The organism is Nonomuraea sp. NPDC049269 (assembly GCF_043197155.1).
In the GTDB taxonomy this organism is placed as follows: Bacteria; Actinomycetota; Actinomycetes; order Streptosporangiales; family Streptosporangiaceae; genus Nonomuraea.
The window spans coordinates 57,291-250,721 of record NZ_JBICSO010000014.1 but is presented as its reverse complement, the minus strand read 5'-3'; the positions used below and the strand labels follow the sequence as shown (position 1 = coordinate 250,721).

Genomic DNA, 193,431 nt, shown 5'->3' with positions numbered 1-193,431 from the left:
GCCACGAGCGTAGGTCCTTGCGTAGTGCGAACTTTGGTCGGTTCAGCACGGCAACCTACGCTCGTTCTCTTTTACACCGCATCTCGGACGTGACCCGTCGTCTCGGCCTGGTGCCTCTGGCATGTAGCGCGAGCTGATGTTGCCGGCATCGGACGCGCCTCTGCAGGCTTGGCGGCCGGGGCTCTCCTCATGGTGCTCATACACCTTCTACCCGTCCATCATCCACACGGCGGGGGCCATCACTCGGGCCTGCTTCCGCACGTCGGCATCTCATTCGCTGTCAGCCAACTGCTGCTCGCCGGGGTCGGGAAGATCCTGCGTCTGCGACGGACCCGGCGAAGATCACGCCCCAGCGCCTGACCGGACGGTCGCGGCAGGTCCGAACGCGTATCTCAGCTAGGCATGGCCCGACTACGACAGCGTCTCCATGCACGATCCGCAATGCGGAGGAAGCCGCGCTCAGGCATGGGCGATCGAGCCGGCTTGAGCCACAGTGACTCTTCCAACCACATGGACTGGAGGCACCGTGAAGTTCGTTGAGGCCGAAGCAGACGCCGGCGAGCCGTACCCGTTCGCGCCCGGCAACGACAAGATCCGGCCCGATCTCGTACCACCGGCCCGCTGTCCGGACCTCAGCGAGGTCACTTCTGTCGATGACCTGCTGCCATACTTCGACTCGGTTGCCCGCCGCCCGTACAGCCCTGGTCTCTGGCCGGCCTGGGACCTGAAGAAGGGTGAGCGTGTCCTGCTTCGGGTGACCAACTGGCACCATCCGATGGTGGTGGAAGCTGCGCGCATCACACTTGAGCGGTTCGGCTGTGACTACACGATCGAGGTCGAGGAGAAGGGCCCGATCCCGAAGTGGGAGGGACACGACGAGGTGGAGTACTACCTCGCCAGGACCCCCGAATTGGCTCGTTGGATCGACGAGTGGGAGAAGATCGACGATGCCAGCACTTACGACAAGATCATTATGGGGTACGGCGGGCCCATCCTCCGCGAGCGCAACATCAAGATCCAGCGCTTCCCTTTCATAACCCCCGAAATGGTCGCGAGCGAAGCGCACAAGTTCCCGTGGGAGCTTCTCACCGCGATCGACGAGTGGACCTGGCGAGCAGTAGGGGCCGCTCGCACCGTTCACATCACCGACCCCGAGGGAACCGATCTCCGCTTCACCAACCATGACGACTACTGGAATGCCGACCGCACGTTCTACAGGCGAGAGCATGTAGTGCGGAATTACTCGAGCAACGTCGAGTACGGCGAGACCTACCTCCCCGGGCACATCTGGGGCAGGCCACACTTCCACATCGGGCAGGAGGACGGTGAAGGTGTCATCGCCGGCACGATGAACCACATCGCCCCCTATCCCCGTATGGAGCTGCACATCAAGGGGTCGAAGATCACGGACATCGTCGGCGGCGGCCTGTTCGGTGAGAAGCTCCGGCGGGTCATGGCTGAGACCGAGGACGTCCAGTACCCCGGGTTCACCACCAAGGGATTGATGCAGTGGTGGGAGGCGTCGATCGGGACGAACCCGAAGGTGCATCGCCCCCGCAAGGGATATGCGGAGGGTTACAACTGTGGCCTGTACGAGCGCACGAGAAGCGGAATCATTCACATCGGCTTCGGCACAGTGATCTCGGCCGACCCGGAGCGGGAGGCAGCGCGTCAAGGCCTCAAGGTGGGGCATTGGCACGTTCATCTCAACTACCCGACGTACGTCGCAGAGGGAACGCCAGATGGCGATGTAACGGTCATCGAGAATGGGCGCCTCAAGGCCCTTGACGACCCCGAGATCAGGAAGCTGGCCGAGCGGTTCGGGGATCCGGACACGTTGCTGTCCGAAGACTGGATCCCCGCAGTTCCCGGCCTCAACCTCCCCGGCGACTACGACCGCGACTACGCGTCGGACCCACTCGACTTCACCTTCACCGAGCTGGACTTGTGCCGGAAGTGGCATCCGCTCTTCATGCGAATGATCGCTGGATCCAATGCTCACGACCATGGTGGCTGTCACTGAAACGAGACAGCCTTGGCGGGGGCTATGCCGGGACGGTCCGGCCGTCCCGGCATAGCCCTCCTTGTGTCCCGGCTGCGAAGCCGGGCTCGGCCGTACGCGGTGCGACCTGGCGGAACGCCCCAGCAGCGCTTTGGTCGCCGAGGCGCACCAGACGGAGCCGGTGGCGCTGGAGAGCATGCTGGGCTGTGCGAAGGAGTGGCGTCTGGCCCGCCTTCATCACCACATGGGCGCAGTTCCCAGGGGCTCCCGCCGCTACCACGCGGGGCCGCGTTCAGGCCATCATGCTGTCAGCGCCACCGGATCGCCGGCCACGACGGTGGTCACCACCGGCAGTTCCGCGAGCGTCTGCGGGTCGACGGTGAGCGGGTCGTCAGCCCACACGGTCAGGTCGGCGTCGAACCCGGGCGCGAGCCGGCCGCGGTGCGACTCCTCACCCGAGGCGAGCGCCGCCTGCGTGGTGTAGCCCTCCAGAGCCTGTAGCGCGGTGAGCGCCGAGGACGACGACGGCAACGGCGTCGGGTCGGCGTGGTCGAAGTGCCGGCGCAGCTGAGCGTCTGCCATCGTCCACCGGGGGTCGTATGGCGCGATCGGCCAGTCGGACCCTAGTGCGACGACCGCGCCGGCGGCCCGCAGCTCGCCCCAGCGGAAGCCGTGGTCGACCCGGATGTCGCCGAGTCGCTGCGACCAGGAGTCGGAGCGGTCAGGCCGGTTGAAGAAGGTGCAGTGCAGTGGCTGCACGCTGGCCGCTGCGGCACCGTGGCCGAACCGAGAGACGACCTCGTCGGGCAGCGTCTCGATGTGCTCGATCCGGTGCCGAGCCAGCGGGCCGTACTGGGTGCGCAGATCATCGAAGATCGCCAGGGTCTCGCGGATGCCGCGGTCACCGATCGCGTGCACGGCACAGTTGACCCCGGCCAGGTGCAGGCGGGTCAGCGCGTCCCGGAAGCGGTCGAGGTCGCGCCAGAGCGGTTCCAGGCCCTCGCCGTGCGCGTCAGCGTACTCCAGCCAGGCGGTGCCGCCGTCGATGGTGCCGTCCATGAACAACTTCACGCCCTCGACCCGCCAGCGCCGCCCCGAGAGTCCCTGCGGGGCGAGCACCACGTCGAGGTCGTCGTGGTCGGGCATCAGCACCGGGTTGAAGCCGATCCGTACCGGCAGGTCGCCTCGCTCCTCAAGCAGGGTGACCAACTCGTGCGCGGGGTCATTGAAGTCCATCGCGTGCATCCCGGTCAGCCCCGAGTCGGCCATCGCCCGCAACAGCTCGCCGAACCGCGAGGCGAGCTCCTCAGCGATGGGCGCGGGGAGGTGCTTCGTCACCAGGCGGGAGGCTTCGGACTCCAGCAGATACCCGGTGGGCCGGCCATCAGCGTCGCATTCGATCCGGGCCGAGGAGGCGAAGTCGCGGGGGCCGTCGATGCCGGCGATCTGCAATGCCTCCGGGGACGCGATCGCGGAGTGGACGTCGTACAGCAGGACGATCCCGGGGACGCCGACCAGGCCGATCGCCTCTGCAGACGGGGTGACGCCGGCGAACACGATCGGGTTCAGCCCCCAGCCGCGCAGCCATTGACCAGGCTCCAGCCGGTCGCGGGCGGAGGCCAGCCCGGCCCGGACATCGCCAAGATCGCGAGCCGTGGAGAGGTCGACGCCGGCGGTGATGCCCAGCCCGTGTACAGGGTGGGTGTGGCCGTCGACGAGCCCGGGCGTGATCACCGCGTCGCCGTGGTCGATGACCCGGTCGGCGCTCAGGTCCGCGGCGGAACCGACCGCGACGACCCGGCCGTCCTCGACGAGGACACCGGTCGCCGAGCCGTGGGCCGGGTCGAGGGTGTGCACCAGCCGGGCGATGTGCAGGATCGTCATCGGGCGGCCACCAGGCTGTCGTAGGTGTCCGGGCGGCGGGTCTCCAGGAACGGGAAGAGCGCGAGCCAGTCCGCGCGCTGGTCGAGATCGAGCGCGGCGACCAGGACGGCGTCGGCGTCACGCGGCGCCTCCACGAGCACCCGGCCGTAGGGGTCGCTGATGAACGAGGAGCCGTAGAAGGTGATGCGGCCCTCGTCGCCCCAGCGGTTCGGCACCGCCATGAACAGCCCATTGGCGATGCCGTTGCCGACGATCACGTGCTGCCAGATCGGCTGGGTGTCGAAGTCCGGGTGGTCGGGCTCGGAGCCGATCGCGGTCGGGTAGGCGAGCACCTCGGCGCCGGCCAGCGAATAGGCGCGGGCCAGCTCGGGGAACCACTGGTCCCAGCAGGTCGGCAGGCCGAGCCGGGGCACGCCGGGCAGGTCGACGGTGTGCACCGGGTAGGGCTGCTCGGCCGGGCCGGCGCGGAAGTACTTGTCCTCGAAGTAGCCCTCGGTGACCGGGATGTGCAGCTTACGGGTGCGCGCGACCACCTCGCCGTCAGGCGCGACCAGGATCGCGGTGTTGAACCCGAGCCCGTCGTCGCGGTCGTCGGGTGCGGCTGCCTGCTCGTAGAGCGAGGCGTGCACGAGGACGCCGTAACGCCGAGCCGCGGTGGCCGCGAAGGTGTGCGTCGGGCCGCCCTCGAGTGGCTCGGCCAGGTCGGCGGGGCGGCCGGTCGGCGGGTTGTCCGCCGGGTAGCGGGACAGGGTGAGCTCGGGCAGGAACACGACCTGGGCGCCCGCCTGCGCGGCGGTCCCGATGCCCTCGGTCAGGGTGGCGGCGTGCGCGGCGGGGTCGGCCTGCCAGTGCGTCTGGACGACGCCCACGGTCAGTGTGCGGCCGGCGCCAGGCTTGACGCGGGCCGGGGAGTTCTGGGGTTCGGCGGTGTGGAGCTGCACGGGTTCCTCGTCTCCTCAGAGCGCGGGCTGTTGCTGGGTGATGCAGTGGATGCCGCCGCCGCGGGCGAAGAGCGGGCGGGCGTCGATCTGGACGATGTGCCGACTGGGGTAGGCCTCGGTGAGCACCTCGCGGGCCTCGGTGTCGGAGGGGTCGTCGAAGGCACAGGCGATCACGGCGTCGTTGCATACATAGTGATTGACGTAGCTGTAGTCGACCCAGCCCTCGGCGTCGCGCAGCGTGGTCGGCGCGGGCAGCGAGACCAGGTCGAACGGCTTGCCGTCGGCGCCGCGGGCCTCGCGCAGCACCGCGTGGATCTCCCGGGTGACCGCGGCGTCCGGGTGGTCGGTGTCGCGCTGATCGTGGACGAGGACGACGCCGCGGTCGGCGAAGGTGGCAACGATATCGACGTGGCCGCGGGTGCCGAACCGCTCGTCGTCGCGTGTCAGACCGCGCGGCAGCCAGATCAGCTTCTGGGCGCCGACGGTCCGGGCCAGCTCGTCCTCGACCTGCTCGCGCGTCCAGCCCGGGTTGCGACGCGGGTCGAGCTGCACGGTCTCGGTGACCAGGAAAGTGCCGGCGCCGTCGGTGTGGATGCCGCCGCCCTCGTTGACCAGCGGCGAGTCGATCCGGGTCGCGCCGCTGAGCTCGGTGGCCACCTCGCTCGCCCGGGCGTCGTGCTCCCAGGTCGCCCAGTCCTGCCGGCCCCAGCCGTTGAAGACCCAGTTGACTGCGCCGAGTCCGTCCGGCCCGACCACGAATGTCGGGCCGATGTCGCGGTACCAGGCGTCGTCGAGGAGAACCTCGTGGCGGACCACGTCGTCGGCGAGCAGCCGCCGGGCGTGCTCGGCCTCGGACGGCGGTACCAGCACGTGCACCGGCTCGAAGCCGGCGATCGTGTTGGCGACCGCGGCCCAGGTGGTGCGGGCGAGCTCGGCCTCGGCTCCGGTGTGGCCCAGGGTGTACGGCGCGCTGGGCCAGGCCATCCAGGTGGCCGCGTGTGGGGCGGTCTCGGCGGGCATGGTCCACGGTCCGGGGGTCTTCACTGTGCTCCCTTTTCGGTGCGGTCTTCTTCTGTGTGGTTTTCGTCTGGGGGGTCCCGCCACGGCAGCAGCGGGGAGAGGAACTGGTCGACCAGCCGCATCGCGGCGGCGCGGTCGAGCGGGCGGTAGCCGACGACGACGCGGATGGTCAGGCCGTCGAGCAGCGCGGAGACGCCCTCTGCGATGTCGTCGACGTCGAACGTCGCGGGCAGCTCGCCGCGCTCGACGCCGTACCGGAGCGTGGCGACCAGCATCTGCTGCCAGTCGTGCTCGAGCTCGCTGATCAGCGTGCGCATGTCCTCGTCGTGGACTGCCTCGGACCAGGCCTCCAGCCACATCAGCAGGCCGCTGTCGCCGAGACCGACCGGCGCGCCCTTGTCCACGAGGATCTCCCAGCGGCGGCGCGCGGACTCCGTGGTCTCGAACGCGGCGAGGACGCGCCCGTACAGGTCCTGCTCGACCAGTCGCAGCGCGGCCATGAACAGGTCGACCTTGCTGTCGAAGTAGTAGAGCAGGTGCGCACCGGACATCCCGAGCGCCGAGCCGAGGTCGGCGAGCGTGACGTTGCGCAGGCCGAGCTTGCTCAGCGGCTCGATGGCCGAGCGCGCGATCTCCTCCCGCTTGGCCTGCCGGCGCGCGCTTGCCCGGCCCGCCTTGCTCATGGCGCGACCTCCAGCCGGGGCACCGCGGCGAGCAGCTCGCGGGTGTACTCGGTCTGCGGGTCTTCGAACAGCTGCTTGACCGGCGCCTCCTCGACGATCCGCCCGGCTCGCATAACCACGGTCGCGTCGCACAGGTAGCGCACCAGGTCGAGGTCGTGGGTGATGCACAGCAGGGTCACCTCAGTGGACTGCCGCAGCTCGGCGAGCAGGTCCAGCACGGACGCCTGCACGATCACGTCCAGCGCGCTGGTGGCCTCGTCGGCGATCAGCACCTGTGGCTCGAGCGCGAGTGCCCGGGCGATTGCCACCCGCTGCTTCTGGCCGCCCGACAGCTGGCCGGGCCGCCGGTCCGCCACGTCGGCCGGAAGGTGGACCAGGTCGAGCAGCTCACGCACCCGGGCCTCGACCCGCTCGCGCGCCACCATCCCGTGCACCCCGAGCAGCTCGGCCAGGATGCCGCCGACGTCACGGGCCGGGTTGAGCGTGGTCCCGGGGTCCTGGAAGACCATCTGGATCGCCCGCCGGGTGGCCACATCCCGGCGCACGCCGAGCGCGCGACCGTCGTACCGGATCTCGCCGGCGGCCAGCGGGGCCAGGCCCATCAGGGCGCGCATCAGCGTCGACTTGCCCGACCCGGACTCGCCGACGATGCCGAGCGCGGCGCCCCGGGAGACACTCAAGCTGACGTCGTCGACGGCGATCACCGGCTCAGCAGACCCGCCGGCACCGCCCGGCAGCAGCCGGCGCCAGGCAGACGACCCGCCGAAGCGGACAGTGGCGTGCTCGATCTCGATCAGCGCGCTCATCGGGCCGCCTCTGCGAGTCGGTGGGCCAGGTTCGCGCCGAGCAGCTCGCGCGTGTACGCGTGCTGCGGTGCCTGGAGCACTTCGCGGGTCAAGCCGTGCTCCACGATCTGACCGCGCAGCATCACCACCAGCCGCTCGCAGACGGAGCCGACCACGGCGAGGTCGTGGCTGACGAAGACGAGCGCCATGCCGCGCTCGGCGACCAGGCTGCGGAGCAGGTCGAGGATCTGCGCCTGCACGCGCACGTCGAGCGCGGTGGTCGGCTCGTCGCAGAGCAGCACCTCGGGCTCGGTGGCGAGCGCGGCCGCGATCATCACCCGTTGCCGCATGCCGCCGGACAGCTCGTGCGGCCACGAGGTCATCCGGTCGGCGGCGCGGGCGATCCCGACCTGCTCGAGCAGGCCGACGGCCGCCACGCGCGCATCCTTCTTGCCGCACCCATGGTGGCGCCGCCAGGTCCGGGCGACCAGGGCACCGACCCGCATCGTCGGGTTGAGCGCGGTCGCCGGCTCCTGGAACACCATCGCGATCCGCCCGGACCGGCGCACCTCTCCCTCGACCGCGAGTGTGGCCGGCAGGATGTCCGCGACCGCGCGCAAGGTCAGGCTCTTGCCGCTGCCGGACTCGCCGACGATGCCGACGGTCTCGCCGGCCGCCACCTCGAGGTCGACGCCGTCGACCAGCGGCCGTTCGTCGACGTGCCGCGACACCCTCAGCCCGTGCAGGCTCAGTACGTTCATCTCTCTCCCGTCCGTTCCTGGAGGTAGTCTCCGACGAGCGCGAGTCCGAGCGCGAGCACGGTGATCACCACACCGGGCACCAGGGTCAGTCGAGGCGCGTCGGCGAGGTAGGGCTGCGCGGAGGCGATCAGGTTGCCCCACTCGGGCGTGGGCTGCTGGATGCCGAAGCCGAGGAAGGAGAAGGCCGCCAGCGCGGAGACCGCGAACACCAGGTCCGAGCTCAGGTAGAGCATCGACTGCCGGTACGCGTTGGGCAGCACGTGCCGGACGACGATCCGCGGCGTCCGGAAGCCGGCGGTGATCGCGGCGACCACGTACTCGGCGTCCCGGATCCGGGCGACCTCGGCGCGCATCAGCCGGGCGTAGACCACCCAGCCGACCACGGTGAAGCTGATCAGCAGTGAGCGCATCCCGGGGCCGAGGCTGAAGACGAGGACGATCATCAGGATGTACGTCGGGAACGCCTGCAGCAGGTCGCTGCAGCGCATCACGACCGCGTCCACCCAGCCACCGAGATAGCCGGCGAGCAGGCCGAGGATGGAGCCGAGCAGGCACGGCAGCAGCACGGCGAGCACGGCCAGGGAGAGGTCGAGCCGGGTGGCTGTGATGATCCTGCTGAGGACGTCGCGGCCGAGCTCGTCGGTGCCGAGCAGGTGGCTGCCGGATGGTCCCTGGAGCGCATTGACGACATCCTGGTGGAGCGGGTCGCTCGGGCGCAGCCACGGCGCGAGCACGGCGACGAGCACGTAGACCGCGAGGATGGCCAGGCCGATCCAGAGCTTGAGGTTACGCTTCGGCTGGGCCATCTGGAGGACCGACGTCGCGGGTGCGAGCGGGGCGGTCATGCGGTGATCCGGGTGCGCGGGTCGACCATGGCCTGGACGACGTCGGAGAACAGGTAGAGCAGGACCACCAGCACCGCGAACACCAGCGTGTAGCCCTGGACCAGCGGATAGTCCCGGGTGCTTGCGGCGAGCGCCAGGCCGAGTCCCATGCCGGGCAGCCCGAACGCGACCTCGACCACGACGGTGCCGAACAGTGCGTACCCCGCCTGGGCGGCGGTGACGCTGACCAGCGGGGAGACCGCGTTGCGCAGCTGGAAGGCCCGTACCAGGTCGCGGCCGCGGTAGCCCAGGGTGCGACCGGCCAGCACGAACTCGGCGCCGGTGAGCTCGATCAGGGCCGCGCGAAGGCTGCGGATCATCGGCGGCGCCATCGAGGCCGCGACCACGATCGCGGGCAGCACCATAGCGCGCGCGTGCCCGGCCAGCCCGACGCCGTAGCCGGCGACCGGGAACCAGCCGGTGGGCAGCGCGACGTAGCGGATCGCCAGCACCGCCACCCAGAAGCTCGGCAGCCCGACACCCAGCACGCAGATCGCGCGGACGACGTGGTCGGCGAGACCGTTGGGGCGGCGCGCGGCGAGCAACGCCAGCGGCAGGCACACCATCAGCGCGAGCAGGATGCCCGCGGTGGCCAGCGTGAGCGTCACCGGCAGCTGGTCGCCGATGACCGAGAGCACCGGCCGGCCGCTCTTGAAGGAGGTGCCGAGGTCGCCAGTGACCGCCTGACCCACGTAGTGTAGGTAGCGGCTCAGCCAGGGCTGGTCGAGGCCGAGGTCGTGGGCCACCGCGGCGACCCCTTCGGCGGAGGCCCGCGGCCCGGCCACCAGGCGGGCCGGGTCACCCGGCGTCAGGTCCAGCAACAGCATCAGCACCGCAAGGATGCCGAGCAGCAACGGCACCAGGCTCAGGACGCGGCGCGAGACGAAGGCGTAACGGTTCAAGAGGTCTTCCAGATCCCGTCGAGGTAGTAAGCACTCCACGGCAGCTGCTCCAGACCGTGCACGACCGGCCGGACGCCCATGATCGAGGAGCCCTGGTTGAGCGCGATGAACATCGCCTGGTCGGCGAGCAGGTCCTGCATCGCGGTGACCTCGGTCTTCTTCGCCGCAGCGTCGGCGGTGCCGGCGTACTTCCCGATCAGCTTGAACAGCGCGCCGCCGTCCCAGCCGGTGAACATGCCCGAGGTCGCGGCGACGTACACCGCCGGGTCGGAGATGTCCGGGGAGATCGCGTTGTAGGAGAAGATCCCGAGCTGGTACTTGCCCGACGAGATCGTCGCGTAGCTGTTGCCCGGGTCGCCTGCCTGCAGCTCGACGGTAATGCCGATCGACTTCAGGTTGTCCTGAACGATCTGTGCGATGAGCGTGCTGCTCGGGTCGTTGGGGTAGCTGAGCGTGAGCTTGGCCGGCTTCGTGGCCGCCTGATTGAGCTCCTGGGTAGCCTGTCCCTCATCGTGGCGGAAGTATGGCTTGCTCGGCGCCGCCCAGTTGCCGGTGTTGGCCGGTAGCGCGCCGTTCGGCTCGTCGCCGTACCCCCTGAACGCCGACTTGAGGATCGCCTGGTAGTCGATCGCGTACCCGATCGCGCGGCGCACGTGCACGTCGCTGAGCCCGGGAATCTTGGTGTTGATCAACAACACCTTGGTCAGATGCGGCTCGGCCGAGTCGACCTGGTCTTTCGGCAGCGTTGAGGCGGTCACCGGCAGCAGTTCCTCAGCCATATCCGCTTGGCCCGAGAGTAGCTGAGGTCCGACCGAGTTCGGGTCGGCGGCGTACTGGCTGACGACCTTGTCGAGGTAGGGCCGCTTCGCGCGGTAGTAGTGCTTGTTGCGGGCGAGCACTACCTCACCCTCGGTGCTCCACTTCTCGACCGCGAAGGGGCCCGCCCCGACCGGGTGCTGCCAGAACTCCTTGGCCGGCTTCCCGCCGAAGTCCTTCGGCAGAACCCCTGCCGCGGCCCAGGACAGGAAGGCCGGAAGCGTCGTGTCCGGGTTCGCCAGGTGCAGCTCGACGGTGCGCGAGTCGACGACCTTCGTGGACTTGATGACCCGATAGGTCGCGCCATAGTTGACGCCGGACTTCCAGACCCCGACCGAGAACGCCACGTCGTCAGCGGTCACCGGCCGGCCGTCACTGAATGTGGCGGACGGGTCGAGTTCGACGGTCAGCACGGTGTTGGCGGCGTTGTAGCGCCACGCCTTAGCCAGACCTGGCACCAGCGACCTGCCGTCGGCGGAACTGCGCAGCAGCGGCTCGAGCACGGCCTGGGAGATTTGGAACGTTGAGTTCAGGCTCTCCTTGTCCAGCTCGAAGCCCTCGAACGGGTTGCGCCGCAGCACGTTCAGAGTGCCGCCGGACACGGGATCGGACGACTGCGAGATGGCGACGGTGCCACAGCTCGACAGCGAGAGCACAGCGACCAGCACGGTCGCCGTGAGCAGGTGGACACGCCTCCCTCCCAGTGCGAAACGGTGCGCCATGGAGCGTCTCCTCAGATTTGAACGCCACTCAAAAGTTCATTCAAACTAATGGCTTGCATCACGGTCCGCAAGAGGTCCGGCCGGGAAGTTCGCTGACCAGTCGAGAGGTGAGCGGGCCCCGCGTGCAGGCGCTGCCATCGATGCCGAGCGCCATGAGCCCGGTCCTGGCGTCGAGCGACAGTGGAGTGCGACACCGATGCCGTGGCAGCGCAGGCCGCACGCCGCCGCCAGGCGAGGAGCAGTACCGTCGCAATGCATGAGTCCCCAAGCGAGCGCGACCGCGCAATGATCCACGGTCTATGACCGGATCGGGTCGCGGGCCATGGCAGATGTCGAACTCAGAGGCTGTCTCTCGCAGAAGCTCAACCCGATGTGAGAGACGATGGCCTGTCGTGGTGGACGAGATGATCATGGGCAGGTCCGCCGTGCTCGATGCGTGCTCGTACGCCCTGTCACGCGTCGTCAGGACCCGGTACTGCCGGACACGCAGAATGTGTGGAGGCGGCACGAACTACCACGAGACGGCACTGGGCGGCACTAAAAGATCTTGCTTCTAATCCGACGGTCGCAGACATCCGATCTGCCTAAGTTGTCAAGCCGTTGCCTTCGACCGCGGCGGGAAGGCGACGTGTTCGTTGTAGGTCGCGCCTTTGTGTAGGCAGTGGTGCAGGCAGCCGAGCATCCGGTTGAAGGTGTTGCGTAGCGCGCTGGAGTGTCGATCGCCTTCGGCGCGCCGCCTGTCGTAGTGGGCTCTGGGCCCTGGTGCTCGGAGGGAGGCGAAGGCCCAGACGTAGCCGGCGGCGGCCAGGCGCTGGTTCTTCACTTTGCGGTGATGGACGACCAGGCTCTTGCCGGAGGCTCTGGTGATGGGGGCCGCGCCGGCGTAGGCCTTGAGCGCTCGGGCGTCGGCGAAGCGGGTGCGGTCGTCGCCGAGTTCGGCCAGCACCCGGGCACCGGTGAGGTCGGCCAGGCCCGGGAAGCTGGTGATGATGGCGGCGTCGGGGTGCTGGCCGAAGGCCTGGCTGGTGGCGTCGGCGAGTTGGTCGGCGGCGCGGCAGGCCGCGTCCAACTGCAGCAGCAGGGCTTGGGCCTGGCGGCCAAGAGCTTGCTCGACCAGCGGGAGCTGGCGAAGGTGTTCTTGGCGGAAGAGCGTCTGTAGCCGCTCGGTCCAGGTGTCGATGTTGCGCTGGCGTCCGGATGAGCGCAGCAGGGCGTGCAGGCGGCGGGTGGTGAGCTGGGCGGCGGCGGTCGGGGTGGGTGCCGCTTGCAGGACGGCGCGGGCTTCGCGGGAGGTCAGGCCGATGTTCTTGACGTGGAAGGCGGTCAGCGCCGCGGGGAAGTACTCGCGCAGCAGCGAGCGGAGCTGGTTGGCCAGCTGCTGACGGTTCCAGACGGCGTCCTGTTGCGCCCGGGCCAGGACGGTGATGGCCTGAACGAGCTCGGAATCGGCGGGCATCGGCCGGTGGTGGTCGGCGTCGACGCGCAAGATGTTGGCCAAGGTCATGGCGTCGGCGTGGTCGGATTTGGAGCGGGCGACGGTGTGTCGTTCGCGGTAGCGGGCCACGGCCGGCGGGTTGATCGCATACACCTTGCGGCCGGTGGCGCGCAGGCAGGACACCAGCAGGCCACGCCCGGTCTCGATCGCCACCGGAATCGGGTCGCCGGGATGGTCGCCGTGTTCGGCCAGCAGGTCGACCAACGCCCGCCAGCCGTCGGCGTCGTCGCTGATGCGGCGTTTGGCCACCAGCTTGCCGGCCTCGTCGACCAGGGCGATGTCGTGGTGCTTCTCCGCCCAGTCGATTCCGCACGTCACCATTAACAGCATCTCCTTTGTTGATCGTTGCTCCAGGTGAGCCATGCAGGGGCACGCCACGCCCTAATGAGAGAGCTCGACGGCTCGACATCCGATCAGCAGTTCGTGACCCCAGCCGGCCGCAGGCCCGCGTTCTGCGCAAGGGCTCGAGGCCCAGGTAGACAAAAGGCGGTCTTTCCTGCGGCTGGCTCACGTCACGATCCTGGCGAAAAGTACTGGTGGGTGGCGGTCGAGAGGGACCGAGGCGCACGGCCTTAGCACAGGACTCCAGGTCCGGTATCGACACAGGCATTCACTCGGTCCCCATCGACTGCCACCCGCCCGCCCTCGCCCCCATCACGCACGGCCTGCGGTAAGGAGTCACGCTCCGGTTCGAATCGAGGCATCAGGGGCAAGCACCCGAGACGGCGACTCGGGGGCGTACACAGTCATTAGGTTCGAATCCTGCAGGGCGCGCCTCGCTGGACCAGCACAAGAAGGCCTCTGGACTGCGACAATGCGGGCCAGAGGCGCTCTTCGTGTGTCCGGCTGTCTACGGCTTTCAGTGATCGTTTGCGGGCGTCTACGCCCAATGCTTGCCCACGAACGAAGGGCGATCGCAGGTGGAGCAGCGGTTGCATCCGGCTCTGGCCGGCGGGCGCGAGGCGCTCAAAGGTCTCAGGCCAGCAGAGGACCACTCCAAGCCGTTCAATAGCCTGAGCCAGGTCTCATCGCGCGGTGCGCGCTCCAGGGCCAGAAGGGCCTCACCGCATCCCGCTTGAACTTCTCGCCGAACTTCGACGGTCGTGCCACCCGAAGGCTCCCCTCTATGGAACAAGATCCATTGTTAGGGGTGTCCACACCTCGGGGGGAACATCAGGACCTGGTGGTGGTGCTGTCCGGGCTGGCGGTGACGCGATGTGCTGCCCGACCGCAAGGCGGCCACGTTGATCACGTGGTTACGTGAGCACCCCGGCGTCCAGGTCGTGTGCCGTGACGGCTCGGCCGCCTACGCCAAGGCCATCCGCAAGCACGCGCAGGTCCACACCCTCCTCGACCAGGGGCTCGAGCTGGGGGTTTAACACGGTCAAACGCTATGCCTGCGCCGCCTCGGCAGACGATCTCCTGCGCCCGCCCAAGTACGGCGCCACCCTGGTCGATCCCAACCGCAAGCACCTGCGACGCCGCCTTGCCGGAGAGCCCGGCGTGCCGGTCACGCATCTGCTGGCCGAGATCCGCGAGCGCGGCTACACCGGCAGCGCCAACCTGCTGGTGCGCTCCCTCAACCAAGGTCGCGCCGAGCCCGACCGCACCCCGCCGGCTGGTCTCCTGGATCATGAGCCGCTCCGACGACTTGCCACCTCATCGCCGCCGTCACCTGGAGGAGCTGATTCCCGCCTGCTCGCACCTGACGGCGCTGGCCTCGCGGGTGCGGGAGTTCGCCGCCATCCTCACACAGCGTCGCGGTCACGACCTTGACGACTGGATCAGCGCAGTACGCGCCGATGACCTGCCCGCCCTACACAGCTTCAGTCTCGGCCTGGACAGCCGTCATCGCCGGACTGACCCTGCCCTACGGCAACGGCCCCATGGAAGGCACCAACACCAAGGTCAAACTGCTGAAACGTCACATGTACGGGCGCGCCAGCTTCGCCCTGCTGCGGCAGTGGATCTCGACGTCAACGGACGCCGACGCCTTGCTGCTGCGGACGGTGGTCGAGCCGCGCCAGCTCACGTCGGAGCCGACCGTTCCGGCCACCGGCGGAGTGTCGGTGATGCGCCCACGTTCAGGGGCTACTCGCCGGTCCCCAAGCGGTAATGCCCAGGAGGCCAGTCGAGCCGAGGTCGAAGTGGCCGGGGATGCGGTGGCCGCCGACCACGAGGGTGGTGCCGAGCGCGGGTGGGTGATTGGTGCCACCGTACGTGTTGCGCCACACCAGGGCGAAGCGGGCGGAGCGGCCCGGGCGGAGGGTCACGGTTCTCGAGCCGGGATCCCTGACCGCGGTAGTGATCTGTCGGGCACCTCTGTCGATCTCGATGTCGAGTGGCTCGCCGGCCTCGTCCAAGAGGCGGACACGGGGGTAGCCGTGGACGCTGCGTACCTTGTCGCCGCAGTTGGTGAGGGTCACGGTCTGGACACGGAGCCCCATGGCGGCGTTCGGCTCCTCGGCGGTCAATGACGTTCCCGAGCCGGGCAGGAGAGCGAGGGGGAGGGGGACGACAACGTCGGCCGCGGTGCAGTCGTGGCGTGGTGCGGGCTGGCCGGCGCGGCGACTGGCCCGTCCACGCCGCAGCCGGCGAGGCAGAGCGCAAGAAGGGAGAACGCTCGGACGGCGGACATGACGGTCATCGACCCCATATTGCCGGACCACCGAGGAAGGACCGCCAGGTGGGACGGGCGAGCCAGTGGCGGGCCGGGGTCCAGGTGGTCGCGATCGACATGTGCAACGTGTTCAAAGCCGCGGTGCGCGACTCGCTGCCGCACGTCAGCACGTGGTGGCCGCAGATCCTCGCCGCGATCACGACCGGCGTCACCAACGCCGCCTCCGAAGGGATCAACAGGGCGATCAACCCCGACGCCGTTCATCTTTACGCGAACGCGTTGTAAGTCACGTATCGCCGAACCCTGATCGGGAGATACATAAAGAGTTCATATAAAACTGCTATGCTTCAGGCGTGACTCGCCGAGACGCCGCGCACGGCGCTTCCGATGCCATCGGGTCAGCCCTCTACGGTCTGGCCACCAGGGCCGTGAGACGCCTTCCCCGCGACATGAGCCTGACGTCCGCCGCCACCTTGGCCACCCTGGACAAGACCGGCCCGCGACGGATCACCGATCTGGCGGTGGCCGAGGGCGTCACCCAGCCCGCGATGACCGTCCTGGTCCGGGTGATGGAGGAATCCGGGCTGGTCGAGCGGAAGGGCGATCCGTCCGACAAGCGGGTCACGCTGGTGTGCCTGACCGAGGCCGGCGCGTCGTACGTCCGGACGCGACGCCAGGCGGGCGTCGACGCGTACGCGCGGTTGATCGACGAACTCACCGGTGACGAGGTCGAGGCCTTGGCAGCAGCCCTTCCGGCGCTGCTGCATCTGGCGGAGCTCGAAAGCCACGCCCGAGAGGAGTCGGACCGGTGACCGCGGCCCAGGCTCATGACCAGCCCATGAGCACTGCCCTGATACGTTCCGAGGCACGTCTGCTGGTCCCCGCCCTGATGTTCATCGCCCTGGTCGTGGCGGCGGTCGCCAGCCTCGGGACGCCGCTCATCACCAGCGTGGCGACCACGTTCCACGTCTCCCTCGACAGCGCGCAGTGGACGCTGACCATCGCCCTGCTCAGCGGCGCCGTCGCCACACCCGTCCTCGGCCGGCTCGGAGCCGGTCCGCACCGGCGGGCCACGATTCTCGCCACGCTGGCGATCGTCGTCGTCGGCAGCGCGCTCACCGTGCTGCCGCTGCCGTTCGCCTGGCTGCTCGTGGGCAGAGCGGCCCAAGGCGTCGGACTCGGTCTCACGGCGCTGATGATGGGCGTGGCCCGCGACCATCTTCCCGAGGAGCGCAGCGCGGCCACGATCGCCCTGATCTCAGTGGTCTCCATCATCGGAGCCGGCGTCGGCTACCCGCTGGCCGCGCTGCTCGCCGAGTTCGGCGGACTGCGGGCCGCCTACGGCTTCGGCCTGCTCGTCACCGCCATCGCCTTCGTGACCGCGTGGCGCTCCATGCCCGCAGCTCCCGAAGGCCGCTCCGCTCACGTGAACGTGGCCGGTGCGCTCGTCCTGGCGGGTGGACTGCTCCTCGTCCTGTTCCTGGCCGGCGAGAGGAGCCTGTGGAGCCGACACCTCGCCGTGGCGGTGACCCTTGCCGTCGCCGCCGTACTCCTGCTCTGCGTCTGGACCGTTTCCGAACTGCGAACCAAGACGCCCCTGGTCGACGTCCGGGCGGTACGGCACCCGGCGGTCGCCGGGGCGAACATCGCCATGTTCGTCGGCGGGAGCGGCATGTACCTCCTGCTCACGCTCATCACCCGCTACGCGCAGACGCCGCACAGCGCCGGCTACGGCTTCGGACTGACCACCTTCGTGGCGGGGCTGGTCCTCATCCCGTTCTCCGTGCTGGGGTTCGTCGCCGGCAAGCTCACACCGCGGGTCCGCGAACGGATCGACGGCCCCCTGCTGCTGGCCGGCAGCGCCGCCATCGTCGGCGGCGGGTTCGTCCTGTTCGCCACCGCCCGGTCCAACCTGGCCGAACTGCTCGCGGCCATGGGCGTGCTGGGCTTCGGCGTCGGCAGCTTCTCGGCCGCCATGCCCGGCGTCATCCTGGCCGTCACCCCCAAGAGCGAGACGTCGAGCGCCATGAGCTTCAACTACGTCGTCCGCAGCGTCGGGTACTCCCTGGGCAGCGCCCTCGGCGGCCTGATCCTCGCCGCGGGCACCGGCGCCGGCCACCTCTTCCCCGACGACAGCGCCTACACCACCGCGGCGCTGGTCGGCATCGGCGCCATGGCGATCACGACGCTGACAAGCCTCGCCCTCGCCCGCCGACGCTCGTCCGAGACCAACCCGTAAGTCAGATGCACTCATCCCAACACTGGAGGTTCCATGCCCAAGGGCTACTGGGTCAGCGCCTACCGCACCATTTCGGACCCCGAGAAGCTGGCTGCCTACAACAAACTGGCTGGTCCAGCCGTCAGGGCCGCGGGCGGTCGGACCTTCGCCCGCGACGGCCGGGTCGTCGCACACGACGCCGGAATCGCCGAGCGCACCATCCTGATCGAGTTCGACAGCTTCGAACAGGCGGTCGCCGCACATGCGAGTGCGGCCTACCAGGAGGCGCTGGCCGCACTTGCTGACGGCGTCGAGCGCGACTTCCGCATCATCGAAGGCCTCGACTGACGATCGAGGCTGCGTCGGCGACGAACACGAAGCCGACTGCGGGGATCACCCCGGCTCGTCAGCGCGCCGCACCGTCGCGAACAGCGTCAGGCCAGTGGCATCGGCGGTGATGTCCAGTCCGGCGACGGTTCCCGGCGGCGCGGCGGCACGGACGTCGGCCTCGATGTCGGCGGGGGTGCGTTCGACGAGGTTCCAGCGGCCGATGTGGGTCATCAGGGCGGCGTAGGGGTTTGGGGTCGCGATGTTGGAGAAGTAGAACGTGCCTCCGGGGCGGCACAGGCGGGACAGAGTGGTGCGGATCAGGGCTCGGGCGAAGCGTTCTTCGAGGTAGTCGAAGAGGCCTCCGGCCAGGACCAGGTCGAAGGGGCCGTGGTCGGCGGCCAGGTGGGCGGCGGTGCGCAGGACGTTGCCGGGGGCCGCGGCGGTCTGGGCGCGGGTCGCGGGCGGCAGGTGTGTGAGGGCGTACTGGAGGGCGTCGGAGTCGACGTCGTTGAGTGCGTCTGGGATCCGGCGCTTGGCGGCCTAGTCCTGGCCTGGTGGTCTGCCAGGCGGGCCAGGAGTGCCTGGTCAGTTCTTCTGGCAGGGCTGATGAGGCGTGCGGGCTCTTCGCCACCCTGGTGCCGTACGACTGAGCTGTGGAGTGACTTCCCGATCATGCGAGTTGGTGTCCACACCCTCCATATGATCGTTTCCATGTACAAGATGATCTCTCGGTCATCAGCTCGGGTGCTGCTGATCGACCGCACTGGTCGGATTCTGCTCTACCGCGGCCTGTTGCTGCAGGTGGAGGACCCTTCCTACGCGTGGTTCACGCCGGGAGGTGCCATCGATCCCGGAGAGACCTCGCAGCAAGCGGCTGCCAGGGAACTACGGGAGGAGCTTGGTCATGTTGTGGCCCCCGAGGCTCTCGGAGCGGTCGTGGCAACGAGCGCGGGAACGTGGTCCATGCACGGTGAGGTCTTTTCCGGGCAGGACTCCTACTTCGTGCTGCGCGTGCACGGTTTGCGGGTGGATACCTCCGGGATGGACGAGGAAGAACGCGCGGTGACCGACCGTTTCCACTGGTGGACGTCGTCCGAGCTCGCCTCGGCGACCGAACCGGTCGTGCCGCTGGGACTCGCTCCCTTGATGGATCGTTTGATCGGTGGAGAACACCTGGCCGAGCCGGTTGTCTTGCCATGGCACTTGAGGGACGACCAGCCTTCCCCACCAGCACTGGAGAGCCCCTGACCCGCGCTGATGCGGGCCAGGGGCTCTCTTCGCGTGTCCGGTGATCTACGGCTGACGCCGGGCCGCTACGGGTGATCGTGCGAAATGCCGGGCGGTGCGCGCCTCGGCCTTGGCGCTGACCTTGGGCGCGATCACCCTCATCGTGCCCGCACGCTAGTCGACGTCGTCGTACTCGTCGAAGCGGTCCGTGATCATCTGCTCGAGCTGCTCCTGGGTCTCCGCGAGCTCGGCCAGCACCTCCTCGGACGGGCTGTGCTCGGCCAGCTCTACCAGTTCGGCGAGGACCGCACGCATCTCGGCCACGCCGGGCCGTTCCGCATCCTGGTGCTCCTCGGAATCGGGCTCGCCCATGTAGCGCAGCAACCAGGCCGCCGACCGAAGACAGCGTACGCGCGGGGTGAGTTGGCCGAGTTCGGTCCAGAGGGCGGCCGCCCGCTGATAGGCGGCCAGCGCTTCTGCGGTCTGTCCGGAATACTGGAGTGCTTCGGCGGCGGACCAGGCCAGTTCGGCATGCATGGCTCGTTGGTCCGGATCATTCTGGACCAGCTCCGCACCTTGGAGAAACTGCTCAGCGGCCTCGCGGTGGCGGCCCAGCTCGCGCAGTGATGCGGCGTATTGTCCCCGGGTCATCGCGATGACCGGTGCGTCGTAAGGGATCTCCACCCTCGGGATCACGTCCTCGAACAGTGCCACTGCTTCGCCATGCCTCTCAAGACGGTGATAGGCGCGCGCCGCCGTGAACGTGTTGTGCAGGGTGTCGGGTTCGGACAGGCCATCCCAGCGGGCGGCCGCGGTCAGTGCCGCGCCGACCAGGTCGTGTTCACGGCCGGGCTGTCTCGAGATGGCCTCGACGAGCAGGGAGCTCAGCTGGGCGGCCTGGTCGTGCGGGACGAGATCGGCGCCGTACGTGATCGCCTTCGACGCGAACTCTTCGGCCGCCTTCGGATCGTCGCTCCCGAGGGCGAGCTCGCCGAGCAGGGAGGCGGGATTCGTGGCGCGCCACGGCTGTCCGGCTTCGAGATAAGCCGTCACGGCGGCTTGCAGATGGGCACGCGCGCCGTCCGCATCGCCGAGTGGGAAGGAGATCCGGGCCAGCATGTCGTGATACATGGCCATGCGCTCGGTCACCGAGAGCTCCACTGCTACGGCGAGTTCGGCCTCCAGCAGCGCATGGGCGGCGTTGAGCTCGGCCTCGGCCGGGTTCTCCTGCTGCCCCAGCGCTGCCATTGCCATGATGGGACCGGCTCTTCGCACGGTCAGGTATTCGCCCGAGGTGAGCTTTCCGGCCGCGTACGCGCTTTCCGCCTGCGCCGTGACGCTTTCCGCCAATGCCTCGCCTCCGGTCTGATCCTTGGTCTGGAAGCGCGCCAGGGCCGCGGCGGCGCGGGCCTCCAGAGCCTTGGCAGTGTCGGCGAGCCGGTCGAAGCTCTCGGCGACGGCCAGCAGCGCGTCGTAGGCCGCGCCGGGGTCCGAGTCCAGCAGGGAGAGCGCCTTGGCGTACTCGATCTCCGCGACAACGATCCCGGGCAGCGGCAGCTCACTGGCCGCGACTCGTTCCCACGCTCTTTCGGCGTGGGGATGACGAGTCTCGGACAGGCGCCGCGCTTCTGCGACCAGGTCGTCGAGCCTCGAATCGGTGCCCTTCGGCGGGATCGGTACGGCACGACCGGCCGGCTGCGGCAGCGTCGTCGGGACGCCGAGCGGCAGCCGATCCGCCAACGGCTCCTGGGCGAGGCGCTTGGCGACGCGCTCGCTGAAGACGCCGCTGCCGTTGCGCGCGTCATAGCGGGCGCACAGCTCGCTGATCTCCTGTTCCAACCCGGCGAGAGTCGCCTCAAGAGTCAGGTCGCCGATCCGGATGCCGCCGTGGCCCAGCATGGCCAGGCGGCGGAGCAGTACGACGACACCGCTCACGAAGCCGAACCGCTGCGAGATGTCCTCGTGCTGCTTCATGAGCCAGGACGCGTGCTCGTTCAGGATCTCCAGGCCACGCGCCTCGTTGCCGGTCAGGGCGCAGAACTCGATGTGGTGGCCGACCGACTCGCGCAGGCTGACATTGTGGCGGACCAGCGAGTATCCCCTGAGGAAGGCGCTGCGAGCGTCCTCGGTTCGTCCGGTGCGCAGCAGGGGGAGCAGTGCCTTGGCCAGGACCCTGTGCGGCTCCTCCGAACATGACCGCTCGCCGTCGATCAGCGGCGCCCAGTAGTCCAAGGCCCCCGCGTCATCACCCGCTGTGACGCGCCACGTGCCCCAGTCGTTGCCCTCGCAGGCGTCGCAGTCGGCCATCTGGTCGCGTGGAGCGGAGATCGACGACTCCATCGCCGCCGCTGCCGCCTCGTCGTCGCCGAGGTGCTGCGCCAGCAGCGAACGCAGGCTGAGCACCGGGCGCAGGCTGTGTCCGCGCTGCCGATAGCGGTTCTGCAGCTCGTCGAGCCAGCGGTGGATGGTCGCCAGCGGTACGGCCGGGTTGAGGACGAGGTAGTAGCTCATCCACTTGAGCTGCCAGTGGATGCGATGACTGAACGTGCCCACCTCGGCTGGGAAGTCGTCGTGAATCTGCAGGAGCCGTCCGAACGCGACCGGCATGCGGTCACCTTCGGCGCCGTCCTCGTAGGCCTGGATGAGGGTGAGCAGCACCTCGGCTTCCAGCGACCGGTCCTCGACCGCCTTGGCCGCGGTGGCGAGCAGTTCCAGGCGTTCGGCCTTCTGGTGTCCGCGCGGCAGCGCGTAGGTCTGACGCAGGGCGTCGCGGATCTCGGCGACGTTCATGCTTTGCCATCCTGTTCAGTGGATTCGGTCACGTTCTGGGCGGCCCAGCCGAGCAGCTCGTCGAAGGCGCGGTTGAGCAGTGCTGTGTCGACCGACCGCAGGGGCCGATGCGTCATCAGCAGCGCTTGGCCGTACAGCGCCTCGACGGCGGTGACCAGCAGTGCGGGATCGTTGATCGTCGCAATCCGGCGGACCACCGGGCTGCGGTGGTTGAGTACGAGTTGCGCGCGAGGCTCAGTGGACTTGAGCGCGCCCAGGATCTCGGCCCACAGGTCGTCCGCGTCGGCGGCGACCTCCGCGCGGGTTCGTTCGTTGCGTGCCTCGCGGGAGTCCAGATGCAGGGCGGACACCGACGCCGGAAAGAACGCACGAAGGATCACATCGCAGCCCAGCGGGTCAAGCGTGGAGCGTGCCATCGCCATGAACCCGGCCATGGCCAGCTCATTCGCGCTGTCAACCAGGTCGAGCGCGGCGGTGACCACGTCCGAACCGAGCTCCTCGACCACCACCCCCGGCATGACATCAGGGAGCAGCGCGACCAGCTCGCTGTCGTAGGTGTAACCCCCGTTGACGACCGCCATGCCGTGGGCGGCCGCGATCGTCGCGATCTGCCGGAACTCCTCAACCGTGGGCGTGATCCGAACCACGGGGTATTTCCTGGCAACCTCGGCAAACGTGACTTGACCGTCGGTCGTCTCCAACGTGAGATACGGCAGCATGATCCGGAACAGCTCGGCGTCATGCCTGGCCATCGCCTTCACCCCGAGGCTGTGCACAGCGAGGAACGCGGCCAGGCGCTGCGGCTCCTGCGCGGCCAGCCCGGTGAGCCAGTCCCGCAGCCGGACACCCAGCGCCTCGCGGACCGCGACCAGCGTCTCATCCTCGTACAGACCTTCACGCGATGCGGTCGGGCGCAGCGTGTCCGTATCGATCACGCAGCGGACGAAGAACGCCCATTCAGGGAGTAGGCCGGTGGTCGCGTCGTTGAGCAACATGCCCTTCAGGTAGACGCGGTGGCGGCCAGTGTCGGCCGGATTCGCCGGCTGCGGCAGCACGTAGGCGGCGCCCCTGATCCCGGCCAGCTCCACGTCGAGTTCGACGACGTCGAGCGCGGTGAAGCCGAGCGCGCGCTCGCCGTACTCGATCAGCGCGGCCCGGCGTGCGGCGGCCGAATCGTAGGAGCGGTCCCACACCGGCGGGCTGTCCGTGGTGCGGATCGTCCGCCCACTCGTGTCGACCGTCACCTCGTATGGCAGCAGCGAACCGAAGTCGCGGGCAAGGTCGGTGACCACGTCCGGGGCGAACCACCGTTCGGCTCCCGCTCGTGGCGTCAGGCAAACGGTCGTTCCGGGAACGGCGCGCTCATCCGGCGCAAGCCGCCGGACCGAATACGTCCCGTCGGACGCGGCCAGCCACTCAATGCCCGGCGCATCCGGGACGGCCGCAGAACGGCTGATCACCTGGATCCGCTCGGCGACGGTGAAGCAGGCCAGGAGGCCGATACCGAACTGGCCGAGGAACTCGCGGCGAGCCCCTTCCAGGTCGTCGCGCTTCGATGACCGGCCGATGGTCGCGAGGAAACGATGGACGTCCGCCTCCGTCAAGCCGATGCCCGGATCATCGATCCGCAGCCCCGCCTCGTTCAAAGTGATCCGGATGGCGGTGGATGCCGTCGGGTCGATCCGCTGCCGCGCTGTCACCGCGTCGACCGCGTTCTGCAGCAGCTCTCTCAGGTAGACGCGTGGACTGGAATAAAGATGGTGGGACAGGAGGTCAACAAGTCCTCGCAGGTCAACCTGAAAGGAATGGGCATTTCCCGATTCTTTGTCAAACATGCGGGAGATCGTAGCGTCAAGCAATGACATTGCACTGATCAATTTTGGCTGCGAGCTCGAACACCGTCAACGACCGGGCCTGACAGCCGCGAACTCGGCACTGGTAGGCCAGGTCAGCTCATCGGACGGCGTTTCCACTGGGCGGTCAGCTCGATCAGGCTGCCACATCCCGTCTTCTTGACGATGCAGGTGAGGTGTTTCTCGACCGTGCTCTCGCTGACGTTCAGCCGCCGCGCGATGTGCGTGTAGCCCAGCCCGAGCACCACGAGCTCGGCCACGTCGCGCTCAGCTGAGGTGAGATCCCGTATGGGGGCCGGTACGAGGTTCGCGTCGAAGTACGGGCTCAGCAACGGGCCCAGCGTGGCCGCCATCAGCAGGTCCCTCGGCTCGATGGCGTGCCGGTCACCGTCGAACGGCACCCCCAGCGTGCTGACCGCGCCCGTGGCCGGGGACCTGACGACGATCTTCAGCATGTCGTCGATGCCGTTGCGGCGCAGGAATATGTCGGCGAAGTCGCGCTCCGGCTCGGTCGCCCGCAGGCGGAGCTGTCCAAGGGTCGCCACACCGCGGCGGGTCAGGCAGGTGACCCCTTCGCGCGAGGCGAACGGATTGTTCAAGCGCCAGCGCTCGGCGTATTCCTCCACGAAGTCCGGCCGGAACATGGTGAGGTACTGCTCCTCGCCACCGCTTCCCAGCGCCAGATACGCGGGGTTCTCGGCCACGAACGCGTCGATCCACCCGAGATGTACGGCCAAAGCCTCGGCCAGCACCGGATAGAGCTCCCCCTTCCGAGCCCCGGCGACTTGCTCCAGCACCTTGATGAGCCTTCGGTATTCCAGCTGTTCCACGGATCCGCCATCGCACTTGTTGATCGCTTCGGGGGCAGCCGATGTGGTGGGCTGCGGCGTTCTCGCCTGGTCAAGGATTCCGTAATGGGCGGCCGTTCATCCATTACTTGACCAAGGAATTCGCTTCAAAGTCCCATGTCCCACGGCACCCTCGGTCACAAGTGATGGCGTATCCGGCAAATGCCTCAATCGGCGGCCACCGCGCTTCGCCGCGAGAAGGGTCTTCGTCGCTGACCAGCGAGCTCAGTGGTCGTGGCAGCAGGAAGTTCGGGCTCCCTCGAGCTGAGCAGGGTCGTTCCACCAGTGGCTCGCTGTGCTCGGGTGGACGGGGACGCGGTCCTTGACCTTGCCGGAAGGCACGGCGGCCGCGGGTGTCGCCTGGTCGGTGGTGGTGGCGGACGGGTAAGGCGCGAGGAGCTGCTCAACGGTGTGGTGTCTCCCGCCGACGACGACGGCGGTGACGTTGGCGGCGTCTTCGATGCGGGACAGCGGGTCGCCGTCGATGATGGCCAGGTCGGCGTACATGCCCTTGGCGATCCTGCCCAGCGGGAGGCCGAGGTAGGCCCCGGACGTGCTGGTCGCGGCGGTGAGTGTTTCCCGCGGGGTCAGGCCGTACTTGACCATGGCGCGCAGGTTCATGTGCAGGCTGATCCCCAGGTGATCGATCGGTGCGTCGGTGCCGGCGGTGACCACGCCGCCGCCGCGGATCATCGCCGTGAGCTGCGCGACTTGGTTGGCGAGGTTGGTCCGGATCACCTGGACCGCCGTCGGGTCGGCGGTCTGCGCCGTGGTGACCGTCGCCTGGAGCTGCGCCATCCGCCAGTTCGGGTAGAGCCGGCGGACTCGTTCGTCGGTGACCAGCGAGGTGTCGTCCCTGTAGAGGGTCGAGGAGTTGAACAGGGTGGGGGTTCTGGCCATCTTCGAGGCGTTGAACATGGAGATGACGTCCGAGTAGGCGGAGCCGACGTTCGTGACGGTCCGCGAGTAGCCGAACCGGTTGGTGGCGCCGACGTGCTCGGTCTGGTCGCCGCCCATGGCGATCGCCGGATAGTGGTAATGCGAGCTGACCGGCTTGCCTTGGCGGTGGGCCCAGTCGATGACCTCCCTGTGCCAGACGACCGGCAGCCGCACGTAGCACTTCATCATGTCGTAGTCGAGGGCGGCGGCCCGCTGCAGTTCGAGCCGCAGTTGATCGTGGGAGTACGTCGGGCGCATGAAGTTGTAGTAGATGCGCGCCCCGTCGATGGCCTCGCCAGTGCCCAGGTAGCGCGGTGCGAGGCGGGCGCCGGACTGCACTGATTCGCGCTCCTCGACCATGTGGTAGGCAGGTGAGCCTGGTGAGCGCGTCGTGGTGATGCCCAGGGCGAGCCACAACGGACCCTGTCGCGATCCGTAGGCGTAGCCCTGCATTTCACGGTGATGGTGGATGTCGATCAGGCCAGGCATGACGAACCTGTCGCGGGCGTCGATCCGGGCGCCGGGCCTTCCGTCCCGGTGCGGCTCGATCGCGGCGATGCGCTGGCCTCGTACGATGATGTCGACGTCGCGGACGACGCTGTTGGAGACGCCGTCCCACATGCGGCCGGCGTGAATGACGACCTGATCGGGGCCGGTGTCGTTGCGCCAGGTCAGCCGCATCGGAATCGACCGGGCGGGCTTGCCGTCGAGGCGCACGCTCTTGAGACGTCCCTCGTTCAGGTAGAGGAGGGTGGCTGAGCCGCCTGCCCAAACAGGGGCGTCGGAGACCTCCCGGGTGACCTGACGGGCGTTGCCGGTGGGTCGTCCGGTCTTGTCGACGGGCAGGATCCACAGGAGCGATTCCATGGCGAAGGCGAGCATGGTGCCGTCAGGTGCCCAGACAGGGCCGTCGTCACCACGGGTCTGCAAGGAGCGGTGTGGCGCGGGGTCGATGTACGTGCCGGCACCCGTGGCCCGGTCGACGAGCAGGATTTTGGACAGTCCCTCACGGTAGCGTCGTGAGTACGGCACCACCGCGGCCAGCGCAAGGGTTTTGCCGTCGGGTGACCAGGTCGGGCGGCCTGGTTCGAAGGTGGCGTCGAAGATCTTCTGGAGGTCGCCGGTGGAGACGTCCGCAACCCACAGGGCGCCGTCCTGGTTCAGGTAGGCGATCTCCCTGCCGTTGGGCGACCACCGGACCGACAGAGCGGCGGAGTCGGTCAGATGGGTCACCTGCCGGTCGGCGCCCGTGCTCAGGTCGCGGACCCAGATATTGAGGGTGCCGGTGCGGTCGGTGACGAATGCCAGTTGCCGCCCGTCCGGGGAGAAATCCGGGTCGGCTTTCCACCAGCGGTCGCGGAAAAGCGGTTCCGGCGTGCCGCCGACGCGCATCAGATAGATGTCGTTGAGCGCGCGGAAGGCGATGGCGGACCCGTCCGGGGACACGGCCGGGCTGCCGATTCCGACGACGGGGAATGACCCGGGCTCGTCGAATACGCGGACCCGCTTCTTGTACTTCGGAGTCGTCGTCGTCAGCGCGGCGCTGAAGCCGACTGTGCCGACCGACGCGGAGTTGAGGCGGCGGACCTTGATGGTGCCCGCGGAGGTGTAGTAATAGCGTCCGTCCGGGGCGAACCGGGCACGGAACGGGAAGACCTCCTCGCCGGTGACGAGGGTGCCCGCGGTGCCGGCCAGATCATTGGCGCCCGAGTGGAAGAGGTGGTAGGCGAGGTCGGTGCCGTTCGGCAGCCAGGACGGCTGGTGAATGATCTGACCGGCGGCTACCGTGACCGCGGTGCCGCGCGTGCCGGTGGCGACCTCGATGACGTCGATCCTGGTGTCGGCGACGACGAACGCGACCTTGCTCCCATCGGGTGACCAGGCCGGCTCGTACTCCTCGGCGGAGCTGTCGGTCAGGACGCGGCTCGCTCCGGTGGCGACGTCGAGCAGGTGGATCCCGTAGCTGCCTCCCGCATCGGAGGAGTAGGCGATGGTCCGCCCGTCCGGGCTGTAGCGGGGCTCTCGATGATCGAACGGCCCGGTGGTCAACTGCTTGATCGCGGACCCGTCGGGCCGGATCGTCCACAGGTTGAAGACACCGTCGCGGTATGACTGGAACACGATGGTGGATCCGTCCGGGGACCAGTCAGGCTGGGCGATGTCGTACAGATCGCTGGTGAGCCTCCTGGCGGTGCCCCCGGAGGCGGAGCAGACCCACAGGACGCCGAGCAGGTCGAGGGCGAGCAGGCGGCCGTCGGGTGAGGGCGCGACGGCGAAGTCGGTGCCGGAGGCGACGGATGTCTTACCGGTGTTCCCCGCTGCGTCGGCCCTCGCCGGTGAGGCCGGGGTGAGCAAGGCGGCGAGGGCGGCGCCGCCGCCCGCCAGGACAGCCCGGCGGGACGGGCGGGACATCGATCCGGAGGTGGAGGTGCTGGGGGGAACCGGTGAGTGAGACATCGGGGACTTTCGCTCCACTATTCACGCATGGTCAGACGGCTGAACGTGATGACGCGCGATCCATGGTCCGAGGCGGGCTGATGTGCTCATTGAGGAAGTAAGTGCCTAGGAATGTGCATACGTTGGTCAAAAGAATTGGTCAAGAGGAGCCGGTGGGGTGACGGTCAGGGCGGGGCCGCTTCCCGACAGGCGCGACAGGCCGGAGGTCTTGATGAGGCCCTGCGCGTAGGCGGCGCTACCAGGCAACAGGCAGCGCGTGCAGCCCGAAGAACGGGGCGTCGTCGGCGAAGGGCAACTCCTCGAACCCGATCGCCAGCCGCAGCGTCGGTATCCGGGTCAGCAGCGTGCCGAAGGCGATCTGCAGCTCAGCGCGGGCGAGGTTGCGGCCGATGCATTGGTGCACCCCGTGGCCGAAGGCGACATGGTGGTGGGCGGACCGGCGGATGTCGAACTCGTCGGGGTTCTCGAACGCCCGCGCATCACGGTTGGCGGATGCGGCCAGCACCGTCAAACGATCACCGGCGCGGATCCGCGCGGAGCCGATATCCATGTCGTCGGCCGCGATCCGGTCGAAGCTGACCCAGTCCTGCACCGAGTGGAAGCGCAGCAGCTCCTCGACCGCGCCCGGCAGCAGGCTCGAGTCGGCGCGTAACGCGGCAAGCTGCGCCGGGTGCCGCAGCAGCGTGAGTACGCCCAGCGAGATCGTATTCGCCGGAGAGTCGTAGCCCGCGAGCAGCAGGAGAAAACCGATGTTGATCAGCTCGTCCGTGGTCAGCTCGCCGGTGGGCAGGTGTCTGGCGGCCAACCGCCGGATCATTCCGTTGTGCGGTTCACGCTCTGCGCTGCGGATGAGTTCCCGCAAATAGCCGCGAACGTCGCTGGACGCCTGGGCCGCCACACTCGGGTCCATACTCGTTACCGACAACATCCGCAGCCGTGACTCGAAGAACTCGTGGTCGCCGGCCGGGATACCGAACAACTCGCAGAGGACTCGTGACGGAACCCGCCGTGCGTACAGGCCGACGAGGTCGGCGGGCGCCCCGGCTTCCAGCAACTCGTCGATGGCTGTATCGGCGATTCGCTGGAGGGCCGGCCGCATGGCGTCCATCGGACGGGCGCCGAGCTCTGAGATCAGCAACCGCCGGAACCGGTTGTGCTCCGGTGGATCCATATCGACGAAGAAGCCGTCGTCGGGGCGATCGTCGTCGGGTCCGCGAGGCCGTTCAGGGCGTCCGGTGTTCGAGCTGATCCTCGGGTCACTGAGGATCTGCCGCGCCTCGGCATAGCGGGTGACCGCCCAGACCGGTGCGCCGTTGGGCAGGGTGGCTCGGACGACCGGCGCGGTGGCACGCATCCGCTGATACTCGTCCGGCGGTGCGAGCGGGCAGGTCCGCACCATCGGAAAGGTCGGCGTGGGGGTTATGTCGTGCTCGGATGTGCTCATTGGTAGCGCCGATGCTAAATCTGCAGTCCGAAAATTACCAGTGGTGGCATTTTCCGTATTTGTCATGCATAATCCCCTACGCCCTAAGGGCCTGCCGTGCGCCATGCGTAGATGTTTCCGTTGGAGCTGCCGATGTACACGAAGCCGTCTGCCACGACGGGGTCGGTTTCGACGGTGCCACCGGTCCGGAACCTCGATCGCGCCGTGCCGGTGGCGGGGTCGAGGGCGTACAGGGTTCCCTCGCGGTCGGAGACGTAGATCGCTCCATCCGCTGCCACGGGGCCGGTGTCGCGGCCGCCGGGCAGCGGGAGGCGCCAGCGCATCTTGCCCGTGGCGGTGTCGAGCGCATACAGCGTACGGTCGCGGCCGACGGTGTACACGAGTCCGCCCACCACCGTGGCGCTCCACTTGAACATGGGCTGGTCGCCCTTGGCCTGGAAATCCCACAGGGGCGCGCCGGTCGCAGCGTCCAGCGCGTGCGTGGTGCCCTCGTCGTCGCCCACGTACACGGTCCTGCCGGCCACCACCGGACGGAAGGAGATGGTGCCGGTGATCCGTGACCTCCATCGGACCTCCCCCGAGACGACGTCCAGGGCGGTCACGTCACCGTTGCCGCTCGTGGCGTAGACGGTCGTGCCGGCCCGTAGCAGGAGGATGCGGTCGTGTTCCGCGCCGAGTCGGTAGCGCCGTTTCTCGGTTCCGGTGGTGGGGGCCAGGGCGTACATCACGCCGTGGTCGCTGCCGGTGAGGACGACGTCGCCGGCCAGCACGGGCTCGGGGGTCAGCACGTCGCCGGCCGGCTCGAAGCTCCACAACTGCTTGCCGGAGGCGGGGTCGAGCGCGACGAGTTCGGCCTTTGACGACCAGGCGGGGTGCCTCGTCCAGAGGTAGAGGCGGCCCGCCGCGACCACGAGGTCACCGAACGCGGTGATCTTGCGGTCCCATCTCGGGCGGCCGGTGCCCGTGTCCAGCGCCACCAGCCTGCCGGTGCTGCCGGCCGCGTACACGGTGCCGTGCGCCACCACGTGGTCGTCCTCCACGGAGCCGTCCGTCCGGTAGCGCCACCGCACCGCGCCGGTGGCGGCGTCCAGCGCGGACACCGTGCCGTCGCCGCTGGTGGCGTAGACGACGCCGCCGGTCACCACCTGCTTGGTCCGCACGGCCGCGTCGGTCGGGAAACTCCATCCGCGTTCGCGCACGGGAGCGGGGGCGCGAACACCCGGCGCGTACCGGGCGAGCAGATGGTCGCGCAGCAGCGGAGAGAGGAGCCGCACCGCCTGCCGTGATGACGAGGTCAGCCGGACGATGACGGGGCCCACGTTGATGATCGTCGCGCCGTAGAAGCCGTTCGTCTCGGCCACGGTGTAGGACAGGAAGCCCGGGGCCTCGGTGGTGGGATCGATGTCGCCGGTCTCTTCGACGGCGGCGGCCTCGGCGGTGTACAGCTTGCGCGCGCTCGCGTCCGACGACGACACCCATTCCACGGACAGGGAGACGACGGCGCCGTCGTCGGCCGGCGGTATCCAGTCGCATTTCGCCGCGCCGTCCGTTGCCGGGGCCGGGCGGTAGCCATCCGCGAAGGCCGCCAGGTCGCGGCCGGTCAGCAGGCCGCAGGCGTCCGGCCAGGCGGTCTTTGGGCGGGTGGTCCCGTAGCTCAGCCTGTACGCGGTGAGCCGCCGGTCCCCGGGGACATCGCTGAACACGAAAGCCATGTCCCTGCTCGCCCCGGCAAGGGAGACCAGGTGGGCGGGCAGGTCGATCGGGAGCCCGCCGAGCCGTCCGGTGCCGGGGTCCACGGAGATCACGTAGGCGGGCAGCGGCCAGGTGGAGTCCCGCAGGGCACGGCCCTGGTCGTTCGCCACGGTGGAGGAGCCGGTGTACAGGGGCGGGTTCCAGCGGTCCGGATCCGTGACCTTGACGGCTTGCGAGCCGGTGTACAGCAGGCGGCCGTCGGGCCCGAAGAAGAAGTCGTCCTCGCCCGCCCTGGCGTGCACGTACCCTTCGGCGTTGGCCGTGAGCCCGATCGGCGGGCCTCCGTCCTCCGGGGAGGACGACGACGGCAGCAGACGTGTCCATCCCTGCCGCAGGGTCCGTGGATCCATCGAGGCCAGCCGCAGCTCGTTCCCCTGGCAGTAGCTGAGCAGCCACACCGTTCGGGCCGTCGCGGCGCCGGTCAGCCGGCAGCTTCGCGGGTAAGTCACCCTGGCGGTGGTCGTTCCGGTCCGCGCGTCGAGGGCCTGGATGTCGAGGGGGTCGTCTGGCTGCTCGAACACCAGGATGCCGTGCTCGGTCGCCATGATCCGCGGGCCGTGGTACGAGCCGGTGTCACCCAGCCGGGGCTGACGGAGCGCGGTGATGACCGTGCGCCGCCACAGCGGCGCGCCCGTGGCCAGGTCGTGGCCGTACAGGGTCTGCTCGGCGCCGTCCGGCTCTCCTCTGGCGACAACGAGCGTGTCGCCCGCGATCCAGACGCCGGTGATGGGCGCGGGCTGGGCCGGGTCGGCGGGGACGGTGCGCTGGAGCGCGCCCGTGCGCGGGTCGTGGATCCGTACGGTGCCCTGCCGCGTCGCCACGGTGACCGCCCGGGCGGACACGGCGTGGCCCGGGGCCCCCAGGAACTCGACGCCGTTCTCGGCATCCGCGGGCACCGACCACAACGCGCGCCACTCGACGGGTACGCGGGGAAGCCTCGTGACGTTGTCCCGGGAGACGGCCGAGCAGATCGCCAGGATGACCACGAGCAGGATGGCGGCTGACCGGTGGCCGCGCGCGGTCAGCACTTCCCGGCCTTGGCGAGCTTCCTTTCGATCGCGCACGCGCCGCTCCTGGAGATCGGCTGCCAGCCGCGGAGCGGAGAGATCGTGTAGTAGGCGTGGTAGGTGCTGGAGGTACCGGTCACCCGGAACGGGGTCCTGTCCGGCCCCTGGATCGTCAGCTGCTCGGTCCGGTCCCCCGCGAGCACGGTGATCAGGAGATCGAAGGCGTAGTAGGCGGCTGTGCCCGTGACCCTCATGGATAGCGTGACTCGTTCGTCCCGTTTGAGGTCAATCTGCTTCTTCCTGAAGTACGAGGTGCCCGGGTCTTCGGGAGTGGTGAAGCGGGGTGCGGGTTTGTCGAGGTCGGCGGAGAGCTCGATGGTGGCGGCCTCTCCTCCGGAGGTGTAGATGAACAGCGCGCCGTCCGAGACGGGCTTGCGGTCGAGGACACGCGGCTGGATGTCGACGATGCGCAAGCTGCTGCGATTGCCGACGAGGACGACGGTGAGGTCGGCGGTCTCGAGCGAGGCACGGTCGTGGCGCGCCATGACCGTGTCGCGTTGCGAGCCGGACGCGCTGCCCAGCAGGATCGCCCGGTCCGCGGGGTCGGTCACCGCTTCCCTCAGGGTGGTGTCCTGCGCGGCGTAGTCGACTGCCACGTGGCCGACCTTGATCGGGGGCTCACCGCTGATGCTGTCTACGGTGTCGGAGCCGCGTGCGCCGAACCAGGCGGCGAACACGACCCCGACGGCCGCGACGATCACGGCGCTGACAATTCCCGCCAGCCACGTCCGCATGGCTTTCCATCCTCCGGCCTCCTCGGTACGGGGGGCGGATGCGGCACGCCTCTTCTGGCGCGCTCTGGCCATGGGACGTCCCTTTCGCCGGCGGTGCGATGACAGCTGACATATAGCTGATGGGACGGTCGCGTGGCCGCGCTGTTGACGAATTCAGTCTGGGAGTTTCTCCATTCCATCGGGTGAATCAGGTCCGCAAGATTACCGGTAAATAGCTGTTTAGCCGATAAATGCCTGAAGGGCGATCGAGACCGGACAGCTCGCTCCGGACGAGGAGCCGCGGAGGACGAGCGCCGCCGTGCCGGCAACGATCTTCCGCTCCGCCCTCGTGCTGACTCGGCGACCTGACGCCAGTTTGATCGTCGCGTGATTTGCGGGCAGGATATCCGGACGTCCGTTTACCCTTATTTGGGATCACATGTCTTACAGAACGTTACTGCCAGCGCTCGCCCTCGCGGCGGCGGTCACCATGACGGCCGCTCCCGCCGTCGCCAACGGGTTCGGCTCGGGGAACGGCTGCTGCCCCTTCGCCGACAACTCCAAGCATTGGTACACCTCCGAGACGCTGGAGACGCGCACCAAGAGCGCGGCCAAGGCCGCCATGTTGAAGCTGGACTCCCAGACCGACATGACCGTGGCCTACGACAGCACCCCCGACCCGAGCACCGACGTCGAGGCGTTCGACCGCTACTACGTCGACTACTGGGACCTGGACTGGGACGGCTCCAGCACCGGCTACAACCTCTTCGCCTACTCGAAATGCGTGAAGAGCATCCCGCCGGCCGACAGCACCCAGGCCTGGCGCTGCGACCAGTACGAGGTCCGCTACGACCTGAAGGACATCGACTGGATGAGCACCACCCAGCGGCAGGCGCTGGCCTGCCACGAGATCGGGCACACGATCGGCCTCGACCACTCGACCGAGTCCGGCTCCTGCCTGCGCACCGGCTCGCACACCGTCACCAAGTACGGCACGCATGACGTCGCCCACATCAACGGCCGTCACTAGGAGACCGGCGATGAGACACCTCAAGCTCCTCACTGCCGCCGTCGCTTTCGCCGCCCTCGGAGGCTGCGCCCAGGCGCCGGCCGCGAAGCCGGCACCGGTCTCCTTCTGGTCTCAGCTCCATGCCGAGAGCGGGACCGGCCAGTACCTCTTCGACTCCCTCGACGACATCACCCCGGGTGCCAGGCCGTCCGGCGCGTTCCGCCCGGCCACCGCGCTCGTCGAGGGCACGGTTGTCGGCGTGGAGCCGGGCATCGCCTACGCCTCGGGCGACGACTCGGTCACGCCGCGGGTCGTGCCCTACGACAGCGAGGAGGCGGCGATCCGCTGGGCCAGCGTGGTCATCAAGGTCGACAAGGTCCATGCGGGCAAGCTCGGCCGCGGCTTCGCCTCGGGCCAGATCCGGCTCAGGTTCGAGCAGCCCACCGGTACGACGCTCGACGGGCTCCGCGCGTCCCTCGGCACGGCCGGGCACGGCATGTTCTACGTCGACAGCGCCCTCAACCGAGCCAGGCGGCAGCCCGTATCACCGGCGGCCCAGGCATATCAGGCGGCCGTCCAGCTCCCGATCGGCCAGGGCGTGTTCATCGAGGAGAAGCCCGGCACGCCGCTGATCGCCCCGCTGACCGACAGCGAGCGTGCCGCCCAGCTCCTCGGTGGCGGCACGCAGCCGAGAAGCGCGGTGGCAGGCGCTACGACGCTGGCCCAGCTCCGTGTCCGCGCCCAGCGGTCAGCTTGCGAGACAGGCACGGCGACAGACCAGTCCGTCTGCTGACCCGCTTCCAGGAGGCGCCCATCCCGTCCCTCAATCGGCGACGAGCCGGGCTTGGTCGGCCTGCTCGCGCTGGCGCCGCAGCTCGTAGGTGCCCGGTGCGATGCCGGTGAAGGCATGTTCGGGGTGCGCGAGGTAGGCGGTCGCGCCCTCTGCGACGGTCAGCACCCCGAGCACCATTCCGCCGCCGAAGCGCTCCGGGGTGAAGAACACCTTGCCGGTGGCGAGCAGGAGGTGGGTGTTGGCCCCGGCCTGGCCGCGGACGATCGGGACACCGCTTTCGGGAACAGGGGTACGGGCCTGCTCCCGGTTGGCCGGTATGACGGCGACATCGCCCTGGAACTGCAGGCCGGAAAGGATGGGAATCTCGGCCTGCCGGTCGAGGTGCTCGTCGATGGTGACGCCGAAGATGGCGATGGCTTGTTCGATGGTGGGCATCTTCTCGGGCTCCTTTGCCGGTGGGCGGGGGTCAGGATCGTCGTTGTGCCGTGGCGTACTGCGCCGAAGTGAGGCCGTAGGTCCAGGCGGCGGCCTCAAGGGGGTCGGCGCAGTCGGCGGGGACGGTGAGGCCGAAGCGGCGGTGGGTGCCGTCCCGTTCGACGGTGCCGTTGGTGCACAGCAGGACCCGCACATGTGTGGTGAAGATGTCCGCGGGGACGTCGTGCAGGGTGAGGGTCTGGCCGGGGTTGCCGGGGTCGGGTACGGCGGGTCCGACCTGGGCGAGGCGGGCCTCGGCGATGAAGCGGTGCCAGCCGCGGCGTTCGATGGCGCAGCGGCGGATCTCGGCGTTGGGTTCGCGGAGGATCTCGTCGGCGGTGAGGGTGTCGTCGATGACGGCTTGGGTGACGTGGATACCGTGCCAGAAGTACAGCCCGAATCCGTCGGCCCAGCCAGCCGCGGGGCCGTCGGCGCGGTGCGGCCGGTGCGTGGCCCTGGCGCCCTCGCCGACCTGCTCGAGGTGCAGCTCGGCCGGGCGCGGACAGAGCATGACAAAGTCTAGGAAGGGCCACCACCACCAGCCGGCGGGCGCGGATCGCGCAGCGGTCTGCTCCGCGACGGGCGGCCACGACCGTTCCTCGTCGAGCGGCGGGACCGTGTCCGGCCCGAAGCGGCCGACCAGGGCCAGCCAGGTGTCGGACCGCTGGCCCGCCAGGTAGGCCTGCCACAGCCGGCGCACCTCGCCGCGGATCGTGTCCTGCCGCGGGCCGCTCACTGCCGCCTCCACCGCGGCTCGCACGGCCGCGTCCGACGCGTCGGCGACCGTGGCCAACGCGCCGCTGGGTACACTCCGGCTCTCCTCGCGGGCGGGCGTGACGTGCGCCGTGTCCCGCACCGCCGCGGCCTTCGCGGCCTTCATCGTCGCGGCGATCTCGACGTGCAGGGCGGTGGCCGCCGCGCCATGCACAGGATCGCTCACCGCGCCGTCGGCCGCGGCCTGGACCGCGGCGCGCACCGCGCGGCCGACGGTCTGACCGGCGGTGTCGTCCACCGCGCGGTAGACGGAGTCCAGGACGCGGCTGTTGCGGTGGCCGGTGCTCAGGCAGGCGGCGATCGGTGCGGCGAACGCGCCGACGAGCGGTGAGGACACCCATACGACCCGTTCCGGGAACGGGACCCCGATCTCCCGGTAACAGGCACGGGCGGCGGACTCCCACGCCCGCCTCTCGGCAGCGGTGTCGTCCCGGCCGCGCTCTGTCCGGGGCGTACGCGCCGCCTCCCGCTCGTCGGCCGGCGAACGGGCTGGACCCGGTGGATTCACAGGCGGAAACCTCCAGCTGAGGCGGCCCCTGACTTAGCCCGAGGACGCTGAGATGTACACCGTGCCGCGTGGAGTGTCCACGTCGGCGATCATGACTCGGCGCAGCACGATACCGGCCCGCTAGGACAATTTGTTGCTCTTTGTCGACTGCGTGCGTCGCTTTGACGGATTGGCTTGACACGTCGGCCGATCTCCGTACATTCGGACGGATGCAGGGGACCGAAGTCGAAGACGCGTTACGGGCTCATCCCGACGACCTCGCCTTGTGGCTGGCCTATAGCGACCGGCTGCTGGAGCAGGGCGACGCCAGAGGCACGCTGATCCGTCTTGAGCAGCGCCTGGCACGCACCCGCCCCGCTGATCGCCCGGCCGTGGAGGGTGAGATCGCGGACTTCATCGCGGAGCACGAGGGCGGATGGGACGACGCATTGCCGGCGACGGCGCGGGTGCTGGCGCGCCGGTACGGTTTCGCCTCCGAGGTGGCCGTCGAGTGGTCGGATGACGTCCGCGCTGTCCTGGAGCAGGTGCTGCGCGGCCGGTTCGTCACCACGCTGAGAATCACGCCGAACGGGACGGCCGATGACGAGGACTGGGACGACGATGAGGACTGGGACGACGAGGGGGAAGGCGGCCCGGGGGCCGAAAGTCCTGGGCGTCTGGACATGAAGGCACTCGACGGACTGGATGCCGGGCGACTCGTCGAACTCGACCTCTCCTATCTAGATCTTGGTCCCGACGGCGCCGAAATCCTCGCCACCTCGCTCCGCACGGATCGGCTGCGGGCGCTGCGACTGCGGTATTGCCGGGTCGGCGACGCCGGTCTGGCGGCCCTCGCGGCGTCCCCGCACCTGGGCGGACTACGCCGCCTGCACCTGCAACGCAACAGGGTGACCGCCGAGGGCGTGCGTTCCCTGCGTCGGTTTCCGCAGCTGACCGAGCTCGATCTGCGGTACAACGACCTCGGCGAGGCGGGAGCGGAGGCCCTGCTCGCCGCCCCGTTCGCCGGGTCCCTCGAGCGGCTGTGGTTGTACGACTCCGATGTAGGCCAGGACGGCGTGCGGAAACTGGCGCACGCCACGAATCTTCGGTCGGGGCTGCGCAGCTTGTGGAGGGCCATGTGAGCATCGAACTTCGGGATCGTTTCTTCATCCTGTCGACCCGGGAGGCACCCGCCGAGGAGGCCGCCCGGTATCGGGCGGAGGTGGACGCGACCGACGCCGAGCCGGCCGCGACTGTGGACGGACTGGACATCTCATGGCATCCGTCGGCTCGGTTCAAGGCGGTGCGGTTCATCGACGCCGAGCGAATCGACGAGCGGGTGCGGGAACTGTTCGCCCGGCCCAGCGCGGACGCACCGTATCTGGCGGCGGTGTTCGTGGATCCGCACGAGCTGTCGTTTCGCACGTTCGAGAACATCGTCCCGCTGGACCGCCTGTTCGAGGGCGTGCCGTTGGAGGCGGAGCCGGCCGGGTGGGCAGAGCACGCGGAGGGGGTGTTCTCGTTCTCGCTGCGGTTGCCGGCGGCCGCCCAGGCACGGTTGGCGCAGCTGGACGAGTTGAAGCTGTACGTGCCGCCGCTGAACGCCGTGTCCCGGGGTGGTGAACGATTCATCTTCCACTCGGCGCTGCTGGCCGAGGCGTTGACCGCGGCGGTGGCCGACGCGTTGCCACCGACGGTGGCGGAGGGGTTCTCGCACGTGAACCCGGTGTTCCGGTGCAACCGGTTCGAGCCCGGTGATGAGAACTTCCACCGGCATCGGGACACGCCGTACTACGACGCGTCGCGGCGGCACATCTCCCGGTACACGCTGCTGCTGTACCTGACCGGCGGTACGGGGTCGCCCGCCCTGGACCTGGTCGGCGGCGCCGCGCTCACTGAGATCGGCGCCTTCACGTGCGTGATCTTCGATCAGCGGTACGAGCACGAGGGCGCCCCCTACCGTGACGGCCGCAAGGTGTTCCTGCGTACCGAACTCATCTTCACCGCTGACGAGGTCACCGAGGCGCCGGAGATCGGTGAGCTGTTCAGCAAGGCCTGCTACCTGACCGGTGAGAGTGTGTTCGCGCCGGAGCTGGCCCGGCACGCCGACGCCTACTACAACCAGGTGGCGGCCGCCCACTGGAACGGCTGGGGGAGGGGCCCCACCCGCGAGACCTTCGTACACAAGGAGTTCCGCGGGGCGCACTTCGTGGCCAACGGCTACGACTTCTGGTTCGCCAAGACCGACGCGTTGTCGCTGGCGGAGTGCGCCGCGCTCACCCTTCTCGACTACTTCAACTGCAAGGTCGGCGACGCCGCGTTCCGGGCGCTCTGCCAGACAGAGGTGATCGAGTCCGACAACGCCGACTGGATCCCCGAGTTCCTGCGGGCCAGGCAGAACGGGTCCGCCATGACGCGGGTGGACAAGTCCGCGTTCTTCCCCGAGCCGGAGCGGCCCAACCGCGGGATCTGCTGCCCGTTCCACTCCTCCGGAGGCTACGACCCCACACGCCACGACGAGATCATCGAGCTCTACACCGACGCGCAGTCCTTCGCCAAGGCGCACATCATGCCCGCGCCGATCCTCATGCTCGGCGAGGACGTGGCCCTCGACCCGGACCAGTTCGTCATCCAGGACAACCTCATCCACGTGCTCGGCAAGGGCGCACTCCAGCCGGTGAACTTCGCCGCCTGCTGGAACGACGAATCCATCCCCGAGGACTATGTGGTCGTCGCGGCCAAGGTCGGCGTGGCGCAGTTCCTCGTCCCGCCCATCATCTACACCGAGTCCGCCGGCTGTTACCACCTCACGTTCGACTTCTTCCGCAACTCCTGGATGGTCGACCACCGGCGGGCCGTCATCCCCATCCCGAGGATCACCGAGGAGGACTGGGCCGACCCGGACGAGAGCCACGCCTGGCGACGCTCGGTGGATGACTCGCTCATCGACGATGAGCATCCGCTGCCGCCCAGCGACCTGTGGGACGACGAGGATGACGACTGGGATGACGAGGACGACTGAAGCGGCGAGGACCGACTGCCGCGACTGATCGCGAGCGGTTCCGACCGCGCTCGGTGCATGCTCGTACGCCCCGGAAAGTGCCGACTCCGTCTGGCATCTCCCATCGTTCGTCAGCCGGCGGGACGCCAGGTGGTGCCTTCGACCTGGACGGGAAACGGCGGAACGGTCGCCGACACATAGGTCAACCGCTCTTCACCGGTGTTGCGAATGGCGTGCTTCGTGCCCGGCGGGATACGGATCATCGTCCCGGGGGTCACCTCGGACTCTTCGTCGCCGACGAGCATGTGCCCGGTGCCGGCCATGACGACGTAGACCTGGGTGCTGTCCGGGTGGACGTGCTCATCCTGGCGGCTGCCGGGGTCGGCGTGGACGATCGTCACCGACATCGGCGTGTCTTCTCCGGGAAGGCCGAGCAACAGGTGCGAAATCTGGCCGTCACCTCTTTCGTTGCAAGGGACGTTTCCCACTCGACGAATGAACATCTCGGTCCCACCCTCTGTCCGCGGTCCGTCTCATGCTGTCCGCGATCGTAGATCGGACCTTGCTCAGGTGAGTGCGTCCAGGTGGTCTCCGGCGATGATGGCGCGCTTGACGCGGATGAGGTCCTTGGGCGCGTTCACGGCGACGGCGCCGACCAGGACGCCGTTCCTGGCGAAGGCGATCGCGAAGCGGTCCTCTTCGGGGGATCCCGCGACGATGCGTGAGGTGTCTGCCAGGTGGGGCAAGCCGGCGGTCTGGATGCGGGCGCCGTGGATGTGGGTGGCGAAGGAGGGCAGGTCGGCGTACGGCTTGGCGTTCTCACGGCCGGTCAGCAGGTTGAGGGCGGCGAGGGCGCCCTGGTCGTTGGCGTTGGCCCAGTGCTCGACACGGATGAGTTCGCCGCCGAACAGGGTGTGCGGCCAGCGGGCCACGTCGCCGGCCGCGACCACGTTGTCGGCGGCGAACAGGGTCTCGTCGCAGACGACGCCGTCATTCAGTGTAAGGCCGCTGCCCTCCAGCCAGCCGGTGTTCGGGGTGACGCCCGCGCCGGCGATGGTCAGGTCCGCTGAGAGCGTTCGGCCGCTGGTCAAGCGCACGCCGTCGGGCTCGAGGCCGGTGACGCGGGTGTCGCTGATCAGTTCGACGCCGTGGTCCTGGTGGTGGCGGGCGAGCCAGCGGGCCGCTTCGGTGCCCAGGACCTTGGCCATGGGGTACGGGGCGGCGTCGACGAGGGTGACGTTCAGGCCGAGCGTGCGGGCCGTGGAGGCGACCTCGCCGCCGATGAAGCCGCCGCCGATGACGACCACGCGCTGAGGGCCGGCGGCCAGTGCGGCGCGCAGCGTGAGGGCGTCTTCGAGGGTGCGCAGGGTGTGGACGCCGTCGGGGTGGTGGGGCAGGCGGCGGGGGCGGGCGCCGGTGGCGATGACCAGGCCGTCATAGCGGATCCGTGAGCCGTCGTCGAGGGTGAGGTGCTGGTCGGCGGCGTTCAAGCGTACTGCCTGGCGGCCCTTGAGCCACTCGTCGCCGAGGTCGTCGGCGCCGGGCAGGGTGATCTCGTCGTCGCCCCGCAGCATGCTCTTGGACAGGGGCGGGCGGTTGTAGGGCAGGTGGTGTTCGGCGCCGATCAGGGTGATGTCGCCGGTGAAGCCTTCTCGCCTGAGCGTCTGTACGGCGCGGAGCCCGGCCAGGGAGGCACCGACGACGGCGATGGTGTTCAAGGTTCCCATGGTCCCGGACTATACCGATGGGGGGTATATGGTGCAAAATACCCCTCGGGGGTTAAGTTCTCGGATATAAGAGGAGATGCCATGAGCAGTAGCACGTACAAGGTGAGCGGGATGACCTGCGGCGGATGCGCGGGCAAGGTGCAGACGGAGCTCGCCAAGGTGGACGGGGTCACCGGGGTCGAGGTCGACCTGACCAGCGGCACGGTCACCGTGGCCGGGTCCGCCGAGGAGGCCCTTCTCCGTGACGCCGTCGAAGAGGCGGGCTACGAGCTGACCGCCGTCTGACCGTCCCCTTGGATGAACGGATGCCTGCCGGGCGCCCGACTACGATGCTTATTAGTAGATTCGTGCGACTCAGCAGGTGTCCGTTCACCCGAAGGAGAGAAGGTGTGCGCATCGGAGGCGACTACTTCGGCTCGATCGGACGCGCGGCGGGTACCGGGGTCACCATCACCGGCAGTGGCTTCGGCGCCGGCTCTGCGGTCGGCTGCGGTACGGTGCTGTGCCCCCGGTTCGACGTCAGCAGCGACGGCACCCAGATCACCGCCTACGCGCCCGAGGGCGTCATCACCATCCTGGGCACCTCTCGTGAACGTGACCGTGCTGTCGGAGGGCTGCTCGTCCCCCGCGACCCCGGCGGACGAGTTCAATTGCAAGGTGTGACGCCGGCCGACGTCCGTGGTCCGTACGGCTGGCCGTACAGCATCTCGAACAGCAGCCGCGCCCGGTGCCGCCGCAGCACACTGTCATTCTGATAGGGCCGAAACCGACCAAGATCGTAACCAGCTACCGACAGGGACAAATAGCTCCATCAAGTCACGAAGGGACGGGATCGGCCACACCAGATCACCCGTGATCAGGAGACGCTACGGGCTGACACTCTTCACGGAGCTCGTCAGGTTGTCGAAGTCGTTGTTCGTCAGATCGCTGTCCGACGACCTCGGGGCGGCCGCGTAGCCGTAGGAACCCGCGCAGTTGGCGCTGTTGTAGAACTGAATCCGGCGGCTCGAAGGATTCCTCATGGAGCTGGCCTTGTTGTTCAGCGGTCCAGCATTGGCGCACCCACCGGAGGGGGAGGTGAAGAGGAAATCCTGTCGGGCACCGGCGTAGTCGTCGTGCTCGAACAGGCAGAAGCTGGCGCCTGCGCCGCAGCTGGCGAGCCGCTGGGCGTCGGCCTGCGCGGTGGCGCCCACTGCCATCAGGCTGGTCAGGGCCAGCGCCACGACACCGGCCCTGCGCACCGTCGTTCTTTTCATGGATGACCTCATTTTCGGCTGAGTGTAATTCGCCAAAGATCATGACAGGTGATCCCACAACGCGCCACCAGCCCAGTCGAACGGCAGCCGTAAGCCAGCTGCTGGAGCTTCATAGATCAATCGTGATGCACGATCGTTGCCGATGACAACCATGTGTTGGACTCATCGATCGCTCATCGTCGAGGCTGGGCGCATGACGACGAGACGACCACGCCAAGGCATCAGATGATGCGATCGATCAGCGGCCTTGGTGCGATTCTCACCGCACTCGGACTGGCCATCGCCATGAGCGGTTCCGCCGGAGCGACGGTGCACCGGCGGCCCGGGAAATTCCCGACCTCGATTTCGTTGCCCGAGGGCTTCCAGCCCGAGGGCATCGCGATCGGCCCCGGCCCGTTCGCCTTCATCGGCTCCATGGCCGACGGCTCCATCTACCGCGCCGACCTGCGTACCGGACGCGGCGCGATCATCAGTCGCGGGCCCGGCACACCGGCCCTCGGGATGAAGATAGACCCGGGCGGACGGCTGTTCGTGGCAGGCGGCACGGGTGGTGACGCGCGAATCCTCGACTCCCACACCGGCCGGGTACTGGCCTCCTACCGACTGGCCACCGGCAAGGCGTTCGTCAACGACGTCATCCTCACCAACGGCACCGCGTGGTTCACCGACTCCACCAACCCGGTGCTCTACAAGCTGCCGCTGCGCGGCCGGCAGCTACCTGCCGCCGCGCAGCGGATCCCCCTCACCGGGGATCTGGTGTACGGCGACGGCTTCAACGCCAACGGCATCACGCCCACGCCCGACGGCCGGGGCCTGATCGTCGTCCAGTCGAACACCGGCCGACTGTTCCGCGTCGACTGGTCCGGCGCGACCCGCCGGGTGAACCTGCACGGCGAGTCATTGCGGGAAGGCGACGGCCTGTTGCTGCGCGGCCGGACGTTGTACGCGGTGCAGAACCGGCTCAACGCCGTGACCGTCCTGCGGCTGAACGCGGCGGGAACCGACGGCCGCGTCGTACGGCGGGTGAGTGATCGCCGCTTCGACGTACCGGCGACCGTGGCAGCCTACGGTGCTCGCCTGTACCTCCCCAACGCCCGCTTCGACACCAAGCCCACCCCCACCACCCCGTACACAGCCGTCGCCATCTCTGACCCTGAGCGGTGATTGACGTCGGGTGATCCCCTCGATCTCCGCCCGGGCGCCCAGCAGTAGCGCGGCGAGTCCTAGAAGCACGGCAAGCTGTACCGGTGATCTTCCACCTGGTCGTAGATCGCGCGTAACCACGGCTCACGAGCTGCCGGTAACCGTGCCAGCGTGCGGAGAAACACATCTACATCGGGTCGAAAGGGCCTCCACGGCAGCAGCGGTGGCGGATCGTCGCGGCGGACAATGTCGGGCATCCTTTCCGCCGCTGGTACAAGACGCCGATCGTCATTGAAGGCCATGTACATCCACACGTCAGTGGCCAGCGGCACCACCGTTCTCGCGCCGCACGGCCATGACTCACCGGTCTGCGGATGCCGCGGCACCAGGGCGATGTCCGCGATCGCGACGGACAGCCCAGGCCCAGCCAGGACGAGGTCCCGTGCCGATGGGCCCGGAGGGAGCAGGGTGTCGAGCGCCTTGCGAAACGCCTCGGCGACCGGTCCGTCAGGGACGGCGATCCGCTGGCCGCCGGAGACCGCCAGCAGGTGTGCCAACGCCGCCGCGACCGACGCCTCCCACCGTGGGCTCCACCACCCGGGCTGCTCAACGGGCGGCGTGTCCGGATAAGCCGCCCGCAGTTCCTCCCAGCCGACCAGCGTGCGAGCCCGGCCTTCGACGCTGACCGGACGCACGGCGCGTGGATCCAGCCACACCACCTGCCAGCGTCCGCAGTCGTCAATGCGGGTCGCCACGGCCAGCCCGCACTTCACGCACGCCAGGTTGGAACCGTTCCGTTCGTCCAGGCCGCAGCAGAGGCCGTCACACCGCTCCCGGATGAGGGCAGTTCCGCGGACATCACCCGGCGTGACCCCGACCATTCCCGGGGGCCCGTACGACAGGGAATACACCTGCAGGTACACGCCACGGGCTTCCGCCTCGTCCGCACCGACCTCGTCCCATACCCGCCACGGCGGTCCGGAGGGTTCGGATCGCACCGTGTAGGTTCCGGGTCCCCCAGCGCGGGGAGCAGGTCATGGCCGTACTTCTGGTCGGCGTGGTCGGGAAGCGCGACCTGCGACACCCTCGCGGTCAAAACGGCACCACACCCCGCACATACGAAAACGACCAAGCGCGCCTCCCACTCCTCAACGATTCGATCATGCTGCCGCAAACGATAGAGCTACGGGGGGCGAGCCGGGCGGCTGGTTCGGATTCCGCGCTCGGCCGAGATCGTCCTGCGGGCCACGCCGTAGAGCCACGCGATCTCGTGCCCAGCTCGGCCCGGTAGGTGTGGGCTGAGCCGAGTGTGATGTCGCTCACTTAAACGCCGTTCAAGATTGAACGTTGTTCAGGTTTGCTGCGACACTCAACGCATGCAGTTGAAGCGTGCGGACGTGGTGACCGGGGCCCTGGCCCTCCTCGACACCGACGGTCTCGACGGGCTGACCATGCGCAAGCTGGGCGCCCGGCTCGGAGTGCAGGCCGGCGGCATCTACTGGCACTTCAAGAACAAAGAGGCGCTGCTCGGCGCCATGGCCGACCGGATCGTCGGCGAGATCACCGAAACCCCGCTCACCCCTGGCCCCTGGGACGCGCAACTGGCGGAGATCGCTCACCGCACGCGCCGCGCCCTGCTCGCGCACCGTGACGGCGCCCGCGTGGTCGCCGGCACGTACGTGGTGGAGCCGAATACCGTGCGGGGCGGCCAGCAAGCCGCCCGAATCCTCACCGACGCGGGCTTCCCGCTCGACCGGGCCGGCTGGGTCATCTTCACGGCCATGTACTACGTGCTCGGTCACACGATCGAGGAGCAGGCCCAGCTCGCCGCCGGTGACTGGGAGCAGCGCGGAACGGGACTGGCCGACACGGAACTGCACCGCGCGATGGACGGCGTGATCAAGGCCGACCCCGAGGAGCGTTTCGCGTACGGCCTGGAGCTCTTTCTCGACGGCGTACGCCTGCGGCTCGCGGCGGCTCAAGACCAGGAGAAAGTATGACGAAGATAATCGGCACAGTCGCGGAATTACGCGAATACGTGAAACGGCCGCTGCGCGTCATCGCGGAGAAGGGCATCGACCACATCGACGCCGAGTCGCGGCGCTTCATCGAACTGAGCCCGTTCTTCCTGCTGGCGACCTCGGCAGAGGACGGAACCAGCGACGTCTCACCCCGCGGCGACCCACCGGGAAGCGTCCTGGTGCTCGACGACCGCACCCTGGCATTCGCCGACCGAAAAGGCAACCGCCGCCTGGACAGCCTCGAAAACATCCTCCAACGCCCGCACGTCGGAATGCTGTTCCTCGTGCCCGGATCGGGGGACACCGTGCGGGTCAACGGCCGCGCTCGAATAGTCGCCGAAGCTCCTTACCTGGAGAGGATGACCATCCAGGGAGTAACGCCCCAACTGGCGGTGGAGGTGCGCGTCGAGGAACTGTTCCTGCATTGCAGCCGGGCCTTTGTCCGCTCGTCGCTGTGGGATACGGACAACTGGCCGGAGCGCGGAGAGGTGCCGAGCGCGGGGAAAATAGCCCGCAGCCAATCCGGACTGAAACTCCCGGCTGCGATGTTCGACGCCGTACTCAACCGCGCGGGCCGCGACCCGTACTGAGCCATTTCCGTGCGCTCGGCAGAGCAGGGCCGAAGCCCAGCGCGGACCCGATCACACGACGCCCCTTTCGCCAGGCGTTTCGGAAGGTCATCCTGATGCCGACGCAGCGGGGAGGGGTGGTTCCCGATGGGACTTGCCGGGTGGGCGCACCGGGTGGTGGTGCGGTCGCCGCGACTGCCCTTGCTGTGCGGTCTGCTCGGTGTTTCGGGTGCGGTCGGTGCGGTGCTGGCCGGGGCCTGGCCGGTGGTGGCGGCGGTGGCCGGGATGGCTGGAGGGGCGGGGCTGGCCGTGGCCGGGTTGCGTCTCGTGGTGGCGACGCAGCGGGTCGAGCTGGACCGGCTGGGTGAGCTGGTCGAGCGGCGGGCCGAGCAGGTGACGGCGCTCAGCCACGAGCTGCGTACCCCGCTCAGCATGATCAAGGGTGCTGTGGACCTGCTCGGCGAGGAGAGTCCGGGGCCGCTGACGCCGGCGCAGAAGCGGTTCATCGCGATCGTGGACCGGCAGTGCGCGCAGGTCATCAACCTGTGCGAGAGTCTGCTCACCCAGGCCAAGATCGAGGCGGGCCTCTTCACCCCGCGCCTGGAGCCGGTGGACGTCTCGGTGGTCGCCCGTGACGTGGTGACCGCCATGCGGCCGCTGTGCGCGGAGCGGGGGCAGCGGATCAGCCTGGACACTCCTCAAGTCACGCGGCCCATCCCGGCCGATCCGACGTTGACCGCTCAGGCGCTGACCAATTTGCTGTCGAACGCCAGCCGGTTCACCAGTATGGGTGGCAGCATCGACGTACGAGTGATGGCCATCGACACGGGGATCGCGGTGTACGTCACCGACGACGGCGCGGGAATGACCAAGGACCAGCGGCAGCGGCTGTTCCACCGGTTCGTCACGGGCCGGCCGCTGGCCGACGGGACCGGGCTGGGGCTGGTCATCACCAAGGCGATCGTCGAGCTGCACGGCGGGTCCATCATGGTGGACACCACCTCGATGCTCGGCACCACGTTCCTGTTCACCCTGCCGGCGCGGAAGGAGCCGCGGTGAGCACAGCGCTCGTCGTGGACGACGAACTGCAGATGACCATCATCGTGGAATTCGCCCTGGCCACCCAGGGCTTCACCGTCCACACCGCGCACGACGGCGCGACCGCCCTGAACATCCTGCGTACGTGCGAGGTCGACCTGGTGGTGCTCGACGTGCTCATGCCCGCACTCGACGGGCTCACGCTCTGTGAGCGGATCCGCGCCAGGTCCGACGTCCCGATCATGCTGCTCAGCGCACTCGGCCAGCAGGAGGACGTCATCGCCGGGCTGGAGCGGGGCGCGGACGACTACGTGACCAAGCCGTTCCACCCCCGTGAGCTCGCGCTGCGGGCGAAGGCGCTGGTCCGCCGCCGCCGGGGTGGGGAGGAGGCGGTGCTGCGGGTCGGCGACCTGGTCATCAACCTGGACCGGCACACGGTCACGATCTCCGGGCGGCGGCTGGAGCTGCCGTACACCGAGTTCAGGCTGCTCGCCCATCTCGCGGAGCATCGGGGCACCCCGCAACCGTGGCAGGCGCTCCTCCGCACGGTGTGGGGCGCCTCCGACGTGTGGGGTGGTCGCGACGTGGTCAAGACGGGGGTGTACCGGCTGCGGTCCCGGCTGGCCACGCTCGATGCCGCGCATTACGTGCAGACCGTGCGCAACGTCGGGTACCTCATGCCCGATCCGTAGGTGACGACGTCGTCACCAACGCTCACGGGCGCGTTACCGGGGCCTCCCGTCGCGCGGCTTACGTTCGGTGCACGGTAGCCCTCGGCCCACAAGAGGTGGTCGACCATGGTTCCTCGGTACCTTTCCCCATCCCTGCTCCTCGCCGGCGCGCTCGTGCTGTCAGGGTGCGCCCGCGCGGCCGGCACGGTGACCGCCGACACCGGCAAGGTCGTGGTCGTCTGCGGCGCCACGGAGGAGTGGTGCGCGGCGATGACGAGCGCGTTCACCGCCGCCACCGGTATCAAGTCCGAGTTCGTCCGCCTGTCCAGCGGCGAGACGCTGGCCAGGATCCAGGCCGGTAAGTCCGATCCCGAGTTCGACGTCTGGCACGGCGGCCCCGCCGACGGGTACGCCGCCGCGGCCGGGCACGGCCTCCTGGAGAAATACGTCTCGCCGAACGCGGCCGTCATCCCCGGCAGGTACAAGGCCGGCGACGGCAGCTGGACCGGCGTGTACGTCGGCGTCCTGGGCTTCTGCGCCAACACCAAGGTGCTCGCGGAGAAGCGGTTGAAGGCTCCCGAGTCGTGGCAGAGCCTGCTGGATCCGGCGCTCAAACAGGACGTCGGTATGGCGCATCCGTCCACGTCGGGCACCGCGTACACGACGCTGTGGACGCAGGTCGCGCTCCACGGCGGGAACGTCGACCAGGCGCTGGCGTACATGAAGCGGCTGCACCCGAACGTCCTGCAGTACAGCAAGTCCGGCGTCGCCCCCGCGCAGCAGGTCGCCAGGGGCGAGGTCGGCGTGGGCGTCGTCTTCTCCCATGACTGCGTGGCGACCATGGAGCAGGGATTCCCCGATCTGCGGGTCACCTTCCCCGCCGAAGGTACGGGCTATGAGGTGGGCGGGGTCGCGCTGATCAAGGGGGCGCACGATCCCGTCAGCGCGAAGAAGTACATCGACTGGGCGCTCACTCCGGCGGCCCAGGAGATCGGGCCGAGCGTGCGGTCGTACCAGGTGCCGACCAACCCGAGGGCCAAGCGGTCGGACAAGAGCGCCGACCTGGCGGCGCTGAAGCTGATCGACTACGACAGCACCGCCGCGGGGGAGCACAAGCTGGAGCTCACCCGGCGGTTCGACTCCGAGGTCGCGAAGGCGCCGCGGTCATGACGCGTCGGCGTCGCCGCGAGGCGAGCGTGCTGGTCGCGATCGTCGCCTGCGTCGCGCTGGTCCTGGTCGGCAGCGTCTTCCCGGTCGGCGCGGTGCTGGGGACCGCGCTGTCGCCGGAGGCCTGGCCGCGCTACGTGGAGTTCTTCACCTCCTCGGTCGACCTGCGGATCTTGTGGAACACGCTGGTCCTGGGCGTGCTGGTCGGCCTGGCCGGCACCGCGATCGGCTTTCTGTTCGCCTTCGTACAGGCCCGGCTGGACGTGCCGGGCAAGAAGGTGCTGCACCTCATCGCGCTCATGCCGGTGGTGAGCCCGCCCTTCGCGGTGGCCACGGCCACCATCGTGCTGTTCGGCCGGCGCGGGCTGGTGACGCACGAGCTGTTCGGCCTCGAGTACGACATCTACGGGCTCGACGGGCTGGTGTTCGTCCTGTCGCTGTCGCTGTTCCCCGTCGCGTACCTGGGCCTGCTGGGCATGATGCGCAGCCTGGATCCGGCCATGGAAGAGGCCGCCATGACCCTCGGCGCCGCACGGTGGCGGGTCTTCCGCACGGTGATGCTGCCGCTGCTGGCGCCGGGGCTCGCCGGCCCGTTCCTGCTGCTGTTCGTGGAGGCCATCGCCGACCTGGCCAACCCGCTCGTCGTGAGCGGCGACTACACGGTGCTGGCCAGCCGCGCCTACCTGGCCGTCACCGGCGAGTACGACACCACCAGCGCCTCCGTCTACAGCCTGATCCTGTTGGTGCCCTCCATCGGGGTGTTCGTCGCGCAGCGGTACTGGCTGAGCCGCAAGGTCCGCACCACGGTCACCGGCAGGCCGTCCGGCACCGTGCACCTGATCACGACCTGGGCCCGCTGGCCCGTGCTGGCGCTGGCCGTGCTCGTCTCCCTGGTCATCGTGGCCCTCTATGGGACGGTGATCGTGGGCGGTGTCACGCGCGTGTTCGGCGTGGATCACTCGCTCACCTTCACCCACCTGCGTGAGGTGCTGTTCGGTGTGGGCCAGGAGGCGTTGACGGACACGACCCTGCTGGCCGCGATCGCCACCCCGATCGCGGGCGTCTTCGGCCTGCTCATCGCCTGGCTCGCGGTCCGGCAGTTGCCGCGCTCCGGCGGCTGGCTGGACTTCGCCGGCACGCTGGGCGTCGCCGTGCCGGGGACCGTGCTCGGCATCGGCTACCTGCTGGCCTACCGGCCCAGCCGCTACGTCGGGGACCTGGAGGTGCTGCCGGGCCTCGTGGGCGGGAGCGCGGTGGCCGGCGGAGCGGTCGCGATCGTGCTCGCGTACGTCGTCCGGTCCGTGCCGGCCGGGTTGCGTACGGGCACGGCGGCGCTGTCGCAGCTGGACCCGAGCCTGGAGGAGGCGTCGAAGGGCCTGGGCGCCGGGCCGTTGCGGACGTTCCGCACGATCACGCTGCCACTGATCCGGCCGGCCCTGCTGACCGGGCTCGGCTACGGCTTCGCGCGCTGCATGACCTCCCTGTCGACCATCATCCTGCTCGTCACCCCCGGCACGCACATCATCACATCACAGATCCTCAGCGCCGCGAACACCGGCCGCTACGGCGTCGCCTTCGCCTACTGCACGGTGCTGACGGCGCTCGTACTTGCCGGTTTCGGGATCATCCGGCTGCTCGTCGGCCGCACCGCCACCCTTCACCGCGTCTCAGGAAGGTACGAACGATGACGGACGACACCCGGCGCGGCTGGCTCTGCCTCGACCAGCTGACCAAGGCGTTCACCACCCAAGGGAGGGAGCCGGTCGTCGCGGTCGACTCGGTCTCGCTCGACGTGGCGCCCGGTGAGTTCATCACGCTGCTCGGGCCCTCCGGCTGCGGCAAGACCACGACGTTGCGGATCGTGGCCGGCCTGGAGGAGGCGTCCAGCGGGCACGTACGGCTCGACGGCGACACCATCGACGACCTGCCGCCGCAGCGCCGCCCGATGGCCATGGTGTTCCAGAGCTACGCCCTGTTCCCCCATCTGACCGTGAGCGAGAACATCACCTATGGCCTGCGGACCCGCCGCCAAGGCAAGGACGAGACGGACTCCGCCCTCCGCATCGCGCTCACCAGCATGAACCTCGTCGGCCTGGAACACCGCAGCCCGCACGAGCTGTCCGGCGGGCAGCAACAGCGCGTGGCGCTCGCCCGCGCGCTCGTCGTCCAGCCCGAGGTGCTGCTGTTCGACGAGCCGCTGTCGAACCTGGACGCGAAGCTGCGCGGCGCCATGCGCGCCGAGATCCGCCGCATCCAGCGCCGGCTCGGCATCACCGGCCTGTACGTCACACACGACCAGGACGAGGCGATGACCATGTCCGACCGGGTCGTGGTCATGAACAAGGGCCGGATCGAGCAGGTCGCCAGTCCGGCCGACATCTATTTCCGGCCGGCGACCGTGTTCGTGGCGGACTTCATCGGCCGGGCCAACTTCATCGAGGTCGTCCCGGCGCGTGTCGAGGCGGGCAGCGCGGCGGTCACCGCGCTGGGGCGGGACCTGACGGTCGCGGCCCACCCCGAGGTGCGGGCGAACGCCGCCACCTACCTCATGGTCCGGCCGGAGACCCTCTCGCTCACCGCAGCGCCGGAGGGCGGGATCGGCTCCGTGCTGCGGGCCACGTTCCACGGGCACAGCGTGGACTACGAGGTCGAGACCGGCGCCGGCACATTGGCGGTGACCGTACCGGGACCCGACCCGCAGTGCCTGCTGGCCGAGGGCACGAACGTGACCGTGGGGATCGATCCGGCGCGGGCGTACGCGCTGGTCAAGTCCTGATCTCCGGTGACCGATGGAACGGGATGGAACGCCTATCGGGCGTGGCCCATCAATCGAACCACGGGGAGATCCCATGACGTACCTGACGAAGAAACTGCTGGTCGCGCTGGCTGCCGCGACGCTGGCCGGTTCCGGCGTCGTCGCCGGCGCCGCCGTCACCGCGCTGCCCGCCTTCGCCAACGCCCAGATCGGCGCGCTGTTCGACGGATTCGCCAAGAACCTCGACGAGGACATCGCGCTCGCCGACGCCGAGGCCGCCGCCAGGCAGAACGCGCTCAACAATGGGTTCACGGAGTGCTCGGTGTTCGAGTCGGTGGTCTCCCAAAACGCGAAAACGCATGTGTTCTTCGCGCTGGTCACGGTCCGCTGCGAGGACGTGTCCAAGTAGGGCGCCGGCTGGGGTGAGGTAAGAACGCGCCGCGCTGATCTCGCTTCCGGGGCAGCGCGGCGCGGTGTTCAGACGCTGCGCAGGACCGAGACGACGATGCCCAGCACCGCGGCGTCGTCGCCGTCGATGATGTCGTAGGCGGGATTGCGCGGTTCGAGATGGACGTGTCCGTCGCGTCGGCGATACACCTTGACGGTGGCCTCACCGTCGATCATCGCGGCGACGATCTGGCCTGAGTGCGCCTCGGGTTGCTGCCGTACCACGACGATGTCGCCGTCGCAGATCGCGGCCTCGATCATCGAGTCGCCCCGTACGCGGAGGCCGAACAGATTGCCGCGGCCGGTGAGCTCGCGGGGCAGGGTCAGCGTGCCGTCCAGGTGCTCGTCGGCTGGGATGGGACTGCCCGCGGCGATGTCTCCGACCACGGGCACGGTCACCACGTCACCGGCCGGTTCGGGTGCCGAGGCCCGCAGGAACAGCCGCACGTCGATCGGCCGGGTCATCGTCGTGCTCCGGCGGAGGAATCCCTTCTCCTCCAGGCTCTTCAGGTGTTTCGACACCGACGAGGACGACCGCAGCCCGACCGCGCGGCCGATCTCGCGGGTGCTCGGTGGGTACCCGTACCTGACCACCCAGTCTCGGATCGTGGCCAGGATCCGCTGCTGGCGCGGCGGCAGGGCCGAGAAGTCCAGGTACTCGAACGCGTCAGTATCGTCGTAGGTGGTCACGTGCGAAATGCTAAGGGCGCCGGCACCCACCGCGGAGAGGTCCAGGCCCGGCGAGTCAGCAGCCGTCTATCAGATCCAGCCCTGCTGTTTGGCGAGCAGCGCGGCCTGGAAGCGGTTCGCGGCGCCGAGCCGGTCGAACAGGTCGGCCACGTGCCGCCGGTAGGTCCGCAGGCTCACGCCCATCTCCCTGGCCGCGATCTCGTCCTTGTCGACGCTGGACAGCAGGTGCAGCACCTGCCGCTCTCTGGGGGTGAGGCTGGAGGCGGGGTGGGGTTCGAGGTCCACTGCGTGCGTCCACACCCGCTCGAACAGGTCCACCATCGTCGCGACGGCCCCCGCCTGGGAGATCATCAGGGCGCTCTGGGTGCAGTCGTCCGGCGTGGTGGGGACGAAGGCCACCGAACGGTCCACGATCACCATCTGCTGCCCGGCGTCGTCGACGAGCCGATGGTGGTCGCCGGCCCGATGCAGCGTGAGGCTGTACTCCATCAGCTCCGGGTCGGCCAGGCTCTTCCGGGAGATGATGGTGCGCCACCGGACGCCCTCGCCGAGCCGGTGAAGGTAGGCGGGCAGCATGTCCGGGCGGGGACGCCGCCGATCGGACTGCACGGTCAGCACCTCTCGCGCGTCGAGCGCCAGGGACCAGATCCGCTCGTCGATCTGGTCGATGCCGTCGATCCGCTCGATCGTGACCGTACGGTCGGGCCCGTGGCGTTGCGCGCTCAGCAGGTGCAGCGCCTTCCAGGCGTCCGCGATGCGGCGCTGCTCCGCGCTCGTCTCCAGCAGGCGTCGCCTGATCAGGCGGTCGATCCCGATCTCCGGGTCGACGGCGACGGGCCGGCCGTCCGGCTCCAGCCGTACGAGTTCCAGCGCCACCAGCCGCTCCAGCGCCGCGCTTGTGCCCACCAGGTCGGGGCTCGCCTCATCGCCGCATAAGAGGGCGCGGTACACGGTCTCGTCGAGCGCGGTCAATCCGAGACTACTGAGGCTCATGTGGGCTCCGAATAGTGCAACAGGGGCCGACGCGGTATGCCTGCGGATTGGCAGCAAACTGCACAGTCATGCAGTTTGCTGTCAGTCCCGCATGCTTACGCCCGTTGATCGTCAGTCGTTATTGTCCTGCTGTCGGCAGGGATGATCACCCATATCGCCTATGTCGGCTATCACCGGCAACCCCACCAGCCGGTCCGCACCAAGAGGAGGACCTTCTATGTTCCGTGCTCTCAACAGGATGAGTGACCGTCTGCTCGACCGGCTCCTGCCCTCCACCACCGCCCGAGCCGAACCCTGCTGGTGGGACCCCATCCTCCGCATGACGTGCTGCCTCTACTCCGGTACCAAGTACTGCCACCTGTGACGGTGGATGCCCAGGTTTGAGCATCACTGATGGCAGAGGGAGCACGGCGCCGGCCGGACGGGTCCTTGGCTAGCGCCGTGCTCCTGGCATTTCTCCGTGGGATCGCAGCTGCGCTCCGCTGAACCGTAAAGGACGCTGATGTCCTACCTCATGGCGGACTCCACGCTCAGGCGGGTCCGGGTCGCCGCGGCCCTCGCCTGGACGGCCCATCCGGCGGCGACCGTCGCCGCGGCGGTCCTGGGCGTCTTCGCCGGCGCGGCGCCGGTCGCGACCGCCTGGCTGACGAAGCTGGTGCTCGACGCGCTGGCCAGGGGCGAGGGTGCCGCCGCCCTGGTGCCGCTGGGCGGCGGCCTCGCCCTGGCGGGCCTGGCGGTCATCGTGCTGCCGCACGTGTCGGTGTACGTACAGGCGCTACTGCGTAGATCGCTGCGCCTGCTCATCTACGACCGGCTGTTCCGGGCCGTCAACCGCCATCCGGGACTCAGCCGTTTCGAGAACCCGGCCTTCCACGACACCCTCCGGCTGGCGTACGAGTCGAGCCACAACGCACCGGACCGGCTGGTCGTCGGCGCGCTGGCGATCGGCCAGGCACTCATCACCTTGTCGGGGTTCGTCGTCACGCTGTTCGCCGTCAGCCCGCTCATGGTGGCCGTCATCGTCGTCGCCGCGCTGCCCTCGGTACGCGTCCAGCTCATGCTCAGCCGGGAGCGGGCCGAGGTGATGTGGCAGATAACCCCCGCCATGCGCCGCCAGGTGTTCTTCGGCGACCTGCTCACCAGGCCGGAGGCGGCCAAGGAGGTGCGGCTGTTCGGCCTGGGCGACTACCTGCGCACGCGGATGCTCGACGAGGTGAGCGGCGTCAACCGCGCCGAACGGGACGTCGATCGCCGCACACTGCGCAGCCAGGGCATGATGGCGCTGCTCGGCAGCGTCGTGGCGGCCGGAGGGCTGCTGTGGGCCATCCTCAGCGCCGCCTCCGGAGGCATCACGGTGGGCGACGTGACGGTGTTCGTCGCGGCCGTGGCCGGGGTGCAGATGGCGCTGACGGCGATCGTCAGCCAGTGGGCGGACGCCCACAACGCCCTGCTGATGTTCGGCCACTACACGGCCGTGACCGACGCCGAGCCCGACCTGCCCGTTCCGGCCGAACCCACCCCGCTGCCCGGGTTGCGCGACGGGATCGAACTGCGCGACGTGTGGTTCCGCTACAGCGAGGAGCACCCCTGGATCCTGCGCGGGGTGGACCTGTTCATCCCGTCCGGGCATACGGTCGCCCTCGTCGGGGTGAACGGTGCGGGCAAGAGCACGCTGGTCAAACTGCTGTGCCGGCTGTACGACCCGGTCCGGGGGCAGATCAGCTGGGACGGGGTGGACCTGCGCGACGCGAGCCCGGACGAGCTGCGCGGGCGGATCGGCGCGGTGTTCCAGGACTACATGGACTACGACCTCACCGCCGCCGAGAACATCAAGCTGGGCGACCTGACCGCCGCCGACGACCATGACCGCGTCCACGACTCGGCCCGCCAGGCGGGCGTCCACGAGGCGATCACCGCACTGCCGCGCGGGTACGACACCATGCTCAGCCGCGTCTTCGGCGACCGCGACGACCAGGCCGGGGTCGCCCTGTCCGGCGGGCAGTGGCAGCGCCTGGCCCTGGCCCGCGCCTTCATGCGGTGGCGCCAGGACCTGCTCATCCTGGACGAGCCCAGCTCGGGTCTGGACGCCGAGGCGGAGCACGAGGTGCACAGCAGCCTGCGGCGCTACCGCGGCGACCGGACGAGCGTGCTCATCTCGCACCGGCTCGGCACCGTACGGGACGCCGACCTCATCGTGGTGCTCAGCGACGGGCGGATCGTCGAACGCGGCACGCACGACGAGCTCATGGCGGCGGGCGGCGAGTACGCCCGCCTGTTCACCCTGCAGTCCAGCGGCTACGAGCGCGGCTCCGCGTCAGGGGACGACGGGCCTGGGTATGACGGGTCCGAGGACGACGGGTCTGGGGACGACGGGCCCGAGGACAGCCTCCGCACGGCCACGCCCAGCACCCGGTCGGCCGGCAGGTAGCCCCACATCCGGGAATCGGCGCTCGACGTGCCGTCTCCCACGACGACGAGCGCGCCCTCGGGAACGGCCGCACCCGGCTCCGCCCGCGCGGCCGCCGCCACCTCGGCCGGCACCGGGTCGCCCGCCAGCGCGGCCACCCGCTTGATGACCCAGGCCGCGGCCTGGGGAGCGGGCAGCGGACCCGTGCTCCACCCGGTGCGTCCCGCCGGCTCGAACACCACCACTTCGCCGCGCCCCACCTCGCGCGCGGCAGCGCGGCGGACCAGCACCCGATCACCCGGACGGTACGTCGGCCACATGCTCATACCGCTCACCTGGACGACGACGAACCGGCGCCGGGCGACGACGACCGCCGCGGCCAGGACGGCGACGAGTGCCGCCACGAGGATGAGCGCGTACCACACGAGCCCCACTCTAGGCGAAAACGATCAATACCCGGCGGCTTAATGCCGTTGAACCAAGCCGTTCACCTCCTCGAAACCCAAGGTGGGCGCGTGCTGGGTAGAGTCCCGCCATCCTCGACAACGTTGACCCATTCATCGGCACAGCGGCGACCGACCTGCCCAGGGCACGCGGTCTGGCCGCCACTTGGTGGTGGCCGAAACCGCAGGTCGGCAACACCCACCCGGGTGCCACGTCACCACTGGGCATGGTGTCGGCCTGCGCCTACTCCGGCGCCTACCCCACCGGCTACGGGCGCTACACGAAGAACACCGAGGGCGTGCCCGAGGAGATGTTCGAGCGGCTGCAGGCGTCCGGGTTCACCCATTTCCAGCAATCCGGTACGGGCGCGATCCGCAAGTACTACAACTACGTGCGCGTCACCCCGATGGTGCAGCCGCTGGACATGCTGGGGGAGGCGTGGCCGCTGCACGACGAGGTGGCGGAGGCGGGCTACTACGCGGCCACCCTGGACACCGGGGTCCGCTGTGAGCTCACCGTGGGCCCCAAGGCCGCGGTGCATCGCTACACGTTCCCGCAGCACAGCAGCGCCCGTGTGGTGGTCGACCTGTCCTGCGGGGGACTGGCCATCGAGCTCGGCCGCACCGTGCCGTTGCGGGCACAGGTGGAGAGCATGGGCCACGGCCGGGCCCAGGGCACGGTGGTGATGGAGGGCGTCCCGCTGTCGGTGTACGTGGAGGTCGACAGCCCGGGCTGGCGGCAGATGCTCTGGTACGACCGGCGGCTCATCGACGGCGGCACCCGCCTGGACTTCGACAGCATCCGGCACACCACGCTGCGGCCCTTCGGCCTGCTCTTCATGGGCCCGGCCGCATCGGGGCAGACCATCGAGGTGCGGCTCGGGTTCTCACTGCGCGGGTGCGACCAGGCGCGCCAGAACCTGGAGCGCGAGTGCGGGCACGCCCAGCCGGCGTTCGACGCGGTACGTTCCCGGACCCGGGCCCGCTGGCGCGAGCACCTTGACCACGTCCAGGTCGAGGGTGGCACGCCGGCCCGCCGCACCGTGCTTGCGACGGCGCTCTACCATGCGCTGATCAAGCCCTGCTTCGCCGACGACGAAAGCCCGTTCTGGCCGACCCCCGGACCGTTCGCGTTCGACGTGTGCACCATGTGGGACATCTACAAGACACAGCTGCCGCTGCTCGCGGCCATCGCCCCGGACCGGGCCGCGGACCTGCTGGAGTCGCTGATCCGGGTCTGCGAGGAAGAGGGCAATTTCCCCATCGGCTACCGGATGGCTCGCGGCGCCGACCGGTTCTTCCGCCAGGCCAGCGCGCTCGTCCACACCGCGCTGGCGGACGCCCACGCTCTCGGCCGGACCGGCCTGGACTGGAACTGGGCGCTCGTGCACATGGTCGGCGACCTGCATCGTCTGTACGGCGAGGACTTCTTCGAGCACGGAGTGGTGCACCCGATCACGCACACCCTCGACCTCGCCTACGCCCACCACTGCACGGCCCAGGTCGCCCGGGCGCTGAACGACCGGGGCCTGGCCGACGATCTGGAGGAGCGCGGCCGCCAGTGGTCCAACGCCTTCGACCCGGGCACGGGGCTGCTGCGCGACTCGGAGTTCTACGAGGGCGGCAAGTGGAATTACTCCTTCCGGCTGCTGCACGACATGGCCGCGAGGATCGCCCTGGCCGGCGGCGACGGGGCCTTCATCGACAAGCTGGACAGGTTCTTCGGTTTCGGGGCCGCACCGGTGACGCAGCCCGGCCGGCGCCCGCGGGCGGCGGAGATCAGGGCCGGATACGCCCTGAACCGGTTCGAGGGGTTGAACAACGAGCCCGACATGGAGACGCCGTGGGCCTACCACTACGCGGGCCGTCCCGACCGCACCGCCCAGGTGGTGCACGCGGCGCTGACCTGGCAGTTCGGCACCGGACCCGGCGGGCTGCCGGGTAACGACGACTCCGGCGGACTGAGCTCGTGGTACGTCTGGGCGTCGCTGGGGCTGTTCCCGATCGCCGGCCAGAACCTGTTCCTGGTCAACGCGCCCGCCTTCCCCCGGGCCGTGCTCCGGGCCGGCGGCAACGAGTTCGTCATCGAGACCAGTGGGCACCGCGAGACGCCGATCGGCGTCGACGGCATCGATCGTGACCCACCGGCGCAGTACGTCCAGTCCGCGACCCTCAACGGCGAGCCCCTGCACGCCACGCACCTGAGCGCCGCCACCGTGCACCGCGGCGGCCTGCTGCACCTGCGGCTGGGCCCGGAGCCGTCGGCGTGGGGGCGGGGGATCCGCCCGCCGTCCCTGTCAGATCCGGTCAGATAGGAAGCACGATGATCCACCCCCGTCGCCGTCTCGTCATCGTGGTCCGGGCCGACCCGGTCATCTGTGGTCACTCCGGCGAGGCCCGTAACCTCGCCGAAGTGGCGCTGACCCGCGGGTTCGACGAGGTACGGCTGCTGACCTGGCCCATTCCGGCACTGCGGGCGGCCGGGCTGCCGCTCAAGCCGCTGGACCGGCTGCTGCCGTACAGCGCCGGGATCACCGTGGAGCGGCCGGAGGCGGTGGGGGACTACCGGGTGCCGGACGGGCGTCACCTGGCCGGACTCACCGGCCGCCTCGTCGAGCTGCTCGCCGAACCGGTGCCCACGACCTGCCTGTCCATGTACCTCGTTCCGCACACCGCGGTGGTCATCGACGCGGTCGCGGCGGCGCGCGCGGCCGGATTCGCGCCCGACGTGCACACGGTGGCGAAAGCGGTCGGCTCCGACGTGACCAACGTGATCCGGTCGTGCCTGCGGGACGGCCGGTTCGGCGCGGCGACCGTGCTGTTCACCACGTTCCTGGCCAACGACGAGGTCGTCGCGGTCTCCGAGTACACCCGTGAGGAGATCGTCGCCTCGGCCGAGCAGGTGGACGCCTACTGCGGCACCAAATTCGCCGAAGAGTGCCGGCGCCGGGTGACCGTCAGCTACCCGCCGATCGACTCCGCCGCCTTTCTCGACCGGGATCCGGCGCGTGTGGACGCCGCACTCGCGCGGCGCGGTCTGGAGCGTGACGGGTACATCCTGTTCCTGTCCCGGGTGACGCGGGCCAAGGGGATCCACGACCTGGTGATGGCCTTCGACCGGATGCGCTGCCGGTCGCGGGTGAAGCTGGTGGTCGCCGGCACCGGGCCCGCGCTGGAGGAGGTGCGGGCGATGGCCAAGGAGGACGACCGGGTGGTCTTCCTCACCGATGTCGACGACCACGAGAAGTCGCTGCTCATGCGCGGCTGCGCGGCCTACGCCCTGCCCACCAAGCCCGAGCCCGACTTCGTCGAGACGTTCGGCATCGCCCTGGCCGAGAAGATGCTGGCGGGTGGTGGACCGATCATCACCACCGACACGGGCGGGACCCTTGAGGCGGTCGGCGACACCGCCGTCATCGTCGAGCCCGAGGACATCACCGGCCTGGCCGCGGCCGTGGACCGGGTGGTCCTGGACATGTCCGCCGCCGAGCGGCAGGACCTGGAGCTCCGCGCCCGCGCCCGCGCGATGGCCTTCGACCGGGCCGCGGTGTTCGACGGGCTCTTCCCGCAGGCGGCGCCCGCCGTCTACCGCCACACCGCCTGACGCTGGTCCGGGCTGACGCTAGTCCAGGTCCAGGTCCGAGCCGCCGAACCTGTCCCGCAGGAAGCGGCCCTGGTCACGCAGCGCCTGCTCGTCCCCGCGGTGAATGGCGTCGGCGACCTTGCGTAGCTGCGCGTCGAGGAGGGCGAGCTGGGCCAGCAGCTCCTCGTGCGCGCTCCGCTCGCGGTCCGCCCTCCTGGTCAGCGCGTACCCCCGGGGCAGGTTCGCGTACGCCTCCAGGCTGGCGGGCAGGTAGCTGCGGATCGTCTGCGACACGACGTGCAGCTGGTCCGGTGAGGAGGCCAGCTGCTCGGCCCGCCCCAGCACACCCCTGATGACCTCGGCCAGCGCGGCCACGGCCGTGTGCACGTCGCCGGGGAAACGACGGTCGACGCGGCCCAGCAGCGCGTCCAGGTCGGCCCGCAGACTCGCCGTCTCCACCTCCGCGTGTGAGATCATCAGCCGCACCCGGTCCGGCGGCGCGAGCAGGGCGCCCACCCCGTACAACGCCGCCACGACCACCGGCCAGAACGCCCCCGCCAGCCCCAGGAAGTGCGCGGCGAGGCCGAGCAGCGCCAGCACGGAGCCGACGATGTTCCTGGTCGAGCCCAGGTACCGCAGCACCCGGTCACTGATACCCACGGATCTCCTTGAAGGCGCTGCTCAGCGAGCTGGACCGCGCGTCGAACACGGCCCCGCCGGTCAGCGTCGCGATCTTGCGCATCTCCTCGACGTCGCTCTCCCCGAACAGCACCACGAACGTCGGCGTGTGCCGCCGGGCCTCGGGCAGCAGCCGGTAGCGCGTCGCGAAGTCGTCGTAACCGGAGCCGTCGGTGTTCTCGCCGTCGGTCATCAGCACGATCGAGGAGTAGTGGCCGGGCAGGGCGGGCCGGTCGTAGGCGGCCGTGAGGCTGTCGTAGATCGCGGTGCCGCCGGACGCGTCCAGCCCTTCGGCGAACCGCTTGATCTGCGCCAGCACCGGCGCCGGGTCGCGTTCGGGGACGGTGAACGGCACCGGCGTGCCCGCCTGGCCGTTGAACGGGATCATCGTCACCGTCTCCCGGTTGCGGAAGCGGGAGAACGTTCCGGAGGCGGAGGTGTCCGCGCCGGTCAGCGCGATCAGCGCCTGCCGCAGCGCCTGGATGCGGTCGCCGTCCATCGAGCCGGAGGTGTCCAGCACGAACAGCGCCTCCGCCGGTACGCGCACCTGGTCGAGGTAGGTGGCGATCAGCTCGTCCGCGGTGCGGCGCTGGTTCGGGAACGGCAGCTCGATGAGCTGCGCCGAGCCGAACCGCGGATCCAGCGCGACGCCGGGCACGATCGGCCGCCGGTGCGTGCCCGTCATGATCTCCTTCTGCACGGCCGGCGTACGCAGCCAGGCGGCCAGCTTGCCGTACAGCCCCTTCTTCTCCTCGGGGGCGGAGGCGAGCAGCGTGAGCGGATAGTCCGCGCTGACCACGCCGTCACCGGGATAGACGAGGGTGAGCGGGTCGCGCAGGCCGAGCAGGACCGACTCGTAGTTCACCATGCCGTCGACGCGGGGGTCGCGGGCGTAGGCGTCGGCCAGCCAGCCCGACGAGCCGGCCGTCAGCCGCTGCGCCGAGAAGAAGTCCTTCAGTTTGGGCGTCACCGTGCTGACCTGCTCGGCGCTGAGCGCCCCGTCCGCGTCGGACAGCGCGGCCGCCACCCCCACCAGCGCGGAGAATCCGGAGTTGGAGGAGGCCGGGTTCGTCATGCCGAAGCTGAACCGCCCGCCCTTGGCCGCCGCCGCGATGTCCGTCCACGAGACCGGCCCCCGATCCCAGCCCAGCTCCTCGGCCTTGGCCGGCTTGAGCCCCAGCACGACGGGAGAGGCCATGATCTTGGTCTGGGTGGACAGCTTGGCCGGGGCGCCGTCGATCAGCGACAGGTAGCGGTTGGAGGAGAACCAGATCGCGTCGAACCGGCTGTCGGCGCGGCCGCTCGCGACCTGCTCGGCGCCGTCGAGCGTGCCGGTGTACGTCAGCCGCACCCGCACCCCGATCTCGTCGGCGGCCCGGCCGAGCAGCGGTTCGAGGTCCTTGATCTCGCTGCCCGCCAGCACCCGCAGCACGTCGGGCCCGTCGGCGGAGTCGTCGTCTCCCGCCGAGCAGCCGGCGGCCAGCAGGGCCGCCGCCAGCACGACGGCCGTGAGCGTCCTTCTCATTGGGCGGACTCCTGGGCCCGCTCCAGGTACGTCCTGGCGTGCGCCAGCTCGGCGCCCAGGCTGTCGACGGTGGCCGCCATGTTGTCCACGGCCTGGGCCCGGAACGTGTCGATCAGGTCCATGGTCGCGTACACGTTGTCGAACGCCTTGCGCAGCGTGTCCAGGTCGACGGTCGTCGAGGCCGCCTGGTTCTGGATCTCCCCGGCCTGGGTGCGCAGCATCTCACTGGTGGCCAGGATCAGGTCGCTCGTGGTCGCGTTCAGCGCGGTGATCTGGTCGAGCACCAGCTTCTGGTTGGCCAGCGCCTGCGCCACCGTCACCGCCGTCCGCAGCGCGGCGACCGTCGTCGTGGTCGCCCGGTCCACGCCCTTGCTGAGCTCCAGGTTGTTCTTGCGGACCAGGTCGAGTGCCAGGTAACCCTGCGCTGAGACGGCCAGCTGGGTGAGGAGGTCCTGGTGCTTCTGCCGTACGGCGAACAGCGCGTCGGAGCGCAGCGCCGTGGCCCGCTGCTCATCGGCCAGCGCGATGCGCTCCTCCAGGGCGGCGTCGATCGCCTTGGCCATGACCGCGTACTCCTGCAGCCGGGTCATCGCCTCCCACAGGTTCGCCTTCTCGCCCTCGATGGCGGCGTTGTCGCGCAGCAGCTCGTCCTGGCCGGACTTGAGCGCGCGGATGATGTCGTCGATGTGCTGCTGGGCCGAGCGGTACTTGGCGAAGTAGTCGCGCAGCCGGTCACCGAACGGGATGAGCCCGAGTAACCTGCGCGTCCCGCTCGCGGCCTGCTTGGGGTCCAGATCCACGATGGTGCGGCGGAGCGCGACGAGCCGGTCGGCCACTCTGGCCTGGGCGTCGGCGCCCTCGCCCCGCGACGCGCTCAGCGCCGCGACCGGCCGCTTGAGCATGCGGTTGGCCACCTGCGAGGCGGACCTGATCTCGGTGTCGCCCATCGAGGAGATGTCGTGCACCTTGCGGGCGAACTCCGGCGAGCGCGGGTCGAGCCCGTCCAGCTCGCCGGCGAAGTCCTGGGCCTTGGCGGCCAGCTCGCCGGCGCGTTCGCCGGACAGCGGCAGCATGGTGGCCGCGGTCTCGACCGGTACCGGCGTGACCGGCGCGGGTGGCGTGAGCACCAGATCGGACACGTGGGGGATCTCCTTGCTCAAGGTCGGAAGGTCTGGCTACGGGCGGGACGAAGCGTCGACCGTGGTGATCAGCTTGTCCAGGCGCTCGTAGGTGGGCGGCTCGACGACGTCCACCAGCTCGGCCGCCCGCGCCCCGGTCTTGGCGACCTGGTCGGCGAAGGCGCGGGGGTTCGACGTGCGGAAGCCGTGCGCGGCGGCCAGCGCGAGGAGTTCGGGGTCCTCGGTGAGCAGCCGGCCCACCCGCGTCCCCGGCTCGGCCAGCGGGACCAGGGTGTGCTTGCTGAGCACGGTCGGCGAGGGATAGACCAGCCGCATCTCCGGCTTGATCGCCCCGTCTGCGGCGAAGACGTGTGACAGATACTGCGCCTCGTAGACGACCAGCATCGGCGTCTTGCCCGCGCCGAGCGCCAGATAGTCGTCGAACGAGGCCTCGCTCGTGGTCTCGGAGAAGCCCTGGTCGAGCACGACCGGCGCGACGATGGGCGCGATCTTGGCGATCTGGGCGTCGGAGCTGATCACGTCCTCGCCATTGGCGACGTAGCCGAGCGCCGACAGGTACATCGCGGCGCTGTTCGACGTACGAATGTCGGTGGTGGTAAGTAGTACGCGCTTTCGCGCCTTATAAAGTGTATTTCCGGGAATCTGATCCCACCGAGTGCCTTTTGCTACTAACTCTAGATATTTCTTTATATCTAGGGTTTGGTAGCCCTTGCCGGAATCGGTGAGCACCCCCACCTTGGCCAGGAGCCCGGCGATCGGCTCGAAGGTGGCCACCGCCATCGGCGAGTAGAACGGCGAGAAAGTCGTGGTGGCTTGACGATCGTGCTTGATCTTCTCCGCCGCCGGGACGCTGGAGGGGAAGGCGAAGGCGTAGCGGCTCAGATCCACGTCGGTGACGATCTGCCGCGACCCCGCGGTGTCCACCTCGACCTGTAACCCGTGCTTGGCGAAGGCCGCCTTGACCCGCGGATCGTCGAAGAACGGCCGCTTCTCCGAGCCGATGACCCCCCGCACCACGGTGACCCCGGGCCCCTGGTTCCCGATGATGATCGCGACCACCACCACCCCGGCGAGAACGGCGGCCAGAGCCACGCCGATCCACCGCTTCATCGCATCCCATTTCGTGAAATGGCCCCCATGACTGGAATTATGGGAGGGCGATTGTCGGGTGCGCGCGGTGGAAGGGCGACCTTACGGCAGAATTCACCCGCCGTTCACGGAGTGTGGGCGTCGATGTGGCCGCTCGGTCAGCGGACCTTGGAGGCGGGAGCGGTGTAGGTGTTGCACGCCGACGGCGAGGCCGCGTCGAAGCCACGTCGCTGCCAGTAGACGCGGTTCTTCGCCGTGCCGAACCCCTTGTAGTTTCCTTCTACCGCATGCCGGTTGATGAAGTACTCGGAGCCGTGCGCACGGGAGTGCCCCAGCGAATCCCAGACACTGCCGATGAACGCGCCCGCCAAACAGATGCTCTGGAGCGAGCCCTTGGTGGTGAGCGCGAGGGCCTTGGCCTTGGGCAGTTTCTTGGCGGCTCGATCTTCCTGGTCGACGATGCCGACCATGTTCTGCGCGTGATAGCCGTAGCCGATGGAGAGGCTTTCCAGAATTTCCGGGCTGTCGAGTTCGTCGGCCAGGCCGTAATCGGTGAGCATCAGGTAGATGGTCTTGTTGGGGATGCAGTAGAGGCTGTAGACGTCATCCGGGTGGTAGACGCCGCAGGCGGTCTTGATCCGATCGCCGTACTTCACGACCACCTTGGCCTTCTGGTAGCGGAATCCAGCTTTTGTCACCTGCGTCGACCAGGCTTTTTCCTGACATGCGGTAATGGCTTCGACGTACAGGCGGATCGCGTCGTGATCCTGGTTGACCTCAGGCTCTTCGCACGTCTGGGCGGGGAGTTTGCCCGTCTTGTAGAGCGGGTTCTTCGTCAAGGGGGAAGGGGCGGGGGCCGCGTGGGCTGTTCCGGTCAGCGATAAAAAAGTGACCAGGGCGGCGGCGAGAATGCGCATGAGAACGCACCCTAGTGGATCATGCAGTTACGGTCATGCCGGCGCGTAACCCTTGCTGTCACAGATATTGACGGGTGTGGCGAAGGAAGTTACGTTTCGTCGGCAGATCGGGGGCCCTAGCGTCACACAAGGAGCCAACCCATGATCCGAAAAACGCTGACGTTCTGTGCGATCGCCGCGTTGCTCATCGGACTCCCCACCGCCGCCCGGGCGGCCGACGCCACCCGTACACCAGGGTCGCCCACCTACACCGTGACTCTGACCAGCAACTCCTCGGGCACCACGTGGACCGGCCACGAGAGCGTCAGCTTCACGAACCCGTCCGCCGACCCCCTCAACGAGGTCTATCTGCGCCTGTGGGACAACTACCACGGAAGCTGCCCGTCCACCCCGATCACGGTCACGAACGTCAGCGGTGGCACGGCGAGCGCGCTGAGCGTCTCCTGCACGGCACTGAAGATCACCCTCCCCACGCCGCTCGCCCAGGGACAGAACGGCTCGGTCGGCTTCGACCTGAGCATCGTCGTACCCAGCGGCGCCGACCGGTTCGGCCACGACGGCGCGTACAACTTCATCGGCAACGCCCTGCCCGTGCTGGCCGTAAGAGACGGCGCCGGCTGGCACCTGGACCCGTACACCAACAACGGCGAGTCCTTCTACCAGCTCGCCAGCGACTACCGCGTCACCCTGGACCACCCGAGCTCGCTGCTCGTGCCCGCGACCGGCACCTCCGTGGACACACCCGGCAGCTCCGGCCGGACGATCACGACCGCGACCGCCACGCACGTCCGTGAGTTCGCCTGGGGGGCCGGCGCGTTCACCAAGACCACCGGTACGACCAGCACGGGCGTCACCGTGAACGTCTACCGCGTCAGCGGCATCAGCGCGGCCAGCGCCGCCTCGATGATGACCACCGCCACGGGCTCGCTGGTCGCCCACGCCGGCCGCTTCGGCGCCTACCCCTACGGCGAGGTCGACATCGTCCTGGACAACAACTTCTGGTTCGGCGGCATGGAGTACCCGGGGTTCGTGCTCGACCTGGTCAGCTCCACCGCGCTCGCCCACGAGCTGGCCCACCAGTGGTGGTACGGCATCGTCGGCGACGACGAGTACAACACCCCATGGCTGGACGAGTCCTTCGCCGACTACGCCACCGACCTGTACCGGGGCATCGCCGGCACCAACTGCTGGAACAGCGTCACCTGGGCGTCATCGGCCGAGCGGATCAGCAACTCGATGGCCTACTGGGACGCCCACTCCAGCAGGTACGGCACCGTCGTCTACACCTACGGCAAGTGCGCCCTGCACGACCTGCGCCGCCTGATCGGCACGTCGGCCATGCAGACGCTCCTGCACGACTACGCCGCCTCCCACTGGTACGGCATCTCCACCGTGGCCGACTTCAAGGCCGCCGCGCAGGCCGCCACGACGGTCAACCTGTCGTCGTTCTGGACCACGCACCGCATCTGACGTTTTCGTCAGCGCTCCGCTGCCCAGCCGGCCACGGTGGTGACATCCGCCTGATGGGGAAACACCTTCTCCGTCAGTACGTGATGCACCTCCGGGTCGGCGTCCAGACAGCCGTCGGCCAGGACGGTGAGGCCGAAGTCCAGGTCGGCCGCCTGGCGCACGGTGGACAGCACGACGCCGCTCGTGGCGATGCCGGTGAGAACGAGATGATCGATGTCACCGGCCCGCAGCACCATGTCGAGGTCACTGCCGGCGAAGGCGCTGACGCGTCGCTTGGTGACCAGGATGTCGCCCGGTTCGGGCGCCACGTCCGGATGGACCTGGGTGGCCTCGTCGCCACCGGCCGGTGGCGTGGCGCGCGCGAGCCTGCCGAACATCTTGTTGCGGGCGCTGATCTCCGGGTACCCGGGGCGGAACCCGACGACCACATAGATCACCGGAACGCCGCCCGCGCGGGCGGCGCCGATCGCCTCGCCCAGGCGTGGCAGGTAGGCGGGATCGGGGTAACGGTCGACGACGGCGCGTTGGACGTCCATGACGAGGAGAGCCTGCTTGGCCACTGTTGCCCTTCCTGAGATAAGTCATCAGCTGATTACTTGGCAGCAGCGTAGCCAGCTGCCAGAACCATGTCAACGCGTGATTACTTGCTGCCGTCGCAGGGCTATGCTGCGGTGACATGCCGGAGTTCCCGGCTCGATGACGTCTTGAGGGAGGTCGCCGGTGGCGACGAGAAAGACCGACGGGTCCGGACAGCCTGTCGGGGGTCGTCGGCGGCGGGACGCGGCCGCGACCCGTGAGGCGCTCCTCCAGGCCGCCCGCGACCGGTTCATCCGCCTGGGGTACGACCGCACGACACTGCGGGACGTCGCCGCGGACGTCGGGGTCAACCTCGCCCTCATCAAGCGGTACTTCGACTCGAAGGAGGGCCTGTTCAAGGCGGCGCTGGCCGGCACGCCCCGGTTCCTGGGGGGTGCGGACGAGTTCCCGCGAGACCGCGCCGCCCTCGCCGAGGCCCTCAGCCACCAGTTGTCGGCCGGCGCCTGGCCTGGCGAGCACCCGGTGCTGCTGTTGCTGCGTGTCTCCGGCGACGAGCGGGTGGACGGCCTGCGCAGGCAGGCGCTGCAGGACTTCAGCCGGCGCGTGCTCGAAGCCTCGAGCGAGGGGCGGGACGACGACGAACGCCTGCTGAGGGCCGAACTCCTGGTCGCGCTGGGTGTCGGCATCGCCGTCGTACGATCCGCGGTGGGCCTGCAGCCCTTGGGCGACGCGACCGCCGACGATCTGATCGGCCCGCTTCGCGACGTCGTCGACAGCCTGCTCGGTTAGCGCTACCGATGATCGTCGAACGTCACGACCACCTTCTCCGCCGCGCCCGGTGTCAGGGCGAGCTGGAAGGCCCGCTCGGCCTCGGCGAACGGCACGCGGTGACTGATCAGCCGGGCGAAACGCTCCTGATGCTCGGCGATTTCCGACGTGACCTCGAAGATCTCCGTGGGGTAACCCTGGGACGCGATGAGCGTCATCTCGCTCCTGAGCATCGCGCCGAGGTCGATGGCCTCCGACTTCTTCTGCACGGCGACCATGACGAGCTTCGCACCCCACTTCGCCGACGCCGTCGCGGTGTTGATGACGGCGGCGGCACCGGCCGCGTCGATGTAGATGTCGGTGTCCGGGCGGGTCGCCCCGAGAGCGTTGGCGCCCTCGCCATGGAGTTCCAGCAGGCGGGCCGTCACGTCCTGATGAGAGGAGTCGATGACGGCGTCGGCCCCGACCGCCAGCGCGGTCTTCAGGCGTTCGGCGATGACGTCGACCACGACCACGTGCTGGACACCGCGGAGTTTCAGCCAGATCGCGGCGCCGAGCCCGATCGGCCCGGCTCCGAACACCACGACCTTGTCCTGCGGCCGGGCTTCGGAGCGGTTGACACAGTGCCGGGCGACCGCCATGGGCTCGTTGAGCGCGGCGACGTCGAAGGGGAGGGAATCGGGGATGACCGCCACGCTCCTGCCGACGGCCGCGTCCTCGATGAGCAGGTAGTCCCGCATGCCGCCCAGCGCACCGCCGCAGCCGATGATGCCGGAGGGCGCGGCCTGCGGATTGACCACCACGCGATCGCCGACCGCCAGGCCGGTGACCTCGGACCCGACCTCGACGATCTCGCCGGCGGGCTCATGCCCCAGCGCCACCGCCCTCGTCTGTCCTTCCGGGCCCTGGGGCATGCCGCCCAGATGGATGAAGGTCGCGTCGGTGCCGCAGATGCCGCAGGCACGTACCCGTAGCAGCACGTCCTTGGGCCCGGGAACGGGACGTTCGAGCTCCACGACCTCGACCGCGCCCGGTGCGCTGGTCTGTACAGATCTCATTGTTGTGACTCCCATTGTTGTGACTCTCCTCCTGTGAGAAAGCGGGCTCAGGCCGCCAACGTCGCTTCGCCGACGACCTCGTGCCACTTGGCGCCGGCCGCGATGGCCTGCCGCCAGGGGCGAAGGGCCTTGGGTGGCATACCGACCGAGGCTCCCATTGCGCGGTCAGGAGTTGCTTGGACAGCGGCGGCCGGTCGTAGGGAAGGTGTGGTTCGTCGCCGATGAGGGTGAGCGGGCCCGCGAAGCCCTCCCGGCGCAGGGTCTCGGCCGCCGCGAGTCCGGCGGCCGAAGCGCCGGCCACCAGGATCCTTTTCATGTCATCATCAGCCGGATGGCCGCCGCCGGGCAGATCGCCGCGGCCTCCCGCACCCCGTCGTGGAGTTCGGCGGGGGGCATCTCGTCCAGCAGGATCGCGACGCCGTCGTCCTCTCGCTGGTCGAACACCTCGGGAGCGGCCAGGACGCACTGGCCGGACGCCACGCACTTGGGTTCGTCAAGTTCTACACGCATGGGACTTCTTCCTTCTGTTGTTGAGGGCTGGTCACCAGGTGACGGGCAGGGAGCGCAGGCTGTAGGCGATTCCTTCGAACGCGAACTCGATCTCATCGATCGGGGCGGCCAGGCGGAGCGTCGGAACGCGCCGGTAGAGCGTGCTGTACACGACCTGGAGCTCTACACGGGCCAGTGACTGGCCGAGGCACTGGTGTGGGCCGTAGCCGAACGCCTGGTGCAGCCGGGCGGACCGGCCCAGATCGAGCCGTTCGGGCTCGGGGAACATCTCGGCGTCCCAGTTCGCGGCGGACAGGTCGAAGATGATCCCGTCCCCGGCGCGGATGACCTGACCGCCGATCTCGATGTCCTCCCGGGCGATCCGGCGCACCCCGGTGTGCACGATCGTCAGATAGCGCAGGAGCTCCTCGACCGCGGCGGCGACGACCTTCGGATCATCGGTGTCACGCAGCACCGCGAGCTGGTCGGGGTGCTGCAGCAGGGCGAGCGTGCCGAGGGGGATCATGCTCGCGCTGGTCTCGTGCCCGGCGATCAGCACGGCCACCCCCATGGTGGCGGCCTCGGCGCGGGTCATCTCGCCGGCCTTGATCCGGGCGGCCAGCTCCGACAGCATGTCGTCGGCGGGGGCGGTCATCTTCCGCTCGATCAGGCCATCGAGGTAGCCGACCAGCGCGGTGCTCGCCTCCTGTGCCTGCCGCGCCGACGAGCCGTGGCTCAACGCGACAGAGCTGTTGTGGTGGAAGAATTCGTTGTCCTCGTACGGCACGCCCATGAGCTCGCTGATCACCAGCGTCGGCACCGGCAGGCCCAGTGCGGTGACGAGATCGGCCGGCTTCGGCCCGGCCAGCATGGTGTCGATCAGATCGTCGGTGATCTGCTGAATGGCGGGCCGCAGAGCCTCGACCTTCTTGACCGTGAACGGCACGTTGACCATCCGGCGGAGCCGGGTGTGCTCGGGCGCGTCGGTGTTGGTGATCAGTGGCGGTGTGACCTTCGCGACCTCCGCCCGGCCCCGGGTCATGTGGGGAAACCCGGGCAGGTTCTCGTCGATGCTGATCCGCGGATCGGTGAGCAGTGTCCGCTGGTCAGCGTGGCGCGTGACGAGCCAGGGCAGGCTGCCGTCCCAGATCCGCACCTTGGAGACGGGCGCTTCGGCGGTCAGTTGCCGTACGTTCGCCGGCGGATGGAACGGGCACCCGGCGTCCCTGGTCATCGGGTAGCCGGGAACGGATCCGGCGGTGCCGGTCAATGTGTCGGTCATGGTCTCCCTCACGTCGATCTCGGGCCGGAACGGCAGGTTGTCGCCTAGCCGATCGGCAAGCCCATTCCTAGCCGATCGGCAAGCAGATAGGCCAGCCATTGTGACGCAAGTCACTTGTCGATCGGCAAGTTGGCTGCTTGCCGATCGGCAAGCTACGATCGAGGAATTCGGGAGATCGAACGCGGCGGGGACGCTGCGGTGAGGAGCAGTCGTGGCCGTCAAAGCCGTCCAGAAGGCGTCCGGTGAGCCCCATACGCGGGAGCGGCTCATCGACGTCGCGGTGCGCCTGTTCACTCGGCGCAGCTTCGCGGGCACGTCGCTCCAGATGATCGCCGACGAGATGGGGATCACCAAGGCGGCCGTCTACCACCACTTCCGCACCCGGGAGGAGCTGCTCACCGCGGTGGTGGAGCCGGTGCTGCGCCGGCTGCGGGCCATCATCGAAACCGCCGAAGCGAAACGCACTCCCCACGCGCGGGCGGAGCACCTGCTCGCCGGATATGTCGACCTGTCGGTGGAGTATCGAGCCGTGGTCGCCGTCTTCGCCAACGACGCCGGCGCGATCGAGATGCTGCGCGCCCAGCCCGAGACGAGCGACCTGATCAACCGCCAGCTGAACCTGCTCGCCGGCGTCACCCCCGGCCCGTCCGGGCGCGTCAACGCCGCCATGGTGATGGCGGGCATCGCCGCCGCGGCCGGTCCGGCACTGGTCCGCCTCGATGACGACACGCTGCGCAGGCATCTCACCGAGGCCGGCCGGCGCACCCTCGGACTCCGCGCTCCACGCCGTCCCAGCCCCGACGCGACACCCCACGAACCGGCATCGACGGACTGACCCTTCGACCTCGTCCCGATCTCCGAACACCGCCGGCGGCACCCTGACGACCGCGCGGGCGCTCGTTGCCGATTTCTGGTCCTGGCCTTGCCGGATCGTGACACTATGGAGTCGCAAGGTAACTGTGAGGAAGGTGGCCAGGTCATGAGCCCGGCGGATGATGACTTCGATCTGGACATCCGGCTCGGCACCCCCGGGGTTCCCCGGCCGGGCACTCTCGACACCGACATGACGAGCACGTGCATCACGGGGTGCCAGACCTGCGTCACCTGCAACACCTGCCCCGCGCTGTGCACGCACCAGACCAATTGCGACCAGCCGACCTGCCACACCTGCGGCCAGGAAACCTGCGAGACCTGCCACACCAACTGCGCCACGTGCCATGGTTGCCCGACCCAGGACACCTGTCCGGCCTGCCACACCGTACGGGGGCCGACGTGCGGTGACACCGCCTGCCATACCTATGACACCTGCATCGACTGCGGATCGCGTCATGTCTGCCACGACTAAGAGCGCCTGGGCCCCGGTGTTGCCGAGCGCGATGGCCGCGAGAGCCGTTTCCGTCGCGCAAGAGGTGGCGGGCCGCATGCGCGACCCTCGGCAGGTCCGGGTCCATGCGGAGAACGCGAGCCGGCAGAGCGCTTTCGCCGCCTACCGGCGGTGGCGTCCGTCCGATGTCGCGCAGGGAGACGCGGGTCTGGCGCTGCTGTTCGGTTACCTGGACGCCTGCCTGCCGGGCGATGGCTGGGACATGTGCGCGCACGAGTATCTGAGCCTGGCGGCGCGTGACGCTCAGGACATGACGCAGGTACGGCCGAGCCTTTTCGGCGGCATCGCCGGTGTCGCGTTCGCCGCGCACTCGCTGTCGCGTGACGGCAGCCGCTACCGACGACTCCTCGGGGAGCTGGACCGGTGGGTGGCTCCCCAGGCGGCCCAGGCGGCTCGCCGGCTGGCGCTGGCCGGTGCCGGCGTCCCGGTCGGCACGTTCGACGTGATCGCGGGACTGGCCGGGACCGGCGCCTATCTGCTGTGCCGCCGGCATGAGGCGGGTGCGGCGCGGGCCTTGGAGGCGGTGCTCGCCGGGTTGGTGGCGCTGTGCGGAGAGCGTGGCGGACTGCCCAACTGGCATACGCCGATCGGTGCCATGGGCGCCGACGAGCCCATGGCCCGTCAGTTCCCGCACGGCAACCTCAACTGTGGCCTGGCGCATGGCATCCCTGGTCCGCTGGCCCTGATGTCGCTGGCGATGCGGGCGGGGATCGCCGTTCCGGGGCAGCGGGAAGCGGTCCGGCGGGTGGCCGACTGGCTGGCCGAGCACCGCGCGGACGACGCGTGGGGCGCGAACTGGCCGTCCGCCGTCGCCCTGCCCTCCCCGGACTCGCCCCCGGAGCAGCCGAGACCCGGCCGCAGCGCCTGGTGTTACGGCAGTCCAGGGGTGGCGCGGGCGTTGTGGCTGGCCGGTTCGGCACTGGACGCGCCGAAGCTGCGCGCGCTGGCGGTCGAGGCGATGGCCGCCACCTACCGCCGTCCCCGCAGCCGGCGGTTCATCGACTCGCCGACCTTCTGCCACGGCGTCGCCGGGCTGCTGCAGATCACCACGCGCTTCTCCAACGACACCGGGGACGCGATGTTCGGCCAGGCCGCCGCCGAGCTCACCGAGCAGATTCTGGGGCTGTACCAGCCGGATCTTCCGCTCGGCTTCGGTGACCTGGAGCCCGGCGGCAACCGCGTGGACCAGCCGGGGCTGCTCGACGGCGCCCCGGGGGTCGCGCTCGCCCTGCTCGCCGCCGCCACCGACGTCCCGCCGGCGTGGGACCGGCTCTTCCTGCTGTCATGAGCCTCCGTCGCCCGCTCTACCGTCCGCTGGACTGGCTCGTGGTACGCACCCCGCTACTGCCCGTCGAGGACTACCTGGCCCTGGGCGAAGGGCCCCCCGACTGCGTCCGCGGGACCGCGTTGCCCGCGGACGCGCGGATACGCCGTGCGCTGCTGGTCGGCGGCGGTGATCTCCCGCGTGCCCTGGCCCGGTCGTTCAAGGACGACCGGGCAGGGCGCAAATCGGCCCGCAAGCTCCGGCGCTACCTGACCCGGATGTCGACCCGGCCGACCCCGTACGGCCTGTTCGCCGGGGTCGGCCTCGGCGCCTGGGGCGAACGGACCGGTCTCACCCTGACGGCCGACCAGCCCCGCATCCATACCCGGCCGGACATGGAATGGCTGCTGTCCCTGGTCACCGAGCTGGAGCGCCGCGCGGAGGTGCGTACGGGGCTGCGCTGGTTCGCCAACCCGGCGGCCTTCGTCCAAGCGGGCCGCGTCCGGCTCGGTGAGCGCGCGCCGAGCGGCGACGGAGCGGCCGGATCGGTCTCGCTGCGCGCCACCGCGCCGGTCCTTCGCGCGCTGGAGGTCGCCCGCGCACCGGTTCCCTACCAGTGGCTGTTCGACGAACTCACCGGCGGCTCGGCGGCGACCGCGGACAAGGTCGCCCGGCTGCTTGAGCAGTTGTGGGCGCACGGCGTGCTGTTGACCGACCTCCGGCCGCCGCTGACGGGCGGCGATCCGGCCCGGCAGGTGGCCCGGCGGCTCGCGGAGCTCCCCGCGACCCACACCGAGGCCAAGTCGCTCGACCACTTGCTGGCGGCGATGAGCAGGTGGGATCGGCTGCCTCCCGAGGCGGGCGCCGACCGCTTCGCCGATCTCGTCGAACAGGCCGAGTCCGTGCACCCCGCCGCGCCCGGCCAGGCCCGGCTGCAGAGCGACATGGCGCTCCCGCTGGGCGGCCGGACGGTTCATCGAAGGGTCGCCGTCCAGGTGGCCAGGGCCGCCGAGCTGATGCTGCGGCTGTCCCCTATGCCGCGAGGTGCGGCAACCCTGGACTCCTACCGGCGCGCGTTCGAGGCGCGCTATGGGCGGGGAACCGAGGTTCCCCTTCTGGAGTTGCTCGACCCCGAGATCGGTCTCGGCCCGCCGGAGCACCCGCAGGGCTCCGGAACGGCCACCGCGAACCGGCACCAGACACTGCTGAACCTGGCCCTGGAGGCGATCAGGGACGGCCGGCGCGTCGTCGACCTGGACGAGGCGGCCCTGACCGCCCTGGAGACCTGGGAACCGTCGCCCTCGGCCGCCCCGACTTCGCTCGACATTTCGGTATTCGTGCTGGCGGCCTCTCCTAGCGCCGTCGACGACGGCGACTTCTCGCTGGTCATCGGCCCCAACCAGGGCGGCGGCGCCGCCGGGCGTACGCTGGGCCGCTTCGCCCACCTGATCGGCCACGACGCCGTGGCCGCCCTGGCCTCCGCCGCGCGGGCCGAGGCCGCCGTCCGTCCCGGCCGGCTCTGGGCCGAGGTGGACTACCAGCCGCGCAGGGCGCGCAGCGGCAACGTCACGATCCGGCCGCTCGTCCGCGACCACGCGATCGTGCTCGACGCCGTTCCCACGGCGCCCGGCCGGGCCGTACCGGTGGACGAGCTGTTCGTCGGCGTCCGCGACGGCCGCTTCGTGGTGCGGTGGCCGGCGCTCGATCGGGAAGTGACGGCCTGCGCGGGACACATGCTCACCGGCCGGCAGGCGCCCGCGGTCGTCCGCTTCCTCGACGAGGTCGCCTGCGCCGGTCAGCCGCGGCTCGGCGGGTTCGGCTGGGGCCCGGCGGCGCAGTTCCCCTTCCTGCCCAGGGTCCGGGTGGGGAGGGTGATCTTGACCCCGGCGACCTGGCGGGTGCCGAGCATGCCGCCGGGCCTGTTCGCCGCCTGGCGGGAGCAGTGGCGGCTGCCGAGATACGTCTACCTGACCTTCAGCGACAACCGGCTCCTGCTCGACCTCGCCGACCCCGCCCAGCTCGACGAGGTGCACCACGAGCTCGGGCTGCTGCCCAAGGGCGGGACACTGATCCTCCACGAGGCGCTGCCCGCACCCGAGGACGCCTGGCTGCCCGGAGCCGACGGCCACTACATCAGTGAGCTGCTGGTCCCCGTGGTGCTCGACCATGAGCAACCGCCGCCACCGGACACCGGACGCCGGGCCGTGCCGGTCACCCGGTCGGTTCAGGCCACCGATCGTGTCCGCCCGCCCGGCAGTGACTGGCTCTACGTCAAGCTGTACCACGCGCCGGAATCGGCGGACGAGCTGATCGCCGGCCCCGTGCGGGAGTTCGGCGCCACTGTACGCGCCGACGGCCTGGCCGACGAGTGGTTCTTTCTGCGCTACGCCGATCCGGAGCCGCACCTGCGCTTCCGGTTGCGTGGCGACCCCGACGCGCTGGCCACCGTCCTGGCGCCGCGGCTGTTCCGCTGGGCGACCTCGCTCATCGACGCCGGACGCTGCGGTCGCTTCTGCGTCGACACCTACGACCGGGAGGTCGAACGGTACGGCGGCCCGGACGGGCTCGCCGTGGCCGAAACGCTGTTCGCGGTGGACAGCGAGGCCGTGGCTGACCTGCTGAACCTCGATCCCGGGCTCGACCGCACGCTCACCGCCGCCCGTACGGTCGACGACCTGCTCGCCGCCATGGGCCTGGACGAGGCCGGGCGCGCGACCTGGTACCGCGAGCGAGCCCCCGACGGCCGCACCACCGGCACGGAATACCGGAAACGGCAGACCGATCTCCGCTCAGCGCTGGGCGATCCCGCCTGGCCGAGCGCTCAGGCCGCCGGACCAGAGCTCGAACAGCTCCTCCGCGACCGCGCGGCCGGTATCCGGTCGGTCACTCGCCGGCTCGACGACCTGGACGCGCGTGGTGCGCTCTGGGTGCCCAAAGCGCATTTGATGTCCAGTTTCGTGCACATGCACTGCAACCGCCTGCTCCCCGGAGGCCCCGCGAGCGAACAGCGACTACTCGGTCTGCTGTCCCGCACCCGCGAAAGCCTCCTGCGCGCACCGCTGCGCACCGATCACGTATAGCGTCATGCGGCTTTGTCCACCTTGGCGGCCGTCAGCGGAGCGGCGATCTCCTCCAAGCCCTTGCGTTCGGCCTTGACCCCGAGGAAGAGCTCCACCAGACCCGCCACGATCATGATGATGGCGCCGATCGTGAAGGCCAGCGCCGTGTCGCCGGGCACTCCGGTCTCGACCAGATGGGCGAAGACGAGCGGGCCCGCGATGCCACCCGCCGCCGTGCCGATGGCGAAGAAGAACGCGATGGCCATCGCCCTGGTCTCCATCGGGAAGATCTCGCTGACCGTCAGATAGGCCGAACTGGCCCCAGCCGAGGCCACGAACAGCACCACCGACCAGCAGGCCGTCAGTGTCACCGCCGTGAGCATCCCCTGGTTGAACAGCCAGGCCGTGCCCAGCAGCAACACCCCCGACCCGATGTACGTGGCGGAGATCATCGGGACCCGGCCGACCGTGTCGAAGAGCGGCCCGAGCAGCAGCGGGCCCAGGAAGTTGCCGACCGCGATGACCGCGAAGTAGTAGCCGGTATGCGTGTCGATCTTGAAGAACGTGGACAGGATCTGCGCGTACCCGAAGGTGATCGCGTTGTACAGGAACGCCTGGCCGATGAAGAGCGACAGGCCGAGCACCGTCCGCTTGGGATAGAGCGCCACCATGGTGTGCGCGATCCGGACGAACCCGATCGACTTGCGCTGATGGATCGTCATCGACCGCGCCGGCTCCGGCAGGTCACCGCCGACCTGGTGCTCGATGTCGTCGACGATCTTCTCGGCCTCCTGGCCACGGCCGTGGATGAACAGCCAGCGCGGGCTCTCCGGCACGTGTCGTCGTACGAGCAGGATGGCCAGTCCGAGCACCACGCCCATCCCGAAGGCGACGCGCCAGCCGATGTTGACCGGCAGGTCGTTCAGCAGCGGCACGGTCAGCAGCGCGCCGCCCGCCGCCCCGAGCCAGTAGCTGCCGTTGATGATGATGTCGATCCGTCCCCGGTGGGCGCTCGGGATCAGCTCGTCGATGGCCGAGTTGATCGCCGCGTACTCCCCGCCGATGCCGAATCCCGTCATGAACCTGAACAGGAAGAACCACCACGCGTCGAAGGAGAACGCGGTCATCAGCGTCGCGACCAGGTAGACGACCAGCGTGATCAGGAACAGCTTCTTCCTGCCGAACCGGTCGGTCAGCCAGCCGAAGAACAGCGCTCCCGAACAGGCGCCCGCGACGTACAGCGCGGCGGCGAGGCCGGCGACCTGTGCCTGCGTGATGTCGATGCCGCTACCGGGCTTGGCGAGCTGGGCGGAGAGGTTGCCCACGATGGTCACTTCGAGCCCGTCCAGGATCCAGACGGTGCCGAGACCGATGACGATCATCCAGTGCCAGCGTGACCACGGCAGCCGATCCAGCCTCGCGGGCACCTTGGTGGTGACGGTGCCGGTATCCAGGTCGCTCATGAAAATCACTCGATACCCGGTGACCGGCCGACAAACGTCCGACGGATCAGCGCACCTCGTTGATGCGGATCAGGTTGCCCGCGGGGTCGCGGAAGGCGCAGTCGCGGATGCCGTACGGCTGCTCGGTCGGGTCCTGGACGATGTCGGCTCCGGCGGCCCGCAGCCGCGTGAAGGTGCCGTCGAGGTCGGCGGTGGCCAGGGTGATGCGGGCGTAGGTGCCCTTGGCCATCATCTCGACGATGGTGCGCCGCTCGTCGTCGGTGATGCCGAGGCCGGTGGCGGGCGGCTCCAGGACGATGGACGTGCCGGGCTGATCGGCGGGGCCGACCGTGATCCAGCGCCTCCCGTCGTGCCGGACGTCGTCTCGGACCTCGAAGCCGAGGGCGTCGCGGTAGAAGGCCAGGGCGGCGTCCGGGTCGTCGTGCGGGAGGAAGGTCCAGTGAATGGTGAGGTCCATGGCGGTCAGGCTAGGTGCGGCTCAAAGGCGGGCGCTTCTTGATTCCTGACCGGCTACGACCGGCCGCTGACGTCGCTGCTTCTCGCGCCGGTACAGGATCGCCCGCGCGGCCATCACGACGCAGCCGACGCCCAGCAGCAGGCCCCAGATGACGTCGGTGAGGAAGTGCATGCCGCGGTACAGGCGGGAGAAGGCGACGATGAGCGGGGCGGCGATGCCCAGCACCCAGATCACCACCTGGAGCGCCCTGTTGCGGATGTGCGTGCTCAGGACGAGCGCGACCCCGCAGTAGAACCCGACGGCGGCGCTGACGTGCCCCGACGGGAAGCTGGAGGTGGGCGGGGCCGGGTCGATGTGCTGCACGGGCGGCCGGTGCCGTCCGACAGGCGTGGTGGTGGCCAGGAAGATGAGCGACTGGCTCCAGACGGCCGCGACAAGGAAGATCGATTCGCGCCAGCGCTTGTACACGAGCCTGAACACGATCGCGACGATCACGGTGAGCGCCACAATGTAGGGAGTGTCCGACAGGCTGGTGCCGTAGTCGGTGAGCGTGTTCCACAGCGGGGTGCGGTCGGCGGCCAGGGTCCGGCTCACCTCCGCCTCGCCAGTGGGCCAGGCGAGGATCAGCTTGCCGACGCCGAACGTCACCCCGGCCATCAGGAGCATCGGCAATAAGATCGTCAGCGCGTAGTACTTCACGTGCTCAACTCTGGTCATGGGTCACCTTCACTGATTCGGGTTCCACTCCTTCGGCCTGCGGCGAGGCGGGCTTCCGGCCCTGCTCGCGCCGCCATGTCTCGAATCCCGCCGCGGTGGCGGCGACCACGGCCACGCCCAGGACGATCCCGGCGACCACGTCACTCACCCAGTGCACGCCGAGCGCGATCCTGGTGTAGCCGACCGACAGCACCAGGAACCAGGCCACGGCCCACACCACCCGCCGCCCCCACCGGGGCAACCTGGGCAGAACGAGAAGAACGATCACTCCGGCGCCGAGCGTCACGTTGACCGCGTGGCCCGACGGGAAGGAGTCACCCGGCGCGAGCGCGACCGGATCCGGCAGATGCGGCCTGGCCCGGGCAATGATGATCTTGAGCGCGAGGCCGAGCAGCCCGCCCACCGTCACGGTGGTGACCGCCCAGATGGCCAGCCTCGGGGCGCCCTTGTGCAGCAGCCAGCCGGCGTACGCGATGACCGCGATACGCCATGGCCACGGGCCGAACAGATCCGTCCATACGATGAGCACTCTGGTCACGTCTGGATGGGTGACCGCGTACGCGTGCAGATCTTCGGCGACGTCCGCGTCCAGCCCGTTGACGGGCATCTTGGCCACGACGAGCAGCAGGCTGAACGGGATCATGACGAGGGCCACCGCGAGGCTCGCGATCGTCAGCCGCAGCCCCAGACTGCGGTCCCGATCGACGCGTGCCTTGAGCCATTGACGCCTCACAGCCCCGCTCCTTCCTCGATAAGCGTTCGCGCTCGGCTACCCAGGCGGCGGGAATTGATTCCTGCCTGAAAGCCGGCGGCGAGGGTAGTCCGGAGGGCATGTCCCCCACCGTGGCGGTTGTCGCGCACCGCAAGAAGACTCTCGGCGCAGGCCTGGACAGGCTGCGCGTGCTCATCGCCGAGCAGGACGTCGGCGAGCTCCTCTGGTACGAGGTGCCCAAGAGCAAGAAGGCCCGGAAGAAGGTCCGCGAGGCGCTCGAACAGGGCGCCGAGCTGGTGTTCGTCTGGGGCGGCGATGGCATGGTGCAACGGTGCGCCGACGTGATGGCCGGCTCCGGCGTGCCGATGGCCGTCCTGCCGGCCGGGACCGGGAACCTGTTCGCCACCAACCTCGGCATCCCCATCGACCTCGAAGAGGCGGTGGAGATCGGCTTCCACGGACGGCGGGAGAAGCTGGACCTGGGCCTGCTGAACGGCGAGCATTTCGCGGTGATGGCCGGCGCCGGGTTCGAGGCCGAGATGATCGCCGACGCCGACGGGCAGGCCAAGAGGCAGCTCGGCAAGCTGAGCTACGTCAAGGCGGCCGTCCGGCACGTCGGCGGGCCGCTGGTGCCGATGAAGATCAAGATCGATGGGACGACCTGGTTCGAAGGGGACGCGAGCTGCCTGCTGCTGGGCAACGTGAGCACGATCGCCGGCGGCATCGAGGCGTTCGACGACGCCCGGCCGGACGACGGCTGGCTGGAGGTCGGGGTCTCCACCGCCAAGGGGCCGATCCAGTGGGCCCGGGTGATCGGCAGGATGGCCGCCGGCCGCTCCGACGACTCCCCGTTCGTCCGGATCACCCGCGCCAGGAAGGTGTCCGCCCGGTTCGGCACGCCGCTGACGTACGAGCTCGACGGCGGAGACCGCGAGGCCACCACGCGGATCAAGGCCAAGGCCGTCCCGGGCGCGCTCACGATCTGCCTACCGGCGGTGTGACCGGTCAGCCGCTTTCGGTAGCGGTGAACCGCATCGTGCTCGGCTCCTCGCGCAGCCGCAGGTCATCGGCGGTGGCCTCGGCCTGGCGCAGCACCCGCAGCACGTTGCGGCCGGCCACCTTCGCCAGGTCGGCGTCGGACCAGCCCCGGTCGGCCAGGGCCGCGAACAGCCGGGGATAACCGGTCACGTCCTCCAGCCCGTGGGGCAGCCCGTCGCACCCGTCGTAGTCGCCGCCGACACCGAGGTGGTCGATGCCTGACACGTCGCGAATGTGCGCCAGGTGCGCCACGACATGGTCGATCGTGACGGCGGGCCTCGGGTGCGACTTCGCCCGGGTGTTCAGGAACTCGTGGAACGCCTCGTAGTCATGGGTGTCGACACCGGCCGAGCGGGCGGCGTCGGTCGCGGCCAGCCGCCATTCCCGGGCGTCCTGCGACACGAAGTCGGGCACGAACGTGGCCATGCAGACCCCGCCGTTGGCCGCCAGCGTCTCCAGCACGTCATCGGGTACGTTGCGCGGCGTGGAACAGACCGCCCGCGCCGACGAATGCGAGAAGATCACCGGCGCCCGGGTCACCCGCAGGGCGTCGCGCATGGTGTCGGCCGACACGTGGGACAGGTCGACCAGCATGCCCAGCCTGTTCATCTCCCGTACGACCTCCTCCCCGAACGCGGACAGCCCGTTGTTCACCGGTTCGTCGGTCGCGGAGTCGGCCCAGGGGGTGTTGTCGTTGTGGGTGAGCGTCATGTACCGGACCCCGAGGGCGTACAGCATCCGCAGCGCCCCCAGCGAGCAGTCGATCGAATGCCCGCCCTCGGCACCCATCAACGAGGCGATCCGGCCCTCGGCGAAGACGCGCTCCACCTCGTCGGCCGTGGTCGCCAGGGCCAGCCGGTCGGGGTAGCGCCGGACCATGGCCAGCACGCAGTCGATCTGCTCCAGAGTCGCGGTGACCGCTTTCTCAGCGGGGCGGCAAGGCACGAAGACCGACCAGAACTGCGCGCCGACCATTCCGGCCGCCAGCCGGGGCAGATCGGTATGGGTCCGATCGGAGGTGTCGCCACCGATGTCGAGCTGGTCGAAGTCGTATCCGGCGAGCTTACGTGCCGTCCAGGGCAGATCGTTGTGCCCGTCGATCAGCGGGTGCTCGCGCAGCAGCCGGGTGACGCGGTGCGACGTGCTGGACGACGCGACTACCGAAGGTGCTTCCATGCTGCTCAGCCAATCACACGGGCCACCCGGTCAAGCCTCAGGTGCGTCGCCAGCGAGCCTCCCCCAGGCAGTACAGGGCGAACAGCAGCAGCCCGAGCGCCACCACCGCCAGCAGCCACGGCCCCGCCGGAGTGTCGGCGAACGCCCTGAGTGTCGCGTCGATGCCCCCGGCCTTGTCAGGGTCGAAGGTGATGGCCGCCTGGATCACGAAGACCCCGGCCAGACCGGCGATCACCCCGCGAGCGAGGTAGCCGGCGAGCCCGAGTCGGTTCATCACCGCGCCGGCCCGCGGCGGCATCGGCCTGAGCTGTTTGCGAAACTCCTTCTTGATCCCGTACCGCACCCAGTAGATGCCCAGCCCGAGGATGCCGAGCCCGATCAGCCCCACGATGACCTGTCCGGCGGGCAGCTCGAGCAGCTTGCCCGTCAGATCCTGGGACTTCTTGTCATCGGACCCGGTCTTGCCGGTCAGCAGCATGGTCAGCAGCGCGGCGCAGATGAGCACGTAGACCACGACCCGGCTGCCCGGCTCGATCCGGTCCTTGAGCTTGTGCGCCCCGAAGATCGCTTCGGACGCCTGCCACAGTGCCAGGGCGGCGAACCCCACGGCCATGACCCATAAGATCACGGATCCGAACGGCAGCGCCGCGACCGTACTGATGGCCCCGTTCTTGTCGGCCTGCTGCCCGCCGCCGCCGAACGCGATCTGGACGGCCAGCACTCCGATCAGCCCATAAAGCACACCGCGACAAACCAGCCCAACCCGCGCAAGCTTGTCCATGGCCGGGCTGTCCGCCGCCCGGCGTGCTACGGCCTCAGCTTCGCTCATGCGATTCTCCCGAGTGTCCGTCAAAGACCCTCGAACTGCCCGGGATTTCGCGCTCTAGACCTTCACCGGGTCGTCCATGACGCCATAGGTGGCCGCCCGGAACAAGAAGGAGGCCCAGGAGCGATAGGGCCGCCACGCCTCGGCCAGCTTCCGGTAGGCGGCCGGCGGCGCGTCCTCCGGCAGGCCGTACGCCTCACGCAGGATCCCGAACAGCCGCGGCTCGTCACCCGGGAACGCGTCCGGCGCGCCCGCGCCGCGGATCAGGATCAGGCCCGCGGAGAACGGCCCCACGCCGGGCAGCGCGCGCAGCTCGGCCAGCGCCTCCTCGGGGGCGAGCGCGCGCAGGTGCTCGGTGGTGAGCACGCCGTCCAGCGCCGCGCCGGCCAGCCCGCGCAGCCACTCCTCCTTCTGCGCGGGCAGCCCGAGGCCGCCGGCCTCCAGCAGGGTCACGGGCGGCGGGAAGGCCGGGTACACCTGCCCGTCCATGGTGACCTTGGCGCCGTACCGCTCCGCGATGCGCTGCTTGATGCGCGCGGCGATGAGCATCGACGAGCGCTGGACGATCACCGCCCAGCACGCCGCCTCCCATGGGCTCCAGAAGCAGACCGGCCGCAGGCCGGGACGGAGCCGCTGCAGGTCGCCGAGCACCGCATCGGCCTCGCCGAGCCCGGCGAAACCGGCGCCGTCCACGTCCAGGGAGAGGATGCGCGCCACCTCACCCCGGATCCCCGGCCCCGCGGCGCGTGTCGTGGCGACGGCCACCCCGCCCGGCGCGGCCGTCACGGTCACGCCGATCGGCCGCCAGTCGGACTCCGCCGCGTAGGCGAAGCGCAGCGCCCGCCCGTCGGACGGCAGCGCGCTGGTGGCCGGCCAGTCTTCGACGAAGCGCAGCGAGGCGCCGAAGTCGAACGGGCCCTCGGCGGTGAGCGTGAATCCGTGCGTGGTCATGGGCCGTATGGTAGGAGGCCGAGCGGCCCGGCGGGGACGCGTCTGGCCCTTCAGGCCCGCGTCTGGCGCTCAGGCCCGCGTCTGGCCCTTAGACCCGCGTCTGGCGCTCAGGCCCGCGTCACCAGGATGCCGTCGTCGTCGCTGAACAGGTCGGCGCCTGGACGGAAGGTGACGTTGCCGAAGGTGACGGGGACGTCGCGCTCGCCGGTGCCTTGCTTGTCGCTCTTGCGGGGGTTCGAGCCGAGCGCTTTGACGCCCAGGTCCATTTCGCGCAGAGCGGCGACGTCCCGTACGGCTCCGTTGATCACCACGCCGGACCAGCCGTTGGAGACGGCCAGCCCGGCGATGAGGTCGCCCATGAGGGCGGCGTGCAGGGAGCCGCCGCCGTCCACGACGAGCACGCGTCCGGCTCCCGGCTCCGACAGGGCGGACTTGAGCAGGACGTTGTCCTGGTGGCAGCGGACGGTCGCGATCGGGCCGGCGAAGGCGTGGCGCCCGCCGTACTGGCGTAGTTGCAGGTCGCAGGAGTCGAGGCGGTCGCCGTGCTCGTCGTACAGGTCTGCCGTGACGATGGTCATGACGCGTCCTCCTGGTCGCCGGATGAATGCTTGCGGAGCCGCCAGGCGGCCTGGGCGCCGAGGCTGGTGTCGATGTGCTCGCGCATGACGGTGGCGGCGCCGTCGGCGTCGCCCGCGATCACACACTCCAGCAGCGCCTCGTGCTCGGCGGCCTTGCGGTCGCGGGCCTGCTGGCCGCGTTCGACCTCCAGGGCGAGCCGGCGGTAGCGGTCGGCCTTGTCCCACAGGCTGTCGAGCGTCTGGATCAGCAAGTCGTTGTGCGAGGCGGCGTAGAGCGCGGTGTGGAACCTGCGGTGGGCGACGAGGTGCTCGTAGGCGGGGTTGCCGGGCAGCGGCTTGAGCCCGTCGGCGGCGGCGCGCATCTCGGCGATGTCGGCCTTGGTCCGGCGTTCGGCGGCCAGCGCGACCGCCAGGGGGTCGAGGGAGCGCCGCATCTCCAGCAGGTCGCGGGCCTCCTCCGCGGCCAGGGGAGCGACGCGGGCGTCGCGGTGGGCGTCCAGCTCCACCAGCCCCTCACTCTTGAGCCGGCGCAGGGCCTCACGCAGGGGAGTGGTGCTGATGCCGATGTCGCGGGCCAGCCTGGCCTGCGCGATGACGGAGCCGGGTGGTAGCTCGCCGGACAGTATCCGCTCCTTGACCCGCAGGTAGGCGTAGTCCGCCTTGGTGGAGTAGAGCTCTGCCGCTGGTTCGCTCATCGCTGTCCCGTCTCATCGGTCACGGTTATAACCTACACCGCTCCGCGTCTTTGTCGCCAAGCCCTGGGCCCTCTTGTGCATGCCTTACGTGGGGTCTGTAGCACCCGATATAAGGCATCATGGCAGCTAGAGAACGTTACGTTCCGGAAACAAAGGGTTGACGTCATAGGTTATAACGAGCAGAGTGTGCGCCATCGCAGGCGACGGCGGCCAGCCTCGCTTGGTCTAGGAGGAAGCACATGACCACCTTCCACCCCACTTTCCGCGCCATCGGTGCCGCCGTACTCGCGCTCGGGCTCGTCACGGCCTGCGGCGGCGGCGGTGGCGGCGAGGCGGCGAAGAAGCCGCCGGCCAACCCGATCGCCACGGGGCAGGTTCCGTCGTACTACCCGAGCGCCTACAGCCAGATCGTGGAGGCCTCCAAGAAGGAGGGCGGCACGCTCACCATCTACTCCAACACCGACCAGGAGAACTGGGCGCCGATCTTCCGCGACTTCCAGAAGAAGTACCCCTGGGTGACCAAGATCGCGGCCAACAACCTGGACAGCGACGAGGTGTTCCAGCGCCTGCTGAGCGAGCAGGCCACCGGCAACTCGCCCGCGGACCTGGCGGTCTCGAACGCCGCCCAGGCGTGGGCCGACTTCGCCGCCCGGCCCGGCACGCTGCTGGACTACGCCTCGCCGGAGCGGGACAAACTCCCAGACTTCGCCGAGCCGCTGCCGAAGGTCTACGCGATGTCGGTGGACCCGCTGTCGATCGCGTACAACACCTCGTTGCTGCCGGAGAAGCCGACCGGCCTGAAGAGCCTGGCGGCGATCCTGGCCAAGGACTCCGCCCAGTACAAGAACAAGATCACCACGCGGGACGTGAGCGGCGCCTTCGGCTTCACCGTCTCGCACGCCTTCACCGAGGCCCGCCCCGGCTCCTGGGCATCGCTCCAGTCGGTCCTGCCGATGGCCCGCCCGGAGACCTCCTCGGGCACCCAGCTGGAGAAGATCACCTCCGGCGAGTACGTGGCCGGCTTCTTTGTCAGCGCCGCCCCGGCCTACCCGGTGGTGGCCAAGAGCGGCGGCCTGCTGGCGATCTCCTTCCTGGACGACGGCACCGTGGCGCTGCCGCGCGGCATCGGCATCGCCGCCAAGGCACCGCACCCGGCGACGGCGAAGCTGTTCGTGGACTTCGTCCTGTCGCAGGAGGGACAGCGGGCGGTGGCCGAGGGCGGGCTCACCTCCTATCGCGACGACGTCCCCGCGAGTGACGGCCTGCACACCTACCAGGAGCTCGTGAAGTCCGTGGGCGAGGCCAACGTGATCCTCGCCAAGTACACGAAGGTCCCCGAGGACCAGGTCAAGTCCTTCACCGCCAAGTGGAACGGCCTGCTCGGTCACTGACCGGCAGGCGAAAGGATCGAGATGACCACCCTGTCCCCGCCGCGTCAGGTGGAGCCCCCGCCGCGCTACCGCAGGCCGCTGGGGCTGGCCCGGGAGACCTGGCTGCAGTACGGCGTGCTGGTCCTGCTCGCCGTCCTGGTGCTGGCGCCGGTCGTCCCGACGCTGCACCAGTCCTTCCTGGACCGCCCCCTGTACGAGGCGGGCGGCGTCCTGGGCGCCGGCAACTACGTGCGGCTGTTCACCGAGGCGGGCTTCGGCCGTGTCGTGCTCAACACGGCGCTGTTCGCCGGGCTCACCACCGTGCTCAGCCTGCTGATCGCGGTGCCGATGGCCGTGGTGGTGGTCCGCACCAAGCTGCCCGGCGGCCGGGTGTTCGCCGCCGCCATGCAGTGGCCGTTCTTCATCTCCTCGCTGATCCTCGGCTTCGGCTGGATCACCATGTACGGCCCGGCCGGGTTCGTCAGCGTCGAGGTACGCAGGGCCCTCGGCTTCCTGCCGTGGAACCTGTACTCCATCCCCGGCATGGCGGTGACCGAGGCGGTGGCGCTGGCCCCCATCGCCTACACCTTCTGCGCCAACGCGCTGCGCCAGAGCGACGCCTCGCTGGAGTCGGCCGCGCAGGTGTGCGGGGCGGGCCCGCTGCGGATCCTGCGGTCGGTGGTCCTGCCGCTGCTGCGCCCGCCGATCGTCTACAGCTCGATCCTGGTGATCAGCATGGCGGTCGAGACGCTGAGCGTGCCGCTGCTGTTCGGCCAGCCGGTGGGGATCGACGTCTTCTCCACCTTCCTCTATCGCAACGGCCTGCAGTCGATCAGCCCGGACTACGGAGTGCTCGGCGCGGCCTCGGCCATCATCCTGCTGGTCACGATCAGCCTGGTCGCCCTGCAGGCCAAGCTGCTGAAGAACGCCCAGCGGTTCGTCTCCGTACGCGGGAAGGCCACCCGTCCGCGCCGCCTGGACCTGGGCTGGCTGAAGTGGCTGAGCGTGGCCGTCATCGGCTTCTACGTGGTGATGGGCGCTCTGGTGCCCATCGGCGGGCTGATCTTCCGCTCGTTCACGCAGATCTTCACGCCGCTGCAGTCGCCGTTCAAGACCCTCACCGGCGACAACTACGAGCGGATCTTCACCTATCCGGTGTACGTGCAGTCCATCGTCAACAGCCTCATCGTGGCCTCGGTCGGCGCCGTCCTGGTGAGCGCGTTGTCGCTGCTGGCGGTGATGGTGTCGCGGCGTTCGACCTTCCGCTTCGCCCGCGCGGTGGAGTACCTGGCGCTCGCCCCGCAGGCGATGCCCGGCATCATCGTCGGCATCGGCCTGTTCTGGGCGCTGGCCTTCGCGCCCTTCGGGCTGGGCTCCCTCATCCAAGGGACGCTGTGGGCGCTGATCATCGGCTTCGGGCTGCGCGCGCTGCCCAGCGGGTTCGGCTCGATCTCCCCGTCGGTCATGCAGATCGGCCGGGAGCTCGACAACGCCGCCCGGGTGTCGGGAGCCGACTGGGTGCGTACGTTCACCCGCATCCTGGCCGCGCTGCTGCGGCCGGCGTTCGCCGGGGCGCTGATCCTGACGTTCGTCACGCTGCTCAAGGAGTACTCGCCCGCGGTGTTCCTGGGCTCGGCGGACTCCAACATCATCGGCACGACGATGCTCGAACTGTGGGTGCAGGGCAACACCGGCTCCGTGGCCGCGCTGGCCAGCCTGCAGATCGCCATTACGGCGACCTTCGTCGGACTCGCCGGACTACTTCTCAAGGGACGCAACGATGCCTGAGGTCAAGGTCACCAGCCTGTGCAAGCAGTTCGGCGACAACGCCGTCCTGCGTGACATCACCTTCACCATCGCCGACGGCGAGTTCTTCACCTTGCTGGGCCCCAGCGGCTGCGGCAAGTCCACCACGCTGGCCTGCATCGCCGGGCTGGAGCGGCCGACCGACGGCAGCATCGCCGTCGGAGCGGCCACCTTCGTCGACGCGGGCACGTTCGTGCCGCCCGAGGGCCGCAACCTCGGGATGGTGTTCCAGTCGTACGCGCTGTGGCCGCACATGACCGTCGCCCAGAACCTGGCCATGCCCCTCAAGATCCGCAAAGTCGACCGGCGCAAGCAGGACGAGCTCATCACCGAGGCCCTGGGCAAGGTGGGCCTGGCCGAGCTGAAGGACCGCTACCCGCACCAGCTCTCCGGCGGCCAGCAACAGCGCGTCGCCCTCGCCCGCGCCCTGGTCTACTCGCCCAGCGTGCTGCTGCTGGACGAGCCGCTGTCCAACCTCGACGCGCAACTGCGCGAGCAGGCCCGCGCCTGGCTCAAGAGGCTGCAGGAGGAGCTCGGCATCACCACCGTCTACGTCACCCACGACCAGGAGGAGGCCCTGGCGCTGAGCGACCGCATCGCGGTGATGTCCAAGGGCGACATGGTGCAGATCGGCACCCCCATGGAGATCTACGAGACGCCCGCCACCGCGGAGGTGGCCGCCTTCGTCGGACGATGCAACTTCCTCACCGGCACGGCGACCGGCCCGCAGGAGGTGCGGCTGGACTGCACCGGCCAGACCATCACCGTCCAGCCCGGCGCCGCGGCCACCGGGCAGGCGGTCAGCGTGGCCGTCCGCCCCGAACGGCTGGAGATCCTGCCCACCGGACGTGCGACCCCCGACGGCGTGAACGTACTCACCGCCCAGGTGCTCACCAGCTCCTACATCGGCTCCCGCTACGAGTACGGCCTCCGCCTGGGCAACCAGATCATCCAGGTCGAGAGCGCCCGCCCCGGCCTGGCCGGAGAGGTCACCCTCCTCGCCGAGCCAGCGGCCTGCCTCGTCTACCCGACCACCGGCGTCCTGCCTCAGGACGTGCAGGCACTCGTCACCGTCACTGATTGAAGAAGGACAAAACGTGACCTCTTACCGTCTTGGCGTACTCGAAGGTGACGGCATCGGCCCCGAGATCGTCCCCGCGTCGGTTCTGGTCGTGGACGCCGCGCTCGCGGCGGCCGGTGCGTCACCGGTCGAGTGGGTGGAGCTGCCGCTGGGCGGCTCGGCCATCGACACGCACGGGGACGCCGTACCGGACTCGACGCTGACCGCGCTCGCCGGGCTGGACGCCTGGCTGCTCGGCCCGCACGACAGCGCCGCCTACCCCGAGCCGCACCGCTCCCGCCTCAATCCCAGCGGCACCATCCGCAAGCACTTCGACCTGTTCGCCAACATCCGCCCGGCCAAGTCGTTCGAGGGGGCCGACGCGGTCGTCCCGGGCACCGACCTGGTCATCGTCCGGGAGAACACCCAGGGCTTCTACGCCGACCGCAGCACCTACAAGGGCAGCGGCGAGTTCATGCCCACCCCCGACGTGGCTATCGCCATGGGCATCATCACCCGGCCCGCGGTCGAGCGGATCGCCGTCGAGGCCTTCGAACTCGCCTCCCGCCGGCGCGGCAAGCTCACCATCGTGCACAAGGCGAACGTGCTGAAGATGACCACCGGCCTGTTCCGCGACGTCTGCCAGGAGGTGGGCGCCCGCTACCCGCACGTCACGGTGGACGACTTCCACATCGACGCGATGACCGTCCACCTGGTGCGCCGGGCTGACGGCTTCGACGTCATCGTCACCGAGAACATGTTCGGCGACATCCTGTCCGACCTGGCGGGCGAGATCGCCGGCTCACTCGGCATCGCCCCGTCCATCAACGCCTCCAACGAGCGCGCCATGGCCCAGGCCGCCCACGGCTCGGCCCCCGACATCGCCGGACGGGACCTGGCCAACCCGATCGCGATGATCCTGTCCAGCGCCATGCTGCTCGACTGGCTCGCCACCCGCCACCAGGACGCCACGCTGAGCCAGGCCGCCGCGCTGATCGAGGCGGCGGTCGCCGACACCGTCCGCTCCGGCACCCGTACCCGCGACATGGGCGGCACGGCGGGCACCCGCGCGTTCGCCGAGGCCGTCGCGGCCGGTGTGAAGCGATGAGCTTCACGGTCGCGGTCGTCAACGCCACGCCCGCCTCCATGCGGCCCGCCACCGACGGGCTCGGCCAAGGATTCCCCGAGGCCGCCGCCTGGCACCTGATGGACGACCGGCTCGTGACGGAGGCGGACGCGGCAGGGGGGATGACGCCCGCTCTGACCCGCCGGATGCTGGCCCTCATCGATTACGCGGTGCGCGGCGGCGCGGACGCCGTGCTGCTGTCCTGCTCGATGTACGGCCCCGCCGCCGAGCTGGCGCGGCGGTTGCACAACGTACCGGTGACGGGCTCGGACGAGGCGATGTTCGCCGACGTCGCCCAGCGGCGCCCCGGCAAGGTCCTCATGCTCGGCTCACTCGACTCGGCGGCGGCGGATTCGGCGCGGCGGCTACAGCGTGTCGCCGAGGGCGTCGAGGTGAAGGGGGTCGCGGCGCCCGGGGCCGCCGCCGCAGCCGCTGTGCGCGACTGGCCGGCCCTGGTGGACGCGCTCGCGCGGGCCGCCGAGCCCTCTCTCGGCCTGGCCGAGCTGGTCCTGCTCGGCCAGTACTCGATCAGCCCCGTGCACGCCGAACTGGCCGACCGGCTCGGCGTGCCGGTGCTCAGCCCACCGCTCATGGCGGCGCGGGCGCTGCGCGAGGCGCTGGTATGAGCCCTTCGCTCGGCTGCGTCGCCGACGACTACACCGGCGGCACCGACGTCGCCGCGGCGCTGCGGCGGTCGGGGCTGCGCACGGTCCTGCTGTTCTGCACGCCACCGCACGGGACGGCTGTTCCGGACTGCGACGCCGTCGTGATCGCGCTGAAGACCCGTTCCGTGCCGGTGGAGACGGCCGTGGCGGAGTCGCTGGCCGCGTGGCGGTGGCTGGCCGGGCAGGGCGTGGGTCGCATCTACGTGAAGTACTGCTCCACCTTCGACTCCACCGACGACGGCAACATCGGCCCGGTCGCCGACGTGCTGGTGGAGGCGGCAGGGGCGCGGCTGACCGTCGCCTGTCCGGCCTCGCCGGAGCACGGCCGCACTGTCTATCAGGGGCATCTGTTCGTCGGTGACCGGCTGCTGTCGGAGTCGCCGATGCGGCACCACCCGCTCACCCCGATGACCGACTCGGACCTGGTACGGGTGCTGGGACGGCAGACGCCGCACCCTGTGGCGCTGGTCCCGCACGCGGTGGTCGCGCGCGGAGCCGACGCCGTACGCGCGGCCCTGGACGACCTGGAGGCGCGCGGCGTCCGCCATGCCGTGACCGACGCCATTGACGACCACGACCTCGACACGATCGCCCGCGCCACCGCCCACCTGCCGGTCATCACCGGCGCGGCAGGGTTGGGCCGCGCGGCAGGCACACTCCTGGCCGCTGGCACGCCCGGCCCCACGGGCGTTCCCGGCGTGTCAGGCCCGACAACGACGACCGGCTCGACCGGGGCGACCGGCCCGATCGAGACGTCTGCCGCAGTCGGGATGTCCGGCCCGACCGGGGTGGCCGCTCCGGATGGGGTGGCCGGCCCGAGCGGGGTGTCCGGCGCGACCGGGGAGACCGGGGCGTCTGATGTGGTCCAGGTGCCCGGCGAGGTCGCGGTGTCTGGGGCGACCAGCTCGGGTAGTGCGGTCGGGATGCCCGAGCTGCCGGCGGGGCCCAGTGTGGTGCTCGCGGGGAGCTGTTCGGCGGCCACCCTTCAGCAGGTGGCGCGGGCCCGCGAGCGGATGCCCTCCTATCGGCTCCGTCCCGAGAACGGCGGCCTGGTCGAGGAGGCGATCCAGTGGTTGGAGAGCCACTTCGGCGCGGGCGGTCCGGTCATGGTCTACTCGTCGGCCCCGCCCGAGGAGCGCTCGCCGGGCACGGCTGAGCCTCTGGAGCGGGCGCTGGCCGCCGTCGCCGCGCGCGCCGCCGAGCTCGGCGCGCGCCGGTTCGTCGTCGCGGGCGGCGAGACCTCCGGCGCCGTGGTCAACGCGCTCGGCGTCACCGGCGTGATCGTGGGCGCCGAGGCGGACCCGGGCGTGCCGTGGCTGCTCACCACGGGCGACCGGCCGCTGGCGCTGCTGCTCAAATCCGGCAATTTCGGCCGTCCTGACCTCCTGGTCCAGGCCGTGGAGGCGACATGACCGACATATCCGTTCGGATCGCGGAGCTGGGCGCGTCCCTGTTCCGCAGACGGCTGACGCACGGGCGTACCGGCAACATCAGTGCCCGCGCCGGCGAGGGCTTCCTGATCACGCCGACCGGCGGGTCGCTGGGCGACCTCTCGCCCGATGGGCTGTCCCTCGTCGGGCTCGCGGGCGACCACCTGGACGGCCCGCGTCCGTCCAAGGAGGCGTTCCTGCACGCCGCTCTCTACCGCGCCCGCCCGGACGCCGGCGCGGTGGTTCACCTGCACAGCACCCACTCCGTCGCCGTGTCCTGCCACGACGGGCTCGATCCGGACGACGCGCTGCCTCCCCTGACCGCCTACTACGTGATGCGGGTGGGGCGGCTGCCGCTGCTGCCGTACCACGCGCCCGGTGATCCGGCGCTGGGGCCGATCGCCGAGCGGGCCGCCCGCGACGCGCACGCCCTGCTGCTGGCCAACCACGGTCCGATCGTCGCGGGCGCGGACCTGGCGACCGCCGCCGATGTCGTGGAGGAGCTGGAGGAGACCGCGCGACTGTGGCTGCTGCTGCGCGACCGCCCCATCCGCCCCCTGACACCCACGCAGGCCGCCGCACTCCGTGAGGAACCGCCCGCGTCGGCCGCCGTACTCCGTAAGGACCCGCGCGGGCGGCAGTCCTCCGTAAGAAAGGGAAGGTGACATGATCCCGCCGTCCGACCTGGTCGCGTTCGGGACCGCCATTCTGACCTCGCTCGGCGTCCCCGAGCCGGACGCCCGGCTGGTGGCCGACAGCCTGGTCACGACCGACATGCAGGGACACCCCTCGCACGGCATGCTGCGCCTGGAGTGGTACGCCGACCGCCTGCGCTCCGGCGCCATGCGTGCGGTGACCGACGTGGCGACCGTCATCGACGGCGGCGCCGTGGCCGTTCTGGACGGCCGGGACGGTGTCGGCCAGGTCGTCACCGCGTACGCGGCCCGCGACGCCGTACGCCGCGCCGCCGAGCACGGAGTCGGCATGGTCGCGGTCCGCAACAGCAACCATTTCGGCACCGCCGCCTACTTCACCCGCATGATCGCCGCCGAGGGCTGCGTCGCCCTGCTGACCACCAACGGCAGCCCCGCCATGGCCCCGTGGGGCGGCCGGGAGAAGAGCGTCGGCGCGAATCCGTGGTCCATCGCGGTTCCCGGCGGGCGTTTCGGTCCGGTCGTGCTCGACATCGCCAACACCACGGTCGCCCGCGGCAAGATCTACGCCGCGCTGGAACGCGAGCAGCCCATCCCCGACGGCTGGGCCCAGACCGCGGACGGCACCCCCACCACCGACCCGCGCCAGGCGATCGACGGGCTCATCCTGCCCATGGCCGGGCACAAGGGATACGGCATCTCGTTCATGATGGACGTGCTGTCCGGCGTGCTCACCGGCAGCTCCTACGCCACCGACGTGACCGGCCCCTACGTGCCCGACCGCCGCTCCGGCTGCGGCCACCTGCTGCTCGCCCTCCGCCTCGACGCCGTCGCCGACCCCGCCGACTACGCCCACCGGCTCGACGACCTCATCGACCGCACCAAGGCCGTGCCGCGGGCTCCCGGCTTCGACGAGATCTTCTACCCCGGCGAGATCGAGGACCGCAACGCCGCCGAGGCCGCCCTTGCCGGAGTGCGGCTGCCCGAGCGGACCCTGCGCGGCCTCGAACGGCTGGCCAAGGCAGGCGCGATCCCGCTGCCCGACTGGATGAGCGTATGTTCGTCGTGATCGTGCACCTGCGGGTACGCCCCGGCCATCTCGCCGCCTTCCTCGACGGCATCGAGGCCAACGCCCGCGCCACCCGCCGCGAACCCGGCCGCCTGCGCTTCGACGTGCTGCGCGGTCACGAGGATTCGCACCGGTTCACCCTGTACGAGATCTACCGCGGCGAAGCGGCCTTCACCGTGGAGCACCGCTCCGCGCCGCACTATCCCGCCTGGCGAACCGTGGCCGCCGAATGCGTCGAGTCCGGCACGCACCTGAACAGCTTCTGGACGCCTGCCTTCCCCGAGGACCTGCCCGAGGCCGCTGCCGACACCGGCGACCACAGCGGAGAAAGATCATCATGACTGCGATACCCACCAAGGCGCCCTCCGAGCAGGAGGCCTCATGAACAGGCCGGTGACGTCCGAAGACGACGAGTTCTTGCGTGTGGGGTCCCGCGAGTGGCGGATCCACCGCGTCTCTGATCTCGCCCCGCCCCGGTTGCCGTACAGCCTGCGCATCATCCTGGAGAACCTGCTGCGGCACGGCGCTCCGGCCGAGCAGGTACGGGCCGTGGCCGGATGGGAGCCGCGCGCGGACCGGGCCGCGGCCGTGGACCTGCACCCCGCCCGGGTGTTCCTGCACGACACCAACGGCGTGCCCGCGCTCGCCGACCTGGCCGCCATGCGCGACGCGATGGCGGAGCTCGGCGGCGATCCAGACCGCATCAACCCGGCCATCCCCGCCGAACTCATCGTCGACCACTCCATCATCGCCGACGCCTTCGGCCGCCCCGGTGCCCTGGCCCGCAACGCCGAGCTGGAGTACGAGCGCAACGCCGAGCGCTACCGGTTCCTGCACTGGGGCCAGGCGTCGCTGCGCGGCTTCACCGTGGTGCCGCCGGGCAAGGGCATCATGCACCAGATCAACGTGGAACACCTGGCCCGCGTGGTGATGCGCCAGGACGGCGCGGCGTTCCCCGACCTGTGCCTGGGCACCGACTCGCACACCACGATGGTCAACGGGATCGGCACGCTGGGCTGGGGGATCGGCGGTATCGAGGCCGAGGCGGCGATGCTCGGCCAGCCGGTGTCCATCGTCGTGCCCGACGTGGTCGGGGTACGCCTGCACGGCGCGCTCCCTCCGGCCGCCACCGCCACCGACCTCGTCCTGACCCTCACCGAGCTGCTGCGCGCGCACGGCGTGGTCGGCAAGATCGTCGAGTTCCACGGCCCGGGCGTCACCGCGCTGCCGGTGACCGACCGGGTGACCATCTCCAACATGAGCCCCGAGTTCGGCTCCACCGCCGCGCTGTTCCCCATCGACGCGGAGACCATCCGCTACCTGCGCTTCACCGGCCGCGCCGCCGAACACGCGGACCTCGTCGAGTCCTACGCCAGGGCGCAGGGGCTGTGGCACGATCCGCAGTCGCCGCCCGGCTACACCGCCGACCTCGACCTCGACCTGGCCACCGTCGTGCCGTCCATCGCGGGGCCGCGCAGGCCGCAGGACCGCGTCCCGCTCGACGCCGCCAAGGCCGCCTTCCGGGCTCAGGCACGGCCCGAGGTGCGGGCCAGGCTGGGGGAGAGCGGCGAGGAGATCGGCCATGGAGCCGTCGCCATCGCCGCGATCACCTCCTGCACCAACACCTCCAACCCCTCGGTCATGGTCGCCGCCGGGCTGCTCGCCAGGAACGCCGTCCGGCGCGGCCTGCGCGCCAAGCCCTGGGTGAAGACCACCCTGTCGCCCGGCTCGCGCGTCGTCATGGACTACTACGGTGTGGCGGGCCTGACCTCCTACCTGGAGGAACTCGGCTTCCACCTGGCCGGGTTCGGCTGCATGACCTGTATCGGCGCCTCGGGGCCGCTCATCGAGGAGGTGTCCAGGGCGGTGGCCGAGCACGACCTGGACGTGGCCGCGGTCCTGTCGGGCAACCGCAACTTCGAGGGCCGCATCCAGCCGGAGGTTCGCTCCAACTACCTGGCCTCGCCCCCGCTCGTCGTCGCCTACGCCATCGCCGGCACGATGGACCTCGACCTCACCACCGAACCCCTCGGCACGGACCTCGCGGGCCGGCCCGTCTACCTGCGGGATCTCTGGCCGACGGCGGACGAGGTACGCGGTGTGGTCGAGCAGGTGATCCAGCCGTCGATGTTCACCCGCGCCTATGCCGACGTGTTCGACGGCGACGAACGCTGGCAACGGCTGGAGACTCAAAGCTCCGCCACCTTCCCCTGGGACCCCGCATCCACTTACGTGCGCCGCGCCCCCTACGTGGCGGGCATGCCCCTCGAACCACCGCCCGTCACCGACATCGCCGACGCCCGCGTACTGGTCAAACTCGGCGACTTCATCACCACCGACCACATCTCGCCCCCCGGGGCGATCCCGCCCGCCGGTCCCGCCGGCCGCTACCTCACCGGGCTGGGCGTGCCACGTGGCCAGCTCAACACCTACGCCTCCAGGCGTGGCAACCACGATGTGATGATGCGCGGCACCTTCGCCAACGTACGGCTGCGCAACCAGCTCGTCCCCGGCACCGAAGGTGGGTTCACCCCGAACTTCCTCGACGGCGGCACGATCACCACTGTCTACGAAACCGCCTGCGCGTACCGGGCGGCGTCGGTCCCGGCCGTGGTGCTCGCCGGGGAGGGTTACGGCGCCGGCTCCTCCCGCGACTGGGCCGCCAAGGGCCCCGCGCTGCTGGGCGTGCGGGCCGTCATCGCCAAGTCGTTCGAGCGCATCCACCGATCGAACCTGGTGGGCATGGGTATCCTCCCGCTGCAGTTCATGCCTGGCGAGGGCACCGACGAGCTCGGACTGACGGGCCGGGAGATCATCACGATCCGCGGCCTCGGCCCGATCGGCGACGGCCTGGTTCCGCCCACGCTGACCGTCACCGCCGGTGACATCGCCTTCCAGGTGACTGTCCGCCTCGACACGAGACGGGAAGCCGACTATTACCGGCATGGCGGCATCATGCCCTATGTCCTGCGGGGCCTCTTGGCCTGAGGGCCACGCTGTTCGGCCTGCGGGACACATTGGTTGGCCTGGGGGCGCGCTGGTTGGCCTGCGGGACACGTCGGTTGGCCTTTGGGACGCACTGGGCAGTGACGTCGGCCGGCACGACGAGGTCGCCGGACGGGCGTCCGCTGAGTCGGATGCTGCGCTGCCTGGCCGACGGGCTACCGGGAGCAGGGGATGGCGCCGGTGACCACGTGACGGGCCCCAGGCAGAATCCTGCTATGGATGCCACGCTAAGGAAGATCATCGCGGAGCTGAACACGGCCGCCGCCCAGCACGACGCCGGCCAGGAGGACCGGCTGGACCGGTGGCGGGTGCTGGAGCCCGACGCCGGAGAGTTCCTGTGGTTCCTGGCCCAGAGCGCAGGGGCACGGATCATCGTGGAGATCGGCACCTCGCGGGGCGTGTCCACGTTGTGGCTGGCCGACGCCGCGCGGGCGGTCGGCGGGCACCTCCTCAGCCTCGACACCGACCCCGAGGCCCAGGCGCACGCCCGCCGCACGGTCGCCGAGGCGGGGCTGGCCGATCACGTCGAGTTCCGCGTCGAGGACGGGGGCGCGGCGCTCGCCCGCATGCCGGACGGCGCGGTCGACCTGCTCTTCCTCGACGCCGAACGAGTCGAGTACCCCTCCTGGTGGCCGCATCCCTACCGGGTGCTGCGGCAGGGCGGCGTGCTCGTGGCCGACAACGCCCTGTCCCACCCCGAGGAGATCGCCCCACTGCACGACCTCCTCCAACGGGAGCCGCGCCTGACCGTCACCACGATCAACGTGGGCAAGGGCGAACTGGTCGCACTGCGGCGCTGAGAGCCAGACGGTTGAAGTGCTCTTCTGATGCGGTTCCGTTCGCTAGTCGCGGACGGAACCGCGGCAGTGGCAGTGGCGGTCGTGCTGGCGATCGGCGCGAGGTGTGACCTCGCGCCGACTCCGGGTAGGGGGCAACTGTAAGGCACGAGAAGGGGGCACAGCCATGAGCCGCATCGCGGAATGGTTGAAGAAGGCCGAGGACCTGGCGAGAGGGCACTCCAAGCAGGCTGACAAGGTGCTGGATCGCGCCGAGCGGTTCGCCAAGGAGCGGACCGGCCACAAGTACGACCAGCACATCGAGAAGGGCGTGGACGAGGCGCAGCGCCGCTACGGCGGAGGCGAGCCAGAGGGCCAGCAGCCGCCAAGCCCGCAGCCTCCGCAGCCACCGCCACAGCAGCCCGGTCAGCGCCCGGACTAACGACGTGCGGTGCCGCGCAGTGGCGAATCCGCTGCTGCGGCGGGAATTGACGTGTCACGGATGGACCGATCCGGAGCCGGCCGGCTGGCGCATCCGGCAGGATTTCGGCGTCAAGCCCGCGACCCCGCAGGACGAGGCGGCCTGGCGGGCGACGCCGGTAGGTCCCCGGGACCAACCGTCCGAACTCTCGACCAAGCCAGCCAAGCGCGCTATAAGGTCCGGAGCGGCCCGCTTCACCCGATGTAGGGTGTCGCCTTTCCTTGGCGGAAGTGCTCGATCCGGAGTCGTTGGGTGTCGTGCATGGGCAGTTCCTCGATCTCATCTGGGCTGACCCAGCGGACGTCGGTTGACTCGTCGCTGATCGCGAGCGCTCCACCGATGACGCGTGCCGTCAGACAGATATTGAACTGGCGGCGCACTTCTCCGTCGCTGTAGGCGATGATGTGCCGGGCGTCGGTGTAGAGGCCGACCATCCCGCTCACCTCGACGTCGTATCCGGTCTCCTCCTTCACCTCCCGTACGGCCGCCTGCGGCACCGACTCGATGAGGTCCATCCCACCTCCGGGCAACGCCCACAGCCCGTTGTCGGTGCGCCTTTGCAGGAGGATTCGCCCTCCGTCGTCGACGACCACGGCGGACACCCCCACGACCAGGCTGTTCGGCTCGGGAGCGTCAGGGTCGTCGTAGTACTCGGTGCGGGCCACTTACCGCTCCTCGCCGGGGAGTCGAGACTGCTTCCACACGGCTTGAGGACATGGTGCCCTTCTGGCCATTGGAGTCACCAAGGCACTGCTGTCACGCGATTCGATTGGGGGCCGGGGAGTGTGAGGGGGCGGCAGCCCCCCCGAGCCCCCCACAAAACACAGCCCGAAGCGCCAAAGCGCGAAGCGCCCTGAAAGCGAGGTCCGCGGGTGTCAGGGCGCCCGCCTGGTGGCGGGCTTTTCCACCAGCGTGGCGCCCGTCTCCGCCTCCAGGGCCGGGGCGTAGCCTGCGGCGCGCAGTGCGGTCATCGTCTCCCGTTCCGGGCTCGCGCTGATCAGCACTGTCGGTGCGATCAGGCGCAGGCCAAGGGCGCGGAGTGGCTTGGCGTGGGCGAGTTCGGCCAGTAGTGCCTCGTCGTCGGAGCGGATGCAGCAGCCGGATCGCACTACCCGCATCCGGCCGTGCGTCCGTCCCACGTCCTTGATCAGGTACTCCAGTGGCTGTGGGAGGTCGCCTTCCGCCACGGCCCGGAGCCGGGAGAGCAGAGTTCCCGGTTCGTGGCCTGCGTCGAGGGCGTGCCGTACCGAGGCGTGGCTGATGCGCCACACCACCGCGTGCCCTTCCGATTCGCGGACGCCGACCGTGTTCAGCAGGGCGGCCAGTTTCGCTTCGGGGGCGCCGGACACCACGGCGGTCAGGTCGGTCTGGAAGCGGGCCGTGGTGCGGGGCGCGGGGAGCATGCCGGTCAGGACGGGGGAGAGGGCGGCGTTCGCGGCCTTCCATGCCTGGCCGGTGCGGAGCAGGTCGAGCACGGTGTGGCCGAGCCGGGTCAAGGCGCCCTGGCCGATGACGCCGAGGAGTGCGGCCTCGCGGAGGGTGGACTCGATGCGCTGGGCGCCGGCCGGGCCCTGCGGTATCCGGGCGGGGCGGTGCCAGGTCGCGGCGGCCACCAGGTAGGGCGGTGCGTCGGTCGCGCGCTGGGCGGGAGCGGCGGCCAGGGCCTCCAGCAGGGCGTAGCGCAGGCTGACCGCGTCGGGGTCGTCGAGGCCGGTCAGGGCGACGGGCGTCTGGTCGGGGTCGGGCCACCACAGCGGGATGTCGCGGCAGACGGCCCAGGCGGCGAGGATCGGGACCAGCCGCTGGGCGGGCGCGTACGACAGCCAGCGATCATAGGCGCGGGTGGGCAGGACGATGTGGGAGGGCGGGGGCACCTTGGCGCGGCGGTTCGCGGGGGGCTCGGCCGGTTCGGCCAGGAGGCCCAGCAGGCCGGCGCGGAAGCACAGCTCCAGCAGGAAGCGGACGGTCTCGGGCTCGGCGATGCCCTTGGCCAGGCGTTTGGTGTCGCGGATCGCGACCCCGCCGGATTTGCGTACGGTGAGCGGCTGTTCGGCGCAGCCGGCGAGCAGCCGTTCGAGTTGCCAGGCGAGCGTGCCGGCCGCAGCTTCGGCGGCGGGTTCGATGTTCTCGGCCCGCGGCAGGTCGCGGGGCCGGGGAGGGCGCGGGGTGAACGTCGCCCGCAGCTCGCCGCGGACCGCGATCGCCACCTCGACCGGCAGCTCGGCCACCTGGGGAACGCCCGCCGGGAGCAGCAGCCCGCGCGCCGCCAGCCAGTCCGCGCCAGCATGCCCAGAGCCACCGGCGAGGAAGACGTACTTGTTGGTGCCGTACGGGCCCGCCGGGTGGAAGCAGCGGACCTCGAGCAGGGGCCCTTCGTGCGCGAGCCGGTCCAGCAGCTCCGTGGCCGAGGCGGGCGCCTTCGCGAGCAGGGCGTGCAGCCGTTCCGGATCTGTCAGGAACGCCACGACGTTCCGCTCGGCGGCTTCCCGGCCCGGCGTCTTGTCCAGCCCCAGCGCGGCGGCCAGCCGATGGACCTCCGGCGCGTTGAAATACCGGGCGATGAGGTGGGCGGCGGGGCGGCCCAGTCCCATGCCGTCCGCCAGGTTCCGGTGGATGTAGGGGGCCACCACGCACAGCTCGCCGTGGGGTGGCTGGAGCAGGGCCTGGTCGGCCAGCCGTTCCAGGGCCGCCTGCGCTTCCGCCCGCAGGTCCTGGTCCTGACCCGCGAGGAGGGTCAGCACCTCGGCTCGGGGGACCGCGCGTTCGTCCGGGTCGGGAGCGCGCCAGTAGTCGTCGGGGAAGGGGCCGTGCCGCTGGGCGGACAGCCAGGCGATCGCGCCCAGGGCCTGGAGCTCTGGGAGCGTACAGAAGCCCATCAACCGGGCGAGCACATGGTCCTGCCTGAGCAGGTGGGCGTAGTCCTCCAATGACGGCTCGCGACCGCGGACCCGTAGCGCGCCGCGATCGGCCAGGAGCGCCAACTGCTCGGGGGCGCGCGTGGTGAGCCAGGCCATGAGGGCGTCGCTGGGCATGCCTGGCAGCGTAGTACGCGACGGGACAACGGCTTGCCGAACGCACCCGCATGAACGACAAAACCGCAGGTCTAGAGGCTGCCAACGGGGTATGACCCTCTGGGAGACGTAGGAGGGGCGCGCATGCGAAGTGAGGGTGAGCGCATGCTGGGCGGCCTGCTGGGCGCGAGCCATCTGGCCGCCATCGAGGATCTGCCGGTCTTGGTCGCCGAGCATGCCAAGCCGGCCGGGTTCTGCCAGACCATGATCTACGTGGTCGACCTGCAGCAGCAGTACCTCGTCCCGCTGCCCGGCCAGCACGACGCGGTGGGCGAGCCGCTGCGGCCGATCCGCATCGACTCCACGCTCGCCGGGCGGGCCTACCGCAATGTGGAGGTCGTCCAGGCCAAGCACGTTGTCGAGGGTGAGCCGGAGTCGCTGGCCGAGGAGGGAAGGCGGCGGCTGTGGGTGCCGCTGCTCGACGGCACCGAACGGGTCGGCATGCTGGGGGTGACCGTTCCCGCGGGCGATGACGACATCGACTGGCGGGTGAAGCAGCTGGCCAGCCTGGTCTCGCTGCTGTTGATCAGCAAGCGCAACTTCAGCGACACCTACGCCTCGCTGGTACGCGTGGAGTCGATGACCCTGTCGGCCGAGGTGCTGTGGAACCTGATGCCGAGCGGCAGCTTCGCCAACGACAAGGTGGTGGTCGGCGCCGCGCTGGAGCCCGCTTACGACGTGGGCGGCGACGTGTACGACTTCGCCCTCGCCGGCGACACGCTGCACCTGTCGATCTTCGACGCCATGGGGCACGACACCTCCGCGGGGCTGACCGCGACGATCGCCGTCGGCGCCTGCCGCAACAACCGGCTACGGGGCACCGGCCTGCTGGCGGCCAGCGAGGCCATCGACGAGGCGATCGCCGAACAGTTCGGCGCCACCCGGTTCGCCACCGGCATCCTCGCTGACCTGAACCTCAAGACCGGCGAGCTGACCTGGGTCAATCGCGGGCACCACCCGCCGCTGGTGATCCGGCGGGGCCGCCGCGTCGCCACCCTGGAGAGCGTGCCGTCGCCGCCGATGGGCTTCCGCCTGGGCCTGTCCGCCGGTCTGGAGCACTACCAGCTCGAACGCGGCGATCGCCTGCTCTTCTACACCGACGGCATCGTCGAGGCGCAGAGCCCGGAAGGGGAGTTGTTCGGGCTCGAGCGGTTCATCGACTTCGTCGTCCGCCGCGAAGCCGACGGGATGTCGGCGCCGGAGACGCTCCGCCGGCTGATCCAGTCCATCCTCGAACACCAGCACGGCCGCCTCCAGGACGACGCCACGGTGCTGAGCGTCGAGTGGCACGGCGAGAAGGAGCACCGGCTTACTGAAGGTCCGCAGAAAGCCACGGCCCTTCGGGCTGGGGATGAATGCGGTCCTCTGTTGGGGGGTGGCCTGCCGTAGGCGGGGCATTCCGGAGCGTGGAGCCGGAGCCTCAGGTGGGGTGGCGCTGTTGTGCGATGTACGCCTTGATGATCGATAGTGGTGCTCCGCCGCAGGAGGCGGCGAGGTAGCTGGGTGACCAGAGGGGGCCGTGCGTGGCGGGGTTGTCCGGGCTGGTGAACTCTTTGCGGAGGTAGTGCGAGGAGACGCCTTTCAGCGAGTTGACGAGTTTGCTGATCGCGACCTTGGGTGGGTAATGGACGAGCAGGTGGACGTGGTCGTGTTCGCCGTTGAACTCGCGTAGTTCGGCTTCGAAGCTGTCGCACACCTCGATCATGATGTCTTCGCAGCGGCGCAGCATCGCGTCGTCGAACACGTTTCTGCGATATTTAGTGACAAAGACCAGATGGACGTGCATCGCGGAAACCACGTGTCTGCCTCGCCGATATTCCACTTCATGGCTCATAGACCAGATGATAATGTGTTCGAGTCGGTGAGACTGTGAGCGTCCCGTGGGGTAGGGGGTGTTGCGCATGTTGGCGGGCCGGAAATACCGCCTGGAGTTCGACTTCGGGCAGCGGGCGTTCGCCGAAAGGCTGGGCGGGATCTCCCGGGCCGTGTGGAACACCGGTCTGGAACAACGGCGGGATTACCGGCGGCGCGGCCAGTGGATCACCTATGCCGAGCAGTGCAAGCAGCTTGTCGAGGCGAAGAAGGAACCGTACTGCGACTGGCTCGCCGACGCCCCCGCCCAGGTGATCCAGCAGACCCTCAAGGACCTGGACCAGGCGTGCCGCAAGCATGGCACCTGGAAGGTGCGCTGGAAGTCGAAGGCGAAGAGCAAGCCGTCGTTTCGGTTCCCCACCGCCAAACACCTGCCCGTAGAGCGGATCGCCCGTAAGTGGGGGCGGGCGTTCCTACCCAGGTTCGGGTGGGCGCGGTTTCGGATGTCGCGCCCGCTCGGGGGAAGCGTCAAGTCCGCGACCGTGTCGAAGGACGGCGAGCACTGGTTCATCAGCTTCCTGATCGACGATGGGATCGCTGAGCGTGAGCACCACGTGTGCCCGCAGTGGGTGGGCGTGGACCGGGGGGTCGTCACGGCCGCCGTCACGTCGGACGGGGAGTTCTTCGACCGCCGCCACGCCACAACCGACGGTGTCTCTTCCAGGCAGCTGCCAGGGGAGACGAAAGGGGACCGCAAGGACGACCTCGGGTATCTCACGCCCGGCCAAGCGCAACGGTATCTACGGCTGCAGCGCCAGCTCGCCCGCACGAAGAAGGGGTCGAAGCGGCGCAAGAGGGTCATGGCCGCGATGGGTGAGGTCATGCGGCGGGTCCGGTGGCGGCGCGCTGACTTCAATGCCCAGGCCGCGTATCGGCTCACCCGCCTGTACGGGCACGTGGTCATCGAAGATTTGAACACCAAGGGCATGAGCGCGGCCGTCAAGCCGAAGCCGGACCCCGACCGGCCGGGCAGGTTCCTGCGCAACGGCGCGGCGGCGAAGTCCGGGCTCAACAAGGCGATTCTCGACAAGGGCTGGTACGGCCTGGAAGTCGCCCTGCGCTCGAAGGCCCGCTACACCGGCAGCGTCATCCATAAGATCAACCCCGCGTACACGTCCCAGACGTGCCCGGAACCTGCGTGCGGGAAGGTGGACGAGAAGAGCCGCAAGAGCCAAGCGATCTTCTCCTGCACTTCTTGCGGGCACGCCGAGCACGCCGACATTGTCGGGGCGAGGAACATCAAGGCCAAAGGACAGGCGGCCGGGCTGGTCGTCTCAGGGCGTGGAGACCCACCCGGGTCCGAGAAACGTCAAGCACCCCGTTCCACAGCACGAGCCGCGCAAGCGGCACGAGCTGCCGCATAGCGGCACGGGAACCCCCGTCCCGTACCTTTAGAGCGGGGAGCAGGTCAAGATGTAAGCCATGAGCGGAGCGCTGCTGGTCGCCGGCACCACATCTGACGCGGGCAAGAGCGTCGTCACCGCCGGGATCTGCCGCTGGCTGGCCCGTAAGGGGGTCCGCGTCGCGCCGTTCAAGGCCCAGAACATGTCGCTGAACTCGTACGTCACCGCCGACGGCGCCGAGATCGGCCGCGCCCAGGCCGTGCAGGCACGGGCCGCTGGGCTCGAACCCGTCGCCGACATGAACCCGATCCTGCTCAAGCCGGGCAGCGACCGCCGCAGCCAGGTGGTCCTGATGGGACAGCCGGTGGCCGACGTCGATGCGATGGAGTACGGCCGGCTCAAGGACCTGCTCCGCGAGAGCGCGCTGGCCTCGCTCGACCGGCTGCGAAGCTCGTACGACGTCGTCATCTGCGAGGGCGCCGGCAGCCCCGCGGAGATCAACCTGCGCCGGGGCGACATCGCCAACATGGGCCTGGCCAGGGCGGCGAACCTGCCGGTGATCGTGGTGGGCGACATCGACCGCGGCGGCGTCTTCGCCGCGTTCTACGGCACGGTCGGCCTGCTGGACGCCGCCGACCAAGCGCATATTTCCGGATTTGTCGTGAACAAGTTCCGGGGCGCGGCCGAGCTGCTCGAACCCGGCCTGGACATGCTCCGCGAGCTCACCGGCCGCCGCGTGTACGGTGTGCTGCCCTGGCTGGACGGGCTCTGGCTGGACGTCGAGGACTCACTCGCCCTCGGCAGCCGCTCGATCGCCCCGCAGCGGCCCCACGGCGACCAGACGCTCCGCGTGGCCGTGGTCAAGCTGCCGAGGATCTCCAACTTCACCGACCTCGACGCCCTGGCCGCAGAGCCGGGGGTGCTCGTCCGCTTCGTGACCGATCCGGCGGAGCTCGACGACGCCGACCTGGTGGTGCTGCCCGGCTCCCGCGCGACGGTCAGCGACCTGGCCTGGCTCCGCGACACCGGCCTGGCCGCCGCCGTCCGGCGGCGCACCGGGCCCGTCCTCGGCATCTGCGGCGGCTACCAGATGCTCGCCCGCGAGATCCACGACGACGTCGAGTCGGGCGCCGGCCGGGTCGAGGGTCTGGGCCTGCTTCCGGTCCGGGTCAGGTTCGCCGCGGGCAAGACGCTCGGCCGCCCGGCCGGTCACGCCTACGGGCATCCGGTCAGCGCGTACGAAATCCACCACGGCGTCGCGACCGTCGAAGGCGGCGAGCCGTTCCTCGACGGCTGCCGTGCGGGCGACGTGTGGGGCACCACCTGGCATGGCGCGCTGGAGAACGACGGCTTCCGCCGCGCCTTCCTCACCGACGTGGCCGAACGGGCCGGGCGCGTCTTCGTCCCGGCGCCGGACACGGACTTCGCCCTGCTGCGCGAGAGCCGCCTGGACGCCCTCGGCGATCTGGTCGAACAGCACCTCGACACGGACGCCCTGCTCGACCTCATCGAGCACGGCCCGCCCGCCGTCCCGCTCCTTCCGCCGGGAGCTAGCGCAGGGTGAGTCGCTGGGCGCTGATCCAGTCGTCGATGAGTTCCCACTGGTCGTACAGCCAGCGGATCCGCGCCTCGCGGTCCTTGGGGATGCGTGAGGCGGGCACCCGCCACCACTTCGCGGTGATGTGCGCGCTGACCGGTAGTTTGCGCCACACGTCGCCCACCGTGATGAGGTCGTCCAGGCCGGTGTGCGCGACGAAGACGACGTCGGCCGAAGGGCAGGACTCGATGGCCGCGATGGCGCCGCCGGGGCGGGGCGGCAGCAGGTGATCCATGCCGCGGGCCCGTGACGCCTCCTCGTCCAGCCCTTTCTCCTCCAGTCGCCTGATCGCCAGCCGGCGGCGTCGGGGGGTGAAGTTGCCGCCCTCCGGGAAGATCACCAGCGCGTCGTCCTCGTCCATGGTCGAGGACAGCCGCTTGATCTCGTCGATGATGCCGCTCTCGGCGGTACGGCGGGGCACGAAGGCGTTGGGCAGCCGGTTGACCACCACGTCCAGCGACGGGTCGAACTGCAGCGCCGCCTTCATCACGATCCGGGGCCGCCGGTCGTACAGGGAGAGCAGGTGATAGATCAGCAGGAAGGAGTCGCCGGGACCCGCGTGGCGGGCCAGGACGATCACCGGGCGGGTGAGGCGGGCGGCCTGTTCCTCTTCGGTGAGCGGCGGTTCGTGGATGTCGACGGTGAGGCGGAAGATCTGTACGGCGGCGCCGTACACCTTGGCCAGGAACCATCTGATCAGCGCGTAGTGCCGCTCCTGTTGCTGGTCGCGGCCGAACGCGCCGGCCACCCAGAGCACGAGGCAGGCGACGAGCACCGCCGACTCCAGCGTCAGCCACGCCACCCCGAACCAGGCGAACCGCAGCCCCCGGCGCTGCGGCGGCGGGAGGCGCAGCGACGCGGCGAACGTCACCACGACCCACACCGGCAGCGTGACGATCGCGAACACGGTCACCACGATGACGAGTGGAGCGAGGATGAGGCGCCGCAGGATGCGTGGTGGCAGCAACATCGGCCTCCAGATGGTCAGATCTTCATCGTCCTCCTGTCTGGAGATATCGGGAAGACGCGTGGTAGGCCCGTTCGATGTAATGGGAGATCTGTGACAGGTCGCGGTAGCGGAGGTTCGACATCGGCCGTGTCGCCCCGGCGGGCAGCACGTGCACCTCGACGTCGGGCGGCAGCGTGGCCATCTCCTCGGCGAACCGGTGCCGGCGCGCGATCTCGAACGCCACCATGCCCACTTCCCAGGGCCGGCGCGGCACGCTGAGCGGGCGCTCGATCCGCCCGACGTGCAGGACGTAGACGCGCTTGGCCCCCAGTTGCACGGCCCGGCCGACGGGGATGCTGTGCACCAGGCCACCGTCGAAGAAGTGCTCGCCGCCGATGGACACGGGCGGCAGCAGCCCGGGCACCGCGCACGAGGCCAGCACGGCGTCGACCAGTGGCCCCTGGTCGAACCAGTGCGCGGTGGCCCGCTCCACCGAGGCCGCGACGCACTGGAACGGCACCGCCAACTCCTCGATCTCTGAAACCGGCAGCATCTCGCTCAACAGCGCTCGAAGCGGCCCGATCGGGTGCAGATGGGTGCCGGTCCTGGCCAAGGTGGACAGCCGGGTGACCCACGAACCTGCGAACGCCGTACGGACCACATCGGAACGCCACAGCGACGACAGCCGCTCCACGGCGCGGACGGGGTCGGCGGCCAGCAGCACCCCGTTCAGCGCGCCGACGGACGTGCCGACCACGAGGTCGGGCACGATGCCCTCCTCGTCGAGCGCCTGGAGCATGCCCACCTCGTGCGCGCCAAGGACCCCGCCACCACCGAGCACGAACGCCGTCTGCACAGGAGCACGCTACCGCTTTACGACCAGATGCTCTTTTATGGCCAGCAGTGGCCGGCCCCACCCCGGGTGCGTGGCCGGCCCCTGTCCAGGGACACGCTCCTCCGGTGATGCGGGGCTGGGCGCCGTGACGTGCGCATAGTTGACCCTAGTTGTCCAAGGCCAGCCGGATGCCGAAAGCGACGATCACAATGCCCGTCACGCGGTCCAGCAGCCGCCTGACGGCCGGGGTACGCAGGGCGCCGCTCATGAGGGCCGCACAGCCGACCAGCACGGCACTCCACAGCAGGCCCTCGCCCACATGGACTCCCGCCAGGAGCAGGCCCATGGCCGCGTGCGGGGCGTCCGCCGGGATGAACTGCGGCAACATCGCCACGTAGAAGGCGCCCACCTTGGGGTTCAGCAGGTTGGTGAGCAGGCCGCGCCGGAAGCCGGTGCCGAAGCCGGTCTCCACCGTGCCCTCCTGCGGCTTCGTCCTGGTCACGAGCATGCGGATGCCCATCCAGACCAGGTACGCGGCGCCGGCCCAGCGCAGGATGTCGTAGGCCAGCTGGGAGGCGGCCAGGAGCGTGGACAGACCCACCGCGGTCAGCAGACCCCAGGTGAGCGTGCCCAGCTGGATGCCCAGGACGACGCCCCAGGCCGGCCGCCTGCCGGACAGCAGGGACGTACGCAGGATGAGGGCCGTGTCGAGGCCCGGGGTGATGGTCAGGAGAGCGACCACTGCGGCGAATGACCACAAAGAGGGGGCTATGTCCACGTTTGGGAGCGTAGTTCATGGGAGGCGGCCGTACCCGCACCGCCTCCCGCAGGGTGCTCAGGGGATCAGGAGCAGCTTGCCCGTCGTACGGCGAGCGGCGAGGTCCTCGTGCGCACGGCCCGCCTCGGCCATCGGATAACGGTGCGAGATGTCGATCTTCAGCTCCCCGGCGGCGATCCACCCGAACAGGTCGGAGGCCCGCCACAGCAGCTCCTCCCGCTCGGCGATGAAGTGGGTCAGCGTCGGCCTGGTCAGGAAGAGCGAGCCCTCCTTGTTGAGCCGCTGCGGATCGAACGGCGGCACGGGCCCGCTGGCCGCCCCGTACAGGGCCATGAGCCCGCGCGTCCGCAGCGCCGTCAGCCCGCCGTCGAACGTGGCCGCCCCCACGCCGTCGTAGACCACGTCCACCTGCCCGCGGAGCACGTCGGCGAAGTCGTCGTAGTGCAGCACCTCGTCGGCTCCGGCCGCGCGGGCCACCTTCTCCTTCTCCTCGCTGGAGACGGTGGTGTGCACCGTCGCGCCCCTGAGCTTGGCGAGCTGGATCAGCAGCTGGCCCATGCCGCCGGCGCCCGCGTGCACGAGGACGCTGTCGCCCGGCTTCACCTCGTACGTGGAGTGCGTGAGGTAGTGGGCGGTCATGCCCTGCAGCATCGTCGCGGCGGCCAGCTCGGCGGAGACGGAGGCGGGCACCGGAACCACCCGGGCGGCCGGGACCACGGCCTTCTCGGCGTAGCTGCCGAGCACGTTGGCCCACGCCACGGTGTCGCCGACGGACACGTCCGTGACATCGGAGCCCACGGCGGAGACGACACCCGCCCCTTCCGAGCCGATCGGGCTGGGCAGGGTGAGCGGATACGCCCCGGAGCGGTGGTAGATGTCGATGTAGTTGACGCCGCTGGCGGCGACGTCGATCACGACGTCTCCGTCACCCGGCTCCGGGTCGGGACGCTCTACGTACTCGAGGACCTCTGGGCCGCCCTGGGCGGTGATGACTATGGCACGCATATCCCTAGTCAACTCCCCTTCGTGACCCGCCGATTCCACCTTCCGCCAATCATCGGTCGATCCTGGCGAGCGCGCCCGCCTCCAGGGCGACCCAGATCGCGCCGTCGGGGCCCACCGTGAGGCCGTGCGGCTCGGCCGGGACGTCGCGCGAGGGCAGGTCGTACTCCTCGATGGCGCCCTCGGTCGTGATGCGGCCCACGCGGTTGGCGCCCCACTCGGTGAACCAGAGGGCGCCGTCGGCCCCGGTGACGATGGCGTGCGGCCGGGAGGCCCGCTCCGGCAGCGGATATTCGATGATTTTTCCGGAAAGGTCCACGCGGCCGATCTGACCCGCGCCGATCTCCACGAACCACAGCGCCCCATCCGGGCCCGAGGTGATGCCCACCGGCGCGGCCCCCTCCGTCGGCAGCTCATGGATCGTCACCGCGCCCGACAGCGCGATGCGGCCGATGGCGTTGCCCTGGTTGAGCGTGAACCAGAGGGCGTTGTCAGGCCCCGCCGTGATGCCCGAGGGCATACCGCCCATCACCGGGATCTCGAACTCCGTCCGCGCCCCGTCCGCCGCGATTCGCCCGATCTTGTCGGCCCGCGTCCGTGTGAACCACATGGCCCCGTCCGGCCCGGCGGTGATCCCGTACGGACTCTCCGCCTCGAACGCGGTCACCTGACCCGCCTCGGTGATCCGCCCCACCCGGCCGCCCTGGAACTCGGTGAACCACATGGCCCCGTCAGCCCCGGGCACGATCACCGTAGGCCCGCCGTCCGCCGGGTCGAGCTGGTGGATCACGGGCTCCGCACCGGGCACCAGCCTGCCGACCCGGCCCTGGTGCACGAGTGTGAACCAGAGCGCGCCGTCGGGGCCGGTAGCGATGCCGTACGGAGCTCCGTCAGAGATCTCGATCAGCATGTGTGGTCAGGGTTCCTTTCTCCCACGTAGCTCGAAGTCGTCGAAAGTGGTCTTGAGCACCGACCGCTCGGCCTTGGACGTGCGCGCGAACAGGCCGACGTAGCCGTTGCCGATGCCGTTCGGGTCGTCGACCTGGTGGACCTTCTCACCGTTCACCCACATGGTCAGCCGTACGGTGGTGCCGTCCTGCTCGCAGGAGGCCTCGATCCTGACGGCCTTGCTCCCCAGCCCGTCCACCTGGACCGGCTGGGCCAGCGTGCCGCCCGAGCCGTCGAAGATGCGCCGGATGCGTGCCATGCCGGAGGTGTCGAGGGCGAACTCGTAATAGGTGCCGTTGTCGGTGTTGTGGCAGTAGACGCCGTACTCGCCGGTGCCCACGGCCCGCTTCACCTGGGCGGTCACGCCGACCACCACCGTCTGGGGCAGCATCGGCGTGGGCGTCGACGACGGGCTGGGCGTGGTCGTCGGCTTGGCGATGAGGAACGGCGCCGGGGCCTTCTCCAGGCGCTCCACGTAGTCCGCCTCCACGTCGAGCCCGTACGTGCCGTCGGTCCGGTAGCCGTAGCTGACCTCGTCCGTCGGATCGTAGCTGCCGCTCCAGCCGCCGCTGGTCTGCGTGAAGTCCTCCTGGTACAGGACCGGGAGCTCGGGCGGCCCGCTGTCCCGGAGCGTCGCCCAGGCCGTGATGCTCCCGGTGACCAGCACCGCCACCGCCACGGCGATGCCCGCGACGACCCGGCCCCTTTTCGATGGTCGCCGCTCAGGGAACGCCGCGGTCGCGTGCTGCCAGGCCACCTGCGCGGTCTGAGCGGCCTGCTCCGCGTGTACCGCCGGAGCGGTCTGTGTCGGCTGTATCGCCTGGGCGGCCTGCTCCGGCGCGACCGAGCGGCCGCCCACAAGATGATCGAGCAGTTGCTGCGCGGTCGGCCGCGCGGCCGGATCCTTGCGCAGCGCCGCCCTGACCAGCTCCCGCAGCCCCGGCTCGACCGCGTCGAGCACCGGTTCGGTGTTGAGCACCTGGTAGACGGTCGCGGGCAGCGTGTCGCCGCCGAACGCCGCCTTCCCGCTCGCCGCGTACACGATCAGCGAGCCCCACGAGAACACGTCGCACGCGGGCGAGACCGGATCGCCACGCAGCACCTCGGGCGCCATGTACCGGGGTGTGCCGATGAGCTCGCCGGTCCCGGTGACCCCGCCCAGTGTGTCGAGCGCCCGCGCGATGCCGAAGTCGATCACTCGCGGCCCGACGGGGGACAGCAGCACGTTCGACGGCTTGAGATCACGGTGCACGACCCCCGCCCCGTGGATCGCGGTGAGCGCGGTGGCCACGCTGACCGCCAGCGCATCGAGACTCGACCCCTTGAGCGGCCCCGACTGCCGGACGGCCTCCTCCAGATTGGGCCCCGGCACGTACTCGGTGACGACATAGAGCTGATCGCCCTCGAGCGCCGCTTCGAGCACCGCCGCCGTACAGAACCTGCGGACCCGCTGAGCGGCGTCGGCCTCCCGGCGGAACCGCATGCGAAACTGCTCGTGCTGGCTGAGCTCGGCGTTGATCACCTTGATGGCGACCCGCTGCCCAGAGGGATCCTCGGCAAGATGGACCGTCCCCATCCCGCCTCGGCCCAGCACGCTCAGCAACCTGTAGCGCCCGATCTGGGAGGATTCACCACTCACGGCGGGCTAGCTTACCGACATCTGCCTGACTGGCGGATGACCTCGGCGCGCTTGTGCCAGACCATGCTCGGCCCTGCGGCAGGTTCGGATCTTGTTCGCGTTCGATCCGTGGTGCTCGGCCATCCTGCTGATTGGTGGCGACAAGTCCGGCGAGCTCCACCTTGGCCTCGCTCCCATCGAAGTTGCTTTTCCGCCCGCACGTCTTTCCCGCCCAACGCGTCAAGGCTTGAAAACGCGCAGTGAGTGCAAGCTGGGCAGCCCCCGGCCGGTGTCGATCGCCATGACGTGGCAGCCGGCGGCGGTGGCGGCGGCGATTCCGGTGGGGCTGTCCTCGATCGCGACGCAGCGTCGTGGGTCCACGCCGAGCTGGGTCGTGGCCTTCAGGTACGGGTCCGGGTGCGGCTTGCCGCGGGTGGTGTCGTCGGCCGTCACGATCAGGGCGAAGTGGTGGTCGAGGCGGGGCAGGACCAGGTGGACGATGCTCCGCGGTGAGGCGCTGACCAGGGCGGTCGGGATGCCTTCCGCGTGGAGTTCGCCGAGGAGGTCCAGGGCGCCGGGGATCAGCGGTACGCCTCCGGGCTGCTCGGCGATGCGGGCGGCGAAGGCGTCGATGAGCTGCCGGGCGATGTCGGGCAGGGCGGCGGCGTGGGGTTCGGCGGTGGACAGCAAGAGGGCCGCCACGTCCTCGGCCGCGCGGCCGAGGACGTTCAGGGTGTCGGCGGGGCCCAGCTCGACGCCGAGAGTCCGCGCCACCGAGGTCGCGGCCTGCCACCAGAACCCCTCGGTGTCCACCAGCGTGCCGTCCATGTCGAACAGGACGGCCTGCGGCACCTCCCAAATCGGCGCCCCCGATGACGACGGCTCCGGTGACGACGGCTCCGGTGACGACGGCTCCGGTGACGACGGATCAGACGGCATCGGCAGGTTCCGTGGCGGGGGAGGGGGCCGTGACCGTTCTTTCGGCCACCAGTACGGGCCGCTCCACCAGGCGGACCGTCACCCGGGTGCCGGGTGCCAGCCGTACCGCCTCGTGACCGGGTACGTCGGCCACGACCTCACCCCCCGACAGGGCGACCCGGAGCCGGACGGAGGCGCCCCGGAAGGAGGCGGCGATCACTTCCGCCTTGCCCTCCGGCGCCGGGGTAACCCGCACGGCCTCGGGGCGGATCAGCACGTCCACCTCCAGGGTGCCGGGGGCCGAGCCGTCGACGGGCAGGAGTTGGCCCAGCACCGTCACCTGGTCGCCGGAGACGTGCCCGGCCAGGTGGTTCATGGTGCCAACGAACTCGGCCACGAACGGGGTGGCCGGACGGTCGTAGACCTCGGCGGGCGGCCCGCACTGTTCCAGGCGGCCGTTGCGCAGGACGGCGACCCGGTCGGCGATCGACAGGGCCTCCTCCTGGTCGTGGGTGACGAAGATGGTGGTGATGCCGAGATCGAGCTGGAGGCGGCGGATCTCCTCGCGCAGCGACACCCGTACCTTGGCGTCGAGTGCCGACAGCGGCTCGTCGAGCAGCAGCACCCGGGGCTCCAGCGCGAGCGCGCGGGCCAGGGCGACGCGCTGCTGCTGGCCGCCGGAGAGCTGGTGCGGGAAGCGGTCGGCGTGGGCGGGGAGACCGACGAGTTCGAGGAGTTCGTCCGCCTTGGCGCGTCTGGTGGCCACGGGGACCTTGCGTACGCGCAGGCCGAAGGCGACGTTGTCGCGGGCGTTCAGGTTCGGGAAGAGGGAGTAGGACTGGAAGACCATGCCCGCGTCGCGCTTGTTGGCGGGCATGTCGGTGATGTCCGAGCCGTCGATGAGCACGGCGCCGGAGTCCGGCCGCTCGAACCCGGCCACGCACCGCAGCGCCGTCGTCTTGCCGCAGCCGGAGGGCCCCAGCAAGGCGACGAACTCGCCCGGCGCGATCGTCAGGTCGAAGCCGTCCAGCGCCACCGTCTTGCCGAACACCCGCCGCAGCCCCCGGAACTCCACCTGAGCCGTCATTTCCGAACCTTTCCCGAGAACGCGGTGGACACCGCGAGCAGCAGCAGCCAGATGAGCAGCAGGCTGAGGATCGACACCGCGACCGACAGTTGCCCCTTGGACCCGGAGATCGTCACGATCCACACCGCGAACGGCTGGTAGCCCAGCAGCCTGGCCACGGTGAACTCGCCCAGCACCAGCGCGAGCGTCAGGAACGACGCGCTGGCCAGAGCCGAGCGCAGATTGGGGATGATCACCCTGAACAGCACGTGCGGCCACGACGCGCCCAGGTTGCGGGCCGCCTCGACGAGCGTACGCACGTCCATGGTGCGCAGCCCGGCGTCGAGCGAGCGGTAGACGAACGGCAGCACCAGCACCACGTACGCGAACACGAGCACGATGGGGAAGACCGGGTCCTGCACCGCGATCAGCGTCGCCCAGAACGGCGTCGGGGCCAGCACGTCGGTCCCGGTACGCAACGAGGTGGTGAGCCCCGCCACGAACGTGATCGGCGGCACCACCAGCGGCAGCGTGCAGAGCACCTCCATCACGGGCCGCAGCCGCGGCGCGCTGAGCCGTACGGCCAGCATCGCCGGCAGCGTGAGCAGCAGGACCAGCACGATCGTCGCGACGGCCAGCGACATGGACAGCAGCAACGACGACCCGAACCCCTCGGCCGTCAGGAGCTGGCCGTAGGCCGCGAAGGACACCCCGGTCGTGGGGGTGTAGATCGTGTACCAGAGCGAGGCCCCGAGCGGGATCAGGAAGTACGCGGCGGCCAGCAGGAACACCACCCCGCGCCACACCCGGGGCCGGGCAGGCGCCGGCGCGGGAGCGGTCACCGGCTCCAGTCCGGTCAGCGCAGCCATCGGGTGCTCCTCTTCTGCAGCGGCAGGTAGATCGCCATGACCAGCCCGGCCACCACGATCATGTCGAGGCTGAGCGCGAGCGCGATGTTCTCGTAGCCGATCAGCACGTCACCCGTGAGCGCGCTGGCGATCTTCAAGGTCACCAGCGGCACCACGGTCCCGACCATGGCGTTGGCCGTCGCGAAGGCCGCGAACGCGCTGCCGAACAGCAGCACCACCCCGCCGAGCATGGATGGCGTGAGCACCGGCAGCCCGATGAAGCGCCAGAACTGCCAGGCCGTCGCGCCGTTGTTGGCCGCCGCCTCCCGCCACTGCGGCCGCAGCCCGTCCAGCGCGGGCGCCATGACCAGCACCATCAGCGGGACCGAGAAGTACAGGTAGACGATCACCAGGCCCCAGAACGTGTACAGCGCGCCGGACGGCAGCCCGAGCAGGCCGCTGATCACGCCGGAGTTGCCGAGCGTGGCGATCCAGAAGAAGGCCAGCGGCACGCCGCCGAAGTTGGCCAGCACACCGGAGGCCGTCAGCACCGCCTCACGCAGCAGGGCGAACCGGGAGGTCACCACCGCCTGGGCGAGGAACGTGCCGAGCACGGCCCCGAGCAGCGCCACCACGGCCGAGAGCTTGACGCTGCCGGCCATCGCGGTGAGGTAGCCGCCCTGGAGGCTCTGACCGAGGTTGGCCAAGCTCGGCTCGCCGTTCGCGGTGAACGCCCCCGCCACCAGCGCGATGGCGGGGATGCCGAAGACCAGCGCGAAGAAGACGAGCAGGGGCAGCGCGCCGAGCCACCCCTTGGCGCGGGTCATCCCGAGATCGCCGCGTCCCAGCCGCTGGCCAGCTTGGCCTTGGCCGCGTCCACCTGCTCGGGGGTGGGGAACGTGGGCGTGCCCTCGACCTTGGGCAGCGCGTCGGCGGCGGCCTTGTCGACCGAGCCGTCGGTGGTCATGACCGGCAGGAGCACCGGCCTGGCGAAGCCCTTGAGGTAGAGGTTCTGGCCCTCGGCGCTGTAGAGGTACTCCTGCCAGAGGCGGGCGGCGGCCGGGTGGGGAGCGTCCTTGTTGACGGCCTGGGCGTACATCTGGAAGTACTTGCCGTCGGCAGGCACGTTCACCTTCCAGTCGAGGCCCTTGGCCGTCATCTCGGACACGTAGGCGGCGTTGTTGTAGTCCCAGTCGATGCTGATCTGGGTCTCGCCCTTCTCGATCGTCGCCGGCGTGGTCTCGACCGGGTTGTAGTTGCCCGCGGCCTTCAGCTTCTTGAAGAACTCGATGCCCGGCTGGATGTCGTCGAACGAGCCACCGCTCGCGATCGACGCGGCGTAGACGCCGGCGAAGGCCGAGCCGGACTTGGTCGGGTTGCCGTTCATCGCGACCTTGCCCTTGTACTCGGGCTTGAGCAGGTCGGCGAAGCTGGCCGGGCAGGTGCTGATCTTCTTGGCGTCGCAGCCGATCGACACGTAGCCGCCGTAGTCGTTCGTCCAGAGCCCGGTCGGCTCCTTCTGGCCCTCGGGAACCTTGTCGAACGCCTGCACCTTGTAGGGCGCGAACAGGCCCTCCTTGGCACCGCTGATCGCGAACGACTGGCCGAGGTCGAGCACGTCGGGCGCGCGGTCCTGGCCCTTGCGGGTCTTCACCGCGGTGATCTCGTCGGCGCTGGCCGCGTCGGGGTCCTCGCTCTCGACCTTGATCCCGTACTTGGCGGTGAATCCCTTGATGATCTCGCCATAGTTGGCCCAGTCGGGCGGCAGCGCGATGACGTGGAGGTCGCCCTCCTTCTTCGCCGCCTCGACGAGTTTGTCCAGGCCGCCGAAATCTGCGGCGGAGGTGGCGGTCTTCGCGTTCACCCCGCCTTCTGACGCCTTGGTCTGCTGAGTGCCTGGGGCGGCGCCGCACGCCGCCGTGGCTACGGTAAGGGCTGCGATGACGCCTGCCACACGGGCGCGAGGTGTGAACACGTCGCCTCCACTCTCCGAGGGGTGTGGGAAGAATTTACGGGAACTTGTACAAACAAGCCAGCATTAGTAGGCCGCATGAAGATTGCTCTTTCATGAATACGAAGGGTCGCGGATGGTTGCGCGTTATGAACGGATCGCCGATGCGCTGCGTGATGACATCCTCGCTGGCCTGCATCCGGTCGGCTCGCAGCTCCCCACGGAGGCGGAGTTGGCCGCCCGCTATCTCGCCGCCCGCGGCACGGTACGCCAGGCGGTAGCGGTGCTGGTCGCCGAGGGGTTGGTCGGTTCTCGGCAGGGGGCCAGGCGCATCGTGCTGGGCAAGGCGCGCAGTCAGAGCTTCGCCGAGTTGCACAGCTTCGCCCAGTGGGCGCGCGCCAACGGCTACCGCTTCGGCGGCCAGGTGATCACCCAGGGTCGCCGGGCGGCGAGCCCCGCCGAGGCCGCCAGACTCGGCACCGACGAGGTGCTCGACGTGCTCCGGCTGCGCACACTGGAGGGCGATCCCGTCCTGCTGGAGCGCACGGTGTACGCGGAGTGGGTGGCCACCGCCGTCGAAGAGCTCGCGCCCGGCTGCGAGTCGGTCACCGAGGCGCTGTACGACTCGATCGGGCTGGTCTTCGCCTATGGCGAGCACCTCATCGACGCCGTCTCCGCGGGCGCCCGGGACGCCCGTCTCCTGGGGGTACGGCGCGGCAGCCCGCTGCTGCGCCAGCGCCGCATCACCACCACGCACGAGGGCCGGCCGGTGGAGTGGTCCGACGACCGCTACCGGGCGGGCAGCGTGGTCTTCAGCATCCGCAACTCGATCGACGCCAACCCTCTGGTGCGGCAGGCGGGCGACTTGCGTTTCGGGGCCTGAGAACATATGTTCGAGTCATAAGCGCCCGCCTTCCCCCGGGTGGCTCAGCATAGGCACGAGAGCCGCGGGGAGAAGCGACTTGAGCAGACTCTATGGCGATCCGATAGAGGTGTGGACGAGGGACGGGGAGCCGACCCAGTTCGTCTGGCGCGATCGTCTCTATCTCGTCCGCCGGGTCCTCGACCACTGGGTGGTGGCCCGGGAGTGGTGGAAGACCGACGAGAACGATCCCGGTGAGCGGCAGTTCTGGCGGGTGGAGGCCAGTCCCGGGCGCGAGGTCGGTTCCTACGAGCTGCGGTTCGACACCGCCAGTGGCGGGTGGCTGCTCCTGCGGGCGTGGGACTGATGGCCCCGCCGTTCCCCCACCTGAACGTGAGCTCCGCGTACTCCATGCGCTACGGCACCGCCTTCCCGCGGGCGCTGGTGCACCGGGCGGCCGAGGACGGGATGGACATCCTCGCGCTGACCGACCGCGACGGGCTCTACGGCGCGATCAAGCACGCCCAGGCGTGCGCGGAGGCCCGGATCTCCTCGGTGTTCGGGGTCAACTTCGCGCTCGCGGGCTCCGGGGCGCGCGGGAAGACCGGGCCGGGCGCCCGGGACCAGAGCGGTCTGGGCGCCCGGGGCCGGGTCAAGACCGGGCCGGGGGCCCAGGACCGGGTCACGGTGCTGGCCAGGGCGGGCGGCTGGTCCCAGTTGGTGCGGCTGGTCACGGCCGCCCACTACGCGGGCGAGCGCGGCGCGCCCGAGGTGACGCGCGAGCTGATCGGCTCCCTGGACGCGGGCGGGCTGTCGGTGCTGCTCGGACCCCGTTCCGACGTGGGCCGCGCGGTGGCCGAGCGGCGTGACGAGCACGCCCGGGTGCTGCTCGACCTGTGGCTGGCCACCGTGCCCGGCGTGGTGATCGAGCTGGTCGACCAGTACGGCTTCCGCGACGCCACCACCGCCGTACGGATGCTCGCCCTGGCCGAGTCCCGGGGCGTACCGGCCGTGCTCACCAATGCCGTCAGATACCTGGATCCCGCCGACCACCAGGTCGGCGACGTGCTCGACGCGGCGCGGCAGCTCGTCCCGCTGCACCCGCGCCACCTGGAGCGCACCACCTCGCACGCCTACCTCAAGGGCACCAAGGAGATGTGGCAGGTGGCGGCCAAGATCTGCGGGACCGACCTCAATCGCGTCGGCCGCCTCCTGCACGCCACCCGCACGCTGGCCGAGGCGTGCGCGATCGACCCGGTCGATCTGCTCGCGCTGAAGCACGACCCGCCGAACCTGCACCTGCCCGAGATCGGCCGTGACCCGGTGCCGCTGCTGCGCCACCGCGTCGAGGACGGGCTGATCTCGCGCGGGCTGGATCGCGCCGGCGACGCCAGGGAGCGCCTGCGGGCCGAGATGGACATCATCGAGCGGAAACGCCTGTCCGGATATTTCATAGCTGTGGCTGGCATCACCGACATGATCCGCGGCATGGGCATCCGCTGCGCGATCCGCGGCTCGGGGGCGGGCAGCCTGGTCAACTACCTCATCGGCATCGGCGAGGTGAACCCCCTCGAACACGGCCTGCTCATGGAGCGCTTCCTGTCGGACGGGCGCGTCGGGCTGCCCGACATCGACGTGGACGTGGAGTCCGCGCGCCGGCTCGACTGCTATAAGGCCATCTTCGACAGGTACGGCGAGTCGCGGGTGGCCTGCGTCTCGATGATGGAGACCTACCGGGCACGCAGCGCGATCCGGGACGTGGCGGGGGCCATGGGGCTGCCGCCGCACGAGATCGACGCGATCGCCAAGGCGTTCCCGCACATCAGGGCCAAGCAGATCACCGCGTCGCTGAACGACCTGCCCGAGCTGCGCGACAGCCGGCTCGGCGAGGCCGGGCTGGAGCGGGTGTTCCGGCTGGCGGAGAGGCTCGACGGGCTGCCCAGGCACATCGCGCTGCACCCGTGCGGGGTCCTCATCGGCAACGCGGAGCTGCGCGACAGGACGCCGGTGGAGCGGAGCCTGCTGGAGTTCCCGATGTCGCAGTTCGACAAGGACGACGTGGAGGAGTCCGGGCTGCTCAAGCTCGACGTGCTGGGCGTGCGGATGCAGTCGGCGATGGCCTACACGCTGAGCGAGATCGAGCGGGTGGACGACGTCGTGGTCGAGCTCGACAAGCAGCACGGATCGGAGCCCGGCGTCGAGTACGTGCCCCACGACGACCAGGCCACCTACGACATGATCTGCGCCAGCCGTACGCTCGGCTGCTTCCAGATCGAGTCGCCCGGCCAGCGCGAGCTGGTCGCCAAGCTGGAGCCGCGCAAGATGCACGACCTGATCGTGGACATCTCGCTGTTCCGGCCGGGACCGGTGAACTCCGACATGGTCACCCCCTATCTGGAGGCCAGGCACGGGTGGCGCGAGCCGTACTATCCGCACGAGCGGCTGCGCGGCGCGCTGAAGGAGACGCACGGCGTCGTGGTCTTCCACGAGCAGGTGCTCAGGATCATCGAGGTGATGACGGGCCGCGACCTGTCGCACGCCGAGACGCTGCGCCGCACGCTGGCCTCGCCGGAGGGGCGCGAGCGGGTGCGCAAGCACTTCGTGCCGCTGGCCAAGTCGAACGGGTTCGGCGACGCGGCCGTGGACAAGGCGTGGAAGGTGCTCGACGCGTTCGGCGCGTTCGGGTTCTGCAAGGCGCACGCGGCGGCGTTCGCGCTGCCCACGTACCAGTCGGCCTGGCTCAAGCGGCACCACGCGGCCGCGTTCTTCGCCGGGGTGCTCACGCACGAGCCCGGCATGTACCCGCAACGCGTGATCATCGACGAGGCGCGGCAGTGCGGGGTGGAGATCCTGCCGCTCGACGTGAACAGATCGGGCAAGGACTGGCGCGTGGAACGGCTCGGTCCCCGGGTGCGCCTCAGGATCGAGCCCGGTGGCTTCAAGGCCGGGGAGATCGGAAAGGGGTACGCGCTGCGCGTGCCGTTCTCCGCGATCAAGGGGGTGAGCGAGGCGGAGGTGGGGCGCATGGTGGCGGGCCAGCCGTACACCTCGCTCGCGGACTTCTGGGACCGGGCCCGCCCGTCGCGGCCCGTCATCGAGCGGATCGTCCAGGTGGGCGGCCTCGACGACCTGCACGACCTGCACCCGGGCGGGGCCCGCTGGCGTCCGGGGCGGCTGACCCGCCGCGACCTGATCGCCCAGGTCGGCGTCCTCGACCGGACCTCCGCCTCGGGCGTCAAACCGGCCACCACGAAGTCCAGGCGCTACACCCCGGCGCGTCTGGACGCCGTGCCCGCGGCGAGGCCCGAGGAAGCGGCCGTGCAGCTCCCGCTGGGTTTCACCGAGCACATCGCGCCCGGCGAGCTGCCCGAGATGACCGAGACCGAGATGGTGGAGGCCGAGCTGGAGATCCTGGGCATCGACATCAGCCGCCACGTCATCAGCTTCCACGACGAGCTGCTCGACGCGATCGGGGTGGTGCGCTCGGCGGAGCTGCTGTCCCAGCGCAATGGGGCCGAGGTGCTGGTCGCGGGGGTCAAGGTGGCCACGCAGACGCCGGCCGTACGGTCGGGGCAGCGCGTCATCTTCACCACGCTGGACGACTCGACGGGGCCGATCGACCTGACGTTCTTCGAGTCGGTGCAGGGGCGGTGCGCGGCGACGGTGTTCGGGTCGTGGCTCATGGTGGCGAGGGGGGTGGTCCGGCGCACGGGGCGCCGGGCGATCTCGATGCGCGCGGTGGACTGCTGGAACCTGGTCGATCTCGACGCTCTGTGGCGATCGAGCGGGATCGAGGCGGTCAGAGCGATGCTCGCCCGGACCCCACTCGCGTCGATTCCAGAGGAGTCGGCGGGGGTCGGCGGCCGGCGCATCGAATACGCCAACGGCTACAGCCTCTCCCCCTACGCGGACTTGGGGCCGGTGGTTGCTCCTCCCACCCGCCGTCTCTGGCATGCCAGTCAGGGGAGTTCGGGGCCTAGTGCGGCGTGATTTTTTACGCTTTTACGGCACAGCCGCCCCCACCGCCACCCGCCGACCGTGGCCAGGGGCCTCCAGGAAGACGCCCGCTGACCGGCACGTGGCCGGTCGCCGTTACGGCGTTTTCTTGGCCGTCTCCGGGGTCATCAACCCGTCTGCTCAAGCGGAGCAGGCTCCGTGGGTGGTGGGGTGGGGAGTTGGGTCACGGTGCCCGCGGTGCGGAGGCGGGCACGGCCCCGGCTGCGGGAAGCGCACTGGATGTTGGTGATGTCGCGGACCGTGGCCGCGCACAGCAGGGCGGAGACCATCGCGCAGGTGAGCTCCGGGAGGCCGATGCCGGTCAGGCCGTCCGAGTGGCCCAGGGGGAGGCGGGTGGTCACCAGGGTGAGGGTGGCGAGCCAGGACAGCCACCAGGCGGTCAGCAGGGCGAGCCAGCGGCGCCGGTCGTGCGGTGGGCCGGTGCCGCGCCAGACCTCGTCCACCAGGAGGAGGGGCGCGATCAGGTTGACGCCGGGGATCAGCCAGGCGGCGGCCACCGGGCCCGCGGGGGCCGAGCGGTCGTTGGCCTGTCTGGCGCGGACGAGCCAGGTGACGTAGGCCGCGGCAGCGGCCATCGCCGTCCCCGCGACCAGCATCATCAGCACGGCGAACACCGTCACGGCCCCGACCACCGCGTCGGCGTCGGCGCCGTGCGGACGGCCGCCGAACGCCGCGAGCTGGGTGGCGAGGCGGCGGCCACGGCTGTGTTCGAAGATCACGAGAGCGCCCAGGGAGAGGACCTGTGCGGCAAGTGTTACGTAGACGACAGAAGCTGCCCTAGTGGGCGGTGCCTGGGCGTAGCGCACGTTGTTCTCCCCCCGGGCCATGCGCTGAGGTTCTGCTTCACTTCTATCCCGCCAGGTCACTTGTTAATCAGCTCACGACACCGGATTCCCACGCCCAAGCTGCGATTTCCACCCGATTACGGACACGGAGCTTTCCTTGGATGCTCCCCAAATGGGTCTTTACCGTCGAAAGTGATACAAACAGCTCGCCGGCCACTTCCTGGTTCGTGCGGCCCCTCGCCACCAGGCGTACGACGTCGAGTTCGCGGTCGGTCAGCGGGTCGTTCAGCGGGGCGGCGACGCGGAGCTTGGGCTGGGCCAGGTGCTGCAGCAGCCGTACCGTCACCGAGGGCGACACCAGCGAGTCGCCGCCCGCCGCCGCCTTGACCGCCTCGATCAGCAGCGTGGGCCCGCTGTCCTTGAGCAGGAAGCCGAGGGCCCCCGCGCGCAGCGCTCCGTAGACGTACTCGTCCAGGTCGAAGGTGGTGACGATGACGATGCGCATGGGGTTCTCGACGCCGGGGCCGGCCAGGGCGCGGGTCACCTCGATGCCGTCCAGCTTGGGCATGCGGATGTCGAGCAGGCAGACGTCCGGCCGGAGCCGCCTCGCCTCGGATACCGCCTCCGCGCCGTCGGCGACCGCCGCCACGACCTCCATGTCCGGTTGCGCATCTAAGATCATCTGAAATCCGGTACGGACAAGTTGTTGATCGTCGGCGATGAGTACGCGAATAGTCACGGCGACAACTCTAGGATCAGCCGTTCGGCCGAGGGGGACAGGACGTCCGGCCGATCCGCCCGGCCCCTGTCCGGCGAGAGGCTCGACGCCATGAACGATGTGCTTGTTGGACGGGCCCTGGCCAAGCGGTTCGGGCAGACGGTCGCCCTGGCCGGAGTGGACCTCGCGGTCCGTGCCGGGGAGGCCGTGGCGATCATGGGCCCGAGCGGCTCCGGCAAATCAACCCTGCTGCACTGCCTGGCCGGCATCATGAAGCCCGACTCGGGCGAGGTGCACCTGCTCGGCCAGCGCATCGACAACCTGCGCGAGCGCGACCGCAGCGCGCTGCGCCGCACCCGCTTCGGCTTCGTCTTCCAGTTCGGCCAGCTCCTGCCCGAGCTGCCCGCCGAGGAGAACGTGGCCCTCCCGCTGATGCTCGGCGACGTGCCGAGGCCACAGGCGGTACAGCAGGCCCGCGACTGGTTCGGCCCTCTCGGCCTGCACGGCATGGAGACCCGGCGCCCCGGCGAGCTGTCCGGCGGCCAGGCGCAGCGCGTCGCCATCGCCAGGGCGCTGGTCAGCAAGCCCGCGGTGGTCTTCGCCGACGAGCCGACCGGCGCGCTCGACCAGACGACCGGCCAGGAGACGATGCGGCTGCTGGTCGAGGCGACCAAGCACAACGGCGCCTGCCTGATCGTGGTGACCCACGACCCCAACGTGGCCGGCTGGTGCGACCGCACGGTCGAGGTCCGCGACGGCCACCTGCTCGCCGGCGGGGTGCGCGCGTGAACCTCGACCTGACCTGGCGGCTGCTCAAAGGCGGTGGCCGCAAGGGCCTGCTGGGCACCTGGCTGACCCTGGGCGCCGTCGCCGTGTCCACGGCGCTGCTGCTGTTCGCGGTGGCCGCCAACTTCGCCTTCGGGGCCAGGGCCGACCGGAGCGCCTGGCGCAACCCGGTCGCGACCAAGGGCACGGCCGTGGCGATCGAGGCGGCCCGGCACGACTACGTACGCGATAAGGAGATCACCATCATCGACCTGGCGGCGCTCGGCGCGGACGCGCCCGCGCCGCCCGGCATGGCCCGCTTCCCCGCGCCCGGCGAGGTCTGGCTCTCCCCGGCGCTGAAGGAGCTGGCCGGGCAGTTGCCCGCCGAGCAGCTCGCCGCCCGCTTCCCGAACCCCAAGGGCGTGCTCGGCGAGGAGGCGCTGATCTACCCGGGCGAGCTCGTCGCGGTCGTCGGCCACAAGCCGGACGCGCCCGAGCTGACCAGGCCGAGGAGCGACGACTGGATCGTCGGCTACAGCCCGGTGAAGGTGGCGAGCCTGGCGGGGGAGCCGATGGACGACGCAGAGGCCTACCAGGTGCTGGCGCTCATCGCCAGCGTGCTCATGGTCGTGCCGCTGCTCGTGTTCGGGGGCGCGGCGGCCCGGCTCACCGTGGCCAGGAGGGACCAGCGCCTGGCCACGCTCAGGCTGGTCGGCGCGACGCCCGGCCAGGTGGTCGGGATGACCGTGGCCGAGGCGGTGATCGTGGCCTTCGCGGGGGCGGTCACGGGCACGCTCGCCTACGCCCTGGCGGCGCCTCTGCTGGCCGGGATCCAGATCGGCGGCGGGCCGTGGTTCGTCTCCGACCTGTGGCCGAGCCCGCTGGTCCTGGGCGGGCTGCTGGTCGCGGTCCCGCTGCTGGTGGGGCTGTCGGCCGTGGTGGGGCTGCGGCGGGTCGTCGTCAGCCCGCTCGGGGTGGCCAAGCGGGAGACGCCACCCGCGATGCGCTTCATCAGGGTCGTCGTCCTGCTCGCGGTGCTCGCCGCCGTTCCGTTCCTGAGCCGGGGCAACGCCGTGGGCCCCATCGCGGTGGTGATCGGCCTGGCGTTCCTCTGCGTCAATCTGGTCGGCCCGTGGGTGGTCGGCATCATCGGGCGCGTCACAGCCGGGCGGGCCAGGCGGCCGGCGCGGCTGCTGGCGGGCCGCCGGCTGGTGGACGATCCGCGTTCGGCGTGGCGCACGGTGAGCGGGGTGGCCATGACCGGCTTCGTCGCCGGGTTCCTCTGCCTGCTCAGCCCAGGCGCTCTCAGCGGCTCCGCCACCACGGGTCAGCTCCAGGTGGCCGTCCCGGCGGATCAGACGGCCACCGTGGCCGAGCAGGCGCGCACCCGGCTGAAGGCGGCGGGGATCACGGCCACGGTGAAACCGGCGAAGAAGCTCGTCGCCGTCGCGCTCGGCACCTCGGCCGACGCCGCGACCGTCGACCGGGCCCGTACGGCCCTCGCCGGGCTCGTTCCCGGGCACACGCCCACCACGGAGGCCGACGACGACCACTTCGGCGTCCAGATCCTGGCCGACGTCCGCGCGGGCACGGTGGTCGTGCTGTCGGTGTCGTTCCTGGTGGCCATCGCCAGTGCCGGGATCACCGCCGCCTCCTCGATCCTCGACCGCCGCCAGACGTACGGGCTGCTGCGCCTGGCGGGCACGCCGCTGGAGGTGCTCGACAAGGCGCGCAGGGCCGAGACGCTCATCCCGCTCACCGTGATGGGTGGCGGCGCGATCCTGGTCGGCGCGTTCTGCGCCTCGCCGTTCATGATCGGCGCGGTGAACGCGACCGGGGTGATCACACTGGTCGTCTGCGTCGGGCTCGGGTTCGCCGGGGTGATCGCGGCGGGGGCGCTGAGCAGGCCCTTGCTCCAATCGGTCACCACCGACCCGGCCCCGCGCCCCGACTAGCGTCAGTTCAGTACGAGGTCGCGGATGATCGTCAGTGACCGCTCGTCACGGGGCCCCATCACGAGCAGGCTGGTGACCGGGCTCTGACGCCAGAGTTCGAGGCGTTCCTTGATCCGTCCGGGCGGGCCGACGAGCGAGATGCCGTCGGCCAGCTCATCCGGGATCGCCTGGAACGCCTCGTCCTTCTTCCCGGCCAGATAGAGCGCCTGGATGCGCTCGGCGGCCTCGGCGAAGCCCATCCGGCCGATGATGTCGGCGTGGAAGTTGCGGTGCTTGGCGCCCATGCCGCCGATGTAGAGCGTGAGCATCATCTTCACGCCGTCGAGCGCGGCCCGTACGTCGTCGGAGATCACCACCATGACCATGGCCGCGACGTCGAAGCCGGGCGCGGCGCCCGACAGCGCCTCGCCGTACATCTCCTCGATCTTGGAGGGGAAGGCGAACAGCGGGAGCCAGCCCTGACCGAGCTCGGCGGCCAGGGCCACGTTCTTGGGCCCCTCCGCGCCGAGATAGAGGGGGATGTCGGGCCGCAGCGGGTGGGTGATGAGCTTGAGCGGCTTGCCGAGCCCGTCCGGCAGGGGGAGCGGGTAATGCGCTCCGTCGCTGGTCACCGGCTCCTCGCGGCGCCACACCTGGCGCATGATGTCGACGTACTCGCGGGTCCTGGTCAGCGGCTTGGCGAACGGCTGGCCGTACCAGCCCTCGACCACCTGGGGTCCCGAGGCGCCGATGCCGAGCAGCAGCCGCCCGCCCGTGAGGTGGTCGAGCGTCATCGCGGTCATCGCCGTGGTGACCGGCGGCCGGGCCGACATCTGGGCGATCGACGTGCCGAGCTTGATGCGCGAGGTACGCGCGCCGTACCAGGCCAGGGGGGTGAAGACGTCGCTGCCGTACGCCTCGGCGGTCCATATCGAGTCGTAGCCGAGCCGTTCGGCCGTCAGGACCGTTTCGGTCGCGTCGTCCGCGTTGCGCTGCCAGTAGCCGAGCTGCAAGCCGAGCTTCATGTGACACCTCCGGAATTAAGTTCTATTACGGCTGTCGAGGTGCCGGGTGTCAATGCATGATCTTTCGGGGAAATTAGCTGCGTGGTTAACGTGCTGTGTCGCCTCGCCTGCGTTCTGCTGCTGCTGTCAGCGGCGGTGGCGCCGATGATGCGGCCGGCGGTGGCCTCCGGGGCTGCCCGGCCGAACATCGTCTTCGTGGTGGCGGACGACCTGGAGAACGGGACGCTCCCGTACTTTCCCGCGATAACCCAGCAGTTGGTGCAGCAGGGCGCCTCGTTCGAGCGGTTCTTCGTGACGAACTCCTGGTGCTGCCCGTCGCGCACGTCGATCCTGCGTTCCCAGTACGTCCACAGCCATGGGGTGTGGACCAACACCGCACCCGAAGGCGGCTTCGACCGCTTCCACACTCTGGGCTTGGAACGTTCCACGATCGGGACCTGGATGCAGCAGGCCGGCTACCGCACGGGGCTCATGGGCAAGTTCCTCAACCACTATCCGGGCACCACCGCCGCCGAGACGTACGTGCCGCCCGGCTGGCACGAGTGGGACGTGCCCGTACGCGACCTGTACCAGGAGTACGGCTACCGCCTCAACGAGAACGGGAAGCTGGTGGACCACGGCTGGGGCGAGGAGGACTACCTGGAGGACGTGCTGGCGGGCAAGGCCCGTGACTTCATCACCGCCGCCCAGCAGCCGTTCTTCCTGTACCTCGCCCCCATCGCGCCGCACAACCCGGCCAACCCCGCCATCCGGCACGTCGACGCGTTCCCCGACGCGCGGGCGCCGCGCACGCCGTCGTTCGACCAGCCGGACGTGTCGGAGGAGCCGGAGTGGCTGCGGTCGAGGCCGCCGTTCTCGCGCAAGGCCATCGAGGAGATCGACGAGCGCTACCGCAGGAGGCTGCGGGCCATGCTCGGCGTCGACGACCTCGTCAACTCGGTGATCACCACCCTTCGGAACACCGGCAAGCTCGACAACACCTACATCTTCTTCACCTCCGACAACGGCTTCCATCTCGGGACCCATCGCCTCCAGCAGGGCAAGACCACCCCGTTCGAGGAGTCCATCCACGTCCCGCTGGTGGTGCGCGGGCCGGGCATCGCGCCAGGCTCGACGATCAAGGAGTTGACGGCGACGGTGGACCTGGCGACCACCTTCGCCGCGCTCGGCGGGGCCACGGTGCCGCCGTTCGTCGAAGGGCGGTCGCTGGTGCCGCTGTTGCAGGGGCAGCACCCGTCGCCGTGGCGGCGGAACGTGCTGGTCGAGTTCAGCAGGCCGGCCGACGTGTCGTCGGCCGCGCAGACGCCGGTGCCCGCCTATGAGGCGTTGCGGACGGATATGTATACGTATGTGAGGTACTCGACCGGCGAGCTCCAGCTGTACGATCTCACCCGAGATCCGTACGAGCTGCACAACCTCGCGCGGCTCGCGGATCCGCAGCTCCTGCTGGGGCTCCAGGAACGGCTGTCGAGGATGCACGCCTGCTCGGGCGCCACCTGCCTGCAGGCCGACTCAGCCGGCTGAGCAGGCGTTGGGGACGGGCAGCCGGCCCGCACGGTAGGCGTTCGGCGGCACCCCCATCACCTCACGGAACTCCGCCGTCATGTGCGACTGGTCGTAGTAGCCCGCGTCGGCGGCCAGTGACGCCGCCTCCTCACGGCACACCCTGGCCAGCACGCCACGGACCCGGTCGATGCGGGCGAACCGCTTGGGCGGGACGCCTACGCCACCCGTGAACAGGTTGCGCAGGTGCCGCTCGCTCACCCCCAGCTCCCTGGCCACCTCGGTCACCGGGGGCCGCGCCGCTCCGGCCGAGAGCAGCGCCGCCGCCGCGCCCACCAGGCCGGCCCGGTCCAGGTCGGCGGACGGCTGCGCGGCGAGCCGGTCGCGGAAGGCCGCCTCCAGCCGTGTCATCACCCGCTCCGCCCAGTCCTCTCCCGTCACCAGGTCCGCCAGCTCGCCGGCCAGCCGGTCCGCTCGCGCCCCCCAAAGGTCCCGGAGGGGGATGATCTGATCCACGAGCTCGCTCATCGGCGCTCCGAGCAGGGGCCGGGCGGTCTCCGGGCGCAGTCGTACCGTGACGCAGTGCGGCACGTCCTTGGGCGCCAGGTAAGACGCCCGCGTGCGCGGCCCCAGCACGTACAGGCGCCCGTCCCCGTCGACCGTGCGGAAGGCCACCATCGGCGCGGTGTCGGGCTCCCGGACGTGGATCCGTCCGGCTCTCGGAAGTGCTGTGCTCATGTGCCGATTCTTCCTATAACCAGAGGGAGGTGCGCTGCCAGCCTCAAAGACATGATTCTGATCACCGGTGCCACGGGCACCATAGGCAGTCTGACCGCCCGCCTCCTCCTCGAGCGCGGTGAAGACGTCCGCTCCATGACCCGGGACCTCTCCCGCGCGCCCGGCGGCGAAGCCGTCCAGGCCGACTTCGAGGACCCGCGATCGCTGCGGCAGGCGTTCGAGGGCGTGTCGGCCGCCCTTCTGCTGACCGGATTCGGCCAGAAGCTGAAGGAACACGACCAGGCCATGATCGAGGCGGCCAGAGCGGCGGGCGTCAAGAAGGTGGTGAAGCTCTCGGCCGTCGGCACGGGCGACACCGACGACCCCGCCGACGTCAGATCGTGGCACGTGCCGGGCGAGGAGGCCATCAAGGCGAGCGGCATGTCATGGACCATGCTCCGCCCGGCCGGCTTCGCCTCCAACTCGCTGGGCTGGGCGGAAGCCGTCAAGGCGGGCGGTCCGATCCCCAACTTCACCGGCGACGGCGCGCAGCCCATCATCGATCCGCGCGACATCGCGGCCGTGGCGGTGGCCGCTCTCACCACGAGCGCGCACGACTCGCGGACCTACGAGCTCACGGGTCCGGAGCTGCTCAGCGTCCCCGCCCAGGTGGCGATCCTGGCCAAGGTGCTCGGCCGCCCGCTTGCGACCGTCGAGATCCCCATCCAGACGGCCAAGGAGCAGATGCTCGCCTCGGGCGCCGATCCCACCCTGGTCGAAGTCGCGGCCACGGGCTGGACCATGCTCAAGGAGGTGGGCTGGCCGCACGTCTCGGAGGACGTCCAGTCGGTGCTGGGCCGCCCGGCCGCCTCCTACGAGTCCTGGGTCCGGGACCACCGGGCCACTTTCAGCTAAGAGACGGGTACGCGTGGGCCAGGTGCTCGGCGACCGCGGTCGCGGCCTCCTCGGCATCGCCCGCCTGTACGGCCGTGAGAATGCGTTCGTGGTCGGCCCGTAGCACGGACGTGTCGCCGAGTCGCGTCACCGCCTCCACCGAGTAGCGCCGCATCGTGTCGCGCAGCGACCGCATGATGGCCGAGATCAGCCGGTTCCCCGACGCGTCCGCCAGCGCGCAGTGGAAGGCGGTGTCGTGCTCGACGAACTCCTCCGCCGACCGCGCCGCGTCCATGCCCGCCAGGGCGGCGGCGAGGCCGGAGGTGTCGGCCCCGGCCGTGGCCGCGTGTGTCGCCGCCCAGCGTTCGATCATCAGCCGGGTGTCGATCACCTCGCGCAGCTCCAGGCTGGCCAGTCCCAGATGCAGCCGGAGCAGGTCGGTGAGCGCCGTGTCGGGGCGGGACGTCAGCACCGCCCCGGCGTCCGGCCCCCGGCCCACCTGCGACGACACCACGCCGAGCGTCTCCAGCACGCGCATGGCCTCCCGCACCGACGAGCGGCTGACCCCCAGTTGCTCGGCCAGGCTGCGCTCGGCGGGCAGCCGGTCGCCGGCGGTGAGACCGTCTTCGGCGATGCGCCGTTCGATCTGTGCGAGTACGTCCTCGAATGTGCGAGTCCGCCGGACGGGACGCCAGTCGGTCACCACTGTCCCCCTGGGTGTGGATTCGATATGGTCTGACCATACTGTGGTCAGACCATACATCGGAAGGAGAGTTGTGCGAGTCGCCCTGTTCATCACGTGCGTGAACGACACGCTCTTCCCCGGCACCGGCAAGGCCGTCGTGTCGCTCCTGCGCAGGCTCGGCTGCGAGGTGGACTTCCCCACCGCCCAGACGTGCTGCGGCCAGATGCACGTCAACACGGGCTACCGCGAGGAGGGCGTACGACTGGCGCGCCGCTTCACCGAGGTGTTCGCCGGATACGACGCGGTCGTCGCGCCGTCCGGATCGTGCGCCGCCATGGTGCGCGAGCAGTACCCCAAGCTGGTCCGGCCGGGCAGCAGGGGAGCGGCGGCGGTCGCCGAGGTCGCGCCCAAGGTCTACGAGCTCTCCGAGTTCCTGCTGGACGTCCTGAAAGTCGACGACGTAGGCGCATATTTCCCGCACCGGGTGACATATCACCCGACGTGTCACTCGCTGCGCGGGCTGCACCTCGGCGACCGCCCGACCAGGCTCCTCCAGAACGTCCGGGGTCTGGAGCTGGTCCCGCTCCCGGCGGCGGACGAGTGCTGCGGCTTCGGCGGCACGTTCTCCGTCAAGAACCCGGCCGTCTCCGCCGCCATGGGCGCCGACAAGGCACGCAGCGTGCTCGACACGGGCGCCGAGGTGCTGTGCGCGGCCGACAACTCGTGCCTGATGCACATCGGCGGCACACTCAGCCGCCAGCGGACCGGGGTCCGGGTCATGCACCTGGCCGAGATCCTCGCCTCGACCGAAGCTTCCACCAAAGGTGGCGACGCCCAATGAGCGCGACATTCATCGGCATGCCAGGAAATTTCCCGACAAATGCGGCGCAGGCCGTACAGAACTCTCAGCTTCGCTACAACCTCCGCAAGGCCACGCACACCATCCGGGGCAAGCGCGCGAACGTCGTCAACGAGCTCCCCGACTGGCAGGAGCTCCGCGCGGCCGGTAAGGCGATCAAGGACGACACCCTGCGCCACCTCGACCGCTACCTCGTCCAGCTGGAGGAGGCCGTGACCAGGGCGGGCGGCCACGTCCACTGGGCCCGCGACGCCGACGAGGCCAACCGCATCGTCACCCGGCTCGTCCAGGCCACCGGCGAGACCGAGGTGGTCAAGGTCAAGTCGATGGCCACCCAGGAGATCGGCCTCAACGAGGCGCTGGCCGCGCAGGGCATCACCGCCTACGAGACCGACCTGGCCGAGCTGATCGTCCAGCTCGGCGACGACTTCCCGAGCCACATCCTGGTCCCCGCGATCCACCGCAACCGGGCCGAGATCCGCGAGATCTTCCTCGACAAGATGCGCCCGGTCCCGGAAGACCTCACCGACGAGCCACGCGCGCTGGCCGAGGCCGCCCGGCTGCACCTGCGCGAACGCTTCCTCAAGAGCAAGGTCGCCGTCTCGGGCGCCAACTTCATGATCGCCGAGACCGGCACGCTGGTGGTGCTGGAGTCCGAGGGCAACGGCCGGATGTGCCTCACGCTGCCGGAGACCCTGATCAGTGTGGTCGGCATCGAGAAGCTGCTGCCCTCCTGGCGCGACCTGGAGGTCTTCCTGCAGCTGCTGCCGCGCAGCTCAACCGGCGAGCGCATGAACCCCTACACCAGCATGTGGACCGGCTCGACCGAGGGCCAGGACTTCCACCTGGTGCTGCTCGACAACGGCCGCACGAACGTGCTCGCCGACGAGGTGGGCCGCCAGGCGCTGCGCTGCATCCGCTGCTCGGCCTGCCTGAACGTCTGCCCGGTCTACGAACGCGCGGGCGGCCACGCCTACGGCTCGGTCTACCCGGGCCCGATCGGCGCGATCCTCACCCCGCAGCTCAGGGGCATGTCGTCGGAGCTCGACGCCTCGCTGCCGTACGCCTCCAGCCTCTGCGGCGCCTGCTACGAGGTGTGCCCGGTCGCCATCGACATCCCCGAGGTGCTCGTGGACCTGCGCGCCAAGGTCCGCCACGCGCCGGCCGAGCGCGTGGGCATGCGCGTGGCGGGCTGGATACTCAACGACGAGGTACGCCTGTCGAAGGCGCAACGCCTGGCCACCCGCTTCCGCAAGGTGGTGCCGAAACGCCTGCCGGGCCCGCTGTCGGCCTGGACCGACACCCGGGACCTGCCGGAGATCCCGGAAGAATCGTTCAGAGACTGGTGGGAGCGTAATGAGCGCGCGTGACGAGATCCTGGCCAGGGTCCGCCGAGCCGTGGAAGGCGCGCCCGAGGTGGCGATCCCGCGCGGCTACCGCACGGCAGCGCAGGTGGAGGACCTGGTGGGGCTGTTCGCCGAGCGGGTGGACGACTACCGCGCGGTCGTGCACGTGCTGCCTTCGGCCGAGGTGCCCGGCAAGATAACCGAGCTGGTGGCCGGCCGCCGGATGGTCGTGCCGGACGGGCTGCCGCCGGAGTGGCGGGTGCCCGGCGGCGTCGCGGGCGGCACGGTGGCCGAGCTGGACGGCGCCGACGGGGTGGTCACCGGCTGCGCGGTGGCGATCGCCGAGACCGGCACGATCGTCCTCGACGCGGGCCCCGGTCAGGGCCGCAGGGCGCAGACCCTGGTGCCCGACTATCACCTGTGCGTGGTCCGCGCGGACCAGATCGTGGCCGGCGTCCCCGAAGCGGTGGCCAGGCTCGACCCGGTCCGCCCGCTGACCTGGATCAGCGGGCCGTCGGCGACCAGCGACATCGAGCTCAACCGGGTGGAGGGCGTACACGGGCCCAGGACGCTGGAAGTGATCATAAGTACCTGATGACCGCCGCCACGTCCGCGACCTCCGGAGTGAACCACAGCTCGGCGTCCGTCATGGTCGCGGCCCTGGCCAGCGCGGAGTCCGCGCGTTCCGGCCGCGGCTCGTCGACCCCCCAGCCGCGTAGCTCCCCGGCGTCGGGGGCCAGTTGCGTGCCGCCGCCGCCGATCCACATGGGCTGCGGCAGCTCGCCCGGCATGAGCACCGCGTGCACCCTGCCCTCCCGCAGGGCGTGCGCGACGCCGGCCCGTCCGGTGGGGCCGCCGGCCTCGCGGTGCCGGTCGAGCAGCTCCGCCCGGCGGCGCTCGAGGTAGGCGTCGAGCGCGGTCTCGGCGTCGCGTACGAACTGCCCGTGGTCGGCCCGGCTGCCGTGCTCGACCATCATCACGCGGTCCGCGGACTTCGTACCGAGGTGGTTGCAGAGCAGCGCGCGCGACTTCGGCTCGCCGCCCAGCACGATCAGTTCGAGGCCGAGCCGCCGGACCTGCTCGTCGATCTCGTGCGCGACGGCCACCGCGGTCTGCTCCCACGCCTCCTCCACGGCGCGCTCGTACCGCTTCTGCGACCAACCGCCCTGCGCGGTCTTCGGCAGCGGCCACGAGGTGGCCTCCACGGTGGACCGGCGGGGCGAGCCGCCGCCGAAGGCGGTCAGCTCGGCGCCCGCGTGGTCGGCGATGACCCGCAGATGCGGCACGTTCTCCCCGCGCAGCATGAGCATGGGCGTGACCAGCGGCAACGGCGAGTACGCGGCCAGCGCGGCCGGCTCCTCGGCGAACGTCTCCGCCAGCACCACGTCGCCGTGGGTGGCGAACATCGCCCGCCCGGCCGCCGCCCCGGCCGCCTCCGCCTCCAGGGCGTCGAGCGTCGCCGGGTCCGCCTCGCCACGGAGCCGGCGGCGCAGCACCTGCCAGTGTCGCTCGCGGTCGCGCTGAGTGAGCCCGGCCAGATAGACCGACGCGTACGGCCCGCGGCGCTCAAAGAGCGGCCGGATGAAGTCGAGCCGCACTGCTCACCACCTCCACTTCTTCCTCTCCCCTGCGCCTACCCCCGCTTTCATGAGCAAACATCGCGAGTGTGTACCCTGCCGAGGGTGTTCGATCCCGGCGTGAGAATCACCACCGCGCGGCTCGTGCTCCGGCCCTTCAGCACCAGGGACGCCGACCGGATCCGGTCGATCGTGCAGTCCGGTGTCCAGTTCCTGCCGCCCGGCACGCCCGCCAAGGTGTCGGGCATCGCGCACTGGCTCAAGACCGGCGTGCACGAGCTGCGGCGCTCCGGGCAGGGCGTGCACCTGGCGATGGCCGACGCCGACGACCGCGTCGTCGGCGCCATCAGCCTGTTCAAGACCGCGTGGGGCGCGGGCACGACCGAGGTCGGCTACGGCGTGCACCCCCTCTACCGGGGCCGCGGCTTCGCCCCCGAAGCCGTGCGCGGGCTGGTCGACTGGGTGTTCGCCACCACCGAGTTGCGCAGGATCGATCTGACGGCCAACCTCGACAACCTGGCCTCGCTGCGCGTCGCGCAGAAAGCGGGCTTCACCTGGGAAGGCGTGCTCCGTGACGCCGCGATGGAGGACGACGGGCCGCATGATCTGGTGATCTTCGGCCTGCTGCGCGGCGACAGTCGCGCCCCTTTCGAGACGCTGCCCCGGACCGAGCTGCGTACCCAGCGACTGCTGCTCAGACCGCTGGCCGAGGCGGATGTGGCGGACCTGGCGGCCACGGGCGCCGACCCGCTCACCCAGGCCGAGACCGGGCTGCCGCGCGGTTACACCCAGGCGGACGCCCGCGCGTTCATCGGCGCCGCCGAGCGGGCACGGACCAGGGGACACGGGATCGCCTACGCCGTGGCGGAACTGGCCGGCGGCCGTTTCGTGGCGAACGTGGACCTCAGGGACGCCGACTGGGCCAACCGAACGGTGGAGGTCGGCTACATGACCGCGCCCTGGGCCCGCGGCAAGGGGTACGCGGGGGAGGCGGTGCGGGCGGTGTCCCGCTGGCTGTTCGTCACGCAGGGTTTCGTGCGGTTGCAACTGCGCGCCGCGGTCTCCAACGTGGCCTCGCAGCGTGTCGCGGAGAAGGCGGGCTTCGTCCGCGAGGGCGTGGTGCGCAACGCGCTCCAGGGCCGGGACCTGGTCGTCTACAGTCTCATCCCGTCCGATCTGAGCTAAGGGTTGGTTCGTGCGGACAGGCACACCGGACTGGCCCTCCTACCCCTTTGTGAAACTCCTCAGCAACAGTCACCCTTAGTGGTGAGGTGGTGAGGCCCATGATCACAGTGGTCGGGTGGGACGGATCAGAGCTGTCGGCCAGGGCGGTCGAGCGGCTGCGCGGAGCGACGCTCGTGGTGGGGCCCGACGCCATCATCGGGCAGCTCAAGCTGACCGCGCCGGTCGTGGCCGACGGGTCGCTGCTCCAGACCCTCGACAGCCACTTCGAGCAGGGCGAGGGCGCCGCCGTGGTGGTCGCCGAGGGCGATCCCGGCTTCTTCGGCGTGGTACGCAGGCTGCGCGCCCACGGGCTCAAGCCCGACGTGCTCCCCGCCACCTCGCTGGTCACCCGCGCCTTCGCCTGCGCCGGGCTCAACTGGGAGGACGCCCTGGTCGTCGCCCCGGCCGGCCCGCACCAGCTCAACCGCGTGGTCAACGCCTGCAGAGCGCACCCCAAGGTGGCCCTGCTGGTCGCGCCCGGGGTCGGGCCCGGTGACATCGCCCGCGAGCTGGCTCCGACCACCCCGCGCGAGCTCATCGTCTGCGAGGACATCGGCGGGCCCGACGAGCGGGTCACCCACAGCCGCATGGGTGAGGCCACCACCCGGCCGTGGAAGGACCCCGACGTGGTGCTCGTCATCGACCCCCTTCACCAGGCCAGAGAGCCCGGCTGGGTGGCGGGTGCGCAGCCGGGGCCGGCCGAGTGGGCGCTGCCGTCCGCGACCGCGATCCCGGCCGAGGCCAGGGCGTACATCCTGGCCAAGCTCGGCCCCAGGCTCGGCGACCTGGTGTGGGACGTGGGCGCCGGCTCCGGCGAGATCGCCGTCGAGTGCGCCAGGCTCGGCGCGGCCGTCGTGGCCGTCGAGCGTGACGACGCGGCCTGCGCCCGGCTGCGCGCCGCGGTGCTCGAACACGGCGTCAAAGTGGCGCTGGCCAGGGGCCAGGCGCCACCCGCGCTCGAACCGCTGCCCGATCCCGACGCCGTGTTCGTCGGCGGGGGCGGGGCCGATGTCATCGTCGCCTGCGCCGCCCGCCGCCCCCGTACGCTGGTCTGCGCGCTCAAGTCGGTCGAACAGGTCTCCGCGGTGCTCGACCGGCTCCGCGAGCACGGCTATCGTGCCGAGGGCACGCAGATAATCGCCTCAAAGCTCACCATTCAGCCGGACGGATCGCATAGCCTGACCGCGGCCGACCCAGTCTTCGTCGTGCACGCGACCCCCTCGCGTGTGGCGTGACCTGTCCCAACCGGCACGCATCGGTTATCCTCGCGTGTCTTGCCTACGCACCGGAGAATCCCTCAATGAAGCCCCCGCTCCTGCTCATCGGGCAGGGCTCGAACGATGACGCCGACTCCGCCGAGTTCGGCAGGTTCGTCCACAGGCTCCGATGCCGTCTGGACCAGCGGGCCGCCGACGTCTCCGGCGGCTATCTCGAGCGCGCCACGCCACGGGTGAGCGAGTCCGTCGCCTCCCTGGTCGCCCGGGGACACCACCGCCTGGTGGCGCTGCCGCTGAGCCTCAACCGGGTGGGCGCGGAGTTCCCCGCCGAGATGGCGCGGGTGCAGGAACGGCACCCGACGCTGATGTGCGACTACGGCCGCCCGCTCGGGCCCGACCCGCGCGTGCTCGCGCTGCTGGCCGAGCGGCTCAACGACGCCGCCACCGAGATACCCAAACTGCGCCCGCTGGAGCTGGTCGGCGGCCGCCCGCGGCTGCGGGCCGTCGACTCGGCGGCCATCGAGCCGCCTGCCCACATCGAGCCCGGGGAGACCGCGGTCGTCCTGGTCGGCGAGGGTTCCACCGACCCGACGGGCAACGCCGAGATCCACCGTGTCTCCCGGCTGTTCTGGGAGACGCACGCCTATGACTTCATGACGGTCGAGACCGCCTTCGTGTCGGTCACGCCACCCGGGGTCCCCGGCGGGCTCGAGCGCTGCCGCCGCCTGGGTGCCAAGCGCGTGATCGTCGTGCCGTACCTGCTGTTCGCGGGCGGGATGCTGGAGCGCGTGTGGGCGCAGGCGCTGGCCTATGGCGCCGGCCACCCCGAGCTCGACATCCGCTGCGCCGAGGTGATCGGCGACTGCGAGACCCTGGCCGATGTCGTCATCGACCGCTACGAGGAAGCGCTCCAACTTGGTCCCCTGATCCCTACCCGGAGGTAAGCCGTGCTCGCTGAGACGCTCGCCGCGATTCGCCCCGCCGACCCGCGCGCCATCGCCGACGCCCGGGCCTACCAGGACCGTCTCACCAAGCCGCGCGGCTCGCTCGGCGCGCTGGAAGAGGTCGCGGTACGTCTGTCGGGCGCCGCGGGCGCCACCCCGCCGCCCATGCCGGACCCGGCAGCCCTGGCCATCTTCGCCGCCGACCACGGCGTCCACGCCCAGAACGTCACCCCGTGGCCGCAGGAGGTCACGGTCCAGATGGTGGCCAACTTCCTGTCGGGCGGCGCGGTGGCCAACGCCTTCGCCAAGCAGGTGGGCGCGACGGTGACCGTGGTCGACGTCGGTGTCGCGGCGGACCTGCCCGACGCGCCTGGCCTGGTCAAGCGCAAGATCGGCTACGGTACGGACGACATGTCCGTGGGTCCGGCCATGACCGTGGATCAGGCCGTACAGGCTCTGGAAGCCGGCATCTCGGTGGCGCGCGAGCTGGTGGCGGGCGGCGCCCGCTGCCTGATCACCGGCGACATGGGCATCTCCAACACCACGGCCTCCGCCGCGCTGATCTCCGCCTTCACCGGCCGGGACCCCGTCGAGGTCACGGGCAGGGGCACCGGGATCGACGACGAGACCCACGCCCGCAAGGTGGAAGTGATCCGCGAGGCGCTCCGGGTGAACGGCGTGAACTCCGTCATGTCCCTGCCCAGCGACGCCCTGCGGGCGCTGGCCGCCGTGGGCGGCTTCGAGCACGCGGCGCTGGTGGGCTTCATCCTCGGCGGCGCCGCGGCCCGCGTGCCGCTGATCCTCGACGGGGTCATCGCCGGGTCGGCCGCCCTCGTGGCGGCCGCGCTCGACCCCGCCGCGCTGGATCACTGCGTCGCCGGGCACCGCTCTGCCGAGGTCGGCCACACCGCCGCCCTCGAACACCTCGGTCTGCGCCCCCTGGTGGACCTGGAGCTGCGGCTGGGGGAGGGCACCGGCGGGCTGCTGGCCTACCCGATCGTCTGCGCCGCCGTACGTGTCATGCACGAGGTCGCCACCTTCGACTCGGCGGGAGTGACGGAAAAACCCGTGTGATGATGGGGTCATGTCGAGATACGGCCCCATGTACGGGCCCGATATCACCTTCCTCGGCGTCGACCGATGCGACGTCGGCGACCCGGCGACCTACGCGGGCGCCGACGTAGTGATCATCGGGGCTCCGTTCGACGGTGGGACCTCCAACCGTCCCGGAGCCAGGTTCGGCCCGATGGCCCTGCGGCAGGCCTGTTACCTGCCGCACGACGGCTCCAGGCCCAGCCTGGCGCTGCGCGTGGACGCGCTCAAGGACCTGCGTGTGCTCGACGCGGGCGACGTCGAGTGCTACTCCGGCGACGTCGAGTCCTCGCTGGCCGCCATCGAGGACGCGGTCCACCGCGTCGCCGCCTCCGGGGCTGTGCCGCTCGTCCTGGGCGGCGACCACACGGTCGCGCTGCCCGACGCCAGGGGCACCGCCAGGGCGTACGAGCCGGGCCGCACCTCGATGATCCACTTCGACGCGCACGCCGACACGGGCAACATCGCCTTCGGCCACCTGTACGGCCACGGCCAGCCCATGCGCCGGCTCATCGAGTCCGGTGCCATCCGCGGTGACCGGTTCCTGCAGATCGGCCTGCGCGGCTACTGGCCGGGCCCCGAGACGCTCGGCTGGATGGCCGAGCAGCACATGCGCTCGTACGAGATGACCGAGATCGTCGCCCGGGGGCTGGAGGAGTGCCTGACCGAGGCGTTCGGCATCGCGCTCGACGAGTGCGACCAGATCTTCCTGTCCGTCGACATCGACGTCTGCGACCCAGGGCACGCGCCCGGCACCGGCACGCCCGAGCCGGGCGGGCTGTCGGCCAGGCAACTCCTCGACTCGGTCCGGCGGATCTGTTACGAACTGCCGGTGGCCGGCATGGAGGTGGTCGAGGTGGCTCCGCCGTACGATCATGCGGACATCACCGCGTTCCTCGGGAACCGGGTTATCCTTGAGGCGCTGTCAGCGATGGCCAGACGCCGGAAGGACGATAATGGCGGGCCCCGCTGGGATCCTCACCAGCCGCTTCTTGACGGCCGATAAATCTCTCGGTAAGACCCGGTAGGTTTACCTCTTAACACACCAAGCTTCGCGAACGGGAGATTCCCCAGCATGGGCCCCTACCTCCTTGGCCTGCGGCTTTCCGGGCGCCGGGTCCTCGTCGTGGGCGGCGGGCGTGTCGCCCAGCGAAGGGTTCCGGCGCTGTTGGAGGCCGGTGCCGAGGTCACCGTGGTGTCCACGAGCGTCACGCCGGCTCTCGACGACCTGATCGCCACCGGCCGGATCACCTGGCACGCCCGGCCCTACGAGGTCGGCGACTGCGACGGAGCCTGGCTCGTCCAGGCCTGCACCGACGACAGATCCGTCAACACCGCCGTCGCCGCCGAGGCCGAGGCCAAACGGATCTGGTGCGTGCGCGCCGACGACAAGGACGCCTCCGCCGCCTGGACCCCCGCCTCCGGGCGGGTCGACGAGATCACCGTGGCGGTGACCGCCGGCGGCGACCCGCGCAGGGCGGCCGGCATCAGGGACGCGGTCGTGGGCGCGCTGCGCGACGGCACGGTCGATGCCCGCCGCAGCCGTACCAAACCCGTCGGCGTGGCCCTGGTCGGCGGTGGGCCCGGCGATCCCGGCCTGATCACCGTGCGGGGGCGGCAGCTCCTCGCGCAGGCCGACGTGGTGGTCGCCGACCGGCTCGCGCCCCGCGCCCTCCTCGACGAGCTCGCACCCGACGTCGAGCTCATCGACGCGGCCAAAGTGCCCTATGGCAGGTCGCTCTCGCAGGAGTCCATCAACGAGTTGCTCATCGACCGGGCCAGACAGGGCAAGTTCGTGGTCCGGCTCAAGGGCGGCGACCCGTTCGTGTTCGGGCGCGGCGGCGAAGAGATGATCGCCTGTGCCCGCGCGGGCATCCCGGTCCTCGTGGTTCCCGGCATCACCAGCGCCGTGGCGGTGCCCGCCGCGGCCGGGGTCCCGGTGACGCATCGCGGGGCCAGCCAGGAGTTTCACGTGATCTCCGTGCACGTCGCGCCGGACGACCCCCAATCGACCGTCGACTGGCCGGGGCTGGCCCGTTCGCGGGGCACGCTGGTGCTGATGATGGCCGTCGAGAGGCTGGCGAAGGTGGCCGAGGCACTCCTGAGAGATGGACGCCCTCCGGAGACTCCCGTAATGGTGGTACAGGACGGTACTCTTCCGACCCAGCGGGCGGTTGTGGCTCCACTTTCCACCGTGGCCGACCGCGTGTCCGCGGCTGGTATACGGCCGCCGGCGATCGTCATCGTCGGCGACGTCGTAAGGGTCGGCCAGGAGGTCGAGATGGTTCGAGCGGGGCGTCTGCCGTGAGCACGGCCATGGATGACGGGCGCCAGGAGTCGCCTGGGGAGCAGACGTTGAGCTTCCGCGCCATCACGGACGAGTCCGCGGCGCCACCACCGGCCGCTGCGGTCGGGGACGATTCTGCGGCGTCATCCTCGACCGCTGCAGACGAAGACGAGTCCGCGGCACCGACGCCGGCCGCCGCGGTCGAAGACGATTCTGCGGTGCCGCCATCGGCCTCTGCGGTCGAAGACGATTCTGCGGCGCCATCGCCGGCCTCTGCGGCCGAGGGGGAGGCCCCGGCTTCGGCCGGAGAGTCTCCCGGCGAGGCGGCGGAGCTTGCGGTGTCGTCTGAGGAGCCCTCTGATGGGCCCGAGGCGTCGTCTGATGTCGGCGATGTGGGCGCGTCGGACTCCGAAGAGCCGGAGGAGCTTGACGTGTCGTCCGGCGAGGCGGCGGAGCTTGAGGCGTCGTCCGAGGAACCTTCTGATGGGCCCGAGGCGTCGTCTGATGTCGGCGATGCGGGCGATGTGGACCCCGCAGAGCCGGAGGCATGGGCCGAGTTGGACGAGCCGGCTGACGAGGAGCCTGACGTGCGGGCGGAGCTGGAGGAGCCTGAGGCTCCGTCTGACGAGGAGCCCGCGGAATCAGCCGAGCTCGCGCAGCCCGACGAGCCCGCGGAATCATCCGAGCTTGCGCAGCCAGACGAGCCAGCAGGGCCCGACGAGCACAACGAGCCCGCGGAGCCGGCCTGGCTCAGGGAGCTCGACGAGGCGGAGGCACGGGCGAAGCTCGCGGAGCAGCAGGCGCGGGCAGAGCTCGCGGAGACCGACAAGCCTGGGCAACCGGCCGGGTTCCTGACACTCGATGAGCCGCAGGCGCGGGTCGAGCCCGCGGAGACCGACGAGTCTGCCGAGGACGAGCCTGCGGGATCGGCGGACGCCGCCAAGGAGCCGTCCGCCTGGCACTTCCCGGACCCGCAGGCCGAACGAAAGGTGGCCGCGCAGGCTGTCCGCGAAGACTCCGCGGCGGCCGCCGACGCGGGGAAGCCCGCCGGTGGGAGGCCCCCCGCACCGCGCGTCGAGCCGCTGCCTCCCGAGATGGTCGCGGCGCTGACGGCGGCGCTCAACGCGCTTCGCGAGAGCGTGTCCGACCTGCGGTTCGGCCTGGACCTGCCGGGCGCGGTCGAGGCCAGGCAGGCCCGTGCCGACCTGCTCGCCCAGCTCCAGGACTACGTAATCCCGAGAGTACGGACGAACACCGCGCCCGCCCTCATAGTGGTCGCGGGCTCGACCGGCGCGGGCAAGTCCACCCTGGTCAACTCCCTCGCCGAGAAGAACATCTCCCGCACCGGCGTACGGCGGCCCACCACCGGCATCCCCGTGCTGGTCTGCCACCCGGACGACCGGCAGTGGTTCACCAAGGGTGACCTGCTCGGCGGTATGCGGCGGATCGACAAGCCCTCGCGCGACGCCGGCCTCGGCAGCCTGGTCGTGGTCGCGACCGAGAAGCTGCCGCAGGGCGTCGCGCTGCTCGACACCCCCGACATCGACTCGGTCGTCGAGGAGCACCACGAGATCGCCCACCGCATGCTCGACGCCGCGGACCTGTGGATCTTCGTCACCACGGCCGCCCGCTACGCCGACGCCCCCGCCTGGAACCTGCTGCGCCTGGCCAAGGAACGCGGTGCCCGGCTGGCCATCGTGCTCTCGCGCGTCCAGCCCAAGGCGCGTGAGGTCGTGCTGAAGCACTTCGTCCGGATGCTCACCGAATACGGCTTGGGCGAGGTCGACAGGTTCGTCATCGGCGAGGCGAAGGTGGTCGACGGCAGGCTGCCCGACCACGAGATGACCGATCTGCGCCTCTGGCTGGCCGAGCTCTCCGTCGACGAGGACCGCCGCGCGCAGGCCGTACACGAGACGCTCAACGGCGTGCTCGACAGCTTCCGCACCCGCGTCCCCGCGCTGGCCAGGCACCTGGAGGGGCAGGTCGCGTTCCGCACGGAGCTCCGCGCGGACGTGGAAGCGGCCTACATGAGCGCGCTCGCCGAGATCGACAAGGCGACCAGAAACGGCATGCTGGTCCACGGCGAGGTGCTGGCTCGCTGGCAGGACTTCGCCGGGTCCGGCGACCTCATGCGCACTATCCAGTTCCGCAAGCGGGGCAGGTCGAGCAGGCAGGCGCCCGAGCGTGTCACGGCGTTCCGATCGGCGCTGCGTGCCGGTCTGGAGTCGTTGATCGTCGCCGCCGCCAACCGCGCCGCCGAGGAGGTGGTCGCCCGCTGGCGGCACCGCTCGGAGCTGGGCGGCACGATCGGCGCCGGCCTCGACGGCCCTTCCGACGAGCTCGTACGTCATGCCGCCCGGGCCATCGCCGCCTGGCAGGAGCACGTCACGGAGCTCGTACGTACGGAGGGCGTGGCCAAGCGGTCGGTGTCGAAATTCGTGTCGTTCGATGCCGACTCGCTATCGTTGATCTTCATGGTCGCGATGTTCAGCGGCGGCACCGTCGAAGGCGTCCCGCACCGGCTGGTCAACGCGCTGCTCGGTGCCGAGTCGTTGCGCGGCATCGGCGCCAAGGCGCTCAGTGACCTCCGAGCCAGGATCGGCATGCTGTTCGACGAGGAATCCATGCGTTACGTGCAAGCGCTCGATTCGGCCGGGATACCCGACGAGTCCATCGCGACCCGCCTCTACCAAGCGACGTACAACCTCGAGGTCGCTCGATGACCACCGTCACCACCAGGCCGGGCCTGGCTCCGCGGCTGACCGCGCTGACCAAGATCGTCGAGCTCGGGCCCGGGCGGCTTGACCAGAAGCTGCTCTCCGAGGCGAGCACGCTGCTGACGCGGGCCGGTGACCGGCTCAAGCTGTCGTCGGAGCACACCGTGGTCGCCCTTGCCGGCGGCACCGGCAGCGGCAAGTCGTCGCTGTTCAACGCGATCTCCGGGCTGGAGCTGTCGCCCACGGGCGTGCGCCGGCCCACCACCGCCCGTACACACGCCTGTGTGTGGGGGCTGGAGGGTGCCGCGCCGCTGCTCGACTGGCTGCAGATCCAGTGGCGCCACCGCTTCGCCCGCGCCAGCGCGCTGGACAAGGGCGAGAGCCAGCTCCACGGGCTGATCCTGCTCGACCTGCCCGACCACGACTCGATCAGGGCACTCACCGACACCGAGGCCGACCGGCTCATCGGCCTGGCCGACCTCGTGGTGTGGGTGCTCGACCCGCAGAAATACGCCGACGCCTCCACGCACCGGCGCTACGTCGCCGAACTGGCCGGGCACGAGGCGGTGACCGTGTTCGCGCTCAACCAGGCCGACCGGCTCAGCCCCGAAGAGCTCGCCGAGCTGGTCATCGACCTCAACGACCTGCTCCGCCGCGAAGGCGTCGAACACCCCAGCGTGGTGCCCACCTCGGCGGTCAGCGGCCGGGGCGTCGACAGCCTCAAGAGCGTCATCTCGAGCGCGGTCAGCCGGCGGCGGGCGGCCATCCACAAGATCGAAGCCGACCTGCGCCGGCTGGAGCAGCGCCTGTCCCAGACCATGCCGGTCGGCCAGGCGCTCTCCGCACCGGCGTCGGTCGACGAGGCCCGCAGGCTCGGTCTGACGGACGCGCTCTGCGACGCTGTGGGCGTTCCGGCCGTGGGCGAGGCCATGGAGAACGTCTACGCCGAGCGGTCGAGCCGCTGGGTGGGCTGGCCGTACCCGCGCTGGCTGGCCAAGTTCCGTCCTGACCCGCTCAAATCGCTGCGCCTGGAGGATGTCAGCGACGAGATCCGCGGCATCACGACCGGGTCGGTGAGTGCGCAGGCCGCCGAGGTGTCCAACGCCGTACAGGCGCTGGCCGACGGACTGTCGGTCGGGATGCACCCGGTGTGGCGCACCGCCGTGCACCGCGCGGCCCGCTCCCGCTCCAGCCAGCTGCCCAAAGCGCTGACCGAGGACCTCACGGAGGTCGCGCCCGAGCTCGACCGGGTTCCTGGCTGGTGGCGGCTGCTGAAGATCTGGCAGTACTTCCTGGTCGGCGCCTTCGTCGGCGGACTGGCCTGGCTGACGGTGGGGCTGACCGTCCCCGGCCAGCTGCCCGCGGCTCTCCAACTGCTCGGCGACAGCGCCGCGCTGCCCTGGGTGGGGCTGATGATGGCCTCCGTACTGGGGCTGGGGGCGCTGTCGGGCATCGCGTCGCGTAACTTCGTCGTGCTTGGAGCGTCGAGGGAACGCGAACGGCTGGAGCGGGAGATGCGCCGCCGGGTGGCCGCGGTGTCGGAGACCATGGTGGTGGAGCCCGTCGAACGCGAGCTCGGCCGTCACCACGCCTTCTACAGCGCCATGCGCGGCCTGTCCGGCTGACCTCCGTCCACAGGCCTCCGCCCCAGCGGTGGCCTTATCCACAGAACCCCGTTCGCCTCCTCCCGCCCCTGCCCGCCTGAGGCACCGTATTCCCAGGTCGCGGGCACCCCGCCCGCCACAGGGGAGGCAACGGGATGAACGACATCTACATCACGCTCACCGGCAACGTCGCAGCAGAGCCACGGCAATACAGCTTCGACGACGGGGCCAGGGTGACCTCGCTCCGAGTGCTCACCACCCACCGTTATTTCGACAGGAAGACCGGGCAGTGGGCCGACGGTGAGCGGGTGTGCTTCGCGGTCCGCTGCTGGCGCGCCCTCGGTGACAATGTCGCCAAATCTGTGCAGGTAGGGCAGCCTGTGGTCGTTTCCGGGAAGCTCCGCATCAGGGAGTTCGGCCCCGAGGGCGACCGGCGCTTCATGCCCGAGGTGGAGGCCAGCGCGGTGGGCCACGACCTGCGCTGGGGCACAGGCGTCTTCGCCAAGCCGGAGCGCGCCGGCGGCACCGTCTCGGTGAGCAAGGAGATGCGCGACCGCCTGGACGAGGAAACTCAGGACTGGGCCCTGGGCGCCAAACCCACCCCCGACCGCCACACGGCAACCCGGCTGGATGCTCGATCGGACGCCAGGACGGATGCTGAAGGCGTTACTCGGGCGGATGCGCGGATGGACGTGCGAGCGGATGCTCAGGCCGTTACTCGGGCGCATGTGATCGATGAAGGTGTCGTAGTCAGCGGCGCGGAGGAGCAGCAGCGCGCACCCGAACACCTGGCGGAGACGCGAGCTCTCGCGGACGGGGTCTCGGCATCGCCGGACCGCCCGATCTCGCAGCAGGATCGCTCGACTTCACAGACGCACACGTCCGGGGAGAGCGGCCCGGTCGGAGAGGGACGTGCACTGACTGCTGGCGCCAAGGAACAGACATCCGCCAGCGTGCTCGGCACCGGCTCTCGCCGCAGCCGCACCCTCGAAAGCACCACTACGACAGGCTCCACCAAGCAGGGCACCGGCACCTCACCCACCAAGCAGCCCAGCGCCAAGCGATCCGCCTCGTCATCAACAGGTGCTGCGCCAACCGCCTCAACGGGGTCCCCGTCCGCAGGCGCTCTCACTCACACAGACAGGAGCAGCAGCGCAACCGTACGGATCTTGGGCGCTGACGACAACGAGACCGAGGCGGAGGACGCCGGTTGGCCGACGGAGGAGCGGGCGGCGGCGTAGCGGGCTCTGCGGCACAACGGCTCACGCATGAGCGGAGCATCGGTCGATCAAGCCGGTGCCCGCTCATGCGCCCGCAGGGAGAGAGAGCGGGAGGGAGGGGTGCACCGGCCGTACGCGGTGATGCCATGGAGCCCCGAAGGACCTGGCACCGAAACTCGGCCGATGGCGTTGCCGGTTTCAGATGACTAGAGCGTCATTCAGGTCCAGGTCACGCCCTGCACCATGGCTGCTCCTTTCCGAGCACGGTCCGCTCGCGGAGTGAGCGGTGTCATTCGCCGACTACAGCACGTATGTGGTCACAACGTCAAACGTAGTGGGTTCCCATCGCGCAACGCACACTCCGCAATTAATGTGTTACACATCGTTAGTCAGGGAGGGGACGAGATGGCGGCGACCAGTCACGCCTCGGTCAAGCCTCGCAACGGTGTGTCAACGCTGGCCGACCGCTGGCCGCTACTCGGACAGCGCCGCCCGCTTCTGTACTACCTGGGCGGAATTGTCGCCCTCAATCTCGCCGCGACCGTCTATTTCATGATGTCAACTGTGCTTCGATGGCCGGAACTACTGACGTTCGCCGCCCTCATGGGCTGTGGCGCGGTCTGCATCGAGGCCACCAGACGCCTGGGCATGCCCGCCGGTGTGTCCCGTGACCTGCTGTCGGCATGGTGGTTGCCGGTGGCGTTGCTGCTACCGCCGGTCTACTCCCTGTTCGCCCCGATCGTGCTGCAGGTCCTGCTGCAATGGCGGGTCCGTGCGACGGTCCTCTATCGACGGGTGTGCAGCGCGGCGGTCATCGGGCTGGCGGCCTGCACGGCGTCCGTGACGTTCCACTGGCTCGTGCCCAACTCGGCGGTGCTCTCGCGGGGCAACGGCCCCCCGATCGCTTTCGCGGTCGCCGCCGCCATGATCTTCGCCCTGCTCAACACCATCCTCATCGCGATCGCCGCGCACACCGCCAACCCCGACATCTCCTGGCGCGAGGTGCTCTGGGACAGGGAGAGCGTGCTCCTCGACGTCGTGGAGCTCTGCCTGGGAGTCACGGTCGCGATCGCCTGCGGGCTCAACCTCGCCCTGCTGATCCTCGCCCTGCCGCCGGTCGTCCTCCTCCAGCGCAGCCTCCTGCACGCCCAGCTTCAGGCGGCGGCCCGCACCGACTCCAAGACCGGCCTGCTGAACGCCGCCGCCTGGCAGCGGGAGGCCGACACCGAGATCGTCCGCGCCCGCCGCACCGGCGAGACGCTCGCCCTCCTGATCATCGACATCGACCACTTCAAACGGGTCAACGACAAGCACGGCCACCTCGCCGGCGACCAGGTCCTCGTCGGCGTCGCGGCCACCCTCCGCAGCCAACTGCGCGACTACGACGTGGTGGGCCGCTTCGGCGGGGAGGAGTTCGTGGTCCTCCTGCCACGCGCCGACGTCCACGAGGCGCGCCGAGTGGCCGAACGCCTCCGCTACTGCATCGGCCGCATGGCCGTCCCGGCCGACGACGCGATGATCAGCGTCACCGTCTCGGCGGGTGTGGCCCTGATGAGCGTCCACGGCGACGACCTGATCGAACTCCTGGCCGCAGCCGACCTGGCCCTGTACCGGGCGAAAGAACTCGGCCGCGACCGCGTCTGCATCCCCGCCGTCCAACCACCCCCACCCGCCCTCCCCGAAGACCCCGCCGCCTGACCCCGCACCCGATTTCCTCTCCTTCCGGAGGTTCGGTGGTCTGGAGCCGTACTTCGTTTTCCTCGTCCTTCCGGAAGTTCGGCCTCTAAGGGGGTACCTGGCGCCGTACCTGATTTGCTCGTGTTCACCGGGGGCAGGTCGCCGTCTGATGCCATATCCGATGTCACGTCAGCTCCGAAGACCCGGTTTCCGCGCATGTCCCTGAGGGCCGGCAGTCTGACGCTGTACCTGCTCTCTGCGCGCTTCCCGGGGAGCTGTCTGTCCGGCGCAACATCTGTTTCCCGCGTTTCGCGGACGCCCGGCTGTCTGAGGCCGTATCTGATTTCCCTGCCTTCGCGGGGAGTCGACCGTCCAGCGCAGAGTAGGCGCAGCTGGTGCAGCGTCCATCTGTGGCGGTGCGGCTCGATGGCGGCGGTGGCGGATTTGAACAGACGCTTGAGGCGTGGGAAGGACCGCCGGCCCCGCTCGGTGGCTAGGGCGACATTGGCGGGCCCGCCCGGGTGACGTCCCGTCAAGTGGAGGCGCCGCTGGTAGGCCCGGCAGGCCAGCGACCGCCAGTAGGCCACCTGCCCCGGCCGGTCCTCGGGGAATTCCACGGTCGGTCTCAAGATCCAAGACTCTCAAAGCGCAAGGTGATCGTCCGTCGACGCCCCGGGAAGATCGCCAGGAGTTACCCCACTCCAGGGATCGCCAGGAGGTAGGCCACTCCAAGGGACGTCATCCCGGCCCGGCCGAACGCGCTCGTGGGACGAGCGCGTCGTCACTCGCGGCTTAACGCTGGTCGGGAGCCGGCAACGGCGCTGAGCTGCGAAGGGCATTGTCGGATGGGAGACACGGGTTGAGGCAGGATCCGGGGCGCTATGTGGCGCGCTTGGCGTTTGGGCCGACAGCCGAGCTCATGGCCTGCTTGATGATCAACATAGCGAGGACGTTGAGTGCCGCGTCCCGCAGGGTGTCATCGGTGATCTCCTGGGTGAACCCTTCGGCGCGGTGGGCATCGGTCGCCGCGAACGCCGCGGTCGCGATGCACAGCAGATGATTCCGGCCGGGACCGCGGTATTCCTGGAGGAGCCGCTCGACGGCCTGTGGGTTCGGCACGGCGGTTTCAGCGATCGACAGGTACTCGGTCGATTGTGCGGCCAGGGCCGCCTCCAGCACGTGGCGCAGGATGGGTCCGGTCCGTTCAGGTCTGGAGTTGGCCCATGCTATCGCCACTGCCATCAGAGTCTTGGCCACGCGCTCCAGATCACGGTTGTCGAGCCGCTCCTTGCCGGGCTGTTGCGCTCGGGTCTCGGCGAGGTCGATGAGGCGCACGGCCAGATCTGGGTCGACGGCGACGACATCTTCGGCGGCCACTACCAGCTGCGATGGCTCCAGGTCCGTATCATCCGCATGGCCGGTGATGTACTGAGCGGCCTGCTGTGCGGTGCTGGGGCCCACGGTGGCCCCGGCTGCTGCGATCTTTCCCATTGTGGGGACAGCTTGGGTTGGCTCGGCTTCGAGGGCGGTCTGGTATGCGGCGTTGAGCCACCACCGCGCCTGCAGGGGGTTGATCTCGGCGATCTCGCGGGCCATTTCGGCGAATGCCTCACCCCGATAGCGGGCTTCAACGATCCGCGCAGCGATGGTCTCGGCGCGTGACGGGTCGCATCGTGCCGCGCCGATGGCGATATACCTCAGATACCAAGGACCGAAGTTCCTCTGGTCGTCGCCGACCTTGGATTGGGCTCGCCGGCGGCCCCACCAGGGATCGGGCTTCACAGAGGCAGGTTCCTGGGCGGCAGGTTCCGCGACGCTCCGTTCGGCCGCGTCGAGCAAAGGCTCGTGATCCTTTCGAGTGGAGGCCGCCGTCTGCAGGATGCCTTCCCAGGCGGCTGCGCGGACGTACCCCTCCGTGATCTTGTTGATGAGCTGTTCCGCCCGGGCGGGGTCGACCTCCGCCACCGCCCGGGCGATCCACTTCAGTGCCCAGTCCCGCTCGCCTTCCTTCATAGCGAACGCGGTCGCTTCGGCAAGGTCGATCAAACGCTCGGCATGTCCCCGGTCGGCGGCATAACCGATACTGGCGATCTCTGCGATCGTGCCGGGCAGACGGGGCGCATAGCCGGGATCGGGTGGGATCAGGCGGGCCATTTCTACCGCCTGGCCCATCAGCCTGATGGCGCGGTCAGGGGCGGTGGCGGCCTCCCTGCCGGCCTCAGCGGCCAGCGCCTTGGCGCGCACCTCGGGCTTGTCCAAGTCCACGACACGCCGCTCAACGCGGTCCAGCACCGCAAGCGCCCGCTGGGGATCCACGCCGATGAGCTGGTCGATCAGGAACTCGATCACTCCCTCATTCATGATGTCCGAACCATCGTCGAGGAGCTGAACCACAAGCTGTTCGGCGTGACCGATCAACTGCTGGGCGCGGTCGGTGTCGGACAGCTCCTCGGCGAGTGCCAGCAGAGCCACTGCTCGCACTTCCGCCGAGGGGATGCGCTGCAGATGCTGCTCCGCGTGGTCGGGATCAGCATCTGCAATCGCCTTGGCAACGTCCCACAGCGTATGTTCCCGCTCCTCGGGATCGTTGATGGAATGGGCGATCCTTAAGGCATGGTCGAACGCCGACTGGCGCTTCGGATCGACGACCCGACCAGGGATCGACGCGCCGCCAGAAGGATCGGAGATGTCCTCTTCGAGCTGGCTGATCACCGCGGTGATCGTGGGCGGGAGCCATCGCGTGGTGCCCCCGGCCTGTGCGGCGAGCCGGTCGACGAGAGCGGCGGCACCAGGCCGTTTCTCAGGAGTTTTGGCCAGGCAGGCACCCACCAGGTCGGCCAAGTCCTCTGGCAGGCCGGTCAGATCGGGGTCGTCATTAAGGATGCGGTACATGATCGCGTGGGTCTGACCGTCGCCGAACGGGCCGCAGCCGGTGGCGGCGAACACCAGCACCGCTCCCAGGGCGAACACATCGCTGGCAGAGCCGACCTCGCCGCTTCGGATCTGTTCGGGTGACATGAAGGCCGGAGTACCGATCACGGCCCCCGTGACGGTGTGGGAGGTGGCGTCCAACGCGCGGGCGATCCCGAAGTCGATGATCCTGGGACCGTCGGCGGCCAGGATCACGTTGCCGGGTTTGAGGTCGCGGTGCACCAGCTTGAGGCCGTGGATCACGGCCAGGCCCTCGGCCAGGCCCGCCCCCAGCACACCGATCGACGTAGGTGGCAGCGGTCCGTGCGTGGCGACGGCCTGGTGCAGGGACGGGCCGGGGATGTAGGCGGTGGCCAGCCACGGGGGATCAGCTTTGCTGTCGGCATCCACCACCTGCGCGGTGTAGAACCCGCCGACATCCTCGGCCGCCTGCACCTCGATCGTGAACCGGGCCCGGAACCCCGCATCGCCGGCCAGCTCCGGCCGTACCACTTTCACCGCGACCGGCCGGCCGCCCGGGGAACGGCCCAAGAACACCTGACCCATGCCGCCGCCGCCCAGCCGGCACTTCAGCCGGAAAGGCCCCACCTGCCGGGGATCATCCGCCCGCAGCGGCTCCATACGTCACCCTTTCGACAGAAAGCTCTGTACGCACGACAAGCCCAGATCCTTTCAGGAAAAGGTTCTTCCGTGAAGTAATTTGGCGCCATGCCGCACCAGACGCCCAGGTCGGCCGACCCGTCCCTCGGGCCGGATCGCAGCGGAATCACTTCACGGAAGGCAGTCGGCCTTTCTGAGCGCCTGGATCCGGCCGACGACAGCCTCACCGCTTGGAGCGAGCGCAATCTCGACCTGGCGGTGCGCGGGGTCCGCTCGGCGGAGGTCACCGGCAAGGTGACCCGCCATCTCGAGCGATTCAAAGGCCGCCGCGCTGCCGCTGCCCACTCCGAAGGTGCGGGCCCTGGCCGCCGCCCAGGTGCGCACCGTCAAGAACGTGGTCGACCGGGTCGAGTACGCCGCCACCAGCATCCCCCCGGCCGCGCTGTTCCTCTCCGGCGCCTCCATCGTCACCCGCCGCCCCCGAACTCGAACGCCGCCTCGGCCACGCCAACGACCGCTACCTGCGCCTGTACGCCAACCCACCCGACGACATCGCTGCCGGCTATGTCGAAGACCTATGAGCACGAGGCAGACGAGCGGGGCCCGGCCCCACTGCGGGCAGTCGCCCATCTCGTCCGCCACCGCGTCCCCGGCGTCGATCAGCCGCTCCGGCGACAGGCAGGCGAGTCGGCAACGGCCCTTCGGCCGCAGGGGCTCCAGCCGTCAGGGCCGGCAACGACAAATAACGATCCCCATTCACGTCATCAAGCGAAGAGGCCACCTGACGAGCCCGCAGCGGGATCGTCCCACGCGACGAGACCTCCACCACCATGCCCATGCGCACCGCCGCCCCACCGCATGACGCGCCCGTCCGGCCGGCTATATCGCAGTTGGGCGGCGGAGCGGCGGAAGCCCGGGTCGAGAGCCCCTAAGCTAGATGCCATGCCGGAGTACATCTATACGCTGCAGCGCGTGCGCAAGGCGCACGGCGACAAGGTTGTCCTTGACGACGTCACGCTGTCGTTCCTGCCGGGAGCCAAGATCGGCGTCCTCGGCCCGAACGGCACCGGAAAGTCGACGCTGCTCCGGATGATGGCCGGCCTGGAGCAGCCGTCCAATGGCGAGGCCAAACTCATGCCGGGCTTCACCGTGGGCATGCTCCAGCAGGAGCCCCCGCTCAACGAGGAGAAGACCGTCCTCGGCAACGTGCAGGAGGGGGTCGCCGAGACGCTGGCGATGCTCGAGCGCTACAACGCGATCGCCGAGGAGATGGCCACCGACTACAGCGATGAGCTCCTCGCCGAGATGGGCAAGTTGCAGGACCAGCTTGAGCACCGCAACGCGTGGGACGTCGACAGCCAGCTCGAACAGGCCATGGACGCCCTGCGCTGCCCGCCCCCGGACGCCGACGTGACCACGCTGTCCGGTGGTGAGCGCCGCCGCGTCGCCCTGTGCAAGCTGCTGCTGGAGGCGCCCGACCTCCTGCTGCTCGACGAGCCCACCAACCACCTCGACGCCGAGAGTGTGCAGTGGCTGGAGCAGCACCTGGAGAAGTACGCGGGCACCGTTCTGGCCGTCACCCACGACCGCTACTTCCTCGACAACGTCGCCGGGTGGATCCTCGAGCTCGACCGCGGCCGCGCCTATGCCTACGAAGGCAACTACTCCACCTACCTTGAGGCCAAGACGCAGCGCCTCAAGGTCGAGGGCCAGAAGGACGTCAAGCGCAAGAAGCGCCTCGAAGACGAGCTGGAGTGGGTTCGCTCCAACCCGAAGGCCCGCCAGACCAAGAGCAAGGCGCGTCTGCAGCGCTACGAGGAGATGGCGGCCGAGGCCGACAAGCACCGCAAGCTCGACTTCGACGAGATCCAGATCCCGCCGGGCCCCCGTCTGGGCACCACGGTGATCAGGTCCGACGACCTCAGCAAGGGCTTCGAGGACCGGCTGCTCATGGAGAAGCTGTCGTTCGACCTGCCGCGCAACGGCATCGTCGGCATCATCGGCCCCAACGGCGTCGGCAAGACCACGCTGTTCCGCATGATCACCGGCAGTGAGACGCCCGACAGCGGTGCGATCACCGTCGGCGACACCGTCAAGATCTCCTACGCCGACCAGAGCCGCGGCGGCATCGACTCCAACAAGAACGTCTGGGAGGTCGTCTCCGACGGGCTCGACCACATCAAGGTCGGCAACGTCGAGATGCCGTCCCGCGCCTACATCGCGGCGTTCGGCTTCAGGGGGCCCGACCAGCAGAAGAAGGCCGGCGTCCTGTCGGGCGGCGAGCGTAACCGCCTCAACCTGGCGCTCACCCTCAAGCAGGGCGGCAACGTCCTCCTGCTCGACGAGCCCACCAACGACCTCGACACCGAGACGCTCTCCTCGCTGGAGAACGCGCTGCTCGACTTCCCGGGCTGCGCGGTCATCACCTCCCACGACCGGTGGTTCCTCGACCGCATCGCCACGCACATCCTGGCGTGGGAGGAAGGGTCGAACTGGTTCTGGTTCGAGGGCAACTACGCCGACTACGAGAAGAACAAGATCGAGCGCCTGGGCGCGGATGCCGCCCGCCCTCACCGCATCACCTACCGCAAGCTGCACCGCGACTGATTTTCTCGGCGCCCTCCGTACGACACCATTGGCGCGATGATCGAAAGGCAGCGGCCCCGTGATTTCGGGGCCGCTGCTTTTCTGCTTGCCCGCGGATGGGGTCGTCAGGCTCAGCTCGGATTCCGGCAGCTATCTGGCGGTGGTTCGCGCGGCTTTCCCTAAGGGGATGGCGATCCGTAGGCTCAGCTCGGATTCCGGCAGCTACCTGACGATGGCTCGCGCGGCCTTCCCCAACAGGAGCATGGCGATCCGCGCCTCGCCTCAAGGCTCAAGATCAAGACTCTGCGAGGGTGGTCTCCGGGTCACCGGTGTAGGAGACGCGCCGATACCACTCGTTCGCCAGCATCTGGGCGCGGGCCTGCTCCGGCAGTGAAGTGAGCAAGGTCATTGACGCGCCGCGGCCAACCTCGGACTCGTGCGCGTGCATGGCCGCCCACTTGCGCTCACCCCACCGCTCGACGTCGAGGTGGGTGGTGATCTGCTCATCGGAGACGCCCGGCAGCGTCTGGCCCGGCTCAGGAGGTGTTCCGAACACTGCTTGCCAGTGTGAGATCACGACAGATCGCGGAATGGTCGCCAGATAGAGGGCGCGCGGTCGCCAGGGATTGCCCGCGTCCGGGTAGAGCTGGTCATAGCCCGCCGCTTCGACCGCGGCCATGGTCACCCGATGCACATGCACGTGGTCGGGATGTCCGGAAGACCCGTACCCATCGAAGGTGAGCACGACGTCGGGCCGGAACTCCCTGATGTGCTCGACCACCCGTCCCACCGCCTCGTCGAGGGGCACGTCCACGAAGCGAGGGCGGCCCGGCGCGGACTCGGGCTTGCCCGCGTCGGCGTAGCCGAGCACCCGTGGTTCGCCCGCGCCGAGGATTGCCAGAGAACGCTCCAGCTCACCGGCCCGATGGGTGCCCGCTGCCCAGGTGCACGTGACGACGGCGGTTCTGGCCCCCTCGTCGGCGTACTTGGCCAGGGTCCCACCCGTCCAGATCGCCTCGTCGTCCGGATGCGCATGCACGCCCAGCACCCCGAAATCCACCGACATGCCCTCCTGAATGACCTGATCGATTGGCCGCCCATCGTAGCGCCGGGCAGTGTTTCGTTGTGGCAGAGTCGCGCGACTCGACCCGGCTGTCTGGGTGATCAGCTCGCCATCCGGCGCGACCGGCCTACCAACGGCACGCCTGCTACGTCATGCGCTCGCGCCGGACGGACGATGTCCGGGGCGAAGGCGAGCTCGTAGACGTCTCAGGGCCGGCGCAGGCGGCGCTTTTAGAGCTCGGTGTAGACGGCGGACAGCTTGGTCATCCTTCGGCCTCCCCGAGGGCGACGGCGACCGGGGTGCGGGCGGTGCGCCGCCACGGCCCGTTGAACATCACGATCGCCGGGATGAACAGGATCAAACAGCCGAGCGCGATGAACAGCCAGGTCTGCCAGTTCGTGACCTTGACCACGTACGGGATGACGAGCAGGCCGATCACCGCGATGCCCTTGGTGAGGAACCCGAACAGGCCCCAGGCCGTACCCTGCAGGCGCGGGTCGGCGTCCTCCGCGTCCTCGGAGTAGTTGGCCATCCAGGGGGCGTACGCCACGCCCAGCGAGCCGCCGAGCAGCGCGCCCACCAGTATGAGCGTGCCCGTCGAGACGCCTTCCTGGCCGAGTACGACGGCGAGGTAGGCGGTGACGAGCACCGCGGCGATCGTGCCGCCCAGCGAGAACGGCTTGCGCAGCTGCGTACGGTCCGAGAGGCGCCCGGTGATGATCAGCGTGATCAGGTTCAGGCTCCAGAACGCCGCCATGATGCTGGACGCCTGGGCGGTGCTGATGCCGAGTGACTGGACGAGCATAGTCGGCCCGAACAGCGACAGCGTGAGGTAGAGCACCAGCCAGAGCGAGATGCCCACCACATGGGCCCAGATGTTGCGCCTGGCGAACAGTGAGCGGAGGCGGGCTGGCTCGCTCAGATCGACGACCTGGGTGGCGGCCTGTTCGGTGTGCTGGATCCTGGCTCGCAGTTCGGGGGAGAGGTCGGCGATGTTGACGGCGATGACGAGCGAGATCACCAGCGAGAAGCAGCCCATGATGACGAACTGCGAGCGCCACGAGTCATTGAAGATCGGCAGTGTCCAGCCCGCGATGGCCGCGGCGAGGAAGTTGGCGCCGACCGGCCCCCAGGTCCAGAAGCCGAACGCCTGCGCCCGGCCCAGCCGCGGCGAGAAGTCGCGGACCAGGGGCGCGGTGCTGGCCATGGCGACGCCGTCCACGAAGGCCAGCAGGATGCGGGCGAGTAGCAGGTCGCGCGGGCTGTGTACGAGCGTCATGGCGAAGCAGCACACGGCGGTCAGCATCATCAGCGGCACCAGCAGCCGCACCCGGCCGAGCCGGTCGGTGAGTCGGCCGCCCAGGATGGAGGCGATCGCCCCGGCGACGGCCGCGGCGCCCGACATGGCGCCGTAGGTGGCCAGCGTCATGTGCAGGTCCTTGAGCAGCAGCGGGACCACGGGGGCGATCTGCCCCTCGTACGAACCGATGAGGATGGCGAGCACGGCCATCGCGAGGATCTTCATGCGTCGGGCGCCGGTGGGGTACTCGTCGAGTTCGCGAACGTAAGACAGCCTCATGACTCGCCTTTCTCGTCGTGCAGGCCCCCGCCACGAGTTCTAGAAGGTAGCTCTAGAATCTATTTCCGAAATGCTGCGCCTCACAACGCCCCACGTCAAGAGTGCGGTGCGCTCCGCTAAGATCTAGAATCAGATTCTAGGAAGGGAGTCGGATATGGACCTGGAACTGGACGGGCTAGAGGTGACCTTCGACCACACAGCCGTGGCGGCGCCCCGTATCCGGGATCTGCTGCCGATCTATCGCGATCTGCTCGGGGGCCGGCATCTCGGCGGCGGCGGCGACAACCGGCGGAGTGGCTACCGCACCCTGCAGCTCACGTACGAGGGCGGCGGCAAGGTCGAATTGATGGAGCCGCTGGCCGGGTCGGACTTCTTCGACAGCTTCTTCGAGCTGACCCGCGGCAGGGGCGGCGTCCACCACCTGAACTTCCACGTCAACGACCTCGACGCCGCCGTGGCCAAGCTGACCGGGCGTGGCTACCGGCTCCACGGCCTGAACGTCCGCGACCAGCGCTGGCGTGAGGTGTTCCTACACCCCAAGGAGGCGCACGGCGTACTGATCCAGCTCGCCCAGGTGGGTCCCCGCGGCGCGGAGCCCCGGCCGTCGCTGGACGACGTGCTCGCCGGACACGGCCGCAACGGCAACGGGGTCCCCAGCCTCTAAACGCGCCGACCAAGGCCGACTCTTCGGGCGCGGGCTGAGGACTCCCCACCCGCGCCGGTCGAGGCGGGCTATCCGGGTGGGTCGGCCGACGGAGCATCCTCGGGGGTCGTCGGCGAGCTGCCGGGGGCGCGCGTCTCCAGGTCGGCGAGAGCGCGAGTACGGGCCTCCGACCAGCGGACGGCTGCGCCGATCGCCGACATCCCGTGCTCGATCCCGCCCACCACGTACGGAAACCCGGTCTCCTCCTGCACCGCTCTGCCGAACTCCGTGACGTCCGTCAGCACGTTGCTCACCACCACGACCGGCACCGGAGACTCGGCGATCCGCCGGGCGCTGGCCGCGTACAGGGCGACGACCGGAGCGGGATCGGGCGGCGCGGCCCGGGGCAGCTCCGACAGCAGCATGACCAGGTCGATCCCCGGATCGGCGGTCACCGCCGCCAGTGCCCGGCCCAGCAGCGTACGGTCGATCAGCACGTAGCCGGTCACGTCGAGCGGGTTCTGCACGGTGCCGAAGGACGGGACGATCTCCGCCAGCCGCGCCACCGTCGAGGGCGCGAACGGCGGCAGCTCCAGCCCTTCGTCCTCGGCCCGGTCGGCGATGATCTCCGACGCGCCGCCTGACGGCGTGACGACGCCGACGCGCCGCCCGGGCAGCGGCCCCACGGAGGCCAGCAGCCCGGCGGTGATGATGAGGTCCTCCAGCGAGCGAACTCTGATCACACCGAGCCGCCGCAGCGTCGCGTCGATGACGTCGTCGTCGCCGACCACCGCGCCGGTGTGGGCCTGGGCGGTGTGCGCGGCGAGCCTGCTGCGGCCGATCTTCAGCGCCACGATCGGCTTGCCCGCCAGCAGCGCCCGCCCGGCGACGCGGGCGAACTCGGCCGGATCCCTGATCGTCTCCAGGAACAGTGCGATCACCTTCGTGGCGGGATCGTCGACGAGATGGTCGACCACGTCGGTGACGGTCACGACAGCCTCGTTGCCCATCGAGGTCAGCAGGCTGATGCCGACGTTGCGGGCCTGCGCGAAGCCGAGCACGGAGCTGGCCAGCGCCCCGCTCTGCAGCACGACCCCTACCGATCCGCGCAGCAGGGGCTGGGGGATGGGCAGCCCGTACGGGGTGATGCCGGCGGCGGCGTTGATGTAGCCGTTGCCGTTCGGCCCCAGGATCGTAAGATCATTTTCCTCAGCAAAAGCTGAAATTTCCGACTCCTGCTGGACACCCTCGGGCCCCGCCTCGCCGAAGCCCGCCGTGAGGATCACGTAACTCCGGATCCCCAGCTTGGCCCCCTCCCGCAGCACCCCCAGCACCGCGGACGTCGGCACCATGACGTAGGCCAGATCGACCGGCCCGGGAACGGCGGCCAGACTCCGATGGGCAGGCGAGCCGTGCACGGTCCCGCCGCGCGGGTTGACCAGGTATACGGGCCCGGCGAAGCCGTACGTACGCAGGTTGACCAGCGTGCTGATCGACCACCCCGACTTGTCGGTGGCACCGACAAGCGCGATGGACCCCGGGTTGAACAGTGCCTCGACCGACATGTCACTCCCCGATGGTGCCCAGACGGGCGTGGCCCTTGATCAGATTGCGGGCGATCGTGCGGCGCTGGATCTCGTCGGTGCCCTCGAAGATGCGCAGCAGGCGCAGCTCTCGATACCAGCGTTCGATCGGCAGTTCCTTGGTGTAGCCCATGCCGCCGTGGATCTGCAGCACCCGGTCCACGACCTGGTTGGCCATGATCGCGCCGTTGAGCTTGGCGATCGACGCGGCGTGCCGGGCGTCCAGGCGATCCTGCACCCGCCAGGCCGCGTACAGCGTCAGCCACTTGGCCGCCTCGATCTCCACCTGCGAGTCGGCGATCATCCACTGGATCGCCTGGTACTCGGAGATCGTCTGCCCCATCGACTTGCGGATCTTGGCGTAGTCGATGGCCATCCCCAGCATGCGCTCGGCCGAGCCGATGGCCCGCGCCGGGATCATGTAACGGCCCTGGCCGATCCACTGCATGGCCAGCTCGAAGCCCTTGCCCAGCTCGCCGAGGATGTTCGCCTCCGGGACCCGGACGTCCTGGAACACCAGCGACGCCGGACCCCATTCGCCCATGGTCTTGATCGGCTCGGACGTCCAGCCCATGTCGCGGTCGACGAGGAAGCAGGTCACGCCGTACGGCTCGGCCACGGCGAACACCATGACGAAGTCGGCCTCGCTGCCGCCGGTGATGAACGTCTTCTCCCCGTTGATGATCCACTCGGCGCCGTCACGGACCGCACGGGTGCGGATGTTACGCGCGTCGGAGCCCGCGCCCGGCTCGGTGATCGCGAAGCAGGAGCGGCGCTCGCCCTCGATCGTCGGGAGCAGGTAACGCGCCTGCTGCTCGGCGGTGCCCGCGTAGAGGATGTTGTCGGCGCTACCGCCGAACATGAACGGGACGAAGCTCCTGCCCAGCTCCATGACGATGATCGCGGACATGACCGGGCCCAGCGCGGCTCCGCCGTACTCCTCGGGGGTGTTGATGCCCCAGAAGCCCATCTTCCTCGCCCGGTCCCGCAGATCGCGGAGGACCTCCGGGGCGAGCGCCGGGCGGCCCTCGCGCTCGTTGCGCAGGACCTCGGGCTCCAGCGGCATGATCTCCTTCTCGACGAAGGAGCGGACGGTGTCGCGGATCTGACGTTCCTCGGCGCTGAGCGAGAAGTCCATGACCGCCTCCCCAATTTCTAGAACGTTCCTCTAGGAAGCCAGTCGGCACGCGCTCCTGTCAAGAATCAAATTCTAGAATTGATCCAGCTACGATGGGACGCATGGCAAGGAAGTCGTCGTGGGAGTGGAGCCGCACAGCCCAGACCCGCCAGAGCATGCTGATGGCGGCCCGCGAGGTCTTCGGCGAGCATGGATTCGCCGAGGCCAACGTCTCCGAGGTCGTGGCCCGCGCCGGCTCCAGCGTCGGCAGCCTCTACCACCACTTCGGCGGCAAGACCGAGCTGTTCCTCGCGCTCTACGAGGACCACCAGGCGGCGCACGAGGAGGCCGCGGCCGCCAGCGTGTCGCGGGCCAAGCAGGCGGGCGTCGACGACCCCGTCGAGTTGCTCATCGCCGGGGCGCGGGCCTATCTCGCGGGCGCGTGGGAGCGGCGCGACCTGGTCAGGCTGTTCATCGACGGGGACGGGCCGCCGGGGTTCGAGCTGGTCCGCCGCACCCGGGGCCGGGAGTGGGTACGCCAGAACGCCGTGCTGCTCGGCGCCGGCGCCGACCCCCTCGACCGGTTCACCGTCGCCGCGCTGACCAGCATCATCGGCGAGGCGGCCCGCGAGGTCGCCACCAGCGACACCGAGAACGACGCCCACGACGTGATCGAGGCGGCGATGACGCTGATCCGCCGCCTCGACCCCCTCAGAGTGCTGGCCGAGGGCTGATCACCGCCCGCCGCCGTCCGATCCAGGTGGCAGGCTGATCACCGCACGCCGCCGACCGATTCCCGCGGCGGGTTGATCACCGCCCGCCCTCTGTCGATCACCACCGTCCCGTCGTCCTTGGCGGTCCGGAACAGGACGGCCGGGCCGTCCACCCAGATCGAGACCGTGAGCGACTCGCCGGGAAAGACCGGGCTGGTGAACCGGCCCGACATCGCCCCGAACCGCCCCGGATCCGAGCCCGCCACCGCGTGCAGCAGCGCTCGGCCGGTCACCCCGTACGTACACAGCCCGTGCAGGATCGGCCGGTCGAACCCGGCCCTGGCGGCGAACTCCGGATCGGAGTGCAGCGGGTTGAAGTCGCCCGACAGCCGGTAGACCAGCGCCTGTTCCGGACGGGTCGGACAGGTCACCTTGTGGTCGGGCGCGCGGTCGGGCGGTGTCCACTCGTCGCGCGGCCCCCGCTCGCCGCCGAAGCCGCCTTCGCCCCTGATGAAGGCCGCGCTGCGGCTGATGATCACCAGTTCGCCGCTCTCCGGGTCCACGGCACGGGCCTCGCTGGTCACCAGGGCGCCGGACCCTTTGTCATAGATCCCGGTCACCTTCGAGGTGGTCCGTACTCCACCCGCGGCCGGCAGCTCCCGGTGCAGCTCGAAAGCCTGCTCGGCGTGGACCAGCAGGGCGGGGTCGAAGTCGCCGAGCCGCCGCCCGGCCGGCGCCTGCGCGGCCAGCACCGCGAACGTCGGCAGCACCCGCTGCCTCTTCTCCGTGGTGAAGGCCAGCTCCTCCACCCCCGCGCCCACGCCGAGCGCGTACAGCATGGTGTCCTTGGCCGACCACACGCGGTCGTGCGGCGGGCTCTCGACGCCGATCAGGTCGTGGTCGAGCGCCATGTCACTCCTCCCGTCCGGGGATCAGGCCGTTGGTCAGCGCGTTGGGCGCGGCCTTGTCGACCAGGGCCGGGATGACCGCGCCCAGCTCGGCCGGGTCCCACCGGCCGCCCTTGTCGACGCCGGGACCGGCGTGCCAGCCCTCGGCGACGCTGATCACCCCCGCCCGCACGTTGAACACCCGCCCGGTGATGCCCCGGGCCTCGGCGCTGGACAGCCAGACCACCAGCGGGGCGATGTCGTCGGGATCGGCGCCGGTGCCGCCCGGGGCGAGGTTCTCGGTCATCCGGGTGAGCGCGGCGGGGGCGATCGCGTTCACGGTCACGCCGTACCGCTCCAGCTCCTTGGCCGCGATGACCGTCAGGCCCGCGATGCCCGCCTTCGCGGCTCCGTAGTTGCCCTGGCCAGGGTTGCCGTAGATGCCGGAAGAGGAGGTGGTGTTGATGATCCGCGCGTCCACTCGCTCGCCGGCCTTGGACTTGGCACGCCAGTAGGCCGCCGCGTGGCGCAGCGGCGCGAACGTGCCGCGCAGGTGCACCCTGATGACCGCGTCCCACTCGTCGGCCGTCATGTTGACCAGCATCCGGTCGCGCAGGATGCCCGCGTTGTTGACCAGCACGTGCAGGTCGCCGAAGCGCTCGACGGCCGCCTGGACCAGCCGGGCCGCCCCGTCGAAGTCGGAGACGTCCTCGCCGTTGACGATCGCCTCCCCGCCCAGCGCCTCGATCTCCGCGACCACCGCGGCCGCCGCGTCGGACGAGCCCGTGCCGTCGACCTCCGCGCCCAGGTCGTTGACCACGACCTTCGCGCCCTGCCGGGCGAACTCGAGCGCGTGGCCGCGCCCGATGCCCCTGGCCGCGCCCGTGACGATCACCACGCGACCCTCGACGATCCCGCTCATGTGGCACCTCGCTCTCGACTGCCGATGCGAACTGAATTCTAGTATCGAAATCTAGAAATGAAAGACGTGGGGTGGCCCGGAGCGGGGCCACCTGACCGGGACAGGTACGGTGGCCACCGTGGTTGAACATTCCCTGGCCCAGCGGCATATCTTCCCCCGAATGGTGCGATTCGCGGACATCGATTCTCTCGGGCACGTGAACAACGTCCGCTTCTTCGACTATCTGGAGGACGCCCGTCTGGGGATGCTCCACATCGATCCGTACAAGGCCGGTGACGCCCCCTTCAAGGGGCTCGTCGTCTCCCGTCACGAGATCGACTATCTGCGCCCGCTCGGCTTCCGCGCCGAGCCGGTCCGGGTCGAGACCTGGGTGACGGACCTCAGAGCGGTCCGGTTCACGCTGGAGCACGAGATCCGCGACGACGACGAACTGTTCGTCCGGGCCACCTCGGTGATCGTCGCCTACGACGTGGAACGTGCCGCGCCGCGCCGGCTCGCCTCCGATGAACGCGCCTACCTACGGCGGTTCATGACGGTATGAAACGCTGGGTGATGCTCGCGCTGGGGGTCAACGCGCACGCCAGCGTCACGCTGGGACTGTTCGGGTTACCGCTCGTCATGCCGGATATCCAGCGATATTTCGATGTCTCGCTGCCCGTCGCCGGGATCATCGGCAACGCCCCCGGCATCGGCCTCCTGTTCTCCCTGGTCGCCTGGGGCATGCTGGCCGACCGGCGGGGCGAGCGGCTGGTGCTCGGCATCGGCGTCGGGCTGGCCGCCGCGCTGCTCGCCGCCGCGGCCTTCGTGACCGAGATCTGGGCGATGATCCCGCTGCTCGCCCTGGCCGGGGCCATGGGGTCCGCGGCCATGGTCGGCGGCGGCCGGATCGTGCTGCGCTGGTTCGAGCCGCCGGAGCGCGGCGTCGCGATGGGCCTGCGCCAGGTCTCCTACACGCTCGGCATGGCCGTCGCCGCGTTCGTCCTGCCGCAGATCGCGCGGGCCCATGGCATCTCGGGCGTGTTCTTCGTCTGCGCCGGAGTCAGCCTGCTCGCCGCCGTGCTGGCCGCCCTCTTCCTGGCCGAGCCGCCACACGCGATCTCAGGCCCGCGGACGGCGCCCGCCGCCTCGCCGTACCGGCAGCCCGCGCTGTGGCGGGTGCACGCGACCAGCGCGCTGCACGTGGTGCCCCAGGTCGTCGTCAGCACGTACGGCGTGGCCTGCCTGGTCGGCGTCTACGGCTGGGACGGCGTACGGGCGGGACAGCTGTTCGGCGTGGCGGCGATCGGCGGCGCGGTGGTGCGCATCGCGGCCGGACGCTGGTCCGACAGGACCGGCCTGCGCATGGCGCCGCTGCGGCTGCTGACGTTCGGCTCGCTGGCCGTGCTGGCCCTGCTGGTGCTGGGCACGGTCACCGAGTCCTGGCTCGGCCCGGCCATGCTGGCGCTGGCCGCGGTGATCACCGTGGCGGGCAACGGCCTCGCCTACCTCTCGGCGGGCGAGCTCGCCGGTCCCGCGTCCGCGGGGCGCGTGCTCGGCACCCACAACACCATCCAGAACATCGTGTCCCTGGGCGTCACGCCGCTGGCCGGGGTGCTGATCACGGCCACCGGCTACTGGGCCGGGTTCGCGGCGGGGCTGGCGTGCGCGCTGATCTCGCTGCCCGTCATCCCCGCCCGCGGCGAGCGACACGCCACCGCCGAACAGGGCCAGCCCCGGCCCGCACAAGGGGAGGACGCGTCAGCGTAGCCAGACGGCGGTGTCGGGGGGCAGCAGGTCGCCGTCGAGCGGCCCGCTGGCCAGCAGGACGCCGTCGTGCGGCGGCAGCCGCACCGGCTCGGTGCCGCAGTTGACGGCGCAGATCAGCGACCCTCGGGCGAAGAAGAGCGCGTCTTCGGGGGAGTCCAGCCATTCCAGCGTGTACGGGATCTCGCGCACCAGCTCACGACGGCAGGCCAGGGCCCGGCGGTAGAAGGCCAGTGTCGAGGCGGAGTCGGCGCTCTGGGCCGCCACGCTGAGTGCCGAGAAGCCGGTCGGCTGCGGCAGCCACGGCGCCACCCCATCGGGGGAGAACCCGAGCGACCCCCCGTCGGCCGACCACGGCAGCGGCACCCGGCAGCCGTCACGGCCGGCCAGCTTGCCCTTCGACTGGATGAAGACCGGGTCCTGCCGCGCCTCCGGGGGAAGATCCTTCACCTCGGGGAGGCCAAGTTCCTCCCCTTGGTAGAGATATGCCGACCCGGGGAGGGCCAGCATCGTGAGCAGCGCCGCCTTGGCCCTCATCAGTCCCGTGCCCGGGTCGGCGGTCTCGTAGCGGGTGCGGTGCCGTACGACATCGTGGTTGGACAGCACCCAGGTGGCGAACGGCACCGCGGCCAGGGTGTCGTCGATGACCTTCTTGAACGCGGTCGCCGACCAGGGCGCCTGCAGCCAGGCGAAGTTGAAGCTCTGGTGCAGCTCATCGGGGCGCACATAGAGCGCCAGGTCCTCGGAGCTGTCCGTCCACACCTCGCCCACGGCCATCCGCTCGCCGGGGTAGCCGTCGAGCAGCTTGCGCCAGTCCCGGTAGACCTCGTGCACCTCGGGCTGCCCCCATACCGGGGAGACCGCCTTGAACGACTGGTCCTTGACGTCGGGCAGCCCCTTCGCCTTGTAGAGGCCCATCGCCACGTCGATGCGGAACCCGTCGACACCCCGGTCCAGCCAGAACCGCAGGACGTCGAGGAACTCCCGGTGGATCTCGGGGTTGCGCCAGTTGAAGTCGGGCTGGCCGGGGGCGAACAGGTGCAGGTAGTACTGGCCGTCCGGCAGCTTCGTCCAGGCCGGGCCGCTGAACGTGGACTGCCAGTTGTTGGGCTGATCGCGGAAGATGTAGCGGTCGCGGTGCTCGCCGCGCAGCGCGGCCTGGAACCAGGGGTGCTCGGACGAGCTGTGGTTCGGCACCACGTCGACGAGGACCTTCAGCCCGAGTTCGTGCGCCTCCGAGACCAGCGACTCGAAGTCGCCCAACGTCCCGAACAGTGGATCGACACCGCGGTAGTCGGCCACGTCGTAGCCGCCGTCGGCCATCGGGGAGGGGTAGAAAGGGGTCAGCCAGATCGCGTCGACCCCGAGCTCCGCCAGGTACGGCAGGCGCTCGCGTACTCCCGCGAGATCGCCGACGCCATCTCCCGAGGCGTCGGCGAAGCTGCGGACATAGATCTCGTAGACGACGGCGTCACGCCACCAGGGGATGTCCATGGGGCCGTCATGCCCGCTATGTCGGGGAGTTCACCATGCTGTGGGCCGCGTAGACCAGGTAGTCCCAGAGCTTGGCCTCCAGGTCCTGCGGCAGCTCCAGCGACTCGACGGCGTCGTGCATGTGCCGCAGCCAGGCGTCGCGCTCGGCCTCGCCGATGACGAACGGGTTGTGCCGCATCCGCAGCCGCGGATGCCCGCGCTCCTGGCTGTAGGTGTTGGGGCCGCCCCAGTATTGGACGAGGAACCCCCGCAACCGGTCTTCGGCCCCGGTGAGGTCTTCCTCCGGGTAGAGCGGGAGCAGCAGCGGATCCTGCTTGATCCCCTCATAGAAGTGGTGTACGAGTCGCCGGAAGGTCTCCTCGCCACCGACGGCGTCGTAGAAGGAGGTTTCAGTCACCATACAAGCCTATGCGCTGGCGACCATGGGGATGCCCGCGCCGTCGAGCGCGGTCTTGACCCGCAGCCTGAGCTCCCGCGCGACCTGCGCCTGCTTGGCCGGGAGCGTCTTGGCGGAGATCCGGAACACCAGCGAGCTGTCGGAGAGCTGCTCCACGCCGAACACGTCGGGCTCCTCCACGATGAGCGTCTCGCGGAAGTCGCGGTCGGCCCAGATCTCCTCGGCCACGTGCTCCAGGATGGCCCGTACGGTCGTGATGTCGCTGTTCCAGGCCACGGGGACGTCGAGGTAGGCCCGCGACCAGCCCTGCGACTCGTTGCCGACCCTGGTGATGGTGCCGTTGCGGACGTACCAGACGCGGCCGTCGGCGTCGCGCAGCCTGGTGACCCGCAGGGTGACCGCCTCGACGGTGCCGACGGCGGCGCCCGAGTCGATCACGTCGCCCACGCCGTACTGGTCCTCCAGGAGCATGAACATGCCCGCGATGAAGTCCTTGACCAGCTCCTGCGCACCGAAACCGATCGCCACGCCGAGGATGCCGACGCTGGTGAGCAGGGGAGCGATGGGGATCGTCAGCCGGTCGAGCACGGTCAGCACGGCGGTGCCCATGATGACCACCGAGGCGATGTGCTTGAGCACCGACCCCATGGTCTCGGCGCGCTGCTTGCGGCGCTCGTTGAGGAGGGCGTCGATGCCCTCGGTCGCGGCGCCGGACCTGCGGAACCGGCCGGTGAGCGAGGAGCCGGACGAAGCGCTGCTGACCACCCGGGTGATCAGGCGCTTGGCGATGTTGCGCACGATGAGGGCGATCAGCAGGATCAAGATGACCGTGATGATCGTGGCGATGATCGGTGCGAAGGCACCCACGGGCAGCCAGTCCTGCAGGAAGCCACAGAGGAATGTGTCGTTCTCGCAGGCCTTGCTCACCTGATTGGCGAGCTGTGTGGGGTCGAACGGACCCGACGTGAGCACAGGCGTTGCCAGCAGGAGCACTGGTTGGATCCCCTTCCGGAAGCAGTTCGGTCGGCGGTCTTTTCGAGCGGATCGCTCCAAAAGATACCGCCGACCGAACCGGCCGCAGTCACATCACGCCGGGGAAGACGGGGTCGTCAGGCCCCCTGGGCCGCGGAGGGCGGGGCCTGACGCTCCGGTGACGTACGGCTCGGCTGGGACACACACCCGGAAGCATGTCCCGCGCCGTTTCCGGGAGGGGTCCCCCGAACACCCTCCAGGCGGACCTGGAGGGCATCTCCTGTGTACGGCTGGCTGGCCGTACAAGCACGAGTCCCGCGAGAAGCGGAACCGGCGGGATGGCCAGAGCCCCTGCGGTGTAGGCAGGAGACCCTCCGCACCGACCACCCCGCCGGCTCCGAGGAGCCGCCATGGGTGCGGTGAGCCGTGGTGGCTGCGCTCCACCCGGATCACCGCTGGATCACTCGCCCACGGCGGCGAGCACGCGTGCGACCTTGGTCGCCGCACCAGCCGGGTCATCGGCCGTGTGCATTCGCTCGCCCCAGGACCAGCAGTACCACCAGTCCGGAAGCTCGGCGACCGCAGTAGGCCGGCAGGTGACGTTCTCGGTAAGGCTTGTCGCGTTCGGGTTGATTACCCGGACGAACACCCGCCCACTTTGGGTTCGAACCACTCGTGCGAGCAACCCGCGAGCGTCGAGTTCCGACACTAAACGCTCCAGGTGCCCAAAGTTGTCGTCCCCCACCTTTCGTCCCTCCCTTGAATCGTTGCTGGTGGGCCAAAGATGACTCAACTCGGCTGAGCGCGCAACGACGCGTTTCCGCTTCCGGGGAGCCGCTTCTCCCTCGTGGGATGTAAGAAACAGTCCGCTGGAGGACGATCCTTAACCACAACCTTCAAGAAGGCGTTTCCAAGGCGTCAGCAATGGGCCATAGTCATTGGTAGGCACAGCGCGACCTGAAGGCTACGCTCGGTTAGCAGTTGCGGACCGACGGGACATGCGTGAGAGGGGCCGGGATGTCCGGCAGGCAGCACAGAGAGACGGAGATGGCGCGGCGGATCCGGGCCAAAGGGCTCGCCGCCGGGCGCACCTCCGCTCAGATCGCTGAGGAGATCCACGAACACTGTGGGCCCCAGTTCGGCACCACCAAGATCAAAGGGCATCGTCTCGCGCACGGCATCGCGCTGGCCGACGTCATCGAGCAGGTCAGAGCCCTGTTCGATCGGGACGCCAAGGCCCCGCCCGGCATCGGCGAGACCCTGCTGTCCGCCTACGAGAGCGGGCTGAAACGGCCGGGTCCCGAATATCTCCACTACCTCTGCTCGGTCTACCGGGTCGAGCCGGGCGCCCTCGGTTATGACGGTCCGTGCATCTGCGGCCATGGCCACCGGATGCCGGGGGTGCTCGGAGCCGATGTCAAGGAGCGCGCCCACGCCGGGAGCAACTCCCCGCGCGAGCTGCTGGTCCACCCGCAACCGGACACGGTCCCGTCCCCCTCCGACGAGGAGGACGAGAACATCCTGCGCCGCACGCTGCTGAAGCTGCTGTCCAACAGCACCCAGACCGCCAAGTTCGACGGCGAGGTGCTGGGCGCGGCCGAGGGCATCAGGCGGCGGATGGACAACATCCTCGTGTCGGCCACGGTCTCTCCCGCCATGCTCGACCAGTGGGAGGAGGCCACGCTCGCCTTCGGCCGGCAGTACACCACCACCGCGCCGCTGCGGCTGCTGTGCGACGTGCTGCTCGAACTCAGCGCCGTACGCAGCGCCATGTCCTTCCGCCAGCCCATCGACCTGCAGGAACGCCTGTGCCGCATGGCCGCGCAGCTCGCCGGGCTGAGCGGCATGATCATGATCAACCTCGGCGACCACCGGCTGGCCCGCGCGTTCTTCCGCACCGGCCGCACGGCCGCCGACGAGACCGGCGACCGCGCGCTGCGCGCCTGGGTGACGGCCCGCGAGGCGCTCGTCCCGCTCTACTACGGCGACGCCCGCGAGGCGCTCAACCTGGCCAAGAAGAGCCGCGACCTGGCCGGCCAGACACCGTGTGCCGCGCAGGCCATGGCCCCGGTCGTCGAGGCCCGCGCGCTGGCCATGATCTCGGGCACCGACAGCAAGAAAGAGGTCGTCGACCAGGCCAAACGCGCGCTGGCGCGGGCCAGGAACGCTTTCTCGCACATGAAGTCACACGAACGCGAGGACATGGCCTTCGGCTACACCGAACGCCAGCTGTACTTCTACCAGGGCGACGTGCTCACGAAGCTCGGCCAGACCCTGGAGGCCGAGGTCGTACTCGACCAGGCCCTCGACAAGTACCAGGATCACATCATCGACCAGACGTTGATCAGGCTGGACCGCGCGCAATGCCGCCTGATCGAAGGGGAAGTCGGGGAGGCCGCCCGCATGGGCACCGAGGCGCTGAAGCTCCTCGGCCCTGAATACCGCACCGATTTCATCATGCGCCCGGCTGTCGCGCTCGAACAGTCGATCAAGGCGCGGGACGCTAATCATCCCGACCTGGCCGCGTTCCAGGAAGAACTGCGTCCTTCTGAGCTGGCCATCGGGGAAGGGAATGGCGGTGCATGAAGCTGAAGATCCGGCGCTATCGCTGGTCTGACCTTGACACCATCCTCGCCCTGCATCAGATCTGCCTCGCCGAGGTGGGACTGGCGCCGGGCGACGGTGTTTACTACGACGACGACTTCCCCCGCATCCAGGAGCTCTACCTGGCGTGCGGTGGCGACTTCCTCGTCGGCGAGCTCGGCTCGCGGGTCGTGGCCATGGGCGGGCTGAGACCCATCGACTCGGAGACGGCCGAAGTGTGCCGGCTACGGGTCCATCCCGGCTTCCAGAGGCGCGGTTTCGGCGCCACCATGCTGCTGGCTCTGGAAGAACGAGCGGTGGAGCTGGGATTCCACCTCGTACGCGGCGACACCACGCTCAACCAGGAAGCCGCCCTGGCACTGTACGAGCGGCACGGTTGGCGGGAGATCTCCCGGCGGCGGGTCGGCGACCTGATCGTCGTCTACGGCGAGAAACGCCTCCGGCCGGGCAGCGGCCGGCTGGCCGTCGAGTCGGCGGACGCGCTGGAGTCGTAGCGCCGCACTCGCCCATCCTCGCTCTCTTATTTACGGACATGCCCTTACGCGGCCGTGCCCGCCCGTGCCTATGCACGGTCGGGCACGCTCCGTAGTCATGCCGTGGGTGCAGGTGAGCGGATGTGGCGGAAATAGTGCACTGAACACTCCTGCGGATACGGATGTACGCAACTGCGGGTGAGGCTCGTTCCTCTCGGTGGTAGAGGAACATCACCGGCTGCTGGCTGTACACCGACGGCTGCTGATTGTAGTGAGATGCTTTTTGGCATGGCAGTCGTGCCCGCTCCCCGACCCCTCACGGGAGCCGTGCTTCTGTTGTTCGTCAGTGCCGCATGGGGGTCGGCGTTCCCGCTGATGAAAGATCTCATCCTGCGGTTACCCGTCGAGGACCTGCTCGCCGAGCGATACGTCCTCGCGGCGTTGACGCTCTTTCTGATCCGGCCGCGCAGTCTCTGGCGCCTGTCGCGGGACACCTGGATCAACGGGGTCATCCTGGGCATCATGTTCGGGGTCGGACAGTGTGCCCAGGCCATCGCGCTCGACAGTCTCCCCTCGGCCGTATCGGGATTCGCCGTCGGCTGCAACGTGGTCATCACCCCGATCCTGGCCCTGGTGATGTTTCGGGTCAGGGTGCCCCGCCGGGTCTGGGCGGGGGTGGGGCTGGCCCTGGCCGGCATGACCGTCTTCACGCTGATGCGCGGCACGGAGGGCCGGGAGATCTCCGTGCTCGCGCTCGGGGTGACGCTCGCCGCCGCCGCGCTCTACTCCGGCCACACCCTGCTGCTCGCGCGGCTCTCACGCGCCGAGAAGGCCTTCGACGCGTACGCGCTCACCGTCATCCAGCTCGCCACCATCGGCGCCATGAGCGGCGTGCTGGCGGTGCGCGACGGGATCGCTGTGCCCGCCACCCTGCCCGACTGGGGGATACTCGCCCACCTGTCCGTCGTCTCGTGCGCTCTGGGCTTCCTGGCCCGCTCGTACGGCCAGGCGCACGTGCCCGCTGTCCCCAGCGCCGTGCTGATGTCGTCACAGCCACTCTGGGTGACGGCGATCGCGGTGATCTGGTTCCACGAGCAGGTGGGCCCGAGCATGATCGTGGGCGGCGGGCTGATGGCGGTCGCGATGCTCCTGGCGGTGCCCGGGAGGGGCTCACCGGGGGACGGGCGCGACCGGTCTCTGATCATGGCGAGCCGGAAGGCCAGGAAGGTGCTGGCCGACCTGAAGATCAAGCGGGACGACCCGCTGAAGTTAGAGCGGTCCGTGGTGTCGTACCCCACGAAGAGCGCATGTGTACGCCCTGAGGCGTGCCCGTGGAACGCGCATGCGCACAAGGGGACAAGGGAGCCCAGTCTCGATCGGTTGATCGAACAGGCCATCAACATCGTCAAAGCGAAGAATCTCTCTCACGAAGGCTGCCAGTCGATCGACCTCTCCGGCCGTTGTCTGTGCGCGTTGGTCGAAAAATCTGGACACAAGAGGACGGTGTCAATCTCCCGTTGGTTTCGGTCCCAATAGGCCACTAATTGCAGTCAAAAAACAAGAGGTTCTTATTGATGCACCGCCCACTTATTCGCCATAAATCTTGATATTCGCTGAAGTGTCCGATAGTGGTGAATATTAACCCACAGTGGAAGGTGTATCATGAAGCGCATCGCCGTCCGCAAGCCTGGCACCGCGAGGCTTGCCGGGACCTCCAGTGTCATCCATAAGGGGTGATCGAGCATCTCAGGGCTCGGGGGGCGCCGCCCGCCCGATGGGAGGCCGTTGAGCTGCTGATGCCGGTGATCAACGGGCACAGACGACCGCACGGTCCCTACACCGTCGGATCCGCGCTGCTGCACCACCTGGTCCCGGCCGCCCTGGACAGCTCCAAGGATCTCGTGGCGGCCCATGACATCGAGATCCGCGCGGCGGCACCCGGTTTATGTGACCGGGTGCCGGCTCGAAGGATGTCCTTGGACGCGGACCTGGCCGATGACGAGCGCATTCTGGTGCCCGCGCCGCGCCGGTCGCTGCGGCTGGCCAACGGGATCGCGGAGTTCGTCCGCGCGGTGGTGCCGCCCGGCAGCGCGCTGGCGGTGTCCAACGCGGCCGAGGCCGACCCCACCGATACCGAACTGCTCGACGTGATGATGCGCCGGATCCCGCCGGACATCTTAATGATCATGGTTTACGCCGACGGCCCGCAACCTTCCGAGGATGCGCGTGACGTCGATGAGCTGCGCGAACTCGTCGACCATTGCACGAGAGAGGGTTTCCTGCACGCGCTGACCGAGCTGGGGCAGCGCGGGCTTTCGCTCACCGAGCCGGGCAGCGAGCGGTGGTGGTTCTTCGCGCAGCGCACCGCGACCGCGCTCGGCGCGCTCGGCCAGACACTCGAGGCCCGCATCCTGTGGGAGGCCGCCCGCCGGTCGAGCCAGGATCCCGCCGTCCACTCGGCCAGCGCGTACGGCACCGCCATGCTCGACGCCCGCCACCCCGACGCCGCCCAGCGCGACCTGGGCCGGGCCGCGGGCTGGATGAACCAGGCGATAGCCATCTCCAGCCTGCTGCCCGACCCCGTGGAACGCGCCTTCAAACTCGGCTTCGACCGCAACGGGCTCGCGCTGATCGAGCTGCGGCGGGGCCACCCCGACGCGGCTCTCGCCCTGGTGGAGTCGGCTCTCGCCCTGGCCGACGAGCTGGGGGAACGGCACCCGGTGCACCGGATGGTGCTGCTGGCCAACCGCGCCCAGCTGCTGGCGACGCTCGGGCGGGACAAGGAGGCGCTGGAGGAGTACGGCGCGGCCATCGCGATCGACCCGTCGTTCCCCGACTACTACCTCGACCGAGGCAACCTGCTCTACCGGCTCGGGCGGCACGGGGAGGCGCTGGCCGACTACGAGCGGGCGATGCTGGCCGGACCGCCGCTGCCCGAGGCGTACTACAACCGGGCCGAGCTGCGCATCGTGCGCGAAGACTTCGCCGGTGCACTCATGGACCTCGGCCGGGTGATCGAGCTGGACCCGGCCTACCTGGACGCCTACATCAACCGGGCGGGCCTGCTGGCCATGCTGAAGCGGGACGAGGAGGCCAGGGCCGACGTGACGATCGGGCTGGCCCAGTCGCCCGGCAACCCGTACCTGCTGGTCGTGCTGGGCCAGCTGGAGACCGCGGCCGGACGGCTGAGCGAGGCGCGCCGGGCGCTGGACCTGGCCGTCGAGGCGGCCCCCGAGCTGGCGGCGGCCTGGGGCAACCGGGGCGTCCTGCGCTACGAGGCGGGCGACTGGGCGGGCGCGTTGTCCGACCTGACGCGGTCCATCGCGCTGGAACCCGGCCAGCCCGCCCTCTACGAGAACCGCGCCGTCGTGCATCGCGCCCTCGGCCACCCGGCCGAAGCGGCGGCCGACGACGAGCAGGCGGCCCGTCTCCGGTCGACCAGTATGTAGGCATGCCGAAGCAACGGGCGGCCAGGGCGGCCGCCGTCTACGCCGCCTTGGGTGTTCTCTGGTGGGCCACCGCCCGCATCGGATGGACGGCCATCGGCTGCGAGGACTGGAACTGCCTGCCCCCTGCCCTCGGCACCCTCCTGGTGATCACCGTGGGCACGTTCGCCTTGTCGGTCGTGGCGCTCGATCGGGCGGAGGTGCGGCCGGCCTTCCGGGTGGCCTGGGTGACGGCGGCCATGCTGTTGCTCGTCGGGCTGGTGGGTGAGGTGCTCCCGTCCTGGTCGTCCAGGTTCGCCCACGTGGTGACGGCGGCGGTGGCGTTCGCGGTGGCGGGCGCCATGGCGGCCTTCGTGACGGACCGGGAGGTAGCCAGGGGCAGGCGGCTGCTCGTCTCGGCCGGCGTGCCGGCTCTCGTGTTCGGCGCGATCGCGGTCGCCTGGTGGTGGCGCGGCCCTTGACACGGGGGCCGGTCTGGGAGAACGTCGTTCCGTATACGGAACAGTGGAGGTGTGTCATGCGACCGAACTCCCGCTTCGCCCAGGTTCAGCCCATCGGCCTCGACGAGGTCGCCGCCGCGGCCGGGACAGATCCCGACGTACTCCGCCTGGAGAATCTCGACACCGACGTCCCGCCCCCACCCCTCGCCGTGGCCGCGACCACGCGGGCACTCGCGGAGGGGACGGGCAACAGCTGGCTGCCGCTCACCGGCCTGCCCGTGCTGTGCGAGGCGGTGGCGGCCGAGCTACGCCGGCGCACCGGCCTCGACTACGACCCGCTGAGCCAGGTGGTCATCACCTCCGGCGGCACGTCGGCGGTCATGCCGACGCTGCTCGCCACGACGGAGCCGGGCGACCCCGTCGTCCTCACCGACCCCACCTACGCCGGCCTGTTCCAGCGCGTACGGCTGTCCGGCGCGCGCCCGCACCTCCTACCCCTGACGGTCGATTCCGGCCGCTGGCGGCTCGACCGGGACGCCCTCGGCCAGGTACGCGAGGCGGCGGCGCTGCTGCTGATGAGCCCTTCGATGCCGTCCGGCGTGATCTTCTCCCTGGAGGACTGGCAGGCGATCGCGGAGACCTGCGCCCGCACCGGGGCGTACCTCATCTACGACGCGGCCATGGAGCGGATCGTCTTCGACGGGCAGCCGCGGATCAACCCCTGCCAGGTGGACGGCCTGGCGGAGCGGACGATCACGATCGGCTCGGTGTCGAAGGAATACCGCATGATCGGCTGGCGGATCGGCTGGATCGCCGGCCCGGCCGACATCATGGCCCGCATCAGGGTGGCGGCCATCTACAACACGACGGTGGCGGGCGGCTACGCGCAACTCGGCGCGGCGGCGGCGCTCGCCGACCCGGCCGGCGCGGGCGTCGACGAGGCGGTGGCCGAGTACCAGGCCCGCCACGACACCGTCATCGCCCAGCTGTCCGGCCTGCCCGTGGTGCGGGCCGGTGGCGGCTGGTCGTGCCTGTTCGACGCGACGGCCGTGGGCCTGACGGCGCCGGAGCTGTCCGCCCGGCTGCTGGACAAGGGCCGGATCGCCGCCACGCCGATGACCGCGTGGGGCGAGACGGTGGCGGGCCGGCACGTCCGGCTCGTCTTCAGCGCCGAGCCGGTCAAACGCCTGTCCGACCTCCGAGCCCGCTTCGACGCCGCGCTGGAGGGCTGAGCACCCCGCGACCCGCCGGACACGGAGTGGTACGAAAGGGCGCTGGCAGGTCACCCACTACGACTACGGTTGAACCTGTGTCCTTCGACGAGCTGTTGCGTGACCTCCAAGAAGGAGCCAGTGCCCAGGCGGCGGGCATCAGGCGTGGCTACGGCGGCCCGCCCGCCCGCGCCGTGAGCGTCCGCTCCGGCCTGGCCCGGCTGCGCTGCGCCTCGCTGCTCAAGCCGCTGTACGCGTGGGTGACGGCCGCGCACTTCCCCGACCCCGAACGCTGGCGCCGCCACGCTGAGCCGGCCGTGGTCGTCTCGTCCAACTCCGACACGCTCAATCTCTGGCTCGCGGTCGGGCCCCGGGTCATCCTGGACGACATCTACCAGCGCACGGGCGTCGGCTGGGCGCCGCCCAACGGGGACCCGTCGAGGTTCGGCTCGGTGGAGGTGGCCGCCGACGAGGTCGCCACCGCCTACGCCGCGCTCGCCCAGGCCGCGGCCGCCGGCGACCCGGTGGCGGGCACGATCCTCGGGTGGATGCGCGAGGTCACGGGCGAGCAGCAGTTCGGCGCGCGTGAGGCGCTCCGCTCGTCGGAGGCCGGGATCAAGTGCGGCTGGTACGGCGCCCCGGACGAGGCCGTCCTGCGCACGCATGCCGTGGCGGTGCTGCCCAGGGGCGGCACCCGGGTGACGGTCGTGGTGGGGATGACGGCGCAGCCCTACACCGACCCGCGGGAGCGGGAGATCTACCGGGCCCGGGTGACCGAGGGGCTGTCGGTGGAGGGCGAGCACGAGAAGGTGGCGGGCGGGCTGCTGCGCGGGCTGATGCTGACCACGCTGACGGAGCTGGGCCACCGCCGCGCGTCCTGAAGCCGCTATGTTTCCTGACCATGGTGCGAATCACGGTGCTTGGCGGCTGCGGGGCGTGGCCCGCGGCCGGGCAGGCGTGCAGCGGCTACCTGGTCGAGCATGAGGGGTTCCGGGTGCTCATCGACCCCGGTTACGCCACGCTGCCCAGGCTGCTGGCCTCGACGGCCGCCGAGGAGATCGACGCGGTGCTGGTCACGCACGGCCACCCCGACCACTGCGCCGACCTCAACCCGCTGCTCCGGGCCCGCGCCCTGGGCGACGCGCCGCCGGCCGCCCTGCCGGTGTACGCGCCGCCTGACGCTCTCACCGCCGTGCTCGCGCTGGACAAGGCTCGCATGCTGGCCGGCAGCTTCCTCCTGTACGACCTGGCTCCTGGCAGGCCGTACGAGATCGGGCCCTTCCGCCTGGACACCTGGTCGCTTCCGCACCATGTGCCCAACGCGGGGCTCCGGCTGACCGGCGGCGGCCGGGTGGTCGCGTACACGGGCGATACCGGGCCCGCCCCCGAGCTGGCCGAGCTGGCGCGGGACGCCGACGTGCTGCTGGCCGAGGCGACCTATCCCGAACGGGTGCCCGACGAGGACGCGCCCTATCTGTCGAGCGCCCTCGACGCGGGCCGTACGGCGGCTCGTGCCGGTGTGGCCCGGCTGGTGCTGACCCACCTGTGGCCGGACAGCCTGCCCGAGCCCGCGCTGGCAGCGGCCGCCAAGACGTATGGCGGCGAACTCGCCGTGGCGACGGGCGGCCTCACCCTGGAACTGTGACCGTGCCGTCCTCAGGCCGGGGCGGTGAGCTCGGCGATCACTTCGGCCAGCTCGGGCGGCTGGAGGCCGTGCGGCAGCTCGTCGGGGGTGAACCACCGGTAGCCGAGGTAGGCCCGAGCCTCCTCCTCGGTGAGTTCACCCGGATCCACCTCGGGGGTTCGCCTGGCGAAACAGGCCAGGTAGAACGGCTCGGTCTTCACGTACCGCACGCCGAGCCAGGTGAAGTCCCGATGGACGGGCACCCATCGAGCGGAGACCGCCGCCCCCGGCAGGCCGGTCTCCTCGGTCAGCTCCCGGGCGGCCGCCTCCAGGGGCGTCTCGCCGGGGTCGATCCCGCCACCCGGCGGCTCCCAGAGCGCCTCGCCACTGACGTGGTCACGCCACCGCAGGAGCAGCACCCGGCCGTCGGCGTCCACGCAGACCACCCGCGCGGCGGGACGGTCACTGCTGATCTGGGCCTCCACGTGTCCTCCTGTCCAGGGGTCAGCGTTTCATGGCGCCGTCCGCGATGGCGTCGGCGGCCTCGCCGATGGCCACGCCGACGATCTCCAGGCGGCGCACCAGCTCGCGTTCCTTCATCGCGTTCGCCGTCAGCTCGCCCGAGAATATGCGGGCGATCTCGTACTGGTACATGCGCCTGATGGAGCCGCCCGTCTTCTTCGCCGCCAGCGCGTCGTGGACCACGGCGGAGGGGTGCGAGGCGAGGACGCGTACGGCGTTCTCCAGGGCGTCGATGCCCTCGATGACCTGGTCGAGGAGCGGCGTGAAGCGGATCTGGTCCGGCACCCGATACAGGTAGGACTCCCGGACGAAGTCGCGCAGCGAGTCCAGGACGTCGTCGATCGAGCGGGAGAGGCGGAACAGGTCCTCCCGGTCGATCGGCGTGACCAGGGCCGACTTGAGCTCCTCCACCAGGTGGCGCCGCTCCTCGTCGCCGAGGTGCTCGATCACGCGCATCTTCTCGTGCGCGCCCGTCCTGCCCACCTCTCCGCCGATCATGGCCATCGCCAGCCAGGCGCCCTCCTTGGTCGCCGCCAACTGGCCGAGCAGGGCCTCGCTCAGCGCGCTGTCCATGTGTCCCGACATCAGCGCCCGGATCCGCCGCAACCGCTTCACGCCCAGCCCCCTCTCCCCGCGTTCAACCCGTCAGCGCCTTCACCACGTACGCCGCGACCCCGGCCAGCAGCGCGCTCGCCGGTAGCGTCAGCAGCCAGGCGCTGACGATCTTGACGGCGGCGTACCAGCGGACCCGGCCGGCGCCCTGCGCCACGCCGGCGCCGATCAGGCCGCCGGCGATGGCCTGGGTCATGCTCACCGGCATACCCAGTGCCGAGCAGGCGATCACCGCCGTACCCGAGGCCAGTTCGGCCGTCACGCCGTGCAGGGGCCGGGAGACGATGATCTCCCGGCTGAGCGTGCGTCCCGCCCTGGGCAGGCCGTAGCCGGCGCCGAGCCCGAACAGCAGCGCCCCCAGCGAGGTGTAGGTGAGCGGCGCGTTCGAGAAACCCATCGCGATCATGAAGATGGCGAGCATCTTCTGGCCGTCGTTGGCGGAGTAGGCGATGGTCTGCAGCAGGAAGCCCGCCCAGTGCCAGCGCGGCAGCCCGCGGCTGGTCGTCACCTTGACCAGCAGTTGGATCACCACCCAGGCCAGCAGGCCGCCCACGACGGGCGCGGCCAGGCCGAAGGCCAGCACCAGGGCGACCGACCCGGCCGAGACCGGCAGTCCCCAGCCGAGACCGGCCCCGGTGAGGCCGCCGACGATGGCCAGGGTGAGGCTGGTCGGGCGGCCTATCGCGCTGAGCGTCATGACCACGATCAGCGCGGCGACCACCGCGACCGACATCGCGATCTTCGCCTCCGCCCCATGGAACGTGGCCAGCCGATTCACGAACGTCAGCGCGACCCGATGGGTGACCAGCGGCACCAACGCCACCAGCACCACCAGGGTGAGGATGCCGACCGCGGGACGGATCGCCGGCAGCTTCAGCCCGGTCGCGAGCAGGGCGCCGCCGTCGTTCATCCCGGACACGAACGCGAACAGGCACGCGATCGCGATCAGTACGGCGGATTCCAAGGGCGCTCGCTCCATGAGTAGGCCGGCGAGAGGTACTCTGCCCAGGTCAGCCAGTAGCCACCCCACGATCCTCTGCCCGCGAGAGTGAAACCATGACCTCTGCCGAGTACATCCTGACCCTGTCCTGCCCCGACCGGCCCGGTGTGGTGGCCGCCGTCTCAGGCCTGCTGGCCGGACGCGGCTGCAACATCATCGAGAGCCAGCAGTTCGGGGATGAGCAGGCGCGGCGGTTCTTCATGCGGGTCCAGTTCGCGGCGCCGGTGCCGGAGGACGACCTGCGTACGGCCTTCGCCGCCCTGGCGCCGGAGTTCGGCATGGAGGTCAAGCTGCGTGAGGTGGCCAGGAAGCCGCGCGTGCTCATCATGGTCAGCAAGTTCGACCACTGCCTGAACGATCTGCTCTACCGCGTGCGCGCAAAGTCCCTGGACATCGAGATCGTCGCCGTCGCGTCCAACCATCCCGACCTCCGGCCCCTGACCCAGTCGTACGGCATCGACTACCACCACCTGCCCGTCACGCCCGAGACCAAGGCCAGGCAGGAGGGGGAGGTGCTGGCGCTGGTCGAGCACTATCAGGTGGACCTGGTGGTGCTGGCGCGATACATGCAGGTGCTGTCGGAGGATCTCTGCGAGAAGCTGGCGGGCCGGGCCATCAACATCCACCACTCGTTCCTGCCGTCGTTCAAGGGCGCCAGGCCGTACCACCAGGCGCATGACCGGGGCGTCAAGCTGATCGGCGCGACCGCGCACTATGTCACGTCGGACCTGGACGAAGGCCCGATCATCGAGCAGGAGGTGGCGCGCGTGAACCACAGCCACTCCCCGCAGGACCTGGTCGCGATGGGCCGGGACGTGGAGTGCGTCGCGCTGGCGCGGGCCGTGAAGTGGCACGCCGAGCAGCGGGTGCTGCTCGACGGCCACAAGACGGTCATCTTCCCCCGCTGACCCGTGACCTCATGACCACATGACGACGAGCTTGCCGATCGTGTGGCTGTTCGCGAGGTCTGCATAGGCACGCGTGGCTTCTGCTGGGCCGTAGCGGTGGGTGACGGTGTTCGGCAGGGTTCCGCGTACGGCCAGCGCGGCCAGTTCGTCCAGGTCGCCGGGGGCGGCCCGGGTGTAGACGGTGTCCACCCGAACGTCGGGGAAGGCCGCGGGGTCGGGGCTGGGGAAGGCGATGTTCAGCAGCCGCCCGCCCGGCCGGATGGCGCGGGCCGTGCCGACCAGGGCGGGGCCCGACTGGGCCAGGTTGACCAGGGTGTCCACGCCGTCCGGGTGGCTGCGCAGGGTCTCCGCGCCCGGATCGGCCGAGCGGTAGTCGATCACCTCGGCGGCTCCCAGCGCGCGAACGTAGGGCTCGTCGTCGGGTATCGCGGTGGCGATCACATGGACGCCACGCGCGGCCAGCAGCGGGACCACCGCGCCGCCGACCCCGCCGGCCGCGCCGATCACGAGCGCCTTCATGCCGCGCGTGAATGTTCCGGCGCGCAGCAGGGGCAGGGCTGTCAGGCCGGCGATCGGGAGAGTGGCGGCCTGGTCGGCGGGCAGGTCCGGCGGGCGGTGGGCCAGGGCCGGCGTGTCGGCGTCGAAAATCGCGTATTCGGCCATGGTGCCCGTGGTCAGGGAAGGCGGTGTGGCGGAGAGGTCCGCCATGGCCTTGGCCCCGTAGGGGAGGCCGAAGCCGAATATTTCGTCCTCTGGGGTGAATCGGGAGACTCCTTCGCCGACGCCGGTGACCGTACCGGCGAAGTCGCTGCCCGGGACGTGCGGGAACACCAGCGGAGCCATCTCCCGCATCACCCCGCTCAGGGTGCGGAGGTCGGCCGGGTTCAGTCCCGCGGCGGTGATCCGCACCCGCACCTGGCCGGGGCCTGGTTCCGGTGCCGGGAGGTCTTCCGTCGCCAGTACGTCCGCTGACCCGTACTGCCGTGCCACCAATGCCCGCATGAGTGTCTCCTCGCTTAACCGGACCAGTTGGTCATGTTATGAGCGTTGAGCATAATATGACCGTACGGTCCGGTTGCGATAGGGTCGGTTCGTGGGGACGATGCGGGCCGATGCCATGCGTAACAGGCGGTTGCTGCTCGACGCGGCTGCCGCGGAGTTCGCGGAGCATGGGATGGACGTTTCGGTGGCGCGGATCGCGGTACGGGCCGGGATCGGCAAGGGGACCGTGTTCCGCCACTTCGCCACCAAGGAGCAGCTCATTACGGCGATCTTCGCCGACCAACTCGACGGCCTCGCCGCCACCGGCGAGGCGCTCCTGCGGGGGACGGAAGCGGCGGCGGGTGTGGATACGGGCGCGGGTGTCGGTGCGGGGCCTGCAGTGGCGCGTGGCGCGGACGCGTTGCTGGCGTTCATGAGCGCGGGCGTGGAGGCGCAGGTCGGCGATCGGGCCTTCTGCCAGGCGGCGGGGGCGATCGCGCGGGCCGATCCGCAGGTGCGGCGGGCCAGTCAGCGGCTGGCGGCCGTCGCGGAGGCGCTCACGGCCGAGGCCAGGCACGACGGGTCCGTGCGCGACGATGTCACCGGGCACGACATCGTGCTGCTGATCAACGCCGCCTCGCAGGCCACCGCGCCACTCGGTGACACGGTGCCGGGGCTCTGGCGGCGCTATCTCAGCATGATGTTCGATGGGCTGCGTCCCGCGGCCGCTCACCCGCTCCCGGTCCCCGCTCCGGAGGAGACGCACTTCACGGCGGCTGCGCGCCACGCCTGAGCGGCCGTTGAGGATGCGTCGGGTGTCGAGGGCGCGTCCGGCGTGCGCGGCTGCTCAGGGCGCGTCGCAGGGCCGGACACGGGTGCGCGGTTGCTCAGGGTGCGTCGGGGATCGGGCGGAGTGAGCGGTCACTCAGGGCGCGTCGGGGGACCGGGCGGGAGTGAGCGGTCACTCAGGGCGCATCGGGCATGGGCGGAGGATTGGTCCGGGGCCCTTGCGCCGTGCCGTCAGACGTCGCGGGCGGAGAGGGCGTACGTGTCGCCGTCCAGGCCCCAGGTCAGGACGCGTCGCGGTCGGATGCCGATCCACGCGGCGTCGAACGGGAACCCGGCTCCCAGCCGCTCACCCAGCTTCTCGCCGCCGTCGAGGTGCGTCTCAGCGAGGCCGCGGATCTCGATGCCCCGCGGTGTCCACGGATCGACGGACGCCAGGTCGTCGACCACGAGCGCCACGTCCGGCCGAGCCCTGGCGTCGCGGAACTTCTTGCTCGCCACCATGTCCGCGACGCTGCCGATCACGATGACCTCGGTCTCGGGGTCGTAGAAGACACCCACCGGCGTCACGTGCGGCCCGCCCCCGGCGCCGACCGTGGCGAAGCGACCCAGCGGCTGGCTGGTCAGGTACGAGATCTCCACCTCGGTGAACGTGGTCACGCCCCCTCCCGAGATCCCCGAGAGCCGGTGCGGGTCGTGGCGGCCGACCGCGACACCGGGTCGAGAGACTCGACGGCCGGCCGCGCCGCCGGGTCGAGGGCAGTGGCGGCCGGTCGCGGCTCGTGGCCGGGGGACATGCTGGATGACCGCCGCAGGGCGGCGAGCAGGGTGGCGGTGTCGGGCGAGCCGCTGAGCGGCTCGGCGCCGGGGAAGACGAAGGTCGGCACCGCCGTGATCCCAGACGCCCGCGCCGCGGCGACCTGCTCGCGGACCTCGGTGACGCCTTCCGCCGAGGCGAGGAACTCCCCGGTCCCCTGTACGCCGGCCCGCGCCGCCGCGTTGCTCAGCACGGCGTGGTCGCCGAGATCGCCGCCGTCACGGAAGTGCGACTCGTACAGCGCCGTAGCGAGCGTCGCCTGAGTCCCCGCGCCATGCTCCCGCAGCGCGAACCACAGCAGCCGATGCGCGGCGAACGTGTTGACCGCCACCGCCCGATCGAACCGATACTCCACCCCTTCCTTCGCCCCCAGCCCGGTCATGCCCGAGGTCATCAAGGCCGCCTGCTCATGGCCGAACATCTCGGCCATCGTCTCCATCAGCGGCCGAGCGTCCTGGGGGGCGTCGGCGGCGAGCTGGTACGGCAGGTGGACGAGCTCGGCGCCGCCACCGAACTCCTCCACCGCACGGTGGAAGCGGTGCGTGCCCAGTCGGCACCAGGGGCACGCGAGGTCGGCGTACACCTCAACCCGTATGGGACGGCCGATGGCCGTTGTTTCGCTGGTCATACGCCCAACCTGCCGGTCCCGGCGCGGGTGAGGAAGGCCGCGTCAAGACGGGCACCGGCAGGGCCACCCAAAGGGCTTAAGGGCGGTAAGTCCCGAAGTACCAGACGTTCCCCTCGGGATCCGCGCAGGCGTACTCGCGCGACCCGTACGGCTGATCGGTGAGCTCCATCGTGATCGTGGCCCCGGCGGCTTGGGCGCGGGCCAGGTGCGTGTCGGGGTCGTCGACGGCGATGTACATCCCGGGACCGCCCGGCCTGCCCTCCCCGACCATGATCAGGTCGTCCCCGACGAGGAGCTCGGCGTGGGTGACCACGCCCTGGTCGTTCTTGGACGCCTCGTGCACCCGGAATCCGAAGGCGGCGGTCAGGAAGTCGATGGCCTTCGCGCAGTTCTGGTAGCGGGCCAGGGCGTAAACAGTTCGTGTCATGCGGTCAGTATCAGACGGGGCAGCCGCGGGTCTTGGACGAATCTGACCGGGCGTCGTGTCGCCCAGCACCCTGAACTCGCGGTTCATGTGCGCCTGGTCGTAGAAGCCGCAGTCGGCGGCGACGCCGGCGATCGCCCGGCCGGACTGGAGCAGGCGCAGCGCGGACTGGAAGCGGATCACCCGGGCGGCCGTCTTCGGCGTGAGGCCGACCTGGTCGTGGAAGCGGGCGACGAGATGGCGGTGGCTCCAGCCGAGCGACGAGGCCAGCCACGACGGCCCCACGCGGCCGCCTGAGGAGAGGAGCCGCGCCCACGCCCACGGAACCTCCTGGCCGAGCTCCGGCCCGGCCAGGATGCGCTCCGTCAGCAGCCGGTCGGTCAGGGCCAGCCGCTCGGGCCAGGACGCCGTCTCGCCCAGCCGCTCGACGGCCCTGCGGGCCCAGGCGCCGAGCAGGTCCTCGATCGGCACCACGAGGTTCGTCAGCTCCCGCATCGGCACCCCGAACAGCCGCCGCGCCCCGAACGGCGTGAGGGACACCTGCACGCCCTCGGCCGGGCCGAGCGTGCGGGTCACGGTGAAGCGGTCGCTGAGCCCGCCGGTGAACGACGTGACGCGCGCCTCGCCCACCCCCATCGCCGCGCCGAACCCGAGGATCAGCACCGCACCTGGCATCGCCGCCTCGGACCGCGTCAACGGCGAGGCGTAGTGCTCCCGGTACGCGGTCAGCCGCGTCACGTACGGACGCAGAGCACCGCTGGGGACGGCCCCCATCATGGCCAACCCCAGCATGCTCATATTTCCGACTATAGGCCGGTGTGCCTGGCCAGGAACGTCAACGTGTCAGCCGACAACTCGACCGACCGGCTGATCGAACGGGCGCCATGACCCACCTCGGTCTCGTTGCGCAGCACGATCGGCCCCGCACCCGTGGACGCGTGCTGGAGCGCCGCGCACATCTTCCACGCGTGCAGCGGATGCACCCGCGTGTCCGACTGGAAGACCGTGAACAGCGTCGCGGGGTAGGCCACATCCTCGCGAACATGGTGATACGGCGAGTATCCCAGCAACCAGCCGAACCCCTCGGGATCGGCGGCGGAGCCGTACTCGACGTTCCAGGTCGCCCCCAGCCCGAACTGCTCGTAACGGATCATGTCGAGCAGCGGCGCGGAGCAGGCGACGGCCGCGTACAGCTCGGGACGCTGCGTCAGCGCCGCGCCCACCAGCAGCCCGCCGTTGGAGCCGCCGGAGATCGCCAGTTGCTCGGGCGTCGTCACTCCGGTCTTGATGAGGTGCTCGGCCGCGGCGTGGAAGTCGTCGAAGACGTTCTGCTTGTTGCCCAGCATGCCGGCGCGGTGCCAGTCCTCGCCCTCCTCGCCGCCGCCGCGCAGGTTGGCGATCGCGTAGACGCCGCCCGCCTCCACCCAGGCGAGCACCGACGCGGAGTAGCCGGGGGTCATCGACAGCCCGAAGCCGCCGTAGCCGTACAGGATGGTCGGACGCGGCCCGTCGCCGTCGACCGGCGAGATGACCAGCATGCGGACGTCGGTGCCGTCCTTCGACCGGTAGACGACCTGGGAGGTGCGCACCGGCGGGACGTCCACCGCGCCCGGTGAGGCGGCCCAGAGCGTGGTCTCGCCGGTCCTGGCGTCATAGCGCTGGATGGTCGGCGGCGTGGTGTTGTCGGTGTAGCCGAACCAGGCCTCGTAGCCGCCTTCCGGACGTTCGGAGATGCCGCCGATCGAGCCGAGGCCGGGCGCGGGCACCTCGCCGATCCGTTCGCCGGTGGCCAGGTCGTGCACCGTGATCTCACTGATCGCGTGGCGGGTCCAGCCCACCAGCATGACCGGGCGGTCGAGGTCGTCGAGGATCGCGAAGTCGGACAGCACCGCCTCGGCGTCCTCGGGGATCAGGTCGCGCCAGGCCTCGACACCGGGCGTCGCCGGGTCGGTGACGCAGATCCGGGCGCGCGGCGCGTCGCGGTCGGTGTGGACGTACAGCTTGCCGTCGCGGCCGAACGAGAGCCCCGTCTGGGCGTCCACGCCCTCCTGCACGACCTGGAGATCGGGCCGGTCGGGCGGGGACGCGGTCAGGTCGGCCACCCACAGGTCGTTGCGCGGCGCCGTGCCCTCGCTGGCGGAGATCTGCAGCCAGCGGCCGTCACGTGAGACCGAGACGCCGTAGTAGTTGGTCATCTTCAGGCCTTCACCGAAGATCATCACATCGTCTTCGGTGGACGTGCCGACGCGGTGCAGGTAGACGCGGCGGTGGAACTGCGACTCGCCCTCCGGCAGCTCCGTGCTCGGCAACCGGCGCACGTAGTAGAACGCCTCGCCGCCGGGCAGCCAGGCGATGGGGGAGTAGCGGCACCGGTCGATCGGGCCCTCCACCCGGGCGCCGGTGGCCACGTCCATGACATAGAGGACCGACTCCTCGTTGCCGCCCACCGAGATCTGGTAGGCGAGCAGGCGGCCCTCCTTGTCGGGTTGCACGGCGTCCAACGTGGTCAGGCCCGACGGGTCGAGCGCCATGGGGTCGATCAGCGCCCGCTCCGTGCCGCCGGCTCCGTCGCCGTCGGAGACGTAGTAGACCGCGTGTTCCTGGTCCGGCGTGCGGCGGCTGAAGAAGTGACGCGTGCCGCGCCACGCGGGCACCCCCACGGAACCCGACCTGAGCAACTCGGCGATGCGGTCTTTGAACCGCTGCGGCTCGCTCTGCCGCTTGAACAGGTCGGCCTGCGCGAGCAGCCATCCCTGTGTCTCCGGGCTGTCGGGATCCTCAAGCCATCGATAGGGGTCCGCGACGGGAGTGTCGTGCAAAATCTCGTCGCTTTCCGCGCGGCGTGCTGTGGGGTAGGGCTCTCGCGTCATGCCCGAACCCTACTGCCATGCAGCGTGCGTAAAGCCCTGGTGAAGTGGGCATAAAACGTACCGTGCGTCCCTCTGGTCATTCCGGCTGGGGGTTATGGGGTGGCGGGGAGCATGCGGTAAACGTCAGACTTGGTGATAGGACGGTGCCGTGGTGACCATCCGCTGGACCGTCCGGCGGAGGTCCACGTGACGGAAGCACCAGTGCCCCAGGAGGGGCCGACAGCCGGGACATGCCACGGCATGTCCCCCTTGATACCCATGCAGCAGGGAGAGGCCCGATGACGCGCCAAGTCCTGCTGCTCAACGCCACTTACGAGCCACTCACCACCCTCTCGCTGCATCGGGCCATCGTGCTGGTGCTGCGGGACAAGGCCGACATCGTCCATCGTGACGGCCGGGGCGCGGTCCTGCGCTCCGCGACCTGCACGCTGGACGTCCCCTCGGTGATCCGGCTCCGCAGATACGTCCGTATTCCCTACCGGTCTCGCATCCCCCTGACCAGGGCCGCGCTCATGCGGCGCGACGACTATCGCTGCGCCTACTGCGGCATGCGGGCCGAGACCATCGACCACGTCGTCCCCCGGTCCAGGGGCGGCCCCCACACCTGGGAGAACTGCGTCGCCTCGTGCACGCCGTGCAACCACCGAAAAGCCGACAAGTTCCTGGAGGAGCTGGGGTGGACGCTACGCGTCGCCCCGGCGGTGCCACGGGGCGCTCACTGGCGGCTCATCGGCGCTTCGCTCGTCGGCGACCCCCAATGGGCGCCCTACCTGGAAGCCGCTGCCTGACCTTCGGGCCCGGATCCCTGGGATCCGGGCCTGAAATGTCTTTGTCCGGCTTCGCGGCTCCTGGCAGGATCCCAGGACATGTGGACCTTCACCACCGACGTTGAGGAGTACGCGGCCGTCGCCGAGGCGTTCCTGCTCGCCGACCCCGTGGGCAACACGGTGCCGCTGACCGTGCTGGCGAACATCCGCGCCGGAATGCCGGCCGACGACGCCTACTTCGGCTGGTGGACCAGCGGCGGTGAGGTCCGCGGGGCGGCGTTCCGCACCCCGCCGCATCCGGTCGGGCTGGCCCGCATGCCGGTCGAGTCCATCGCGCCGCTGGTCGAAGCCTTGAAGGGGGAGATCCCCGAGGTCATGGGCCCGCTGGAGCTGACCGAAGCGCTCGCCGAGGCGCTCGGCGAACCCGGCTCCGTGCTGTCGGAGCGCCTCTACCGCCTCGGCACCCTGACCATCCCCGACACGGCGGGCCGCGGCCGGCTTGCGGAGGTCTCCGACTTCCCGCTGCTGGTCGCCTGGTTCCTGGCGTTCGGCGACGAGGTGGGGCTGGGGATCGGCCGGGACCCCGCTCAGCAGGTCCAGCAGCGGCTGGCCGGTCGGCAGCTCTTCCTGTGGGAGGCGGACGGGGCCCCGGTGTCGCTGGCCGCCCTGTCGCCCGCCGCGGGCGGGGTCTGCCGCATCGGGCCGGTGTACACGCCGCCGACCCGTCGCAGGCGTGGGTACGGTGCCGCGGTCACCGCGTTCGCCAGCCAGGTCGCGCTGGAGACGCGCTGCGAGCAGGTGGTGCTCTTCACCGACTTGGCCAACCCGACGAGCAACGCCGTCTACCGGTCGATCGGCTACGAACCCGTCTCCGACTACGCCCAGGTGAGCTTCGGATCTTTGCCGTAGTCTTTGGGCATGCCGCGCTATGACTTCCGCTGCCGTGCCTGCGGGTCGACCTTCGAGGTGACCCGTCCGATGTCCGCCTCCGACGAGGCGGCCGCGTGCCCCGAGGGGCACGACGACACCGTCAGATTGCTCTCCACGGTCGCCATGACCGGCGGCGCCGCCGCCCCGCGCTCGGGCGGGTGCTGTGGTGGGGGGTGCTGTAGTTAGCTGCGGTGGGTTGCTGTAGTTGATCAGCGCAGCCTGGTTTGAGGCTCCTTTTTACGGCCGGCCCGGTGAGCCCCACCCGCCGCACGGGGCTGGCGTCTGTCCAGGGACACGCTCCTCCGGTTCACCGGCCGAGCGCCGTGACGTGCGCACGTGCACCGGTGAATCCCTTGACCGCCAGGCCGGCCACGCGTTCGACTGTCGTGATGCCCGTGGGCATGTCCGGACTCCGTTCCGACAGCACGGCGATCAGAAGTTCGTGGTCCGCCACGAGCAGGCGGCCCACGCTGTTGATCGTCCACAGGCCGCCGTGCGCCTCGGCGGGCAGCCAGCCGTTCTTCAGGGCCACCTTGCCGCCTGCGGCGCTGACACCCCAGGCCTGGTCCGGGGCCACGGACGACATCAGGCCGAGCGCGTAGCGGCGGTTGGCGGCCGAGACCGGACCGTCCGGGTCGGTGAGCACGCCGAGCACCTTCACCTGATCTGACGGGTTGCTGCGCGTCGAGCCCCAGAACCGTCCGGCGCCGGGATACGTGTCGCGCACGCCGAGCCGGTGCAGGGTTCTGGTCAGGCCCGCCTGGCGGCCGATCGCCACGTAGAGATCGTGCGCGCACTCGTTGTCGCTGTAGCGGATCATGCGGTCGGCCAGCGCGCGCTCGTGGGCGTCCAACTGCCGGTGCTCGCGCTGCGCCTGCAGCAGCAGCGCCAGCAGGATGTCCACCTTGGCCACGCTGGCCAGCATGAACGGCTGCCCCTCGTGGAAGGCGTATTGGACGCCGGTGGTCCTGTCCTGCACCGAGACCGCCGTCCGGCCGGGCCGCCCTTGCAGGTAGCGATCCAGCGCCAGGTCGAGCGACTGGCGCGCGGCCTTCGGCAACTGGGCGGCGTTGGACACCTGGATGGCCGCGGCCCCACCGCCGGGCAGCCGCTCAGGAGCGTCCGCCATCGCGGGAGGAGCGCCGGCCACGCCGCCATTGGCGCAGCCGGACACCCCGGCCACCAGAGCCAGCAGGATCCCTCGAAGAAGCATGAGCGGGAGCCTGCCACCCGCCGCGCCAACGGCTGGGGTGCGGAGGGTCAAGGCTCGCCCAGGTCCCCGGCAGGGAGCTGCTTACGCGGCGCGAGCCCGCTTGCGCCGCTGGAACGGCAGGAACCGGTCGGCCAGGTGCGGCCGGGAAGGAGTCAGCGTCGGCTCGACCGCGAGAATCCGGTCGAAGCGGAACGCCCGGATGGCCCGCCGCATCCGGCAGACCCCGACGAGATACCAGTATTCGCGATGCACCAGACACGTCACGGGCTCCACATCGCGAGCCGTGACATGTCCGGAGGCATCCCGATAGTGCAGGCGAACCATCATGCGGCTGGTGATGGCATCCGCGATGAGCCTGGCCCGCGACGCGATGTCCACGGGCAACGGTTCGGTGAGCGTCGTGAGCGTGGTGGCGATGACGTCGTCGTCGAGCTCTAGATGCTCGAACGCGTGTTGCAGACCGCGCCTGGCGGTGACGGCCTGCGGACCGGACCCCAGATGAGCGAGGGACAGGGCGAGGGCAGCGATCTCGGCGGTGGTCAGCGGGCGAGTGTGAGAGTTCACGCCTGTAGCCATACCCCCACATTAGAGACGACCACCGACAGTTTTCGAAAGCCTGTACGCCTGGTAAGCACCCTGTATCGCCCGGATAAGGGCTGGAAAGTCGCCTGCCACCACGGCCCGCCGCCACCCGGCATCACGGACAAAGCCGGGCTGTCGCCACCGGTATGACCATACGGAAGCCATGGCCAAGAAGACGCACGTCACGGCGCCCAGCCGGTGAACCGGAGGAGCGTGCCCCTGGACAGACCCCGGCCCCGCACGGTGGGTGGGGCCCACCGTGCGGGGCCGTAAAAAAAAGCTGTCTAGAAAAAGCTATCGAGACAACTGCGTGAGGTCGCGCGAGGCGCCGGTGGAGGCCGACGTGGTCATGGCCGCGTACGCCTGGAGAGCGACGCTGACGGGGCGGTTGCGGTCGCGGGGGCGGTAGCCGCCCAGGTCGGTGAGGAGGCGCGCACGGCGGGCCTCCAGCTCGGCCTCGGGGACGCGTAGCTCCAGCAACCGGTTGGGGATGTCGATCTCAATCGTGTCGCCGTCTTCGACCAGCGCGATCATGCCGCCCTCAGCCGCCTCCGGAGAGGCGTGCCCGATCGACAGCCCGGACGTGCCGCCGGAGAAGCGGCCGTCGGTGACCAGCGCGCACGCCTTGCCCAGGCCCCGGCCCTTGAGGAACGACGTCGGGTAGAGCATCTCCTGCATGCCCGGCCCGCCCTTCGGCCCCTCGTAGCGGATGACGACCACGTCGCCCTCCTTCACCCGGTCGCCCAGGATGCCCTCGACCGCCTGCTCCTGCGACTCGAACACCACCGCCGGCCCGCTGAACTTCCAGATCGACTCGTCGACCCCGGCCGTCTTCACCACGGCGCCGTCCCGCGAGATGTTGCCGTAGAGGACCGCGAGCCCGCCGTCCGCGGAGTAGGCGTGCTCCAGGTCGCGCACGCAGCCGTCGGCCCGGTCGAGGTCGAGGGAGTCCCAGCGGTTGTCCTGCGAGTAGGGCTTGACCGTGCGGACGTTGCCCGGCGCCGCGTGCCACAGCTCGACGGCCTCGGGCAGCACCGTGGGCGACTGGGGATCCCAGGCGGCGATCGTCTCGCCGAGCGTGCCGCCGTTGACCGTCGGCACGTCGCGGTGGAGCAGCCCGGCGCGGTCGAGCTCGCCCAGGATGGCCGGGATGCCGCCCGCGCGGTGCACGTCCTCGACGTGGTACTTGTTCGTCGCCGGAGCCACCTTGCACAGGCACGGCACGCGCAGGGAGATCTCGTTGATCTCCTTGAGCCCGAAGTCGACCTCGGCCTCGCGGGCCGCGGCCAGGATGTGCAGGATCGTGTTGGTCGAGCCGCCCATCGCCACGTCCAGCGTCATCGCGTTCTCGAACGCCTCGCTGGTGGCGATCGAGCGCGGCAGCACCGACTCGTCGTCCTCTTCGTAGTAGCGGCGGGTGATCTCCACGAGCTGGCGCCCGGCGTCCTCGAACAGCTTCTTGCGGTCCTTGTGCGTGGCCAGGATCGTGCCGTTGCCCGGCAGCGCGAGGCCGATCGCCTCGGCCAGGCAGTTCATGGAGTTGGCGGTGAACATGCCCGAGCACGACCCGCAGGTCGGACAGG

At 70.0% G+C, this 193,431-nt stretch carries 175 protein-coding genes and 2 pseudogenes (1 of these 177 cut by a window edge); 86 read left to right on the top strand and 91 right to left on the bottom strand.

The window, feature by feature from the left end; all coding sequences use genetic code 11:
- The first annotated feature begins 493 nt into the window (after positions 1–493).
- Positions 494–2,023 (top strand): hypothetical protein, encoded by a 1,530-nt coding sequence (locus tag ACGFNP_RS56985; RefSeq protein ID WP_393332969.1) that lies wholly within the window; start codon positions 494–496, stop codon positions 2,021–2,023.
- A 279-nt stretch (positions 2,024–2,302) separates the two neighbouring features.
- Here the strand turns inward: ACGFNP_RS56985 and ACGFNP_RS56980 are convergent, their stop codons facing one another.
- The 10 genes from ACGFNP_RS56980 to ACGFNP_RS56935 all read right to left on the bottom strand — a co-directional run bounded on the left by ACGFNP_RS56980 (position 2,303) and on the right by ACGFNP_RS56935 (position 13,225).
- Positions 2,303–3,886, bottom strand: coding sequence for an amidohydrolase (locus tag ACGFNP_RS56980; RefSeq protein WP_393332967.1), 1,584 nt, complete (start codon positions 3,884–3,886; stop codon positions 2,303–2,305).
- The gene (locus ACGFNP_RS56975) at positions 3,883–4,827 is read right to left on the bottom strand and encodes a nitrilase-related carbon-nitrogen hydrolase (RefSeq protein ID WP_393332964.1); all 945 of its coding nucleotides are present in this window, start codon (positions 4,825–4,827) and stop codon (positions 3,883–3,885) included. Before ACGFNP_RS56975 ends, ACGFNP_RS56980 begins: the two co-directional genes overlap by 4 nt.
- Positions 4,828–4,842: 15 nt before the next feature.
- Positions 4,843–5,871 (bottom strand): agmatine/peptidylarginine deiminase, encoded by a 1,029-nt coding sequence (locus tag ACGFNP_RS56970; protein WP_393332961.1) that lies wholly within the window; start codon positions 5,869–5,871, stop codon positions 4,843–4,845.
- A complete protein-coding gene (locus ACGFNP_RS56965) occupies positions 5,868–6,530 on the bottom strand; it encodes a TetR/AcrR family transcriptional regulator (RefSeq protein WP_393332958.1) in 663 nt (220 codons plus the stop codon). The genes ACGFNP_RS56970 and ACGFNP_RS56965 overlap by 4 nt, the downstream gene beginning before the upstream one ends.
- On the bottom strand, positions 6,527–7,336 hold the full coding sequence (locus ACGFNP_RS56960) for an ABC transporter ATP-binding protein (RefSeq protein WP_393332956.1): 810 nt from the start codon (positions 7,334–7,336) through the stop codon (positions 6,527–6,529). The genes ACGFNP_RS56965 and ACGFNP_RS56960 overlap by 4 nt, the downstream gene beginning before the upstream one ends.
- Positions 7,333–8,076, bottom strand: a complete 744-nt coding sequence (locus tag ACGFNP_RS56955) for an ABC transporter ATP-binding protein (protein ID WP_393332954.1) — start codon at positions 8,074–8,076, stop codon at positions 7,333–7,335. Before ACGFNP_RS56955 ends, ACGFNP_RS56960 begins: the two co-directional genes overlap by 4 nt.
- Positions 8,073–8,921: an ABC transporter permease gene (locus ACGFNP_RS56950; protein ID WP_393332951.1), complete on the bottom strand. Its 849-nt coding sequence runs from the start codon at positions 8,919–8,921 to the stop codon at positions 8,073–8,075. The genes ACGFNP_RS56955 and ACGFNP_RS56950 overlap by 4 nt, the downstream gene beginning before the upstream one ends.
- On the bottom strand, positions 8,918–9,862 hold the full coding sequence (locus tag ACGFNP_RS56945; RefSeq protein ID WP_393332948.1) for an ABC transporter permease: 945 nt from the start codon (positions 9,860–9,862) through the stop codon (positions 8,918–8,920). Before ACGFNP_RS56945 ends, ACGFNP_RS56950 begins: the two co-directional genes overlap by 4 nt.
- The gene (locus ACGFNP_RS56940; RefSeq protein WP_393332945.1) at positions 9,859–11,400 is read right to left on the bottom strand and encodes an ABC transporter substrate-binding protein; all 1,542 of its coding nucleotides are present in this window, start codon (positions 11,398–11,400) and stop codon (positions 9,859–9,861) included. The genes ACGFNP_RS56945 and ACGFNP_RS56940 overlap by 4 nt, the downstream gene beginning before the upstream one ends.
- Before the next feature lie 592 nt (positions 11,401–11,992).
- Positions 11,993–13,225 carry an IS110 family transposase gene (locus ACGFNP_RS56935; protein ID WP_393332942.1) on the bottom strand — a complete coding sequence of 411 codons (1,233 nt, stop codon included), beginning with the start codon at positions 13,223–13,225 and terminating at the stop codon, positions 11,993–11,995.
- An 887-nt stretch (positions 13,226–14,112) separates the two neighbouring features.
- Here ACGFNP_RS56935 and ACGFNP_RS56930 point away from each other — a divergent pair.
- Positions 14,113–14,274 carry a hypothetical protein gene (locus ACGFNP_RS56930; protein ID WP_358332928.1) on the top strand — a complete coding sequence of 54 codons (162 nt, stop codon included), beginning with the start codon at positions 14,113–14,115 and terminating at the stop codon, positions 14,272–14,274.
- 545 nt (positions 14,275–14,819) lie between these two features.
- Here the strand turns inward: ACGFNP_RS56930 and ACGFNP_RS56925 are convergent.
- Entirely contained in the window at positions 14,820–14,951 is a 132-nt protein-coding gene (locus tag ACGFNP_RS56925) for a hypothetical protein (protein WP_358332926.1), read from the bottom strand.
- 28 nt (positions 14,952–14,979) lie between these two features.
- A complete protein-coding gene (locus ACGFNP_RS56920; RefSeq protein WP_393332939.1) occupies positions 14,980–15,564 on the bottom strand; it encodes a DUF4232 domain-containing protein in 585 nt (194 codons plus the stop codon).
- Positions 15,565–15,581: 17 nt separating this feature from the next.
- Between ACGFNP_RS56920 and ACGFNP_RS56915 the strand changes: the two genes are divergently transcribed.
- From ACGFNP_RS56915 to ACGFNP_RS56900, 4 genes are all read left to right on the top strand, one after another.
- Complete coding sequence (locus ACGFNP_RS56915; protein WP_358332905.1) at positions 15,582–15,800, top strand: hypothetical protein; 219 nt, start codon at positions 15,582–15,584, stop codon at positions 15,798–15,800.
- A gap of 68 nt (positions 15,801–15,868) precedes the next feature.
- Complete coding sequence (locus tag ACGFNP_RS56910; RefSeq protein ID WP_358332902.1) at positions 15,869–16,327, top strand: MarR family transcriptional regulator; 459 nt, start codon at positions 15,869–15,871, stop codon at positions 16,325–16,327.
- A gap of 26 nt (positions 16,328–16,353) precedes the next feature.
- On the top strand, positions 16,354–17,754 hold the full coding sequence (locus ACGFNP_RS56905; RefSeq protein WP_393332936.1) for an MFS transporter: 1,401 nt from the start codon (positions 16,354–16,356) through the stop codon (positions 17,752–17,754).
- 33 nt (positions 17,755–17,787) lie between these two features.
- Positions 17,788–18,081, top strand: a complete 294-nt coding sequence (locus ACGFNP_RS56900) for a DUF1330 domain-containing protein (RefSeq protein ID WP_358332896.1) — start codon at positions 17,788–17,790, stop codon at positions 18,079–18,081.
- Between the two features lie 45 nt (positions 18,082–18,126).
- Here ACGFNP_RS56900 and ACGFNP_RS56895 read toward each other — a convergent pair whose 3' ends face one another.
- Positions 18,127–18,294 (bottom strand): hypothetical protein, encoded by a 168-nt coding sequence (locus ACGFNP_RS56895; RefSeq protein WP_270085207.1) that lies wholly within the window; start codon positions 18,292–18,294, stop codon positions 18,127–18,129.
- A gap of 480 nt (positions 18,295–18,774) precedes the next feature.
- Between ACGFNP_RS56895 and ACGFNP_RS56890 the strand changes: the two genes are divergently transcribed.
- Positions 18,775–19,311, top strand: coding sequence for an NUDIX hydrolase (locus tag ACGFNP_RS56890; RefSeq protein ID WP_393332931.1), 537 nt, complete (start codon positions 18,775–18,777; stop codon positions 19,309–19,311).
- A 153-nt stretch (positions 19,312–19,464) separates the two neighbouring features.
- Here the strand turns inward: ACGFNP_RS56890 and ACGFNP_RS56885 are convergent, their stop codons facing one another.
- From ACGFNP_RS56885 to ACGFNP_RS56855, 7 genes are all read right to left on the bottom strand, one after another.
- Complete coding sequence (locus ACGFNP_RS56885) at positions 19,465–22,080, bottom strand: hypothetical protein (RefSeq protein ID WP_393332929.1); 2,616 nt, start codon at positions 22,078–22,080, stop codon at positions 19,465–19,467.
- A complete protein-coding gene (locus tag ACGFNP_RS56880) occupies positions 22,077–23,915 on the bottom strand; it encodes an HSP90 family protein (RefSeq protein WP_358332885.1) in 1,839 nt (612 codons plus the stop codon). The genes ACGFNP_RS56885 and ACGFNP_RS56880 overlap by 4 nt, the downstream gene beginning before the upstream one ends.
- Before the next feature lie 113 nt (positions 23,916–24,028).
- Positions 24,029–24,763 (bottom strand): helix-turn-helix transcriptional regulator, encoded by a 735-nt coding sequence (locus tag ACGFNP_RS56875; protein WP_358332882.1) that lies wholly within the window; start codon positions 24,761–24,763, stop codon positions 24,029–24,031.
- Positions 24,764–25,006: 243 nt separating this feature from the next.
- A complete protein-coding gene (locus ACGFNP_RS56870; RefSeq protein ID WP_393332925.1) occupies positions 25,007–28,132 on the bottom strand; it encodes an amidohydrolase family protein in 3,126 nt (1,041 codons plus the stop codon).
- Positions 28,133–28,412: 280 nt separating this feature from the next.
- Entirely contained in the window at positions 28,413–29,687 is a 1,275-nt protein-coding gene (locus ACGFNP_RS56865) for a cytochrome P450 (protein WP_393332922.1), read from the bottom strand.
- 17 nt (positions 29,688–29,704) lie between these two features.
- A complete protein-coding gene (locus ACGFNP_RS56860; protein ID WP_393332919.1) occupies positions 29,705–32,437 on the bottom strand; it encodes a PQQ-binding-like beta-propeller repeat protein in 2,733 nt (910 codons plus the stop codon).
- Complete coding sequence (locus ACGFNP_RS56855) at positions 32,395–33,174, bottom strand: hypothetical protein (RefSeq protein WP_393332916.1); 780 nt, start codon at positions 33,172–33,174, stop codon at positions 32,395–32,397. The genes ACGFNP_RS56860 and ACGFNP_RS56855 overlap by 43 nt, the downstream gene beginning before the upstream one ends.
- A gap of 418 nt (positions 33,175–33,592) precedes the next feature.
- On the opposite strand from ACGFNP_RS56855, the gene ACGFNP_RS56850 reads away from it, so the two are divergent.
- Both ACGFNP_RS56850 and ACGFNP_RS56845 read left to right on the top strand, forming a co-directional pair.
- Positions 33,593–34,183 (top strand): matrixin family metalloprotease, encoded by a 591-nt coding sequence (locus ACGFNP_RS56850; RefSeq protein ID WP_393332913.1) that lies wholly within the window; start codon positions 33,593–33,595, stop codon positions 34,181–34,183.
- Between the two features lie 10 nt (positions 34,184–34,193).
- Positions 34,194–34,955, top strand: a complete 762-nt coding sequence (locus tag ACGFNP_RS56845) for a hypothetical protein (RefSeq protein WP_358332864.1) — start codon at positions 34,194–34,196, stop codon at positions 34,953–34,955.
- Positions 34,956–34,985: 30 nt separating this feature from the next.
- On the opposite strand, the gene ACGFNP_RS56840 is transcribed toward ACGFNP_RS56845, so the two are convergent.
- Positions 34,986–35,390: a hypothetical protein gene (locus ACGFNP_RS56840; RefSeq protein WP_358332861.1), complete on the bottom strand. Its 405-nt coding sequence runs from the start codon at positions 35,388–35,390 to the stop codon at positions 34,986–34,988.
- Between the two features lie 31 nt (positions 35,391–35,421).
- Positions 35,422–36,711, bottom strand: a complete 1,290-nt coding sequence (locus ACGFNP_RS56835; RefSeq protein ID WP_358332858.1) for a DUF6745 domain-containing protein — start codon at positions 36,709–36,711, stop codon at positions 35,422–35,424.
- Between the two features lie 209 nt (positions 36,712–36,920).
- On the opposite strand from ACGFNP_RS56835, the gene ACGFNP_RS56830 reads away from it, so the two are divergent.
- Both ACGFNP_RS56830 and ACGFNP_RS56825 read left to right on the top strand, forming a co-directional pair.
- The gene (locus tag ACGFNP_RS56830) at positions 36,921–37,832 is read left to right on the top strand and encodes a TIGR02996 domain-containing protein (protein WP_358332856.1); all 912 of its coding nucleotides are present in this window, start codon (positions 36,921–36,923) and stop codon (positions 37,830–37,832) included.
- Positions 37,829–39,712, top strand: a complete 1,884-nt coding sequence (locus tag ACGFNP_RS56825; protein ID WP_358332853.1) for a hypothetical protein — start codon at positions 37,829–37,831, stop codon at positions 39,710–39,712. Before ACGFNP_RS56830 ends, ACGFNP_RS56825 begins: the two co-directional genes overlap by 4 nt.
- Before the next feature lie 110 nt (positions 39,713–39,822).
- Here the strand turns inward: ACGFNP_RS56825 and ACGFNP_RS56820 are convergent, their stop codons facing one another.
- Entirely contained in the window at positions 39,823–40,098 is a 276-nt protein-coding gene (locus tag ACGFNP_RS56820; RefSeq protein WP_358332851.1) for a cupin domain-containing protein, read from the bottom strand.
- A gap of 159 nt (positions 40,099–40,257) precedes the next feature.
- Entirely contained in the window at positions 40,258–41,418 is a 1,161-nt protein-coding gene (locus ACGFNP_RS56815; RefSeq protein ID WP_358332849.1) for an FAD-dependent oxidoreductase, read from the bottom strand.
- Between the two features lie 81 nt (positions 41,419–41,499).
- Between ACGFNP_RS56815 and ACGFNP_RS56810 the strand changes: the two genes are divergently transcribed.
- On the top strand, positions 41,500–41,703 hold the full coding sequence (locus tag ACGFNP_RS56810) for a heavy metal-associated domain-containing protein (protein WP_358332846.1): 204 nt from the start codon (positions 41,500–41,502) through the stop codon (positions 41,701–41,703).
- Between the two features lie 104 nt (positions 41,704–41,807).
- A complete protein-coding gene (locus ACGFNP_RS56805) occupies positions 41,808–42,173 on the top strand; it encodes a hypothetical protein (protein ID WP_358332843.1) in 366 nt (121 codons plus the stop codon).
- Between the two features lie 111 nt (positions 42,174–42,284).
- On the opposite strand, the gene ACGFNP_RS56800 is transcribed toward ACGFNP_RS56805, so the two are convergent.
- Positions 42,285–42,674 (bottom strand): peptidase inhibitor family I36 protein, encoded by a 390-nt coding sequence (locus ACGFNP_RS56800; RefSeq protein ID WP_358332840.1) that lies wholly within the window; start codon positions 42,672–42,674, stop codon positions 42,285–42,287.
- Between the two features lie 225 nt (positions 42,675–42,899).
- Between ACGFNP_RS56800 and ACGFNP_RS56795 the strand changes: the two genes are divergently transcribed.
- On the top strand, positions 42,900–43,838 hold the full coding sequence (locus ACGFNP_RS56795) for an SMP-30/gluconolactonase/LRE family protein (protein ID WP_393332904.1): 939 nt from the start codon (positions 42,900–42,902) through the stop codon (positions 43,836–43,838).
- A 59-nt stretch (positions 43,839–43,897) separates the two neighbouring features.
- Here the strand turns inward: ACGFNP_RS56795 and ACGFNP_RS56790 are convergent, their stop codons facing one another.
- Positions 43,898–44,815 (bottom strand): hypothetical protein, encoded by a 918-nt coding sequence (locus ACGFNP_RS56790; protein WP_393332901.1) that lies wholly within the window; start codon positions 44,813–44,815, stop codon positions 43,898–43,900.
- Positions 44,816–45,193: 378 nt separating this feature from the next.
- Here ACGFNP_RS56790 and ACGFNP_RS56785 point away from each other — a divergent pair, with 378 nt between their 5' ends.
- The 8 genes from ACGFNP_RS56785 (at position 45,194) to ACGFNP_RS56750 (ending at position 52,447) form a co-directional block, all read left to right on the top strand.
- Complete coding sequence (locus ACGFNP_RS56785) at positions 45,194–45,817, top strand: TetR/AcrR family transcriptional regulator C-terminal domain-containing protein (RefSeq protein WP_358332828.1); 624 nt, start codon at positions 45,194–45,196, stop codon at positions 45,815–45,817.
- Complete coding sequence (locus tag ACGFNP_RS56780) at positions 45,814–46,428, top strand: MSMEG_1061 family FMN-dependent PPOX-type flavoprotein (RefSeq protein WP_393332897.1); 615 nt, start codon at positions 45,814–45,816, stop codon at positions 46,426–46,428. Before ACGFNP_RS56785 ends, ACGFNP_RS56780 begins: the two co-directional genes overlap by 4 nt.
- Before the next feature lie 126 nt (positions 46,429–46,554).
- The gene (locus ACGFNP_RS56775; RefSeq protein WP_358332822.1) at positions 46,555–47,466 is read left to right on the top strand and encodes a HAMP domain-containing sensor histidine kinase; all 912 of its coding nucleotides are present in this window, start codon (positions 46,555–46,557) and stop codon (positions 47,464–47,466) included.
- Positions 47,463–48,137, top strand: a complete 675-nt coding sequence (locus tag ACGFNP_RS56770) for a response regulator transcription factor (RefSeq protein WP_358332819.1) — start codon at positions 47,463–47,465, stop codon at positions 48,135–48,137. The genes ACGFNP_RS56775 and ACGFNP_RS56770 overlap by 4 nt, the downstream gene beginning before the upstream one ends.
- 105 nt (positions 48,138–48,242) lie before the next feature.
- Positions 48,243–49,286: an ABC transporter substrate-binding protein gene (locus ACGFNP_RS56765; RefSeq protein WP_393332893.1), complete on the top strand. Its 1,044-nt coding sequence runs from the start codon at positions 48,243–48,245 to the stop codon at positions 49,284–49,286.
- Positions 49,283–50,971: an iron ABC transporter permease gene (locus tag ACGFNP_RS56760; protein WP_358332813.1), complete on the top strand. Its 1,689-nt coding sequence runs from the start codon at positions 49,283–49,285 to the stop codon at positions 50,969–50,971. The genes ACGFNP_RS56765 and ACGFNP_RS56760 overlap by 4 nt, the downstream gene beginning before the upstream one ends.
- Positions 50,968–52,059 (top strand): ABC transporter ATP-binding protein, encoded by a 1,092-nt coding sequence (locus tag ACGFNP_RS56755; protein ID WP_358332810.1) that lies wholly within the window; start codon positions 50,968–50,970, stop codon positions 52,057–52,059. Before ACGFNP_RS56760 ends, ACGFNP_RS56755 begins: the two co-directional genes overlap by 4 nt.
- 73 nt (positions 52,060–52,132) lie before the next feature.
- On the top strand, positions 52,133–52,447 hold the full coding sequence (locus tag ACGFNP_RS56750; protein ID WP_358332807.1) for a hypothetical protein: 315 nt from the start codon (positions 52,133–52,135) through the stop codon (positions 52,445–52,447).
- A 68-nt stretch (positions 52,448–52,515) separates the two neighbouring features.
- Here the strand turns inward: ACGFNP_RS56750 and lexA are convergent, their stop codons facing one another.
- Both lexA and ACGFNP_RS56740 read right to left on the bottom strand, forming a co-directional pair.
- A complete protein-coding gene (lexA, locus tag ACGFNP_RS56745; protein WP_393332888.1) occupies positions 52,516–53,175 on the bottom strand; it encodes a transcriptional repressor LexA in 660 nt (219 codons plus the stop codon).
- A 69-nt stretch (positions 53,176–53,244) separates the two neighbouring features.
- Positions 53,245–54,168, bottom strand: a complete 924-nt coding sequence (locus ACGFNP_RS56740) for a LuxR C-terminal-related transcriptional regulator (RefSeq protein WP_393332885.1) — start codon at positions 54,166–54,168, stop codon at positions 53,245–53,247.
- A 238-nt stretch (positions 54,169–54,406) separates the two neighbouring features.
- On the opposite strand from ACGFNP_RS56740, the gene ACGFNP_RS56735 reads away from it, so the two are divergent.
- The gene (locus ACGFNP_RS56735; protein WP_358332795.1) at positions 54,407–54,532 is read left to right on the top strand and encodes a hypothetical protein; all 126 of its coding nucleotides are present in this window, start codon (positions 54,407–54,409) and stop codon (positions 54,530–54,532) included.
- 138 nt (positions 54,533–54,670) lie between these two features.
- Positions 54,671–56,596, top strand: a complete 1,926-nt coding sequence (locus ACGFNP_RS56730; protein WP_358332792.1) for an ABC transporter ATP-binding protein — start codon at positions 54,671–54,673, stop codon at positions 56,594–56,596.
- Between the two features lie 23 nt (positions 56,597–56,619).
- Here the strand turns inward: ACGFNP_RS56730 and ACGFNP_RS56725 are convergent.
- Positions 56,620–56,979 (bottom strand): annotated as a pseudogene (locus ACGFNP_RS56725) (S24/S26 family peptidase); the annotation flags it as partial.
- 131 nt (positions 56,980–57,110) lie between these two features.
- Between ACGFNP_RS56725 and ACGFNP_RS56720 the strand changes: the two are divergent.
- Together ACGFNP_RS56720 and ACGFNP_RS56715 are read left to right on the top strand one after the other, a co-directional pair.
- Positions 57,111–59,333 (top strand): glycoside hydrolase domain-containing protein, encoded by a 2,223-nt coding sequence (locus ACGFNP_RS56720; protein WP_358332920.1) that lies wholly within the window; start codon positions 57,111–57,113, stop codon positions 59,331–59,333.
- Between the two features lie 8 nt (positions 59,334–59,341).
- On the top strand, positions 59,342–60,622 hold the full coding sequence (locus ACGFNP_RS56715) for a glycosyltransferase (RefSeq protein ID WP_358332789.1): 1,281 nt from the start codon (positions 59,342–59,344) through the stop codon (positions 60,620–60,622).
- Positions 60,623–60,640: 18 nt separating this feature from the next.
- Here ACGFNP_RS56715 and ACGFNP_RS56710 read toward each other — a convergent pair whose 3' ends face one another.
- The 5 genes from ACGFNP_RS56710 to ACGFNP_RS56690 all read right to left on the bottom strand — a co-directional run bounded on the left by ACGFNP_RS56710 (position 60,641) and on the right by ACGFNP_RS56690 (position 65,949).
- Positions 60,641–61,261, bottom strand: a complete 621-nt coding sequence (locus ACGFNP_RS56710; protein ID WP_393332880.1) for a hypothetical protein — start codon at positions 61,259–61,261, stop codon at positions 60,641–60,643.
- Complete coding sequence (locus ACGFNP_RS56705) at positions 61,248–62,804, bottom strand: VWA domain-containing protein (protein ID WP_393332877.1); 1,557 nt, start codon at positions 62,802–62,804, stop codon at positions 61,248–61,250. Before ACGFNP_RS56705 ends, ACGFNP_RS56710 begins: the two co-directional genes overlap by 14 nt.
- Positions 62,801–63,943 carry a toxic anion resistance protein gene (locus ACGFNP_RS56700; RefSeq protein WP_393332875.1) on the bottom strand — a complete coding sequence of 381 codons (1,143 nt, stop codon included), beginning with the start codon at positions 63,941–63,943 and terminating at the stop codon, positions 62,801–62,803. Before ACGFNP_RS56700 ends, ACGFNP_RS56705 begins: the two co-directional genes overlap by 4 nt.
- A 36-nt stretch (positions 63,944–63,979) precedes the next feature.
- The gene (locus tag ACGFNP_RS56695; protein ID WP_393332872.1) at positions 63,980–65,053 is read right to left on the bottom strand and encodes a hypothetical protein; all 1,074 of its coding nucleotides are present in this window, start codon (positions 65,051–65,053) and stop codon (positions 63,980–63,982) included.
- Positions 65,054–65,190: 137 nt separating this feature from the next.
- Positions 65,191–65,949, bottom strand: coding sequence for a neutral zinc metallopeptidase (locus tag ACGFNP_RS56690; protein ID WP_393332869.1), 759 nt, complete (start codon positions 65,947–65,949; stop codon positions 65,191–65,193).
- 141 nt (positions 65,950–66,090) lie between these two features.
- On the opposite strand from ACGFNP_RS56690, the gene ACGFNP_RS56685 reads away from it, so the two are divergent.
- Positions 66,091–67,419, top strand: a complete 1,329-nt coding sequence (locus ACGFNP_RS56685; protein ID WP_393332866.1) for a M1 family metallopeptidase — start codon at positions 66,091–66,093, stop codon at positions 67,417–67,419.
- Between the two features lie 8 nt (positions 67,420–67,427).
- Here ACGFNP_RS56685 and ACGFNP_RS56680 read toward each other — a convergent pair whose 3' ends face one another.
- Positions 67,428–67,979: an isochorismatase family cysteine hydrolase gene (locus tag ACGFNP_RS56680; RefSeq protein ID WP_358332771.1), complete on the bottom strand. Its 552-nt coding sequence runs from the start codon at positions 67,977–67,979 to the stop codon at positions 67,428–67,430.
- 160 nt (positions 67,980–68,139) lie between these two features.
- On the opposite strand from ACGFNP_RS56680, the gene ACGFNP_RS56675 reads away from it, so the two are divergent.
- Entirely contained in the window at positions 68,140–68,745 is a 606-nt protein-coding gene (locus tag ACGFNP_RS56675) for a TetR family transcriptional regulator (protein WP_358332769.1), read from the top strand.
- 2 nt (positions 68,746–68,747) lie between these two features.
- Here ACGFNP_RS56675 and ACGFNP_RS56670 read toward each other — a convergent pair whose 3' ends face one another.
- The 4 genes and pseudogenes from ACGFNP_RS56670 to ACGFNP_RS56655 form a co-directional block, all read right to left on the bottom strand.
- Positions 68,748–69,782, bottom strand: coding sequence for a zinc-binding dehydrogenase (locus ACGFNP_RS56670; protein ID WP_393332862.1), 1,035 nt, complete (start codon positions 69,780–69,782; stop codon positions 68,748–68,750).
- 154 nt (positions 69,783–69,936) lie between these two features.
- Positions 69,937–70,098 (bottom strand): annotated as a pseudogene (locus tag ACGFNP_RS56665) (FAD-dependent oxidoreductase); the annotation flags it as partial.
- Entirely contained in the window at positions 70,095–70,292 is a 198-nt protein-coding gene (locus tag ACGFNP_RS56660) for a ferredoxin (protein ID WP_393332859.1), read from the bottom strand. The pseudogene ACGFNP_RS56665 and the gene ACGFNP_RS56660, both read right to left, overlap by 4 nt.
- Positions 70,293–70,323: 31 nt before the next feature.
- The gene (locus ACGFNP_RS56655; protein WP_393332856.1) at positions 70,324–71,553 is read right to left on the bottom strand and encodes a cytochrome P450; all 1,230 of its coding nucleotides are present in this window, start codon (positions 71,551–71,553) and stop codon (positions 70,324–70,326) included.
- A gap of 211 nt (positions 71,554–71,764) precedes the next feature.
- Here ACGFNP_RS56655 and ACGFNP_RS56650 point away from each other — a divergent pair, with 211 nt between their 5' ends.
- The 4 genes from ACGFNP_RS56650 to ACGFNP_RS56635 all read left to right on the top strand — a co-directional run bounded on the left by ACGFNP_RS56650 (position 71,765) and on the right by ACGFNP_RS56635 (position 77,281).
- On the top strand, positions 71,765–72,388 hold the full coding sequence (locus ACGFNP_RS56650; RefSeq protein ID WP_393332853.1) for a TetR/AcrR family transcriptional regulator: 624 nt from the start codon (positions 71,765–71,767) through the stop codon (positions 72,386–72,388).
- 144 nt (positions 72,389–72,532) lie between these two features.
- Positions 72,533–72,898, top strand: a complete 366-nt coding sequence (locus ACGFNP_RS56645) for a hypothetical protein (protein WP_393332851.1) — start codon at positions 72,533–72,535, stop codon at positions 72,896–72,898.
- The gene (locus ACGFNP_RS56640; RefSeq protein ID WP_393332849.1) at positions 72,882–74,225 is read left to right on the top strand and encodes a lanthionine synthetase C family protein; all 1,344 of its coding nucleotides are present in this window, start codon (positions 72,882–72,884) and stop codon (positions 74,223–74,225) included. Before ACGFNP_RS56645 ends, ACGFNP_RS56640 begins: the two co-directional genes overlap by 17 nt.
- Entirely contained in the window at positions 74,222–77,281 is a 3,060-nt protein-coding gene (locus tag ACGFNP_RS56635; RefSeq protein ID WP_393332847.1) for a lantibiotic dehydratase, read from the top strand. The genes ACGFNP_RS56640 and ACGFNP_RS56635 overlap by 4 nt, the downstream gene beginning before the upstream one ends.
- Before the next feature lie 2 nt (positions 77,282–77,283).
- Here the strand turns inward: ACGFNP_RS56635 and ACGFNP_RS56630 are convergent, their stop codons facing one another.
- From ACGFNP_RS56630 to ACGFNP_RS56615, 4 genes are read right to left on the bottom strand one after another with little or no spacing between them, the layout of a single operon-like run.
- On the bottom strand, positions 77,284–78,723 hold the full coding sequence (locus tag ACGFNP_RS56630; protein WP_393332845.1) for an MFS transporter: 1,440 nt from the start codon (positions 78,721–78,723) through the stop codon (positions 77,284–77,286).
- Between the two features lie 46 nt (positions 78,724–78,769).
- On the bottom strand, positions 78,770–79,180 hold the full coding sequence (locus ACGFNP_RS56625) for a VOC family protein (protein WP_358332740.1): 411 nt from the start codon (positions 79,178–79,180) through the stop codon (positions 78,770–78,772).
- A gap of 21 nt (positions 79,181–79,201) precedes the next feature.
- On the bottom strand, positions 79,202–79,897 hold the full coding sequence (locus ACGFNP_RS56620; RefSeq protein WP_358332737.1) for a phosphatase PAP2 family protein: 696 nt from the start codon (positions 79,895–79,897) through the stop codon (positions 79,202–79,204).
- The gene (locus tag ACGFNP_RS56615) at positions 79,884–80,630 is read right to left on the bottom strand and encodes a phosphatase PAP2 family protein (protein ID WP_358332734.1); all 747 of its coding nucleotides are present in this window, start codon (positions 80,628–80,630) and stop codon (positions 79,884–79,886) included. Before ACGFNP_RS56615 ends, ACGFNP_RS56620 begins: the two co-directional genes overlap by 14 nt.
- Positions 80,631–80,728: 98 nt before the next feature.
- Here ACGFNP_RS56615 and ACGFNP_RS56610 point away from each other — a divergent pair, with 98 nt between their 5' ends.
- Complete coding sequence (locus ACGFNP_RS56610; RefSeq protein WP_358332731.1) at positions 80,729–81,610, top strand: diacylglycerol kinase family protein; 882 nt, start codon at positions 80,729–80,731, stop codon at positions 81,608–81,610.
- A 4-nt stretch (positions 81,611–81,614) separates the two neighbouring features.
- Here ACGFNP_RS56610 and ACGFNP_RS56605 read toward each other — a convergent pair whose 3' ends face one another.
- The 5 genes from ACGFNP_RS56605 to ACGFNP_RS56585 form a co-directional block, all read right to left on the bottom strand.
- Complete coding sequence (locus ACGFNP_RS56605; RefSeq protein WP_393332840.1) at positions 81,615–82,823, bottom strand: dipeptidase; 1,209 nt, start codon at positions 82,821–82,823, stop codon at positions 81,615–81,617.
- A gap of 37 nt (positions 82,824–82,860) precedes the next feature.
- A complete protein-coding gene (locus ACGFNP_RS56600) occupies positions 82,861–83,652 on the bottom strand; it encodes a DUF1206 domain-containing protein (protein ID WP_358332725.1) in 792 nt (263 codons plus the stop codon).
- A gap of 54 nt (positions 83,653–83,706) precedes the next feature.
- The gene (locus ACGFNP_RS56595; RefSeq protein ID WP_358332722.1) at positions 83,707–84,600 is read right to left on the bottom strand and encodes a hypothetical protein; all 894 of its coding nucleotides are present in this window, start codon (positions 84,598–84,600) and stop codon (positions 83,707–83,709) included.
- Between the two features lie 107 nt (positions 84,601–84,707).
- A complete protein-coding gene (rraA, locus tag ACGFNP_RS56590) occupies positions 84,708–85,178 on the bottom strand; it encodes a ribonuclease E activity regulator RraA (protein ID WP_358332719.1) in 471 nt (156 codons plus the stop codon).
- On the bottom strand, positions 85,175–85,873 hold the full coding sequence (locus ACGFNP_RS56585; protein WP_358332716.1) for a GntR family transcriptional regulator: 699 nt from the start codon (positions 85,871–85,873) through the stop codon (positions 85,175–85,177). Before ACGFNP_RS56585 ends, rraA begins: the two co-directional genes overlap by 4 nt.
- A 239-nt stretch (positions 85,874–86,112) precedes the next feature.
- Here ACGFNP_RS56585 and ACGFNP_RS56580 point away from each other — a divergent pair, with 239 nt between their 5' ends.
- The 12 genes from ACGFNP_RS56580 (at position 86,113) to ACGFNP_RS56525 (ending at position 99,276) form a co-directional block, all read left to right on the top strand.
- Positions 86,113–87,264, top strand: a complete 1,152-nt coding sequence (locus tag ACGFNP_RS56580; RefSeq protein WP_393332836.1) for an ABC transporter substrate-binding protein — start codon at positions 86,113–86,115, stop codon at positions 87,262–87,264.
- Positions 87,265–87,285: 21 nt separating this feature from the next.
- Positions 87,286–89,031 carry an ABC transporter permease gene (locus ACGFNP_RS56575; protein WP_393332833.1) on the top strand — a complete coding sequence of 582 codons (1,746 nt, stop codon included), beginning with the start codon at positions 87,286–87,288 and terminating at the stop codon, positions 89,029–89,031.
- Positions 89,024–90,133, top strand: coding sequence for an ABC transporter ATP-binding protein (locus ACGFNP_RS56570; RefSeq protein ID WP_358332708.1), 1,110 nt, complete (start codon positions 89,024–89,026; stop codon positions 90,131–90,133). The genes ACGFNP_RS56575 and ACGFNP_RS56570 overlap by 8 nt, the downstream gene beginning before the upstream one ends.
- Before the next feature lie 13 nt (positions 90,134–90,146).
- Entirely contained in the window at positions 90,147–91,217 is a 1,071-nt protein-coding gene (locus ACGFNP_RS56565) for an isocitrate/isopropylmalate dehydrogenase family protein (RefSeq protein ID WP_393332829.1), read from the top strand.
- Positions 91,214–91,861, top strand: a complete 648-nt coding sequence (locus tag ACGFNP_RS56560) for an aspartate/glutamate racemase family protein (protein WP_393332826.1) — start codon at positions 91,214–91,216, stop codon at positions 91,859–91,861. Before ACGFNP_RS56565 ends, ACGFNP_RS56560 begins: the two co-directional genes overlap by 4 nt.
- Complete coding sequence (locus ACGFNP_RS56555; RefSeq protein ID WP_393332823.1) at positions 91,858–93,312, top strand: four-carbon acid sugar kinase family protein; 1,455 nt, start codon at positions 91,858–91,860, stop codon at positions 93,310–93,312. The genes ACGFNP_RS56560 and ACGFNP_RS56555 overlap by 4 nt, the downstream gene beginning before the upstream one ends.
- On the top strand, positions 93,309–93,995 hold the full coding sequence (gene otnC / locus ACGFNP_RS56550; protein WP_393332820.1) for a 3-oxo-tetronate 4-phosphate decarboxylase: 687 nt from the start codon (positions 93,309–93,311) through the stop codon (positions 93,993–93,995). The genes ACGFNP_RS56555 and otnC overlap by 4 nt, the downstream gene beginning before the upstream one ends.
- A 1-nt stretch (position 93,996) precedes the next feature.
- Entirely contained in the window at positions 93,997–95,052 is a 1,056-nt protein-coding gene (locus tag ACGFNP_RS56545) for an Ldh family oxidoreductase (protein WP_393332818.1), read from the top strand.
- A complete protein-coding gene (locus tag ACGFNP_RS56540; protein WP_393332816.1) occupies positions 95,040–95,393 on the top strand; it encodes a putative quinol monooxygenase in 354 nt (117 codons plus the stop codon). The genes ACGFNP_RS56545 and ACGFNP_RS56540 overlap by 13 nt, the downstream gene beginning before the upstream one ends.
- Before the next feature lie 40 nt (positions 95,394–95,433).
- Positions 95,434–98,040: an aconitate hydratase AcnA gene (acnA, locus tag ACGFNP_RS56535; RefSeq protein ID WP_393332813.1), complete on the top strand. Its 2,607-nt coding sequence runs from the start codon at positions 95,434–95,436 to the stop codon at positions 98,038–98,040.
- Positions 98,041–98,273: 233 nt separating this feature from the next.
- Positions 98,274–98,858: a class I SAM-dependent methyltransferase gene (locus tag ACGFNP_RS56530; RefSeq protein WP_358332685.1), complete on the top strand. Its 585-nt coding sequence runs from the start codon at positions 98,274–98,276 to the stop codon at positions 98,856–98,858.
- 163 nt (positions 98,859–99,021) lie between these two features.
- Positions 99,022–99,276: an antitoxin gene (locus ACGFNP_RS56525; protein WP_358332682.1), complete on the top strand. Its 255-nt coding sequence runs from the start codon at positions 99,022–99,024 to the stop codon at positions 99,274–99,276.
- Between the two features lie 233 nt (positions 99,277–99,509).
- On the opposite strand, the gene ACGFNP_RS56520 is transcribed toward ACGFNP_RS56525, so the two are convergent.
- Positions 99,510–99,980 (bottom strand): NUDIX domain-containing protein, encoded by a 471-nt coding sequence (locus ACGFNP_RS56520; protein ID WP_358332679.1) that lies wholly within the window; start codon positions 99,978–99,980, stop codon positions 99,510–99,512.
- Positions 99,981–100,190: 210 nt separating this feature from the next.
- Entirely contained in the window at positions 100,191–102,347 is a 2,157-nt protein-coding gene (locus ACGFNP_RS56515; protein ID WP_393332810.1) for a helicase-associated domain-containing protein, read from the bottom strand.
- A 123-nt stretch (positions 102,348–102,470) separates the two neighbouring features.
- On the opposite strand from ACGFNP_RS56515, the gene ACGFNP_RS56510 reads away from it, so the two are divergent.
- The gene (locus ACGFNP_RS56510; protein WP_393332808.1) at positions 102,471–103,775 is read left to right on the top strand and encodes a PP2C family protein-serine/threonine phosphatase; all 1,305 of its coding nucleotides are present in this window, start codon (positions 102,471–102,473) and stop codon (positions 103,773–103,775) included.
- A gap of 31 nt (positions 103,776–103,806) precedes the next feature.
- Here the strand turns inward: ACGFNP_RS56510 and tnpA are convergent, their stop codons facing one another.
- On the bottom strand, positions 103,807–104,220 hold the full coding sequence (gene tnpA, locus ACGFNP_RS56505) for an IS200/IS605 family transposase (RefSeq protein WP_358332671.1): 414 nt from the start codon (positions 104,218–104,220) through the stop codon (positions 103,807–103,809).
- Positions 104,221–104,287: 67 nt separating this feature from the next.
- On the opposite strand from tnpA, the gene ACGFNP_RS56500 reads away from it, so the two are divergent.
- Together ACGFNP_RS56500 and ACGFNP_RS56495 are read left to right on the top strand one after the other, a co-directional pair.
- Positions 104,288–105,622, top strand: a complete 1,335-nt coding sequence (locus tag ACGFNP_RS56500; protein WP_393332805.1) for an RNA-guided endonuclease InsQ/TnpB family protein — start codon at positions 104,288–104,290, stop codon at positions 105,620–105,622.
- A gap of 58 nt (positions 105,623–105,680) precedes the next feature.
- A complete protein-coding gene (locus tag ACGFNP_RS56495; protein WP_393332802.1) occupies positions 105,681–107,165 on the top strand; it encodes a cobyric acid synthase in 1,485 nt (494 codons plus the stop codon).
- Here ACGFNP_RS56495 and ACGFNP_RS56490 read toward each other — a convergent pair.
- The 11 genes from ACGFNP_RS56490 to ACGFNP_RS56440 all read right to left on the bottom strand — a co-directional run bounded on the left by ACGFNP_RS56490 (position 107,152) and on the right by ACGFNP_RS56440 (position 118,024).
- Positions 107,152–108,168, bottom strand: a complete 1,017-nt coding sequence (locus ACGFNP_RS56490) for a 1-acyl-sn-glycerol-3-phosphate acyltransferase (RefSeq protein WP_393332799.1) — start codon at positions 108,166–108,168, stop codon at positions 107,152–107,154. The genes ACGFNP_RS56495 and ACGFNP_RS56490 overlap by 14 nt on opposite strands.
- A gap of 22 nt (positions 108,169–108,190) precedes the next feature.
- Entirely contained in the window at positions 108,191–109,003 is an 813-nt protein-coding gene (locus ACGFNP_RS56485) for a patatin-like phospholipase family protein (protein WP_358332659.1), read from the bottom strand.
- Between the two features lie 145 nt (positions 109,004–109,148).
- A complete protein-coding gene (locus ACGFNP_RS56480; protein WP_393332797.1) occupies positions 109,149–109,760 on the bottom strand; it encodes a LysE family translocator in 612 nt (203 codons plus the stop codon).
- Between the two features lie 57 nt (positions 109,761–109,817).
- Positions 109,818–110,765 carry a quinone oxidoreductase family protein gene (locus ACGFNP_RS56475; protein ID WP_393332794.1) on the bottom strand — a complete coding sequence of 316 codons (948 nt, stop codon included), beginning with the start codon at positions 110,763–110,765 and terminating at the stop codon, positions 109,818–109,820.
- Between the two features lie 49 nt (positions 110,766–110,814).
- The gene (locus tag ACGFNP_RS56470) at positions 110,815–111,672 is read right to left on the bottom strand and encodes a virginiamycin B lyase (RefSeq protein ID WP_393332791.1); all 858 of its coding nucleotides are present in this window, start codon (positions 111,670–111,672) and stop codon (positions 110,815–110,817) included.
- Positions 111,673–111,678: 6 nt separating this feature from the next.
- Positions 111,679–113,349: a serine/threonine-protein kinase gene (locus ACGFNP_RS56465; protein WP_393332789.1), complete on the bottom strand. Its 1,671-nt coding sequence runs from the start codon at positions 113,347–113,349 to the stop codon at positions 111,679–111,681.
- A gap of 219 nt (positions 113,350–113,568) precedes the next feature.
- Positions 113,569–114,267 (bottom strand): HAD family hydrolase, encoded by a 699-nt coding sequence (locus tag ACGFNP_RS56460; protein ID WP_393332786.1) that lies wholly within the window; start codon positions 114,265–114,267, stop codon positions 113,569–113,571.
- Positions 114,257–115,333 (bottom strand): ABC transporter ATP-binding protein, encoded by a 1,077-nt coding sequence (locus ACGFNP_RS56455; protein WP_393332783.1) that lies wholly within the window; start codon positions 115,331–115,333, stop codon positions 114,257–114,259. The genes ACGFNP_RS56460 and ACGFNP_RS56455 overlap by 11 nt, the downstream gene beginning before the upstream one ends.
- On the bottom strand, positions 115,330–116,181 hold the full coding sequence (locus ACGFNP_RS56450) for an ABC transporter permease (protein WP_393332781.1): 852 nt from the start codon (positions 116,179–116,181) through the stop codon (positions 115,330–115,332). The genes ACGFNP_RS56455 and ACGFNP_RS56450 overlap by 4 nt, the downstream gene beginning before the upstream one ends.
- Positions 116,169–116,987, bottom strand: coding sequence for an ABC transporter permease (locus tag ACGFNP_RS56445; protein ID WP_393332778.1), 819 nt, complete (start codon positions 116,985–116,987; stop codon positions 116,169–116,171). Before ACGFNP_RS56445 ends, ACGFNP_RS56450 begins: the two co-directional genes overlap by 13 nt.
- The gene (locus ACGFNP_RS56440; RefSeq protein ID WP_393332775.1) at positions 116,984–118,024 is read right to left on the bottom strand and encodes an ABC transporter substrate-binding protein; all 1,041 of its coding nucleotides are present in this window, start codon (positions 118,022–118,024) and stop codon (positions 116,984–116,986) included. Before ACGFNP_RS56440 ends, ACGFNP_RS56445 begins: the two co-directional genes overlap by 4 nt.
- Before the next feature lie 223 nt (positions 118,025–118,247).
- Here ACGFNP_RS56440 and ACGFNP_RS56435 point away from each other — a divergent pair, with 223 nt between their 5' ends.
- From ACGFNP_RS56435 to ACGFNP_RS56425, 3 genes are all read left to right on the top strand, one after another.
- Positions 118,248–118,994 carry a GntR family transcriptional regulator gene (locus tag ACGFNP_RS56435; RefSeq protein WP_393332772.1) on the top strand — a complete coding sequence of 249 codons (747 nt, stop codon included), beginning with the start codon at positions 118,248–118,250 and terminating at the stop codon, positions 118,992–118,994.
- Between the two features lie 79 nt (positions 118,995–119,073).
- Positions 119,074–119,340, top strand: coding sequence for a DUF6504 family protein (locus ACGFNP_RS56430; RefSeq protein WP_219537547.1), 267 nt, complete (start codon positions 119,074–119,076; stop codon positions 119,338–119,340).
- Entirely contained in the window at positions 119,340–122,963 is a 3,624-nt protein-coding gene (locus tag ACGFNP_RS56425) for a DNA polymerase III subunit alpha (RefSeq protein WP_358332917.1), read from the top strand. Before ACGFNP_RS56430 ends, ACGFNP_RS56425 begins: the two co-directional genes overlap by 1 nt.
- Before the next feature lie 134 nt (positions 122,964–123,097).
- On the opposite strand, the gene ACGFNP_RS56420 is transcribed toward ACGFNP_RS56425, so the two are convergent.
- Both ACGFNP_RS56420 and ACGFNP_RS56415 read right to left on the bottom strand, forming a co-directional pair.
- Positions 123,098–123,709, bottom strand: a complete 612-nt coding sequence (locus ACGFNP_RS56420) for a DUF4328 domain-containing protein (RefSeq protein ID WP_358332625.1) — start codon at positions 123,707–123,709, stop codon at positions 123,098–123,100.
- Between the two features lie 154 nt (positions 123,710–123,863).
- A complete protein-coding gene (locus tag ACGFNP_RS56415) occupies positions 123,864–124,514 on the bottom strand; it encodes a response regulator transcription factor (RefSeq protein WP_358332622.1) in 651 nt (216 codons plus the stop codon).
- Positions 124,515–124,604: 90 nt separating this feature from the next.
- Here ACGFNP_RS56415 and ACGFNP_RS56410 point away from each other — a divergent pair, with 90 nt between their 5' ends.
- Together ACGFNP_RS56410 and ACGFNP_RS56405 are read left to right on the top strand one after the other, a co-directional pair.
- The gene (locus ACGFNP_RS56410) at positions 124,605–125,282 is read left to right on the top strand and encodes an ABC transporter ATP-binding protein (RefSeq protein ID WP_358332619.1); all 678 of its coding nucleotides are present in this window, start codon (positions 124,605–124,607) and stop codon (positions 125,280–125,282) included.
- Positions 125,279–127,213: an FtsX-like permease family protein gene (locus ACGFNP_RS56405; protein WP_393332767.1), complete on the top strand. Its 1,935-nt coding sequence runs from the start codon at positions 125,279–125,281 to the stop codon at positions 127,211–127,213. Before ACGFNP_RS56410 ends, ACGFNP_RS56405 begins: the two co-directional genes overlap by 4 nt.
- A gap of 2 nt (positions 127,214–127,215) precedes the next feature.
- Here the strand turns inward: ACGFNP_RS56405 and ACGFNP_RS56400 are convergent, their stop codons facing one another.
- Positions 127,216–128,217, bottom strand: coding sequence for an LLM class F420-dependent oxidoreductase (locus tag ACGFNP_RS56400; protein ID WP_393332764.1), 1,002 nt, complete (start codon positions 128,215–128,217; stop codon positions 127,216–127,218).
- Between the two features lie 81 nt (positions 128,218–128,298).
- Here ACGFNP_RS56400 and ACGFNP_RS56395 point away from each other — a divergent pair, with 81 nt between their 5' ends.
- A complete protein-coding gene (locus ACGFNP_RS56395) occupies positions 128,299–129,741 on the top strand; it encodes a sulfatase (protein ID WP_358332611.1) in 1,443 nt (480 codons plus the stop codon).
- Here ACGFNP_RS56395 and ACGFNP_RS56390 read toward each other — a convergent pair.
- Entirely contained in the window at positions 129,730–130,458 is a 729-nt protein-coding gene (locus ACGFNP_RS56390) for a helix-turn-helix domain-containing protein (RefSeq protein WP_358332608.1), read from the bottom strand. The two genes, ACGFNP_RS56395 and ACGFNP_RS56390, sit on opposite strands and share 12 nt — an antisense overlap.
- Before the next feature lie 51 nt (positions 130,459–130,509).
- Here ACGFNP_RS56390 and ACGFNP_RS56385 point away from each other — a divergent pair, with 51 nt between their 5' ends.
- Positions 130,510–131,352, top strand: coding sequence for an NAD(P)H-binding protein (locus tag ACGFNP_RS56385; protein ID WP_358332605.1), 843 nt, complete (start codon positions 130,510–130,512; stop codon positions 131,350–131,352).
- Here the strand turns inward: ACGFNP_RS56385 and ACGFNP_RS56380 are convergent.
- Positions 131,345–132,034 carry an FCD domain-containing protein gene (locus ACGFNP_RS56380; RefSeq protein ID WP_358332602.1) on the bottom strand — a complete coding sequence of 230 codons (690 nt, stop codon included), beginning with the start codon at positions 132,032–132,034 and terminating at the stop codon, positions 131,345–131,347. The two genes, ACGFNP_RS56385 and ACGFNP_RS56380, sit on opposite strands and share 8 nt — an antisense overlap.
- A 73-nt stretch (positions 132,035–132,107) precedes the next feature.
- Here ACGFNP_RS56380 and ACGFNP_RS56375 point away from each other — a divergent pair, with 73 nt between their 5' ends.
- From ACGFNP_RS56375 to ACGFNP_RS56365, 3 genes are read left to right on the top strand one after another with little or no spacing between them, the layout of a single operon-like run.
- Positions 132,108–132,857: a (Fe-S)-binding protein gene (locus ACGFNP_RS56375; RefSeq protein ID WP_358332599.1), complete on the top strand. Its 750-nt coding sequence runs from the start codon at positions 132,108–132,110 to the stop codon at positions 132,855–132,857.
- On the top strand, positions 132,854–134,245 hold the full coding sequence (locus tag ACGFNP_RS56370; protein ID WP_393332758.1) for a LutB/LldF family L-lactate oxidation iron-sulfur protein: 1,392 nt from the start codon (positions 132,854–132,856) through the stop codon (positions 134,243–134,245). The genes ACGFNP_RS56375 and ACGFNP_RS56370 overlap by 4 nt, the downstream gene beginning before the upstream one ends.
- Entirely contained in the window at positions 134,232–134,816 is a 585-nt protein-coding gene (locus ACGFNP_RS56365) for a lactate utilization protein C (protein WP_358332594.1), read from the top strand. Before ACGFNP_RS56370 ends, ACGFNP_RS56365 begins: the two co-directional genes overlap by 14 nt.
- Here ACGFNP_RS56365 and ACGFNP_RS56360 read toward each other — a convergent pair.
- The gene (locus tag ACGFNP_RS56360; protein ID WP_393332754.1) at positions 134,803–135,819 is read right to left on the bottom strand and encodes a Vms1/Ankzf1 family peptidyl-tRNA hydrolase; all 1,017 of its coding nucleotides are present in this window, start codon (positions 135,817–135,819) and stop codon (positions 134,803–134,805) included. The two genes, ACGFNP_RS56365 and ACGFNP_RS56360, sit on opposite strands and share 14 nt — an antisense overlap.
- 99 nt (positions 135,820–135,918) lie before the next feature.
- Between ACGFNP_RS56360 and ACGFNP_RS56355 the strand changes: the two genes are divergently transcribed.
- From ACGFNP_RS56355 to ACGFNP_RS56310, 10 genes are all read left to right on the top strand, one after another.
- The gene (locus tag ACGFNP_RS56355; RefSeq protein ID WP_393332751.1) at positions 135,919–136,983 is read left to right on the top strand and encodes a GNAT family N-acetyltransferase; all 1,065 of its coding nucleotides are present in this window, start codon (positions 135,919–135,921) and stop codon (positions 136,981–136,983) included.
- A 98-nt stretch (positions 136,984–137,081) separates the two neighbouring features.
- Entirely contained in the window at positions 137,082–138,257 is a 1,176-nt protein-coding gene (locus tag ACGFNP_RS56350) for a precorrin-6Y C5,15-methyltransferase (decarboxylating) subunit CbiT (protein ID WP_393332749.1), read from the top strand.
- A gap of 65 nt (positions 138,258–138,322) precedes the next feature.
- On the top strand, positions 138,323–139,183 hold the full coding sequence (locus tag ACGFNP_RS56345; RefSeq protein ID WP_358332582.1) for a sirohydrochlorin chelatase: 861 nt from the start codon (positions 138,323–138,325) through the stop codon (positions 139,181–139,183).
- Between the two features lie 3 nt (positions 139,184–139,186).
- Positions 139,187–140,257, top strand: a complete 1,071-nt coding sequence (gene cobT, locus ACGFNP_RS56340; protein ID WP_358332580.1) for a nicotinate-nucleotide--dimethylbenzimidazole phosphoribosyltransferase — start codon at positions 139,187–139,189, stop codon at positions 140,255–140,257.
- Positions 140,258–140,267: 10 nt separating this feature from the next.
- Positions 140,268–141,281: an agmatinase gene (gene speB, locus ACGFNP_RS56335; RefSeq protein ID WP_358332577.1), complete on the top strand. Its 1,014-nt coding sequence runs from the start codon at positions 140,268–140,270 to the stop codon at positions 141,279–141,281.
- Positions 141,282–141,350: 69 nt separating this feature from the next.
- The gene (cobA, locus tag ACGFNP_RS56330; RefSeq protein WP_393332745.1) at positions 141,351–142,583 is read left to right on the top strand and encodes a uroporphyrinogen-III C-methyltransferase; all 1,233 of its coding nucleotides are present in this window, start codon (positions 141,351–141,353) and stop codon (positions 142,581–142,583) included.
- Positions 142,584–142,900: 317 nt separating this feature from the next.
- On the top strand, positions 142,901–145,285 hold the full coding sequence (locus tag ACGFNP_RS56325; protein ID WP_393332742.1) for a dynamin family protein: 2,385 nt from the start codon (positions 142,901–142,903) through the stop codon (positions 145,283–145,285).
- Positions 145,282–146,904: a GTP-binding protein gene (locus ACGFNP_RS56320; protein WP_358332570.1), complete on the top strand. Its 1,623-nt coding sequence runs from the start codon at positions 145,282–145,284 to the stop codon at positions 146,902–146,904. Before ACGFNP_RS56325 ends, ACGFNP_RS56320 begins: the two co-directional genes overlap by 4 nt.
- A 134-nt stretch (positions 146,905–147,038) precedes the next feature.
- Entirely contained in the window at positions 147,039–148,124 is a 1,086-nt protein-coding gene (locus tag ACGFNP_RS56315) for a single-stranded DNA-binding protein (protein WP_358332567.1), read from the top strand.
- Positions 148,125–148,508: 384 nt separating this feature from the next.
- Positions 148,509–149,801 carry a GGDEF domain-containing protein gene (locus ACGFNP_RS56310; RefSeq protein WP_393332738.1) on the top strand — a complete coding sequence of 431 codons (1,293 nt, stop codon included), beginning with the start codon at positions 148,509–148,511 and terminating at the stop codon, positions 149,799–149,801.
- 858 nt (positions 149,802–150,659) lie between these two features.
- Here ACGFNP_RS56310 and ACGFNP_RS56305 read toward each other — a convergent pair.
- Together ACGFNP_RS56305 and ACGFNP_RS56300 are read right to left on the bottom strand one after the other, a co-directional pair.
- Complete coding sequence (locus tag ACGFNP_RS56305; protein WP_393332735.1) at positions 150,660–153,332, bottom strand: serine/threonine-protein kinase; 2,673 nt, start codon at positions 153,330–153,332, stop codon at positions 150,660–150,662.
- 150 nt (positions 153,333–153,482) lie between these two features.
- Positions 153,483–153,782 (bottom strand): hypothetical protein, encoded by a 300-nt coding sequence (locus ACGFNP_RS56300; protein WP_358332558.1) that lies wholly within the window; start codon positions 153,780–153,782, stop codon positions 153,483–153,485.
- A 471-nt stretch (positions 153,783–154,253) separates the two neighbouring features.
- Between ACGFNP_RS56300 and ettA the strand changes: the two genes are divergently transcribed.
- Positions 154,254–155,918 carry an energy-dependent translational throttle protein EttA gene (gene ettA / locus ACGFNP_RS56295; RefSeq protein WP_358332555.1) on the top strand — a complete coding sequence of 555 codons (1,665 nt, stop codon included), beginning with the start codon at positions 154,254–154,256 and terminating at the stop codon, positions 155,916–155,918.
- A 274-nt stretch (positions 155,919–156,192) separates the two neighbouring features.
- On the opposite strand, the gene ACGFNP_RS56290 is transcribed toward ettA, so the two are convergent.
- On the bottom strand, positions 156,193–156,963 hold the full coding sequence (locus tag ACGFNP_RS56290) for a PIG-L family deacetylase (RefSeq protein ID WP_393332731.1): 771 nt from the start codon (positions 156,961–156,963) through the stop codon (positions 156,193–156,195).
- 259 nt (positions 156,964–157,222) lie between these two features.
- Complete coding sequence (locus tag ACGFNP_RS56285) at positions 157,223–158,539, bottom strand: MFS transporter (RefSeq protein WP_393332728.1); 1,317 nt, start codon at positions 158,537–158,539, stop codon at positions 157,223–157,225.
- Between the two features lie 154 nt (positions 158,540–158,693).
- On the opposite strand from ACGFNP_RS56285, the gene ACGFNP_RS56280 reads away from it, so the two are divergent.
- The gene (locus tag ACGFNP_RS56280) at positions 158,694–159,203 is read left to right on the top strand and encodes a VOC family protein (RefSeq protein WP_358332546.1); all 510 of its coding nucleotides are present in this window, start codon (positions 158,694–158,696) and stop codon (positions 159,201–159,203) included.
- A 68-nt stretch (positions 159,204–159,271) separates the two neighbouring features.
- Here the strand turns inward: ACGFNP_RS56280 and ACGFNP_RS56275 are convergent, their stop codons facing one another.
- The gene (locus tag ACGFNP_RS56275) at positions 159,272–160,747 is read right to left on the bottom strand and encodes a CoA-binding protein (RefSeq protein ID WP_393332724.1); all 1,476 of its coding nucleotides are present in this window, start codon (positions 160,745–160,747) and stop codon (positions 159,272–159,274) included.
- Position 160,748: 1 nt separating this feature from the next.
- On the bottom strand, positions 160,749–161,903 hold the full coding sequence (locus ACGFNP_RS56270; RefSeq protein WP_393332722.1) for an acyl-CoA dehydrogenase family protein: 1,155 nt from the start codon (positions 161,901–161,903) through the stop codon (positions 160,749–160,751).
- Positions 161,904–162,004: 101 nt separating this feature from the next.
- Here ACGFNP_RS56270 and ACGFNP_RS56265 point away from each other — a divergent pair, with 101 nt between their 5' ends.
- Complete coding sequence (locus tag ACGFNP_RS56265; protein ID WP_393332719.1) at positions 162,005–162,616, top strand: TetR/AcrR family transcriptional regulator; 612 nt, start codon at positions 162,005–162,007, stop codon at positions 162,614–162,616.
- 38 nt (positions 162,617–162,654) lie between these two features.
- Here ACGFNP_RS56265 and ACGFNP_RS56260 read toward each other — a convergent pair whose 3' ends face one another.
- Both ACGFNP_RS56260 and ACGFNP_RS56255 read right to left on the bottom strand, forming a co-directional pair.
- Entirely contained in the window at positions 162,655–163,506 is an 852-nt protein-coding gene (locus ACGFNP_RS56260) for a MaoC/PaaZ C-terminal domain-containing protein (protein WP_393332717.1), read from the bottom strand.
- Position 163,507: 1 nt separating this feature from the next.
- Positions 163,508–164,404: an SDR family oxidoreductase gene (locus ACGFNP_RS56255; RefSeq protein WP_393332714.1), complete on the bottom strand. Its 897-nt coding sequence runs from the start codon at positions 164,402–164,404 to the stop codon at positions 163,508–163,510.
- 160 nt (positions 164,405–164,564) lie between these two features.
- Between ACGFNP_RS56255 and ACGFNP_RS56250 the strand changes: the two genes are divergently transcribed.
- Positions 164,565–164,945 carry a thioesterase family protein gene (locus tag ACGFNP_RS56250; RefSeq protein ID WP_358332528.1) on the top strand — a complete coding sequence of 127 codons (381 nt, stop codon included), beginning with the start codon at positions 164,565–164,567 and terminating at the stop codon, positions 164,943–164,945.
- The gene (locus tag ACGFNP_RS56245) at positions 164,942–166,150 is read left to right on the top strand and encodes an MFS transporter (RefSeq protein ID WP_393332710.1); all 1,209 of its coding nucleotides are present in this window, start codon (positions 164,942–164,944) and stop codon (positions 166,148–166,150) included. Before ACGFNP_RS56250 ends, ACGFNP_RS56245 begins: the two co-directional genes overlap by 4 nt.
- Here the strand turns inward: ACGFNP_RS56245 and ACGFNP_RS56240 are convergent.
- The 4 genes from ACGFNP_RS56240 to ACGFNP_RS56225 form a co-directional block, all read right to left on the bottom strand.
- Positions 166,142–167,641 (bottom strand): glycoside hydrolase family 13 protein, encoded by a 1,500-nt coding sequence (locus tag ACGFNP_RS56240; protein ID WP_393332707.1) that lies wholly within the window; start codon positions 167,639–167,641, stop codon positions 166,142–166,144. The two genes, ACGFNP_RS56245 and ACGFNP_RS56240, sit on opposite strands and share 9 nt — an antisense overlap.
- 16 nt (positions 167,642–167,657) lie before the next feature.
- Positions 167,658–168,041 (bottom strand): globin, encoded by a 384-nt coding sequence (locus ACGFNP_RS56235; RefSeq protein WP_393332704.1) that lies wholly within the window; start codon positions 168,039–168,041, stop codon positions 167,658–167,660.
- A 6-nt stretch (positions 168,042–168,047) separates the two neighbouring features.
- A complete protein-coding gene (locus tag ACGFNP_RS56230) occupies positions 168,048–169,031 on the bottom strand; it encodes a mechanosensitive ion channel family protein (protein WP_358332516.1) in 984 nt (327 codons plus the stop codon).
- A gap of 439 nt (positions 169,032–169,470) precedes the next feature.
- Positions 169,471–169,659 (bottom strand): hypothetical protein, encoded by a 189-nt coding sequence (locus ACGFNP_RS56225; RefSeq protein WP_250905750.1) that lies wholly within the window; start codon positions 169,657–169,659, stop codon positions 169,471–169,473.
- 398 nt (positions 169,660–170,057) lie between these two features.
- Between ACGFNP_RS56225 and ACGFNP_RS56220 the strand changes: the two genes are divergently transcribed.
- The 8 genes from ACGFNP_RS56220 to ACGFNP_RS56185 all read left to right on the top strand — a co-directional run bounded on the left by ACGFNP_RS56220 (position 170,058) and on the right by ACGFNP_RS56185 (position 178,829).
- Positions 170,058–171,596, top strand: coding sequence for an XRE family transcriptional regulator (locus tag ACGFNP_RS56220; protein WP_358332513.1), 1,539 nt, complete (start codon positions 170,058–170,060; stop codon positions 171,594–171,596).
- On the top strand, positions 171,593–172,108 hold the full coding sequence (locus tag ACGFNP_RS56215) for a GNAT family N-acetyltransferase (RefSeq protein ID WP_358332511.1): 516 nt from the start codon (positions 171,593–171,595) through the stop codon (positions 172,106–172,108). The genes ACGFNP_RS56220 and ACGFNP_RS56215 overlap by 4 nt, the downstream gene beginning before the upstream one ends.
- Before the next feature lie 306 nt (positions 172,109–172,414).
- Entirely contained in the window at positions 172,415–173,623 is a 1,209-nt protein-coding gene (locus ACGFNP_RS56210; RefSeq protein WP_393332700.1) for a DMT family transporter, read from the top strand.
- A gap of 197 nt (positions 173,624–173,820) precedes the next feature.
- On the top strand, positions 173,821–175,536 hold the full coding sequence (locus tag ACGFNP_RS56205; protein ID WP_358332505.1) for a tetratricopeptide repeat protein: 1,716 nt from the start codon (positions 173,821–173,823) through the stop codon (positions 175,534–175,536).
- Positions 175,537–175,538: 2 nt separating this feature from the next.
- Positions 175,539–175,994 carry a hypothetical protein gene (locus ACGFNP_RS56200; protein ID WP_358332502.1) on the top strand — a complete coding sequence of 152 codons (456 nt, stop codon included), beginning with the start codon at positions 175,539–175,541 and terminating at the stop codon, positions 175,992–175,994.
- 56 nt (positions 175,995–176,050) lie between these two features.
- Positions 176,051–177,205, top strand: coding sequence for a pyridoxal phosphate-dependent aminotransferase (locus ACGFNP_RS56195; protein WP_393332697.1), 1,155 nt, complete (start codon positions 176,051–176,053; stop codon positions 177,203–177,205).
- A gap of 77 nt (positions 177,206–177,282) precedes the next feature.
- Positions 177,283–178,065: a hypothetical protein gene (locus ACGFNP_RS56190; protein ID WP_393332695.1), complete on the top strand. Its 783-nt coding sequence runs from the start codon at positions 177,283–177,285 to the stop codon at positions 178,063–178,065.
- 20 nt (positions 178,066–178,085) lie between these two features.
- Positions 178,086–178,829, top strand: coding sequence for an MBL fold metallo-hydrolase (locus tag ACGFNP_RS56185; RefSeq protein ID WP_393332692.1), 744 nt, complete (start codon positions 178,086–178,088; stop codon positions 178,827–178,829).
- A gap of 11 nt (positions 178,830–178,840) precedes the next feature.
- Here the strand turns inward: ACGFNP_RS56185 and ACGFNP_RS56180 are convergent, their stop codons facing one another.
- The 3 genes from ACGFNP_RS56180 to ACGFNP_RS56170 are packed head-to-tail and all read right to left on the bottom strand — an operon-like array spanning position 178,841 to position 180,906.
- On the bottom strand, positions 178,841–179,293 hold the full coding sequence (locus ACGFNP_RS56180) for an NUDIX hydrolase (RefSeq protein WP_393332689.1): 453 nt from the start codon (positions 179,291–179,293) through the stop codon (positions 178,841–178,843).
- Between the two features lie 19 nt (positions 179,294–179,312).
- Complete coding sequence (locus tag ACGFNP_RS56175; RefSeq protein WP_214637371.1) at positions 179,313–179,945, bottom strand: DUF47 domain-containing protein; 633 nt, start codon at positions 179,943–179,945, stop codon at positions 179,313–179,315.
- Positions 179,946–179,967: 22 nt separating this feature from the next.
- Positions 179,968–180,906 (bottom strand): anion permease, encoded by a 939-nt coding sequence (locus ACGFNP_RS56170; RefSeq protein ID WP_393332686.1) that lies wholly within the window; start codon positions 180,904–180,906, stop codon positions 179,968–179,970.
- 92 nt (positions 180,907–180,998) lie between these two features.
- Here ACGFNP_RS56170 and purU point away from each other — a divergent pair, with 92 nt between their 5' ends.
- Positions 180,999–181,850, top strand: coding sequence for a formyltetrahydrofolate deformylase (gene purU / locus ACGFNP_RS56165; protein ID WP_358332483.1), 852 nt, complete (start codon positions 180,999–181,001; stop codon positions 181,848–181,850).
- A gap of 9 nt (positions 181,851–181,859) precedes the next feature.
- Here purU and ACGFNP_RS56160 read toward each other — a convergent pair whose 3' ends face one another.
- Positions 181,860–182,852, bottom strand: a complete 993-nt coding sequence (locus ACGFNP_RS56160; protein ID WP_393332682.1) for an NADP-dependent oxidoreductase — start codon at positions 182,850–182,852, stop codon at positions 181,860–181,862.
- Positions 182,853–182,952: 100 nt separating this feature from the next.
- Here ACGFNP_RS56160 and ACGFNP_RS56155 point away from each other — a divergent pair, with 100 nt between their 5' ends.
- Complete coding sequence (locus ACGFNP_RS56155) at positions 182,953–183,624, top strand: TetR/AcrR family transcriptional regulator (RefSeq protein WP_393332972.1); 672 nt, start codon at positions 182,953–182,955, stop codon at positions 183,622–183,624.
- A 227-nt stretch (positions 183,625–183,851) separates the two neighbouring features.
- Here ACGFNP_RS56155 and ACGFNP_RS56150 read toward each other — a convergent pair whose 3' ends face one another.
- The 4 genes from ACGFNP_RS56150 to ACGFNP_RS56135 form a co-directional block, all read right to left on the bottom strand.
- A complete protein-coding gene (locus ACGFNP_RS56150; protein WP_358332477.1) occupies positions 183,852–184,277 on the bottom strand; it encodes a PPOX class F420-dependent oxidoreductase in 426 nt (141 codons plus the stop codon).
- Positions 184,274–185,062, bottom strand: a complete 789-nt coding sequence (locus ACGFNP_RS56145; protein WP_393332678.1) for a DsbA family protein — start codon at positions 185,060–185,062, stop codon at positions 184,274–184,276. Before ACGFNP_RS56145 ends, ACGFNP_RS56150 begins: the two co-directional genes overlap by 4 nt.
- 76 nt (positions 185,063–185,138) lie before the next feature.
- Complete coding sequence (locus tag ACGFNP_RS56140; RefSeq protein ID WP_393332675.1) at positions 185,139–186,284, bottom strand: helix-turn-helix domain-containing protein; 1,146 nt, start codon at positions 186,282–186,284, stop codon at positions 185,139–185,141.
- An 8-nt stretch (positions 186,285–186,292) separates the two neighbouring features.
- Positions 186,293–188,356, bottom strand: coding sequence for a prolyl oligopeptidase family serine peptidase (locus ACGFNP_RS56135; RefSeq protein WP_358332465.1), 2,064 nt, complete (start codon positions 188,354–188,356; stop codon positions 186,293–186,295).
- A gap of 278 nt (positions 188,357–188,634) precedes the next feature.
- Between ACGFNP_RS56135 and ACGFNP_RS56130 the strand changes: the two genes are divergently transcribed.
- The 3 genes from ACGFNP_RS56130 to ACGFNP_RS56120 all read left to right on the top strand — a co-directional run bounded on the left by ACGFNP_RS56130 (position 188,635) and on the right by ACGFNP_RS56120 (position 190,239).
- Positions 188,635–189,144 carry an HNH endonuclease gene (locus tag ACGFNP_RS56130; protein ID WP_358332462.1) on the top strand — a complete coding sequence of 170 codons (510 nt, stop codon included), beginning with the start codon at positions 188,635–188,637 and terminating at the stop codon, positions 189,142–189,144.
- Positions 189,145–189,222: 78 nt separating this feature from the next.
- A complete protein-coding gene (locus ACGFNP_RS56125) occupies positions 189,223–190,032 on the top strand; it encodes a GNAT family N-acetyltransferase (protein WP_358332459.1) in 810 nt (269 codons plus the stop codon).
- A 9-nt stretch (positions 190,033–190,041) separates the two neighbouring features.
- Positions 190,042–190,239: a zinc ribbon domain-containing protein gene (locus tag ACGFNP_RS56120; RefSeq protein WP_214637382.1), complete on the top strand. Its 198-nt coding sequence runs from the start codon at positions 190,042–190,044 to the stop codon at positions 190,237–190,239.
- A 121-nt stretch (positions 190,240–190,360) separates the two neighbouring features.
- On the opposite strand, the gene ACGFNP_RS56115 is transcribed toward ACGFNP_RS56120, so the two are convergent.
- The 3 genes from ACGFNP_RS56115 to ilvD all read right to left on the bottom strand — a co-directional run.
- Positions 190,361–191,266, bottom strand: coding sequence for a serine hydrolase (locus tag ACGFNP_RS56115; RefSeq protein WP_393332670.1), 906 nt, complete (start codon positions 191,264–191,266; stop codon positions 190,361–190,363).
- A gap of 81 nt (positions 191,267–191,347) precedes the next feature.
- Positions 191,348–191,830, bottom strand: a complete 483-nt coding sequence (locus ACGFNP_RS56110; protein ID WP_358332453.1) for a WYL domain-containing protein — start codon at positions 191,828–191,830, stop codon at positions 191,348–191,350.
- 312 nt (positions 191,831–192,142) lie between these two features.
- A protein-coding gene (gene ilvD / locus ACGFNP_RS56105; protein WP_393332667.1) for a dihydroxy-acid dehydratase crosses the window boundary here: on the bottom strand, positions 192,143–193,431 show its 3' portion. 550 nt of this gene lie beyond the right edge of the window; only the last 1,289 of its 1,839 coding nucleotides appear in the window; its start codon lies off the right edge, out of view; its stop codon occupies positions 192,143–192,145.

Bases quoted from the DNA above. Each gene is read 5' to 3' on its own strand.
- ACGFNP_RS56145 (WP_393332678.1), bottom strand. From the start codon at position 185,062: ATGACCAGCGAAACAACGGCCATCGGCCGTCCCATACGGGTTGAGGTG.
- ACGFNP_RS56315 (WP_358332567.1), top strand. From the start codon at position 147,039: ATGAACGACATCTACATCACGCTCACCGGCAACGTCGCAGCAGAGCCA.
- ACGFNP_RS56645 (WP_393332851.1), top strand. From the start codon at position 72,533: ATGAGCCCGGCGGATGATGACTTCGATCTGGACATCCGGCTCGGCACC.
- ACGFNP_RS56155 (WP_393332972.1), top strand. From the start codon at position 182,953: ATGCGGGCCGATGCCATGCGTAACAGGCGGTTGCTGCTCGACGCGGCT.
- ACGFNP_RS56305 (WP_393332735.1), bottom strand. From the start codon at position 153,332: ATGGAGCCGCTGCGGGCGGATGATCCCCGGCAGGTGGGGCCTTTCCGG.
- ACGFNP_RS56545 (WP_393332818.1), top strand. From the start codon at position 93,997: ATGATCCCGCCGTCCGACCTGGTCGCGTTCGGGACCGCCATTCTGACC.
- ACGFNP_RS56715 (WP_358332789.1), top strand. From the start codon at position 59,342: ATGATCCACCCCCGTCGCCGTCTCGTCATCGTGGTCCGGGCCGACCCG.
- ACGFNP_RS56450 (WP_393332781.1), bottom strand. From the start codon at position 116,181: ATGGCTGCGCTGACCGGACTGGAGCCGGTGACCGCTCCCGCGCCGGCG.
- ACGFNP_RS56115 (WP_393332670.1), bottom strand. From the start codon at position 191,266: ATGCTTCTTCGAGGGATCCTGCTGGCTCTGGTGGCCGGGGTGTCCGGC.
- ACGFNP_RS56410 (WP_358332619.1), top strand. From the start codon at position 124,605: ATGAACGATGTGCTTGTTGGACGGGCCCTGGCCAAGCGGTTCGGGCAG.
- ACGFNP_RS56670 (WP_393332862.1), bottom strand. From the start codon at position 69,782: ATGAGATCTGTACAGACCAGCGCACCGGGCGCGGTCGAGGTCGTGGAG.
- ACGFNP_RS56310 (WP_393332738.1), top strand. From the start codon at position 148,509: ATGGCGGCGACCAGTCACGCCTCGGTCAAGCCTCGCAACGGTGTGTCA.
- ACGFNP_RS56800 (WP_358332840.1), bottom strand. From the start codon at position 42,674: ATGAAAAGAACGACGGTGCGCAGGGCCGGTGTCGTGGCGCTGGCCCTG.
- ACGFNP_RS56695 (WP_393332872.1), bottom strand. From the start codon at position 65,053: ATGAAGCGGTGGATCGGCGTGGCTCTGGCCGCCGTTCTCGCCGGGGTG.
- ACGFNP_RS56285 (WP_393332728.1), bottom strand. From the start codon at position 158,539: ATGAGGCTGTCTTACGTTCGCGAACTCGACGAGTACCCCACCGGCGCC.
- ACGFNP_RS56905 (WP_393332936.1), top strand. From the start codon at position 16,354: ATGAGCACTGCCCTGATACGTTCCGAGGCACGTCTGCTGGTCCCCGCC.
- ACGFNP_RS56610 (WP_358332731.1), top strand. From the start codon at position 80,729: ATGTCCCCCACCGTGGCGGTTGTCGCGCACCGCAAGAAGACTCTCGGC.
- ACGFNP_RS56815 (WP_358332849.1), bottom strand. From the start codon at position 41,418: ATGGGAACCTTGAACACCATCGCCGTCGTCGGTGCCTCCCTGGCCGGG.
- acnA (WP_393332813.1), top strand. From the start codon at position 95,434: ATGAACAGGCCGGTGACGTCCGAAGACGACGAGTTCTTGCGTGTGGGG.
- ACGFNP_RS56255 (WP_393332714.1), bottom strand. From the start codon at position 164,404: ATGAGCGGGATCGTCGAGGGTCGCGTGGTGATCGTCACGGGCGCGGCC.
- ACGFNP_RS56895 (WP_270085207.1), bottom strand. From the start codon at position 18,294: ATGACCCACATCGGCCGCTGGAACCTCGTCGAACGCACCCCCGCCGAC.
- ACGFNP_RS56470 (WP_393332791.1), bottom strand. From the start codon at position 111,672: ATGCTGATCGAGATCTCTGACGGAGCTCCGTACGGCATCGCTACCGGC.
- ACGFNP_RS56220 (WP_358332513.1), top strand. From the start codon at position 170,058: ATGGCGCGGCGGATCCGGGCCAAAGGGCTCGCCGCCGGGCGCACCTCC.
- ACGFNP_RS56495 (WP_393332802.1), top strand. From the start codon at position 105,681: ATGAGCGGAGCGCTGCTGGTCGCCGGCACCACATCTGACGCGGGCAAG.
- ACGFNP_RS56735 (WP_358332795.1), top strand. From the start codon at position 54,407: ATGAGTGACCGTCTGCTCGACCGGCTCCTGCCCTCCACCACCGCCCGA.
- cobA (WP_393332745.1), top strand. From the start codon at position 141,351: ATGGGCCCCTACCTCCTTGGCCTGCGGCTTTCCGGGCGCCGGGTCCTC.
- ACGFNP_RS56630 (WP_393332845.1), bottom strand. From the start codon at position 78,723: ATGAGCGACCTGGATACCGGCACCGTCACCACCAAGGTGCCCGCGAGG.
- ACGFNP_RS56730 (WP_358332792.1), top strand. From the start codon at position 54,671: ATGTCCTACCTCATGGCGGACTCCACGCTCAGGCGGGTCCGGGTCGCC.
- ACGFNP_RS56365 (WP_358332594.1), top strand. From the start codon at position 134,232: ATGAGCGCGCGTGACGAGATCCTGGCCAGGGTCCGCCGAGCCGTGGAA.
- speB (WP_358332577.1), top strand. From the start codon at position 140,268: ATGTCGAGATACGGCCCCATGTACGGGCCCGATATCACCTTCCTCGGC.
- ACGFNP_RS56265 (WP_393332719.1), top strand. From the start codon at position 162,005: ATGGCAAGGAAGTCGTCGTGGGAGTGGAGCCGCACAGCCCAGACCCGC.
- ACGFNP_RS56455 (WP_393332783.1), bottom strand. From the start codon at position 115,333: ATGACGGCTCAGGTGGAGTTCCGGGGGCTGCGGCGGGTGTTCGGCAAG.
- ACGFNP_RS56245 (WP_393332710.1), top strand. From the start codon at position 164,942: ATGAAACGCTGGGTGATGCTCGCGCTGGGGGTCAACGCGCACGCCAGC.
- ACGFNP_RS56780 (WP_393332897.1), top strand. From the start codon at position 45,814: ATGACGAAGATAATCGGCACAGTCGCGGAATTACGCGAATACGTGAAA.
- ettA (WP_358332555.1), top strand. From the start codon at position 154,254: ATGCCGGAGTACATCTATACGCTGCAGCGCGTGCGCAAGGCGCACGGC.
- ACGFNP_RS56600 (WP_358332725.1), bottom strand. From the start codon at position 83,652: ATGAGCGAAGCTGAGGCCGTAGCACGCCGGGCGGCGGACAGCCCGGCC.
- ACGFNP_RS56820 (WP_358332851.1), bottom strand. From the start codon at position 40,098: ATGTCGGTGACGATCGTCCACGCCGACCCCGGCAGCCGCCAGGATGAG.
- ACGFNP_RS56200 (WP_358332502.1), top strand. From the start codon at position 175,539: ATGCCGAAGCAACGGGCGGCCAGGGCGGCCGCCGTCTACGCCGCCTTG.
- ACGFNP_RS56965 (WP_393332958.1), bottom strand. From the start codon at position 6,530: ATGAGCAAGGCGGGCCGGGCAAGCGCGCGCCGGCAGGCCAAGCGGGAG.
- ACGFNP_RS56425 (WP_358332917.1), top strand. From the start codon at position 119,340: ATGGCCCCGCCGTTCCCCCACCTGAACGTGAGCTCCGCGTACTCCATG.
- ACGFNP_RS56980 (WP_393332967.1), bottom strand. From the start codon at position 3,886: ATGACGATCCTGCACATCGCCCGGCTGGTGCACACCCTCGACCCGGCC.
- otnC (WP_393332820.1), top strand. From the start codon at position 93,309: ATGACCGACATATCCGTTCGGATCGCGGAGCTGGGCGCGTCCCTGTTC.
- ACGFNP_RS56185 (WP_393332692.1), top strand. From the start codon at position 178,086: ATGGTGCGAATCACGGTGCTTGGCGGCTGCGGGGCGTGGCCCGCGGCC.
- ACGFNP_RS56850 (WP_393332913.1), top strand. From the start codon at position 33,593: ATGTCTTACAGAACGTTACTGCCAGCGCTCGCCCTCGCGGCGGCGGTC.
- ACGFNP_RS56655 (WP_393332856.1), bottom strand. From the start codon at position 71,553: ATGACCGACACATTGACCGGCACCGCCGGATCCGTTCCCGGCTACCCG.
- ACGFNP_RS56855 (WP_393332916.1), bottom strand. From the start codon at position 33,174: ATGCGGACGTGGCTGGCGGGAATTGTCAGCGCCGTGATCGTCGCGGCC.
- ACGFNP_RS56510 (WP_393332808.1), top strand. From the start codon at position 102,471: ATGCGAAGTGAGGGTGAGCGCATGCTGGGCGGCCTGCTGGGCGCGAGC.
- ACGFNP_RS56280 (WP_358332546.1), top strand. From the start codon at position 158,694: ATGGACCTGGAACTGGACGGGCTAGAGGTGACCTTCGACCACACAGCC.
- rraA (WP_358332719.1), bottom strand. From the start codon at position 85,178: ATGACCATCGTCACGGCAGACCTGTACGACGAGCACGGCGACCGCCTC.
- ACGFNP_RS56215 (WP_358332511.1), top strand. From the start codon at position 171,593: ATGAAGCTGAAGATCCGGCGCTATCGCTGGTCTGACCTTGACACCATC.
- ACGFNP_RS56635 (WP_393332847.1), top strand. From the start codon at position 74,222: ATGAGCCTCCGTCGCCCGCTCTACCGTCCGCTGGACTGGCTCGTGGTA.
- ACGFNP_RS56160 (WP_393332682.1), bottom strand. From the start codon at position 182,852: ATGCGGGCATTGGTGGCACGGCAGTACGGGTCAGCGGACGTACTGGCG.
- ACGFNP_RS56130 (WP_358332462.1), top strand. From the start codon at position 188,635: ATGACGCGCCAAGTCCTGCTGCTCAACGCCACTTACGAGCCACTCACC.
- ACGFNP_RS56750 (WP_358332807.1), top strand. From the start codon at position 52,133: ATGACGTACCTGACGAAGAAACTGCTGGTCGCGCTGGCTGCCGCGACG.
- ACGFNP_RS56760 (WP_358332813.1), top strand. From the start codon at position 49,283: ATGACGCGTCGGCGTCGCCGCGAGGCGAGCGTGCTGGTCGCGATCGTC.
- ACGFNP_RS56475 (WP_393332794.1), bottom strand. From the start codon at position 110,765: ATGCGTGCCATAGTCATCACCGCCCAGGGCGGCCCAGAGGTCCTCGAG.
- ACGFNP_RS56445 (WP_393332778.1), bottom strand. From the start codon at position 116,987: ATGACCCGCGCCAAGGGGTGGCTCGGCGCGCTGCCCCTGCTCGTCTTC.
- ACGFNP_RS56350 (WP_393332749.1), top strand. From the start codon at position 137,082: ATGATCACAGTGGTCGGGTGGGACGGATCAGAGCTGTCGGCCAGGGCG.
- ACGFNP_RS56605 (WP_393332840.1), bottom strand. From the start codon at position 82,823: ATGGAAGCACCTTCGGTAGTCGCGTCGTCCAGCACGTCGCACCGCGTC.
- ACGFNP_RS56275 (WP_393332724.1), bottom strand. From the start codon at position 160,747: ATGTCGGTCGAGGCACTGTTCAACCCGGGGTCCATCGCGCTTGTCGGT.
- ACGFNP_RS56880 (WP_358332885.1), bottom strand. From the start codon at position 23,915: ATGTTTGACAAAGAATCGGGAAATGCCCATTCCTTTCAGGTTGACCTG.
- ACGFNP_RS56320 (WP_358332570.1), top strand. From the start codon at position 145,282: ATGACCACCGTCACCACCAGGCCGGGCCTGGCTCCGCGGCTGACCGCG.
- ACGFNP_RS56795 (WP_393332904.1), top strand. From the start codon at position 42,900: ATGATGCGATCGATCAGCGGCCTTGGTGCGATTCTCACCGCACTCGGA.
- ACGFNP_RS56885 (WP_393332929.1), bottom strand. From the start codon at position 22,080: ATGAACGTCGCCGAGATCCGCGACGCCCTGCGTCAGACCTACGCGCTG.
- ACGFNP_RS56270 (WP_393332722.1), bottom strand. From the start codon at position 161,903: ATGGACTTCTCGCTCAGCGCCGAGGAACGTCAGATCCGCGACACCGTC.
- ACGFNP_RS56515 (WP_393332810.1), bottom strand. From the start codon at position 102,347: ATGCCCAGCGACGCCCTCATGGCCTGGCTCACCACGCGCGCCCCCGAG.
- ACGFNP_RS56940 (WP_393332945.1), bottom strand. From the start codon at position 11,400: ATGGCGCACCGTTTCGCACTGGGAGGGAGGCGTGTCCACCTGCTCACG.
- ACGFNP_RS56235 (WP_393332704.1), bottom strand. From the start codon at position 168,041: ATGGTGACTGAAACCTCCTTCTACGACGCCGTCGGTGGCGAGGAGACC.
- ACGFNP_RS56555 (WP_393332823.1), top strand. From the start codon at position 91,858: ATGAGCCCTTCGCTCGGCTGCGTCGCCGACGACTACACCGGCGGCACC.
- ACGFNP_RS56580 (WP_393332836.1), top strand. From the start codon at position 86,113: ATGACCACCTTCCACCCCACTTTCCGCGCCATCGGTGCCGCCGTACTC.
- ACGFNP_RS56785 (WP_358332828.1), top strand. From the start codon at position 45,194: ATGCAGTTGAAGCGTGCGGACGTGGTGACCGGGGCCCTGGCCCTCCTC.
- ACGFNP_RS56345 (WP_358332582.1), top strand. From the start codon at position 138,323: ATGAAGCCCCCGCTCCTGCTCATCGGGCAGGGCTCGAACGATGACGCC.
- ACGFNP_RS56765 (WP_393332893.1), top strand. From the start codon at position 48,243: ATGGTTCCTCGGTACCTTTCCCCATCCCTGCTCCTCGCCGGCGCGCTC.
- ACGFNP_RS56620 (WP_358332737.1), bottom strand. From the start codon at position 79,897: ATGACCAGAGTTGAGCACGTGAAGTACTACGCGCTGACGATCTTATTG.
- ACGFNP_RS56460 (WP_393332786.1), bottom strand. From the start codon at position 114,267: ATGCCGTCTGATCCGTCGTCACCGGAGCCGTCGTCACCGGAGCCGTCG.
- ACGFNP_RS56775 (WP_358332822.1), top strand. From the start codon at position 46,555: ATGGGACTTGCCGGGTGGGCGCACCGGGTGGTGGTGCGGTCGCCGCGA.
- ACGFNP_RS56690 (WP_393332869.1), bottom strand. From the start codon at position 65,949: ATGCGCATTCTCGCCGCCGCCCTGGTCACTTTTTTATCGCTGACCGGA.
- ACGFNP_RS56500 (WP_393332805.1), top strand. From the start codon at position 104,288: ATGTTGGCGGGCCGGAAATACCGCCTGGAGTTCGACTTCGGGCAGCGG.
- ACGFNP_RS56890 (WP_393332931.1), top strand. From the start codon at position 18,775: ATGTACAAGATGATCTCTCGGTCATCAGCTCGGGTGCTGCTGATCGAC.
- ACGFNP_RS56830 (WP_358332856.1), top strand. From the start codon at position 36,921: ATGCAGGGGACCGAAGTCGAAGACGCGTTACGGGCTCATCCCGACGAC.
- ACGFNP_RS56570 (WP_358332708.1), top strand. From the start codon at position 89,024: ATGCCTGAGGTCAAGGTCACCAGCCTGTGCAAGCAGTTCGGCGACAAC.
- ACGFNP_RS56560 (WP_393332826.1), top strand. From the start codon at position 91,214: ATGAGCTTCACGGTCGCGGTCGTCAACGCCACGCCCGCCTCCATGCGG.
- ACGFNP_RS56950 (WP_393332951.1), bottom strand. From the start codon at position 8,921: ATGACCGCCCCGCTCGCACCCGCGACGTCGGTCCTCCAGATGGCCCAG.
- ACGFNP_RS56530 (WP_358332685.1), top strand. From the start codon at position 98,274: ATGGATGCCACGCTAAGGAAGATCATCGCGGAGCTGAACACGGCCGCC.
- ACGFNP_RS56625 (WP_358332740.1), bottom strand. From the start codon at position 79,180: ATGGACCTCACCATTCACTGGACCTTCCTCCCGCACGACGACCCGGAC.
- ACGFNP_RS56435 (WP_393332772.1), top strand. From the start codon at position 118,248: ATGGTTGCGCGTTATGAACGGATCGCCGATGCGCTGCGTGATGACATC.
- ACGFNP_RS56390 (WP_358332608.1), bottom strand. From the start codon at position 130,458: ATGAGCACAGCACTTCCGAGAGCCGGACGGATCCACGTCCGGGAGCCC.
- ACGFNP_RS56640 (WP_393332849.1), top strand. From the start codon at position 72,882: ATGTCTGCCACGACTAAGAGCGCCTGGGCCCCGGTGTTGCCGAGCGCG.
- ACGFNP_RS56240 (WP_393332707.1), bottom strand. From the start codon at position 167,641: ATGGACATCCCCTGGTGGCGTGACGCCGTCGTCTACGAGATCTATGTC.
- purU (WP_358332483.1), top strand. From the start codon at position 180,999: ATGACCTCTGCCGAGTACATCCTGACCCTGTCCTGCCCCGACCGGCCC.
- ACGFNP_RS56740 (WP_393332885.1), bottom strand. From the start codon at position 54,168: ATGAGCCTCAGTAGTCTCGGATTGACCGCGCTCGACGAGACCGTGTAC.
- ACGFNP_RS56935 (WP_393332942.1), bottom strand. From the start codon at position 13,225: ATGCTGTTAATGGTGACGTGCGGAATCGACTGGGCGGAGAAGCACCAC.
- ACGFNP_RS56195 (WP_393332697.1), top strand. From the start codon at position 176,051: ATGCGACCGAACTCCCGCTTCGCCCAGGTTCAGCCCATCGGCCTCGAC.
- ACGFNP_RS56865 (WP_393332922.1), bottom strand. From the start codon at position 29,687: ATGACAAATACGGAAAATGCCACCACTGGTAATTTTCGGACTGCAGAT.
- ACGFNP_RS56585 (WP_358332716.1), bottom strand. From the start codon at position 85,873: ATGAGCGAACCAGCGGCAGAGCTCTACTCCACCAAGGCGGACTACGCC.
- ACGFNP_RS56370 (WP_393332758.1), top strand. From the start codon at position 132,854: ATGAGCGCGACATTCATCGGCATGCCAGGAAATTTCCCGACAAATGCG.
- ACGFNP_RS56595 (WP_358332722.1), bottom strand. From the start codon at position 84,600: ATGACCACGCACGGATTCACGCTCACCGCCGAGGGCCCGTTCGACTTC.
- ACGFNP_RS56705 (WP_393332877.1), bottom strand. From the start codon at position 62,804: ATGAGAAGGACGCTCACGGCCGTCGTGCTGGCGGCGGCCCTGCTGGCC.
- ACGFNP_RS56490 (WP_393332799.1), bottom strand. From the start codon at position 108,168: ATGTTGCTGCCACCACGCATCCTGCGGCGCCTCATCCTCGCTCCACTC.
- ACGFNP_RS56120 (WP_214637382.1), top strand. From the start codon at position 190,042: ATGCCGCGCTATGACTTCCGCTGCCGTGCCTGCGGGTCGACCTTCGAG.
- ACGFNP_RS56540 (WP_393332816.1), top strand. From the start codon at position 95,040: ATGTTCGTCGTGATCGTGCACCTGCGGGTACGCCCCGGCCATCTCGCC.
- ACGFNP_RS56260 (WP_393332717.1), bottom strand. From the start codon at position 163,506: ATGGCGCTCGACCACGACCTGATCGGCGTCGAGAGCCCGCCGCACGAC.
- ACGFNP_RS56125 (WP_358332459.1), top strand. From the start codon at position 189,223: ATGTGGACCTTCACCACCGACGTTGAGGAGTACGCGGCCGTCGCCGAG.
- ACGFNP_RS56845 (WP_358332864.1), top strand. From the start codon at position 34,194: ATGAGACACCTCAAGCTCCTCACTGCCGCCGTCGCTTTCGCCGCCCTC.
- ACGFNP_RS56250 (WP_358332528.1), top strand. From the start codon at position 164,565: ATGGTGCGATTCGCGGACATCGATTCTCTCGGGCACGTGAACAACGTC.
- ACGFNP_RS56140 (WP_393332675.1), bottom strand. From the start codon at position 186,284: ATGAGCATGCTGGGGTTGGCCATGATGGGGGCCGTCCCCAGCGGTGCT.
- ACGFNP_RS56960 (WP_393332956.1), bottom strand. From the start codon at position 7,336: ATGAGCGCGCTGATCGAGATCGAGCACGCCACTGTCCGCTTCGGCGGG.
- ACGFNP_RS56755 (WP_358332810.1), top strand. From the start codon at position 50,968: ATGACGGACGACACCCGGCGCGGCTGGCTCTGCCTCGACCAGCTGACC.
- ACGFNP_RS56810 (WP_358332846.1), top strand. From the start codon at position 41,500: ATGAGCAGTAGCACGTACAAGGTGAGCGGGATGACCTGCGGCGGATGC.
- ACGFNP_RS56840 (WP_358332861.1), bottom strand. From the start codon at position 35,390: ATGCCCACCATCGAACAAGCCATCGCCATCTTCGGCGTCACCATCGAC.
- ACGFNP_RS56525 (WP_358332682.1), top strand. From the start codon at position 99,022: ATGAGCCGCATCGCGGAATGGTTGAAGAAGGCCGAGGACCTGGCGAGA.
- ACGFNP_RS56685 (WP_393332866.1), top strand. From the start codon at position 66,091: ATGATCCGAAAAACGCTGACGTTCTGTGCGATCGCCGCGTTGCTCATC.
- ACGFNP_RS56400 (WP_393332764.1), bottom strand. From the start codon at position 128,217: ATGAAGCTCGGCTTGCAGCTCGGCTACTGGCAGCGCAACGCGGACGAC.
- ACGFNP_RS56660 (WP_393332859.1), bottom strand. From the start codon at position 70,292: ATGCGTGTAGAACTTGACGAACCCAAGTGCGTGGCGTCCGGCCAGTGC.
- ACGFNP_RS56900 (WP_358332896.1), top strand. From the start codon at position 17,788: ATGCCCAAGGGCTACTGGGTCAGCGCCTACCGCACCATTTCGGACCCC.
- ACGFNP_RS56955 (WP_393332954.1), bottom strand. From the start codon at position 8,076: ATGAACGTACTGAGCCTGCACGGGCTGAGGGTGTCGCGGCACGTCGAC.
- ACGFNP_RS56385 (WP_358332605.1), top strand. From the start codon at position 130,510: ATGATTCTGATCACCGGTGCCACGGGCACCATAGGCAGTCTGACCGCC.
- ACGFNP_RS56870 (WP_393332925.1), bottom strand. From the start codon at position 28,132: ATGTCCCGCCCGTCCCGCCGGGCTGTCCTGGCGGGCGGCGGCGCCGCC.
- ACGFNP_RS56575 (WP_393332833.1), top strand. From the start codon at position 87,286: ATGACCACCCTGTCCCCGCCGCGTCAGGTGGAGCCCCCGCCGCGCTAC.
- tnpA (WP_358332671.1), bottom strand. From the start codon at position 104,220: ATGAGCCATGAAGTGGAATATCGGCGAGGCAGACACGTGGTTTCCGCG.
- ACGFNP_RS56135 (WP_358332465.1), bottom strand. From the start codon at position 188,356: ATGACGCGAGAGCCCTACCCCACAGCACGCCGCGCGGAAAGCGACGAG.
- ACGFNP_RS56290 (WP_393332731.1), bottom strand. From the start codon at position 156,963: ATGTCGGTGGATTTCGGGGTGCTGGGCGTGCATGCGCATCCGGACGAC.